Source organism: Vibrio sp. YT-19(2023), assembly GCF_033337395.1.
Genome location: NZ_JAWOQN010000002.1, coordinates 57,672 through 253,968 on the forward strand (window position 1 = coordinate 57,672; position 196,297 = coordinate 253,968).

Annotated in this window: 161 protein-coding genes, 9 pseudogenes and 1 riboswitch; of the genes and pseudogenes, 75 read left to right on the forward strand and 95 right to left on the reverse strand. The window is 45.8% G+C overall.

The window, feature by feature from the left end:
- Positions 1–60: 60 nt before the first annotated feature.
- Positions 61–747 carry a DJ-1/PfpI family protein gene (locus R7E78_RS02330; protein ID WP_005374612.1) on the reverse strand — a complete coding sequence of 229 codons (687 nt, stop codon included), beginning with the start codon at positions 745–747 and terminating at the stop codon, positions 61–63.
- Positions 748–872: 125 nt separating this feature from the next.
- Here R7E78_RS02330 and R7E78_RS02335 point away from each other — a divergent pair, with 125 nt between their 5' ends.
- On the forward strand, positions 873–1,829 hold the full coding sequence (locus R7E78_RS02335) for a LysR family transcriptional regulator (protein ID WP_017820076.1): 957 nt from the start codon (positions 873–875) through the stop codon (positions 1,827–1,829).
- Between the two features lie 127 nt (positions 1,830–1,956).
- A complete protein-coding gene (locus R7E78_RS02340; protein WP_017820077.1) occupies positions 1,957–2,496 on the forward strand; it encodes a CAP domain-containing protein in 540 nt (179 codons plus the stop codon).
- A 73-nt stretch (positions 2,497–2,569) separates the two neighbouring features.
- On the opposite strand, the gene R7E78_RS02345 is transcribed toward R7E78_RS02340, so the two are convergent.
- Positions 2,570–2,989: a VOC family protein gene (locus R7E78_RS02345; protein ID WP_005374615.1), complete on the reverse strand. Its 420-nt coding sequence runs from the start codon at positions 2,987–2,989 to the stop codon at positions 2,570–2,572.
- Positions 2,990–3,308: 319 nt separating this feature from the next.
- Between R7E78_RS02345 and R7E78_RS02350 the strand changes: the two genes are divergently transcribed.
- Entirely contained in the window at positions 3,309–3,914 is a 606-nt protein-coding gene (locus R7E78_RS02350; protein WP_198039125.1) for an AHH domain-containing protein, read from the forward strand.
- Between the two features lie 11 nt (positions 3,915–3,925).
- Positions 3,926–4,495: an imm11 family protein gene (locus R7E78_RS02355; protein ID WP_025520467.1), complete on the forward strand. Its 570-nt coding sequence runs from the start codon at positions 3,926–3,928 to the stop codon at positions 4,493–4,495.
- Between the two features lie 249 nt (positions 4,496–4,744).
- Here R7E78_RS02355 and ahpF read toward each other — a convergent pair whose 3' ends face one another.
- The 3 genes from ahpF to R7E78_RS02370 form a co-directional block, all read right to left on the reverse strand.
- Positions 4,745–6,313 carry an alkyl hydroperoxide reductase subunit F gene (gene ahpF, locus R7E78_RS02360; RefSeq protein ID WP_318057599.1) on the reverse strand — a complete coding sequence of 523 codons (1,569 nt, stop codon included), beginning with the start codon at positions 6,311–6,313 and terminating at the stop codon, positions 4,745–4,747.
- Between the two features lie 335 nt (positions 6,314–6,648).
- Positions 6,649–7,206 (reverse strand): alkyl hydroperoxide reductase subunit C, encoded by a 558-nt coding sequence (gene ahpC / locus R7E78_RS02365; protein WP_005374632.1) that lies wholly within the window; start codon positions 7,204–7,206, stop codon positions 6,649–6,651.
- A 305-nt stretch (positions 7,207–7,511) separates the two neighbouring features.
- Complete coding sequence (locus R7E78_RS02370; protein WP_005383518.1) at positions 7,512–7,970, reverse strand: MarR family winged helix-turn-helix transcriptional regulator; 459 nt, start codon at positions 7,968–7,970, stop codon at positions 7,512–7,514.
- A gap of 137 nt (positions 7,971–8,107) precedes the next feature.
- Between R7E78_RS02370 and R7E78_RS02375 the strand changes: the two genes are divergently transcribed.
- Positions 8,108–8,530, forward strand: a complete 423-nt coding sequence (locus R7E78_RS02375; protein WP_054575380.1) for an organic hydroperoxide resistance protein — start codon at positions 8,108–8,110, stop codon at positions 8,528–8,530.
- Positions 8,531–8,608: 78 nt separating this feature from the next.
- On the opposite strand, the gene R7E78_RS02380 is transcribed toward R7E78_RS02375, so the two are convergent.
- Together R7E78_RS02380 and R7E78_RS02385 are read right to left on the reverse strand one after the other, a co-directional pair.
- Positions 8,609–9,706, reverse strand: coding sequence for an ElyC/SanA/YdcF family protein (locus R7E78_RS02380; protein ID WP_318057600.1), 1,098 nt, complete (start codon positions 9,704–9,706; stop codon positions 8,609–8,611).
- A gap of 299 nt (positions 9,707–10,005) precedes the next feature.
- A complete protein-coding gene (locus R7E78_RS02385; RefSeq protein ID WP_009706616.1) occupies positions 10,006–10,905 on the reverse strand; it encodes a GyrI-like domain-containing protein in 900 nt (299 codons plus the stop codon).
- A gap of 184 nt (positions 10,906–11,089) precedes the next feature.
- Between R7E78_RS02385 and R7E78_RS02390 the strand changes: the two are divergent.
- Both R7E78_RS02390 and R7E78_RS02395 read left to right on the forward strand, forming a co-directional pair.
- Positions 11,090–11,952 (forward strand): annotated as a pseudogene (locus R7E78_RS02390) (helix-turn-helix domain-containing protein).
- Between the two features lie 91 nt (positions 11,953–12,043).
- Complete coding sequence (locus R7E78_RS02395) at positions 12,044–12,631, forward strand: GNAT family protein (protein WP_318057601.1); 588 nt, start codon at positions 12,044–12,046, stop codon at positions 12,629–12,631.
- A gap of 111 nt (positions 12,632–12,742) precedes the next feature.
- Here the strand turns inward: R7E78_RS02395 and R7E78_RS02400 are convergent, their stop codons facing one another.
- The 6 genes from R7E78_RS02400 to R7E78_RS02425 form a co-directional block, all read right to left on the reverse strand.
- On the reverse strand, positions 12,743–13,009 hold the full coding sequence (locus tag R7E78_RS02400; protein ID WP_004746427.1) for a DUF2999 family protein: 267 nt from the start codon (positions 13,007–13,009) through the stop codon (positions 12,743–12,745).
- 79 nt (positions 13,010–13,088) lie between these two features.
- Positions 13,089–14,198: a lipocalin-like domain-containing protein gene (locus R7E78_RS02405; protein ID WP_017820081.1), complete on the reverse strand. Its 1,110-nt coding sequence runs from the start codon at positions 14,196–14,198 to the stop codon at positions 13,089–13,091.
- Complete coding sequence (locus R7E78_RS02410; RefSeq protein ID WP_318057602.1) at positions 14,198–16,708, reverse strand: ABC transporter permease; 2,511 nt, start codon at positions 16,706–16,708, stop codon at positions 14,198–14,200. Before R7E78_RS02410 ends, R7E78_RS02405 begins: the two co-directional genes overlap by 1 nt.
- The gene (locus R7E78_RS02415; RefSeq protein WP_318057603.1) at positions 16,695–17,405 is read right to left on the reverse strand and encodes an ABC transporter ATP-binding protein; all 711 of its coding nucleotides are present in this window, start codon (positions 17,403–17,405) and stop codon (positions 16,695–16,697) included. Before R7E78_RS02415 ends, R7E78_RS02410 begins: the two co-directional genes overlap by 14 nt.
- A gap of 225 nt (positions 17,406–17,630) precedes the next feature.
- The gene (locus R7E78_RS02420) at positions 17,631–17,876 is read right to left on the reverse strand and encodes a DUF3297 family protein (protein ID WP_005374689.1); all 246 of its coding nucleotides are present in this window, start codon (positions 17,874–17,876) and stop codon (positions 17,631–17,633) included.
- A 105-nt stretch (positions 17,877–17,981) separates the two neighbouring features.
- Positions 17,982–19,973, reverse strand: a complete 1,992-nt coding sequence (locus R7E78_RS02425; RefSeq protein ID WP_054575383.1) for a U32 family peptidase — start codon at positions 19,971–19,973, stop codon at positions 17,982–17,984.
- A 227-nt stretch (positions 19,974–20,200) separates the two neighbouring features.
- On the opposite strand from R7E78_RS02425, the gene R7E78_RS02430 reads away from it, so the two are divergent.
- On the forward strand, positions 20,201–20,647 hold the full coding sequence (locus R7E78_RS02430; RefSeq protein ID WP_017634511.1) for a DUF302 domain-containing protein: 447 nt from the start codon (positions 20,201–20,203) through the stop codon (positions 20,645–20,647).
- A gap of 95 nt (positions 20,648–20,742) precedes the next feature.
- On the opposite strand, the gene ptsG is transcribed toward R7E78_RS02430, so the two are convergent.
- Positions 20,743–22,185, reverse strand: coding sequence for a glucose-specific PTS transporter subunit IIBC (gene ptsG / locus R7E78_RS02435; RefSeq protein ID WP_213907531.1), 1,443 nt, complete (start codon positions 22,183–22,185; stop codon positions 20,743–20,745).
- A gap of 265 nt (positions 22,186–22,450) precedes the next feature.
- Here ptsG and R7E78_RS02440 point away from each other — a divergent pair.
- The 3 genes and pseudogenes from R7E78_RS02440 to R7E78_RS02450 form a co-directional block, all read left to right on the forward strand.
- Positions 22,451–23,136 (forward strand): annotated as a pseudogene (locus R7E78_RS02440) (response regulator).
- Complete coding sequence (locus R7E78_RS02445; RefSeq protein WP_213970767.1) at positions 23,126–24,556, forward strand: ATP-binding protein; 1,431 nt, start codon at positions 23,126–23,128, stop codon at positions 24,554–24,556. The pseudogene R7E78_RS02440 and the gene R7E78_RS02445 overlap by 11 nt, the downstream one beginning before the upstream one ends.
- Positions 24,557–24,588: 32 nt before the next feature.
- Positions 24,589–25,026 (forward strand): annotated as a pseudogene (locus tag R7E78_RS02450) (carbohydrate ABC transporter substrate-binding protein); the annotation flags it as partial.
- A 73-nt stretch (positions 25,027–25,099) separates the two neighbouring features.
- Here R7E78_RS02450 and R7E78_RS02455 read toward each other — a convergent pair.
- The 5 genes from R7E78_RS02455 to R7E78_RS02475 are packed head-to-tail and all read right to left on the reverse strand — an operon-like array spanning position 25,100 to position 32,348.
- A complete protein-coding gene (locus R7E78_RS02455; protein ID WP_262592299.1) occupies positions 25,100–26,302 on the reverse strand; it encodes a type III PLP-dependent enzyme in 1,203 nt (400 codons plus the stop codon).
- A complete protein-coding gene (locus tag R7E78_RS02460) occupies positions 26,295–28,124 on the reverse strand; it encodes an IucA/IucC family protein (RefSeq protein ID WP_140049190.1) in 1,830 nt (609 codons plus the stop codon). Before R7E78_RS02460 ends, R7E78_RS02455 begins: the two co-directional genes overlap by 8 nt.
- Positions 28,096–29,301, reverse strand: coding sequence for an MFS transporter (locus tag R7E78_RS02465; protein ID WP_053303935.1), 1,206 nt, complete (start codon positions 29,299–29,301; stop codon positions 28,096–28,098). The genes R7E78_RS02460 and R7E78_RS02465 overlap by 29 nt, the downstream gene beginning before the upstream one ends.
- 6 nt (positions 29,302–29,307) lie before the next feature.
- Positions 29,308–31,140 carry an IucA/IucC family protein gene (locus R7E78_RS02470; RefSeq protein WP_318057604.1) on the reverse strand — a complete coding sequence of 611 codons (1,833 nt, stop codon included), beginning with the start codon at positions 31,138–31,140 and terminating at the stop codon, positions 29,308–29,310.
- On the reverse strand, positions 31,137–32,348 hold the full coding sequence (locus R7E78_RS02475) for a hypothetical protein (protein ID WP_318057605.1): 1,212 nt from the start codon (positions 32,346–32,348) through the stop codon (positions 31,137–31,139). Before R7E78_RS02475 ends, R7E78_RS02470 begins: the two co-directional genes overlap by 4 nt.
- A 250-nt stretch (positions 32,349–32,598) precedes the next feature.
- Here R7E78_RS02475 and R7E78_RS02480 point away from each other — a divergent pair, with 250 nt between their 5' ends.
- The 6 genes from R7E78_RS02480 (at position 32,599) to fecE (ending at position 40,688) form a co-directional block, all read left to right on the forward strand.
- Complete coding sequence (locus tag R7E78_RS02480; protein WP_318057606.1) at positions 32,599–34,635, forward strand: TonB-dependent siderophore receptor; 2,037 nt, start codon at positions 32,599–32,601, stop codon at positions 34,633–34,635.
- Between the two features lie 120 nt (positions 34,636–34,755).
- Positions 34,756–36,894, forward strand: coding sequence for a TonB-dependent siderophore vibrioferrin receptor PvuA (pvuA, locus tag R7E78_RS02485; protein ID WP_053303931.1), 2,139 nt, complete (start codon positions 34,756–34,758; stop codon positions 36,892–36,894).
- 101 nt (positions 36,895–36,995) lie between these two features.
- On the forward strand, positions 36,996–37,919 hold the full coding sequence (locus R7E78_RS02490) for a Fe(3+) dicitrate ABC transporter substrate-binding protein FecB (protein ID WP_318057607.1): 924 nt from the start codon (positions 36,996–36,998) through the stop codon (positions 37,917–37,919).
- Positions 37,920–37,993: 74 nt separating this feature from the next.
- Positions 37,994–38,953, forward strand: a complete 960-nt coding sequence (locus R7E78_RS02495) for a FecCD family ABC transporter permease (protein WP_370687806.1) — start codon at positions 37,994–37,996, stop codon at positions 38,951–38,953.
- Entirely contained in the window at positions 38,950–39,921 is a 972-nt protein-coding gene (locus tag R7E78_RS02500) for a FecCD family ABC transporter permease (RefSeq protein WP_005383459.1), read from the forward strand. The genes R7E78_RS02495 and R7E78_RS02500 overlap by 4 nt, the downstream gene beginning before the upstream one ends.
- Positions 39,922–39,923: 2 nt before the next feature.
- Entirely contained in the window at positions 39,924–40,688 is a 765-nt protein-coding gene (fecE, locus tag R7E78_RS02505; RefSeq protein WP_054575393.1) for a Fe(3+) dicitrate ABC transporter ATP-binding protein FecE, read from the forward strand.
- A gap of 117 nt (positions 40,689–40,805) precedes the next feature.
- Here the strand turns inward: fecE and R7E78_RS02510 are convergent, their stop codons facing one another.
- Positions 40,806–42,440: a methyl-accepting chemotaxis protein gene (locus tag R7E78_RS02510; protein ID WP_318057608.1), complete on the reverse strand. Its 1,635-nt coding sequence runs from the start codon at positions 42,438–42,440 to the stop codon at positions 40,806–40,808.
- Between the two features lie 364 nt (positions 42,441–42,804).
- On the opposite strand from R7E78_RS02510, the gene R7E78_RS02515 reads away from it, so the two are divergent.
- Positions 42,805–45,555 (forward strand): M16 family metallopeptidase, encoded by a 2,751-nt coding sequence (locus R7E78_RS02515; RefSeq protein ID WP_318057609.1) that lies wholly within the window; start codon positions 42,805–42,807, stop codon positions 45,553–45,555.
- 87 nt (positions 45,556–45,642) lie between these two features.
- On the opposite strand, the gene R7E78_RS02520 is transcribed toward R7E78_RS02515, so the two are convergent.
- Positions 45,643–46,095 carry a polymer-forming cytoskeletal protein gene (locus tag R7E78_RS02520; protein ID WP_080773744.1) on the reverse strand — a complete coding sequence of 151 codons (453 nt, stop codon included), beginning with the start codon at positions 46,093–46,095 and terminating at the stop codon, positions 45,643–45,645.
- The gene (locus tag R7E78_RS02525; protein WP_053307982.1) at positions 45,999–46,952 is read right to left on the reverse strand and encodes a M23 family metallopeptidase; all 954 of its coding nucleotides are present in this window, start codon (positions 46,950–46,952) and stop codon (positions 45,999–46,001) included. Before R7E78_RS02525 ends, R7E78_RS02520 begins: the two co-directional genes overlap by 97 nt.
- Before the next feature lie 427 nt (positions 46,953–47,379).
- Here R7E78_RS02525 and R7E78_RS02530 point away from each other — a divergent pair, with 427 nt between their 5' ends.
- Positions 47,380–49,134, forward strand: coding sequence for a hypothetical protein (locus tag R7E78_RS02530; RefSeq protein WP_318057610.1), 1,755 nt, complete (start codon positions 47,380–47,382; stop codon positions 49,132–49,134).
- 80 nt (positions 49,135–49,214) lie between these two features.
- On the opposite strand, the gene R7E78_RS02535 is transcribed toward R7E78_RS02530, so the two are convergent.
- From R7E78_RS02535 to R7E78_RS02590, 12 genes are all read right to left on the reverse strand, one after another.
- Positions 49,215–49,859: an START domain-containing protein gene (locus tag R7E78_RS02535; RefSeq protein WP_102970221.1), complete on the reverse strand. Its 645-nt coding sequence runs from the start codon at positions 49,857–49,859 to the stop codon at positions 49,215–49,217.
- Positions 49,860–49,936: 77 nt separating this feature from the next.
- Positions 49,937–51,121 carry a multidrug effflux MFS transporter gene (locus R7E78_RS02540; protein ID WP_318057611.1) on the reverse strand — a complete coding sequence of 395 codons (1,185 nt, stop codon included), beginning with the start codon at positions 51,119–51,121 and terminating at the stop codon, positions 49,937–49,939.
- The gene (locus R7E78_RS02545; RefSeq protein ID WP_054576561.1) at positions 51,118–51,762 is read right to left on the reverse strand and encodes a recombinase family protein; all 645 of its coding nucleotides are present in this window, start codon (positions 51,760–51,762) and stop codon (positions 51,118–51,120) included. The genes R7E78_RS02540 and R7E78_RS02545 overlap by 4 nt, the downstream gene beginning before the upstream one ends.
- 146 nt (positions 51,763–51,908) lie before the next feature.
- A complete protein-coding gene (locus R7E78_RS02550) occupies positions 51,909–52,916 on the reverse strand; it encodes a LacI family DNA-binding transcriptional regulator (RefSeq protein ID WP_318057612.1) in 1,008 nt (335 codons plus the stop codon).
- 217 nt (positions 52,917–53,133) lie between these two features.
- Complete coding sequence (locus tag R7E78_RS02555) at positions 53,134–54,867, reverse strand: sodium:solute symporter family transporter (protein WP_206970575.1); 1,734 nt, start codon at positions 54,865–54,867, stop codon at positions 53,134–53,136.
- Positions 54,860–55,855 carry an ester cyclase gene (locus R7E78_RS02560; protein ID WP_318057613.1) on the reverse strand — a complete coding sequence of 332 codons (996 nt, stop codon included), beginning with the start codon at positions 55,853–55,855 and terminating at the stop codon, positions 54,860–54,862. Before R7E78_RS02560 ends, R7E78_RS02555 begins: the two co-directional genes overlap by 8 nt.
- A 49-nt stretch (positions 55,856–55,904) precedes the next feature.
- On the reverse strand, positions 55,905–56,879 hold the full coding sequence (locus R7E78_RS02565; RefSeq protein ID WP_318057614.1) for an ester cyclase: 975 nt from the start codon (positions 56,877–56,879) through the stop codon (positions 55,905–55,907).
- A gap of 513 nt (positions 56,880–57,392) precedes the next feature.
- Positions 57,393–58,673, reverse strand: coding sequence for a TRAP transporter large permease (locus R7E78_RS02570; protein WP_033906641.1), 1,281 nt, complete (start codon positions 58,671–58,673; stop codon positions 57,393–57,395).
- Complete coding sequence (locus R7E78_RS02575) at positions 58,670–59,233, reverse strand: TRAP transporter small permease (RefSeq protein ID WP_206957626.1); 564 nt, start codon at positions 59,231–59,233, stop codon at positions 58,670–58,672. The genes R7E78_RS02570 and R7E78_RS02575 overlap by 4 nt, the downstream gene beginning before the upstream one ends.
- A gap of 58 nt (positions 59,234–59,291) precedes the next feature.
- Positions 59,292–60,287 (reverse strand): TRAP transporter substrate-binding protein, encoded by a 996-nt coding sequence (locus tag R7E78_RS02580; protein WP_182016039.1) that lies wholly within the window; start codon positions 60,285–60,287, stop codon positions 59,292–59,294.
- 267 nt (positions 60,288–60,554) lie between these two features.
- Positions 60,555–61,511 carry a LacI family DNA-binding transcriptional regulator gene (locus tag R7E78_RS02585; RefSeq protein ID WP_182016038.1) on the reverse strand — a complete coding sequence of 319 codons (957 nt, stop codon included), beginning with the start codon at positions 61,509–61,511 and terminating at the stop codon, positions 60,555–60,557.
- Between the two features lie 150 nt (positions 61,512–61,661).
- Positions 61,662–62,411 carry an HpcH/HpaI aldolase family protein gene (locus tag R7E78_RS02590; protein ID WP_005374748.1) on the reverse strand — a complete coding sequence of 250 codons (750 nt, stop codon included), beginning with the start codon at positions 62,409–62,411 and terminating at the stop codon, positions 61,662–61,664.
- Between the two features lie 289 nt (positions 62,412–62,700).
- Between R7E78_RS02590 and hisD the strand changes: the two genes are divergently transcribed.
- The 4 genes from hisD to R7E78_RS02610 are packed head-to-tail and all read left to right on the forward strand — an operon-like array spanning position 62,701 to position 66,502.
- Positions 62,701–63,993 (forward strand): histidinol dehydrogenase, encoded by a 1,293-nt coding sequence (gene hisD / locus R7E78_RS02595; RefSeq protein ID WP_005374756.1) that lies wholly within the window; start codon positions 62,701–62,703, stop codon positions 63,991–63,993.
- 1 nt (position 63,994) lies between these two features.
- Complete coding sequence (locus R7E78_RS02600; protein ID WP_318057615.1) at positions 63,995–64,729, forward strand: SDR family oxidoreductase; 735 nt, start codon at positions 63,995–63,997, stop codon at positions 64,727–64,729.
- A 47-nt stretch (positions 64,730–64,776) separates the two neighbouring features.
- A complete protein-coding gene (locus R7E78_RS02605; protein ID WP_005374765.1) occupies positions 64,777–65,781 on the forward strand; it encodes a cupin in 1,005 nt (334 codons plus the stop codon).
- Position 65,782: 1 nt separating this feature from the next.
- Positions 65,783–66,502 (forward strand): alpha/beta hydrolase, encoded by a 720-nt coding sequence (locus R7E78_RS02610; RefSeq protein ID WP_318057616.1) that lies wholly within the window; start codon positions 65,783–65,785, stop codon positions 66,500–66,502.
- Positions 66,503–66,565: 63 nt separating this feature from the next.
- Here the strand turns inward: R7E78_RS02610 and R7E78_RS02615 are convergent, their stop codons facing one another.
- The 3 genes from R7E78_RS02615 to R7E78_RS02625 form a co-directional block, all read right to left on the reverse strand.
- Positions 66,566–67,651 carry a porin gene (locus tag R7E78_RS02615; protein ID WP_017634480.1) on the reverse strand — a complete coding sequence of 362 codons (1,086 nt, stop codon included), beginning with the start codon at positions 67,649–67,651 and terminating at the stop codon, positions 66,566–66,568.
- 177 nt (positions 67,652–67,828) lie between these two features.
- A complete protein-coding gene (locus R7E78_RS02620; protein ID WP_318057617.1) occupies positions 67,829–68,845 on the reverse strand; it encodes a nuclear transport factor 2 family protein in 1,017 nt (338 codons plus the stop codon).
- 101 nt (positions 68,846–68,946) lie between these two features.
- The gene (locus R7E78_RS02625; protein WP_130545709.1) at positions 68,947–70,242 is read right to left on the reverse strand and encodes an MFS transporter; all 1,296 of its coding nucleotides are present in this window, start codon (positions 70,240–70,242) and stop codon (positions 68,947–68,949) included.
- A gap of 339 nt (positions 70,243–70,581) precedes the next feature.
- On the opposite strand from R7E78_RS02625, the gene R7E78_RS02630 reads away from it, so the two are divergent.
- Positions 70,582–72,123, forward strand: a complete 1,542-nt coding sequence (locus R7E78_RS02630) for a sodium:solute symporter (RefSeq protein ID WP_130545710.1) — start codon at positions 70,582–70,584, stop codon at positions 72,121–72,123.
- A gap of 11 nt (positions 72,124–72,134) precedes the next feature.
- The gene (locus R7E78_RS02635) at positions 72,135–73,505 is read left to right on the forward strand and encodes an L-serine ammonia-lyase (RefSeq protein ID WP_167415830.1); all 1,371 of its coding nucleotides are present in this window, start codon (positions 72,135–72,137) and stop codon (positions 73,503–73,505) included.
- A 78-nt stretch (positions 73,506–73,583) separates the two neighbouring features.
- Here R7E78_RS02635 and glgX read toward each other — a convergent pair whose 3' ends face one another.
- A complete protein-coding gene (gene glgX / locus R7E78_RS02640) occupies positions 73,584–75,575 on the reverse strand; it encodes a glycogen debranching protein GlgX (protein WP_262643712.1) in 1,992 nt (663 codons plus the stop codon).
- A 446-nt stretch (positions 75,576–76,021) separates the two neighbouring features.
- Between glgX and R7E78_RS02645 the strand changes: the two genes are divergently transcribed.
- From R7E78_RS02645 to R7E78_RS02665, 5 genes are all read left to right on the forward strand, one after another.
- Positions 76,022–77,293 carry a maltoporin gene (locus R7E78_RS02645; RefSeq protein ID WP_318057618.1) on the forward strand — a complete coding sequence of 424 codons (1,272 nt, stop codon included), beginning with the start codon at positions 76,022–76,024 and terminating at the stop codon, positions 77,291–77,293.
- A 100-nt stretch (positions 77,294–77,393) separates the two neighbouring features.
- A complete protein-coding gene (locus R7E78_RS02650; protein WP_005374786.1) occupies positions 77,394–78,203 on the forward strand; it encodes a MalM family protein in 810 nt (269 codons plus the stop codon).
- 316 nt (positions 78,204–78,519) lie between these two features.
- Positions 78,520–79,026 (forward strand): hypothetical protein, encoded by a 507-nt coding sequence (locus R7E78_RS02655; protein WP_017634473.1) that lies wholly within the window; start codon positions 78,520–78,522, stop codon positions 79,024–79,026.
- Between the two features lie 120 nt (positions 79,027–79,146).
- Complete coding sequence (locus R7E78_RS02660) at positions 79,147–80,760, forward strand: alpha-amylase family glycosyl hydrolase (RefSeq protein ID WP_017820115.1); 1,614 nt, start codon at positions 79,147–79,149, stop codon at positions 80,758–80,760.
- Positions 80,761–81,091: 331 nt separating this feature from the next.
- The gene (locus R7E78_RS02665; RefSeq protein ID WP_047102414.1) at positions 81,092–82,708 is read left to right on the forward strand and encodes an endonuclease; all 1,617 of its coding nucleotides are present in this window, start codon (positions 81,092–81,094) and stop codon (positions 82,706–82,708) included.
- 99 nt (positions 82,709–82,807) lie between these two features.
- Here the strand turns inward: R7E78_RS02665 and pulA are convergent, their stop codons facing one another.
- Positions 82,808–86,797, reverse strand: coding sequence for a pullulanase-type alpha-1,6-glucosidase (gene pulA, locus R7E78_RS02670; RefSeq protein WP_318057619.1), 3,990 nt, complete (start codon positions 86,795–86,797; stop codon positions 82,808–82,810).
- 546 nt (positions 86,798–87,343) lie between these two features.
- Here pulA and R7E78_RS02675 point away from each other — a divergent pair.
- The 6 genes from R7E78_RS02675 (at position 87,344) to pdxY (ending at position 94,794) form a co-directional block, all read left to right on the forward strand.
- Entirely contained in the window at positions 87,344–88,540 is a 1,197-nt protein-coding gene (locus tag R7E78_RS02675) for a tetratricopeptide repeat protein (RefSeq protein ID WP_005374795.1), read from the forward strand.
- Between the two features lie 537 nt (positions 88,541–89,077).
- Positions 89,078–89,524, forward strand: a complete 447-nt coding sequence (locus tag R7E78_RS02680) for a helix-turn-helix transcriptional regulator (protein ID WP_005374797.1) — start codon at positions 89,078–89,080, stop codon at positions 89,522–89,524.
- Positions 89,525–89,934: 410 nt separating this feature from the next.
- Positions 89,935–92,115, forward strand: a complete 2,181-nt coding sequence (speF, locus tag R7E78_RS02685; protein ID WP_318057620.1) for an ornithine decarboxylase SpeF — start codon at positions 89,935–89,937, stop codon at positions 92,113–92,115.
- A 61-nt stretch (positions 92,116–92,176) separates the two neighbouring features.
- A complete protein-coding gene (gene potE, locus R7E78_RS02690; protein WP_053307967.1) occupies positions 92,177–93,487 on the forward strand; it encodes a putrescine-ornithine antiporter in 1,311 nt (436 codons plus the stop codon).
- A 147-nt stretch (positions 93,488–93,634) separates the two neighbouring features.
- Positions 93,635–93,823: an AbrB/MazE/SpoVT family DNA-binding domain-containing protein gene (locus R7E78_RS02695; protein WP_031780908.1), complete on the forward strand. Its 189-nt coding sequence runs from the start codon at positions 93,635–93,637 to the stop codon at positions 93,821–93,823.
- 101 nt (positions 93,824–93,924) lie between these two features.
- Positions 93,925–94,794: a pyridoxal kinase PdxY gene (gene pdxY, locus R7E78_RS02700; protein WP_054574874.1), complete on the forward strand. Its 870-nt coding sequence runs from the start codon at positions 93,925–93,927 to the stop codon at positions 94,792–94,794.
- A 65-nt stretch (positions 94,795–94,859) separates the two neighbouring features.
- Here pdxY and sstT read toward each other — a convergent pair whose 3' ends face one another.
- The 7 genes from sstT to malT all read right to left on the reverse strand — a co-directional run bounded on the left by sstT (position 94,860) and on the right by malT (position 103,583).
- Positions 94,860–96,077: a serine/threonine transporter SstT gene (gene sstT / locus R7E78_RS02705; protein WP_213869934.1), complete on the reverse strand. Its 1,218-nt coding sequence runs from the start codon at positions 96,075–96,077 to the stop codon at positions 94,860–94,862.
- Positions 96,078–96,433: 356 nt separating this feature from the next.
- Positions 96,434–97,510 carry a ribosome small subunit-dependent GTPase A gene (gene rsgA, locus R7E78_RS02710; protein WP_130545717.1) on the reverse strand — a complete coding sequence of 359 codons (1,077 nt, stop codon included), beginning with the start codon at positions 97,508–97,510 and terminating at the stop codon, positions 96,434–96,436.
- A 276-nt stretch (positions 97,511–97,786) separates the two neighbouring features.
- Positions 97,787–98,095, reverse strand: coding sequence for a PTS transporter subunit EIIB (locus R7E78_RS02715; RefSeq protein WP_017634466.1), 309 nt, complete (start codon positions 98,093–98,095; stop codon positions 97,787–97,789).
- Positions 98,085–98,699: an SCO family protein gene (locus tag R7E78_RS02720; protein ID WP_042522188.1), complete on the reverse strand. Its 615-nt coding sequence runs from the start codon at positions 98,697–98,699 to the stop codon at positions 98,085–98,087. Before R7E78_RS02720 ends, R7E78_RS02715 begins: the two co-directional genes overlap by 11 nt.
- Before the next feature lie 9 nt (positions 98,700–98,708).
- Entirely contained in the window at positions 98,709–99,134 is a 426-nt protein-coding gene (locus R7E78_RS02725; RefSeq protein WP_025768641.1) for a hypothetical protein, read from the reverse strand.
- Positions 99,135–99,377: 243 nt separating this feature from the next.
- Complete coding sequence (locus R7E78_RS02730; RefSeq protein WP_031778872.1) at positions 99,378–100,295, reverse strand: DUF368 domain-containing protein; 918 nt, start codon at positions 100,293–100,295, stop codon at positions 99,378–99,380.
- Positions 100,296–100,874: 579 nt separating this feature from the next.
- The gene (gene malT, locus R7E78_RS02735) at positions 100,875–103,583 is read right to left on the reverse strand and encodes an HTH-type transcriptional regulator MalT (protein ID WP_005374834.1); all 2,709 of its coding nucleotides are present in this window, start codon (positions 103,581–103,583) and stop codon (positions 100,875–100,877) included.
- 734 nt (positions 103,584–104,317) lie between these two features.
- Here malT and R7E78_RS02740 point away from each other — a divergent pair.
- The 5 genes from R7E78_RS02740 (at position 104,318) to R7E78_RS02760 (ending at position 114,597) form a co-directional block, all read left to right on the forward strand.
- Positions 104,318–106,771, forward strand: coding sequence for a glycogen/starch/alpha-glucan phosphorylase (locus R7E78_RS02740; protein WP_318057621.1), 2,454 nt, complete (start codon positions 104,318–104,320; stop codon positions 106,769–106,771).
- Positions 106,772–106,888: 117 nt separating this feature from the next.
- Positions 106,889–109,069, forward strand: a complete 2,181-nt coding sequence (gene malQ / locus R7E78_RS02745; RefSeq protein WP_258497793.1) for a 4-alpha-glucanotransferase — start codon at positions 106,889–106,891, stop codon at positions 109,067–109,069.
- Between the two features lie 283 nt (positions 109,070–109,352).
- Positions 109,353–111,545: a 1,4-alpha-glucan branching protein GlgB gene (glgB, locus tag R7E78_RS02750; RefSeq protein WP_224721283.1), complete on the forward strand. Its 2,193-nt coding sequence runs from the start codon at positions 109,353–109,355 to the stop codon at positions 111,543–111,545.
- A 136-nt stretch (positions 111,546–111,681) separates the two neighbouring features.
- Complete coding sequence (mtgA, locus tag R7E78_RS02755) at positions 111,682–112,356, forward strand: monofunctional biosynthetic peptidoglycan transglycosylase (protein ID WP_031778873.1); 675 nt, start codon at positions 111,682–111,684, stop codon at positions 112,354–112,356.
- 180 nt (positions 112,357–112,536) lie between these two features.
- Positions 112,537–114,597 (forward strand): alpha-amylase, encoded by a 2,061-nt coding sequence (locus R7E78_RS02760; RefSeq protein WP_042522184.1) that lies wholly within the window; start codon positions 112,537–112,539, stop codon positions 114,595–114,597.
- A 69-nt stretch (positions 114,598–114,666) separates the two neighbouring features.
- On the opposite strand, the gene R7E78_RS02765 is transcribed toward R7E78_RS02760, so the two are convergent.
- Both R7E78_RS02765 and R7E78_RS02770 read right to left on the reverse strand, forming a co-directional pair.
- Complete coding sequence (locus R7E78_RS02765) at positions 114,667–115,383, reverse strand: DsbA family protein (protein WP_005374842.1); 717 nt, start codon at positions 115,381–115,383, stop codon at positions 114,667–114,669.
- Positions 115,384–115,479: 96 nt separating this feature from the next.
- Entirely contained in the window at positions 115,480–115,767 is a 288-nt protein-coding gene (locus R7E78_RS02770; RefSeq protein ID WP_049872671.1) for a hypothetical protein, read from the reverse strand.
- Between the two features lie 448 nt (positions 115,768–116,215).
- Here R7E78_RS02770 and R7E78_RS02775 point away from each other — a divergent pair, with 448 nt between their 5' ends.
- From R7E78_RS02775 to R7E78_RS02790, 4 genes are all read left to right on the forward strand, one after another.
- Positions 116,216–116,953 carry a nucleoside recognition domain-containing protein gene (locus R7E78_RS02775; protein WP_005374846.1) on the forward strand — a complete coding sequence of 246 codons (738 nt, stop codon included), beginning with the start codon at positions 116,216–116,218 and terminating at the stop codon, positions 116,951–116,953.
- The gene (locus R7E78_RS02780; protein ID WP_005374849.1) at positions 116,953–117,420 is read left to right on the forward strand and encodes a YjiG family protein; all 468 of its coding nucleotides are present in this window, start codon (positions 116,953–116,955) and stop codon (positions 117,418–117,420) included. Before R7E78_RS02775 ends, R7E78_RS02780 begins: the two co-directional genes overlap by 1 nt.
- A gap of 9 nt (positions 117,421–117,429) precedes the next feature.
- The gene (locus R7E78_RS02785; RefSeq protein ID WP_318057622.1) at positions 117,430–118,554 is read left to right on the forward strand and encodes a M20 family metallopeptidase; all 1,125 of its coding nucleotides are present in this window, start codon (positions 117,430–117,432) and stop codon (positions 118,552–118,554) included.
- A gap of 212 nt (positions 118,555–118,766) precedes the next feature.
- Positions 118,767–119,141: a YkvA family protein gene (locus R7E78_RS02790; protein ID WP_206957636.1), complete on the forward strand. Its 375-nt coding sequence runs from the start codon at positions 118,767–118,769 to the stop codon at positions 119,139–119,141.
- A 104-nt stretch (positions 119,142–119,245) separates the two neighbouring features.
- Here the strand turns inward: R7E78_RS02790 and R7E78_RS02795 are convergent, their stop codons facing one another.
- The 3 genes from R7E78_RS02795 to R7E78_RS02805 form a co-directional block, all read right to left on the reverse strand.
- Positions 119,246–120,550 (reverse strand): dicarboxylate/amino acid:cation symporter, encoded by a 1,305-nt coding sequence (locus tag R7E78_RS02795; protein ID WP_017820133.1) that lies wholly within the window; start codon positions 120,548–120,550, stop codon positions 119,246–119,248.
- Between the two features lie 389 nt (positions 120,551–120,939).
- The gene (locus R7E78_RS02800; RefSeq protein ID WP_042521728.1) at positions 120,940–122,205 is read right to left on the reverse strand and encodes a DUF1835 domain-containing protein; all 1,266 of its coding nucleotides are present in this window, start codon (positions 122,203–122,205) and stop codon (positions 120,940–120,942) included.
- 280 nt (positions 122,206–122,485) lie between these two features.
- Positions 122,486–123,376, reverse strand: coding sequence for a LysR family transcriptional regulator (locus R7E78_RS02805; protein WP_042521726.1), 891 nt, complete (start codon positions 123,374–123,376; stop codon positions 122,486–122,488).
- Between the two features lie 109 nt (positions 123,377–123,485).
- Here R7E78_RS02805 and R7E78_RS02810 point away from each other — a divergent pair, with 109 nt between their 5' ends.
- Together R7E78_RS02810 and R7E78_RS02815 are read left to right on the forward strand one after the other, a co-directional pair.
- A complete protein-coding gene (locus tag R7E78_RS02810; protein ID WP_005374871.1) occupies positions 123,486–123,794 on the forward strand; it encodes a monooxygenase in 309 nt (102 codons plus the stop codon).
- Between the two features lie 7 nt (positions 123,795–123,801).
- Entirely contained in the window at positions 123,802–124,173 is a 372-nt protein-coding gene (locus R7E78_RS02815; protein ID WP_017634450.1) for a hypothetical protein, read from the forward strand.
- A gap of 65 nt (positions 124,174–124,238) precedes the next feature.
- Here R7E78_RS02815 and R7E78_RS02820 read toward each other — a convergent pair whose 3' ends face one another.
- The 3 genes from R7E78_RS02820 to R7E78_RS02830 form a co-directional block, all read right to left on the reverse strand.
- Positions 124,239–126,407: a polysaccharide biosynthesis tyrosine autokinase gene (locus R7E78_RS02820; protein ID WP_005374875.1), complete on the reverse strand. Its 2,169-nt coding sequence runs from the start codon at positions 126,405–126,407 to the stop codon at positions 124,239–124,241.
- A 51-nt stretch (positions 126,408–126,458) separates the two neighbouring features.
- A complete protein-coding gene (locus R7E78_RS02825) occupies positions 126,459–126,899 on the reverse strand; it encodes a phosphotyrosine protein phosphatase (protein WP_031780905.1) in 441 nt (146 codons plus the stop codon).
- A gap of 129 nt (positions 126,900–127,028) precedes the next feature.
- A complete protein-coding gene (locus R7E78_RS02830; protein WP_017820139.1) occupies positions 127,029–128,147 on the reverse strand; it encodes a polysaccharide export protein in 1,119 nt (372 codons plus the stop codon).
- Positions 128,148–128,606: 459 nt separating this feature from the next.
- On the opposite strand from R7E78_RS02830, the gene R7E78_RS02835 reads away from it, so the two are divergent.
- On the forward strand, positions 128,607–129,500 hold the full coding sequence (locus R7E78_RS02835) for a hypothetical protein (RefSeq protein WP_047102404.1): 894 nt from the start codon (positions 128,607–128,609) through the stop codon (positions 129,498–129,500).
- 69 nt (positions 129,501–129,569) lie between these two features.
- On the opposite strand, the gene nfsA is transcribed toward R7E78_RS02835, so the two are convergent.
- Positions 129,570–130,292 (reverse strand): oxygen-insensitive NADPH nitroreductase, encoded by a 723-nt coding sequence (gene nfsA, locus R7E78_RS02840; RefSeq protein WP_170893944.1) that lies wholly within the window; start codon positions 130,290–130,292, stop codon positions 129,570–129,572.
- Between the two features lie 195 nt (positions 130,293–130,487).
- Between nfsA and R7E78_RS02845 the strand changes: the two genes are divergently transcribed.
- A complete protein-coding gene (locus R7E78_RS02845) occupies positions 130,488–131,129 on the forward strand; it encodes a MarC family protein (RefSeq protein WP_005374889.1) in 642 nt (213 codons plus the stop codon).
- 189 nt (positions 131,130–131,318) lie between these two features.
- A complete protein-coding gene (locus tag R7E78_RS02850) occupies positions 131,319–132,191 on the forward strand; it encodes a patatin family protein (protein WP_047102402.1) in 873 nt (290 codons plus the stop codon).
- Between the two features lie 52 nt (positions 132,192–132,243).
- On the opposite strand, the pseudogene gbpA reads toward R7E78_RS02850, so the two are convergent.
- The 3 genes and pseudogenes from gbpA to R7E78_RS02865 all read right to left on the reverse strand — a co-directional run bounded on the left by gbpA (position 132,244) and on the right by R7E78_RS02865 (position 136,241).
- Positions 132,244–133,707: pseudogene (gene gbpA, locus R7E78_RS02855) on the reverse strand (N-acetylglucosamine-binding protein GbpA).
- 98 nt (positions 133,708–133,805) lie between these two features.
- A riboswitch (cyclic di-GMP riboswitch) is annotated at positions 133,806–133,906 on the reverse strand.
- Between the two features lie 272 nt (positions 133,907–134,178).
- Positions 134,179–134,679, reverse strand: coding sequence for a fasciclin domain-containing protein (locus R7E78_RS02860; protein WP_054728820.1), 501 nt, complete (start codon positions 134,677–134,679; stop codon positions 134,179–134,181).
- 80 nt (positions 134,680–134,759) lie between these two features.
- On the reverse strand, positions 134,760–136,241 hold the full coding sequence (locus R7E78_RS02865; protein WP_182038080.1) for a cryptochrome/deoxyribodipyrimidine photo-lyase family protein: 1,482 nt from the start codon (positions 136,239–136,241) through the stop codon (positions 134,760–134,762).
- A gap of 108 nt (positions 136,242–136,349) precedes the next feature.
- Between R7E78_RS02865 and R7E78_RS02870 the strand changes: the two genes are divergently transcribed.
- Positions 136,350–136,655 (forward strand): DUF6482 family protein, encoded by a 306-nt coding sequence (locus tag R7E78_RS02870; protein WP_005374898.1) that lies wholly within the window; start codon positions 136,350–136,352, stop codon positions 136,653–136,655.
- A 68-nt stretch (positions 136,656–136,723) separates the two neighbouring features.
- Here the strand turns inward: R7E78_RS02870 and R7E78_RS02875 are convergent, their stop codons facing one another.
- Together R7E78_RS02875 and R7E78_RS02880 are read right to left on the reverse strand one after the other, a co-directional pair.
- Complete coding sequence (locus R7E78_RS02875; RefSeq protein ID WP_017820145.1) at positions 136,724–137,704, reverse strand: rhodanese-related sulfurtransferase; 981 nt, start codon at positions 137,702–137,704, stop codon at positions 136,724–136,726.
- Positions 137,705–138,168: 464 nt separating this feature from the next.
- Positions 138,169–139,464 (reverse strand): alpha/beta fold hydrolase, encoded by a 1,296-nt coding sequence (locus tag R7E78_RS02880; RefSeq protein WP_053303894.1) that lies wholly within the window; start codon positions 139,462–139,464, stop codon positions 138,169–138,171.
- A 210-nt stretch (positions 139,465–139,674) separates the two neighbouring features.
- Here R7E78_RS02880 and R7E78_RS02885 point away from each other — a divergent pair, with 210 nt between their 5' ends.
- Positions 139,675–140,832: a D-alanyl-D-alanine carboxypeptidase family protein gene (locus R7E78_RS02885; protein WP_104976414.1), complete on the forward strand. Its 1,158-nt coding sequence runs from the start codon at positions 139,675–139,677 to the stop codon at positions 140,830–140,832.
- 84 nt (positions 140,833–140,916) lie between these two features.
- On the opposite strand, the gene R7E78_RS02890 is transcribed toward R7E78_RS02885, so the two are convergent.
- Together R7E78_RS02890 and R7E78_RS02895 are read right to left on the reverse strand one after the other, a co-directional pair.
- The gene (locus R7E78_RS02890; protein ID WP_318057623.1) at positions 140,917–143,574 is read right to left on the reverse strand and encodes an alpha-amylase family glycosyl hydrolase; all 2,658 of its coding nucleotides are present in this window, start codon (positions 143,572–143,574) and stop codon (positions 140,917–140,919) included.
- A 129-nt stretch (positions 143,575–143,703) separates the two neighbouring features.
- Positions 143,704–145,167 carry a helix-turn-helix transcriptional regulator gene (locus tag R7E78_RS02895; protein WP_318057624.1) on the reverse strand — a complete coding sequence of 488 codons (1,464 nt, stop codon included), beginning with the start codon at positions 145,165–145,167 and terminating at the stop codon, positions 143,704–143,706.
- A 167-nt stretch (positions 145,168–145,334) separates the two neighbouring features.
- On the opposite strand from R7E78_RS02895, the gene R7E78_RS02900 reads away from it, so the two are divergent.
- Positions 145,335–145,988 carry an oxygen-insensitive NAD(P)H-dependent nitroreductase NfsB gene (locus tag R7E78_RS02900; RefSeq protein ID WP_005374924.1) on the forward strand — a complete coding sequence of 218 codons (654 nt, stop codon included), beginning with the start codon at positions 145,335–145,337 and terminating at the stop codon, positions 145,986–145,988.
- A 69-nt stretch (positions 145,989–146,057) separates the two neighbouring features.
- Positions 146,058–146,348 (forward strand): putative quinol monooxygenase, encoded by a 291-nt coding sequence (locus R7E78_RS02905; RefSeq protein ID WP_005374925.1) that lies wholly within the window; start codon positions 146,058–146,060, stop codon positions 146,346–146,348.
- Here R7E78_RS02905 and R7E78_RS02910 read toward each other — a convergent pair.
- The gene (locus R7E78_RS02910) at positions 146,345–147,268 is read right to left on the reverse strand and encodes a LysR family transcriptional regulator (RefSeq protein ID WP_005374928.1); all 924 of its coding nucleotides are present in this window, start codon (positions 147,266–147,268) and stop codon (positions 146,345–146,347) included. The genes R7E78_RS02905 and R7E78_RS02910 overlap by 4 nt on opposite strands.
- A 132-nt stretch (positions 147,269–147,400) precedes the next feature.
- On the opposite strand from R7E78_RS02910, the gene R7E78_RS02915 reads away from it, so the two are divergent.
- The gene (locus R7E78_RS02915; protein WP_005374929.1) at positions 147,401–147,619 is read left to right on the forward strand and encodes a VF530 family DNA-binding protein; all 219 of its coding nucleotides are present in this window, start codon (positions 147,401–147,403) and stop codon (positions 147,617–147,619) included.
- Between the two features lie 1,493 nt (positions 147,620–149,112).
- Here the strand turns inward: R7E78_RS02915 and R7E78_RS02920 are convergent.
- Positions 149,113–149,565, reverse strand: coding sequence for an acyl-CoA thioesterase (locus R7E78_RS02920; RefSeq protein WP_005374933.1), 453 nt, complete (start codon positions 149,563–149,565; stop codon positions 149,113–149,115).
- A 210-nt stretch (positions 149,566–149,775) separates the two neighbouring features.
- Here R7E78_RS02920 and R7E78_RS02925 point away from each other — a divergent pair, with 210 nt between their 5' ends.
- Positions 149,776–150,540, forward strand: a complete 765-nt coding sequence (locus R7E78_RS02925) for a ferredoxin--NADP reductase (RefSeq protein WP_005374935.1) — start codon at positions 149,776–149,778, stop codon at positions 150,538–150,540.
- A 180-nt stretch (positions 150,541–150,720) separates the two neighbouring features.
- The gene (locus tag R7E78_RS02930; RefSeq protein WP_318057625.1) at positions 150,721–151,167 is read left to right on the forward strand and encodes an RDD family protein; all 447 of its coding nucleotides are present in this window, start codon (positions 150,721–150,723) and stop codon (positions 151,165–151,167) included.
- Positions 151,168–151,226: 59 nt separating this feature from the next.
- On the opposite strand, the gene R7E78_RS02935 is transcribed toward R7E78_RS02930, so the two are convergent.
- The 10 genes from R7E78_RS02935 to R7E78_RS02980 form a co-directional block, all read right to left on the reverse strand.
- A complete protein-coding gene (locus R7E78_RS02935) occupies positions 151,227–151,898 on the reverse strand; it encodes a DUF2057 domain-containing protein (RefSeq protein WP_017634411.1) in 672 nt (223 codons plus the stop codon).
- 216 nt (positions 151,899–152,114) lie between these two features.
- Complete coding sequence (locus tag R7E78_RS02940) at positions 152,115–153,263, reverse strand: AI-2E family transporter (RefSeq protein WP_005386936.1); 1,149 nt, start codon at positions 153,261–153,263, stop codon at positions 152,115–152,117.
- Positions 153,256–153,942 (reverse strand): potassium channel family protein, encoded by a 687-nt coding sequence (locus R7E78_RS02945; protein ID WP_017634413.1) that lies wholly within the window; start codon positions 153,940–153,942, stop codon positions 153,256–153,258. Before R7E78_RS02945 ends, R7E78_RS02940 begins: the two co-directional genes overlap by 8 nt.
- A 16-nt stretch (positions 153,943–153,958) precedes the next feature.
- Entirely contained in the window at positions 153,959–154,849 is an 891-nt protein-coding gene (locus tag R7E78_RS02950; protein WP_025768613.1) for an HlyD family secretion protein, read from the reverse strand.
- Positions 154,850–154,860: 11 nt separating this feature from the next.
- Entirely contained in the window at positions 154,861–155,064 is a 204-nt protein-coding gene (locus R7E78_RS02955; RefSeq protein ID WP_005374946.1) for a DUF1656 domain-containing protein, read from the reverse strand.
- Positions 155,064–156,707: a TolC family protein gene (locus tag R7E78_RS02960; protein WP_149192488.1), complete on the reverse strand. Its 1,644-nt coding sequence runs from the start codon at positions 156,705–156,707 to the stop codon at positions 155,064–155,066. Before R7E78_RS02960 ends, R7E78_RS02955 begins: the two co-directional genes overlap by 1 nt.
- Positions 156,708–156,717: 10 nt before the next feature.
- On the reverse strand, positions 156,718–158,892 hold the full coding sequence (locus R7E78_RS02965; protein WP_170893951.1) for an FUSC family protein: 2,175 nt from the start codon (positions 158,890–158,892) through the stop codon (positions 156,718–156,720).
- 388 nt (positions 158,893–159,280) lie between these two features.
- Positions 159,281–160,150, reverse strand: coding sequence for a DMT family transporter (locus R7E78_RS02970; protein ID WP_047102389.1), 870 nt, complete (start codon positions 160,148–160,150; stop codon positions 159,281–159,283).
- Between the two features lie 141 nt (positions 160,151–160,291).
- The gene (gene yidZ, locus R7E78_RS02975) at positions 160,292–161,260 is read right to left on the reverse strand and encodes an HTH-type transcriptional regulator YidZ (protein ID WP_005374957.1); all 969 of its coding nucleotides are present in this window, start codon (positions 161,258–161,260) and stop codon (positions 160,292–160,294) included.
- On the reverse strand, positions 161,235–162,425 hold the full coding sequence (locus R7E78_RS02980; RefSeq protein ID WP_318057626.1) for an MFS transporter: 1,191 nt from the start codon (positions 162,423–162,425) through the stop codon (positions 161,235–161,237). The genes yidZ and R7E78_RS02980 overlap by 26 nt, the downstream gene beginning before the upstream one ends.
- A 132-nt stretch (positions 162,426–162,557) precedes the next feature.
- On the opposite strand from R7E78_RS02980, the gene R7E78_RS02985 reads away from it, so the two are divergent.
- Entirely contained in the window at positions 162,558–163,028 is a 471-nt protein-coding gene (locus R7E78_RS02985) for a GNAT family N-acetyltransferase (protein WP_158173246.1), read from the forward strand.
- 24 nt (positions 163,029–163,052) lie between these two features.
- A pseudogene (locus tag R7E78_RS02990) lies at positions 163,053–163,512 on the forward strand (GNAT family N-acetyltransferase).
- Positions 163,513–163,546: 34 nt separating this feature from the next.
- Here R7E78_RS02990 and R7E78_RS02995 read toward each other — a convergent pair.
- A pseudogene (locus tag R7E78_RS02995) lies at positions 163,547–164,059 on the reverse strand (DUF2799 domain-containing protein).
- A gap of 259 nt (positions 164,060–164,318) precedes the next feature.
- Here R7E78_RS02995 and R7E78_RS03000 point away from each other — a divergent pair.
- The 4 genes and pseudogenes from R7E78_RS03000 (at position 164,319) to R7E78_RS03015 (ending at position 168,302) form a co-directional block, all read left to right on the forward strand.
- Positions 164,319–165,029, forward strand: coding sequence for a response regulator (locus R7E78_RS03000; RefSeq protein ID WP_158173245.1), 711 nt, complete (start codon positions 164,319–164,321; stop codon positions 165,027–165,029).
- Positions 165,029–166,471 (forward strand): two-component system sensor histidine kinase CreC, encoded by a 1,443-nt coding sequence (gene creC, locus R7E78_RS03005; protein ID WP_318057629.1) that lies wholly within the window; start codon positions 165,029–165,031, stop codon positions 166,469–166,471. The genes R7E78_RS03000 and creC overlap by 1 nt, the downstream gene beginning before the upstream one ends.
- 75 nt (positions 166,472–166,546) lie before the next feature.
- Positions 166,547–167,887: pseudogene (gene creD / locus R7E78_RS03010) on the forward strand (cell envelope integrity protein CreD).
- The gene (locus R7E78_RS03015) at positions 167,874–168,302 is read left to right on the forward strand and encodes a DUF2809 domain-containing protein (protein ID WP_158173243.1); all 429 of its coding nucleotides are present in this window, start codon (positions 167,874–167,876) and stop codon (positions 168,300–168,302) included. The pseudogene creD and the gene R7E78_RS03015 overlap by 14 nt, the downstream one beginning before the upstream one ends.
- 238 nt (positions 168,303–168,540) lie before the next feature.
- On the opposite strand, the gene R7E78_RS03020 is transcribed toward R7E78_RS03015, so the two are convergent.
- Complete coding sequence (locus R7E78_RS03020) at positions 168,541–169,215, reverse strand: fructose-6-phosphate aldolase (RefSeq protein WP_053304029.1); 675 nt, start codon at positions 169,213–169,215, stop codon at positions 168,541–168,543.
- A 258-nt stretch (positions 169,216–169,473) separates the two neighbouring features.
- Here R7E78_RS03020 and R7E78_RS03025 point away from each other — a divergent pair, with 258 nt between their 5' ends.
- Together R7E78_RS03025 and R7E78_RS03030 are read left to right on the forward strand one after the other, a co-directional pair.
- Positions 169,474–170,415 (forward strand): glycyl-radical enzyme activating protein, encoded by a 942-nt coding sequence (locus R7E78_RS03025; RefSeq protein ID WP_158173242.1) that lies wholly within the window; start codon positions 169,474–169,476, stop codon positions 170,413–170,415.
- A 2-nt stretch (positions 170,416–170,417) separates the two neighbouring features.
- Complete coding sequence (locus tag R7E78_RS03030; RefSeq protein WP_318057627.1) at positions 170,418–172,841, forward strand: formate C-acetyltransferase/glycerol dehydratase family glycyl radical enzyme; 2,424 nt, start codon at positions 170,418–170,420, stop codon at positions 172,839–172,841.
- An 84-nt stretch (positions 172,842–172,925) separates the two neighbouring features.
- Here the strand turns inward: R7E78_RS03030 and R7E78_RS03035 are convergent, their stop codons facing one another.
- Positions 172,926–173,471, reverse strand: a complete 546-nt coding sequence (locus R7E78_RS03035) for a TetR/AcrR family transcriptional regulator (RefSeq protein WP_318057628.1) — start codon at positions 173,469–173,471, stop codon at positions 172,926–172,928.
- Between the two features lie 98 nt (positions 173,472–173,569).
- Between R7E78_RS03035 and R7E78_RS03040 the strand changes: the two genes are divergently transcribed.
- From R7E78_RS03040 to R7E78_RS03055, 4 genes are all read left to right on the forward strand, one after another.
- Entirely contained in the window at positions 173,570–174,043 is a 474-nt protein-coding gene (locus R7E78_RS03040) for an HPP family protein (RefSeq protein ID WP_064369614.1), read from the forward strand.
- Positions 174,044–174,181: 138 nt separating this feature from the next.
- The gene (locus R7E78_RS03045) at positions 174,182–174,397 is read left to right on the forward strand and encodes a TIGR02450 family Trp-rich protein (protein ID WP_005374999.1); all 216 of its coding nucleotides are present in this window, start codon (positions 174,182–174,184) and stop codon (positions 174,395–174,397) included.
- Between the two features lie 112 nt (positions 174,398–174,509).
- Positions 174,510–174,887 carry a PH domain-containing protein gene (locus R7E78_RS03050; RefSeq protein ID WP_005386881.1) on the forward strand — a complete coding sequence of 126 codons (378 nt, stop codon included), beginning with the start codon at positions 174,510–174,512 and terminating at the stop codon, positions 174,885–174,887.
- 10 nt (positions 174,888–174,897) lie between these two features.
- Complete coding sequence (locus R7E78_RS03055) at positions 174,898–175,116, forward strand: DUF6500 family protein (protein ID WP_005375001.1); 219 nt, start codon at positions 174,898–174,900, stop codon at positions 175,114–175,116.
- Here R7E78_RS03055 and R7E78_RS03060 read toward each other — a convergent pair.
- The 9 genes from R7E78_RS03060 to fliD form a co-directional block, all read right to left on the reverse strand.
- Entirely contained in the window at positions 175,113–175,400 is a 288-nt protein-coding gene (locus R7E78_RS03060; protein WP_005375002.1) for a hypothetical protein, read from the reverse strand. The two genes, R7E78_RS03055 and R7E78_RS03060, sit on opposite strands and share 4 nt — an antisense overlap.
- Before the next feature lie 77 nt (positions 175,401–175,477).
- Entirely contained in the window at positions 175,478–176,473 is a 996-nt protein-coding gene (locus R7E78_RS03065) for a flagellar motor protein MotB (RefSeq protein WP_005375003.1), read from the reverse strand.
- Positions 176,473–177,330, reverse strand: a complete 858-nt coding sequence (motA, locus tag R7E78_RS03070) for a flagellar motor stator protein MotA (RefSeq protein WP_005375006.1) — start codon at positions 177,328–177,330, stop codon at positions 176,473–176,475. The genes R7E78_RS03065 and motA overlap by 1 nt, the downstream gene beginning before the upstream one ends.
- Before the next feature lie 10 nt (positions 177,331–177,340).
- A complete protein-coding gene (locus tag R7E78_RS03075) occupies positions 177,341–178,069 on the reverse strand; it encodes a FliA/WhiG family RNA polymerase sigma factor (protein WP_005375008.1) in 729 nt (242 codons plus the stop codon).
- A gap of 12 nt (positions 178,070–178,081) precedes the next feature.
- The gene (fliL, locus tag R7E78_RS03080) at positions 178,082–178,582 is read right to left on the reverse strand and encodes a flagellar basal body-associated protein FliL (protein WP_005375011.1); all 501 of its coding nucleotides are present in this window, start codon (positions 178,580–178,582) and stop codon (positions 178,082–178,084) included.
- Positions 178,583–178,604: 22 nt separating this feature from the next.
- Complete coding sequence (locus R7E78_RS03085; RefSeq protein ID WP_206970606.1) at positions 178,605–179,678, reverse strand: flagellar hook-length control protein FliK; 1,074 nt, start codon at positions 179,676–179,678, stop codon at positions 178,605–178,607.
- Positions 179,675–179,995 (reverse strand): hypothetical protein, encoded by a 321-nt coding sequence (locus tag R7E78_RS03090; RefSeq protein WP_005375013.1) that lies wholly within the window; start codon positions 179,993–179,995, stop codon positions 179,675–179,677. The genes R7E78_RS03085 and R7E78_RS03090 overlap by 4 nt, the downstream gene beginning before the upstream one ends.
- Entirely contained in the window at positions 179,979–180,365 is a 387-nt protein-coding gene (fliS, locus tag R7E78_RS03095) for a flagellar export chaperone FliS (protein WP_005375014.1), read from the reverse strand. Before fliS ends, R7E78_RS03090 begins: the two co-directional genes overlap by 17 nt.
- 32 nt (positions 180,366–180,397) lie before the next feature.
- On the reverse strand, positions 180,398–181,744 hold the full coding sequence (gene fliD, locus R7E78_RS03100; protein WP_206970607.1) for a flagellar filament capping protein FliD: 1,347 nt from the start codon (positions 181,742–181,744) through the stop codon (positions 180,398–180,400).
- Positions 181,745–182,160: 416 nt separating this feature from the next.
- Between fliD and R7E78_RS03105 the strand changes: the two genes are divergently transcribed.
- Entirely contained in the window at positions 182,161–182,448 is a 288-nt protein-coding gene (locus tag R7E78_RS03105) for a hypothetical protein (RefSeq protein WP_005375016.1), read from the forward strand.
- Positions 182,449–182,518: 70 nt separating this feature from the next.
- Here R7E78_RS03105 and lafA read toward each other — a convergent pair whose 3' ends face one another.
- The 9 genes and pseudogenes from lafA to R7E78_RS03150 all read right to left on the reverse strand — a co-directional run bounded on the left by lafA (position 182,519) and on the right by R7E78_RS03150 (position 190,729).
- Complete coding sequence (gene lafA, locus R7E78_RS03110; RefSeq protein ID WP_005375019.1) at positions 182,519–183,370, reverse strand: lateral flagellin LafA; 852 nt, start codon at positions 183,368–183,370, stop codon at positions 182,519–182,521.
- Positions 183,371–183,672: 302 nt separating this feature from the next.
- Entirely contained in the window at positions 183,673–184,443 is a 771-nt protein-coding gene (locus R7E78_RS03115; protein WP_005375023.1) for an EAL domain-containing protein, read from the reverse strand.
- 19 nt (positions 184,444–184,462) lie between these two features.
- Positions 184,463–186,553, reverse strand: coding sequence for a flagellar biosynthesis protein FlhA (flhA, locus tag R7E78_RS03120; RefSeq protein ID WP_005375024.1), 2,091 nt, complete (start codon positions 186,551–186,553; stop codon positions 184,463–184,465).
- A gap of 31 nt (positions 186,554–186,584) precedes the next feature.
- A complete protein-coding gene (flhB, locus tag R7E78_RS03125; protein WP_005375025.1) occupies positions 186,585–187,712 on the reverse strand; it encodes a flagellar biosynthesis protein FlhB in 1,128 nt (375 codons plus the stop codon).
- Positions 187,709–188,484 (reverse strand): annotated as a pseudogene (gene fliR / locus R7E78_RS03130) (flagellar biosynthetic protein FliR). The gene flhB and the pseudogene fliR overlap by 4 nt, the downstream one beginning before the upstream one ends.
- On the reverse strand, positions 188,484–188,753 hold the full coding sequence (gene fliQ / locus R7E78_RS03135; protein WP_005375036.1) for a flagellar biosynthesis protein FliQ: 270 nt from the start codon (positions 188,751–188,753) through the stop codon (positions 188,484–188,486). Before fliQ ends, fliR begins: the two are co-directional and overlap by 1 nt.
- Positions 188,754–188,765: 12 nt before the next feature.
- Positions 188,766–189,524: a flagellar type III secretion system pore protein FliP gene (fliP, locus tag R7E78_RS03140; RefSeq protein ID WP_005375037.1), complete on the reverse strand. Its 759-nt coding sequence runs from the start codon at positions 189,522–189,524 to the stop codon at positions 188,766–188,768.
- 18 nt (positions 189,525–189,542) lie between these two features.
- On the reverse strand, positions 189,543–189,914 hold the full coding sequence (fliN, locus tag R7E78_RS03145; protein ID WP_005375038.1) for a flagellar motor switch protein FliN: 372 nt from the start codon (positions 189,912–189,914) through the stop codon (positions 189,543–189,545).
- Positions 189,911–190,729 carry a FliM/FliN family flagellar motor switch protein gene (locus R7E78_RS03150; protein WP_005375039.1) on the reverse strand — a complete coding sequence of 273 codons (819 nt, stop codon included), beginning with the start codon at positions 190,727–190,729 and terminating at the stop codon, positions 189,911–189,913. Before R7E78_RS03150 ends, fliN begins: the two co-directional genes overlap by 4 nt.
- Before the next feature lie 379 nt (positions 190,730–191,108).
- On the opposite strand from R7E78_RS03150, the gene R7E78_RS03155 reads away from it, so the two are divergent.
- From R7E78_RS03155 to fliG, 5 genes and pseudogenes are all read left to right on the forward strand, one after another.
- Positions 191,109–192,128 carry an OmpA family protein gene (locus R7E78_RS03155; protein WP_021707593.1) on the forward strand — a complete coding sequence of 340 codons (1,020 nt, stop codon included), beginning with the start codon at positions 191,109–191,111 and terminating at the stop codon, positions 192,126–192,128.
- A complete protein-coding gene (locus tag R7E78_RS03160) occupies positions 192,128–193,459 on the forward strand; it encodes a sigma-54 dependent transcriptional regulator (protein ID WP_318057630.1) in 1,332 nt (443 codons plus the stop codon). Before R7E78_RS03155 ends, R7E78_RS03160 begins: the two co-directional genes overlap by 1 nt.
- A 15-nt stretch (positions 193,460–193,474) precedes the next feature.
- Positions 193,475–193,831, forward strand: a complete 357-nt coding sequence (fliE, locus tag R7E78_RS03165) for a flagellar hook-basal body complex protein FliE (protein WP_005375045.1) — start codon at positions 193,475–193,477, stop codon at positions 193,829–193,831.
- Between the two features lie 3 nt (positions 193,832–193,834).
- On the forward strand, positions 193,835–195,586 hold the full coding sequence (gene fliF / locus R7E78_RS03170) for a flagellar basal-body MS-ring/collar protein FliF (RefSeq protein WP_005384024.1): 1,752 nt from the start codon (positions 193,835–193,837) through the stop codon (positions 195,584–195,586).
- Positions 195,555–196,220 (forward strand): annotated as a pseudogene (fliG, locus tag R7E78_RS03175) (flagellar motor switch protein FliG); the annotation flags it as partial. The gene fliF and the pseudogene fliG, both read left to right, overlap by 32 nt.
- Between the last annotated feature and the right edge of the window lie 77 nt (positions 196,221–196,297).

The window sequence follows — 196,297 nt, forward strand, 5'->3', positions numbered from 1 at the left end:
AAATTCGAAGAGTTAACCTTCCAAATATCGAAGGGTGACTCTGATTTCTTTCTTACACGCTTAAAATGGTTGGTTGGAAAAGCGTGAGTACTGGATGGCATCTGCGACTTCCTGAGCTTTAGACTCTGAAGTCATAAGGTGAAGTAGCTTAAGAGCAGCTTGATAGCTAACTAGGCTACCGTTCGAAGTGATAACGCCATCATCAATGACAAAATTCTGGTCGACTTGTACTTTGACTGCTGGGTAATCTCTTTGAAAGCCGTTTTCACCTCCGGCCCAAGTTGTTGCTTTTTTGCCGTTTAAAAGGCCAGCTTCGGCTAACAAATACGCGCCAGAGCAATTACTTGCCATCCAATCTGCCGCCTTTGAGGTAGTTTTAATAAAGTGAATGAGATCTTTATTTTCGATTAGTGCATCCATGTCATAGCTGGATGTTAAAACCAATACGTCGAGTTCCGGCAGATCACCAATCCAAGCATCCACACCAATTTTTAATCCTTCTTCAGTGGTGATGGTTTTCTGATCTGAGACGGAAATGGTGAGCACGTCATAATCACTAAACCAAGTGAGACGACTTGCGACGCCAAAAACCTCTAAAGGCGCAGTAACATCAGAGGTCAGTACGCCATCGTAAACCAGAATACCAATTCGTTTATCTGCGGCATGTGCTGTTTGAAGCACCCCAAAGAATAGGACTAGTGTCGCTATCAATAGTTGTAGTGCATTCTTCAATCCGTTTTTACCCATGGTTTTTCCTCGCTAACAGAGCATCAAGTTATTGAGGTTCATTATATTTAGGCTAATTAGTGATTGAAGAGCCACTTGGTCTTTACTAAAGTGAATAAAATTCATGAATAGAGTTCATTGGTTATATGGATAAGATACGGTCCCTACGATTTTTTATTGCCACTTTAGATGGCGGTAGTTTTGCTGCGGCTGCCAAAGTGTATGGCACTGACCCTTCGACCGTGAGCAAAGCCATACATCGTCTTGAAAGCGATTTGGGTATACAGCTTTTTCAACGTTCTACGCGACAGAGCCGCCTGACAGAAGCTGGTCGTAGGTACGCAAATACTGCTAGGTTTGTACTGGAGGAGCTGGCGGCATGTGAGGATTCATTAAAAAGTCACAATGATGCGCTTTCAGGGCAGCTTAAGATTAATGTGCCAGTCTCGTACGGTCGCCTCTATATTCGTCCTTTATTAAAAGAGTTTTGTCGCCGCTACCCTAACATCACTATCGATATTCATTACGATGACGCCTACGTTGATATTATTGAGCAAGGTATTGATGTGTCGATTCGCTCTGGTGTCGTTCACGATAGTCAATTGATTGTGCGTCAGCTCAGCCCTATCGATTTTATCATTTGTGCCAGTCAGGATTACTTAGCGCGCCATGGTGTTCCGAGTGGCCCGGATGTATTCAATGACCATTCTTGGGTTCGTTTTCGTTTTAAACAAACGGGGAAACTGTTGCCGATTCGGATGCCAGAACCAGACGGTGCGAGTGAATATGACCCCGAAAGAAACTATATTGTAAATGACGGTGAATCCATGGCAGAGCTTTGCGCAGAAGGCTTAGGATTAACTCAGATTCCTCATTTTATCGCGAGAGACTGGCTTAAAGCGGGGCGTTTAGTGCCGATATTTCCAAGCATGCGCCAAGCAGGAAATGGCGTGTATCTTCTCTATGCCAACCGGGAATATGTGCCTGCCCGAGTGAGGGTGTTCATCGATTTTATCACTCAAGCAATACAGGATATGGATGAAACGCCATTCCATACTTGGGCTGAAACGTTGCCGATTTATCGACCGAACCAAGGCGATTGAAAACTTCATGTGAGTCTTTGGTTAAAAACCCCTAAGCTATATGGTGCTTTTATTGGTTTTTGTTAGTTTATTGGGCGTTATTATCGAAAAGCGCAGTTTGCTCTTCGTCACTCATAAAGGAAAGACAATGCCAACTAAGATCTTAGTGCCTGCTTTGGCCCTACTTCTCAGCGCATGTGGCGGCGATGGGGAGTCGTCAGCCCCAGCAGAAAGCGGCTCACAAAACACAGGTTCCACATCGTCACAAGGCACATTTGCCGAGCAGATGCTTGCAGCGGTCAACAGCGCCCGCTCTACTACACAACAGTGTGGTGCAACCACCATGCCACCTGTTGGGGCCCTGACTTGGAGCTACGATTTGGAAAGCGCCGCTTATCGACATTCAAGCGACATGGCGAACAGCGATTTCATGAGCCACACAGGCTCTGATGGCAGCAAGATGTCAGATCGAGTTAACGCAACGGGCTATGCTTGGAGCGCCATTGGTGAGAATGTCGCCGTAGGGCAAAGCAGCATTAACGCCGTCGTTAATGCTTGGTTATCGAGTGAAGGTCACTGCCTTAATATCATGAGTGCGGATTTTGATCAGATGGGCGCGTCGCTTGTCGAAAATCACTCTGCACGCTACGGGTATTACTGGACTCAGGTTTTTGCCAAACAGCGCTAATGCAGAAGCCTGATAGATAAAATAAAACGCCAGCAGTCACTATCTGCTGGCGTTTTTGTTATTTACATCTCTTTTAGCTTGTCAGGTTACGAAGTTTTGGGTCATCCGCCAGGTATTCAACAAATTCAATCTCAAAACCGGCAGGGTCAACAAAATACACATTTTTGCGATATGGTTCATCAGCACCAGGTTGGGCAATCGGATAACCTGCATCGGTTAGTCTTTTGATGATTGCATCGACGTTGTTGGTCACATAAGCAAAATGCGCTAGCCCAACTTGGTGCCCGCTCAACTCGCGGTTTTCTCCTTCGCCATGGTCACTCATGGCTATGTATTGATACTCGTCGCCAAAATGTAGCCAGTTTCTTGGTTTGCCACTCCATTCGCCTTTACCTTCATCACGCACGTACCAATGTGGAAATGCAGTTTGGTAAAACTTCAGCATTTCAGGGATATCTTTCACGACTAAGTTAATATGTTCTAGTTGGATCATGATGTGCTCCTTTTTGTCATTTTCTAGCCAACGATGAATATGCTAAAACCTCAAGTTAAGTTTAGGTAAAGGGCTTTTTTAAAATTTTTTAGGGTGACCCCGTATTTAACTTAGAGTTCGGGATGTGGATGGCTTTAGAGTAGGAGTCAACAGGTTGCGTATAACGGACAGTTTGAAAATAGTTAGTTTATAGATGGAAATATATAATACTGTCATTTTCAAGAATATTAGACTGCTTTTGTAGACTTACTAATAAGCATTTTAACAACTAGATTCATAGTTTATTTTTTACACTTATTTTATTGCAAAGGGTTTGTTTGTGAGTGGTGTGAAAGAAAAATGTGTGTCGATTAAAGAGTTAGAGATTGATTTGCTTAATTCGACAGGTAACCCTAGTTTGGCTAAACAGCAGGCTCAAGCCTTTGCGATTCACTATGCAGGACGAGTAATTGACGCTGTAAAGTTTAGAAAAGGAAATATAAGTAAGGATGATTTGCTGCTGAGTAGACATATACGGTGGGAACATCACAAGAGACATAGTCAAAACTTAGCCAAAAACATGCTTTCGGCAAATCGAGGACCAAAGCCTAGCAATACTTGTGCTCACCATATAGTTCCTTGGTTTGATGATAAAAGCGCGGCCTGCTCTCGTTCGAGATTGCGTTTAGCTGCATGGGGAATAGATATTGACCATGAGGCGAACGGTGTTTGGCTACCTCGTTTCAGGTGTCATATACCTCATGATGGTATTCCAACAAAAGTAGCTCATAGCCAAACACATACTATGGTTTATTATCTCAACGTGGACTCTCTCCTTCGAGATACGATCGCAGAAGGACTTGGTCGTACTGGTATCATTGATACCTTGCGTGAAGTCGGAGAAATGTTACATGATGGGGACTTCCCAGTTAACCGTTTGATTTAAGTAAGCAAAAGATGAAAGTTTTTAAACTAAATCATGATGTTGAGAATTTCCCTTTTTTACAAGAAACTCAACTAGAGATTTCTATACAATACTCGGATGGCGATTTGCGGGAGTTATGTGGTGAGCGCGTCGCTGATACTTGGATGATTATTGATTTGGAGTGGGTGAGTGATAACCACATGCTTACAACAAAACCTGATTTTGCAATCTGGCGTGCAGGCGAGTTTGCTTGTTCTGAGTCCGCATATAATCAAATAAACGAAGCTCTTGATTCCAGTTGTGAGTTTTTGCCATTACGCGTCGCTGGCGAGCGTTGGTATGCTATAAACATACTCAAAACTTGCGATGCCATTGATAAGGATCGCACTGTGTTAAATGTAAGAGCTAATGGTAAGCCAAGTCGTGTAAAGCGGTTTAAAAAATTAGTGTTGAGTAGTAAATCAATCAAATCCGGAGGCTTGTTCAGGATTGAAAATAACGGAAGCGGTGTTTACTGCAATGATGAATTAGGTGGTTTGTATGAAATTTACCATCGTTGTCAGCTAAAAGGTCTGATATTTGAAGCAGTAGAAACGAGTTAAAGCCCGCAATGTTTCACCCTAAGTGTATTTCGGCAGCTTTATTTTACTCTGTTATTTCTAGTAATAATTTGTTTCCCCCCCCCAAAAAAAAAACCAAAAAAGCCAGCAGTTAGTACCTGCTGGCAAAGTCTTTGGGCTTCTAGTTTTTTGATTTTATTTCTTGTTACTCATCGCTGTCACGGTGCCCCGATTGGTTTTCCGGGGAAGAAAACACAGCACCGTGCGCTTTGTGTCCAAGAAATTTGGAGATTAGCCTTGCTTACGGATTAGGTAGTCAAATGCGCCTAAGCTTGCTTTTGCACCTTCACCCATCGCAATGATGATCTGCTTGTAAGGAACGGTTGTTGCGTCACCCGCTGCGAACACACCTTCTAAGCTAGTATCGCCACGGCTACCGACTTCAATCTCGCCGCGCTCAGATAAGGCTACTTCTGAATCTTTTAGCCATTCTGTGTTTGGTACTAGACCGATTTGAACAAAGATACCTGACAATTCAATCTCTTTGATCTCATCTGTGTTGCGATCTTTGTACTTCAAGCTTGTTACGCGAGTACCGTCACCCACTACTTCTGTTGTTTGCGCCATCGTGATGATGTCTACGTTTGGTAGTGAGTTCGCTTTGTCGATAAGCACTTGGTCTGCACGAAGTACGTCTGCAAATTCAAGAACCGTTACATGTTCTACAATACCAGCAAGGTCGATAGCAGCTTCGATGCCTGAGTTACCACCACCGATAACTGCGGTTTTCTTGCCTTTGAACAGTGGGCCGTCACAGTGTGGGCAGTACGCGACACCTTTGTTGCGGTACTCTTGCTCACCCGGAACGTTCATTTCACGCCAGCGTGCACCAGGGCTTAAGATGACACTCTTACTCTTCAGCATTGCGCCGCTTTCAAGTTGGATGTGAATCAAACCATCTTCTGTATGTGCTGCGCCCATTAGCTTCTCAGCTTGTTGCTCAGTCACGACGTCTACGTCGTATTCTTTTAGGTGTTCTGCTAGGTCAGTTGCTAGTTTTGGACCTTCAGTACGTTTTACCGAAATGAAGTTCTCGATTGCCATGGTGTCCATAACCTGACCACCAAAACGCTTAGCAACAACGCCAGTACGAATACCTTTACGAGCAGCGTATAGTGCAGCTGCGCTACCACCAGGACCACCGCCGACAACAAGCACGTCGTATGGGTCTTTTTCGCTCAGTGCTTTCGCCGCTTTCTCGCTCGCGCCGTCATCCACTTTGTTTAGGATTTCAGTCAGAGACATACGGCCTTGACCGAATAGCTCACCGTTCACGAATACACTTGGTACTGCCATGATGTCGCGTTGTTTCACTTCATCTTGGAACAAACCACCGTCGATCATGGTTGCTTTTACTTTCGGGTTGATCGCCGCCATCATGTTGAACGCTTGAACCACGTCCGGACAGTTTTGACACGACAATGAAATGAAGATTTCTACGTCTAGATCTTTGTCTAGTGCTGCGATTTGCTCAATCACTTCTGGTTCTAGTTTGATTGGGTGACCGCCAGAATGAAGCAGTGCCAATACTAGAGAGGTAAATTCGTGACCCATTGGCAAGCCTGCAAAGCGTAGTGCTGTGCCTTTAGCTGGGTTAGTTACCGCCATCACTGGTTTACGTGCGCTTGCGTTGTCGTCACGTTCAACCGTGATTAGGTCGCTCATCTCTGCGATTTGGTTCGCTAGAGACAAAATGTCATTCGATGCTTTGCTTTCATCTAGACTAACCACTAAACGAACTTCTTCTTTTACATTAGCCAGATATTGTTTGAGTTGTTGTTGGATCGCTTGGTCTAACATAGTTGTTACTACCTTAATTAAATAGTTACCAATCAAAACAAGTATTTGTTCATTCTTGCTAGCTAAAATCGTTGATAACTGCGTTATAGATTTTGTAGTTAGAGTAACTAGCTATCGAAAATCTATGCCTGGTTCTAAACGATTTTTTCTACGCAATTACTGCACACCTACTTATTCAGATAGGTAATAAAAAGTGGTTACTGTAGATAAAACCTGAGGGGGAGAGAGCAAATCAGGCAGAAGGTCGTCAAGGTATCTAACCTGAAGTGCTCTCTAATTCAGTTCTAATCAGAAAAAGGAAATCGGGAACTGATTAGAACTTAAATTTCAGTGGCTTAGATTTTGCCAACTAGGTCTAGTGATGGAGCTAGTGTCTCTTCACCTTCTTTCCACTTAGCTGGGCAAACTTCGCCTGGGTGCGCTGCTACGTATTGAGCTGCTTTCACTTTGCGTAGTAGGTCTTCTGCGTCACGACCGATACCTTCAGCAGTGATTTCCATTGCTTGGATAGTTCCTTCTGGGTCGATTAGGAACGTTGCACGGTCTGCAAGACCTTGACCTTCACGCATCACACCGAAGTTGTTTGTGATGTTGCCTGTTTGGTCGCCAAGCATGTAGTACTGAATCTTACCGATTGTGTCTGAGCTGTCGTGCCATGCTTTGTGAGTGAAGTGTGTGTCAGTTGATACTGAGTAAACTTCTACGCCACGTTTTTGTAGCTCTTCGTAGTGGTCTGCTAGGTCGCCCAGTTCTGTTGGACATACAAACGTAAAGTCTGCTGGGTAGAAGAAGAATACTGCCCATTTACCTAGAACGTCTTGTTCTGTTACTTCAACGAATTCGCCGTTTTTGTACGCTGTAGCTGCAAATGGTTTGATTTGAGTATTAATCATAATTTACTTTCCTTTGAATGTTTTAAGCTGAGCTGTTGTTGCTTTCGGAAAGTATATTCTCATCGGAGTGTGTTTAAGGAAAATCGCTTGTAGCTATCCTATTGATAGCCATTTCCTATTTCACTTGATAGGGAAATCCGATGTAAGTGAGTTTGCTTTGATAGGTTTTATTGAAGATGAAGGCAGATTAGCAATAGAGAATACCGATGATGACCTTAAGTGGATCGTCTGGCTAAGATCGAAAGAGCCTGCATCTCGGCAGGCTCCTTCTAATAGGAAGTGAGGAAGCGGATGCTTCTATTTTGTTAGCTCAGATTGTCGAGCACTTTGCCACACAGCTTCTTCAGCATGATCATTTCATCTAGCTCTAAGGTGATTTTACACATCATGGCGTTTGGCACTGACTTGGCTTGTTCCTTAAGATCACGACCTTGTTCTGTTAGGTTGAGTACGCGAACACGCTCATCGGTTTCACTGCGACCACGCTCTACATAGCCTTTTGCTTCTAAGCGTTTAAGCAGCGGTGTGAGTGTGCCTGAGTCCAAATGCAGTTGTGATCCCAGTTCTTTCACACTAGCACCGTCTTTCTCCCACAGCACCATCATCACTAAGTACTGCGAATAAGTCAGATCAAGCTCGTCCAGCAACGGGCGGTAAGCTCGGATCACTGCATTTGCTGCGCTGTAGAGCGGGAAGCAAACTTGGTTTTCGAGTAAGAGTTTATCGTCGTCGGTCATGGTGTTGTCGGTGTAACACTGGCTCATTGGCGTTGCCTACCTGCTCATAGAGAAAGAGAGTCATAAAATAAATTGTGCACAATATAGTTGCAAACGATCTTTACTTCGATCTAAGATTGTGAGCAATTAAATTGTGTGCAACTTAAATTAAGAAGGATACTCGCATGACTACTCTATACAAAACTCAAGCTACCGCTTTGGCTGGTCGTAATGGTCAAGTAAAAACAGATGACGGTCTTCTCGATCTAGAGCTGTCGTATCCGAAGGAAATGGGCGGCACAGGCGCAGCAACTAACCCAGAACAGCTGTTCGCAGCAGGCTATTCGGCATGTTTTTCTAACGCGGTTCTGCACGTAGCACGTGAAGGTAAAGTAGACCTGAAAAGCGCACCCGTAACAGCGGAAGTAGGTATCGGTCCGAACGACAACGGCGGCTTCGCTCTAACAGTGAGTCTAGCGGTAGAGCTAGATATGCCACAAGAACAAGCGCTAGAGCTAACGCGCATTGCACACCAAGTTTGCCCATACTCAAACGCAGTTCGTGGCAACATTGATGTGGCAGTAACGGTAAACGGCGAAGCGATTTAAGCGGGTCTTACCACGGAACAAAGACAAAAAAGCCTGCAAGTACGCAGGCTTTTTTTGATTGGTATGAAGTGAGAATACTTAACGCGACTCTAGCGGGTAAGAGCGGTAGCTCCACATGCCGTAAGTACGCAGTGCATCGCGGTAGATACCAAGCAGTTCGCCATCGCTGGCTTTGGCTAAGTCTTTCAGTGGCTTGTCTGGGTAGCTCACTGTGTCAAAAGTGATGTCTTGTGGTCCAGTTTGCCAGCTTGCGATTTCAAACAAGGTTTGACCACGGCGTACGTGGCTCGCTGAGCTGATGATGGTCGCGTGTTTAATGTTATGACGTGCCAATGCGTAGCTGCTGAATAGAGCGTTACCTACCGTGCTGGTGGCGTAGTTTTCTTCAATGATGCGATCTTTGCTGATGCCTTTTTCAATCAGCCAATCCGCCATTAACTTGCCTTCGGTTTTGTGGTTCTTTGGTACGCCGCCCCTCAATACGATCAACGCGTCTGGGTTTGCTTTTGCCATGGCTAGCGTGGTTTCCAAACGCTCAACCAAGATTTGATGCATTGAACCATCTGGGTTCAGCGCGTATCCCAATGTGACGATTGCGCCTTTGTCATCCAATTTACCTTTGTCGGCTTTCTCTTTTAGTGGCGTGGCAAGTACGCGGTCTACGGTGTCGAAGATGCGTTGGATGTCTGCGGCTTTACCTGCATTGAGCTTAGTGAGCGTCGCCATGTGTTTCGCTGATTCCGCTTGGTTGCCCTCAAAGCGTTGCCATACCGCTAAGTAAGCGTGCAAATCCACATCATCTGGTGCAACAGAAAGGGCTTGTTCAAACAGTTCAATCGCGCGGTCTGCATTCTTGTTGTAGATCTGCGCGTTTGCTGCAGAAATCAGTAGGTCAGTACGGTACGGCTCAAGTTTGTACGCTTCTAATAAGCGGTCGGTAACAATCTCCATGTTGCTCGGCATTTTGGCGGTAAAACCCGCATGTGAGATACGCGCAGGGGATTTGAATGCTTGTACCGCGTCGTTGAGAAGTTGGTCGACAACCTGACGTTTAGTGACGATTTGTGAGTAATCGGCGGAAGATTGGACGGCAGCATCGTTAGCCGCGATAGAGTATGGGGCAGCAGTCAGCGCAATCACGCTACCAAGAGCAATGGCAAGTAAGTTCTTCTTCATGGAATGTCCTAGAGGTGCTGTAGCACCTAGTTTTTATTGTGCCTAGCGTTGTAGGTCGAACGGGGTCGATGGAGTTTTTTTCAGTCTAGGTTCGCTTCATGAATAATCTGTGAAATGAATCCCAACTCAGTCGAGCGAATGAACGCGCGTAGTCAAAACGCGAAGTAGGATCACGAAAATAAAAAGGTATTCGTTCGTATTCTAAGTAATTGGATTAAAAGATAAACAGCGTTTAGAAGAAGGGATTTAAGCGACCAGAGTAAGAAATGAAAAAGCCTGCAACGATGCAGGCTTTTGGTTTATTTGATCGCGGTGCAGAAGCTAACGTCTGCATGATGCGTTTGTGGGTCGAAGCTGTGGTAAAGCTCAAAGCAAGGACGGTCGTCGTTCTCAATACCGGATTCAATTACCTTGCTCATGACATCATCCCATGCTTTTGAGTATTGGCTCGGGTCAGTAATGTGCTGGCGCATCACCGCATATTGACCACCGGGGAAGTCTTGCAGCTCAATGCCTTTTGGAACTTCCGTATCTTCTGGCACCATCAAGCAGATATCAGTGCGACACTTCTCGTCTGGCGTGATTTCTGGATTGTCATGGTAGATGAAGATGCAGGTATTGCCTGCCAAACCTTTCATTCCTGCCCATTGATACAAGCGACCTGATGGCTCCTCATAGCCTTGGCCGTAAGGGCCGTTTACGCGAATGTAAGCCAGTTTTGCTTTTTCAAAGTTTTGCGTTTCCATTGTCATGCTCCATTTGGTGAGTTCAGAGCCAGTATATGAATCGCTTGGTGTTACTTCGTTTCCATTCTTGCGCAACGTGTGTCCAATCTTGCTGTTTCGTGCTAATTCAGAAAACTGCTGGTAGTTTTCGCAGTCGCGAAAGGCCGTAGGTGTAACGCCATAATGTTGCTTGAAGGCTTTGGCTAAGCTCTGTGAGCTAGAAAATCCGTACTCTAAGGCAATGTTTAATACCGGTTGCTTGGATTTGAATAAGTCATCGGCGGCGGCTTCTAGACGCAAACGTCGAATGAAATCAGCCAATGTCTCGCCTTGCACGGCTTTGAAGGTGCGATGAAAGTGATAAGGAGAAAGGTTCGCCAGCGCGGCCACTTCTGGCAGATTGAGTGGTTCATTAAAGTGTTGTTCTAAATAACGAATCACAGGAACCAGTCGTTGGTGGTAGTCGACGCGCATCGGGGGATTTCCTTGTTCTGTTCAGCTTGTTTTCTCTGCTCAAAGCCTACCGCAATCCAACAAGCTTGCAAGGGAGCAGCGTGAGAAATGCGTGGCGAGATGAGCGTCAATCAGTCACACTCAACGAGCAGATGTTTAAGCAAAAACGTTGCGCCCATTATCTTTACTAACCGCTAGGACAATCATGATAGCTTGGAAACAGTCTCTGCCAGAGTACGAATGGCTCATTCATCAAGTTTGGTACTTGGAAGTGCCAGAGGGTGAAGTCATTGACCCCAAGCCGCACCTTATCCCAAACCCGCGTGCTCATTTACTCTTTACGCCACCAGAGCAAGGCTACAGCTACGACACGGGACACACAAAGCTTGCTGGCAAAGGCTGCCACTTGTTAATGGCTAACGAACATTTACTGTTGTTGGAAGATACGGCTCCCATCAAGCGTATTGGTATCACCTTTCGCCCAGAGGGTTTTTATGCCATTGAATCACGGTTTAGTGATGCATCCCAAGTTAGTGCAATTAACCAATGCGAATGGTTTGATTGGCTTAACGCGGCGTTTGATGAGCGCTTTCAACAAGGCTTATGGCAGTTAGAGTTGCAAGGTTCATCGCAATGTTTGCTGAACTACATCAAACAACATTTAGATGCGTTAGATATCGAACCTTGCCGTACCAAACCGTTTTTGGCGTCACAAAAGCGGTATCCGTGATGGACGCTCAAGCGCTACGTTCACCTGAGTTAGCGATGGATATTGATGAGATAGCCAAACAGTGCGCCTGTTCTCGCAGAACGCTTGAGCGCAGTTTCAAACAAGTGGTGGGGTTGAGCGTTAAGCAGTATCAACAAATGGCGCGTCTGGAGCAGATGATTTTGACTCTCTACAAGCAACAAGAAGCGATTGATTGGGCGAGTTTCTCACAACAATTTGGTTTCAGTGACCAATCGCATTTGATTCGTACCCTCAAACATCAGCTAAGAAAAACGCCGAGCAAATACCTGAAAAAACGTGACTTAACCATCGATATCTATGGCGATTTTGAGTCGTAATACATTGCTAATCAGCCCGAAAGTTGTCGCAAAAATCCAATTTTTCTCTTATCCGCTGGGCTACTATTTTCAGCAGATAACGAGGTAACACATGTCATATCAAAAACTAAAACAAGGCGAAGCCATTCCATTTAATGAATCGTTGACTATCCAACTGATTCAAGGCTCTGATCTACAAGATATTATCGAGATGCTGAACGACGATAAGGTCAATCAGTATCTGTTCTTCGCACCTGCTGATAACAACCTGTATGAAGGCTTCTTTGGCCCTATTATTGAAAATACGGCACAAGCGATTAAAGACGGTGTTTGGTCAGATAGCCCAACGTTCGTGATTCGTGACCAGCAAGGTCAGTACATGGGAATGTGTACGGTGACCGCAGTGATGTTCTTAACTGGCAACTACGAAGTGGGTTATCAGTTACCTACTTGCGCATGGGGCAAAGGCGTCGCGACTCGCGCTTGCCAAATGATGACCGAGATTGGATTTACTGAGTTAAACGCCCATAAAGTCAGTGCCGATTGCTACGCTTCTAATGCTGGTTCTTACAAGACGTTAGAGAAAAATGGTTTTACTCAAGAAGGCCGTCAGAAAGACTACTATAAACTAGAGCAAGGCTTTGACGACAAGCTCTACTACGGTATGACCGCAGAGCAATTCGCGTCTTTAAATCGCTAATAATTAGCCGACAAAAAAGTAGCTAACAACAACGTAGCGAACAAAAAAGGCCGTTAACCCACATGCTCGGGTTAACGGCCTTTTCTATATTCAGCGCTAAATGGCTAAGACTTAGTTGCCTTGGTTTTGGCTTTGAAGCTTCTCTTTTGCTTCTTCAACCTTTGAGAAATCCAATCCCAACTCGTCTACGGCTTCTTTGATTAGCGCAGGGTTTTGCATCACTTGCGCCATCAGCATTTGTAGCTTGTCTTGTGGCAAACCTAGTTGGCTGATTGTTGCCATTGCCGCTAGAGGGTTTTGCGTCAGAGTCTGAAAAATCTCGTTGATTTGCTCATCGCTGATGTTGTTCTCTTTCAGCAAGGCGATAATTGGGTTCATCATATTTCCTTTCAATCAGTGTATGACTTGGTTGCCAGTATTTGTTCTAGTAGAATAATTGGGGCTCCCGCTCAACATTTCAATACCCCGTTAGCTCCATGTAACCAGTCCCAGAATGAGAGCCCTCAATACGTACTGGGCCTTCCCAATAAGGTACCGAAAGCGGCATTTTCGCGTTCGGGTTGAGAGCAGAAACGGTAAGCTCAATTTGCTGATTTGGAATCGACACTTGCCACTGGGTTGGATACTTTCGCCCTTGGATTTCTGTTTGCTTGGTTGCTATTAAGCGAATGTCTTTTTGAGAAATGGCGATGCCAGAGCCATCTTGCTGCATCAGCTTTGCGCTGGCGTAACTAGCTTGTCCGGTTTTGGAATCCCGCAACTGGAACACCACCAAGCTGGTTTTGTCACTCAACCTCAGAGCAAACCAGTCCCAGCCTTGTTGTGAGTCGAGTAAGAATTGCGAGCTCCACTCTCGATCTATCCAGCCTTCACCCGACACTTGATGAGTTTCGCCGTCGATGGTGACTTCACCGGAGACATCAATAAACGGTTGGCTGTAGTAATACGAAGCCACCTGACCATCGGCACTTTTGGTGCTGTAACCTTGCTCGCCTTGCTTTTGATAAGGTGCGCTGCTGGTCAGTTTTAGTGAGTAGCCAAACTGCTCTGAATTGGCATTTAGCGTGGCAGGGAAGAGGTCGTTGGTTGAAGAGGTCCACTGCCAATCATCGAGGTAAACACGAAATGGAGAGCTATCGACGCCGGCTAAGGACGCTTGAGCGCGTGACCATTTTTCATCTGCATAGTGTTTGTCGGTTGTCGTGACTGCGCTGTGCGCCATGTAGATTTGCTGAGTTTGCCACTCGGTTTTCTTCACGTCATCTTCGCCCGTTGGCGGCGCAGCAGCAAAGCGAAATTGTGTCCATTGAACGCCAAGTGGGTTGCCTTCTTCATCAATTAAGTTAGCGGTTAAGTACCACCATTCATGACGAAAGTTTGGGTGCGCTTGATGATCGGTAGGAAAGGTGAGTTCAACCCCTTTTTCTACGGGTGTGAATAGGTTGCTTTCGCTTTGCATATCTCCACTGCCCAGAAAAGTTCCCATATTTTGTTGCTGCGCATCTTCACAACCGAATAGGAATAAGCTGCTTATGAGTAGAGTAAGCTTGCTTGCCAATCGAACCATCACAAGACCTCGCTTTGCAAACTGGAGACGACAGGCTTACTGACCAATCGCCACAGCGGAATCAAGGTTGCGATCACTGCCACCAAGATGGTGATTGCCGCAATGCTCAGCGCATCACTCCAATTCCACAGATAATTTAAGCTCCAACCAAAAGCTCGTAAGGTGACGATGTCTGTCAGTACATAACCCACCATCGCACCGAGGGGCAGGGCAATGACCAGCGTAAAACTGACCAAAGCGACGATCTGCCCGACCACCATGGTCATTAATTTACGACGGCTGACGCCAAGTGCATACAGCCTTGCAATGGCGGCTTTGCGCGCGTCGAGCAACATAAAACAAGCACTGAACAAACCAATCACCGCGACCATCAACGTCACGCCGTTGAGTGCGCGTGTAATGGCGAAGGTCTGCGAGAAAATATCCAACGCGATGGATTTGATTTGCGCCTGATCGTAGAGCTGACTTGGATGCAGATTCAATTGCTCGCGCAGTTGCTCGTATACGATTTGTGGGTCTCCTGATACTTTAATGCCAAGGCTTGTTGGCAGGTCGGTAAAGCCACTCTCTTGCCATAATTTGGGTGCCAATAACACTTCACCGTTGGGTGAGCCGTAATCGTGGAATACCGCACCCACAAGCAGGTTCTTATTTGGAACGGCATCAAGCGTGAGCGCGCTACCCAGTGATAAACCCAGTTTGACCGCGGTTGGTTCACTGATAGCGACCAACTCACCTTGGTAAAAGCGTGACCAGAAGTTCTCCAAATGCGATTTGAACACCATGGTTTGTTCTAAGGTGTCTTTGTCTTTGGTACCAAGCAAAATCGGTAAGCCTTGCAGGTTATCGTCGACGTAGTATTGCTTGTAGACGGTCTCAACATTATTGAACTGCCCTAACGCGCGCTCTACATCAGCGATTTCTCCTTGGGCAGGGCTGACGTAAATATCGGCGTGTAGCCTTTGTTCTAACCACTGTTTTAAGGTGGATTCAAAACTGCCCACTAGCGTATTCATCCCCATATTGGCTGTAACGGCGAGTAGCAGTGCCATCATGGCGAGAGAAAGCGGAGAAATCAGCTCGCGCAACTCAGCAAAAAGATACTGCATCAAACCGGAATTGGTGCGTTTTTCACACCAATTGGCTAAGACGCTGAGTGTTTTGGGTAGATATAAAGGAATCGACACCACAAGCACGCCGAGCCACGCCATGGTGAAGCGGTGATGCTCACTCAACCATAACCCTGCGAGTGCGAGAGCCGTCAACGAAGCACCTATCACGAACAATTGGTTTTCGTTAGAGGCTTCCGGCGCTTGATAAAATACGCCATGAGAGGAAAGCGGCTGGCGCACTCGCTGTTTAAAGTGCTGCCAACATGCCAACAGGGTGGCGACTAACGTGAGTAGCAATGCTTGTGCCCACCATTGCCACTGCCAAGTTCCGGGCAGCAGTGTCGCGCCATAAAGTTGCTTTAGAGTCAGTGCCACGGTCGGATGTAACCAGTGGCTAAGCTGCATGCCCAATACAAAACCGAGGGAAGCGCCGATGGTAACGAGAAGAGTGAGCTCAACTAACAGCGCAGAGAACACAATGCTCGGCGCAACACCCGCTTGTTGAATTTGCACTAACAGCCGATTGCGTTTCAGCAAGCTGTACTTTACGCCGTTGTAAGCGATGAACAGCCCGACTAAAAACGCGAGTAAGCTCATTGCGGTGAGGTTGAGGTGAAAGCTGTCGGTCAGCGAACCAAGGTCTGTACTTTGGTTATTGGAAATCCATTGCCCTTGATCGCTAATCAGCTTCTGCCAATTTGCCTGCGTGTCTTTATCCCCTTTATCACCCGAATGGAAAACTGCAATGTAACTGAGCTGCCCTTGTTTATTGAGCAGTTGCTGGGCAAAGCCAATGTCCATCAACATTCGGCTACCTAACTGCCATTCGTCTTGTAGCACCACCACTTGGGTTGGAATGTCATCCAGAGTTAGGGTTTCTACTTCCCCTAAGTTTTGATGTTGAGATTGGCTCATCATCACGATCGGCTTACCGGCCAAAAGCTCAGGTAAAGGTAAAGCACTGTCGAACAAAGACACGTTTTGTTGGTTTTCTGACGAATAGCGCGAACGTGAGGAAATTGCGGCAATCAACTCACTACCTTGCACTGACCAGCGACGCCCTTGTTCGTCTCTCACTCGCCCTTCGATTACAGGTAGTGCTGCACTGAGCCCGTTTTGTCTAAGGGTGAAATAAAGAGACTCGGGCAGATAGTTTTGCCCTGCTGGTGGAATAATTAAGTTCTGAGCTTGTGCGCTAAGCTGCTCGGTAGATTCCGCATAACTTCGTTTGGCATTGAGGTTGATGGCTTGCACCGCAACGAATAAGGTCACAGCCAACACGATACCGATCAGAATCGCGGCGGCTTGCAGTGGCGCCTGCCGATAGTGCGCTGCAAACAGATTCAGGGCGAGTCGAGTATGAGTGAATCTGTTGTTTGATGGCTTAGTTTGCTTCATGGTGAAGCTCATGTTTGTTTACTTGATGGCTGTTCTGTAGCTGACTGTTATCCAATCGCAGCCGTGCTTTCATAAATTCAGCGCATTCATGGCTGTGGGTCACCAAGAGCGCGGCGGTATTGCCTTGGGTGGTGATTTCACTGAGTAGTTTCATCACTTCCAAGCCTGCTTTTTGGTCGAGGTTACCTGTGGGTTCATCGGCGAGTAGAAGCTTAGGTTTGTGTGCCCATGCGCGCGCAATCGCGACTCGTTGTTGTTGACCTCCGGAAAGGGCAGAAACATGCCTGTCGAGAAGTTGGCTGATACCTAGAGTCTCGACCAAATAATCGCACCAGTCGTTCCATTTCTGTTGATTCAAATGCAGAGGGAAGGCGGTGTTTTGCTGCACGTTGAGCGGCGTTAATAGATTGAATTGCTGGAAGATAACACCGAGTTTTTGATGTCGAAATCGGCTCCATTGTGGGTCTTTCCAAGCCGCCGTGTTATCGCCATCTAACCACAACTCACCATCGGAAAGCGGCTCAAAGCCAGCGATGACATTGAGCAAAGTACTTTTGCCGCTGCCACTTGCGCCCGTCAGCGCAACACTCGCTCCTGTGTTCAACGTGAAGTCGACGCCTTCCAACACGCGATGTGTCTCTTTGCCATCGACAAAGCTTTTGCTGGCGTGTTTGAGTGTGACAAGTGGGCTTTCCATTTCCTCTCCCTGTATTCAAAAGGTGTCGTTTCTTTTGGCAATGCTTATTGCTGTTCGTTCTTTAGAAACTTTAGACAACAATCAGATAAAAACAGCGATTTACATCGATTTCTTAATAACTTGTACTGAAAAGAAGAGGGAAGAGATTAAATGAGGAGGGATATGACAGGCATTAAAAAAGCCCGAGTCAAACTCGAGCTTTCAAATACATTCAGCGTGGTCAGCTTACACGTAGTACGCTTCAACTTCGCCTTTAAGTTTGATTAGCATTGGGTTACCGAAACGGTCTTTTGCTTTAGGAGAAGCAATTTTTACCCAACCTTCGCTGATGCAGTATTCTTCTACGTCAGTACGCTCTTGGCCGTTGATACGAATACCGATTTGGTGCTCGAAGCATTCTTTGATGAAGAATGGGCTACGTGGGTTACCCGCTAGGCGATCTGGTAGAGCTGGTTTAGCTGTGTCTGTCATTTTGTGTGACCTAAATTCCGTAAAAAGTGCGCTATTGTAGTCAGTGCACTGTGTGTGTTCAAGATATGTTGAGAGTCGATGCGTTGTTTAACTTTCAAGTAACTCCTACAACCCCTTTAAATACTGCGCGTTGGCTGTTGGTTGAATCATGGCATTCAGCGTTTGGACGGTTTGTTCGCTGTGTTCTTCAAGTAGAGCTAAGAACGCGTCAATCAACTCAGGTTTGCTTGCTGAGACTTTCGTTTCGGTCTGGATATCACGCAGATCGATCAACACATCGGTAAACAATTGCGGCAGATCGTGCAGCACTTGCAGGTTTAAGATGTTGTGCTCGCTGTAGATTGAATTGTGGCTGCCTTTTTGTTTTTGCACCAAGTAAGGATTGTCTTTTAAGTTGATGATAGACGTGCGTTTATCACAGCGTTTCAAACAACTTTTGTTGACCTTCACCTTACGGCATCCTTCGGTTTGTTGAAACAAACATTGGCGGCTCGTGAGTAGAGTGTTCGGGTGATAAATGCTGTAGAAGCTGCGCATGTTTTTCGGACGCTTCATGTGACGCACCTGCTTCATATTCAGCTCGTTAGAAACAAACGCGCCACTTGCCGCGAACTCGTCTTGAAGGCATTTAAACGCGTATGAGTTCACCGTGTTCAGTTGTGGGCCTGCTACCCAGCCTAAGCCGAGCTCTTTTGCGATCATGCCGACACCTGAGTTGTTGGTGATCAACAACTCAGGTTGGATGGTTTCCAAAAATACGCGCGCGGCGTGGTAGTCTTCGCCAATCAAAATGGCTGGGAACCAAGGTTTGAGCATTGGGTTGGCTTGGAACAATTCAATCATCGCGCTCAGTTCACCAGACAATCCCATTGGCAATTGATAGTAAACATCAACGTCGTGGTATTCGCACAGCATGGCTTCTTGTGCTGACGAGATCAGAACCGATAATTTTGGCGCACCTTGGCGAGGTTCTGGTTGAGGTAACGTTGGCAGAGTTGGTACATCAATCGACCCTTTCAAGCTGCTGCCGGATACTTGTGTTGAAGTGACATCGAACGACTTAGTTTGCTCTGCCACTTTCTCAATGATCGCGGTTTTGTCATCGTAGAGTTTCTTTTTCACCGCTTGTACATCATCAGCAGACTGGCATTGGTAAACCTTCGAAAAATGCTTTACAGCATGGTCGCGCGGGTTGTCGATGTACATCGCCTTGCCGAAATCACCTTGCAAAAATGCGTTGGAGAAATCACGGTTGAATACCGTGTATAACTCTGTGGTGTCTTCAGAGAGTTCCAAACCCTCGCACAAGCGATCGATTTGCTGGCGCCAATTGTCGACCACGGTATAGACGTAGTGCGATTTCTTGATTCGCCCTTCCACTTTTAATGAATACACGCCAGCATCGGCAAGCGCTTCCAAGTCCCCAAAGGCGGAGTTGTCTTTCATATTGAGTGGGTAGTTGTTGCCTGTTTTGGTCGTTTCGTACTGTTCGCGACAAGGTTGGCTACAGCGTCCACGGTTACCTGATGCGCCATTGCGAGCGGAACTGATGTAGCAAATTCCGGAGAATCCGATGCAGTATGAGCCGTGGACAAACACTTCCATCATTACGTTGTGCTCGCGACCAAATTGCGCCAGATGTTTTATCTCACTGATGTTAAGTTCGCGAGATAAGTTTACTCGGCTTGCGGTGAGCTGGTTGAGAAAGAGGATTTGGCCTTCGTTATGCGTGTTCAGTTGCGTTGAAGCGTGCACATCCAAATCGGGAAAGTGATGTTTGAGAATGTAGGCCAGACCGAGATCTTGTACGATCACGCCATCGATTTTGGTGGTGTTCAGTTGGCTGAGCAAGCGAACAATCGCTGGAATTTCACTTTCTAAAATCAGCACATTCAACGTTAGGAAAATCTTACAGCTGTGCTGATGGGCCAACGTTAACACGCCATTTAAGTTATCTAAGGTGAGGTTGGTCGCTCGGTTACGAGCATTGAAGCGGTCGAGCCCACAGTAAATTGCATCGGCGCCAGCGGCAATGGCGGCTTTGATGGAATCTAAATCACCACCGGGTGCTAATAACTCAAATTGATCGCGTGTCACTACTTTTCTCTTTCTTACTAAAATAGGCTGCAAATGTTACGTATTTCACGCTTTTGATGCTCGGCTAGTTAATGCTTTATTAATCTGAATCAATTTATCCGTGTTACACGGTCGACTCTTGAGTGGGTAGAGTGCAATTCGCGATAGCGGAATCTGACTTCTATAGTTTTCCTACACTTGGTTTTTCTATATCTAGTTTTCGACTCAGAGAGAGGAAGGGACGACAAATGAAAAAAGTAATCATCGGGTTGGTCGTGGCGTTGACGTCATTGAGTGCGTTGGCTGGTGAGGGCGTGGTAACCGTTGCGAGCACACATTCAGCAAAAGATACGGCGGATAAATTTGTCGCTATCGCGCAAGAAAAAGGGTTGAACGTCTTTGCGCGCATTAACCATCAAGAGAATGCCACGAAAGTCGATATGACGTTGCGACCAACTGAAGTTATCGTGTTTGGAAACCCTAAAGTGGGCACGCCACTGATGATCTGTGCGCAGGAGGTGGCGCTCGATTTACCCCAAAAAGTGTTGGTGTATGAAGATGCTGAAGGCAAAACGTGGTTAGCTTACAACGATCCGATGTATTTAAAGCAGCGCCATCATATTGAAGGCTGTGACGAGGTATTGAACAAAATCAGCGGCGTGCTGGGCAATTTAACCCACGCGGCGGCGAAGTAGGGTTGGTTATTGGCTTCGCTTTTTTAACTCCGAAAACGAAAAAGCCAACCTCACAAGGAGGTTGGCAAATCTTACCTATATTGGGGGAGGTAAGATCAGGAGGTGGCGAGTACGCTGTGTACTTCTGACTTAATTGAGTCAGACTGCGTGCCGAAAATCGCTTGTAAACTGTCGCCAATCACTAACACATCTCGCGCGCCGAGCGCTTTTAGCTTAGCAACATCAACGTTGGCAATGTCTTTCACCGAGACACGCAGACGAGTAATACACGCATCGACTGACTTAATATTGGCTTTGCCGCCCAATGCAGCCACTACATCTATCGCGATTTCATCAGGTTGTCCGGCAATCTTCACTTCTGCAATGTCGGTTTCGCGACCCGGCGTTTTTAGATCCAACTTCACAATTAGGAATCGGAACAAGCCGTAGTACAGCGCCGCCCAGATTGGACCGATGATGATGAACATCCACGCGTTGGTCGACATTGGGTAGTAAAGGAAGAACTGGATCGCGCCGTGCGCAAAGTCAGTACTGTGTTTGATTTCCAAAAATGCGGTGATCGCAAACGCAATACCAGTTAGGAAAATATGGATCACGTACAGCACTGGCGCGACGAATAGGAAGGTAAATTCGATTGGCTCTGTGATACCAGTTAACCAAGAGGTCAACGCCGCAGACATCATCAAACCGCCGACTATTTTCTTACGCTCTGGAGACGCGCAGTGGTAAATCGCCAATGCCGCTGCTGGTAGTGCCCACATGGAGTACATAAAGCCACCAGACAGATAACCTGCGGTTTTATCGCCTGCGAAGAAGCGAGTGAGCTCACCGGTAAATTCTTTGCCTGTTTCTGGGTCTACATAGCTGCCGACTTCAAAGAAGAACGGCGCATTCCAGATGTGGTGCAAACCAACCGGGAGCAATGAACGTTCGCCCGCGCCGTAAACCGCCCACGCGAGTACCGGGTTTTGGTACGCTGCCCAATGAGAGAATGCATCAAGAAGTTGTCCGACAGGTGGCCATGCAAACGCGAGAATCGCACCAACGACGATCGCCGATAGACCGGTGACAATGGGCACAAATCGCTTACCCGCGAAAAAGCCCAAATATTCCGGCAGTTTGATGTTGTAGAAGCGGTTGTACATGATTGCCGCGACCGCACCGATAAAGATGCCGCCAAACACCCCGGTTTGCAGCGTCTCAACGCCCATGATGGTGGCGTCAGTTTCTAAGCCACGCAAGCCAGTCACGATACCGAGCGATGCGTTCATAATAATTAGGCCAACTAAGCCTGCGAGCGCAGCGGCACCGTCATTGCCTTTTGATAACCCGAGCGCCACACCGACCGCAAACATCAACTGCATGTTGCCGAACACGCCTTCACCAGCGGCGAGCATCACTTTGTTGACCGCGTCTGGAATAAACGCAAAACCCGCGTTACCAATACCCAGCATCAAGCCAGCCACTGGTAACACCGCCACAGGCAGCATCAACGACCGCCCTATTTTTTGTAGTTGTCCAAATATACTTGCAAACATGGTTTCCTCCTGACGAATGCCAGTGTTGTAGGACCTGATTCCTTCAGGTCATGTTGTTTTACGTTAGGTCAGGATGATCATAGCGAGCAAGGCGGCGCCTAAGGTTACAAAAGGCAATCAGTTTGTAAGTGGCCGCTTACAAATCTCTTACACCGAGAAGTGAAAATTGTAATCGGCTCGATTGTGCATGGGCGTTTAAGAATGCATCATATTGGCCAGCGCCAAACTCAGGGGCAGGCACAGGGACGGACACAGGGAAAGTAGGATGGAAAACAAGCAGATACTGGTCGTCGATGACAACCTCAACCTTCGCGAAGCGTTGTCAGATTACCTTGGCCGCGCAGGGTTTGAAGTGCTTTGCGCGGAAAACGGCGGCGTGATGTGGCAACTGCTCAACGATCACCATCCTGATTTGATCATCCTCGATATTATGATGCCCGGTGAAGACGGCTTTACCCTGTGCCAGAAACTCCGATATCCCGATCATCATGCTGACCGCCGTCACTGAAGAAGCCGACCGAGTCGCAGGGCTAGAAATGGGCGCCGATGACTACATCACCAAATCATTCAGCCCGCGAGAACTGCTCGCGCGCATCAAAACGATTTTGAGACGCAGCCAATAGCAAACTGACGCGTAAAGTGCGTTTTGACGATTGGTTATTAGATACCGTAACCCGGCAACTGACCCACGTTGCTAGCCGCGAGGTTAAGCAACTTAGTGGCGCGGATTTGTCGCTGCTCGGTTTATTCGTCAACCACGCGCAATCAATATTGTCGCGCGATGATATTGCGCGCGAGATCTGGGGACGCGATGCCGACCCGTTTGAACGCGGCATTGACGTGCAGATCAGCCGCTTGCGTCATCACCTTGAAGATAAAGACCGCTCTCTGATCTTAACGGTGCGTAATAAAGGCTACATGCTGACCACGGACGTGCACTATGAGAATTAAACGCTGGACGGGGTCACTGGTTGTTCGCACCAGTGTGTTCTTGTTGCTGGTGATCATTCTGGCGCAAGTATTATCCGGGATTATCTGGTATCAACACGCCAGCGAACGCGATAAAGAAGGCCTGACCACCACAGTCAAAAGCTTAGCACTGAGCGCTTCTTCTACCATCGCCTTCTTTCAAACCCTCCCTTCGGAATATCGCCACTTGGTGCTCAATCAACTACGCAACATGGGTGGTACGCGCTTTTTCGTCTCACTCAACAATCACCAGATTGACGTCGACCCACTGCCAGAGAGCGAGCGCAAAACGTTGGTCATCAACCAAGTTCGTGAAGTATTAGAAAGCGAGCTGAGCGGCATTCCTAATATCGAGGTGGAGTTCACCCAGCGCGACAAACTCAAAGTGTTCAACAACGAGCTACCTATCGACGAACTGCCGCTATTGTGGGCGCATTATTCGCTTTCGTTTGGTGACCTCAATCCGCCTATTCTGGTGATGCAGGTCGAAGTCGCACAGAACGAATGGTTTTATCTCGCGGCGGTGCTACCCGCGCCTTACATCAACCTAGAGACTAACTATTTTGAGCTGCGCCAATGGCTGACGCTATTGGTGTCCGCGCTAATGCTGTTGCTGTGTACCTGGTTTATCGTTCGCAAAGAAATTCAACCCATTCGAGAGCTGGCAAAAGCAGCAACCCTGATGTCGAGCCGATTAGACGTGCCCGAAGTCTCTGAGCGAGGCAGTAACGAACTGAAAGCGGCGGTACGTGCGTTTAACAAGATGAATCGACGCATCGACAGCCATATTAAAGACCGTGAAATGCTGTTCAGCGCCATCTCCCACGATCTGAAAACGCCAATAGCCTGCCTAAAACTGCGGGCGGAAATGCTGGATGACGACGCCGACCGAGAACGCTTTATCCGCCTGAGTAACGACCTAGATTTGATGGTCAAAGGCGCATTGCAATGCATTAAAGAGACCGATATCCACGAGGAAATCGAGCCGATCAATTTCACCCAACTGATTCAGCACATTTCCGCCAATATCGCCGATGCGCCGGACACGATTCACATCCACGGTGAAATCCGCACCCACTTTGCTGGTAAACCGTTAGCGATTAAGCGCTGCATTCAGAATCTGGTCGATAACGCGCTCAAATACGGCCATCAAGCGGACATTACGCTGAGTGAAAGCCCAGAGTCGATCCAGATTGAAATTGAAGATTACGGTGGCGGTGTTGACGATTTATTACTTGAAAAGCTCTGCCAGCCATACTTCCGCGCTAGCAACGATAAAGAAGGCAGTGGGCTGGGGTTAACCATTTCACAGAGTATTGCAAAGGCTCATGGCGGCAACTTGTTGCTGAGCCATTCTCAGTTTGGCGGCCTCTGCGCCACACTGACTTTCCCGAGAGACTGACTATGAACAAACTGGCATTCTTGTTCCCACTGTTGCTCGCCAATCAAGTCTCAGTCCCGCAAGAGGTCGGCTGTTACCCAACGCCTGACAGCGATGGTGTATTCCTCTACAACATGGACAGCTTGGTGTTTATGTCGAGCAAGTCGTTTTCTGCCGAGGCGGCTCAGCAAACCGCAAGCGCGCTGGCAGATGTCGAGTTTCAAGCTAAGTTCAATAAGGTAAAAGGCTCGATTCCGGTACGTACCGATATCGACATCAGCGATTTTAATCCGTGTCAGGTCCAGTCATATCAAGACTTTCACTACGGCGTTAAACACAACCTCGCTGTGCCGAGTATGATTGATTCGATGGCGGTCAATCCGGTTGACCAGCAAGCGATAAACTCGGAAATCTTCCGTTTTTACCGCAATCCCAAGATGGAACCCGACGAGCTGATAAAACGCATTATTGCTATTTCGCAAAGCGGTTAATGGCAATGAATTTGTGCCGAGTGGAATAAAAGAGCCCCAATGATTGGGGCTTGAGTAAAGCGAAGTATGCCGTTTAGAAATAGTGGAAGATCGGCGGTTCATGCATCAAGAAGTTTTGATGGGAGATGTTCCACGCATAGGCGCCCGCTAAGGTAAACACAACGTAATCACCAATATCGACGTGGGCGACGTGTTGATTGCGTGCCAGCACATCTTTGGGCGTACAAAGCTGGCCGACAAAGGTCGCTTGTGCATGCTGAATTGGATGAGAAATCTCATGGTGTTGCTCGCTTTTCAGGATGACGAATGGATGATCATGGCTCTGCGCCGCTGGCGTGCGGAAGTGGTGAGTTCCTCCGCGCGCGATGACAAAGTTTTCGCCAAGATTTTCCTTAATATCCAGTACTTCCATCACGTAATAACCGCATGCCGCCGTGATGAAGCGTCCGCATTCAAAACGCAGTGTCCAGTCTTGCACTTGCTCTTTGGCGATGAGGAATTCCAACTTGTCGCAAAACTCCATCCACGGAAAGTGTTGCTCAGGGTTTTGGTAGTTAATCCCCATGCCGCCGCCCAAGTTGATCATCAGCTCACTGAGTTCGAACTCCTGCTGCCACGTTTTCACGACTTGGAAATAGCGCTGCATTAACGCTAAGTGACGTTCAACATCGAGCTGATGCGACATCAAGTGAAAATGGAAGCCTTTGAGTGACACTTGCGGGAAATCGCGCAGCAACATCAAAGCATTACTCAGCTCGGACTCGTCCAAGCCAAATGGAGTCGGCTTGCCACCCATCGCCAACTTGCTGAGCGTGATGTCGCCAATATCGATGTTCATACGCAAAAAGATCGAAGCAGGGCGGTTGAGGCGCTCGGTTAGTGCTCCAATGCGTTGTAGCTCGGTGAGGCTTTCGACATGAATTGCATCAACATCAAGCTCAATCGCTTGTTGCAATTCACTTAGCATTTTTCCGGGGCCACCGAAGATCAATGGCTTATCGAGTTGTTGCTGGTGGAGGTGTGTCAACTCCCCGCCAGATGCCGCTTCAAAACCATCGACATACGGCGCGAGCGTTTTAAGAATCGGGCCCGATGGATTGGCTTTGGCTGCGTAAAATAGCTCGACATTTCTCGGCAAAACGTGACGCAGTTGTTTGATGTGTTCTTCTAAGGCGCTTAGGTCATACACGTATGCGCACAAGGGTTGACTTTGCTGCTGTGCGAGTGTGTGAACTTGTTGGCAAACGAGTGTCGGTAGAGAGAGGGAATTAGACATGTTGCGCTCCTTTTTCGTGTTGCTGCCAAGGCGTGGCGACTTGGGTATAGCCCGACTCCTTATCGGCTTTTTGCATCAAACGCGTGGTGAAATTATTTTTGCTCGGGAAGTGACCGCCATTCAGCAACGCTTCTAGTTCCGGCTGTTTTCCATTCACTGATTGCCAACGCACAATGGCACTTTGCACCGCATTCCATAGCGTTTGCTCTAGTGGCTCATCACCTTCTGCGATGAAGAAAATCGCTTCGCTGATGTTGTTGATAAAGGTGCAGTATCCGATGCGATTCCAGCCTTGTTCGCGACTGTAGTAAACCGATTGTCGCGCGCGTTCAGACAAATCAGTTAATGTTTCTGCTGGCCAGAACTCTGGCAGTAATTTAGTGCCTTCCAAATCACGAATCCAAACACAACACGGCATCTCTTGCTCAAAGCCAATCAAGGTGTTTTGCAAATGCGGCTCAAACGCCACCCCGTGTTTGAAGTAGTAATTAAACACGCCCGGAATTAGGCAATGCAAATAGCGCTCAAACCACAGTGTCGCGATGTCGGAATAGCGATTTTGCGTAGTACGCGCTTTGTTTTTAAGGCGTTGAGCAATGCAACTGTTGCCGTTTTTGTCGTAAGCAAACAGAGCGCCAGCGAGGGTTGGTTTTAAGATATCGACTTCGCTCAGCGAGAAATTTTCGCGATACAAAATCCCAAACGATTCGCGCGCTTTGGTGTTGTCATCCCAATTACGCTCAGCGACACTTTCTAGATTCAATGTGGTGGCGTATGGCTCTGTCATCACTTTAAATACGGGGTTGTGCAGCTGTTCGTTTTCTCGAATTGGTTTAAGAATCGACGTGAGCTGCACGGCGCTGTCGAGTTCGTACCACGCGTTTTTGCGCACGCAATTGGTTAATCGTACGTTGATGGAGAATTTCGCAAACCAATCCATATCTGGGTGGTAGAGGGTACGAACTGAAGAGGTCGGCTGCATCTTTTCACCACCTAAACCCAGTGGCGTGATCTTGCCTTGTTCAATGGCACGCTTCACGCTTGGGTTGCTCAAAATGGTGTAGCTTTCCCAAGGATGGCAAGGGTAGAGGGTCTTCCCATTGCTGGTGGCGTGTTGTGGCGCGAGCTGTTGTAGCATGTGCTGAGCAGGGTTAGCTTCTCCGTCGGAACTCAGCACATCAAGTAAGGACGTATCCACTTCAAACCAGTACAACGGGACTTGCGCGCCGACTTCTGGAGAAAACGCCAAGAGATCATCCATGGTGACGCCCGAACGACTTTTCGGGGTCGGATGGAAAGTATGCCCCCAAATCAGAGACTGTTCCGAAGCGATAAACTCGTTGTGATGCGATTTGGGCGCGACGTTGAGAAACTGCTCGGTAACCAGCACGCTATTTTCTAGTTGTTCGATCAGCTCATGGTTAAACGGGATCGCCAACACCTGCTTGAGATAGTTAAGCAAAAGCGTAAGAGTTTGCGTGGCATCCAATTTCGCCCAACCAGATCCCGGCATTTTCGCCCACGGCAGTTCTGCCAATTTGATTTTGCCCAGTTTGCTCGCGTAGTGAATCGGCAAAACCAGCACGCCATTTTGTTGAGAAAGATGAACGGCTACCCGCTGCTTGGCGGAATAGTTGCGTTTTAACGTTTGGGGTAGCGATGTCGATTGGTAGTGCCATTCCACTTGTTGATTCGGTAGCGCAAATTCACGTAAGTAACAATTAAGAACACCCATTATCGTGTTGAGTTGGGCCTTCTCCCGATTGAGCTGCACATCATGCGCGCGCAACTCGCTAGTCTGAGAGGATTGAGTTTGTAACATGTTGATTTCCAAATTTTGAATGGAGAACCAGCGCGATCAAGGTGATTACGCTGACTATCGCAGAAAGTAGGAAAGGAACCTCAAGTAGCCCCAAGCTAGAAATGAAAGAAGCGCAAAATCCCGCTGCCACGCCACCCCATTTGGACATGGCATCAAAGCGAGAAAATACTTTGCCACTGAGTTTGCGATCCAGATTGCTCGCAAGATGCTGATGCAATCCGTGATAACAACACACCATCGCGATGCCGAAGATAATTCTCGCAGCAATGAGTGCGGTTTCGGACGCAATCAAATGCAAGGCAGAGCTCACGGCAAGCAATGCAAACCCAAGCCACAACGTGCGCAGCGGTTGATGGCGATTCAACCCATCTGACAACACGTGAATTTTTCCTGCCAGCAACAGATAGACGCCATGCGGCAGTGCGTACAAAAAACCGATCCATGCGTGGTGAGTGATGCCATATTGCTGCACAAATGGCGAGAAATAAGGAAAGGTCACCACCATAGAAAACGCAAACCCAAATTGAGCAAAGAAGATCCAACGAATGGCATGCATTGCGTTTTTCTGTGCAACTGGTTTTTCTTGCTGAGGTACTGAGTTTGGCTTTTCGAGGTTTTGGTCGGCGGGTTTATCCGCTGGCAGTGTTAGCGTGATGCCCATAGCAATTAAAGGCAAAACGCATAACCACAGGTACGCGTTGAGTGGATTGGTTTCGGACAAGCTCCAGCCGAGCCCAATGGGCGCAACGATCAGCGCCAAGCGAGCAGATAGTTGGGTTTTATTGAGTGACTTGCCGAGTGTTTTGGCTTCTTTAATTTGACTAGATAAGTAGCTGTTCGAGGCGGCCATGGTGCCGCCAAAGGTTCCTTGAACAATAAGACCAAACACAAACATGGCGAGGTTGTCTGCCAAGCCGCACAGCGCAAACCCTGCTGCAAGGCCAAGTTGCGCACGCAAGAGTGAGCGGCGGCGACCGTAGCGATCGGCAAAGTTGCCCCAAAATCGCGCTGCCAACGCAGTACAAAACGTAGGTAGGATAAACAATACCCCTGCCCAGTCCGCATCAATGCTTGCGCCTAACGTTGGCAACACGACGGGTAGAAATAGCGGCATACCTAACGCGGCAAACGCAGCGATAAAGTGGCACAACAACACACTGTAGATGAGTTTGGTCATAATCGTTTAACGTACGCTTTTTTTGATGGCTTCTATGTAGGCGCGTTGCGCTTCTTCGCTAGAAAGCAGTAAGAAGTTCGGGGCCGACAAACCATAGAACTTATTGATGTCGCTCGCGCCGGAGGCTTCTTTCGAAAGCAAACTGCCAGAGCTCAACAAGTACTTGGCGTACAAGTCAGGTGCCTCTTGCAGCAACTCGCGAGCCAGTTTTGTCTCTAACCCTTCGCCTTCTAATCGGTTGAGTTGCTCTGCAATGCTTTTGGCCACGATGGCGTAAAGCGATGCTGAAGAGGCAATGCCCTTCGCTGCCATAGATTCTACAATCGCTGCGATATCCAGTTGCAGTGTGATGGTGGTAAACATCTGACCGAGCGCCAATTCATTGTCGACTTTGATGCGTTGGTCGAGCAGTTCATCGCAATCCACTGGAATTGTTTTTGCGCCGTGTTTTTCGGCAGCATGGTCTGTTGCAAAGCGGAAGCGCTCTGGCCAAACTCGCGCCGCGTCGTTGTCTTTCATCGCGAGCGTCATTCTGCCCTGTTGATCAAATGCAACGATGGCGTTTTGCTGGTTGGACTCCAATGCGATGCCATAACGCAGCCACAAGGTGAGGTGCACTTGGCATAATAGATCGACGTAATCTTGGAACCACGCCAGCGTATCTTGTTGATAGTAATGTTCTGCCAAATGTTCTAAGAACAAGCGGTCGTCAGGCATTGGGCTTGCTAGTGCTGCAACCGGAACTAACGCTTTGTCTTCGCAATGAGTAAGTGGATACTCACGTACGATGTACGCGAAGGTTTTATCCTCGCCGATGTGTCCACCGTGTTTTTCGTTGCAATGGAACAAGCGACTGTTTAAGTCGGCGTCCGTTTGTTCAAGGTGGCTGAGTAGGCGTTCAAACCAGTGGCCGTCATACAGTGTTGAAGGCTTGATTAAGCGAATATTTTTCGTGCCTAGCGATCGCATGATCAGCGGAACCTTGATGTGAATGTGCGGTGCCTCGTTGACGACCACAGTACGAACGGAAAGCGTCGGCGTCACGTCTAGATACGTTAAAGGCGCTTCTATCACACCTTCGGGTAAGGCTTCTAAAGATCGCAGGGTGAGCGGATGTGCAGGGAACAGAACGTGGCTCAGTGCAAAATCAGCAGGAAGCCCCACTTGCTCCATTGTTGGCCAGCAATCAGGTTGTCCGCTGGTTAATGTCACCAGTGATTTTTCAATCGCAATCCAATGCAGAGCAAAGCTTTGTGCGAACTCGGGCGCGTACTTAGCAAGGTCTTCATCGCTCAGGCCAAACTTCGCCCGCGCAGTTGGATAGTACGGGTGGTCAAGGTAAGAAGCGATCTGGTCGGCTAGCAGCAGTTTTTGATGCCAAGAACCAAGCTCGGATATTGGTTGAGAAATGTGGTCTGCATGATGATGAAACGCTTGGTCACACAGCGCTTTGTGTTTCTCTGCACATTCCAGTTCTTGAAGGTATCCCGCCAGCAACTCGTGAGAGCTCTCGTGCGCCAGTGTCGTTAGCAGCGCAATCCACTCTTTGTAATGCTGTTGATGCTCGACTTGGCCATTTTTCTCCACCCACCAACCTGGTGGTGTTTCGTCATTGGCGTGAACGTAGCGCCAGTGCTGCATGTAATACGTTGGCGCAACAGGTAAATACAACGTGAAATCAGAGTTGGCAAATATCAGCCAGACTTGCTCGTCTTGAGGAACAATTACCCCTTTTGGCGCGTCTCTACTGAACTTGGCCTTCGACAAAATGCCAAACATGTCTTCGCGCAAGCAAGTGTCGATCAATCGTTGCGTTAGATACAAAGCGTTGTCATTCATGCTGCCACCTCACGAGTCGGAGCGAGATCGAAATTGCTAAGCGCGTTCTGCAGCGCTTGGTCGAGGTTTCGCCCTGATGGTGAGACAATCGAAATTCGGGCGAGATAATCCTTATTGGAATAACTCTGTTGGAAGTGTTCTCCAGCGGTTTTTAGTACCTGTTGCTGAGTGATGATATCGTCATCGTGTTGGATGAAGGAGGTTGAATCTCCATCAATCACACCACTGTGCTCCGCAACCACATAGTGCACGTGCGCTGACCCATGAATTTGGTAATCGCCGGCCAATCTTCGGCCCAAATGCAGACCCAAAATTGTGCTAAACCAACCGAAGTGAGCGAGATTGTTGAGCAAGAATTCGCGGCCATCTCCAATACTGCGGTAGTTAATTTCCACCAGAACCGGGCCATTTTCCGTAATGATAAATTCGCTGTGGCAAACTCCAAAACCAACGCCGAACGCTTTAAGTTGAGCCAAGCAAGCTTCTCGGTGAGCAATGCCGTTTGGTCCGTTCCAGTCTGCGGCGGTTTCGATAGAGTAAGGCGGCTCAGAGAGCGACACATCAAAACCGCCCACGGCGATAAGTTGGTTACCGTCTCCTAAAGTTTCGAGCGTAACCAACGGTCCTTGAAGAAACTGCTCCACCAGAATGGCGGCGTTTGGGTGCTTTTGCCAAAACGCCTCGGAGTAAGCATCGAGCTCGCTTTGGGAGTCACAGCGCTGTACATCTAAACTTGCCACGCCTTCTTTGGGTTTTGCTACGACAGGGAAGGCCATGCCTAATGCCACATTCGAATGGCGATGCAGCAAACAGCTTTGTGTGTTGGGTAAGGATTTTTCATTTAACACCTGTCGAGTTAAGTGTTTGTTTTTGGCCTTTAACGTGACAGACCAATCTTTGGATGGGAGGCCAAAAAATTGCGCGCAGATGGCGGTGGAAGTTTGTAAGTGATCACTATTGCTGAAAACAGCGTCTGGCTTTAATTCATGCTCCGTGATGGTTTCGATGAGTTCTAATGGGTTGAAGACATCACATTCTAGAATGGTATCCGGATTAAAGTGACTATCACGACTCGCCAGCTCTAAATGGCTTAGCTTGTGGTCGGTGATAAGAACGACGTGAAGGTCCATCGCTTTAGCTGCAGGCACAAAGCCGTGAGTGACTGCATCGTTAACGACATGACTTACGATAATCATCGTAGATTTCATGAGCTTTCCTAATTTTCTAACATTTTCTTCTAACGTTGATAAAGTCGCTCACGGTCGTCTTCCAATGTGCCTCTCTCGAGACGGAGGGCAGAAGTTTTAGTGTTTATTGTTATGATATTTGGTTTTTTTTGTTGTTAGTTGTGTTTTTAGGGTAAATAAATATAGAGCATAAAATTAATATTGCAAATAGAAATAATATTTGTTCTTATTTCCATCCGTTGGCTTTATAACAACTAAACGGAATTATGGAATGAATAAATTATTGACCCTGACCCCCTTGGCGGTCGCGATTGGTTCTTCATTAGTAGCACCAAGCGCAGTGGCTTCAGAAGAGACGAACTCAACCCCATCAGCAACTGAAACGATTCAAGTCTTCGGTCATCAGTACGAAGGTTATGCTGAACACATGCCTCAATCAGGCACCAAAACCGATGTGGAATGGCTTGATGTGCCACAAGCGGTATCCGTAGTAACGAAAACAGAAATGCAAGACCGAGGCGCGGTGCGCTTAGTGGATGCGCTAGATGGGGTAGCCGGGGTCAATAACACCTTGGGTGAAGGCAGCCGCGATCAGTTCATGATACGTGGTTTTGATTCACTCAACGATATGTACCGTGATGGCTTGCGAGATGACGGTACGTTGCAGTCTTACCGCAGCTTAGCGAATGTTGAACGCGTTGAAATTGTGAAAGGCCCTGCGGGCGCTTTGTATGGCCGTGGCTCGGCTGGGGGCATCATCAACTTGGTGACGAAACGCGCTAACGGTGAGAATTTTACTCACGTAAACGGCAGTGTAGGTAGCAACAACCAGTATGTCGGTCAGGTCGACAGCTCAATGGCGTTTACAGATAAGGTCAACGGGCGTATTAACTTGGAATACCGTCAAGCCGACTCGTACGTTGATCATGTTGATTCAAACGATTTCTTCATTGCACCGACCATTCGTGTGTTACCAGCGGAAGGTCACACCATTGATGTTGACGTGGAATACGCCCATCAAGAACTAGTGCCGTATCGTGGTGTGCCATCAAAAAATGGCAAGCCAGTTGATTTGCCAGTAAGCACTTACTTTGGCGGCACAAACGACTATCAGGAGTCAGACAGTCTCCGTATTGCGGTGGATTACGAATGGCGTCTGAATGATCAATGGGTATGGAACAACCGAGCGGCATTCAACCATATCGAACTTGAGCAAAAAGGCACGCGTCAGGGCAAAGTGACGGGTAATGAAGTGTCTCAAACCGTCAACAACTTTGGTTACGATCCACGTACTACGACCACTTTACAATCTGAGTTGGTTTGGGAAACCAGGGACAATCAATTGATGGTGGGTGCAGATTTCAACCAGATCGATATCGACCTAACGTTGGCAAGTGACAAAACGCTTCCTCCGCAAAATATCTACGACCCAGTCGTTGGTCCAACGCCTGATCCGGGCTTTAAGCCATTTCGTGACAATACCACCGCCACGACAGGTTTGTATGTGCAAGACGTCTATACGTGGGGTGACCTTTCTTTGATCGGTAACGTGCGTTACGACTCGATGGAACTCGAACAACAAAAAGCGGGCTCAGATAAGGAAAAATTGGATGATGACAAAGTCAGCTACCGTGCTGGTTTGGTATACCGCATCAATTCCGACACATCCGTATACGCCAGTTTAGCGCGCTCTTGGCAGTTACCGTACGCTGGTATCTACATCAATCCAAAATTGGCGGAATTCTTCCACACCGACTTAAAAGAGGTGGGTGCGAAAGCGTACCTTTTGGATAACGCATTAATGTTGAATGCGGCACTGTTCCAGATTGATCAAGAGCAACCACAAACTAACGTGGACGGCGATGTGATCGATAAAATTGAAGTGCGTCACCAAGGTATTGAATTAGAGGCTCGCGGTCAAATCACCAAACAGTGGGACATCTCTGTGGGTTACAGCTACTTGGACGCGGAAGACAAAGCCACAGGCAAAAAGCCGAACGATGTATCAGACCACTTGTTCTCTCTTTGGAGCACTTACCAATTGAATGACAACTGGCGTTTAGGCGGTGGTGTGAAGTACGTGGGCGACCGTTACGCAGGTAACGACGAAGCTGTCGCACTTGGCGATTACACAACGGTGGATTTGATGGCGGCGTACACCACTGGTCGTCATAAAATCCAAGCGAACGCTTACAACATTTTGGATGAGAAATACATTCTTGGCGCAACAAACGGCACGTCTGGCTTAAACCAGATTGGCTACGGCGCACCAGCCGAGTTTATGCTCAGCTACGGATATCAGTTCTAGGCTTTTTGTGCGTAGTTAGCGCCTGTTAGCCGATTTTTTCCTCATATTGAGGATGTTTAGCCCCGAGAGCCTACGGGATGTATTCTGCCCGAGGCTCAATTTCTCGCAAAGGAGATCTTAATGTCTTACCAGAATTTGGATGGTAAAGTGCGTGTACGTGCTGGTTTGTCTACCACTTACAGTGTGCTTGCGATTGCAATCGCTTCTGCCACATCCATGAGCGCGGTTGCCGCTCCTGCTAAAAAAGAACAAACTACCGCGATGGAAACCGTCGTTGTCACTGGTAGCGTGATTGGTAAATCTGAAATTGAAGACGTCAAAGAGTACCCAGGTGCTCGTACCGTCATTACCCGCGATCAAATCGAGAAAACCGCCGCAGGCTCGATTGATAACGCGCTACAGCGCGTGCCGGGTATTAAAGTTCAGGATGAAAGCGGAACGGGCGTATTGCCTAACATTTCCGTACGTGGTTTGAAAGCAAGCCGTAGTGGTCATGCTCAGTTCTTGATGGATGGTGTACCGCTAACACTTGCGCCATATGGTCACACTGGTCAGTCTATCTTCCCAGCAACACTGTCGATGCTTGATCGTATTGACATTGTACGCGGTGGTGCCGCAGTACAGTACGGCCCAAACAACGTCGGTGGTGTGATCAACTTAGTGACCAAACCGATTCCACACACGTGGCAAACTGAAATCAGTAACCGCCTTACCGTGTTTGATGGCGGTGATGCGCCGCTGAATGATTTTTACCTACGCACGGGCGGCTGGTTAAGCGACACATTTGCACTACAGTTGGAAGGTAACTTCCTAAAAGGTGAAAGCTTCCGTGAACATTCCGATACGGACGTGAAGAACTTCCAAGCCAAAGCACAGTGGCTACTGAGTGACACTCAAGAGATTCAAGCATTCCTGCAACGTTACGATGCTGAAACGCAAATGCCGGGCGCACTTTCGCCACAAGATTACGAGCAAGATCGTCACCAATCGAAACGTCCTTACGATGATTATGAAGGTAAGTCGACGCGCTGGAGTGTTAAGTACATCCACGATTTGCCATTTGCCGACAGTGCCGAGCTAGAAGTGCTAACGTTTGGCCATAAGTCAGAGCGTCTTTTCAAGTGGGGCTTTAACAGCGCGGGTGGCCATTGGGCGGATCCGGCTCTGCCAGCGACGGACGTTCGTACCTCTCCACGTGAATTTACCGTGTATGGTATAGAGCCAAAAATGGCGATGTACTTTGGCGAAGGTAAATCCGTTACTCAAAACTGGATCGTGGGTACCCGTTATGTTAATGAAGACATTGACTACAAACTCACTCAGACTCCAATCGCCGGTGGTGCAACCAGCGTTCCGCGTGATTGGCATCTAGATACGGACGCGTTTGCTGGATACGTTAGCAACGAAATTGGTTTGTTCAATGATACATTGAAGGTAACGCCTGGGTTGCGTGTTGAGTCGGTTCGAATGACGTTTACCGATCGTGGTAAAAAACAAACGGCAGACAACACCGTGACGGAATGGTTGCCAGGTTTGACGGTGGCATACAACTTAACTGACCAGTGGGTGACGTATGCGAACGCGCAAAAATCACTTCGTGCGCCACAAATTGCCTACATCCGAGGTTTGGGTGAAGAAGGTAGCGAACTGGCTTGGAACTACGAAGTCGGCGCGCGTTACACCCAAGATGCGACCAGCTTTAACGCTGCACTTTATCGCATCGACTTTGAAGATCAATTGCAATGGCAAAGCTCAACGCAGACCTTCGATAACATCGGAAAAACACTTCACCAAGGCATAGAGCTTTCTGCTCGTTACGTGCCTGAAGCACTACCTGCACTGAGTTTAGGCGCAAGCTACAACTATCTAGACGCTACGCTTGAAGAAGAAGGCGCGAATAAAGGTAATCAACTGCCTTACACCTCTAAGCATCAGCTTGGTTGGGATGCAACCTACGCATTTTACGGCATGGACACCACGCTATCGGGCTTCTACTTTAGTGACTCGTATACCGATAACGCCAACACCAGTGCCGAAGATGCAACTGGCGCAACGGGTAAAGTACCATCTTACATGGTGTGGAACTTCAACTTGGGGACGGATTTATACAAAGACGACAAAGGCAAGTTACGCATGAATGTTGCGGTGAACAACTTGTTTGACGAGGAGTATTACTTCCGCGGGATTGATACAAGCCCAGTTGGTCGGTACCCAGCTCCGGGACGCTCTTACACACTGGATCTGAACTATCAGTTTTAAGCGTTTCGTTCACCGAGTTTGAAAAGAAAAGTCGCCAATTTACCTTGGCGACTTTGCCGATCTTAGGTAATGGAAAACTCTTAGCACTGGAAAAAAGCAAGATGAAAAATAAAAAACAATTTACGATCAAACACTTTTCAACCGTTTTGCTGATGCTGTTGAGCTCAGCTTTGATGTCATTTAGCGCATTTTCTCAGGCGCGCAGCGTGCAAGATGAGCAAGGCACTTTTGAGCTAGAAGCGATACCTCAACGTATTGTGGTTTTAGAATTTTCGTTTGTCGATGCATTAGCGGCAGTCGATGTCTCACCTGTAGGCGTCGCCGATGACAACGATGCCACACGAGTCATTCCTGCTGTTCGTGCCAAGGTTGGTCCTTGGCAATCGGTCGGCATGCGCTCGCAACCGAGTTTAGAGGCGATTGCGGTGCTCAAGTCGGATTTGATCATTGCTGATGCAGAACGTCATCGCGCGATTTATCAAGATTTGCAGCGAATTGCGCCAACTTTGCTGTTAAAAAGCCGTGGTGAGACATATCAAGAAAATCTCGAATCCGCACACAAAATCGGCGTGGCAATTGGCAAACAAGCGAAAATGACACAACGAATTGAGCAGCACAAACAGACAATGGCGGAGTTCAAACAGCATTTTGCAACACAAGAAACCATTCAGTTTGGTGTGGTTTCTGACAAAGGGATGTGGTTGCATAGCCCGGTTTCTTACGCTGGGGGCGTTTTGAGTATGCTGGGCATCCAAAGCCCGCTGGCTCCATCTGAGCAAAAAGCGTATATCCCAACCAGTTTCGAACTTTTACTAAAAACCAACCCTGATTGGTTGTTAGTTGGACTTTACTCTCAACCAAATATTGTGGATGAGTGGCGCAAAAATCCATTGTTTAAGTTGCTAACTGCTGCGAAAAAACAGCAACTTGTTGAGGTTTCTCCTGAACTGTGGTCGTTAAATCGCGGCATGTTGGCTGCGGAAGAAATTGCCCGCAATCTTGAAGCGTTATTGGAGCGCTCATGAGTGCGGCGATAAGCTCGGAAAGCGCGTCTTCGGTTAGCAAATCGCATTGGAAAGCGAGCTTGTTTGTCTGTGCTATGGCGTTGTGTACGCTCTCAGGCTATGCAGCCTCAATGATTGGCTGGTCCAACTTTTCTTTGAGCGTTAATGATCTGACAAGCTATTGGTTTGCGTTTGATGAGGGCAATATGCTGCATCAAATCCTCGCGACGCTGCGTGCGCCTCGTGCCTATGCTGGGTTATTAATTGGCGCTTCGCTTGCGGTATCCGGAGTGCTGATGCAAGGATTAACTCGTAACCCTTTGGCGTCGCCATCCATTCTCGGCATTAATGCTGGTGCGGCTTGTTTTATGGCCTTGGCGTCCATCGGCGTACCATTCTTTAGTCAATTGAATCCAATCATCAACGCAGTACTCGGCGCGCTACTAAGTGGTGGTGCGGTCATGTTGTTGGGCGGTTTTTTTTCCGCGCGTTCTCACCCATTGCGTTTAGTGCTAGCGGGCATTGCCATCAGTGCACTGCTGATAGGGTTAACTCGTGCGTCGGTAATTTTGGCGGATGACATGGCTTACAGCGTGTTGCATTGGTTAACGGGTTCACTCTCCGCGGTAGATTCTGAACAGTGGCAGCAACTGTGGCCTTTTGCGACTTTAGGTTTGGTGCTCGCCATGGGCTTAGCGCGAAACTTAAATTTACTCGCGTTGGGGGACGAAGTTGCTGTTGGGCTAGGTGGTAACATTCGTCTTACGCGATTTATCAGTGGTTTAGCGGTTGTGCTGTTGGCAGGAACTAGCGTAGCGATTGCTGGGCCAATTGGCTTTGTCGGGTTGTTAGTGCCGCACTTGGTACGCCCGATTGTTGGTCACAACTATCACATTCTCATTCCGGTTTCCGCCTTGTGTGGCGCGGCATTGGTGACGTGGTCAGATGCTTTATCACGAGCGATTGCTTTTCCGGCTGAAACGCCAGTGGGCGTGATTACCGCGCTGTTGGGCACACCTTGCTTTATCGCGATTGCAATGAGGAAATCATCATGATGAATCAAACCAAACTGTTTGCATTAGTTGGATTGTTGCTGATTGCGTCTTCTCTCACGCTGTTTGTTGGTGCGGCGAACATGTCGGCTCAACAGGTTTTTGCATTACTGTTTTCTTTCTCTGACTCGGACTTTGTGATTCACCAATATCGATTACCGAGAATGTTGCTCGCCATTGGCGTGGGCGCTGGGTTGGGGCTGTCAGGCGTTTTAGTTCAAGGCGTCATCCGTAATCCACTTGCCTCACCAGATTTAATGGGGATAAGCGCCGGAGCAGGACTGGCCGCTACCGCTTGTTTGGTGCTGTATCCGAATGCGCCAGTGGCAATGTTGCCGATGGTCGCCATGGCGGGAGGCTTGCTTGCTGCTGGCTTTATTGCTGTGCTGGCTTACTGGTCGAAACCAACACCAGCACGTTTGGCGCTGATTGGTGTTGCTGTCAGCGCATTTTTAGCCAGCGGTATCGATTTTCTTCTGATTGTGCACCCTATCGAAATCAACACGGCGATGGTATGGCTAACCGGCAGTTTGTGGGGACGAAATTGGCAACAAGTGCCGTTTATTTGGAGTGCTCTATTGCTGCTACTACCATTGGCGTTTTGGCTGGCTTGGCGGCTAGATGTTATGGGACTGGGAGAAGAAAGCGCCACTACACTTGGCACGAAACCAAGACAGATCCAAATTCTTGCGTTGATTGCTGCCGTGCTATTGGCGAGTATCAGTGTGTCTGTGGCAGGCACGATCAGCTTTGTTGGCCTGCTTGCGCCGCATCTTGCGCGTTTGCTGTTTGGCCACAACCACAAGTTGTTGATTCCAGCCGCTGCAACCCTTGGCGCTTTGTTGGTGATTTGCGCCGATGGTTTAGCGAGAGGCTTACAGCCACCAATTGAGCTACCAGCGGGAGTGCTGACATCTGTTATTGGCGCACCATATTTCATTTTTCTTTTGTATCGTTATAGAGGTTGGTAAGCATGTTACGAACGCAGAACTTATCCGTCGCGTACGGCAAACAGACCATCATTCCAGATCTCTCTTTGTCGATTCCTCAAGGTAAAATTACCGCACTAGTTGGTCCAAATGGTTGCGGTAAATCGACACTATTAAAAACCTTGGTACGCATCAATAAACCCGCTTCTGGCCAAGTGTTGTATGACGACAAACCACTAAGCAGCTACGGTGATAAACGCTTGGCGCGTTCGTTGTCTTTGCTGCCGCAGATTCTTGTCAGTCCTGAAGGTATTACCGTCAGAAAACTGGTCGAATATGGCCGCTCGCCTTATCTCTCTCATTGGGGCCGGTTAAGTCAACAAGACAAGACCTTAGTCGAGCAAGCAATGCAAGATACTGGCGTGATTGAGTTTGCTGACAAGCCAGTTGAATCGCTGTCTGGCGGTCAAAGGCAAAGGGCGTGGATTGCGATGGTAATGGCGCAAGATACCGACGTAGTGATGCTTGATGAGCCAACCACTTACTTGGATCTCTCTCACCAAGTTGAGCTGATGAAACTCATGAGGCAGATGAACGACAAAGGCAAAACAGTGGTCGTAGTGCTGCACGATCTAAACCAAGCGTGCCGTTACTGCGATCATTTGGTGGTGTTGGAAAAAGGTCAGTTAGTCACGCAGGGAACACCGCAAGAGGTACTGACAGAAGGTATGTTGGCATCGGTGTTTGATTTACAAGCGAGAGTATTTAACGACCCAATCTCAGGCACGCCGATGTGTGTGGCGGTGTAGGTTTACGTCTTTCGAAAGCTATCTGCAATAAAAACGTCGATCCATAAAAACAAACCCCGCTAGTAACAAAGTCGCTAGCGGGGTTTGTTGTTTTTAAGAGCGTCCTTAATGTGGCGTTTAAGCCAGTTTAAATGTTGCTACTTTCGAGTTGAGATCCTCAGCTTGCGATTTCAGCTCAGCAGATTGATTCATCGATTCTTCGGCACCAACTACCAAGTGATCGGTCACATCTTTAATGGACGTGACGTTTTGCGTGATTTCATTGGTTACGTGCGTTTGCTCTTCGGCGGCGGTCGCGATTTGCGTTGCCATATCGCTGATCAGCGCAACGGCCGCGTTGATTTCATCCAGAGCCAGTGCTGCGCGATCAGCATCTTCCACCGAACCTTGCGCGAGCTGGTTGAGCTCACCGATGACAACGCTCGCTTGGTTGACTTCAGAAGACAAATTATTGATGGACGATTTGGAGTTGATCACCAACTCATGACCGTTTTGTGTGCTTGCTGAAGAGTCTTGAGCGGCTTTAGCCGTCTGCTCTGCATGTGCTGCAATCTCTTGCGTTGCCGATGCCATTTCAGTCACAGCGGTCGCCACCATAGTGATTTCTTGTTGCTGATGGTTCAGATCGGAAACCGATTGATTCGCGCGATTCGTGCTCAGCTCCGATTGTTGGCTCAGTTCTTCCGCTTGGTGACGAATGTGACCAATAAGTTGCTGCAAACTTTCAACGAACTGGTTGAAGTTTTCAGCCAGCTCACCAACTTCGTCACGGTTTTCTACTTTGATGCGTTGAGTTAGGTCGCCGCTGCCGTTTGCGATTTGTGCGAGCGCATTCGAAACGTTGTAGAGCGGACGGAACAAGATGTTACATAACAGATTAAACAAAGCTACACAGATAACGACGACGATGGTGGTTGCGATGATCTGATCCCAAACAGCATCGTAGAGTGGGGCAACCAACGAGTTTTGATCTAACACCGTCACTGTTGTGAGCTGGGTACCCTCTATGTGGCGCGCGTAAATCACATATTCGGTGCCGTTAATAGAGACGCGACGCTCTGTACCTGAACGTGCGGCAGACGTAATGTCGTTGTTGTTGAGGCCTAACTCGCTAACCGGTTGATTCAGCAGTTTACCGTTGTTATGAGTGAAAATATTGCCCTGTTCATTGGCAATAAACATATAACCTTCACCCGGTAGGATCACTTGGTTGAGACTGTTCAGGATATCACCGATCTCTACGTCAGCACCCAGAACGACGGTTTGACCATGCAATTGCAGGGCTTTACCGAGCGACACGACGTTAGCCCCCGTGGCAGCTGCGACGGTCGGGTTATCCATAAAGACTTTCGATGGGTTGGCGATTGCATTGGTGTACCAGCCCCACTTACGAGGATCGTTATTACCTGGTGGCAAAACCACCCCATTAGCGTTGTCTTGTGACCCGTCCGGGTAAGCGAGGAAAACGTTATCGAACGCGCCAGAGTCTCGGACTTGTTTCAAATGCGTAACCAGAGAACGTTTCTCTGAATCAGAAGAGAGTGAAGTTAGTGCGCGCTCTTTAGAGAGTAGCCAGTCCTTTACGTATTGATTGTAAGATGCGCTAGTGCTTTCTAGTCGCTGTGCGACTTCGACATCGAGCCTATTTAATGAATCTCGAAAAGACAGCCCCTCTACCAGCACTCCCCCTAGAATGATGGCGGCACTGGCAGAGATTGCCAGTTTGTTTTTTAATGATAGATTTTTGAACATAAAGCGAATAATAGATCTTTGAATAATAGTTGTTGTGTTTTTATTCTCATCAGTGCTCTCTGCGCTGTTGAATATGCAGCAGAAAGTCAGATTCGAATCTGTTCAATAATTATATTTTATTGCTCAAAATAAATACTGACTCCATGTCGCGAATTTGAGTTTTACACCAAATAAGCAAAAGGATTTGGAACGATATTATTTATGTATTTGTAAAGTAAGTATTTGTCGATTTTTGTAAATGAGAATTGATTTCAATAAATGGTGATCTTTATCACATTTACGTGTCTGATAATCCATTAAAAATGTGAAGGTTATAGCACCGGATATATATTGATTAGCTTAATCATTGTTATGGGCAATCGTTATGCGCAGTATATTGTTAGTCCCCGCGTTATTAGTGTCAGGGTGTGCTCTGATACAACAGTCGACGCCGATTCAACCTGACGCTAACTGGCACGTGGACCAGTTATCGAACGGTATGAAATACCATCTTTATCCAACAGAAGACCAAGAAGTCTCGGTCCGTTTGGTGATGAATATCGGCTCATTCCAAGAAACATCTTCTCAAAAGGGTTACGCTCACTTTGTTGAGCATATGGCGTTTAATGGTAGTGAGCATTTTACCGGTAACGACGTTGTCAAACTTTTCGAGCAATCTGGTGGTAGCTTTGGCGCTGATATCAACGCTTTTACCAGTTATCAGCAAACGTCTTACCAACTTGACCTTGCGAATAATACGAAGCTAGAAGATGCCCTGAAGTGGATGAGAGATATCGGTAACGGACTTGAGTTTACTCCTGAGCAAGTAGAGAAAGAAAAAGGGGTGATTCTTGGGGAATGGCGACGTGCTAATCCGGATGATAAGTCCTTTTCTATGCATGCTTACCAAGCCTCGATTGAAGGCACTATGTATGGTGAGCATGACCCAATTGGTACTCGCGAAGCGATTCAAAACGCTTCCTCGAGTAAGTTAAAGGCGTTTTACGACAAGTGGTACCAGCCACAAAATGCCGAGTTGATTGTGACTGGTAATATCGACGTAGATTCACTGTCCAAGATTATCAAAAGCAAGTTCTCGAACTGGGAAAGTACCTCGGATACGGTAATAGAGAAGCGCCGTGATATTCGAGTGAACAACGAAAACAGAATCTTGCCAAGTAACACGATGGAATCACCAAGTCTTCATTTAGTGATTGAGCGTGGTCTAAGTGGCAGCGCGACGATTGAGCAACAACATGAAGTGTGGCGCGATGAAGTCGCAACACAACTCATTCAACAGCGTTTGATCCGTGTACTCAGTGATGCCGCTGAACCTTTTCAATACGCTTATGCAGAGCCCTATTACTCTAACTATCAGCGTATGATGTCGGCAGGGATTTCGTTTGCACCAGATCGCCGCGAACAAATGCACCAGACTTTCATTCGTACCTTGGCGTCATTGAGAGATTATGGTGCGACTCAATCCGAGTTAGATAGCGTTATGTCAAATTGGCAAGGTGAACTTGCAAATATTGATTCAGATTGGAGTCAGCGTAAGCCAAACAGTTACGCAGAAGCACGTGTTTTTCAAATTGGACAAGACAGTGTCAGCCAATCAAAAGAGAATTATGCCCAGAGTTTGGCAGAATTCATCAACAACGAGAATTTAGAGAGCATTAACACACAATTGACGGCTTTGTTATCTCAGCAGCCAAGCTTTTTTATTGGTTTGGGGAAAAGCGAAACGTCAGAACAGTTCAATGGTGTATTTGCCGCTCTAAACAGTGCCTATCTTCAAACTGGCGAAAAACCGTTAGAGATGTATGACAAAGTGGATGGATTCTTAAAGCCTACCCAGGAAGGCAGCATCACGAGCATGCGTCAGGAAGCGGGTGGTTTTCAAGTCTATACGCTATCAAACGGTGTCGAAGTGTGGTTCCAAAAAGATACTAAAGCGGGTGGTCGAGCGTATATTTACTATGCGAGCCAAGGTGGTAAAGCCGCTGTTGATCCGACGTTGTATGCCGCTTATGAAATCGCAGCAACAACGGCAATACGCAGTGGGTTAGGGGCATTTTCTGGTTCAGAGCTAGATAGCTACTTACGCAAAAACAACATTGCGCTTGGCGCGATGCTTGATGCGACCAGTCACGGAGCGCAAATTACGGCGCCAAATACGCACCTAACCGATGCTTTGAATGGACTATACAACCTAGCGACGGAGATTAAAGTCGACGAGCGCCAGATGGCGGCAGCGAAGCAAGAGTTTAAACAGCAGAGCGGCGCTTTTTTTGAATCACCGATGGGAAAACTGATTCAAAAAGCAAACGGCAATTCTTATTTGCCGGGGAGTCGTCATCGTATAGTGTCCAGTGATGATGTTGAACAAGTGACTTCCGAGCAGATACTAGCGGTGCATGAGCAACTTTTCAAAACCAATGATGGTTTTAAGATGGTTATTGTTGCAAACGTAGAGCCGGAAGAAATTACACCACTTTTGCGTAAGTATGTGGCCTCTATCGAAATGAAACCTAGTCGTTCGATTGATTATCGCGTTGCGTTTAACCCGGAAGTGCCGGAGCGAACTGTGGTTGCGGATGGGCATGAACCTTCATCGTTGTATGTAATGCGTTTGACTAATACGAGCGATTACCAACGTACGGCAAGAGACACGGTTATCGAAGATATTTTGCAACGTATTAGTAATGCGCGTGTTTTGGATATTGTGCGAGAAGAGTCTAGCCTTGATTACAGCCCAAGCATTTACACCATGACACAAGATCGCGAACCCATCTCTGATTGGCTTTTGGAGTCTCAAGTCGAGCCCGAAGACGTGGCTCTTTTAGAGAGTAAACTGGGCAAAGTGTTTGATGATTTAGCGTCAAATATTACCCAAAAAGAAGTGGATACGGCCGCGAAACAACTGGCAGTCGCGATGCAAGGATTGGATGACAACCCAGCACAGAGATCATGGGCATATACTCGTTATTTGGTGCATGATTACGGCGTCGATGTGTTACTTGACGTTGAGAAAGTGGCTAAAAGTGTGACGTTAGATGAAGTGAAAGCGCATGCAAAATCAGCTTTTGGTCCACAAGCAAAACGCTCGGTGATGGTTTTAAATCCGGCCGAATAATCACGTAGTTTCTGACGAAAATCGTGGCAATAGTAATAAAAAAGACGGCGTGAAAGCCGTCTTTTTTAAGCACTTTAATCAAAGCTTTTATGCTGATTTACGCGCAAGTCGCTTTTCATTGTTGGTGTTGTTTTCTTTTGTGATCGCACTGTCTTGAGCCTTACCCTTTAACGTTACCACTTCCTTTTCAGGTAATTCGGCTGCTTCACCAAAGAATTTGCCACCAGGTTCAATGCTGAGGTTATTGCTCCAGATCCTACCGCTTACGCGTCCCTTGGCAAGCACTTGAATGTGTTCTGCGTGACAGTTTCCGTCCATCATGCCATTAATGATCAGCTGTTTAGCGTAGATTTCACCGTTTACTCGCCCGCTTTCTGCGACAACGAGAGTGCCTTCCACGTTAATTTGACCATCGACGATGCCATCAATCTGGACATCGTTTTCTACTTTGAGTTCTCCGCTAAGAGAACAGCCTTTGGCGATGAGAGTTGAAGCTGCTGAGCTACTCGTTGTTCCACTGTTTTGATTAAAGATTCCCATCGTATTCTTCGCTCCTTAGTAAAAATGTCTTCGAAATCATTAAGGCTCCAATCGACAAATGGTTTCGGATTCAGTGCTCGCCCAACAAATCGCACCTCGTAATGCAGGTGAGGGCCAGAAGAGAGCCCACTGTTGCCGGAAATTGCAATCAGCTGCCCTTTTTTGACGAACTGACCACTTTTTACTTTGAACGCTTTCAAGTGCGAATAAGAACTCGAAAAACCGAAAGAATGTTGCAGCCTGAGGAAGTTACCAGAGCCTTTATTACTGCGGCGGGTGACTTCCACTACCCCATCGGCAGGGGCATAAATTTTGGTGCCGATATTTACGGCAAAATCGAGCCCACGATGCATCTTGGCAACTTTTGTCACCGGATGGATACGCTTACCGAATCCGGAAGATAGCCGTACCTTGCCGACTGGAGAACCACTTGGTATTTGGTTTAATAACACCATGCGAACGTTTGAGGTTATCGCCGCCGCATCGAGCCTAGCATCCAAGTTATTTGTCGAGGTATGTTCTCCAACCCCAAGCACTTTCTCTAATTCACCCAAACGTTCCGAAACAAGTTGTACCCGTTCTTCCCGTTCTGAAAGGTCATTTTCTAGCTCTGATTTAAGTGTTTTCAGTGTGCTGAGCTCTTCACCCATGGTGCGTGAATGCTCTGTCAATTCAGCTTGTTTTAACGCTGCATTATCAACGCGAGTGTACAAGTGATGAATTAAGATTACGGTCGCGGCCAGAGCAACAACAAAAAAAACGAAAAACGTTTTTATGTTACGTTGCATCCTTTTACTGAAGTACCAATGTCTTGAGCCATTGATAGTTGATATAGAGATCGTCAACTGGTCTTTCATCGTCTTCTATTGCTCGTATTTGGTATACGTCTCGTCACTGAGTTAGTAGGAATGTAAGGAAAACGAGTAGGGACCGCCAGAGGCAAATTGGAAAGAAGTGTCAGGTCGTGAGGCGTTTTCAGATATTAGATAAAAGAATCAATAAAGATTTAATATTCTGCTGATTTTGGTCGTAATTACTCCAAATCGCTTCATTTAACTGAATATTATGATTTTTAAGGCGGTTATCCGAGAAATTGGATTGTGAATATTGCCAATAGCATCCGCACGCAATTCAACTTACTTCACGGTTTGCCTTATAAATGTTGGATAATTTATCAAACCGACATTCATTACATCGATAACTTGTTTATGATAGCGGTTGATATAAAGCACTATTCATTGGCTTTAAACCTAAGCGTTACATTTCGTTTAGGAACACATAACTATGACAACGGAGTTGGTCGTGAAAAAACTACTATTGGCTACAGCAGTGGTCGCAGCAGCAGGGGGCGCTGGCTACCTGTACCAAAACAATACTACCGCGAGTGATGCAGGCTCACTGTTAACGCAAGTTCCTGCAGATTCACTTATGGTGACGTATCAGACAGAACCTTTTAACCATTATAAATACATGAACGCATTCGGTACGGCGAATCAAGGCTCGATTGCAGAACTTTTTGCCGATGAACCACTGTCTCCACAACAGCAGTTTGCAGTTAACTTATTCGATGGATACCTAGAGAGTGCTGCGTCGCCAGAAACATTAAAAGCTTATTTGGGCACCGGGGAAAACATTAATCCTGTGTTGTACACAATTGGTATGGTACCCGTGTACAAAGTGGATATTGAAGACCCTGCCGCGTTATGGAAAACACTGGATCATGAAGAGCAGATGAGCGGCGCTAAGCATGAGTTGGTTAAGCTTGGTGAAGTCGAGTATCGTCGTTACGAGATGACTGATTCAATTGACCCGCAGGACGGTATTGGCTTGGTTGTAGCCGTGGTTGATAACGTGCTTACGTTAACGGTTGATGTTCCGCAACTGGGCGTTCAAAACCCGATTAAAATGGCATTAGGGCTTGAAGCACCAAGTCAAAATATTGCTGACAGTGGACGCCTTGAGGCGTTGCAAGCCAAATACGGTGAAAACAACAACTCTTTTGGTTACTTTGATCATCGCGAAGTGATTAAAGGTTTGACGACGAAAGATGGCAATATGTTTGCTCGTCAAATCAGCACGTTGGATGCAATAGATCCTGAACCAACTATTGAGGAAATGCGTTCACCAGCCTGCCATACTGAGCTTACTCAAGTTGCAGAAAACTGGCCTCAGTCCGTCGCGTTTGCAGAATACAAGATGAAAGGCGATCAGGCGTTCATTAAAGGTTCTTTTGTTGTTGAGTCCAACAGTAAAGTGATTCTAGATGCGCTCAAGTCGATTCGTGGTGTATTGGCAGAGTCTAAAAGTGATAAGAGTTTCTTTAGTATGGCGCTTGGTTTAGACATTAATACGCTAGCGCCATCGATTGGTCAGATTTGGGCTGACTTGACTCAGCCTCAATACCAATGCTCTTTATTGACGCAAATGCAGCAAGAGATGGGCGGCCAGAATCCAGCTGCCGCTGTAAGCATGGGGTCAGGCATGGTTAACGGCCTCAAAGGGTTAAGCCTGCAAATGTTTGATATCAAAGTAGATACTAATGCTCAGCATGGTGAAGTATTTAGCCAGCTAGATGGTATGTTGTCTCTTTCTGCCAATGATCCAATGATGCTTATTCAAACTGCGCAAATGTTCGTTCCTGAACTTGCTCAATTGCAAATTCAACCGGATAACCAACCTGTTAATGTCAGTGACCTATTAGAAATGCATACTGGCATGAAGGTGGACGTGTTTGCTCGTCTAAACGAAAACCATTTCACCCTTTACAGTGGTGATAGTGCTGCGGAAGCAAGCAAAGAAGTGATGGCGCAATCACTTTCTCCAAATGGCTTGTTCAGCTTTGATTTTGATTCAGAGCGTATTTTGGAAGTGTTAGAGAGTGCGTCGTCAATCACAGGGGAGCCGGTTCCGGATGATGTTGTCAAAAGCTTACAAGGCGAGCTTGTTGGTGGTATGACGATGGACGTGACAGACCAAGGTATTGGTTTTGAGTTTGATTACCGTGGTGCAACTAAACCTGTAACGGTTGCACAACAGTAACACATTGAGTAGAAAAAGGCGGCATATGCCGCCTTTTGTTATTATGTACCGTATTAAAAAGCGAGTGGGAAGAGCGACGCTTACTCATCTATTTGAGGATGAGAGTATTGCTGATATTCAGGTAACTCTTTTCTTAAATTACTAAATGTCGCCCATGCACTTTCTTTTGAGAGTTTGTTGATCAGCCAGTTTGGCAATAGACCTCCGGGGTCAGCAAACGCCTTGTATTCCACGAGTGTTGTATCGTTTGTGAGTTTTTGTAACTCCCAAGTCGCATCAACCGAGCGAATTCGAACATAACCATTTTGTTCAGCAAGATATGAGTCAGGTGCGCTTTTGATTTCTATGGTGAATCCCAGCTCATCGACCCAGTACTTTGAGTAGGTGACCATATCCCGATTTTTGGCAGGCCATGGTGCTTTAAACTGGGTGTAAACGATGTTCTCGGTGGCCGATATCTGATTTAAAACCCGGCTATGACTGGCATTGTCAATCCAGTTCGGGATATTGTCACTGTCTTCCAGTAGCGTTAAAAATGCACCATAGCTGGTGGGTGTGAACATCCGGGCACGGATCTCAACTAAACCGTCACTATGTTCTCGGGAGTAAATTGTGATTCCATCCTTGTCACTCTCGAACTGCCAGTTCTCGTTGGCGCTCGCATCAGTGCCAGCGGATATCAATGTGGCGAGTGTTAAGGCGCCCATTCTTAAATGCAACATCATGTTAGTATCCGCCAACTTTTCCTAAATTTAAGTTTATACGATTTGTTGTAGCTATAAGGACAATAGTATGTTTTTTGTTATTGTTCTGAAGGTTGCTCTGCACTGAAGCCACGTTGAATGTTGGTGAAGGTAAGCGATGCAAATATTACGATAACGATCGCTAGATGCCATGCTTGACTCAATCCAAGCTGCACCAGAGTTAAGCTGACCAATGAGGAGACGACCATTTGTCCACCACCAGACATTGCCGCTGCGGCACCTGCTTGCTTTTTATAAGGTTGCATTACCATCGCTTGTGCACAAGGTAGGGCAATACCATTACCCAAGATCATTAATAGCTGTCCTAGCATCAGAAATAGAGGCTCAACAGGACAGAAAAATAACCATATTGCGGCAGCGAGGTGAAGAAATGGGGTGCAGAGCAGCATTTTTTTATTGCCAATAATTGGCCTTACTCGGTTACAAATCGTGGTACCACATAACATACCCAAAGCGGGAATGAGCGCCCACATCGCGTATTGAGCGGAGGTCATGCCAATTTGATCTTGCATGATAAATGGCATCACAGAGACTGTCGTAATCATTAAGCTGAAGTTTAACCAACTGATACTGGCGAAACTCATAAAGTAACGAGACGTAAGTAAGCTCTTGTATTGGAGTAACATTTTTCGGGGTGACGGAATGACAGAACGTTTTGTGATGGTTTCTGTGAACTTAAAGGCGATGATTACCCAAGCCAGCGAGACATAGCCCAATAGAGAAATAAACACCATACTCCAACCGAAGTGGAAGTTGATAAAGCCGCCAATCACAGGTGCAATAAGTGGCGTGATTGAAGCCGCCATGGCGATGTAAGACATTGCCACTGGGAGTTCATCCCCGCTAAATCTATCTCGAGTCGACGCCCTCGCGAGTACCGCGCAGCATCCTGTACCTAACCCTTGTAAAAAGCGCCCCATCACCATCCCTGTAAATGTGTCACTGAAGAAAATAATCATCAGCAGACCAGACATCGCGATGAGTAAACCGGTAAGTAATACTCTTTTTCGTCCTAAAGCATCTGACACTGGCCCGTAGATAAATTGAGAGGGGCCAAAGCCGAGCAAATAAATACTCACAAGTAGTTGAGCTTGGTCGAGGGAGATGGAAAAGTCTTTTGCTATCCATGGCAAAGAGGGCATGACTAGCCCCATGCTCAACTGGCCAACGCTAATAATAAGACAGGCGAGTAGTATAGTATGAGAGTTGATTGGGCGACTCATGACTGGTCTCCATTCAAACAACCTTTTTGGCGTCGTGATCTTAAGCCGCCTTCGTCATCCACTTCATTTAGCTTTGCTTTGACCCGCTTCACAGTCGATAGACTGACTTCGCATTGCTCTGCTACGTTTTGCAATGTGTAGCCTTCTAGCAGCAACGTTGCGATCTGTTGGTGTTTGGTTTTGTTTGCGGGGCGGCCGCGAAACTTCTGTTTCCATAATTCTGGCTGCTCTTTAATGGCCTGTCGCCCTTGCTCTGCGGCAAACAGGCGATGTTCAGTCTGCACTTTCCCATATCCAGATAACACTGTGAGTAGTGTTTGAGTTTGAACAGAACCTGGCTCAAAAGTTAGTGATTCACATACGGTTTTCAATGTTACCCCTTTATCGAGTAGCATTTTTATTGTGTTCAATGCTTGACTAAAGTCGCGACCAAATGCGGTCAGCCACCAGAGCACAATCGTATCCCCAGTTCTAACGGAATCGAGCAGTTGTAAGAATGCCTCTCTCTCGGTTGGAGGCATGCAACCACGAACCTTATCCTCAAAATGCTGAGCTTCGGGAGCAAAAGCTTTTAGAGTATTAAGGTGCTCTTGGTAAGCTCGATTTTTTGGCGAATAACGAGTGTAAAGATACGTGGTCATAAGGATTATGAGCCTTTTTTTGTTTGGTTCATATAGTGTAATAGCTCATAAATATACATGGGTTCATTAATGCTTACAACACTAAATGAGCCGTTTGGGAGTCAGAGGCAAATAAAAAAGCCAACCGAATGGCTGGCTATAGCTATTTAAGCTTTTGTTGTCTGGCGCTCGATTAACTTCACTGGCACCATCATTTTTACTAGGCTGCCGTTTTTCGTATTAATTTGATCAACAATGATCTTCACGCACTCGCGAGCGAGGCGACGGAAATCCTGGCGGAACGTGGTTAATTGATAGCTTAACCATTCTGTCTGAGGAATATTATCAAAACCAATGACTTGTAAGTCCTGAGGAATCCTCAACCCGCATTCTATACGGGCGATATCCATGACCGCCATCGCAAGGTTATCGGTTGCACAGAACACTGCTTCAGGCCGATTTTTGTCTGCCAGTATGGCACGGACTTTATCAAGTGAGCTCGCGTAGTCATAGCTGGCTTCAATGATGCGTGGCGTCTTGCCGGTTAGGTCTTCAAATTCAGAGCAGAAGCCGCTTTGGCGTTCGTCATTCGTAAAGGTTGGCACTTCTCCCGTCAAATAAACCGCGTTCTTCACGCCACTTTTGTGCAGAAGTTGCGCGGCTTGTTGGCCTGCTTCGTAGTTGTCACTGATAACGTAGCTACTCCTAGTACCTTCAACAACTCGTGCGTATTGAACAATTGGGATATTAAACTCTTCACATTCTTCATAAAGGGACTTATTGAAGGTTGCGGAAGCAGCAATGACACCATCGACGCGATACTGGAAGATATTTGGGATTGAGTGGCCCTCTTCTTCATCCACTTGCCATGGAATCAATACGGCAGAATAACCTTTTTTCTGTAACTCACTGGAAATTAATTGCAGTGTTTTCATATGGATAGTGTAATCCGCATCAGGAAACACTAAACCTATCAATTTCGATTCGTTTGTGGTCAGGCTACGTGCAAAGGCGTTAGGGCGGTAGTTAAGGGCTTTAGCCGCTTCAAAGACTTTTTGCTTGGTCTTTTCGGATACTGAGCTACCCGGAACAAACACGCGCGATACAGTAGATTGAGAGACGCCTGCCATCTTTGCCACATCTTTTGATGTGACTACGTGTTTAATTGATTTCATGAATAAAACTTAGTTGCCAGTAATTGAGGTCATAAGACTAGCATAAATAGGTACGTATTCATAAATGTTCTGACGGGGTATCCTAAGTAGAATAATGGCTTTGGAGTGTTAAAAAGCAAAATGTGGGTTAACCCATTTAGTTTGCTTTGAGCTAGCACTAGATCTAGTGCGTAGATACTGTCCGTTTGTTGGACGTACAGTATCTACGTAAAGAACATTAATTTGCTTGTTTGACTGCAACTTTACGTTTCGGGGAGAGGAGTGAATACCCCATGTATCCGATGCAAGCGGTTGCGACAAGAATAGAGCAGCCACGCATAAAGTTAATCAGCATAGGAGCGTTGTCGGTAAACGCGTTGATTCCCCATAGCATCACGAGTGAGAATACAAACATTACTAGCAAGCCATAACACGGTGCATCGATTTTACCAGGAATGACGTACCATCCATCTTCCTTAATCGGCTTGTTTAAACGAGCGTACTCCGCTTGCTGGCCTTTAATTGTGTAAAGGTGCATTTCTTCCTGTTTGCCTGTTAGGAGAAGGCTTGCGGCGTAGGCGACAACGGCATTCACAAGGACGCCAATCACGCAATACCAAGGCCACGCAATATCGGTCGCGACGGCTACATACCAAATCACCAAGAAGCTAGCAGCAACGCCAATCAACAAGCCTTTTTCCGTAATGTGTTTTGAGTAGAACCCAAGGACAAACATACAGAAGCTCGCACCGACAAAGTAAGAGCCTGCCTTACTCAGCACTTCCAGTACCGAGCCTGTGCTGGTGGCAAACATGATCGCTGGAATGATGACCAAAATCGCCCACGCCACCGTGAAGAAACGCGATACCTTTAAGTAATGCTCTTCCGACTCGTTTTGCTTGTAGAAGCGTTTGTAAAAGTCAGCCACAGAAACGGTCGCCATTGAGTTAAATGCGGAATCGAGACTCGACATACTTGCCGCCAGAATCGCAGCGGCAATGATGCCCATCAAGCCCGGCATTCCATATTCACTCGCATAATGAAGAATGATGGTGTTGCCGTTTTCAAACTCTTTACCGTCGTAATAAGCGTTGAACAGGACGCCAAGTAGGATAAAGACAAAGTAAATAAAGAAGGCCACATAGCCCATCATCAACATTGCCTTTTTCGCATCGCCCATGTTTTTCGCGGCCATACAACGTTGTACCATCATCTGGTTACCGCCATACACGGTGGTGTGGAACATCGTCATTGCGATAACGCCGGCCCATACCGTCGTTACTTGGCTTAGGTCAAAACTTGTTTGTAGGGCATCGGTCATTCCTTTCGCTTTGAGTTCTGCCATGACCTCCGTCATTGGAGCAGGCATGCCATTCCAAACGGCTTCAATGATGATGAATGCGCCAATAAATAAGATTACTGCTTGAATCACATCGGTCCAAATGACAGCCGCGATACCGCCCATTACGGTGTAGATAAGGGCAATTGCAGTGACGATCATGATGCAGTACATCACGTCGATACCAGTAATGAACTCTAAAATCATTGCTGTCGCATAGAGTACCGCTGCCGAGCTCAATGCTTGTTTGATAAGGAAGATAAACGACAAAGTCAGTCGTGAAGCCTTACCGAAGCGTCGTTCTTGATACTCGTAGATGGAGGTTAAACCGTTGTTGTAGAAAAACGGCATAAACACAGCCACGATGAAGAAGATCACCAGCGGATAATTTAGGTGAATCGCGATAACCGACAGGCCTTCTTTGTAAGACCAAGCTGGCCCGCCAAGGAACGACATGGCACTCACGTAAGTACAAACGACAGAAATACCGATCGCCCACCAAGGGATGCTCTTATCACCCAAGGCGAATTGGCTAGCCGAAGTGACTCGCTTTCCGATTACTGCACCCAGTACTAGCGTGAGGGCGATGTATCCCCCAAGGATGCTCCAGTTAAGTGCGCCAAACTCATGCATAATTAGGTCCTTCTAACTGTTCTTTCATTTGTGCAAACACGTCATAGCCAAGTTGCAGCAGGATATGAACGATGTCGATCGCCACCCAGTTTTCTTTCAGTAAATCTCCTTCGCGTCGCCAAATGTCCATAACGCGAAGTTCGATGTGTTTTCCTGTTGGGGCAAGACCGAGCCAGCCACTGTGACCAGTGTGAGTACCATGCATATGTGGCCAACCACCTGTGGATACGTAGTCATTTTTGGCCAAAAAATTGACCTCAATATCGACACTTCGATCTGGGAACGCAAACACAAATGGCGCTTGGTGCTGGTTACGGAAACCTTTGATACCGCGCGTCGTGCCAATACCTGCTGGGCCGTACCACATAAAGTCATTGTGCCAGTAGTTTTCAAGATCCATCGAGAAAAGATCTTTGCCATCAAAACGACCCAAGCAAGACAGCATATCTTCAACCAACTGAGCGCTCTTTTCACTTTCTTCCAAAGACACAACAGATTGTTGAATACCGTTAGAAGTTGCAGGAGAAGGGATCAAGCCATCGTGGCCTAAGCTCTTTCTAAGAGGGTTGTTGCCAGCTTGATTCATCGCATCGATGAAGTCTGGAATCATGTAAGATTCGGTGATTTGGTCGTTCTCCACACACACCATTTCGGTGTAACGCAAGTAGAGTGTTTTCCCTGTTGCTGGGATGCCAAACAGTGGTTGTTCAAATGTACCGATAAAGTAGCCGGTAGAGTTGTACCAAGTGCGGCCTTCGTATTCGCCGTGCATAATAATTATTGGTCGGCGCTCGGCGTCAGGCAAAGCATTACCAAGTGGTGAGAGGAAAGATTCGTGGGTTGCATCTGGGCCATTAAGATCGTTCACAGGGTGCGCCACGCACCATTTTACGTCAGGGTTCAAAGTTTGCAGAGCGGCCTGTTTTTGCTCGATGTCTGCGGCTTTGAAGTAGTTCTGGTAGAACTGTTCGATGATGTTGAGTGACATATTGCTTCCTTACTGTCTGTGATTTTAATAAATAGTGTTTAGTCAGCCGTTAGCCTTGCTGAAGCAGGATTTGCTTCCAGATTGCGGTCTCGTCAAACAAAGTGAATTCGCGACGAAGACCCCAAGGGCCAAACTCAGCGTGGCTGATCCCCATGATGTAAACCTCTTTTCCTGAAGGCTTACCAAACATCCCGTATCCCTCATGCTTACCGTGCAAAGACCATCGAATTGCAGCGCGTGGTGACATCATGTCGTCATCTCGGCCAATACGATGGTGAACGGTAAATTGAGCATTTGGGAAAGACGCACGAAGTGCCATCCAAAAATGATCGACTTCCGAGTGTGATAGGGCAGTTTGACCGCCAGTGTATTCGCCGATGCAAGCGCGGTCGTACTCTTTCGGTACTATAGAGAACTCGGCATTCATAAGGCTTCTGAGAATTGCTTCATAACGCTGACCATATTCGTTGTCGTTGCCTACGCCCAAATAAGGTCCAGGAATGTCGACTTCAGGTGTGAGCGGAAATGGGCTTGATTCCACGCCACCTTCAAATTCGATTTGTTGGCGTGCAAACTCTTCTGACGTCATGCCCAGTTGTTTCGCGATATCGGCTTGATCGCGAATCAACCATTCGTCATTGATTTGGTTATTGATAGCGTGGCAATCTGCGATAATACGGAAACGAAGTTTGCGGTTCGAGGCTTGCCCGTAGAAGCCGTTGCCACTGTGTGTTGCAGTAGAGATGATTCGATGAGAAGAAAGCATGCCTTGTTCCGGGGTGCCTGACCAAATGACGTCTTCGCCATATAGCGTGCGATCGGGAAACTCGGCCAGTGTCGCCATTGTTGCACTGATCACCCCTTCGTTTCCTTGAACGATAGAGAGTGGAGTACGCACAACAATGTCGGGAGAGTAGTAGTGTTCTAAGGTGTTTAAACCTCGGTCTTCCCAAATCTCTTTTGTGATACCAAGAATGTAGTCGGGAAAGTCACGCCACTTTTCATCGAAGCCAACCATGGCCATAAATCACCTCCGTAATTGAATAATTATATTTTGATTACGTATTCAAAATATATCATGTTGCCATTTTGTCAACGGATTGTTTTTCGATTGTTTAAATAGCGTGCTGATGATCAGATTTTTAACAATTGAGTGGAAAATAAACTAAAAAAGTACAGGAGAGATGGAAGCTATCTCTTATCGAGACGTGTTAATAAGAAAGGAGGTCAAAGTTTTTTGTATGAATTTCCTAGTATATTATTGTTTTTTAATCGCTTAATTTATTTTGATCTGTTTGAATGGAAACAAATGATTAAGCCAAAACTGATAATCATGCAGATCAAGGCACCCAAATAGACTTTATCGCTAATATTCAGCTATTTTGGTGTCAATTATCCTTATATCTTTCAAATTTTCCTTTTGCATACGAATGCTTAAAGGCTTTTTTATTAAATCGGAAGTAGATAACGAATAAGCCACTAGAAAGGTGTTTATCTAGTGGCTATAACAGTCATAAGCGCTCTATGAGTGCAACGATCAGGATAAAAGCGCAGGTAACGATAGCGAGATGGCAGGGATGAAGGTAATCAACATCAAGGCCACTATCATTGCACCAATCCAACCCATGATGGCTTTAGAGAGCGACTCTATCGGTACTTTTCCTACCTGACTTGCCATAAACAGGTTAGCACCCAGAGGAGGCGTAACAAAGCCAATGGCTAAGTTCACGATCATCACGATACCAAAATGAACGGGGTCCATGCCGAGTGCTGACGTAATGGGTAGCAGAATTGGTGTGAGAATAACAATGGCCGCCAGCGTTTCCATGAAGGTACCGACAAGCAACAACAGAACATTGATGCAAAGCAGTATCAGCAGTTTGTTTTCGGTAATCGATAGAATGAACTGAGCGATCTCGGTCGGTAGACGTTCTAGGGTCAATATGCGGCCAAACGTCACGGACGCACCCACAATGACGAGCACTGCGCCAACTAACAGTGACGACTCTAGAATGATTTTCACAACTTGCGCTGGTTTGAGCTCTTTATAAACAAACATGCCAAAGAATAAGCCATAGAGCACGCCAATCGCTGCGGATTCGGTAGGCGTGAAGATACCGGAATAGATACCGCCGAGAATGATTACGGGTAGTAGCATTGCCCAACTGGCTTCTTTTAGTGCATCAAGACGCTCTGACCAAGTGGCTTTGCGTTCGTTACCTGTGTAGCCCCGCATTTTTGAGACAATTAGACAATAGCCGATCAATACCATACCGACGACCAAGCCAGGAATGATGCCCGCCATGAACATCTTGGTGACCGAGACTTCAGCTGTGATCGCGTAGACGATCATCACCACAGAGGGTGGAATAATGACGCCAATCCCGCCGGAAGAGGCGATCAAGGCACCGGCAAAGCTGCGGTCGTAGCCTTTCTTCACCATAGAGGGAATCATCGTCAGGCCGATAGCGGCAACGGTGGCAGACCCTGTACCAGAGATGGAAGCGAAGAACATGCACGCCACAATGGCGACGATGCCAAGCCCACCAGTAAAGTGGCCAAAGAAGACCTCCGCCACGTGTAATAATCGTTTTGAGATCCCTCCTTGGCTCATAAGGTTACCTGCCAAGGTAAATAGAACGACGGCGAGGAGAGGGAAAGAGTCGAGCCCTGTTACCATTCCTTGGACTAAAAACTCAATGTTAAGAAACGGCAGACTGAGTATCGCGACCATACTGGCTGCCGCCAGAGCAATACCGACCGGAACGCCAATGAGCAGAAGCAGACCAAAGCTGCCAAACAAAAGTGCAGACGTCATGCGTTAAACTCCAATAGTCGGTTAGAAGTACGATACTTTGCTTTGATATGGCGATAGCGTTGGCGAGAAAAGCGAACTCGTTCATTGCTGGTGGAGCACGCGTTCACACGTTGATAAATGCTTGTCACTAGGCGCACGCAGCTTAATAGTGCGCAAACTAAAACAGAGGCATACAAACACGCAATAGGAATTTCCATTGCGGGTGCAATCTGACCGAGTTGCAGGCTGCGGTTTATAACCTTAAATCCAAACCAGGCGACAGTTGCACTAAAGGCAAGGTAGATAAGATCAGAGACAATCAAACTGAATTGCGTCCAATTGCCCGGAAGTTTATCGATGAACACACGAATGCGGATGTGTCGATCATCTCGGATACAGTAGCTGATGCTCAGGTACATCGCCCATACGAATAAATAACGAGCCAGCTCTTCAGCCCACGCGATCGTTGCATCGAACAGGCGTAGGGCGATTTGCAAGCACAGTAAAGTTGTCATCGTTGAGATCGCGATAACGATGAGGGTTGGTTCTAGGTATTTGTCTAGTAAGCGAAACCACTTCATGTTCACCTCCAAAACGAGAAAGCACGACCTGTTGCCAGATCGTGCAAAAGAGTGGGAGTTATAGGCGTTCTATCTCGGCCATCACGTTGTCAAACAAGTCTTTACCCGTTTTACTGCGCAAGTCCTGGTACACGGCCGCATTCATTTTCTCTTTCATGATGCTGCGTACCTCGTCTGGGACGATGTTAACCGTCATGCCTTTTGCTTCGAGCTCTTTGATTACTTCTTGGTTTTGCTGCGCGGCGAGCTCACGCTGTTTTGCGATGGTTTCTTTGCTTACTTCACTGATCAGCGCCTGTTGCTCTGCAGGAAGTGAATCCCAAAACGATTTGTTCATGAACAGCACGTAGTTAGTGTAAATGTGGTTAGTCAAAGAGAGGTATTTCTGCGCTTCATAAAAGCGTTCGGCATAAATTGAATAGATGCCGCTTTCTTGAGCGTTAATCAGACCTTGTTGGAGCGAGGTAAAAATTTCTCCCCAAGACAGAGGTGTTGGCGCAGTACCAATAGATTTCCACGCGCTTATTTGAGTGGGGTTAGATGCCGAGCGAATCTTTAGCCCTTTCAGGTCCTCAATACTATCAATTGGCTGTTTGTTGTTGGTCACGCTACGAAAGCCGACCTCCATAAAGCCAAGTCCATGAAAGCCTTTTGATTCCATAGCATTCAACAATGGTTGTCCGATCTTCTCACTGTCGAGCGCTTTGTGTGCTTGCTCTTCGCTATCAAAAAGGTAGAACACGTCGAGCACGTTAAACTCTGGGACGTAGGGAGAGAGTAAAACTGACGCACCAAACGTCATTTGTAAGTTGCCTTGCTGTACGAGTTCAGTCGTCTCACGCACATCGCCTAGTTGTCTTGCCGGATAGATTTCAACTTCTATCTCACCGTTTGAGCGAGCTTCCACTTCTTGTTCGAAATAGAGCATTGCTTTGTGTACGGGAGAGGTTTCTTGACTGTCATGAGCAAGACGAATAACACTGTTTGCAAACGTATTCATGCTGCTAAATGCAAGCCCCAGTGCGGTAAGTGAAGTAAGGATTGCTTTCTTCATCGTTCTTCCTTGTTTCTGGTATGACCTGCCATGGGCATTCGTCGGCAAGTCACACAACTTTTTATGTTTTTATAAATTAGTTGAGCAATTCATATCCATTTTGCATACGAATCCAAAATAAAACATTAAAGTAACAAGTCAATAACAAAATTGATGAATTGATGAGGAATTAAATAACGATTGGTGAAAATTTAATCGCGATCACAGAAAATGCCTTACTTGAAAGTAAGACATTTTGTTTATGAAGAATGAATAAAAATGGATTTATTAAATGGTGCTACTACGTTCGATCAAGGTGCCTTGCTCGAAAAGGTATTCGCCAGTTGCATCCAGGTTGCCGTTGATTCGATTCATCAAGTCTTCAACCGCTCGTTTAACAATTTTGTCGACTGGTTGAGCAATGGTGGTCAAATCATAGCTCGGCCATGCAGACATCGGAATGTTATCTACACCCATCACAGAGAAGTCTTGGGGGATCTTTGCTCCGGCTTGTCGCAAGCCATCCATCACACCCATGGCGAGGATGTCGTTTGCACAAAAAATTGCATCGGGTTTACTGGTATGCGACAAGATCGCTTTCGCCGCTTTTAAGCCTGCTTCAAAGCTGTACTTGGCTTGGATAAAGGTTGGTGACGGGGAGCCGAGTTCTTGCAATTTTGAAGAGAAACCCAGCCAACGCTCTTCACTGGTCATGGAGCCAGCATCGCCACTGATGTAAGCACACTGTTTTGCGCCTTTCTGCGTTAAATACTCGGCTGCTTGTTGGCCCGCCAAGCGGTTATCAATACCAGAGCTATTGGCATTAATACCCTCGGCGTAGCGGTTGATCAAGCTTAAGTGAACGCCAAACTTTTCGCATTGGGCAAACGCGCGTGAAGTTAAACGGCTGGTGGCGATAACGAGTCCGTCCACTTGGTATTCAATGGCGCGTGAAATGGCGAGATCTAGGTCGTCCTTGTCGATAGGGCAAAGCACAACTTGTCCGCCTCGCTTTTGAATTTCGACAGCCAAAGCACGAGATTGCATGTCGTACATTGGGTTTGATTCGCTATCTAACGCAATCGCCACTAAGCCTGAACGATTCGAAATCAGACCTCGGGCGATGGCATTCGGTGTGTATCCGAGCTTAGCTGCGGCATCCATCACCATTTTGCGTTTCTTCTCGCTAATACTCGCAGTCGGGCTGAATGCTCTAGATACCGTCGATTGAGAGACGCCGAGCATCTTCGCGACGTCGATCGAAGTTACTTTCGCTTTAATGGTGATACTCCTTATTTAAGGCCATTGAACCTGCTCATACGTGCTGAGTGTATGGGCTAGGGGATTTCTGTGTCTAGAGCATTACATTGATAAGGCGTAAATATCAGAGAAAACTCAAGAATTCATCACATTTCTCTCTTGTTTGAAGCCATCAATGATCATTTTGTGTTCAGACCCAACACAAAAGAAGCTAACGCCGAGTTCACGCCATTCCCGAGCTTGTTGAGCCGTCGCGACAAACATGCCAACAGGTTTATTGGCGGCTCTGGCCGCTTCGATTACTCGCATACTTGCTTGTGCGACTTTCTCATCATGAACGCTATCAGCACCATAAGCGACAGTGAGATCAACTTGGCCAATGAAGAGCGCATCAATTCCTTCAACATTGGCAATCGCTTCAACATTTTCAACCCCTTGAGGGTCTTCAATTTGTGCAATGACAATCGTATTCGCACGGCTGTCTTTTAAGTGTTCAACCATGGGCTTAGTGGCGTATTGCGCTGCTCGACTGGAACCAGCATACCCTCGGCCACCTTCTCCGTAATGGCAGATTTTCGCCAGTTGCGTCGCTTGCTCAGCAGTACAAACATGGGGAATTTGTACACCCGCCGCGCCACAGTCAAGCGCGTTCAAAATGGTTGAAGGGGCGCTGTCTTGTACTCGTACCACGCACGCGAGGTCATTCGCTCTGGCCGCCATGATGCACAGATCAAGCGAGGAACGATCGAAAGGTGCGTGCTCTGCATCCAGTACCACAAAAGGCAACTCTGCCAGTGCCAATACCTCGATAATGTGAGGATGAGGGGTTTTAACAAATGTACCTAATAGCGTTTCTTTAGTCAGACGTTGCTTAAAATTGCTCATAATTCTCTCCTTTGCAAAGGTATGCAAAAGCTAACACGGTGAAATGTAAATGATGAGTAAAAATGATGTGATCTAAAACTCATTTTTGATTAAAAATTAAACTCAATCAAGGTCCTTATTACTTGCTTTTATTTGTTTAAATTAATAAATACAAAGGCTTAAGGATGGTTTTTGTGGTTTGTTGACTTAACTTGTCAAATGTTAACTAAGTGTTTAATCTGATTTTGCATTCGTATCCAAAAGCATGAAAATAACCGTTCGTCAGCCTCAATGTTCAAGGAGAAACCCAATGGCACGCATTTTAAAAAACGGAATCACTGAAGAAGCATCAGCATCAAACGACGCAAAAGTGCGTCAGATTGTCGAAAACATTCTTGCTGATATTGAATCGAAAGGTGATAGCGCTGTACGTGAGTTGTCTGAAAAGTTTGATAACTGGTCGCCGGAGCAATTCCGCCTGTCAGAAGAGCAAATCCAAGCCTGTGTGGATGCGCTTGATGAATCGACTCGTCATGATATCGAGTTCGCTCAGCAACAAGTTCGAAACTTTGCTCAAATTCAACGTGACTCAATGAAAGACGTCGAAGTAGAAACCATGCCTGGTGTGGTACTGGGGCATAAAAATATTCCAGTAAACAGCGTGGGTTGTTACATCCCTGGTGGAAAATACCCATTGGTTGCATCCGCTCACATGAGTGTACTGACGGCGAAAGTCGCGGGCGTAAAACGTGTTATTGCTTGTGCGCCTCCGTTTAACGGCCAGCCGAACGTCGCGATTGTCGCTGCGATGGCAATGGCGGGTGCGGATGAAATCTACTGCTTCGGTGGTGTTCAAGCGGTAGGAGCTATGGCATTGGGCACGGAGACTATTGCGCCAGTCGATATGATTGTAGGGCCGGGTAACGCATTTGTAGCAGAGGCAAAACGTCAGTTGTTTGGTCGCGTTGGTATCGATTTGTTTGCAGGGCCAACGGAAACCTTGGTCATTGCTGATGAGAAAGGCTGTGACCCGGAATTGGCTGCGGCAGACTTGCTTGGTCAGGCTGAGCATGGTTACAACTCTCCCGCTGTATTGTTGACCAATAGCGAAACATTTGCGCAAGAAACCATCAAAGAGATCGAACGTCAGTTAACCATTCTCCCAACGGCTGAAGTTGCGGGTAAAGCGTGGGCAGATTACGGACAAGTTATTGTGTGTGATAGCTACGAAGAAATGGTGGAAGTGGCAGACGATATCGCTTCTGAACACGTGCAAGTGATGACGGAAGATCCTAAATACTTCCTAGATAACATGACCAACTACGGTGCCTTGTTCCTAGGTCGTGAAACCAACGTTTCTTACGGCGATAAATGTATTGGTACCAACCATACACTGCCAACGAAGAAAGCGGCGCGATACACCGGTGGTCTTTGGGTAGGTAAATTTATCAAGACCTGTACTTACCAGCGTGTAACGGAAGCTGCGTCGCTAAAAGTCGGTGAGTACTGCTCTCGCTTGTGTGCACTCGAAGGTTTTGCTGGCCACAAAGAGCAAGCGGATATTCGTGTGCGCCGTTACAAAGGCAAAGTGGAAGAGGCGTAATATGTCGAAACTTGCCTTAGTCACAGGCGGCAGTGGCGGACTGGGTGCCGCCATTTGTCGCAAGCTAGCTGAATCGGGATATCGCGTAATTCTGACTTACAACAGTAATCAGAAAGCGGCCGAGGATGTGCTTCCCTCGCTGCCACGTAACGAGCATCTAGCATTCAAATTGAACGTGGCAGATTCTAGTGCGATTGAACAGCTTAAACATCAAGTCAGTGAAATAAGCGACAAGCTGGATTTGTTGGTCAACTGTGCGGGGATGACGAAATTCGTCGCGCACTCTGATTTGCAAAGTTTAGATGACCAGCTGTTTGACCAAATTTTCCAAGTGAACGTCCGTGCGCCTTTTGCCATGGTTCGAGCGTTTGAGCCTTGGCTTAAGCAAGCCAATGGTTGTGTGGTGAACATTACTTCTATCGCGGCACAGACTGCGATGGGGAGCAACATTGCTTACTGTGCAAGTAAATCTGCCGCGGAGAACATGACCCGTTCTTTAGCTCGCGCTCTGTCTCCCGAGGTTCGAGTTCTGGCTGTTGCTCCAGGGCTTGTCGACACTGAGTTTGTCAAAGGCTTGGATGACGCATGGCGTAATCAACAAGAACAATCCACACCGCTTAAGCGTTTAGCCAATGATGAAGAAGTCGCTCAAGCCGTGTACGCCGCGGCAGAAGTTTTGACCTTCTCGACAGGCAATACCATCGCGGTTGATGGTGGGCGACCTTTAGGTCTGTAACTAACAATTCAAAGGCTAGGTCCAAACAAGGACAACAAGGATTTACAATGACTCTACAATCTAAAATGAATAATAATCTGGTCCGCTACATGGAACTGATTCCGGGTACGAGTGCGTTTATTGATGCGCGCACGCCAGGCAGTGATCTGAAAGATAACTTCTGCATTATCGGTGCTGGGGTGGCAGAAAGCAGTCGTCAGCATGTTCATATTCGCGATACGGCGGGCTTTAACATTGGTGCCGCAGGCCAACCGCCGGGCATCAAAAATTCGTTGCACTCTCATCGTACCGCCGAGCTTTTCTTGGTGTTCAAAGGTCAGTTCCGTTTTTATTGGGGGAACGATGGAGAGCATGAGGCGGTGTTGTCTCACGGTGACGTCATCTCGATTCCAACCAATCTCTTCCGTGGATTTGAAGTGGTTGGCCGCGATTACGGCTTTATGTTCTCGGTACTTGGCGGCGACGATTCAGGTGGCGGCGTTATTTGGCATCCAAACGTTATTAAAGACAGTCAAGGTTATGGTTTATACCTCAAAGCCGATGGCACACTCGTGGACACCATTAATGGCGACCCGGTGCCACAAGAATCAGAATTGATGCCGCTGCTTACCGAAGAAGAGCTCGCGACCTTTGATACCTACACCGCAGAAGAGATGATGCCATTTGTCGCTCTGCAAAAAGATTATCGTGAAATCAAAGGCGATTTCGGCGGAAGCAACGTGAAACAATACGCCTTAACGGGTCATCCTTTGGCGAGTTATGACTTCCAAGTAAAGAGTGAAGATGAAGTGAGCATCATGGCTTATGAGCTTTCTGAAGGTGGCTCGATTCCTCAACACTGCCGAGAAGAAAAACAAGTGCTTATCAACTTTGATGGCGATACTGAAGTGGTCCTCACGCATCAAGGCGAACAAGCGAGTGTTGTTTTAACGCGCGGTGATGTGCTGAATGTTCCAGAAGGTGCGTCTTATTCACTGACGAACTTGCGGGGTAATAGTTTGACGTATTGCATTCTTGGCTCTGATCAACCAAAGCCGCTTGCAGGAGAATAAAATGACGCAACCCACCTCGTTAGTTTGGCTACCCGGACTACTTTGTGATGGCACATTGTTTGAGGATATCAACCGAGCGTTGCCAAGTTGGGTTGAGCCTACATGCCCGACGCTGGCTTCATTGCCGTCAATGGAACAGCTGGCGCAGAAAGTCTTGCAAGATGCACCGCAGGAGTTTGTCTTGGGTGGTGTATCAATGGGTGGGATTCTTGCCTTTGAGGTGTACCGTCAAGCGCCGAATAGAGTTAAAGGCTTGATCCTTATGGATACCAATGCAGCAGATGAAAAGCCAGAGGTGACACAAAAGCGTGATGCACTGGTTAGCCGTGCGTTAAGTGGTGAGTTTGAACGCATTACGGCTGACACTCTGATGCCTGTGCTGATTCATCCAAGCCGTTTGCAAGACAAAGCGTTAACTGAGCGTATCGAAGGCATGGCGGTTAATGTAGGTTTGGAGGCATTTGAAGCACATGCTAAAGCGTTAGCAACTCGCCCGGATGCTCGACCTTTATTGGCGGACATTCAAGCTCCTACGTTGGTGATAACAGGTAAAGAAGATAAGCTTTGTCCGCTAGACAATCATCTGCTCATGGAGAGATGCATCCCAAACGTCACGCTTCATGTTATCCCTGAGTGTGGGCATCTATCTACGCTTGAGCAGCCTTTAATGGTTAGTGAAGTGATGACTACTTGGCTTCAAGATAACTTTGCTTTGTGTTGATAAGAACTTCATCACTCACCACCTTAAGGTTACTTGGGTATAGGTGGTGAGTGATGAGTATTATCAGAAGTAGTATCGAATACCTGCCGCGAATTGATCATCACGGTTTTCGAATTTGCTGCCATCGTACTGATCTTTACCTAGGTCGAACTGGTATTCAGTCCAAACTAGGAATTTGTTCTTCTGGAAGTGGTATTCAAGACCAGGAATCAGCAAGTTACGCTCGTAACCTTGCGTCTCGTCACCACGATCTTCCATGTAGTTGTAGTTCAACGTTGGGCGTAGGCCGTTGTCGAAGTGGTAGTAAGTGTAGATTTCGCCACCTAGGGTATCGAACATTACGTCCGTACCGCCTTGGCTCACAGCTTCCCAGTTTTCACCAACGTGGAAAGTCGCACCTGCATAGAAGCCACCGTTGCTGTAGTTTGCGCCCAATAACATGATGCGCATGTTGTCGCCGTTTTCTACGCCAACCACGCTTGCGTCTAGATCCGCAACTTCATTTTGATGGTAAGCCGCACCCAATGTTACGCCATCAACCGGTTTGTAAGTGATAGACGCACCCATGCCGTTTTTCAATGAGGCTGTCGCATTGCTTGCTAGAGCAACATCTTCACGCGTGGTTTGGTAAGTAAAGCCGTAGCTCACTTTTTCATTAATTGAATTACGGTACGTAATTGAGTTTTCTGCACGACCTGCACCTGATGCGATACCCCAGTCAGCTAGGTTGTAAACACCTGAGCCACGAGTACCGAATACACGACCTAAATCGGTGTACCATGCTACGTCGTAGAAGGTAGACCACTGCTTAGTACCCGCAGCAATCTTGCCGTATTTTTCGTGATCAACACCTGCGTATAGCAAGCGGTCGTAAATGTTGTCGCCGTTCGCGCCAGAGTTGTAGCCCCATTCCGCGTGACCGAAACCAGTCCAGCCGTTATCCAGACCCATTTGGCCTTTCAAACCGAAACGTGAGCTGCCGCTGTTCCATTCGCCGTTGTCATCACCGCCACGGTCTTGGTAGCGAAGATCGAAACGGCCATCGATGGTTAGGCTGTCGCCAGCGTCATTAACAAAAGTGTGTGCAGCAAAGGCTGAGCTAGAAGTAAGCGCTGCTAAAATCACTGCAGAAAGGGTCGACTTTTTCATCATCAATCTCATTATTTAGGGCGCAGAAAGCCACCGTGCGTTCATGCCCGTTTTGAATAAGGGTTCTATCTTGAGGTTGTGCCCCATCCTTGAGGCACGAGTTGGGAGCATGTCGCTTGAACCGAGAGGGGATTCAGGCAACATAAAGGCGGGTTGACAATCCGCCTCTACGACTTCTTATAGAGAAGGGTTTAGGATCTGTTGAGTACGTTCGAACACGTCTAGACCTTGCTGTTTTAGCCAGTAAGGAAGGTCGATCAGTACCCAGTTCTCAGATAGCTTGTCGCCGTCACGGTAGTAAACGTCAACCACTTGCATGTCTGCACGTACTTCACCACCTGTCATACCTAGGAAACCACCGATTGGCGTGTTAGATAGGTTTGGCCAGCCGAAGAAACAAGAGAAGTTACCTTCTGCGAAACGACATACGTGGCCATTAAACTTCTTGTCTTTCAGGTTGTTACGGAACGGCAATTGGTGCTGCTGTTGGTAACGAGGGATTGTGTAAGACGCACCGATACCACATGGACCGTACCAGATCATGTCTTTAGACCAGCTCTTCTCAAGAACTTCTGGTGGGCAACCCATAGCGCCGCTGTCGTTTAGTGCAGATAGGTCATCAACCATCTTGTTCACTAGTGCTAGTGTTGCTACGCCTTCTTCTGGTGCTGCGTCTTCGAACAGTAGACCATCGTGGCTACGAGGACCAGGGTATACGAAGTGCTTACCTGTTGATGGTGGCAGTGGGTAACAACCCGCTTGGTCCATTGCACCTAGAAGGTCTAGGAATAGGCCAGTCTTAGTGATCTTGCCGTTTTCAACACAGTTAAATTCTGCGTAACGGATGTTCATGATCTTGCCAGTTGGGCGCATGCCTAAGTATTCAGCGTCGAATAGACCCATGAAGTGACCCATGCTCATTACCCAGATTTCACCTGATGTTACTTCGTTCTCACCACCGATGAAGATGTCTTGACGACGCTGCATGCGAGTCATTGATTTCATCAAAGGAGCCCAGAAAACGTCAGCCGCTGCTTGAGCGCCTTGTTGCTCACGGAATGGGTAAACACCACGCCATAGGTAATCTTCTGAAGTGTGTGCTTTTAGTACTTCTGCCACGTTCTCGTGAGTTGCGTTTTCCATTGCGCTGAAGTATTCACGTACAACGCGTTTCGCTTCTTGATATTTAGACATAATAAACTCTCTTATTTGCTGTCGAGTCGGCTTTGGGAACAGGACTCGAAATTAAGTTTTTTCATCCGGCCGGGGAGCCAGCCGGAGTTTTTGAAATTCAGTTACGCTTTTGCTGCTTCGGCTTTTTTGCTCTTATCGAACACGCCGCCTTTTAGTGTCTCTGGCAGTGATAGCCATAGAAGACCAGCAAGGATCCATACGATTGGTGAACCCCACATTGCGGTTTGTAGGTCGGTACGTTCTTGGATGAAGATAAGTACCATTGGTGCCCACATACCGAGGATACGACCACCGTGGAATAGTGCCGCGCCGTAGCTACGTAGGTGTGCTGGGAACAGTTCTGAGAAGTAACCACCCCATACCGCTGAAGAAGACAGACCGAAGTTGTAAATCAGACCAAGTAGAGCCAGCATGTTTAGGCCGCCAATCACCATGTCGCCAGGTGCAACAAAGAAGATTGAAACCATGATGCCCGCTAGGATGAAGCCAAATGCGTTCACCTTACGACCGAATTTGTCAGCTACCCAACCCCAGAACCACGCACCAAACAGTGAACCAAACGCTGAGATAGAGAAGATGAGACCGATGGTTGCACCGTCGAACATACGTACATCACGTAGGTAAGTGGTTACGAAGCCACCAAAGAATTGGAAACCGTAGAAGTTAAGGCCAGCCAGCAATAGACACGTTAGAGTGATCTTACGGTAAGGCTTGCTTAGCATTTCGCCCCAAGAGCCTTTTTTCGCTGGTGCATTTGATTCTTCTGCTTTTGCTTGCTCTTCTTCACCGTAAGCGATCACTTTGCTGTCGCTAGGTAGTACAAAGATCATGACCACAGCGGCTGCCAATGGTGGGATACCACCAACAAGCATTAGGCTTTCCCATGGTGCATCGATGCTTGCAATAAATGCTGCATACGCACCCATTACCATCAGTGCTACAGAGAACATAGAAGACGCGAATGCCGTCAACTTACCACGTACCGTTGGCCTAAATAGGCCGATCATCAAGCTTACTGCCACGGTGAAGTAACCACCCAGTGACAAACCAATGATGAAACGCATTGCTGCCCATGTTGTGTAGTCGGTGAACATCATATTGATGATCGTTGCGCCACCGTTTAGGGCTGTGATGGTAATAAGAGTGGATTTCTTACCAAATTTTGTTGCGAACCAAGCACAGCTCAATGCACCGATAAGTGCACCAACCGACTGCCATGTATAGAACTGGGCAGTGTCTGACAGGCTAATACCATCATACGCTTCAACGATGTATGGGCGTACGTAGTCAATAATTACAAAGTTATAACAATAGAAAAAGTAACCAACCAGTATCGCTAGATAGGCAGCTACCCTTTGAATCATAGGAACTTCGCTCATGTGTCTTTTGGCATTCATGACCGATAAACCTCTATTTCACTTAGGATTTGTTGCTATTCAAACTTAAAGAACACGATCTTATTGGGATCATCTTCGATTTCGTGTCGGTGTGAATCATAGTTTTTTTAAGGTCATTAGATCCGTGATCAATATCAATTTTAAAATGAATGCGCACCCAATTGGTGGTTTTTAGTGATGGGAGTCTCATTAAATCGGTCTTTTTGGCATTTTTGAATATATAACCGTCTATATTGGTGATTATAGTCACAGTTATGGCGGGATTATCGTTTAGATATGCTTTTTTAAAGTAATATCCAAGCACAAATAATTAGCACCCAGAATTATGGAAACCCTGAAATGGTTACGTACTCAAGTTTTGTGGTGATTGCGTTATACGTGTTAATCACCATATTAATCAGCTATTTAGTGAATAAGCGCTACAGCAATGGTGGCGACTTTTCTACGGGTGGAAAGCAATTTGGCTGGTTTACGGCAGGTGTTTCGATACTTGCGACTTACATTAGTGCGATGACGTTTGTAGGGATGCCTGGTTGGGTTTATAGCTCTGGCATGGAAGCGATGAGTATTCACCTTAACTATCCCATCGTTATCTTTTTCACCGTCATTTTCTTTGTGCCTGTCTTTTATAAGCTGGGTCTGACTTCGATTTATGAATACCTTGAGCACCGGTTTGGGGTGTATGCAAGAACCATCAACTCGATTGTGTTCATTGTGGTTCAATGTATCTCTGCGGGTGTGATTTTGTATGCCGTGGCGCTGATCTTAGTGCAAGTTCTGCCTATCAGTATTTCTGAAGCCATCATCTACATCAGTATTTTCACCGCTTGCTATACCTATGCGGGCGGGATTTCCACGGTTATCTGGACCGATATGTTGCAATCTGCAGTATTGGTGGCAGGCAGCATCGCTATCTTTGCCATTCTAATGAAGGAGATTAATACGGCAGATTACCTTTCTCGTGATCACCTGAATATCATCAACTTAGACTTTGATTTGGGCGTGGATACTACACTCTGGGCTGGTATGGTTGCCGTGAGCTTTTTGCATTTGAGTGTGTACGGCACCAACCAATTGATCATCCAACGCACGTTAGCGACGAGATGTGAAAAGACGGCGCAGAAGTCGATGCTGTTGTGTGGTTACGGTGCATTTTTTGTGTACTTATTCTTCGCGGTACTCGGTGTTCTTTTGAGTGTTTTCTATCAAGATCAATCGTTTGAAAACAGCAACGAAGTGATTTTGGATTTCGTCTTCAACCACACTAACCCAATCGTCGTTGGTTTGATCATTTCCGCATTGGCGGCGGCCGCAATGTCGACCTTGGATTCTACCTACAACTCAATGGCGACCGTCGCAACGTTCGATATCTACAAGCGTTTCGTTCGCAAGAGTGCCGATGATGAGCACTACGAAAAAGTCGCAAGAAAGATGAGTTTGCTAGCTGCGGCTATGGTGGTAGTGCCAGCTCTTCTGGCGGTATCGAATGAATCGGTACTCAAAACCATCGCTAGCCTGACTTCCATCTTTGTTGGTATCCGTTTGGGTTCATTCGTGCTTGGTTTATTCTGGGCGAAAGCCAATGAGAAAGGCGTGATCGTTGGCAGTATCATGAGTGTGATTGCGGTGTTTACTGCGATGTATCTCGACGTGGCTTGGCCGTGGTTCGCGCCAATTGGTACGTTCGTCTTCCTTTTGTTTGGTGTGTTAGTGAGCCGTCGTTGGGGCGCTGTGACTGCCGAGCAACAAATCTTTATCAATAATCAAAAACATCTTTTTGCAAAGCCAACCGCAAGCCATTACGGGCTATTGGTGTTCGCTGTGGCGACCATCGCCGCTTGTATGGTTCTCCCTGATTGGCTTTATGCTGCATTGTCGTAATAGGTAAGTTTATGCTGTCCATCTTTGATATTTACAAGATTGGTGTGGGCCCTTCTAGCTCTCACACCAATGGTCCCATGATCGCGGGTTACCACTTTACTCGTTTGATTGAATCTAACTTGGCAAAAGTGGTTCGTATTCAAGTCGATTTATACGGCTCACTCTCGTTAACGGGGATTGGTCACCATACTGACCGTGCAACCATTTTGGGTCTGTTGGGTAACAAACCAGATACCATCAAAATCGCTTCTGCGAACAAAGCGATGCGCAAGGCGATTGAAGAGGGCATGATGTCTGTCGATGGCCGTCATGAAATCGAATTCAACTACAAAACGGACATGTTGTTCCATGAAGAGAACCTTCCTCTGCATGAGAATGGAATGACGATTACTGCGTTAGATGCGCACGGCAATCAGGTTGGGTTTGAAACTTACTACTCTATCGGTGGTGGTTTCATCGCAACGGCGGATGAACTGCAAAATGGCAGTGCGACTGCTCCCGTAGAAGTTGAGTTCCCATTCTCCAGTGCAGACGAAATGTTGGCACAGGCAGAGAAGAATGGCATGAGCCTTGGCGGCATGATTCTGAAAAACGAACAAGCGCTTCAGGATATGGAAGCCATCAATCAACGTGCAGAACAGATCTGGCGTGTGATGACGCGTTGCATGGAGCGTGGTTTCGAAACAGAAGGCATCTTGGATGGCGGCTTGAATGTGACCCGCCGTGCGCCTAACTTGCTGAAGAAGCTTGAAGCAAATGCAGCAATCGAAAACGATCCAATGGAAATCATGGATTGGATTAACCTGTTTGCTTTTGCTGTAAGTGAAGAAAACGCCGCTGGTGGACAAGTCGTAACGTCGCCAACTAATGGTGCAGCAGGTGTGATTCCGGCGGTATTGATGTACTACCATCGCTTCATCAAAGAGCTGGATACCAAACAACTTAAAGACTTCCTTGCTGTATCCGGTGCGATTGGCATTTTGTACAAAACCAATGCGTCTATCTCGGGTGCTGAAGTAGGCTGTCAGGGCGAAGTTGGCGTGTCTTCCTCTATGGCGGCAGCTGGCCTGACCGCGCTACGTGGTGGCAGCAATGAGCAGATTTGTATTGCGGCCGAGATTGCCATGGAGCACTCACTAGGCATGACTTGTGACCCAATCGGTGGCTTAGTGCAAGTACCGTGTATTGAGCGTAATGCAATGGGCGCAATGAAAGCGATCAATGCTTCTCGCATGGCATTAAAGCGTAATAGTAAATGTTTGATCTCATTGGATAAGGTGATTGAAACCATGTATCAAACGGGCAAAGACATGAACAAGAAATACCGCGAAACGTCACTGGGTGGATTGGCTTTGATCCACCTAGCACCGCCTTGCGAATAATGAGTTAGGCACATCTAACCAACAAAAAAGCCGAAGCACTGAGATGCATCGGCTTTCCTTTTTCGGAGCGTTTATAACTTAGCTATGCGTTTGCTCACCTTTTGGTGTGCTTTGGTTTGGTTGATAGTGCAAAATCACCATCGAGGTGGGTGACAGCAAGACTTCGCCTTCAGCATGTCCTGGGTTGAGGTTACGTACGTTTGTATCACAGATCGTCACCCATTCTTGCTTTCGCTCATTGGGGAGCTTAAAGCGCGCTGTGGCGTTAGTTTGGTTGATGAGGTAGACCAGTTCTTGCCCTTCTTTACCGATACCAAGGTGAAGTGCGACAGAGCTTAAACGGTTCCAATCATCGTGCTCCATTAAGCGACCGTCTGTACGGCGCCAGAAAATACGGTTGTTATTGCGATTCTCGCCACTGAAAGCTCGGATAAATGGCACCATGTATTGATTTCGGTTGGCGACCATTTGTGACATCCATGCTTTGAAATGTTGCTTACGTTCTGTCTCTTCCCAGTTCAGCCAACTGGTTTCGTTGTCTTGGCAATAGGCATTATTGTTACCGCCTTGGGTGTGAGACAGAACATCAGCAGTGAGAATGTGTGGGATACCGAAGGCAAACAGCAAGCTAGCAATAAGGTTGCGTTTTTGCTTCTCACGCGTGGCGATGATCATCAGATTTTCCGTCTCGCCCTCAACACCGTAGTTTTCTGAACGATTGTCACCGTGACCGTCGCGATTTTCTTCGCCATTGGCTTCGTTATGTTTGTGCTTGTAAGACACTAAATCTTGCAGTGTGAAGCCATCGTGATACGTGATGTAATTTACGGTGAGTTTGTATGGCCAGTTCGCTGCACTGTAAATGTCACGAGAGCCCATTAATCGAGTGGCAAACTCTTTTAAATAGCCTTGATCACCGCGCCAAAAACTGCGGGAAATATCACGCAGTTTGTCATTACATTCGTTCCAACCAAATGGAAAGTTCCCCACTTGGTAGCCATTTGGACCAATATCCCAAGGTTCGGCAATCAATTTGGTTTCACGCAAAATTGGGTCTTGCGCAACGGCTTTAAAGAAAGCTGCTTCTGGGTTGTAATCATCGCCCTGTCGACCTAACGTTGCAGCCAAGTCAAAACGGAAGCCATCGACTTTAAATTCGCTAACCCAGTAGCGCAATGTATCCATCACAAGGTTTAAGGCTGGTTGGTAGGTGAGATCCACTGTATTTCCGCAGCCAGTGTAATTGGCGAAGTGGTTGCCATGTTTGATGTAAAAACAGGAATCGAGGGCCTTCAGGTTGAAAATTGTAGGCCCTTCACCACCTTCAGCAGTGTGGTTGTAAACCACGTCGAGAATCACTTCGATGCCGTTTTTATGCAATTCGCGAATTGTTGTTTTTAATTCCGTAACGGCGTCTTGTTCTGCGTAGCGCGGATCGGGCACCATAAAGAGATAAGGGTTGTATCCCCAATAATTGACCTTTTCCATCTCTAGTAGGTGAGGCTCATGCATGCATGCTGCGACAGGTAGCAATTGCAGCGTGTTGATGTTTTGCTGTTTGTAAAAGGCCAGCATTTCAGGTGATGCAAGACCTAAGTAGCGCCCCTTCAGCTTGTCTTCAACCTCTGGGTGGCGTTGGGTAAGCCCTTTGACGTGGGTCTCAAACAACACCATCTCTTCTCTGGGTATACGCGGGTGAACCGTGTTTTGCCAGTCAAAATCATCTTCGATAACGACGCACTTCGGCATATCGAAACTTTTGGCTGGAGAGTAGGGAGGGTGATAGTGGAGGGCTTTATCTATTGATTTTGCGTACGGATCAGAAATTAACACTGGCTCGTCCTTGTGGGAGACAAGATAACCGTATTTTTGCCCCGGCTTAATATCTGGAATAAAAGTATGAAGTATGCCAGCGTATTCATTCGGTAAACCGTGAAGCTCGTAGCTGCCATCGTCTGCAAACAATGCCAGTTGAATGTCTGTTACGCCCGGAGCATGAATAGAGAAGTTACAGCCTTCTTTATTCAATGTTGCGCCCAGCGGGTAGGGGCGAGAGAGAAGTCGTGTCATCGGAGATACTTTATTTAATATTTATTGCTACCTTTAGGAAACTATAAGTTAAAAACTTTGTCTTACTAAGGTCAACCACCCTAAATATAAAAATATTCGTGTAATTTAATTACTTTATGTGACGGCTTAGAGTCAAAAATATGAAATGGCTATCACTTTGTAGCGGCTCAAAACCGAACAAACTTACTAATTCCTCCCTAGATTGGTGATCTGACTCGAAAAAACACCATTCGGTAAATTTTCTACTCCCTTCTCATCCCCCTTAAATTAGTTTAGGGCGGAGGAAGTCATCCTTGTACGCCTCGGGTAATCTCACAACTGTTGAAACAAACGGGGATTCGTTCCCATCTTACCTCTCTTTCTTTAGGTGTGTTTTTACTGCCTATATTCACCTAAAAGAGTGAGCAGGGAAGACAGAATTATAAATACCCTTAATGGAGTTAAGAATGAAAAAAGTAAGTGCAATTGCTGCTGCTGTAGCTGCAACTTTAGCTGCTGGTTCTGCATTCGCAGTGGATTTCCACGGTTACATGCGTGCTGGCGTTGGCGTGAACGCTGACGGTGGTCAACAATTAACATTCGAAAAGAACAAGATCGGTCGTCTAGGTAATGAAAGCGATATCTACGGCGAGATTCAACTAGGTAAAGAAGTTTACAACAACAACGGCAAAACGTTCTACGTAGACTCTATGGTTGCAATGACTTCTAACGGTTCAAACGACTGGGAAAGCACTTCTGCTAACTGTGGTTTGGATAACGACGAAGTGAAATGTGTAGACGATGCACAATTCGCACTACGTCAGTTCAACGTTCAAGCTAAAGGCCTACTAAACTTTGCTCCTGAAGCAACGCTTTGGGCAGGTAAACGCTACTACCAACGTCACGACATTCATATCTCTGACTTCTACTACTGGAACATCTCTGGCGCGGGCGCTGGTGTTGAAGGTATCGAAGCTGGTCCTGGTAAAGTTTCTTTCGCTTGGGTTCGTAACGACCGCGGCGATATCGCAGACCCAGGCAACGATGGTGGCGCAACAAACGTAAACACTCTAGACGTACGTTACGCAGGTCTTCCTCTATGGGACAACGGCTCTCTAGAAATGGGCTTGAACTACGCAATTCTTAACGAAACTGACGCTGCGCCAAACGGCACTAAAGATGCGAAAAACGGCGTAATGTTCACAGCAGAATTGACTCAAGGTCTAGACGCTGGTTTCAACAAAACAGTGCTTCAGTACGGTACTGAAGGTTACTCTAAAACAATGGCATTCTACGGCGACGGTAGCTGGTACGGCGCAGAAGCTGACAACGGTGCATCTGGTTACCGCCTAATCAACTGGGGTGTAATCGGCATGGGCGACAGCTGGGAAATGGGTCACCAGTTAGTGTACGGTGTTGGTGAAGACATGTGGGCTGGCCAAGACAAGTGGGAAACAATGTCTGTTGTTGTTCGTCCAATGTACAAATGGGATGACAACCACAAAACTATTTTCGAAGCTGGTTACGCTATCGACGATAACGACGGCGAAGAAAACAAATACGGTAAGCTAACTGTTGCTCAAGCATGGTCTGCTGGCTCTAGCTTCTGGGCTCGTCCTGAAATCCGTGTTTACGCTTCTTACCTAACGGCTGACAAAGAAGACAACTCAAACACATTTGACAACGGTCGTTCAGACGATACGTTCCAGTTCGGTGTACAAGCTGAAGCTTGGTGGTAATCATCTAACCACTAAGTCCTAAATTGTCCTAGAATGATACAGCCAGAACTTATCTGGCTGTATTTATTTAAAAAACAATAAAGAGTCGAGGTAGACAGTAATGAAAAAATGGCTTGCTCCCGTACTGCTGGGCATGTTGGCTACTGGTTGTGCGTCTGTAGAACAAGTAGAGATGAGTCCAAAAGGTCAGCAACAAGTGATCACGCAATCGGGTGATATTCAATGGGTACCGCTTAACGTGCCTGTGGTTACTGAATTCGCTTTGACTGATAAAAGCCAAATGTTGTTGGATGGTAACAGTGCTGGCGCTATTGCAGCGTTTGCTCTTCCAGGAAACCGTGGCAGTCTCGATATCAAATTAGAGACATTCGTAAGTAAAGAACTTCAATTTTATGCTCCTAATGTCGCAGTGATGAACTCGGCAGGAGAAACCATTTACCAAGCAGATTTTTCAAAGTTTAAGTATGAACCAGCAAAACTGTTGGACAACGATAAATTCGTACTTGATCTCAATGTGATTCCAGACATGACAGGTAACGATCTGCATGTGTTGGTTTACACGACTTCCGCCGATCTAAAAGGAAGTACACAAGTTTTACACCCTGCAAAAGCCTTCGCCATGGCGCGCCACACTCAGCCGCCAGATATTGCAGACCCTCTAGCGAAACATAGCCCACTTGGTCAGTTCCGCTTTTCGGTATCCGCGAATGATATCGTGAATACTAAGATTGTTGCGAAAAACGATAACATTCCCCAAGGTACGGACCTTACTAGCTACTACTACAGCTCCATTGAAGCAGCAGTCGCAGCGAATGATATTCCGAAAGCGCTCACTTTGCTTGATGAAGCAAAAGAGCTGGGTATCGAAGGTGCACAACAAGTGTTTGTGAAAGCCGTAAATAGAAAATAATCAGATAAAAAAGGTCAGCGAAATGCTGACCTTTTTCATAGAAAATAAACCAATAAAAATACCCCTACATAGAGTTACCTTATTCACATAATTATTTTTATTACTTTGTTTTTTATATAGGTTGGATCAATAATTAATGGCAGTTCCTAACTTATTTTTTGTACTTAGGAAATAAACAAACTTCTCGAAGTGATTTAAATTCGCAATCTGACGATATTTATTTGGCGTTTGATATTTCCATTTTAATAACGATTAATATTTCTTTTAACCGTTGAGTTTATTTTGCTTTGGATATACTAAAAAGGAATTACGTGAAATGAACATGATGAAGACCTCTCTTGCTGCTGCCCTACTTGTTGCCTTAGTAGGTTGTCAATCGACGGCAGAACCTGAAGCGGCCACAGAGCCAGTTGTTAATATGTCTCAAGACGAAGTGGTTGCTTTCATGAAAGCGTGTGACAACCCAGACAGCACAGCGAAAGGACCTATTTCTAAACCACTATTTGTGGTGGGTACTTTTGCGGATTCCGATTGGAAACACGTGCCTCAGCGTCAATACACCTACAAAGGGAATAATTTCTACCAAGCCGTGGTTCAAGAAAAAGTAGGCTCCTACAAAATGCAGTATGCGACCGAGTTGTGGTTCCCACAATTTACCGCAAAAGGTAATAGAATGAACGTTGGTGAATTAACACCATTAACATTTGGTGGTTACGGTACGGATACTTCGGTTGATATTAAAGAAGATGGTAAATATGTATGGAGTCTTCAGTTTGAAGGAAAAGGCAAACCTGTTCATGTCATGGTAAATAAGTGCCAATAATATTCAATTCAATTATTTAAAATCTATTTTTATTTATTAACCCCTGCATGAAACACATGTCGGGGTTAATTTTATTACTCAAATTTCCGTAGTTTATTTGAGTAAGTTAGGGAGAATAAAATGCGTAATATCCTACGTAACCATCGCCTGTCTCGATCGTTGCTTGCGTTAAGTGTGATTGGTGCTTTATCTGCGTGTAATTCTTCTGGTGGTGGCGACACTAATAGCAGCACTCCGCTACCGGATACCAGTTATGCTTGCCAAGCCAATGTCATGGCGCAAAGTAACCAACTTCGTACTTATCAAATCATGGTAGAGAGTTTTGTGGATGGTGATGCGAGCATTGGTCACGGTACAGGTTATGGCACCAGCCATCATAACGGCGATTTGCAAGGAGTGATTGATTCACTCGATTACATCCAAGACTTAGGGATGAATGCGATTTGGTTGACGCCAGTTTTTGAGTCAGAAGAGATAGCAGGACAAGATCATTGGGCGGATCGTTTGGACGCCACCGGCTATTTTGCGACAGATTACTTTAAAATCGACCCCAAATTTGGTGACTTAGCGACCGCGAAAACTTTAGTCGAAGAAGCACACAAACGCGGTCTGTACGTATTTTTTGATGGCGTATTTGGCCACCATAAGAATGGTTTGATCAAACCCTCGCCTTCCGGCTTGTTGCCTTCAGGCTCAAGCAATCCCGTGGATTACCCAGCCAGTCTCGATTTCTACAAAGAGGTGGCGACGTATTGGATCAAAGAACTCAAGATTGACGGCTGGCGTTTAGATCAAGCCTATCAAGTTCCGACAGACGCTTGGACACAACTTCGTAAAGCCGTCGATGAAGCCTCACAAAGTGTGACGTACACCAATAGCAAAGGCGATCAAGTGAATCCGTTGGGTTACATGGTGGCAGAGATTTGGAAAGGGGAGTCTGAGATTGCGAATGAGGCGTATGGATCGAACAGCGATCCAGCATTGTGCTCTGCGTTTGACTTCCCTATGCGATATCGCATCGTTGAAACTTTGGCCGTGAATGAGAGCGGCGTGGGTGGTCGCGGTGTGGATTGGTTAGACAACGGCTACAGCACACACAACCAATATCCAACACATGCGCAGCCGAATTTGATGATCGGCAACCATGATTTAGTGCGCTTTGGTGACTTGTTACAGCGCGGAAACTTGGCGGATGTGAATGATGCAGAATATTGGTTACGCCATAAAGCCGCGTTTGCTTTCCAAGCGGCGTACACCGGGCCAATCACGTTGTACTACGGTGATGAAATCGGGGATCAAGTGGATGGTTTTGCCGCAAAAGAAGACAACAGCACCTGTGCCATTCAAGGTTTGTGCGATGATCACGTTGCGCGCAGCAGTGCGAAAATTGAAGGCGTGACGGCGACGCTTGATGCAAACCAAGCCGATCTCAAATCTTATGTGACATCGCTGATGACAATGCGCGATGCGCATCCTGCACTTTATCAAGGGTCACGCACGAATTTAGTTGCGAGTAACGGCAGTTATGTGGACTTGAAACAATCTGGTTCGGACAAAGTCTTGTTTGCGCTAAATACCTTAGAGAGCGCTAGAAGCGTCACTCTTACTCAGGAGAGTGTTGGTACTGGTGAGTTGGTGGATTTGCTCACGAATGAAAAAATTACTCCGAGCAATGGTCAATATCAGATTCTGATGTCGCCACTACAAGGACGATTCTTTGCGGTAAAACCTTAAGGAATTATCCAGAATTGATGCTCACCAGTTGAGCTGACCACAAGCTTTCTTATAAACAAGCCAAGTGTTGTTGCTGACCCCCATAGGCGCACACTTGGCTTTTTTCTGTCTGTTTTACTTTTCCCTTAATGGTTTTACGACGATGTAGCCAACAAGTTGCTTCGCTTTTTGTATTGGCGTTTGTTTTCAGCAGATGGATATTTGTGAGATAAGCTGCACATTAAAAAGTAAATTAACACTTGTGCAACGTAAAAATGTGACTGAAGGATTATTTATGCCCCACTAATATGTTTATCGTGTTTGGGATTTATATAACTAATGGAAAAGTATAATGAAATCCATAACGAACTCACTCTGTCTCCTTGCTGCTGTTAGCTCTCCGTTTGCATATAGCCAAATTATCAACGGTGACTTTGAACAGTGGAATGGCAATGTACCTACGCAGTGGTCAGAGATTGACGCGGGCATTACAGTGTCGCCAAGCAGCGAGCAAATCAAATCGGGTGGTCTGGCTGCCCAGGTCGTCGTGAATACAGGTACCCAAAGCAACACCGACTTTTTGCAAACCATTAATGTGGAGCAAGGGAAAACCTATCCGTTTTCTGTCTCGGTTTATCATACCGAAGGAAATGTAAAAGCACGTTTGGTGGTTGATGGTTATCACAATTACTCGAACCCACAACTGATAAACCAGTGGCAAGAGCTTGCGCACAACTACACAGCGAGCTCGAACAAGACCATCAACGTCGGTTTGCGTTTTTACGATGAAGCCAGTTTTGATGGCTCAGAAGTTGTCTACGTCGATAATTTTCAACCGACTGAGACGAGTACACAACCTCCTGTAGAAAGTTGTAGTGATCACCAAGTGGTCTTGACTCTCACAACCGATAACTATGGTTCAGAAACCAGCTGGACGTTAAAAAACAACCAAGACGAAGAGCTGTTTTCTGGTCAGGGATATGAGTCAGCAACCACCATTGAAAAGAGCATGTGCTTAGCTGACGGTAATTACCAATTCACGATTCAAGACGAGTATGGTGACGGCATTTGTTGTGGCAGTGGCGCGGGGTCGTACACGCTGACTGAGGGAGATAAGACTCTTGCTTCTGGCGCTGAATTCTCGAAAAGTGAAACCACCGATTTTAACTTAGGTGACACAACGACGACCCCACCAGTGGTTGATGGTTACTATCAAGCGGCATCTGGTAAGACGGGATACGCTCTAAAAACAGCGTTGTTTAACATTATCAATAATCACTCCAGCCGAGGCTATTCTGCGGTCTGGACCTTGGTAAAAGATGCCGATATTGATCGTTATTATGAAAATGATGGCTCTATTCTTGATATGTACTCTGAAAAGCCATCTGCTAGCGATACAGTAAGCTTTACCAAAGTCACAGACCAATGTGGCCAATACAAAACGGAAGGGGATTGCTACAACCGTGAGCACTCTTTTCCGAAAAGCTGGTTTGGCGGTAAGGTTGAGCCGATGAACTCAGACGGTCATCACTTGTTTGCAACTGATGGTTATGTAAACGCGAAGCGCAGTAATTGGCCATTTGGTGAAGTGGGCACCGCGACCTACGTGTCTAGTAATGGCTCTAAACTTGGACAAGCAAGCACTAGTCTGGGCTACTCCGGTACGGTGTTTGAGCCGATTGATGAGTTTAAAGGCGACTTCGCCCGTGCTTATTTCTACATGGCAACCCGCTATGAAAATGTTGTAGGTAACTGGGAAGGCAATTCAAGCAATGCGGATGCTGTTCTTGATGGTTCAAGTTCAACGGTTTTTGAACCTTGGATGTTAAACATGCTGAAACGTTGGCACAAAAATGATCCCGTTAGTGAAAAAGAACGAAACCGCAATCAACAAGTGTTTGATTTTCAGGGCAATCGTAATCCATTCATTGATCATCCTGAGTTTGTTGAACAGATTTGGGGAAACTAACACCTTTTTGATTTTGGTATCCACCATTTAGTGACGCCAACAAAACAAAGGGGAAGCGTGATGCTTCCCCTTTTTCATTACGGATGTTTTTAAATGAAACTAGTTTTTCGTTACCGTCACGATTGGCGCCGACTTGTCAGCCGCGTTGAAGTGGAAGTTGTAATTTCCTGCTTCTGCAATCGCAATTTTCAGGTTTGCACTACCGCCACCGACTTCCATCGTTAGCGCTTTACCGAGCTCAACACTGCCTTCGCCACCGAAGTTGGTGTCTGCTGCCCAGTCTGCGCTCGCAACTTTCATTTCGTAGTTGCCCGCCGCTAGGTCAATGTCTAGCGAATAAACGTCATTTGCAACATAGCTGAACTTCGCTGTTGAGTCTTGTGCTGGAGCATCCCATGTAGTGATAGTGCCACGTAAGTAAAGTGCTGTTTCACCGAATGTTGGTGCATCTGCTGATTTGGTCACTGACACGACCGGTTTTTCTACGCTTTCATCTTGAACATGCAGCGCGTTCAGAGTGAAGTTGTACTTACCTGTTTCAGCAACAGACAGCTTACAGTTACCTTCTGAACCTAATTCTAGTGAACCAGAAGCTATATTCGCAGCATCACAACCGATGTTTGGATTTGCCCAACCAGAGTCCGCGAATTTGAATTCGTGCTCACCTGCTTCAAGAACGCCAGTTACAGAGTACATACCGTTGCCAATAAAGGTCATCGCCCAATCACTGCTATCAGACCACTCGTTCATCGTGCCTTTCACGTAAACAACGGTTTCGCCGTAAGGAGGAATACTCGATACGTCTTTGTTATCCGTGTTTACTGGTAGGCCAGCACCTTGTGCGCCGTTTTGTGGCTGCACGAATACCGCTGTTGTCAGTGCTGGTACTGTGAACGTTTCATTGGTGAAGCTTGCACCTTTCACGATGTCATCCGCAGAGTTTTGTTGAACTTCATGTAACTCGAAACCAGTTGCACCGGCAACTTTGAAAGATTTCTCAGTTGATGTTGAGTTCACAACCGCCACGATAGCATCGTAGTTCGAATCTAAATCGGCACCTGCTGATGTACCATCGTCGATAGACATCACAATCAAGCCTTCCATTTGGTCTTTCCCTACGTTGCGGAAGTCAACACGGTTCATCACTTCTTGCGCGGTATCTAGGCGGAATAGTTCGCTTGTGCTACGGATTTTTAGTAGCTCTAGGAATTGTTGCTTAGTCAGCTCGATGTCGGTTGAATCTGGTTTCGCAGTGCTGTCACCAACGATGGTTTTGATCAGCTCCCAGTTTGCACCGTCTTTGTCTTCACGTGGTAGACCAACGTTCCAGTTATTGTCGCTTCCGTCGAAGAATACACGGTTGAACCAGTCACCAGAATCGTACGAGTCGCGCTGCATAGATTTAGAGCGCAATAGCTCAGAACCCATGTGGATGAATGGAATGCCTTGACCAAGCATCACCGTTGATAGGGACACAGACTGCATACGTGCACGCTCGGCAGATGAAGTGCCTGTCGCAATCTTGTAGGCGTTGTTATCCCACAATGTTTGGTTGTCGTGCTTAGACACGTAAGAGATGTTCTCTGATGGCACTTTTGTGTAGCCTGCAGGCGCACCATTGTAATCAACGTTCTTACCCAGTTTGGTTTCGCCTTTGTAATCAAGAAGGATGTAGTCAGCCAAGTTACCAGCCATACCTAGACGAACCAGATCTTGGTTGTGTAAACGACCATTCACCGATTCTGCGTCAGTTTTGGTTTCTTCGTTAGGATAAGCGGCGTTACCAAAGCCTTGGTTAAAGCGAAGTGGGTGCTTACCTTCAGAATCTACACCGCCATCAAACGGGCTTCCGCCACGAACTGCGTCACGCAGACGATCAGAGAAAGTACCGATTTCTGTCCCCGCCATGTTGACTTGTGTCGCCTGATCGAAACGAGCATTTTGCGCGACTTCACCAAAGTCCCAACCTTCGCCGTAGAACAGAGTATTCGGATCAATTTCACGGACTTTTTCAAGTGCGTAAACCATCACATCTTTCGGCTGGTGGCCCATAAGGTCAAAACGGAAACCATCGACTTTATAGTCATCCGCCCATACCATCAATGAGTCAACCATTAGTTTACCCATCATCAAGTTCTCGGTTGCGGTGTTATCACAACAGGTTGAGTTTTCGACGCCGCCAGTGTTGACGTTTAGGCGGTGGTAGTACCCAGGGACAATCTTATCCAGTACTGATTTTTCGTTCACACCAGATGCATTTGTGTGGTTGTACACGACGTCCATGACCAGTTTCAGATCCATTTTATGCGTCGCTTGAACCATTTCGCGGAACTCAAGAATACGCTTAGACCCGTTAGGATCGGTCGCATAACTGCCTTCTGGCACGGTGTAGTGGTAAGGGTCATAACCCCAGTTGAAGCTGTCTAGCATGCGAAGATCGTTCATCAACGCTTGTGCTTTGCCCGTTGTTGGGTCGTAGCTATTTAATACCTCTTCAATTACTTTGCCGTCATCTTCGGTCTCACAAATGGAGGCTTCTGGCTTGATGCCACAAAGTTTACCCACGGTGTCGGTGATATCGACTCGCTTGTCAGCGTCTTCATCCACGGTTGCAATATCAAACGCAGGCAGGATATGTAGCGTTGTTAGGCCAGCATCTTTTAAAGCTTGTAAGTGAGATACAGACTCACGCTCAGGTTCTGTAAGCGCCAGATATTTGCCATCAAGACTTGGTGTGCCTTTGCTGTCGTTAAAGCTGAAATCACGAATGTGTGACTCGTAAAGGACGTGGTCTTCGTCTTTTTTAACCGTTGGGCGTGCGTAGTTTTTCCAATCTTGAGGCATTAAGCTTGGATCATCTAAATCAACCACTTGCGAGTATCGTGAGTTCTTAGACAAGCTCATTGAATATGGGTCTGTTACCAAACGCGTTTCAACGACGCCAGTTGTTGGGTGGTATACTTTAACTTGGTAGCGATAGTATTTGTTGACAACGTTGCTTTGTGCCTCAGAAACCCAGATACCTGTTGCTGGGTCTTCCGTCATGGCAACGGTCGCTTCTTCTGCTAAGTTTTCATCGTAGATTATCAGATCAACATCTTGGGCAGTTGGTGCCCATAGTTTGAAGGTTGCGGCACCGCCTTCCACAATCGCACCGAGTTCTTGACCGATCGCGTTACCTGCCTTGGAATCGGCAAACACCGCATCCAAAACGCCCGGCTTTTGCATTTCAGTTGCAGAAATGACGTCACCATTTGCGTTGTAAGCCACCATAACAATTTGTGACTTCAGGATCGTACGCAAGGTCGCGTCATCGACATCGATACCCGCAGCTTGAAGGCTAGCAAGGTGACGGAAGCGTGATTTCAGACCATCAGACAACTCACCAGCTTTTGTCAGCTCAACGGCTGTACCGCCAGAGATTTGCTTGTCTTCATCCATTTTGATGTCATTGCTAAGGCTGTAGAACAGCTTCATGGAATCCGCACTGGTCGCCGCTTCCCATGCGATGGTGTTGGCGTCTAACCAATGGGCTTTTTGACCATCAATATCAACAGGGCGCTCTTCTATTGGCTCGTAGTAAAGTTCACTGCTGCCGTGGAAGCCAAACAAACCTTTCGATTCGCCGATTTTCGTCAACTCTACTTTTGAGTTTGCGCTGCCGAACGCTTTCTCATCACCGTTGTGCAGAATGAAGTTCATGCATTCGTGTGGGTCAGAGGCGTCAGGGTTTATTTTCAGTACGTAGTAAGCACCGTAGGTGTCGTTGATGCCATCGAATGGGTGTGGCGCAGACCAATCCGTTCCTGTTCCCGGAATGCCCATTGCGTCTAAATCTGTGCTGGTACAGCCCTCACCGTTCCATAGGTGCAAGCCCCAACCTTCGTAGTCGCTGGCTGTTGAAGCTGATGCTACGTCACGTTTGTAATAAATGACGACTTCGTTCTCTCCCGCAGGGTACAAGCCTGAGCCAGGGGGCGTCGTATCTTCGTTCGTGCTATCACTACCACAACCGCTGATTACCGCGACGGAAATCAAAGGCAGTACGGTTTTGGCAATTGTTGATAATTTAAATGTCTTATTGTCCACGTTTACAAATCCATTGTTATTGAATTGATATTGAGCTGCGCGCTGCCTTCGCTGACTCAATCATCAAGAAGGTTTTGCACACGCTAGAAAGGCAGATGCCAAAAAAGGAAATGTTCAATTAGATGCTAATACACTGAATCATCAGCAAAATGTGAGAGCAGGCTGTTAAGTTTTTTACAGGTGCAAATTTTCTGTCACAGTCGATTTTGTTCACAAATTAAATAACAAAACAGGCGCATAGTGAGAGATTCTGCACATCATTAAAATGTAAATTTTTATGGGATGAGTAAGGGGGGATGATAGGGGATGAGAATGTCTCAGCCCCAAAACCGTGATTAAGTTCTATAAAAATGAGGGCTATATTTTTCTTTTAAAAATAAGTTGCAGTGATGTTGAATAAAATACCGCCATTAAGTCTTCGCGAGCTTCAGATTTTCGCTAAGTGGTCGTTATATAATGAAGTTAGTCGGCATTACGTCGGCGCGTAATCATAAGATTTCCCTGAAAGGGAGTTGAATTGGGCCCTGAAACCAAAAGAGGCTATTTATGAGTAGTATGGGCATTGCCATTGCGGCAACTGGCCTTTCACTCGTCCTGATATTTGTGTGGATGATCTCGTTGTCGATGCGGAAACAGAGACTCGAGGCAGAGAGGAAAGCTCGCGAAGCCGCTTATCGAAAGGCGATGCATAAAGCGCGAGAGCAAGAGCGTAAAGAGCGAGAGTTCAAAGCAGAAACCGGGCATATCCCCACCATTTTATTTCTAGCGAAAGAAGCCGAAAAGGACAACATTCGTCAAGCGCTGTATTGGTATGATAAAGCAGCTAAATTGGACAATGTGACGGGGATGTACGGCATTGTTCGCTTAAGTGAACGCATGCGCGAAGATGTGATTTTAAAAGAGCAGGCAAACTTCTGGCGTACCGCAATTGCGGGAATGGAAGGGGATACCGAAGCGAAATTTTCGACGGGCAAGGCCTTGGTCTTTGGTCGAGGAACTGAAAAAAATATCCCAAAAGGTAACCAACTGATTGAAACTGCCGCCGAAGAAGGCTGCATTGATGCCATGATTTATATGGGGGAATGGCAGCTTTCACCAGACAATAGTGCAGGACGCAGTGCAGATGCGCTTTACTGGTTTATGAAAGCGGCGGAAAAAGACAGTGCAGATGGCAAGATCCAAGTCGGCTTATGTTACCTAAATGGCATTGGTACAGAAAAAAGCATGGTTAAAGGTTGCTACTGGCTGGAACGGGCCGCGGAAGGTGGCAGTGCTAAAGCGATGTATCATGCTGGCGAAGCGTGGAAGGATAAAGGTAAAACGGGTAATGCAATTGCTTACGTTTGGCTGTTTCTTTCTGCCAATATGGGCTACCAACCTGCGCGTACGTTGCGTGATGAAGTGGCGACCAATATTGGTGTTGATGTTGTCGTTGGATTGCAGTCCATAGCGAAGCCGTTGCAAAGAAAGCTGGCCTCAGGAATGGTGAGAAAGCACTCTATTATTCGAGCCCTTAACAAAGTGTACAAACGCGAAGCGTATTTTCCTGCGGAAGAGGAGCTCAATGCGGTGTTGAATGATGAGAATAAAGACGCCTCCGAAGCTTGGGAGGAGACATCAACACTAGATTTTCAGCCTAAGATGACAACGGTAACAGCAGAAGACCAGGCAAGCACATCGCCCAACGAAAAAAAACTCTCTAAAGATGCGCTCGATTTCACTCAAAACTTCCTTCAGCCATAACCTATCTTATCCAGAAGCCTCAAGATTGAGGCTTTTCTTTTGCTCTTTTGCCAGTATCTATATCAGTCACGACAACAGAATGTAAACTTACTTAAGCAGTCATTTTACTGATGTGTATACTATTTATGCGATTTTTCAACATATTTTTAGTACTTAACTAAGATGGGATCTGTTTACCTTAAAAAAGAGGTTTTTCCCTCTTTATTTACTTCCGCTATTGGGCTTAGATCAAGACTTTTCAATTGATAGTAATAATGATTGAAGAGCAATACTTGATGCCCCGATTTATAGGTGAATAGTACTCATTACTTTATCTAATAATGTAAATTAAAAAATGTATTATAAATCTTAAATTGTTCTTTTATATTTAGGTGTCGATTATTGATTTTATGATTAATTAGTCGCAAGATAACGTAAAAATAAAATAGCATAGTTAACATGCAGAATTACACTAGGAAGTAACTTTTTCATTACATGCTTCATAATAAATAGAGGTAATTGTTTATCTCTGTTTTTATTTATATTAGAGATTTGTGTATGTTGAGAATCATTAGTGCAGATAAATTTATCTCTTCAAGGTTTATCTTAGAGTACAGTAAGGCTGAGTTCGCTTCTTTATTAGGTGTTTCCGTCGCTAAAATAAGTAATATTGAAAGTGGAAAATCTTCAATCCCCCCGGTGTATGATTACGCCATTAATTACTTGTTGAGTGAACATCCATTTAAAGATAGTGCTGTTGATGCTTTATGTTCTCATGAAACGTTAAACTTTGCTCGTCGTATTGACGTCAATACCAAAGTAAAACGCTTGTCCTGTAAGCGTTGCGATAGCCGTAGACTGCACGTTATGGCTGGCATGAGTGGCTTGTATTTTGTCGAGTGCATGGATTGTAAACACACTATGTACTCGTCAGGCATGTCTGTAAAACGTTATCAGCAATGGTCGAATGATGGAGTCAAACTAGATAGTCATTTATTTAATTGAATTGTGTTTCCTTTGCACCTAAAGTAAAAAGCCATCAATACATGTGTTGATGGCTTTTTTATTATGTGTTTAAATTTAGTTAAAATTAAAATATTTATCATTCCTAATAATATAGTCCTAATAATTATATAGTGATGGAAATCTCAAAAAATTATTTTCTTGATATTTTATTTCTAACAATAATGGTTGTGGTCACACAATTTTTAATTATTTTTCCTTTTAATTCTGGTTTCAATATCATTGGACTATCAATTGGAAAGTGATGAAGGTCGCGAAATTTTAATTCGAGGAAATAAGTCTTTTAAATGTGAAAATTTAATCACGAAATTTGTTTTTTGAATTTTAAATATCGTTTTCGTTTGTAATATCTGCACTTGTCAATTTTAAAGAACAAAAAAGAGATATTCCAAATGAAAAGTTTAATTATAGGTGTTAGTAATTACATGCCAGAAGACTTCAGTTTATTAGCTGAATCTTTAGATGAACAATTTAATCGTCATTTACAACCTTTAGAGCAAGTTGAATTAACCGACGTTGGTGCGGCTATTATTACTTCAGCAGACATTAAAGCAGGTCTGCATAAAATGATTTCCGAAACGGGTTACGGTATTCCAGTTTTCTTAGTAACGGATGAAAACCCAGTTTCGGCAGAAGATTACGTTTGGCTAACTGGCGTTATCGATTTAGAAAGACAATCTATAGAGTACTACTGTCGTCAAATCAACGAAGCAGTAACCAAGTACGAATGTCGTCTGCTTCCTCCTTTCTTCAAGCAATTAACGCACTATGTTGAGATGGGTAACTCAGCGTTTGACTGTCCGGGACACCAAGGTGGTCAGTTCTTCAAAAAACACCCAGCTGGTAAACAGTTCTACGATTTCTTCGGCGAAAACCTGTTCCGTAGTGACTTGTGTAATGCGGACGTGGATTTAGGTGACTTGCTGATCCACGAAGGTTCTGCACATCAAGCGCAGGCGCACGCTGCAAAAGTATTTAACGCGGACAAAACTTACTTCGTACTTAACGGCACTTCTGCTTCAAACAAAGTAGTCTGTAACGCGCTGGTAACTGAAGGTGATTTGGTACTGTTCGACCGTAACAACCACAAATCGAACCACCACGGTGCGTTAATCCAAGCGGGTGGTATGCCAGTTTACTTAGAAACGGCGCGTAACCCTTGGGGCTTTATCGGTGGTATGGATGAACACTGTTTCGATGAAGAATACATTCGTGCTCAAATCGCGAAAGTGGACCCAGAACGTGCACGCGATGAACGTCCTTTCCGTCTTGCTATTATCCAGCTTGGTACTTACGACGGTACTATCTACAACGCTCGCTACGTAATGGATAAGATAGGTCACCTTTGTGACTACATCCTGTTTGACTCTGCGTGGGTTGGTTATGAGCAGTTCATCCCTATGATGAAAGACTGTTCACCACTGCTGCTGGATTTGAAACCAGAAGACGCAGGTGTGATCGTGACTCAGTCTGTTCACAAACAACAAGCTGGCTTCTCTCAAACATCGCAAATCCACAAAAAAGACCGCCATATCAAAGGTCAAGCTCGTTACTGTAACCACAAACGCTTTAACAACGCGTTTATGATGCACGCATCGACTTCACCATTCTACGCACTGTTCTCTGCGCTTGATGTGAACGCGAAGATCCACGACGGCAAAGCAGGTCTGCGTTTATGGCGCGATGCGGTTAAGACAGGTATCGAAGCGCGTAAAGAAATCCTTAAGAGTTGTGAATTGATTCGTCCGTTCATTCCAGATGAAGTCGAAGGCCAACCTTGGGGCAGCTACGACACTGACGTGATCGCAACGAACAAGAAATTCTTCATGTTTGAGCCAAACGCAAGCTGGCACAAATTCGAGGGGTACGGTGAAGGTCAATACTTCGTTGACCCATGTAAATTGCTACTAACCACAGCAGGTATTGCTGAAGATGGCAGCTACGCAGACTTTGGTATTCCTGCAACGCTTTTAGCGAACTTCCTTCGTGAAAATGGCATCATCCCTGAAAAGTGCGACTTGAACTCTATCTTGTTCCTACTCACTCCTGCGGAAGATATGGGTAAGATCCGTCACCTTGTGGCTCAAATTAACCGATTCGAAAAATTCATCCGTGATGATGCCCCTTTAAGTATCGTACTTCCAAGCGTCTACGAAGCGAATAAAGAACGCTACCGTGGCTACACCATCCGTCAGCTATGTCAGGAAATGCATGACATGTACAAAGAGCTGAACGTGAAACAGTTACAAAAAGCGATGTTCCGCAGCGAGTACTTCCCACAAATGGTTCACAAACCTGACGTAGCAACACGCAAATACTTCCGTGGTGAATGCAATTACCTACCACTTAAAGAGGCCGTGGGCCGCGTAGCCGCTGAAGGTGCACTTCCTTATCCTCCAGGTATTATCTGTGTGATCACTGGTGAAGTCTGGACTCAACAGGTGGTGGATTACTTCCTATCTCTAGAAGAAGGCATCAACCGCTTCCCAGGCTTCGCGCCAGAAATTCAAGGTGTGTACCTTGAAGATGTTAACGGTCGCACTACCGCACATTGTTATGTCCTAAAAGATTAATCTACCCGTTCGCACCACGCTCCGGCGTCGGTGCGAACCGCTTATTCGTGGAGAATAATTTATGAGTACTGAAACTAAAAAAATGTCGGTGGTGCAGTTAACCATTCTGACATTCATCAACATGGCCGGCTCCGGCATCATCATGCTGCCAAGTAAACTGGCGCAAGTGGGCACCATTTCTGTGTTGTCTTGGCTGATCACGGCGGCGGGCTCTTTGGCGTTGGCTTACGTGTTTGCAAAATGTGGTCGTTTTAGTAAACGTGACGGCGGTATGAACGGTTACGCGTCTTATGCATTCGGTAAATCGGGTGCATTTATGGCGGGCTGGACTTACGGTTTGTCGCTCCTTATTGCGAACATTGCGATCGCGATTACTTGTGTGGGTTACGGCTCCGCATTCTTTGAAGTGACCCTATCTCCGGTCGAAACCTGTTTGTACACCATCGCCATTCTTTGGATTTGTACTTTCGCGAACTTCGGTGGTGCGAAAATCACAGGTCAAATTGGTACATTCACCGTGTGGGGCGTAATCCTACCAGTGTGTTCATTGGGTATTGTTGGTTGGTTCTGGTTTAACCCAACCATGTACATTGAAGCTTGGAACCCACACCACCTACCATTTGGTGAAGCTGTGAGTGCTTCTATTGCGATGACTCTATGGGCATTCCTTGGTCTTGAATCGGCCTGTGCGAACTCTGAAGCCGTAGAAAACCCAGAGAAGAACGTACCAATCGCAGTGCTAGGCGGTACGCTAATCGCGGCTGTGGTTTACATTGTATCGACAAACATCTGTTCTGGTATCGTTGCAAACTCTGAGCTTGCTGCATCTACAGCGCCATTCTCAACCGTATGGACAGTGATGCTAGGTTCTGCTGCTGGTAAAGTGGTTGCGGGTATGGCGGTATTGGCTTGTGCGGGCTCTCTATTGGGTTGGCAATTCACTATCGCGTCAGTGTTCAAATCGTCTTCTGATGCGGGCTTCTTCCCTAAATTGTTCTCTCAAGTGGACAAACGCGGCACACCGATCAAAGGTATGATCGCGATTACTATCATCCAATCAGTATTGTCTCTAATGACGATTTCTCCAACGCTGAACGAGCAGTTCGAAGCACTGGTTAACCTAGCGGTAGTAACAAACGTTATTCCTTACATTTTATGTATGGGTGCAATATTTATTATGCAGCAAGTGGCGCATGTGCCAGAGCGCGAGATGAAAACCACCAACGTTATCGCTCTGATTGGCTCTCTGTACAGCTTCTATGCGCTTTACGGCTCCGGCTACGAAGCGATGATGTGGGGCTCTATCGTAACCTTTCTAGGCTGGAGTGCTTACGGTCTGATTGCTGCGAAGCATGAGCCTTTAGCAAATTAAAAAATAATACAAAAAGAGCCTTCCCAAACGCGGTGTGGAAGGCTCTTTGTTTTTAGGCATTTACGCCAAACCCAAGTCAGCTTAATGTATTTGAGGCTAGACATCCAATGACGTGAAAACTCATTTTCGACATTTGGAGGACGAAAGATGATAAGTCAACCTGTTAAAATCGGTGACGACACCGCCGTAGTCATTCCAAGCGTAATCCTGGCTCAGCTCGGGATAAGGGAAGGAGATACCCTAGAAATCGCACTGAATAAAGACAAAATGGAAATTAAGAAGATGGTGTTGAAAACCAACGTTCCAACTTACTCTGAAGATATTGAGGAGAATTGAGTTAGAGAATCTTGGTTTGTCGGATACACTACTGGTTTCGCAAAACTGGCGCTTGCCGCTGTCTTTGAACTATCGATAACTACAATAAGAGGTAAGGTACTATGCAAGGTATCCTCTCTATACAATCTCATGTTTCTTTTGGTCATGCTGGTAACAGCAGTGCCGTTTTCCCAATGCAACGCATGGGTTTCGAAGTATGGCCGATTCATACCGTTCAATTTTCTAACCACACGCAGTATCAAGAAGGCTGGACTGGGCGAGCGTTTGCGGCTGAAGACATCAGCGAGTTAGTTCGTGGACTTGGTAACATCGGCGCGCTGGAAAAGTGCCAAGCGGTATTGACGGGCTACCAAGGTAGTGCAGAGCAGTGCCTTGCTGTTGAAGATACCGTGACGAAAGTGAAACAAGCAAACCCGAACGCACTTTACGTTTGCGACCCTGTAATGGGCGCGCCAGACAAAGGCTGCATTGTGGCTCCGGGCATTGCTGAAAATCTTCTAACGCGTTTGATGCCAATGGCGGACGTGATCGTTCCGAACCAATTCGAGCTAAGTCAATTTTCTGAGATGGAAATCCACTCACTAGACGATGCGATCACCGCATGCCAACGTGCGCTAGAAAAAGGTCCAAAAGTGGTGCTAGTTAAGCACCTTTACTGCCTAGAAAATGGCAGCTTCAACATGCTATTGGCTACGCAAGAAGGCATTTACCTTGCGAAGCGTCCTCAATTTGAGTTTGCTAAACAACCTGTTGGCGTGGGCGATCTTATTTCAGCTATCTTTACCGCGGGACTCTTAAAAGGCTGGTCTCCCAAGCAAGCTTTCCAACATTGTCATGACGCATGCTACGGGGTGTTAAGTGCAACGTACCATGCAGGCGAATGGGAGCTGCAAACTATTGCTGCGCAGCAAGAGTTTGTTGAGCCAAGTAAGCATTTCTCAATTGAAGAGGTGGCTTTGGTCACCGCGTAATTGAGCGCAATTAAACAAAAAAGGGGAGCCATCATCGGCTCCCCTTTCTCTTTGTTCTGTCAGTCTTACTGAGCTTTTTGCTGCTCTGATTTACAAACTGCTGCCGTAAAGACAACGTCTGTTGAGCTGTTTAGCGCAGTTTCTGCAGAGTCTTGAATCACACCGATAATGAAGCCAACCGCTACAACCTGCATGGCTACGTCGTTTGAGATACCAAACAGGCCACACGCAAGTGGGATAAGTAGTAGAGAGCCACCTGCAACACCTGATGCGCCGCATGCAGAAACCGCAGCCACAATACTGAGCAGTAGCGCAGTCAGTAGATCAACTTCGATACCCATAGTGTGCACAGCTGCAAGCGTTAGTGTTGTGATAGTGATTGCAGCACCAGCCATGTTGATGGTCGCACCTAGAGGAATAGATACTGAGTATGTATCCTCGTCCAGTTTTAGCTTCTCACATAGTGCCATGTTTACTGGAATATTCGCTGCACTTGAACGAGTGAAGAACGCTGTTACACCACTTTCACGTAGACAACGGAATACAAGTGGGTAAGGGTTTTGTTTGGTTTTAGCGAACACGATCGCTGGGTTTACAACGAGTGCGATGATCATCATTGCGCCAAGAAGAACCGCCAGAAGGTGTGCGTAGCTTGCTAGTGCGCTAAAGCCCGTTGTCGCAAACGTTGAAGCAACCAAGCCAAAGATACCAAATGGTGCAAGACGAATGATAAAGCGCACAATGTGAGACACGCTGTGGCTTAGATCTTCAAATACGGCCTTCGTTGTTGCCGATGCGTGGTGTAGTGCAAGACCCAGACCCACACCCCAAGCAAGAATGCCGATGTAGTTTGCTTCTACTAGTGCATTTACTGGGTTGTCGACCAGTTTAAACAACAATGTGCGTAGAATTTCAGCAATACCTTGAGGAGGCGTTGCACCTTCAGCGCCGGTGACAAGCGTTAAATTGGTCGGGAAAAGGAAGCTTAGAACCACTGCTGATAGCGCCGCGAAGAATGTACCCATCAGGTACAGTACAACGATTGGGCGCATGTAAGTGTGTTGGTTTTTCTTTTGGTTTGCAATTGAAGCGGCAACCAAAATAAACACAAGGATTGGCGCGATCGCTTTAAGCGCACCGACAAAAAGGCTACCAATTAATCCCGCGCTTTCGGCATGGCTTGGAGAAATTGTCGCGAGCAAAATACCAAAGACGATACCGACAAGGATCTGGACGACGAGGTTACCACGAGCATATCGGGCAACGAGGCTGTTGTGTTGCATACATCATTCCTGCAAATTTATGCCAGAGTGGCAGGGCAATAGTCCATCATTACACGGCGATAATGCCCTTATATTACAAGGGGTGAGCATTGCTTCTGGTCACTAAGACACATGATTATCAATTATCCTGTTTTTATAAATTCAGCCATTTTCTTGCTGAATATCACATATCTTAGCTTGGTAATATTTTGTGTCTAGTTTTAGTTTGTTTTTGGATTAAATGTTTGTTCAATGTTATTTAAATAAGATTTTCATGTTGAAAATTATCATTAGTTATGAGTAATGGTTTTTAATAAAGTTGTTAAAAAGGAGACTTTCGTCTCCTTTGATTTTATTGACAACTCAAACGCAACAAATTAATAACTTTGTTGGCGCCTGCGCTTATCACTCATGGCATTTCGAGTGAGTTTCCCGAACTGTCGACTTTGAGCTCGTTGCTCTGCCAAAGTCGCACCGTTAAAGGCTTGTTCTCGCAATAGTTTTTGATAGTTATTGAAACGACGAACTTCCAGTTTGCCATTTTCAATCGCAGTTTGAATTGCGCAACCCGGCTCAGTTTGATGCTGGCAATCACCAAAGCGACAACGCTGAGCGAGAGCCTCAATGTCAGAAAATGCCTCACTGACCCCCGATTCACAATCTGCTAGTTGAAGCTCGCGCATTCCCGGAGTATCAATCAAGATGCCGCCATCAGGTAATAGATGGATAGAGCGCGATGTAGTTGTATGTCGCCCTTTGCTATCGTCTTCACGAATATGCCCAGTTGCCTGTTCTTGTTGCCCGAGTAATGCATTAACAAGAGTTGATTTGCCAACGCCTGAAGAACCGATAAAAGCGAGGGTTTGTCCTTCTTTGCACCAGGTCATGAGTTTAGAAGCACTCTCTATTTCTAAGCCGTTGACTGTCTCTATAGCTAATAGAGGGTCGAGCTTCTGTACTTGGCTTTTTAGTTCATCAGTATTGTCACACAAATCGGCTTTGGAAAGCACGATGACGGGTTCGACTTCGGCTTCATGAGCCAAGGCAAGATAGCGTTCAATACGACTTAAATTGAAGTCGTCGTTAAGGGAACAGACGATAAACACTGTATCCACATTGGCTGCGATAAGTTGCTCTGCCACTTTGCTGCCAGCGGCTTTGCGGCTAAAGAGGCTCAAGCGATCCAGTAAGCGAACAAATTGCTGATCTTCGTTTAAGATTACCCAGTCTCCGACGGTCATATTGGGTAAAGAATGGTGGGCATTAAGATGAACTTGCCCAGTTTCTGTCGCCAATAAGTAACCACTTCGGTGGTGCGCAATCACACGAGTAAAGATAGTGTTGTCGTAATCGTCTAGTGTCAGTTGTTGCTGAAAAAATGGTTTCCAACCCAATTGTTTTAGAGGGTTTGAAGTTGAAACTAATGTGTCACAAAAAGTATGTGTTTGATTCATTATTGAATTATCCCAGACGCAACAAAGCGCCTTAATACAAATCGCATTAGGGTCTAATTCGGATAGAGTTGACCCCGGTGAAGACCGGGCAGAGAAGGGGAAGTTGTGGTTATGCCACAGAGTTGGTGCTGTTAGGGTTACCCTTGCGATGCCCAGTTAGTGTTATTCAATACAATCATCTTGTGTCCTCTTCGTTGGTTAATAAATAAGTGAGTTAATTAAGCCAAAAGAGTATAGCCGCCCTTTTTTAAAGAGGGTAGCTATACTGCAAAAATATTAACTTTGTTTTGTGATACGCTCTTCCATAATCTGCGAATACGTGTTGGCTTTTAAGCCGTATATGATTTGGACATGACGATCATCCAATATCACGACTCCATGCGCGCCATGATTTTTGAGTGCGTTCTTATCGATGACGGACGTCGCTCTGAGGGTAAGACGCAGCCGAGTCGCACATGCACCAGTTTCTAGCAGGTTCTCTATGCCCCCAATGGCGTCAATGATCGTATCGACGTCTTGTTCGACATTGGGGTTGGTATGAGTTAGGAAATTGAAAAATTGCTTCAGCGCTGACTTAACCGTCATTTGAAGAGCCTTCGGTCGTTAGTTTTGAAATGGCTTCAACAATCGGTGCCGGCGAGAGCGTATGCGGTACTTTAGTGATTAACGTGCCATCCGGCTTCAAGAAGTAGAAGTAAGAGCTATGATCCAGCGTGTACTTTAGTTCCGAGCCTTCCAATTCTGTCTTGCGGAAAATGACACCATAGTTGTGTGCCAAAGGTGTCGTTACATCAAGTGGTGCCGATAGGCCTTCAATCATTGGATGGAAGTAATGGGCATATTTTGCTGATGCATCGGCCTCATCACGCTCTGGGTCCAAAGAAATGAACATCGGGCGTAGTTGCGCTTTTTGCGCGTCGTCAATTTGATTCAGTGCTCCTGCCAGCATTGCAAGAGAAGTTGGGCAAACGTCTGGGCAGCGAGTAAAGCCAAAATAGACGACTCGGATGCGAGGGTCATTCACATCGAAGATATTGACGGCTTGGTTATTTTCCCCAAACAATACCGTTTGTTGAGAGGTGGAACTGTCCACTTGCTCTGGCTTCGTTTTCTGATTATCTAAATAGCTCTTTACGCCAAACCCGAGTGCGAAAGCAGCTACGAGAAATAGGGACCAATTGCGGCTCATAACGATTCCTTATCTTTGCATTTTTATAGCAGGGTAAACGGTATTCTCTCCATCACTGAGTTCACCAACCCAAGTCATTGCATCCTCCGTGCAAACCGGGAGAATGATGTCACCTTGATATTGGCCAGGAGCGATTTGCTTCAGCAAAAACTTAGGCTCACCCATCTCCATTTCTCTTCCTGAAAGACTTAGGATGAGTTGCTTAGCATCGCTTGTATGCCACTCAACATTTAGAGTGGTAGGAACCAAGGGTTGAGCAGTTTCTGAGTTTAGCGTCATCGTAACATTTTCTTGGACGCAAGAGGTTGTAGAGAGAAAGCAGTATTCATCTATTGACTTGCTTTGAGTGGAAGAAGAAAAGCTTTTTATTAGAGTCGGGGCATAAAATCCCGCAACTAATGCGGCTGAAACAGCGGCGATTTGTAACAGTTTCATTAAGGTTCAGCATTTATCACTTAACATTACGAGCATCGTAGCACAGATGCGCCGCTCGCCAACTCGTGACCTCGGTAAATTGTGCGTTATACCTCGGTGACCAGCTTCCTAGTAACGCGACGGACTTTATTGCATCAAATACAGCAGAGTTTTCAATTGAGATGTTTTGCCCTTAGCCAATAGATAAAAACGGAGCCAATTGGCTCCGTTTTTATTTGGTTCAGTATGTGTTTGATACCAAAGTTATTTATCTGAATCTGCGAATTTCTCTAGACCCAAAACCAGAGCAATGGCTGCAAGCATCATTACGACAGCAAGTACTAACTGAGAAGGTTGTGATGTCACGTGTTCAAATTCAAATGGTGATAGGTTGTGCTGTAGCAATGGCACTTGCTCGCCCTTCGAATTGGTGCGCCAAGTGATGGTTTCTTTCCATGGCCAAATCTTTGGCAACGTACCAATCATTAATCCAGTCAAAAACATCAGGGTGAAATCACGGAACTTGCGTAGTAACCACGACAATAAGTGAGAGAAGGATAGTAAACCGATCACGCAGCCAGACAAAAATAGCGCTAATGTATCGACTTGAAAACCTTTCACTGCGGCTAATACAGGAGCATACATGCCAATCAGCAGCAAAATAAAACTGCCAGAGATACCCGGCAAGATCATTGCACAAATCGCGATAGCTCCAGCGAATAAGGTGTTAATGGCCGTTGGTTCCATGTGTAAAGGTTTGAGCACAGTAATACTATAAGCAAACCCGACACCAACGAGCAGAATGACAAAGCGGACAAGATCGCGTTGCTCAACCTGACGAATAATGTGATACACAGAGACCAAAATCAGACCAAAGAAAAATGACCAAAGTGGGATCGGGTGTGTGTCAAGAAGCCAAGTAATCAACTTTGCTAGCGTTGCAATACTGGTGAAAATGCCGGCAAACAGAGCGATAAGGAAGAATCCGTTGATGTGATTAAACGCGGCTTTAACCCCTTCTTTTCGCCAGATAGAGAAAAGTGAGGGGTTAATGCGTCGAATGCTTTCAAGCAGCGTATCGTAAATACCAGTGATAAACGCGATGGTGCCGCCAGATACACCAGGTACAACATCTGCTGCACCCATGGCGATTCCCTTGAAGAAAGTAATTAAGTAGTTCATTGCTCTAATGCTAAGTCGTTTCGATGGCAGAGAGTATACAAACATTGCGATGAAAAAAGTATGAAATAGTGCTGTAACTACTTGGTTTTATATCCAATCTATTGCCTATCTTTATTACCCGTCAAGAGACAATGCCGCCGTAACGAGCTTTTAATGCTTGGTTTACATTTTTGAGATGATTAACTCTACTATCAATTATCAATCTTGGTTGCATTATGCAATTGCAATTTGCATTATCAAATTGCATTTTGATAATTTGCGCGTGAATAAATCCAGCCTATATGAGATCTTGTGCCCAAAAAATAAGTCTTTGCATTTTGGCATGATTAATGCATAATACTGCTCGACCCTTCTTAAGCCGAGGGTCACCTAGCCAACTGACGTTGTTAGTGAATACAATTTGTTCACACTAAATATAAGCCAATCGCGATTATTGCGGTTGGCTATTTTTTTATATGAACAACGTTACTTACGTGCTTTGCAAATTGCACTTCTCTTACTGTCAGTCATAAAAAAGGGCTGACGTGTTACGCCAACCCTTGTGTTTTACTTTACGTTTTAACCCGTTTATCGAGCAGTTCAGTATCCCATCAACTGCAGCAAGTTTTCAGCTGTCACAATGGCTTCTTTACGATTAGCAATATTAAGCTTTTGGTACAGGTTGCGAATGTGGGTTTTAATTGTCGTACCTGCCACATCCAGCTCTTGTGCGATTTGCTCGTTACTAAAGCCTGAATAAATCAGTCCCAGAACCTGCCATTCGCGTTGTGTTAATGGGCTGGTACGTACTAGCTCTGGCACATTAGGGTGATTCACCAACTTTTCAATAAAGTCTTCATCAAAGTGAATCGACCGGCTACGTTGATTCGATGAAATGTCCTTCATTAACTGTTGAGCACGGTGACGCTCAAGATCGCCCAGTTCATGGCGGAGGCTCAACTTCTCCAGCAGACCGCCAATGGTTGCACCATCAATCAGGAAGTTTCCGACCATGCCAGTTTGGTTCGTCATTACTAATGCTTCTTTTAACAGTGCCTTGGCTTGCTCCTCATCTTTTTGGCGAGCAGAAAGGACCGCTTCAACCACTAAGTTGCGATTAGTATCTGTGATTAGGTTAGTGCGACGAGCTTCACCTTGGAGGAAATCTAACGCAGCACGAGCGTCGGTATATTGGCCTAAGTTAATGTGGGCGCGGGCAATGTTACGCCATTGCAATTGAGAAAAGTGGTTGCATGCCGATTCAGGACGAACCGCAGTGTTGAGCCATTCTTGCATTGCATCGGTATTCCCGCGCGCTTGCCAAAATAGAATCAACGATAGTGAAGCGTTTGCAGTCCAATCTACGTGGTAAGTCGACTGTTTCATCAAGTGCTGTATATGCTCAATGAATTTACCGGCTTTGTCTAATTCACCGCGTCCAATCGCAATACGCGCCAACATCGAATAGCTATGTAAGTGCTTGCTTGGTGAATGGTTTTCGAGAATTTGCAGACCTTTGTACGCGCATTCTTCCGCTTCATCAAGTCGGTTCCAGCACCAAAGTACTTGCGCGCGAATACGCAGCAAAAATTCATGAAGAGGAACATGCTGAAGCTGCTGATCTTCAATCAGACGGAATGCGGAATCTTGTAGTTCAAAGGCAGCTTGCACGTAACCTTGTGCAATTAAAATCTCGCTTTGCTGCAATATTGCCCATAACGCTTGGTGATATACCTGGTACTGACGAGCTAGCTTTTCAGTTTGTTGCATCATTGGCAAAGCACGGTCTAGTTTACCTAGCACGTGGTTAACTTCACCAACAACCGAAGTCGCCACAATTCGGCTACGGTAAATTGTGTTATCAAGTTGGCTAAGCGCTAACTCCGCTAATTCGAGAGCTTTTTCTGGCTGGTTACTGTTGATAGCCACTTGAGCAAGCAACGCGTTTGCTTGACCTTGATAATGAATATCTAACGCAATGTTACGCTTTTTGTGTTCCTCTTCCGCTTCTTCAAGCAGGTGGCCCACTTGGTTATAACGATGCTGACTTTGAGCCAACCATGCTCGGAGCATCGTAAGTTTTGGGTGGCTGAACAACAGATCATCGTCCAACTTGTTAATTGAGCTTTCCAGTGTGCTGAGTTCGCCTTGGTTAAACATCTTCCAGCCGAATTCGTTTAGGATCTCTACCACTAAGTCCTTATCATTCGATTTTTGTGCATGATGAATCGCTTGGTGTGGTGCTTTTTGTTGTAACCAAGCGATAGCAGCATTGCGGTGGAGATCTTTTTCTTGCTGAGGAATACGAGCTTGGCGCTCATGAGATAAAAACTCGCCAAATAAGTTATGGAACCGGAACCAGTTCTGTTCCCCTTCGAGCGGGTAAATGAATAAGCCGTAACGGTTAAGCGATTCAATCATTCCCAGTGCGTCTTCGCGTTGGGTAAGGGCAAACACTAGCTCATCATTGAAGTGGTCAAGCACGGATACTTGCATTAAAAAGTGACGAGTTTCGTGATCGAGTAAGTCAAACACTTCTTCGACCAAGTAATCCCACAAGTGCGCGTGATTGAACTGCGATACCGACTCTACAGTTTGCGCCAATGTGCGGTTTTGATGTTGGGCTTGTAATGCGATCAACTGCATCGCCGATGGCCAACCTTCAACATAGGTTCTTAGGCTGTTCGCCATGTCTTCATCAATACCATCGGCGATACGCTGGTTAAAGAAGCGAGTGGTTTCTTCGGTATCAAACGCCAACATCTCGTTGCCGATTTCGATCATTAAATCACGAACACGTAAGTTTGCAGTGCCCAGAGGCGGCGCTGCACGACTGGTTACCACAACGGTGAGGTTGTCTGGCATGTGCTTTAAAAAGAAACGCATGGATTCATGGATTTCATCATTCGTGATTAAATGGTAGTCATCAAGCACCACGTAGCACTCTTGATGAAAGTCAGCCATTTCAGCGAACACTTCGCTAAATAGGGAGCGTAAAGACGAGATCTGACGTTTTTCCGCCAGTTTTTGTGCGTTAGCGCAACTGAAGTTGGTGGCTTTGTTTAATGCTTGAAGCAGATAGTTTACAAAGCGAAAGCCGTCGTTATCGCTGTCATCAATGCTGTACCAACCGACGTTTGGCTTATCGGATAGCCACTGCGCTGCCATTGTCGTTTTTCCGTAACCTGCTGGGGATCGGAATAAAACCAATTTGTAGTAAGGCGCTTGCTGTAGTAAGTCCAACACTCGTGGGCGCACGATGGCATTGTGCAGGCGTCCTGGTCGAGTAAGCTTAGATGGAATCCACATTAGTAGTTATGTCCTTATTTATGTATACCCAAATGACTGCAACGTGATCATTCTAGTAAAGCCCCCTTGAAAGCCGTCTTACTGAATGATGTCATCAGCATCAAAAACACTGTTTGAATGCCGGATAATGTCGCTACTGTTGGGGCTTGCGTCCGTCTGAAAAACCATTCCATACGGTCACTTAGATATAAAAGCTAGCGAAAACTAGAAATAACTCACATCGCCTAATTCTAGTTTGTATAAAAAGCGTACAATCCTGTGAGCTGAGTGGGATGTTACGACATCAGAAATGTTCGTTACTTTGATCCACTTCCTAATTCTCAAGGGTTGATGGATTTACCATCAACTACGCCCTTTATTTGTGATTGTCGTCACTTAAATATCGTTTGTTTCGTTAGCGTTAAGATCGCGTTGCACATAGATTACGAAAAGTTCTTCTACGCTGACCGAGTTAATGTGACCGATATTACAATTTTCACATCATCAGATGAGTGGACTATAAAAAGCGTCATGAACGGGTTTTAACCTTTCTCACATTCCATTGTGATCAAAATCACTAAGAACTGGTGCAAAGTTCACTTTGTTGAGATTTGGATCACTAACCTAGCAATGGTACCCCCTCTACGCCCTCAGCCCTCCTCCTTCAAAGGATGAGAATTAGGAGGATGTTTATTCACAGAGGTAAATGCACGATGTATGGCAGATGAATTACCAAAAGACGTGAGAATTTCGTAATGAAACCTACTCAACAAAAACAATTTGACAAGAAGTCGTTCCAAGAAAGCGTAAAGAAACATTTATCTGTAACTTACGCTCATACGATTGAAAACGCAGACAGCCGCGCATGGTACCTAGCAATGGGGCATGCTCTGGCTGAATTTACTACTCTAGATTTGCTTGCGACAGAAGAAGATCCACGCATTAAAAGTGCGAAGAGCGTTAACTACCTTTCGCTAGAATTCCTTATCGGTCGTTTGACTGGTAACAACCTAATCAGCATGGGTCTGTATGAACAAGTAACAGAAGCAATGGCTGAACTGGGTTACAACCTAACTGATCTGCTAGAAGAAGAGCGCGACCCATCATTGGGTAATGGTGGCCTTGGTCGTCTGGCTGCGTGTTTCATGGATTCATGTGCGGCACAAGAATTCCCAACTGTCGGCTATGGTTTACATTACGAATACGGTCTATTTAAACAGTCATTCAAAGATGGTCGCCAGCAAGAAGCACCTGACGCTTGGCGCGGTGTAGAAGGCTACCCTTGGGAAATTGCGCGTCCAGAACTTGCGCAAGAGATCGGTTTCTACGGTCACGTTGAAGTGATTAACGAGAACGGTAAAGAAGTTCGCAAATGGGTACCAGGCATGACAGTAAGAGCAATGCCTTGGGATCTTCCAATTGTGGGTTACGAATCAGACACGGTTTACCCGCTACGTCTTTGGGAATGTCAGGCGATTGCACCATTCTCACTAGCAAGCTTTAACAATGGTGATTACTTCGAAGCTCAGCACGCACTGATCGACGCAGGTAACATCACTAAAGTGCTTTACCCGAACGACAACCACGAGAAAGGTAAAACACTGCGTCTAATGCAGCAGTACTTCCACTCAGCAGCGTCTGTACGTGACATCCTACGTCGCCACGAAGCTGCGGGCTACTCGCTAGCGGATCTACCTAAGCAAGAGACTATCCAGCTTAACGATACGCACCCAACGATTGCGATTCCTGAACTAATGCGCATCCTGATGGATGAAAAAGGTTTAGCTTGGGAAGCGGCTTGGGAAATCAGCTCTAAGACATTTGCGTACACCAACCACACGCTACTTCCAGAAGCACTAGAGACATGGCCAGAGTCGCTAATCCAGCACCTGCTACCACGTCATATGGAGATCATTTACGAGATCAACCACCGCTTCCTACAAGACGTACGTGCAATGTGGCCGGGTGATGTCGCGAAGCAACAGAAGCTTTCTATCATCGAAGAAGGTTTCCACCGCATGGTTCGCATGGCAAACCTATGTGTAATCGGCTCTTACGCAGTAAACGGTGTAGCAGCACTTCACTCTGAATTGGTTAAGAAAGACCTATTCCCAGAGTTCCACGAAATGTACCCGACACGTCTACACAACGTAACGAACGGTATTACGCCACGTCGCTGGTTGAAGTTCTGTAACCCAGGTCTGTCTCAGCTTATCACTGAGAAAGTCGGCCCAGAATGGCCAGCGAAACTAGAGCAACTTGAAGGTATTGCGAAGTACGCTACTGACGCGACATTCCAAAAAGAATTCATGGCAGTGAAGAAAGAGAACAAAGAACGCCTAGCAACTTGGGTGAAAGAGAACATGGGTATCGAGCTCGATACTAATGCAATCTTCGATGTTCAAATCAAGCGTCTGCACGAGTACAAACGTCAGCATCTAGACTTGCTACACGTACTGTCTCTGTACCACCGTATTCTTAATGAACCAGGTTTTGAGTGTACGCCACGCGTTGTGTTCTTCGCAGCAAAAGCAGCACCGGGTTACCACCTAGCGAAAGAAATCATCTTCGCAATCAACAAGATTGCAGACAAGGTGAACAACGATCCTCGCATCGGTAACAAGCTGAAAGTGGTATTCATCCCTGACTACCGCGTGAGCATGGCTGAAATCATTATCCCTGCGGCTGACGTTTCTCAACAAATCTCGCTAGCGGGTAAAGAAGCATCAGGTACAGGTAACATGAAGATGGCGCTAAACGGTGCGCTAACTATCGGTACAATGGATGGTGCAAACGTTGAGATTCGTGAGGAAGTAGGCGATGAGAACATCTATATCTTCGGTCTAGATGTTGAAGGTGTGAAAGCGCTGAAAGCTCAAGGTTACAACCCATTTGATTACTACAATGCGGATCACTTACTCAAAGCGTCAATGGACTTGCTATTGGGTGAAGAGTTCACACCAGGTCAACCAGGCTTACTGCGTGCAACGTATGACAGCCTACTAGACGGCGGTGACCCGTACTTATGTCTTGCGGACTTTGCATCTTACGTGAAAGCGCACGAAGACATGAGCGAACAATATAAAGATCAAGCTGGCTGGGCGAAGAAGGCCATTCTTAATACCGCCCTTGTTGGCAAGTTCACGTCAGACCGCTCAATCCGCGACTACGTGAACAATATCTGGACACTTGAAGCGGTGAAACGCTAATAGAACCTAGTTAAGACCAAGGTAGCCAAGCGCTACCTTTGGTCATTTTCCAAAAGAAGTTATTGATAACAATAAAACCCTACATGGAAGGTGTTGGTATTACCTTCGGAGAAAGCGATGAAAGAACAAACAGCATTAAAGAAAGTCGCGGAAATGGCGAGATTGGCTGATAGCTATGTCAGTGCTTGGGGAGATGAGGCTAAAGTGTCTGAGGAGACGCTACGCCGCTTGCTCGCTTCGCTTGGCTACGATACTAGCAGTGATGAAAAACTACTGGCTTCTGCTGAAAAGAAACATAAAAAAGACGTACTAGCCCCTGTTCTTGTTTTACGCGACGGCGAACCAGTCGAAGTGGAACTAAACCTAGGTACGAGTGCTCGTGAGAGTGAATTCAGCTGGCGTTTAGAAACAGAACAAGGAGAGGTACTTGAAGGCTATCTTCAGTCCCAAATTGTTCGTGATGAGCGTGCTGAGGGTGGCCCTCTAGTGTTTGCATTGCCAAAGAACTTGGCTTGGGGTTATCACAAACTGATCATCAGTCGTAAGCGTCGTAAAACACCTTACGAGATGTCATTGATCATTACGCCGAAAGCGTGTTTCAAACAAGACGATCTAAACCAACACAAAAAGCTATGGGGTCCTAGTATCCAGCTTTACACACTGCGTACTCAGCATAACTGGGGCATCGGTGATTTTGGCGACCTAAAACAACTGGTGAGTGATATTGCCTCTCGTGGCGGTGACTTCATTGGCTTGAACCCGATTCACTCGCTGTTCCCTGCGAATCCAGAAGGGGCAAGCCCATACAGCCCGTCTTCTCGTCGTTGGTTGAACATCATGTACATCGACGTAAGCTCTGTACCTGAGTTCGCGCTAAGTGCAGAAGCACAACAACGTGTCGGTAGCGCAGAGTTCCAACAACGTTTACAAAAAGCGCGAGACTCTCATTGGGTGAATTACACCGAAGTTTCGCAACTAAAAATGAGCGTTCTTCCGCTGCTATTCTGTGAGTTTAAAGCTCGCCATTTAGACAAAAACACCGATCGCGCTCGTGCCTTCTTGGACTTTGTTGAAAAAGGCGGAGACAGCTTGCTACACCAAGCTGCATTCGATGCACTTCATGCTGATTTACATGCAGAAGATGCAAACATGTGGGGCTGGCCAGTATTCCCTGAGAAATACCGCACATTCGACGCAGCTGGTACTCAGAAGTACATTAAGGACAACCAAGATCGTGTTCACTTGTACATGTACCTGCAATGGATCGCAGACGATCAAATCAAAGAAGCGCAAGCGCTAGCCGAAGAAAAAGGCATGGCTGTGGGTTTGTACCGCGACCTTGCGGTGGGTGTTGCAGATTCAGGCAGCGAAACATGGGCTGACGAAGGCGCGCTAGTATTGGATGCAAGCATCGGTGCGCCACCAGATGTACTTGGTCCACTAGGCCAAAACTGGGGTCTGCCTCCGCTTAACCCTCAGGTTCTAGAAGCGACTGGCTACGACGCATACATCAAGCTACTGCGTGCAAACATGAAACACTGCGGTGCGCTGCGTATTGACCACGTTCTTGGTCTACTTCGTCTATGGTGGATTCCAAAAGGCGAGAAAGCGACAGAAGGTGCTTACCTGTACTACCCAGTTGAAGACATGCTAGCAATCCTAGCGCTAGAATCTCATCGTCATCAGTGTTCTGTAATCGGTGAAGACTTGGGTACTGTGCCTGATGAAATCGTGGATATCCTTCGTGATGCGGGTGTGCATTCGTACAAAGTCTTCTTCTTCGAAACATCAAAAGACGACGGCGGTTTTATTTCTCCGAAGCACTACGCTGAGCAGTCTATGGCTGCGCTGTGTACGCACGATATGCCAACACTACGCGGTTTCTGGCACTGTGATGACTTGAAGATGGGGCGTGAGATTGGTCTGTACCCTGATGAGCAGCAGTTGGAAGGCCTATTCGCTGACCGCTTGAAGTGCAAACAAGGCATTCTAGACAGTGTTCGCTGGCATGGCTATTTGCCAGAAGGCATTGGTCATGATGCTCAGTACGTGCCAATGGATTCATACCTAAGCGAAGCGCTGCAACTGCACGTAGCCGCGGGTGACTCTGCACTGCTTAGTGTTCAGCTTGAAGACTGGCTAGAAATGGATCAACCGGTCAATATTCCTGGTACGGTGGATGAGTATCCAAACTGGCGTCGTAAATTGTCGATGAACCTAGATGAAATCTTCAGCCGTGAAGATGTGAACCGTATTTCTAAACGCCTTACTGAAGTTCGTGCACAGGCGAGTAAGTAAGATGCCTAGAGTGGCGTAGATGGACGAGCTGATTACCAATTTTGTTAGCTCAGAGGTACGAAAGTTCCGTCTAGGTCACTCATTCCTAAAACACAATCCGTTAGGATGAAGTACCGTTATTATGCCCGCGACAATAGCGGGCATTTTTGTATTTTGACGCCGTTTACGCAACGAACGTGAGAAGCGGAGTCTTTTTGTGAGTTCACAACGTTGGCTGTGGAGAAACCGATGTTTGATTCAGATCTCTGGTCTTGAAAAGGATGTTGGCTCTAGGGAGAAAGATTTGAAAACCACCAAAACCAAGAAAATAAAGAAACAACACGAACGCGCATACGAACTGCTTGCTGAGGCGGCTTACTCAGATCCATTTGCGGCGCTGGGTCCTTTCATTGACGACGAAGCTTCGCTGAGAGTTTGGATGCCGGGCGCAAACAAGGTTGAACTGCTTGTTAATGGTGAACCTCGCGTGGCGCTTGAGCGTGATGGCGACAGCGGTTTCATCTTAAAAGAGCAACGCGATTTACACCTGACCCACTACCGTTTAGCGGTCGATTGGAATGGTGTTGAACAAATTATTGATGACCCGTACCAGTACCACAATATCTACCAAGAGTACGAGCATCTGCATACGCCAAAAGACATGTATCACTACATGGGCGCACACTTTGTCACGCTAGAACGTGGCGGTGAAAACATCTCTGGTGTGCGTTTCCTTGTTTATGCACCACATGCATCTGCTGTTAGCCTTGTGGGTTGCTTCAACCAATGGGATGGCCGTCGTCATCCAATGCAACGCTTAGACTACGGTATCTGGGGCCTATTCATTCCTGGTTTGGAAGAGGGGGTACAATACAAATTTGAGCTCAAAGGGCCAAATGGGGAAGGGTTGCCACACAAACAAGACCCTTGGGGTTTCTACTCTGAGCAATACCCATCGTTCGCATCCATTACCTACGATCACAAGCGTTACCAATGGCAAGATGCGAAATGGCAAAACCGTGCAGTGACACAAAAGCGTGATGAAGCGTTATCGTTTTACGAGCTACATGCTGGATCATGGAAGCGCGACGAGAACGGTGATTTCCTGAACTACCGCGAACTCGCGGAGCAGTTGGTGCCATACCTTGTGGATATGGGCTACACCCACGTTGAGCTGATGCCTGTGTCTGAGCATCCATTCTATGGTTCATGGGGCTATCAACCTGTTGGCTTGTTTGCACCAACTAGCCGTTTTGGCTCACCTGATGATTTCAAATTCTTCGTGGATGCGTGTCACCAAGCTGGTATCGGTGTAGTGCTGGATTGGGTTCCTGCGCATTTCCCATCGGATGATCATGGTTTAGCTAACTTTGATGGTACGCCTCTGTTCCATGATCCAGATCCTCGTCGCGGTTGGCACCAAGATTGGAACTCCTACATTTACGATTTAGGCCGTGAACATGTACGTCGCTTCCTTGTCTCGAATGCGCTGTACTGGTTTGAACAATTCCATATTGATGGCATTCGTGTCGATGCTGTTGCGTCGATGCTCTATCTCGATTATTCACGTAGCCACGATCAGTGGGTCCCGAACGTTGATGGTGGCAACGAAAACTACGACGCAATCGCAACCTTAAAATGGATGAACGAAGAAGTGTACAAGCACTTCCCGAATGCGATGACGATTGCGGAAGAGTCAACGGCGTTTCCGGGTGTGTCTGCGCCAACCTTTATGGGTGGTTTAGGCTTTGGCTTCAAGTGGAATATGGGGTGGATGCACGACAGTCTTTCATACATCAAAGAAGATCCTGTTCACCGCAAATACCACCACAATACCATCACCTTCCCGCTGGTTTATGCGCACAGCGAAAACTACGTCTTGTCTCTCTCTCACGACGAGGTGGTGTACGGAAAAGGCTCTATCCATAACAAGATGCCGGGCGATGAATGGCAGCAAACCGCAAACCTACGTGCATACTACGGTTATATGTATGGTCAACCGGGCAAAAAGCTGAACTTCATGGGCGCGGAAATCGGCCAAACGGCGGAGTGGAACCACGATGATCAGTTGCAATGGTTCTTGCTGGAATACGAACGTCATCAAGGCGTTCAAAAGCTGATGCGCGATTTGAACCACTTGTACCGAAATGAAGCGGCGATGCACGATCAAGATTGTGTTCCTGCTGGTTTTGAGTGGCGTCTACAAGACGAGGCAGATGCAAGCATCCTAGCGCACGAGCGTATCAGTAAAGAGGGTGAGCGTATTCTCATCATCACCAACTTTACGCCCGTACCACACGAGCGTTTCCGTTTAGGTGTTCCAAATGCAGGTCAATACGAACTGCTGCTGAACACGGACGACAGCAAATACGGCGGAAGCGATTTTAAAGTGCTGACCAGTGTGAAAACGGAACAAGTCGAAAGTGAATCACTGCCTCAATCACTTGAGCTTCGTTTGCCTCCACTTTCAACCGTGTTCTACAAGCTGCACAAATAATTTAGTCTAATCAAATTCTAAGCCCGTTTTACATTGTAAATCGGGCTTTTTTTAACCAAGTTTTCACTAACGATAAACAGACTGCATACTCTATACTTGCATCATATTGTTTTATGAAATCAGGCTAGGTCGGACTTTGAGAAAGATTAAATCCCTTCTGTTCAATATCTTATTGGTGCTTTTGCTTTTACCAGTGATGCTCGTTGGCATAGTGAAATACATCGATCCACCAATTTGGGGATGGAAGATCAGCCGCATAATTTCTCCTCCTGAAGGATTTCCTGAAGAGAGTCAAAATGAATGGGTGCCTTTGAGTGATATTTCTAAACACATTCAACTGGCCGTGATTGCGACAGAAGATCAAAAGTTCCCGACCCATTACGGAGTGGATTTTGATTCCTTGTTTAAAGTGATCTCAGAGTCTGGCGAGAGCGGTCCCTCTCGCGGTGCGAGCACGATTACTCAGCAAACTGCAAAGAACGTGTTTCTGTTTCCTTCACACTCTTATGTGCGCAAAGCGTATGAGCTTTATTTTGCTCTGCTGATGGAAGCAATGTGGAGTAAAAAACGCATTCTTGAAGTGTATTTGAATGTGGTGGAGTTTGGTCCAGGTATTTATGGCGCGGAAGCCGCTGCGCAAAACTACTTTGGTATTCCTGCTAAACAACTTTCAACACGCCAAGCAGCAAGGCTTGCGGTGGTGCTGCCAAATCCGTATCGCATCAAAGTTTACCCTCAGACTTCTTACACCATCAGCCGCGTCAATTGGGCGATGAGACAAATGCGTAACCTTGGTAGCGTTCAGCTTTAAACTCCTTTTTACCCTGCTCATAAGTAGAACTACGCCCCCATAAAAGCAAAATGTGAAGCGTCACAAGCTTTAGGGCGTAGCTTTTCAGAATGATGCGCTCAGTTTTTCATCCATTTACTATTAGTGTGAATAAAACTACAACACGAATACTGCGCCTATGCGCAACCAATGGACTGAACGATGAAACTGAATCTGATTACGACTACCTTATTGCTTGCATCGGCAAGTGCCATCGCCGAGCCAAACATCACCATTGCTACCACGACCAACAGCCGTGACTTTCCGTTAAGTGCAGAGCAGCCTTTGGTTGTGCCCTTAACCAAAGACGGATACACGCTCAAAATCACGGGTATTGAAGGCGACTGTGTCGCGCCTGATGGTCAGAAGGTCAAATTCAACAAACCTATCGCGCTGAACTGTGGAAAGCCAACAGAACTGCCTTTAAAAATCCGTTTTACTGGCGATTACTCTTTTGCTTTTGATGCGGAAGCCAAAACTCTACGCTTCAAGCGAGAGCCTAAGAAAGCTGCCAAGACAGAATTTAAACGCCCAATCCCACAAGTGCAATGTGAGGTTTACCAAGGCGGCGAAGTCACCATCGCGCTGGGTGACAGTTTCCCCGATGGCACCAAGTTGCGTGATGCCTATTCTGGTCAGATGGTCGAAGTAAAAGATCAGCAAGTATCGCTGACACCAAGCAAAGATTCAGGCGGTTTGGTGCTACTAGAGCCAGTGAAGAAAACCAAAGAAGCAGTGCCGTTTGATTACCGCAATGCCAACATTTACTTCGTGATGGTCGACCGTTTCAATAATGCTGATACGAGCAATGACAACAGCTATGGTCGCAAGAAAGACGGTAAAGAAGAGATTGGTACCTTTCACGGTGGTGACCTAAAAGGTGTGATCGAAAAGCTAGATTACATAAAGAGCCTAGGTACCGATGCGATTTGGTTGTCGCCAATCGTTGAGCAAGTACACGGCTTTGTGGGTGGCGGCGATAGCGGCTCATTCCCATTCTACGCTTACCACGGTTACTGGACGCGTGACTTTACCAAGATTGATGAGAACTTCGGTAACGAAGCTGATCTTAAAAAGCTGGTGGAAGAGGCACATAAACGTGGCCTTAAAGTCTTGATGGACGCAGTAATCAACCACACTGGTTACTCAACGTTAGCCGATTTGCAATTTGACGGTATTGAGGTGTTAAAACCAAACGCTGACCTACCTAAGAAATGGGGGGATTGGAAACCAAAAGCGGGCGAAAACTGGCATAGCTACCACCAGAATATTGATTACCAGAGTCCAAACTGGGCGAAATGGTGGGGCGGTGACTGGGTAAGAACAGGTCTACCGGGATACCCAGTTCCGGGCAGCAGTGATATCACCATGTCATTGGCGGGTTTGCCAGACTTTATCACTGAATCAGACAAAGCCGTGAAGCCAGCTCAATGGCTATTGGATAACCCTGGCACTCGCGTTGAGGAGCGTGATAATTACACCGTCTCGGACTACCTAATTGAGTGGCAAACTGATTGGGTGAAACGCTTTGGTATTGATGGTTACCGTGTCGACACGGTGAAGCACGTTGAAGGCGATGTGTGGAAACGCTTGAAAGAAGAGGCATCAAGCAGCCTTGAGCAGTGGCGTAAAGAGAACGGTAAGTCAGGTCAGCCATTCTGGATGATGGGTGAAGTATGGGGACATACCGCATATCGCAGCCCTTACTTCGACGACGGCTTTGATGCGTTGATTAACTTCGATATGCAGAAGAAGTTAGACAAAGGCGCGGCGTGTTTCAGCCAAATGGCAGACACTTACCAAAGCTATGCGGACACTATCGCCAATGAGAAAGACTTTAACCCTGTGAGCTACATGTCTTCTCACGATACCGAGCTGTTCTTCTCTCGCTTCAAAGATTACGGTATGCAGCGTAACGCCGCGAATGCACTGCTTTTGAGTCCTGGTGCTGTTCAGGTTTATTATGGTGATGAAGTTGGTCGTAACATTGGTCCTTACGCGGACGATTTCCACCAAGGCACTCGTTCTGACATGGTATGGAAGCTATCTGATGAGAAGCAAGCGCTGCTCAAACACTGGCAAACTCTTGGTCAGTTCCGTAAAGCGCACCCAGCGATTGGTGCGGGTCAGCATCAAGTAATTGAACAAGAAGGCGCGTACGTGTTCTCTCGCTCGCTTGGCAATGACAAAGTCGTTGTGGCGTTTGTGGGTCGCGACAAGTAGTTAGAACTTCGTTTTAAGCCTAGATAGAAAAAGCCCTTCCTTGAGTTATCAGGGAAGGGCTTTGTTGTATTAGTTCGCCAGTTCTTGGTCGATGACTTTTTCTAGCTCGTCAAACGGCACATAGCCAGGAATGACTTGATCATTAATGATCAACGCGGGCGTGCCGCGTAAACCAAGTTGCGTGAAATACTGATAGTTTTTATCAAGCAACGCCTTGGTCTCTTTGTCGTCGACAAGCTGTGCTTCTGTCCCCGTTTTTTTCGCTATTTGATTTAAGGAACGTGCGTCATGTGCGCCCGGTTTTTTCACCAATAACTCATGCACTTGTTCGTACTTATCTCGCTGGTTTTGCCAAACATTTAATGCGTAACTTGCCGAGTTGTAGCCGTTTTTCTCGTATTGTTCTTTAAAAGAGACATTGAGGTTAAGCACTTTTACCTGCGGATATTCCTTACCAACTTTGACCAGCTCTCCTTCTAAACGTTTACAAAAAGGGCAGCTATAGTCTGTTACGTTAATAATGGTTAACTCAGGGTTTTCAGCACCAAAAGAGGAATGTTTGCCATCACTTAGATATTGACGAACCTCCTTCAAGGTGTCGCCAAATGACTGTTGATACGCAATGTACTCTTGAAGGTTTTGGTGCAATGAATCAAGAATTTGAGGGTTTTCTTTTAGTATCTGAGTAACTTCCTCTAGCTTTTGTTCTGCGGTCTTTTCTGATGCGAAAGATACGGCAGGTACGATAGCCATCGTTAACGCCAAAAGTGTACGAGTGAATGTCATAATATTTCCTAAAACTTTTAAATTTCGTTGTTTGTTATGTGAAGTGAATAAAATATGTACAAAAGTCAGGCCGAAAGGTCTCTCGCCTTGCTGGCTTTATTCTCTAAACACGCAAAGTTTTAGGTGAACCCGATACTTTTCCGGTATCGGTTCTGTGTATTCCAGATAGCGAATTGCTGTGGTTGTCATCGGCAGCGCCACAATCAAAGCAAACAGAAAAAATGGAATAAGAATATGATCAAACTGATGTTGGTAAGCTTGAACCAGCTTTTCTGAAAGGTCGCAAGATGGTGATAAATTCACGCTTTCATCTTGCTGACTCTGTATTTGGTGAGCCTTCGGGCAGCTTTTCGAGAAACCAGAATTTTGGCTTAAGCATATCATCACCACCCAAAGCACGAGGGCGAGTGTCCATTTGGCTATTTTATATTGTGAGCGTAACAATGGGTCGTATAGTCCTGTTAATTCTGGTTTATGCCGTTTACATATGACCGGGCCATCCTAACCTAAATTTCGTGGCTGAATGTTACTTTCGAGTTAATCGATATTGCCTCAATGCCAAAGTATGAAGTACGTCATGAATGTTGTAGAAAGCAATATTCGTCAGAATCATTTGTTGAGTTGATGAAGAAGTCGTGAGCTATCGACATAGATTAATATACCTAATTGTTAGCACAAATTTTTATTATCTTTCAATTGTGATTGGAATCATAAAACAAAACTTCATAACTGAGTCGCGATAATGTTCGGCAGGCGGATTGATTTTGATCATCTCTCTAGCACATTATTCAGGTGAACATATGTGTTAAGTTCCACATGTGTAGGTAATGTTATGAAAATTCCTGTTCAAACTGAGCGTAAAGTTACACTGGGGTGCTACGTTGCTCTGGCGTTTGCGGTCGTGTTCTTTTCTGGCCTGATGCAATCTAGCGAATGGTACGGTGTATTCGATTTTACAACGCTCAATGGCTCTTTCGGCAAGGTGGCGTATGGTGTCACCGAAACGGCTGACGGTGTGCAAGTTGCAACAACGTCGCTTCGCGGTACTGGTGGTAGCGGTGCTCGCGACGGTTTCATTTTCGCACTTACTTTGATTCCAACTGTTATGTTCGCCTTAGGTATGATCAACGTACTTGAGCACTACGGTGCACTTGAAGCAGCTCGTAAGCTTCTTACTCCTCTTCTACGTCCTCTAATGGGCATCCCTGGTAACTCTGGTCTGGCTTTAATTGCTTCTCTACAAAGTACCGATGCAGGTGCGGCGATGACGCGTCAGCTAAAAGATGAAGGTCACCTAACTAAGCGTGAAACGGACGTATTTACCATGTTCCAGTTTACTGCAGGTGCGACCATCGTGAACTTCTTCTCATCAGGTGCTGTGCTGTTCACATTGACGATGGCTGACGGCTCTCTAGCGGTCACGTCTTCTATTGGTTTAGCGGTTGTGGTGATGTTCGCATTCAAGATCATCGGTGCAAACCTGTTCCGTATTTACCTGAACATGACGGAAGGTAAAGAAGACAAACAAGACCAAAACAAATCAGAGAACCTAAAAGAGGAGACGGCATAATGGGTGACGTTAAAGCGAAAAAACCAATGGTGACGGATATCTTCGTCGAAGGTGCTAAGAAAGGTTGGGTAATTGCGACTACCTCTACGGTTCCTAACGTATTGATGGCGTTCGTTATCATCAAAGCGCTGCAAATCACTGGCGCGCTAGATCTGATGGGCACTGTGTTCTCTCCAATCATGGCGGTGTTTGGTCTTCCGGGTGAAGCAGCAGCGGTATTGATCGGTGCTTGGATGTCGATGGGCGGCGCGGTGGGCGTAGTGATTACGCTATTTGACCAAGGCATCCTGAACGGTACGCACATTGCGATTCTAGCGCCAGCTATCTACCTAATGGGCTCTCAAGTTCAGTACATGGGTCGTATCATGGGTCCAATTGGTACTGAAGGTCGTTACATCCCAGTTATGATTGCAATCTCAGTATTGAACGCATTTGGCGCAATGCTAGTGATGAATCTGTTTGTCTAGGAGTGAGTCATGCAATTCTCTCTAAATGAATATCTAGAAGAGCTACGTCCGCTAATCAATGTGGATTGTGGCACTTATACTACTGATGGTATCGAGTTCATCGCTTCTCAATTTGAAGAGAAGTACCAAGCGATGTCAGGTTGGAGCGTAAAACGCATCGACTGTGGCAGAGCCGGTGTTGGTCTTGAAGTTCGAAATAAGCCGGAAGCTGAGCAAATCGATGTGATGCTAATTGGTCACATGGATACGGTGTTCCCTGTGGGTACCGCTGAGCTTCGTCCAATGTTTCAAGATGCAGAGAAAGCGTACGGTCCAGGTGTGTCTGACATGAAATCTGGTTTGCTGAACATCGTGTACGCGATGCGTAATCTAGACCAAGCTGTGTTGGATAAGTTATCTATCGCTATCTGCATGAACCCAGATGAAGAGACAGGCTCTCTGGATTCTGTGGATTGGATTCAATCAGTTGCGAAAAACGCTAAGAATGTACTGGTTGCAGAAGCAGCACGTGCAGACGGTGGTTTAGTGAAAGCGCGTAAAGGCATGGCTCGCTACAAAATGACCTTTAATGGCGTTGCTGCTCACGCAGGTAACGAGCCAGAAAACGGTCGCAGCGCAATCACTGAGATGGCAAATTGGATTCTGGCTGTCAATGCAATGACCAACTTTGACTCTGGTACTACGCTGAACGTCGGCATTGTTTCTGGCGGCAACGGTGCGAACATCGTCCCTGAGCACGCGGAAGCGATCGTGGATGTGCGTTTCTGGAGCAACGAAGAATACGATGATGTCGATAGCAAGCTAAATGGCATGCTGGAAACACCATTCGTTGATGGCGTGAGAATTGAGTTGGTTCGTGAAGCTTATAAGCCTTCTATGGTGCCAAGCCCACAAACAGAAAGCCTGATGATGCTAGTTGAAGAAGCGGCAAGTGAACTGGCTATCGACATCAATTGGAAAGAAGTCGGTGGTGGCTCTGATGCAAACAACACGGCTATTCTTGGTGTTCCAACTTTGGATGGTCTAGGACCTATCGGTGCGGGCTTCCACAGCGATCAAGAGTACTTGTTGCTTGAGTCTATTGAACCACGTATCAAAATGTTGATACGTGTACTGGAGACGATTGTTCAATAAGGCATTCTGCTTCTAAAGCTTGGCTCCCAAAGCTTTTGGTTTCAAAACTTTTGTTTTCCAAGACTTTTTGTTTCCAAGACAATAATCCCCGGACTTCGGTTTGGGGATTTTTCTATCTGTGTTTCACTTTACTATCATTTCTTGTTATTAATCTTGCGTTCAGGTTCGATTTATTAATATGTTGGACATAGTCATAAATTTCGGAGGCAACGATGAGCACAACAATGTCTGTAAAATCGGCGCCGAAAGACGCCAAAGATCAAACGATGCAAGCGCCAGATGAGAAAACATTCTGGCGAAAAATGAAAGGGTCGGTTAAGAAAGCGGGTGAAGAAATTGCCGTAATGGGCATTAAATCATGGCTCGCGATGGCAGATTCCAACACCTCTGTTCGCCACAAGGCTATTTTAGGTGGCGCGCTGGCTTACTTCGTCCTACCAACAGATATGGTGCCAGACGTACTAGCTGGCGTCGGTTTTACCGATGATATGGCGGCACTGACTCTGGCGGCGAACTCGGTCGGCAATGCCATCACCGACGAGCATGAAGAACAAGCGAGAGAAAAGCTGAATTCGATGGTGGATTAGAAAGAGCATTTCTAGACGCGGAGAAAACAAAAGCCCCGATGTTTCCATCGGGGTTTTCTTTTAGACAGGACTATATAATTTCAGGATGGTAATCGTAGAACGATTTAGGCGTCAGCGCGTTTCAGGTGCACTTCTTCTTCGGCTACGCCTGCCATTGGGTCGTTGAAGCGAGCTTCATCCAATGCACCTTCTGATTTCGCAACGATGACGGTTACAGCACTGTCACCAGTGATATTTACCGCGGTACGAATCATATCAAGAAGACGGTCAACACCCATGATGAGCGCGATACCTTCAAGCGGTAGACCAACTTGGTTCAATACCATAGCAAGCATGACAAGACCCACACCAGGAACACCTGCGGTACCGATAGACGCCAGAGTTGCCGTCATGATAACCATTAGGTAATCGCCCATAGTTAAATCAATATTGAAAGCTTGAGCAATAAACGCAGTTGCTACGCCCTGCATGATCGCCGTACCGTCCATGTTCACGGTTGCACCAAGTGGTACTGTGAACGATGATACACGGTTCTCAACACCCATGCGGTGCTTTGCTGTTTCCATTGTCACTGGAATCGTCGCGTTCGATGATGCTGTAGAAAAAGCAAACATGATCGCGTCTTCCATCTTACGTAGGAACGTAATTGGGTTTAGACCTGTGAAACCTTTTAACATTAAGCTGTAAGTAACTAGACCGTGTAGGACAAGCGTACCAGCCAGTACTAAGAAGTACTCTGCCAGATTGACGATCGCGCCCAGACCAAGACCAGTAAATAGCTTCGCCATTAAGAAGAACACCCCATAAGGCGCCAAGTTCATCAAAATCGCGACCAGTTTCATGATCACTTCATTCAGATCAGAGAAGAATGCTGCGATGCGTTCGCCTGGTTTACCCGCTGCACTGATCGCGATACCGAATAGCACGGCGAACACGATAACTTGCAGAGTTTTACCTTCTGCCATTGCGCTGATTGGGTTGGTCGGGAACATATCGATGATCACCTGACCTAAAGATGGCGCTTCGGCTGATTTGAATGAACTTGCTGCCGTTAGATCTGCCCCTGCCCCTGGCTGGAATAGAGTACCCATAGTTAGAGCAAGCGTAATCGCGATAGCCGTTGTCGTAACGTAGAAAGCGAGGGTTTTACCGCCCATGCGACCCAGTGTAGAGAGGTCTTTGAGAGAGCTAGTACCACAAACTAACGAAACAAATACTAGCGGTACAACAAGCATTTTTAAGCTGGCAACGAAGATCTGTCCACCAACTTCGAATAATCCATTAACAATGTATGCGTCGACAAATCCGTTGTCGGCAAAAAGTGTGCGAATTGCAAATCCTGTCAAGATACCCGCAACCATACCTAAAATTACGCGGCTGGTAAGCGACATCGGTTTCTTGGTATTCATGAGAACACTCCTTATAGTTATGCACCTTGAGTTCACTTCAAAGCGGCGAGCAGATTAGCAGCGGAGTGAGAAAATACGAAAGAATAATCCTCTAAATGGTTAATAGATGTGAACTTTATCACTAATAAAAATGGGATTTTAACCAAATATTAACGAATTGGCCGGATGAAAAGTTTGTATTTTAACACTTTTATCGAATATACAACCGATAACAAAGAGGATTTACAATAAATTTTAATAAGAGATAGAGTGCATACTCTCTTTGAGTGGATGCATTTCTGCATAACTATTTAAGTTATATTCAGGCTAGCGGTCGCTTCTTTAGGGATAATTTAGTATTGAGTGTTCATCAGAGCCAACGAACCCTTTATGCTTTCATATTTGTCAACTCAATGATGGTTGGCAAGTGTAGTTAGTTGGAGGTGATCCCAGCTCCAATAACTTTGACTGGTATTTTTAATCCCTCCAACCCAATAGCATTGTTTCGCTCGTATTAAGCCTTCCAAACACTGCTTGCCAGCCTCAGTGATACGGACGCTTTGTTCCCACCAGTGCCTTTCACGTGACTCAATCGTGATCAAAGGTGTTTGACACTGTGCTAGAGGGAGGAGTAACGCGTAAAACATCACGTCTCCTAGGTAAGGAAGAGGTTCTAGTTGTTGATATTGCTCAAACCAATCTTTGATGGGAATTGAACGATTTTGCGAGCTCAAGACCTTTAGTGCGAGGTGTTGTGTCAAGCTCAATCCAGTTTGTGAATTAGGTAACTCTTGCAAATGGCGTTTAAGCACGTTGAATATATTGGGCAAGCAATCCAGGTTATGCTGCTGAATCAAATTAACTATGGAAATAGGTGTCGGTGATGTAATAGCGTGCCAACACCGTTTAGCCTGACTGAATAATTTTGCTGTCACAGGTTTACGGTATCGCCAACAAGAACGAATAGCTTCTTCAGGCAACTGCCCAAAGCCGATGAATCGTTCAGTGCCCGGGAACTGGTTCAACTCAATGATCTCTATCACTTTATTCTCTACATTCTCTAACTGTGTTAGAGCACGAATTAGCATCAATTGATCATAACTGTCATGTTCGACCCAAAAGACGATTCGTTCAAATACATCACTTTGCAACAGATCGAGGTTTGATTGTTCCAATGTGACTATATCTTGAACCGAGTCTTCACGCTTCATCACAGGCAGCAGAGTCTCTACGACATATTGGGCACGAATGGCAAGGAAGTTCTGCGGTGTTGCTGGTATGGGGCCAATACAAAGCGGATCGATCAGGGCTAAAAATGTCCCTTCAAATCCACTGGTTTTAAGCTGTTGTTGTATATCGTGACCGCAACGAACGTGTAGCGTTTTTACTTTCGCATCTAGGGGCGGTTTTTGTTGTTTGATGGCTAGTTTGTGCGCTTCTAGCTCTTCGACATGAGCTTTTAGTTTACTCCAACTGGATAAGCCAAGTTCTCTTGCGAGTGCATGTTGAACGTCAGCCAATTGAATTGTATTGGGAGCCAAAGATTCTGGTTTGGAGTGAAATCGCTTAACTAACTCCAACGTGGCGTCATCGTATAGGCGGATAGCTTTGAGCCTTTTTTTAGCAATGGATTTTTGCTGATTGATATTGATCGAGAAGCTATTTGTAGAGTTCATATTTCACCTTTCTTATTTCTTCCACACTCGCCTATATAGAAGCAAAAAAGAAGGTAAAAACAGATTGTGCCTGCTAAACCAAGCAGGTGAGGATATTGCCGTGAACCGAGTTCTTTCCGCGAGTGTTGGGTGCTTTAGGCATGAGCAGAGTGATAGTAGGTGGTCGCTATCCTTCGTGCAACCTTTTGTGAGAGTGTAGCGTCACAAAATGGCCGTTTCTCTATATTTAGGGAGAATCAATAGCCGATAACACTAGCGATTCAACTCAATACCACTGTTGCTAGACTCGAGTTTCTACACTTTTGAGTAAAGTACGATAAAGCGCTTGAGTCGCAGGACCACTTTTGGCTCCTTTGGGCAAAGTGAGGTGCAGCGCAACTTGATATTGATGGGAGTGTTCGATCTCCAATACGTTAATTTTATCGCTCTTGCGGGTTGCGACTAAGTGCGCTGGTAGCCGACAAAATCCAGCGCCTTGCTCTACGGCGTGAAAAGCGTGGTCGAAGTTATCGACGGTAATACGCTGACGTGCGCGTAACCAACCCACATCTCTTTTCGTTTTGTCTGAATCACCTAAGTCACGGATGACAATTTGGCTGGTGGTTGCAAAATCGTCGATGGAAACATGCGGCTTTTTAGCGAGTGGATGGTGTGCTGCGATTACAGGCAGCATGGTTGTTACGCCAAATGCTTCGGCAGGGTAGTTGGTTATCGGTAAGTTGATGATTGCGATGTCAGCGAGCTCATTTACGACCATTTCGGTTGTTTTGCTCAGTGACGTTTCAACCACTTGAACGGAGGTCGTGTTGTTGTCCTCCAAAAATTGACTGAGTGGTGCATAAAGCCAACAAGGGTCACAAAGATGATCTATTGCGACCGTGATTTGAGATTCCACCCCACTTTTTAACTGCTCGCTGATGACTTCTAGTTCCCGCGCTTGTTCAAGCATGGATTGTGCACGACGCAGTATGGTTTTGCCGTGCTCTGTCAAACCCGCTTTGCGCCCTCGTACTTCGATAAGTTGAATACCAAGTTGGTCTTCTAACTTCCTCACCGAGTAGATCAATGTGGTATGGCTCTTGTTGAGCAGTAAAGCTGCGGATTGAATGCTGCCTTCTTGATTAATCGCTTGTAGCGTTTGCCATTGTTCTAAGGTCGTTTTTAGTCTCATGAGTCAATTTTTTAGACAGTTAATGGCGAAATTATGAACTTTTCTGTCAGTTTTATAAAGGTAATAATCTTGTCATCGAAAACGAGTCAATAAGAAGAGGAGACTCAAGATGGCGAAATTATTGCAAGTTGATTTTGAATTTCATGGTCCGTTTGGTGACGAGATGTCGAATGCTCTGGTCGACTTAGCTAAGTCGATTAACCAAGAGCCGGGCATGATTTGGAAAATCTGGACGGAAAGCGAAAAAGACAAACTCGGTGGTGGTATCTATCTTTTTGAAGATGAAGCCACGGCGCAAGCTTATCTCGAAATGCATGCCGCACGCTTACGAAAAATGGGCGTAGTCGAAGTACGAGGTCAAATTTTCGATATCAATGTGCCGTTAACGACGCTCAATCAAGGGCCTATTAGAGGATAAGGAGATGATGACCAACCGCACTTTTCTAACCGTTCATGGTGTCGTATATACGGTATTCGCTTTTGCGTTGTTTTTTGTACCAACCATAATGTGGCCGATGTATGGAGTACAAATTAACGACCAGTACGCGCTGTTTTTATCGCAGCATACTTCGATCTTTTTAGGTGGAATCGCAGCGGTGAGTTTGATGTTACGTAATGTGGAATCAGGGCATACTGCGAAACAGCTGTTTAAAGCATTATTGATTACTAATGGCTTAGGGGCAGTGATTACTACCTATGCCGGCATTATCGGAGTATTTGTCGGTTTTGGTTGGAGTGACCCAATATTCTTTGTCTTGCTTAGTTTGATTACGTACAAGCAATTAAGAGTGCAATAGAAAAAGCCCTGCTGTTTCTAGCAGGGCTTTGTCATATTTGGTTTAATTAGCGATCTAAATTCAAGTTATGATTCGCTTTTGTACGCGTAGTTATAGTAGCCGTATCCATAGCCGTATGAGTTAGATGCTTTTTTCTCAACTGCATTGAGAATCACACCTTTAACTTCAACGCCTGATTGCTCGAAGCGACCTTGCGCGACTTCAATCTCCTTCAAAGTCGTTTGATCAAAACGAGCGACCATCAGAGTTGTTCCTGCAAGCGCGCCAACAATGCTTGGGTCGGTAACTGCGAGTACAGGCGGCGTATCGATGATGACTAGATCGTATTGTGCAGACATCTCGTCAACAAAGCTCTTGAAGCGAGGGTGCATAAGAAGTTCTGACGGATTTGGTGGTACTTGGCCGCGAGTCACAACATCTAAATTATCAATGGATGTAGATTTAATGATGTTGCTAAGGGATGTCTTACCGCTCAAGTAATCAGAAAGACCGTTGTCCCAACGTAGACCGAAGCATTGCTGCAAATAACCTTTACGCATATCCGCATCAATAAGCAGCACTTTCTGACCGGTTTTCGCAGCGACGGCCGCAAAGTTGGTCGATACAAATGTTTTGCCGATAGATGGTGCAGGACCTGAAATCATAAGAACGTTATTCTTCGCTTCCATCATTGCAAAGTGCAAGCTAGTGCGAAGACTACGTAGAGCCTCAATGGAAAGATCGGCTGGGTTAGCTTCCGCTAGAAGGACTAGCTCATTGTTGCTGCCTTTGTTGCGCTTAAGCTTGTTTGCAAATTCCAGTTGTTGAATAGATTTTGGAACGCTTGCGTAAACTGGCATGCCAATCTGTTCAATTTGATCTGGTGTTTCCACACCACGGTGGAATGCTGCACGAATTAATACGAAAGCAACGCCTGCCATACCGCCAAGCAGTGTTGCTAGCACAACGATAAGCGCTTTTTTCGGCTTAATTGGCTTAGAGAAAGATTGAGCGTTATCTAAGATTCGAACGTTGCCAACTGTTCCGGCTTTAATAATGTTGAGCTCTTGAACCTTGTTCAATAGTTGGATGTAGATTTGTTGGTTTACTTCTACATCGCGTGTCATACGTAGAACTTCACGCTGTGTTTTCGGTAACTTTTGAACTTGTTTATTAAGACGTTCTTTCTCTTTTAGTAGTGTTTCACGTTTATCAAGTAGCGACTTATAAGCTGGGTGATCCTGTGTGAAGCGTTGGCTGATCTCACTTTCTTTGAATGTAAGCTCATTTAGCTGTGCTTCTAACTCAACCATTACTTTCAGCGTTGACTGAGCTTCAAGGCCTAAATCGATAGATTCATTTTCTTGACGGAATCGATTTAAAACGTCTTCAGAAGCGGTCAGTTTTGTTTTGATGTCTGGGAGGTGACCTTTCAAGAACTCGAGGCTTTGCTCTGCCTCTGCAGAATTTCTTTGAACGTTTTGTAAGAAGTAGTTTTGGCTAATGTCGTTCAAGATATCTTGAATCTTAGCGCGGTCTTCACCAGAGAAGCTTAAAGATATAATCCCGGTTTGCTTACCACGTTCGCTAATCGATAAGTTTTCTTGAAGTTTATTAATTGCATCTAATTTACTGATTTTGCTGACCGTGAATGAGTCACCAGTTTGAGCCACAAGTTCAGTCGCCAAAAATTGGTATCCATTCTTCTCAAGCAGTTCACCAACTTTACCTTCTAAAATGACGTTATTGTCATCTTCTAAGAGCCTGAACGTCTGTTTTTCAGAATCAATAACTTCAAGAGTTAAAGGAACGCCAACTGCGTAAGAAGGAGCATTAAATCGTGAAACGCTCAGACTGATTTGCTCACCTTGTAGTCGAGCTAGGCCTTTACCAATAATTGGCATGTAGTTTGGAGAAACGACAGTCGTTAAGTTGAACTTATCAACAGTACCGCCCAAGATCATACGAGATTTGATGATCTCTATTTCTGTTGTCGCTGATGATTCTGCTGAAAACAGCTCTCCCATATCACCAACCATCGCTGAAATACCACCTGAACTCTTACTTTCGATTTGGATAAGAGCGTCAGCTTTATAGATAGGTGTTGATAGAATGGCAACGCCGACGCCTATAATTGAAAATAGGACTACGGTACATAGAATGAGCCATTTGGCATCGAGAATGATCCCAAATAACTTTCCCAAATCGATCTCATCGTCGGCTTGACGTGATTGCTTAATAGTTTGTGTTGTCATTACTTTAACTTCTTAAATACCTTGCCATTGGCGTTTATTTAGCCTTGCGGCTTATAGTTTTTGAGACCACGCTTTTGCTGCTTTTTCTATAAGCGTATATGCATGTTCGAAAGCTTCTCTACTTTGTCTGTATGGATCAGGGATGTTTTGTTCATTTATCCACTGTCCAAACAGCATCGTTTTACCTCGTGCCTCAGGAGCGATTTTGGTTAAGGCTTCTAAATGACCTTTTTCCATAACCAATATCAGATCGTATTGAGCGCAAAGCTCAGGTGTTAATTGTCGTGCTTCGTGTCCATCTAAGCTTACGCTATGTTCGTTCGCGATAGTGGTTGCCATCTCGTCAGCAGCTTTTCCCGTTAGATGGCTCTTATCTACTGCGATTCCTGCTGATGCGACATGTTTGTTTGGTAGTAAAGACTGCAAAAGCCGCTCTCCTGTTGGAGAGCGGCAAATATTACCGACACAGACGACAAGAATATTAGAAAACAAATGCTTACCCTACTTTAAATTGTATGCTTATGATCTCAACTGAATTGCTGGCTTCTTTATATTGCGCAATTGAGCTGAGTAGCTATCGATTACGTGCCGCAAGAGATAAGTTTCTTGCGGCACGTTGTTTTACGGCCAAGTGCGTACTCGTAGTACACCTTCAGTTAGTTCATTAAAGCCGGAAATGGTTGGAACGAGCTGAGCAATCACACGATTCCAACGACTAACAGGTGCAGCCGTCACATAGACTATGTCGTAAGGGTTGAGATCAAACTCAGTACCAATCACCAAAGCAGAAGCGTCAGAAACATCTAGCTGATAAATGTCCGCCATTTTAGCTTCTTCTTTTGAACGTCTGATGACAAACACACCGGTAGCATCTGCGGAGATTTCACTGATACCACCAACGCTGCTAAGAGCCTCAGTAAGGCTCATGCCGCTACGATCAATTTTGAGTAATTTCGGATCGTTAACCTCGCCCATAACAAATACTTTTTGCGCATCGTTTCGAGGAATATGAACAATATCACCAGGCTTTAGAAGGCGGTTTTGAGTTAAATCGCCTTGTTGCATCAGAGCATACAAAGAGACGTTTTCAACAACGCCATTGCGTGTCAGTGTCGCATTACGCCAATCAGCCTCGGCAGCCAGTCCGCCAGCTCTATTCACAGCATCTAGAAGTGTAAGGGGGATGTTTGTAATTGGTTGTTGTCCTGGCTTGTTAACTTCGCCAGTTACATAAGTCTTTTTAGAGCGAAATGCCGCAACGCTTACATCGACCTGTGGGCTCTCAATGTATTTTGCAAGGCGGCTTGCAATGTCTGCACGAATCTGACGTACGTTTTTGCCTTCAACATGTACGACACCTATGTAAGGGTAGAAGATCGTGCCATCCGAATGCACCCAGTTACCCGCTTCGGCTGAGCTTCGGTATGAGCCCGCTGGGATCGTTAGCTCTGGGTGATCCCAAATAGTGATATTTAGGATATCGCCAGGTCCTACTTCGTATTCATATTTTGCGATTTCAATATCTAACTCTGGGTTTGGTTTTGAAAAAGGGTCCACTGAATTTAAAGACGTTACGCGCTCCAAAGTTAAGGGATAAACGGTAACCTGAGACTCTATATCACTCGATTCAGTGCTCATGACTGTTTTGTCACTGACCGAAAGGTGGCTACCAGGCAAAGTACACCCTGTAAGAAGGATTGGAAGTACTGATATCCCCAAAAATTTATTAAATGTGTTCATTGGTTTATAACTACCGAAAGAAAGTTTGCCGACTGAAATTGATTCATTCTAATTGAACTGAGTTTCATCAATATTGACGATTTACTGCAGTTTTAAGCCTTTAGAAAGCGAGTCCATTCAGAATTATTTGTGTAATAAACACTCCAAATGGCTGCTAGCGACTTAGAGCTCTTAGTTTTATTAATGAAGGTGTGAAAATCCGACCCACAAAAAATAGTCAACTATTATCCATCTGGTTGCAATAAAGGCAACAAGTTACTCGAAAAAATACTGACGAATACATGACAAAATTGTGTCTATTTAGCGTTATTGAGATGAATGCATGATTTTGCACAAGCAAACAGGCAGTAATGTGAAAAAACTCATGCCAAAGTTGTATGCATCCTATTTACACTATTATGCAACTGCCGTTATGCTTCGTGTTGCGGTCGGATATAACAACAAATATTGGAGCTAATTTTGAAAATCAAACTTTTAACGGCAAGTGTGGCTGCTGTTCTACTAGCAGGTTGTGGTAGTGACAGCGATCCTGAGGTAAAAACATACTCAGTACAGGCTTATGATCCAGCTGTTATCGGCATGGAAGTATCTTATGACTGTGGTGGAGACTTAAAAGGTCAGGCTGATGAGCTAACAACAAACTATGAAGGCATGGTTGGTAAAGCTCGCATTAGCCATATCGACGTAGTGAGTGCACCAGGTGAATGTACTTTCACATTGAAGCATACTGATAAGAGTGTAGATGCATCTAACGGAAAACCTATTACGTCTGATTACAAGATTCCTAAAGGTCTTGCCCAAGCTGACTCTTTAGTTACAGGTTCTCCATTTACAACGTTGGTAGCTAACTCTCTAGATGACGGAGAGGTATACTCATCAGATACTGCTGAAAAAGTATTTGCCAATTTAGGTATCGATATCAATGCAAGTGGTAAAACAGTTGACGAAATCCTTCGTGATACAGAGTCTGTAGTTGCTAACCTTCAAAGTGAAGGCGGCAATAGTGAACTTGCTACGAAGCTAGTTGCTACGGCAAATATCGTGTCTGATATCATTAAAGCGAACCCAACAGCTGCACCTGAAGCCGTGGCTGTAGCTGCAAAATCAATGGCAGAAGAAGTGATTGCGAAATACCCGCATTACCCTAAAGCAGGCGCGGATTCTGAAGAAGTGATTTACGTAGAAATCTCTGAAGAAGATACGAAGAACGTTGTTGAGCAGGTTGAAAAAGACATTGCTGCAGGTAAGCCTGTAGACCAAATCAAACCTACCGTTCCACCAGTTCCAGATGCGAAGCCTGGTAAGCCAGTTGATCCGGTTGCTCCACCATCAGGCGGTTCAGGCGGTAACTAAGCAAGTTTTTGCTGATAAATTCTAAAGGCCTCTTCAGAGGCCTTTTTTGATCCTATCGTATTGTAGTCATCACCTTTTAGTGAGCCCTTTTCTGTTTAAGTAAGGCAGGATGTGCGGACGTGATTCGCCAGCCAGTTTACTGGTGACTTCTTGTGACCAAGTACTCTGTTTTTGATTGCTCGAACGGTTTGCATAGTAGTTTTGCATAGTTTGGTCATACGTCTGAATATCATCCAAGCTTAGGTCTTGATACTGATTTTCATGCACCACGACATGCTTAGGTAGGCGAGGTTTTACTTCAGGGGCTTGATCTGGATGACCAAGACACATACCAAATAAAATGGCGGTATTTTTAGGTAAACCTAATAATTCGTCTACTTTTTGGGCATTGTTTCGTAAACCACCAATATACACACCTCCTAGTCCCATCGACTCCGCCGCAAGCAAGCAATTTTGTGCCATGATGCCCGAGTCTACAGCGCCTATTAGCGTTAACTCGGTAAAATCAGCTTGAACATCTGGGTTGATACTGGCGTGGCGCTGGTAATCAATACAAAACACCAAAAACTCAGCCGCGCTTTCAACGTACCCTTGATTTCCGGCATATTGAGCTAATAGCGTACGTTTTTCTTTGTCGGTCACGCGGATAATTGAAACGACTTGCAACATGCTTGATGAGGACGCCGCAAGGCCGGCTTGAAGAATGGCATCTAATTGTTCGCTCTCAATCGGTTGTGAGGTGAATTTTCGAATTGAGCGGTGATTGAGAATTGTTTGAATCGTGCTGTTCATGGTGACTTAACATCCCCTGTTACGTGTAAAGGCTGAAGACTCACCTTAGCGACATTTGATGAGTCGGTAAACTATCTCAAAAGAAAAACAATGCTTGGCGCATAAGTGTGAAGGCGAATCGAGAATACATCACTCGTTCTGTTTGAGAGCGTATATACTGTTTTTAGAATCAATAATTTAAATGCAGTGGAAAATATGAAAGAACTCATTGTTCATACAGTTACGGTGTTTATGGGCTTCTTTGCCATCATGAACCCTATCGCCAATATTCCCATCTTTTTGAGTTTAACTGCTGATGAAGATAAAGAAACCATCCGTTCCATTGCGCTTCGCTCGGTTTTTATTGCATTTATTATCATCGCGATATTTTCTATTGCCGGTAAGTTAATTTTTGATTTGTTTGGTATCACGCTTTATGCATTGCGAATAACAGGCGGTATTTTGGTGTTTTTGATAGGTTTTAACATGCTTCAAGGTGATTCGACGCATCAGAAAACCAAAGAGAAGGCGTATTCACCAGCTCAGCAACGGGCGGCATTGAGTATTGCAGTGTCTCCACTGGCGATGCCAATATTAGCTGGGCCTGGAACGATTGCTACCGCGATGAACTTTGCGACAGCGGGTGGTTTCGATCAAACCATTATTACTATCGTTTCTTTCGCTGTCCTCTGTGTGATCACCTATGTACTGTTTTTATTTGGAGACAAATTGGTCAAAGCGGTTGGACCAAGTGCTCTAAATGTTGTGACTAAAATGATGGGCTTAATTCTAGCGGTTATTGGTACTCAAATGTTCATTGATGGCGCGGGCGAAGCCTATAAAACGGTTTTCTCCTAGATTTCTCTTAGACCTTGCCACCTTGGTTAAGCCCGCAATTACATTTCTAACGGGTACGGATTTTTTGAACTTTAGTTTTCATTTTCTAAGAGAGAAATAAATAGACTTCACTATTTCAATAATAAGAATATTCAATTGTTGTGATTGCACGAATTTCATTACTCTTTTGGCAAGGAGAATGGGGGAAATATGGCAACAAAAGCAATTGTAGTAGAAGGTGGCGCGATGCGAGGCGTCTTCGCAAGCGGAGTGTTAGATGCGTTTTTAGAGCAGAGTTATAAACCGTTTGATTTTGCAATCGGTGTATCTGCTGGTGCATCAAATTTGATTGGGTATTTGACCGACTACCCGCATCGCAGTATTAACGTCATTACTAAGCTGGCCACAAGTAAACGCTTTTTTGACCCGACTCGCTTCGTTAAAGGTGGGGACCTCATCGATGTGAAGTGGTTGTTTGAAGAATCTAATCGCTTGTATCCCGTCGATGAAAATAAACTGTTTAATGGCGTTCCTTTTCTCGCAGCGACAACAAATGTAGATACAGGGCAGGCAGATTACTATCGCGTGACACGTGATAATTTTCACCATGCGATTGAAGCGACAACAGCATTACCGATTGCCTACAAGCATACCCCTTGTTTTTCTGGCGGTTGTTATACCGATGGTGGGGTCGCTGACTCTATACCAGTGCGTGAGGCTTATCGTCGAGGGGCTCGCGACATAACCGTAGTACTCTCTCACCCGCTGAATTATGCCAAAAAGCCAGTTAAGACCACATGGCTGATGAAGAAACTGTTTGCGGAGCACCCCAAAATGGCGGGTGCGATGTTAAGACGTGCAGATAACTATAATCAATCATTAGAGTTTATTCGTAACCCTCCACCAGGAACACATGTTAGGGTAATTGCCCCACCAGATAATTTTCATGTTCAGCGCTTATCAATGCGACAATCCGTTTTACTAGAAGGGTATGAAATGGGGCTGATTGAGGGGCGAGCGCATCTCACTAGTTTATCTGGTGTTCATGGTTTAGACCGGGAAAATTGTCATTTTTGCGTTTGATTATAAAAGAGCCTCATAGTGAGACTCTTTTGCATAACGTTCAAAGGGTGATTTAGTTGACTTTATCCCAAGCCATCTCCCAGTGTGAACCTATTCCAGGCTCGTAATGGTTTGCGCTTTCTTTCCACTGCATACAGTAACCAGAGTATGGGAAAGGTTTACATTGATAAATGCCCCCGTCGCTGGCAAGCACTTTTGTGCCCGCCGTGTAGCTAGATAGTCCTTCAGGGAAGACAAAATCGTACTCATCAGATGGTGGTGGAGTAACTGACTCTTCTTTTAAGTGAAAGTCGAGTGTTTGCTGATCCACCAAGTTGCCATCTTTATCCTTAATACGTGTTACGAGCATATGGTGACCCGGCTCCGATTTACTTAAAGCGAGCGATATCGCCTCTACCGAGCCGTCTTTCATTTCGTTTGCCCAACTTGCAAGTGGTTCGCGATGGTGATTGTAAACGGTGAGTTCTGCATTTAAATCGCCTTCAGCAGTTAGTGTCAGATCCAACGTTGTCGGTGTTGACTCAATGATATACTCGTCTGCTAAGCCATCTACTGTGAGTGAGTATTCTGGGACAGGAGTTTCAATGTTATAGCCGATCTCTACTCGCTCAAGGCCGCTATTTGCTTGCAGATACACCGGATTAGTACCATAAACAGGAGTGAATTTATCCTCTGCATACTGCCCGGCTTGCAGTTTTGCTTGTTCTTGGTTTAGCTTAGTCGCGAGTGCGTAAGACCAGTTTTTCGCTTGGCCCATTGCTGCATCGGTAATTTCTAGTTCAGTTCTATACGCCACGTTTTCACCTGCTTGATCAAATACGCGTGTATAAACCGAATCCCCAATATTTAAATCCATTGTAGGAATAATTTGACCGCCTTGCTTCCAATCTGGAATAACGGGACTGTCACCATCAAATTTCACATCGATCACGTTATAAAATGAGGCTGCAGTGTCGCCAACATCTCATACTGCCAGGATGACATGGTATCCCTCGCGAGTAGGCACATTACATTGATGGCTTACCTGTTTCGGGGGTTGAACCATATTGCCGTCGACGACACAGAAAGGAGTTAGATCAAAAGAGTCTCGTGATAGTGAAGCGTTTGGGTTCCAATCAGGCTTGGTGATGTAATATTTCCAGTCGCGCGTCACGTGGTTAGCGGTAAATGTCCATTCAAAAGGTTGTGTACCTGCTTGAATAGGGCGTTTTACCCAACGGTCGGCAGTTTGCTCATCAAGGGCAGCTGCTAAAGCGGTTTCGGCACTCGCTATTTTACCATCGCGAGGCCCTGTTTCGGGAAAGCCATCAGGGCCTTCAACGCTTTGCGGTTCATATTGAATCGCACCGCAGTTATTATTTTTTTCGTTAGTATCTGGCGATGGATACTTACATAGTGCCGAGCGACTTGCAGCGACACCACCATTGGTTTCTGATACATAACCGTGAGCCGCAGCACCTGAGCTAATGCTTGCAAGTGCTAACGCGAGTACGGATTTGGTTGGAAATGATTTCATCACATGTCCTCTGTTATGGCTGACAAACTAATGTCACACCCCGGCGCATGCTGAGCATAAAGCAACGCTACAGAAATTGGACTTCTGTAACACTGAGTCATGGTAACCCCGCTATCATGAGCATTCTTTTAGATTTTTAAATGCTGACAGACCGGAAGCTTTGCGTCCCACCCTTTCGAATGGTTTGCCGAAATGTGATTGAGCAGCCAAAATTTAGCTTAAGAATTTACATGTGGAAAAGTAAACGTCACTGACATGGAATCCTGTTCTCAAATTGAAAGATAACGATATCTTAACCTCGTCAATATTATGCAGTATCGTATTGCAAGATATTGATTTTAATTTTGTTTTTATCTTATTAATAATCATGGAGAATGAGTGGAGGTTTGTTGGGGATAAATGGAGAGGAATCGTGCTAAGGGTGGAAGAAGTTCTGTCTAAAGGGCGGATTGTACCGCCCTCTGAATGGTGTTATTTCGGCATGATGACAGTATCAATCACGTGAATGACACCGTTTTTAGCTTTCACATCGGTTGCAATGACATTTGCATCGTTAACCATGACTTTATCACCCATGGTTTTAATCATCACATCTTGCCCCTGAACCGTAGTCGCTTTGTCTAGCTTAACAACATCGGCAGCCATCACTTTCCCTGGGACGACGTGATAAGTCAAAACAGATACTAACTTGTCTTTGTTTTCCGGCATTAAGAGCATGTCGACTGTGCCGTCTGGCAGTTTTGCAAAAGCGTCATCCGTTGGTGCAAAAACAGTAAATGGGCCTTCCCCTTTGAGAGTGTCAACCAAGCCCGCTGCTTTCACCGCAGCAACAAGCGTATTGAAAGAGCCGTTGTCAGCGGCAACGTCGACAATATCGGCTTTCATCATGCCATGCTCATGAGCCTTGACGGGAAGCATAAAAGATAATGTCGCCATCAGTGTAGCCGCGATAACTAAGATACGTTTGAACATAGTGTGTTCCTTACTAGTTGAGGGTACAGCGGGTTCCCTTGAGTGTGTTTGCATTTGTACGCATCGTGATTGAAAGATGATCATCGCGTCCTACTTTCTTTTGAGGGCCTAACATGTCGCGCAAGAATTCGTCTGCCTTCTTGTTTCACATCGGCTCGTTTCCGCCACGCCCATAAGCGCTCTCTTGCTGCCTTAGCTGCTTTGTCTGGTGCGATAATAGGTGCAAGGTAACGGCTATCTGGCTGCAACTGATACATGACAGCTTCCATCTGGGTCATTGTCCAGGGCTCGAATAAAAGAGGGGGAGGAACCATTTGTAACTCAGGCACCCACTTGTAGATGAACGTACCGTTAGGATCATGTTCTTGGGCTTGCTTGATCGGATTATAAATACGGATTGTGTTAGTCCCGGTTACTCCTGCTTGCATTTGGAATTGTGGGTAATGAATTCCAGGCTCAAAGTCGAGAAATAGTTGCGCTAAATGCGTTACACCTACTCGCCAATCCATGTTCATGTGGTGAGTAAGAAAGCTAACCAGCATGGCACGCATGCGAAAGTTAATGTAACCAGTGTGGTGCAAACAGCGCATGCAGGCATCAATCAAAGGTACGCCAGTATGCCCGGATTTCCATGCTGCTAACTTTTCTTCATCGAAAGTACTACTTTGTTTAATCAATGGTTCGTAAGCCCGATTAACGCAGTAAAACTCCATGTCGTATTCCGATTCGAATTTTTGGATGAAGTGACAGTGCCAATGAAGCCGTGAAGACAATGCAATTAAGCTGCGACGAAATCCAGCGACTTGCCAGTGTTTCAAAAGGTATTGATAAACTTCACGCAAGGATATGTTACCCCAAGCGAGGTATGGAGAAAGTCGAGTACAGGCTGTGCGTGAGGCTGTGGGACTAGAAATGCTTCGATAGTAATCACGACCTCGACGATGAAAAAAGTCCTCTAGTGTTTTCCAAGCGAGCCGGCTTCCTCCCGTTTGCATTCCTTTGCATTTTGATAGCCAGGATGATGGTGGCGAAAACGAACAGCCGAGAGCTTCTGCATCCAATGAATGCAATAAGTCGGTTTGGAGCTCAATAGGGCTTATTGAGGCTCTCATGACAGAATCCCAATGTTTGTCCCAACCTTGCCGGTTTTTTGCACCTCTGATAACAGCACCGTGTTCGAATTCAAACCAGTCGATGTTCTGCTCATACAGCCAAGCGGCAACTTGTTTGTCGCGCTCAAAGGTGCAGTTGATTCCTATTTCTTGGTGAGAAAAAACAGCGTTGATTTGATATTGCGCTTGAATTGATTGGAAACATGCTAAGGCATCGTCATACAGCACCGTGATTCGATGCCCATAGGCTTTGAGCGTCTCATCCATGTCTTGCAGTGATTGCCAAACAAATCGCCAGTGGCGCTCAGAATAGTGTGGGTTATTCAATAGCAATGGTTCAACAATATATAAAAGCACAGTTGGGTGCTTTGTTGATAATGCTTGAGTTAGTGGTTGATGGTCAGTCAGCCTTAAATCTCGTTTTAACCACACGACATTGATTGTTTGCATCGGAATCCTCTTTGTTTCCGATGTTGTACGCAAGTAAACCGAAGAAATCTCATCCAATGATCGGTTTTATTCCACAAAACGTAGAGGTAACTTTTAGGGAGGTGACACATGGCAATACCATTGAGTAAGTTACAAAAATACTTCTATGTAGACAAATTGGTCATTCATTCGCTTGATCTCGCATTGTACCAGGCATCTGTTGTGATTGATGGAGAAGCGCAATTTATCACTGATGACAACGGTATCTTTTTGAGGGCTCATTCCCTGATCGAGATGCAAAAGAAGTGCAGGAATATCAAAGCAAATAAGCAGGTCTTAGTGCATCAAAGTGCTTATGATGAAATGGTGGGGCTACCCGAAGGTAAAAGAGACAATCAACTAGAGGTATTGGTGAGGGATACAAAATTGTATTGAAAGAGTATTGGTGCGCAGTAAAAGCGAGCCACCTTACGGCAGCTCGCTAAATATAAGGAGAGTTAGGCTTAGTCTTGTTTACGCTGCGCTTCTTTTTGCGCGTACTTAGCGGCACGTCGAGCTTCTCTTTGCTTGGCACTTTCACCACCAACATGCTGCTCGCCTCGCTGCTCTGCAAGAACAATTTGTTTTTCACGCTCGCGGAATCGAGCAATTTGTTCTTCTGAGTGTTTGCCGTGACATTTTGGACAGCTCACGCCTTGCTCGAACAATTCTGACTGTTTGTCTTCTTCAGTGATCGGTAGACGACAAGCGTTACATAAATCGTAATCTGCTTTTTCTAGCTGGTGGTTCACGGCAACACGACCGTCAAATACGTAACAATCGCCTTCCCACATGCTCTCTTCTTGAGGAACTTCTTCAAGATATTTAAGAATGCCGCCTTCTAGGTGGTAGACCTCATCAAAGCCCTGTTCTTTCATGTAAGCCGTTGATTTTTCGCAGCGGATACCACCGGTACAGAACATCGCAACTTTCTTGTGTTTTGCCGGGTCCATGTTTTCTTTTACATAGTCTGGGAATTCACGAAAGGTTTCAGTATTTGGGTTTACAGCGCCTTTGAATGTCCCGATCTCGATTTCGTAATCATTACGTGTATCGACAACAAACACTTCAGGATCAGCAATAAGATCGTTCCACTCTTGAGGTTTCACGTAAGTACCCACTACGTGGCGAGGGTCTATACCTTCAACACCTAATGTTACGATCTCTTTTTTCAATTTCACTTTGGTGCGATTGAATGGCTGGGTCTCAGAATACGACTCTTTGTATACGGTGCCAGTCAAACGAGGTTCGTTGTTTAGCCACTCCAGTAGCGTATCAATACCTGCACGATCAGATGCAACAGTACCGTTGATACCTTCACTTGCCAGTAGTAATGTTCCGCGAATATGGTGTTTTTCCATCAACGCAAGTAATGGCTCGCGTAGCTCTTGATAGTTATTCAGCTCAACAAACTTGTACAGCGCACAAACTACATACTGACTCATGAGGTTTCCTTTAAAAATACAGGTGGTCAACGACCTTAAAATTTTAGCGGCACGAAGTATACCTGACTAAACTAGTCGGAAATACGGACAAATTATACGGATATTATGAGTAGGCGGGGCCTGGCGGTCTTTGGTAGGGGGAGCATGTCCGCAGGTGAAGCCGCTATGTGTTCAAATTATAAGCATTAATTATAGTGGTTTAGGTAGGTTGGAGCCGATACTTTTGGTTTAAATTTATGCTGTTATTCTCTTTTAGGCCCTTCAAAAAAGTTAGGCGCAAGAAGCACCAAGTAATCACCGGAGTCATTGACAAGGAAAGGACATGTCGCAGTTTTATACATGAGGTGGTGAGGGATAAAGGTTTAGGGACAAAGAGTGAATGACTGATCGCCATTGTTCATAAACCGCTATAAAACGCCTTTTCACCACATACTGAAAAGGCGTTTTTCTAACGTCTGCCGTGCTTATTTCAACGTAGCTGCGGTCTGTTTTCCCATGGCAATGAGCCTGTCGAGAATACGTTCACCGTCGGCACGTAAGCCGTTGTGCTCGTACTCATTGGTGATCCACGCTTTTGAGTTTGGTATTAACGCGAGCGTCTCTCGGCTGATATCCATTTCAACAAACATATCATCGGCGTAAACTGCGCAACTGACAGGCACTTTGTTCTGAGCCAGTTGTGTTTGATCGTACAGCGCAGTCCAATCTTTTTTCGCTGCCAATATTTCTGCGGCGTCTTTTAGTGGTTTGAGGTTAACGTATTGGTCGAACATCCATGGGAAGACCATTTCCCCCGTAAAGTAAAATGGCTTGCCAGATTCATAATTAAACTCTGATCGGGTTTGGCGAACGCGGTGCGCACTCCAATTCGACGCGAAGCTTTGGCAGTAAATCGATTCATGCAAAATGGCGTAGATCGGGTTGGTTTGGAAGTTTTGCTGCGCCAACATATCGTTTAAGAACTCATAACGAAGTTGTGGTTTGCCGTTCACTTCAATCAACGCGCTTTCTAGCCAATAGTAAGTTGGTAAGAAAGTATCACTCACACCAAAGTTGATGCCGATTTGTTGAAATTGCTCCACTGTGAAGCGTTGACCATTTGGTAGGTACTCTTCATTTTCCAGCAAGTGATTCGCAATGTTTTGGCAAAGTTGTTGCGCACTTGGAAATTGTTGGAAGAACGCTTGGTTTTTCTCCATGGTGCGTTTGAAAGTGGCTTCATACACATCGTCGGCATGACGTGAGACTGATGGCACGCCACCTGTGATGTAGCTTTGTAGCAAGCTGTCTGGGAACAAAGACAAATAGGTGAGGGAGCAAAACCCACCAAAGCTTTGACCTAAGATCGCCCATTTTTCGACGCCAAATTGCTCACGAATGTATTCCGCGTCGCGCACGATGTTATCCGCTCGGAAGTGGCTCAAGTAGTCTGCTTGTTGCTCTGGCGTGAGGTGAGCAAGCGTCTGGTGATTAATTACGCTGCTGTTGCCCGTACCGCGCTGGTCGAGAAGCAAAACTCGGTACTCTTGCAGGGCGCGTTTTACCCAGCCATTATTGCCGTTTTGACGTGGAGAGGGAAAGCCAGGCCCGCCCTGAAAGTAAACCAACCAAGGTTTGGTCGATTCTTCATCGCCAACTAGGCAAACCGAACGGGCGAAGACTCTAATGGTGCCTTTGCTTGCGTCTTGGTAATCCAGAGGAACGGTAAAACTGTGGGGAGTGTAATGCAATCCTGCGTCGATAAATGATTGAGCGTTCATTGTTATCTTTATTTCCTTATTGAGGGGTAGCGCTACTTTACTGCGAATGGCGCGAAGAACCAACGCTATTTCCCAATTGCCTCTTCAGTTCTATACCTTGGTCAAATCAATGTAAGTTCAAGAAAATGAAACGATTAGCGACTGGTGCAACTGGTTGAGTGAGCTATGCTCAATAGAGTTGCGACAAAGTAAGAGCATGGAGGAAGTCGGATGAAAGTGTCACTGGCTCGATGGACAATTGTGACTTGTTTAATAAGCGTACCTACTTTTGCCGTTGTTACGCCCAACCCACCTCAGTTACAGGCAAAAGGCTACGTATTAATGGACTTTCAATCCGGTGCCATTATTGCCGAGTATAACGGGCGAGCAGGCCTTGCTCCGGCGAGTTTAACCAAGTTGATGACCGCTTATGTAGTTGGACAAGAAATCAAAGCGGGGCGTTTGAAATGGGATGATGTTGTCACCGTGAGCGAAAACGCGTGGTCGGCCAAGTTTCCCGGTTCTTCTAAAATGTTCATCAAACCGAAAGATGAAATTAGTGTTGCGAACTTAATGCGCGGCGTGATCATCCAATCAGGAAATGACGCGTGCGTTGCACTGGCTGAGCATGTTGCAGGCAGTGAACGCGGCTTTGTTGCCTTGATGAATGGTTGGGCGGAGAAATTAGGACTGCAAGACACCTATTTTGTGAACTCCCATGGTCTTGATAGTGATGGCATCCAAACCTCACCAACCGATATGGCAAGACTCATGCAGTCGATCATCAGCGATGTTCCTGATGTGTACGCGCTATACAGTGAGAAAGTCTTCAAGTGGAACGACATTACGCAGTACAACCGCAATAAGTTGTTGTGGGACAATTCCATTGATGTCGACGGGGGAAAAACCGGCTACACCAGCAATGCCGGATACAGCTTGGTGAGCTCGGCCAAAGAAGGAAGAATGCGCCTTATCTCGGTGGTGATGGGTACGCCAAGTAAACAGGCTCGGATCAGCCAATCGAAGAATCTACTCAGCTATGGTTTTCGCTTTTATGACACCAAGCAAGTTGCTAAACAGGGGGAAGTTGAGTCTAAAGTTCGCGTTTGGAAGGGAAATGCTAATCAAGTTGAGGCGATCTTTGCTAAAGATGCCTATCTCACTCTGCCTCGTTCAATGACGGCTGGGCTTGATAAGAGTGTGGTGTTAAATGAACCGTTGATTGCGCCGATCGCGCAAGGAGATGAGATTGGTAAGGTCGTTTGGAAAAGCGATGACAGTACCGTGGCGAGTTATCCCTTGGTCAGCAGCCAAGCGGTAGAAGAGGGCTCGTGGTTCGCTCAGCTTTGGGACAGTCTGGTGCTGTGGGTGAAATCGTTCTTTAACTAGAATAAAAACGAGCAGAAGTGTCTTTCTGCATTTTTTTGTTGATGGCCGCCCAGCTAAACGCTGGGCGGTGTTTTATTTAACGGTTTATTCCGACAAGGTGATGATTGGTAAATCGTCCCAAATCTTACTTTCATCCGATGCGCCACCGGAGAAGTTCCAAGGGCCTTTGTCTTGTTCTAGCGGACGGTAAGTTGCCGAAAGGCCGTCTAAGTCCCAAGTCGTGACATAGAAGCGGATACCATCGAGCGAATCTGGGCGGCCTAGTGCATCGCTAGCAAAGTCCATTGAAATGGTGTTGTTGGCTTTGTCTACTGTCACTGTTGGTGCTGGCGTTACGGCTTCTCCCCATGTCGTCGCGTTTGCGCCTTGAGTGTTGTAAATCGAACTTTGCCAGCCGAAGACCACGGCATTGCGACTCCATGTTCCGCTTGGCATAGAAGCGTTGATCTTAGGCAGTTCCGTTAGGTTGGTTGCCGCTTCTTCCGGTAAATCAATGAAGATGGTGAAACCAACGTGGTCAAAGCCGTTTGGTGGCAACCAAGTATCGGTGATCTTGTCCATAGTGAAGGTCAAGCGCACGTTACTGCCGACGGTAAATACCTCAGCTTTGTTGATTGCGAGTTGGCTGTTATCTTTATCGAACGTTGGATCCGTTGGTAGCGAGTAGTTACCGTTAGGACCGCCCATGCCATCTTGCGCATCGCCTGCGTCATCAATAGTGTCGTCTGGCGTGTTTGACCAGCTTAAGTCCGACACAAAGTTTACATCTTCAATGCCTGCTTTCTTCTCCGTGGAGTAAATCGCGAAGCGGTGTTGCTGTTCGCCAATCGCAAAGTGACGGGTAGATAAAGTCACGCTGAACTGACCGTCAGCGCCCACGGTAATGGCCTGTGCGGTTTCTAGATTACCGTCCACGACAAGGTTCAATTTCTCGTTTGCGTTAGCAGTACCAGTAATCACGATGTCATCAGTGATGGTTTGTCCTTCCCAATCCTGTGCCAGTTGGATGTTGAGATCTGGGGTCTCTACCGATTGGATGTCGTTAGTTTTCGAGTAAATCACGGCAGATTTGGCTGGTAGCTCAAGGGTTACGTGACCGTTTTCATCGGCGATTAACTGTTCTGGAGCTTCTGCCCAGTTCGACATGATTTGTTGTTGGAAGACGGTGCCGCCAACTTGTTCTACATCGAGTTGGTTCATCAACATCGGCGAGTTGGATGTATTCATCACAACCAAGACTTCGTCGTTATCCAACGTTCGGGTAAAGGCGAAGACGCCCGCGCCCGCTTTATCGCTGCCAATCACTTTTATTTCGCCACGTGTCATGACTTTGTTTTCAGTGCGTAGCTTGGCAAGTTCTTGAATAAACAAGTACATCTCACTGTTTTGGTCGAATGAGTCTACGTAGTTGCCATCTTCACGGTACCCTCCGGAGAACATCGCATCGCGCGCTGCTGACATCGCCTGTTCTGTACCTTGGTAAATCACAGGAATACCCGGCACGCTCATCATGGTGATCAGTGCTTGTTTCATGTCATTCACGCTACCTTGCGACAGAAAACGCGGCATATCGTGATTATCAATGAAGTTCGGCATGATGTATGGATTTGGGAACATCTCCATCATTTTCTCAAGACGGAAACGTAAATAGTCGGTCGGTTGTCCTGATGCAAATACGCGCGTCATGGTCGCTTGCAATGGGAAGTTCAGTACCGAGGTTAGCTGTTTCGGCGAGCCACTTTCACCGATGTAAGTCAGCATCTTCTCTTCGCCTTCGGTGTGGTAAGGCGTAGATGTTTCGAATACTTCACCAAAAGTGAGGAAGTTGTCACGACCGGTATCAACCGCTTGCGTCATCACACCATCGTCGGCGTGTAGGAAGTCGTTCCAGAAATCGTGTTCAACAAACTTCACCGTATCGATACGGAATCCGTCGACGCCGACTTCGCGAATCCATTTTCGGTAGCTCTCTTTTAAGTAAGCGCGCACTTCGGGATCGGACGTATTAAGGTCATCCAAATCAGAGAGTTGCCATGTTTTTTCTTGTACCGGATCGTTGTGGTCGGTGATGGTTGGCGTCCAGTGGTAACTACCTGTGCCGTCTGTTTTACACTCGTTCATGTTGAGTGGGTACGGCAGTTCTTGCCCGGCGGGTAGTGCATTTTTTATCAAACGGAAGCCTTGGCAAGGTAGGCTTGGATCATAACTGTAAGGATCATCGTAGGTGAAGAAGTTGCCTACATGGTTGGTCACGATGTCCTGAATTAAGAACATGTTACGTGCATGCACTTCGCGTGCTAACGCTTGGTAGCTTTCCATGTCACCAAAGTGCTCATCCACTTTTTGAAAATCGCGCGCCCAGTACCCATGGTAGCCGCCGTAGTTTTGCTCAGCATCCCACCATTGGTTAGCAACTGGCGGAGTAATCCAGATCGATGTGGCACCGAGATCTTCGATGTAGCTTAACTTATCACTCACGCCAACGAGGTCGCCGCCGCTGAATTTTTTATCCGACGTCGGATCGAACTCGTTTTGCCCTTGATCATTGAGAGCGCTGTCGCCGTCGTTAAAACGGTCGATCATCAAGAAGTAAATGATTTGATCTTGCCAATCAGGAGATGCCACGTGGCTTCCTGTATCGACTGGTGCGGTTTCGTCGCTTCCACAGCCAGAAAGAGCTAGAGCGATCGATAAAGGAAGTATTTTTATTTTATTCATTGGGTTAGGTAGAGTTTCAAACACAGTTTTTGCCTCCGTTATGCAGCAATGCAGAAACGATAAAGCAAAGGTTTGAAATTGAGAGTGTCATTTCACGCCAAAAAAGACGTGATATGATGTCACGAAGAGACGATTTTGATCTGACCGACAGTTTTAATTGAGCGGTTGCACAATAGGATATTGTATCGGGTAATGCTCTTTCGCGAGCTCGTTGTCGGATTCATCATAAAGGCGGAAACGGCACTGCTTTGCAGTTTGAGTGAGCGATAATTGCAGCACCCAACAAGCATAATGTAGCGAGTGTTGGGTCAAGCGCATTACGTGAGGTGTAGGGGCATCATCGACGTAACAGTCAATCCTCGCAACGTTTTCAAGTCGGCATGCCAGTTCGACAAAGAGCGTGTATTGCGCCCCAATATTAATAAGCTGCCGAGTCGGGACAATGTATTCCGTTGCGCCAATTAAAAGCCCCTTGGAGACCACGTAATCACGCTGGTGGTTGTTATCAATGTAGCGCTCACCATCGACTTCATAACACAGTCTAAAGGTCAGTGGATGTGCGACAGGAAGCTCTGTTGTCGCCCATAGTTCGGTGCCATTATTCAAAAAACGCTCGAAGAAGGCTGGGTAGCGACGCCACGTGCCATCACGGTCTCGACATTCAACGGAGACCACTTTTTCAAACGCAATATTGTCCACTTCCATCCATATTTTGCCGACAGGTTGGTCGATGTGGTTATCGTCGAAGGTATTGGCTTTGGCGTAGTACAAGCGGATCGGTTGTTGATTTAGTTGAGTTCGGTTATCCAAACATTGTTGGCGATACTGCATGGGGGAAAACGGATACCAACGACGAAAAGTGCGGTGAAAGTTCGATGGTTCTTCGTAACCAAGTTGATAGGCGATTTGCTGCGTTGTGAGTTGGGTGTCGGCAAGCAAAGTGAGTGCTTGCTTTCTTTTAGTGAAATCAACGCATTGAGAGTAGCTCATTTGCTTCTCTTGCAGTCGACGTTGCAAGGTGCGTTTGGAGACGCCCAGTTGCCTTGCCGCTTGCTCTAACTTGAGCGCGTAATTGCTGTTTTTGATGAACAAGGCGTTCAAAACACTCAGTAATTCTGGTTGTTCAATTGGCTGGTGAGAAAGCAGCAAATAAACATGTTTCACCAAATCAAACACGTTTGAACTCGTTTTAGAATCTTGCGTTTCCTCTAGAAAAATATCGGCCGCGAGTGGATTGTTGGCGTGAACTTGTACCTGTATTGATTCGCTTAGCTCAAGTATTTCCAACTGCATTCTGAGCAAGCCAAACACCGACTCCGCCCAATTTGGCATATCGGCCGTTCTACATTCGACTTGCAGATGGATTTGGGCATCACCATGTTGCAATGTGACGTACAAACGGCGGTCGAATAATGAGACACTTTTACTCCACCAAAGCAGCCCTTCTTGGAGGTTAGGCGCTTCTTTCAACATCATGCATTGCAAGGCCACCAACTTCTCAATGTGCCAATATTCGCCGGCAATTCGAAGGTGATTGTGACCGAGCTTTTTGCACAGAAAGGATGTAATAACGTTATCTTGAGGCAGCATGAGTTGAGTTTGGTTGCGAGCAAACATGCATTATTGCTGAAAAGATGAAGAAGTTCAGTGAGAACGCTCAAAGCCTTTCTTATCGTTTTATTTTCAAATTTATTTTGAAAATGTTTTTAATCGAAATCGGTTTTTCCCTTTATCTCATGAGGTTATGCTGTTACACAGCTTAAATTCATTAATTGGAGAACCTCATGGATATCGTACAAGCTGCAAAATCTCGTTACTCAACGAAAGTGTTTGACCCAACGCGCAAGCTACCTCAAGAAAAAATCGATGCAGTTAAAGAGCTGATTCGTTTTAGTCCATCGAGTGTGAACTCCCAGCCTTGGCATTTCATTCTGGCAAGCACAGAAGAAGGCAAACAGCGCATCGCTAAAGCGGCGCAAGAGAACTACGCGTTTAACGCGGCGAAGATTCTCAACGCTTCTCACGTATTGGTGTTTTGTGCGAAAACAGGCATTGATAACGACTACATTGAAGCGCTAATGGTGCAAGAAGAAAAAGATGGTCGATTCCCAACTGAAGAAGCGAAAGCGGCTGTACGCGGCGGTCGTAGCTACTTTGTGAACATGCACCGTTTTGATCTGAAAGATGCAAACCATTGGATGGAGAAACAAGTTTACCTCAACGTGGGTACGTTGCTGTTGGGTGCTTCGACGCTAGAAATTGATGCAGTACCAATTGAAGGGTTTGATCCAAAAGTGCTGGATGAAGAATTTGGCTTGCGTGAAAAAGGTTATACCAGTGTTGTGATCGTGCCGCTTGGCTACCACGCGGAAGATGACTTCAACGCGAAAACGCCAAAGTCTCGCTGGGACGCAGAAACCGTATTCACCGAGATCTAATTCGAGCTTACTTACAGGTGACGTAGAACCCCGTAATCAATATATAAATCGCAAAAGAGTGATAAAACGATGATCCACTTAGTCGCAGAAGTGAAAGCCTATCCAGATAGTAAGGATCAGGTGGTGAATTTGCTTGCTGGTTTACTAGAGCCAACTCGTAAAGAAGAAGGCTGTTGCCAATACGAGTTGTATCTCGACGAAAAAGTTGATGGCCTATTTATGTTCCAAGAAATCTGGGCATCGCAAGAGGCCTTGGATAAGCATTTGCAAAGCCCGCATATGGCGACGTTTCTTGAAACATTGGAAGAGAATGATTGGGTTGAATATACCCAGATTCGTCCTCTTCGATTTATCGCCTAATGACAGAAGGTTGCCAGCACGTTGGCGCGTTGCTGGCAGCATTTTTGTTGGATAAAGTCGCGGAAAGTCCGAATCGTTGGCGTCAATAATCGACGATCGGCACATACCATGTAGAGCGGCACTGGGCCGCAATCCCACTCTGGTAACACTCGCACCAACCTTCCCTCGATTAAGTCTCGGCTAATGTCCATCAATGATTTATTCGCAATGCCTTTGCCTTTTATCGCTAACCGGTGTGGCAAGTCACTATCGTTGCTCAACAAGTTACCGCTGACCACGATTTGTTCTTTCTCGCTGCCACGAGTGAGCGTCCATTTGTTGTAGACCGAATCCGCGACCATGTAGCACAAGCAGTTGTGTTGCGTTAAATCGGCAGGAGAGGCGAGTTCTGGATGTGTAGCTACGTACTCTGGCGATGCACATAATATCCGTTCGTTTGACCCACACAATGCCAATACGACCAGATTGGAGTCGGCCGGTTCGCCGTAGCGAATCGCAATATCGACAGGCTTGGTATACATATCCGTCAAGCTATCGGACAGCTCTAGTTTAATGGAAACATTTGGGTAGAGATCGATGAACTCATCCACCCAATCGAGCAACATATTGCGACCAAAATCGGAGGGTGCAGTAATGTGCAGCTGACCAGATAACTCGCCACGCGCGCTTGAGATCTGATCCAACCCCTCTTGCAATGTTGCCAACGCTTGCGTGGTTTTGTCTAAAAACAGTTCGCCCTCTGAGGTTAAACGCAGGCTTCGGGTGGAACGCACAAACAACGGGAAACCGATTTGCCCTTCAAGACGCTTAATCGATGCGCTAATGGCGGCAGGTGTCATGTCCATACTGTTAGCGGCTTTTGAAAAGCTGCCTTGGCGCGCGGTTTCGACAAAAATATTGAGGTCGTTGAGGGCTTTCATAATGAAAAGGGCTTTTAAGAAGTTTGGGCTACTATAGGGGAGAGTCGTAGGCCAATTCAAGGTTAAAACATTAGGTTGCACGGCGAGTTTGAGTTAGATTAGCGCGCAACTTCACTTTACCGGATCAATAGCATGAGCCAACAGCAGCCGAATAACCCACTTCACGGGTTGAGTTTAGAGAAAATCGTCACCCGACTAGTTGAACACTTTGGTTGGAATGGCATGTATGAGCGCGTTCGTGTGAACTGTTTCAAGAAAGATCCTTCAATCAAATCGTCGCTGAAGTTCCTGCGTAAAACGCAATGGGCGCGGGACAAAGTCGAAGCGCTGTACATCGAGACATTCTGCTAACCGCTCTATGGTCTGCAGCAGCGGTAAGTAGATTCTTAGTCTCGCTTTGGCTCGCTAGAATGACGCAGCTTTTCTTATCGCGTAGGTTGGAAGAGTCGCTCCACTGATACGTCCAAAGTGATTTTCCGGATGGTCACTTAGGCTTATCTGGAATCGCTTTTTTAGATGGTTTTGTAGAGGTCATAGCCAAACTCGAACTGTTATTCTGAACCGAGAGGAACGAGCGTGATTCAGAATTTACCCTCAGATTGTATTGAGTTTATTCATGGCTCTATGGTCTGTAGCAAGCGGCAAGTAGATTCTTAGTCTCACTTTGGCTCGCTAGAATGACGTAGCTTTTCTTATCGCGTAGGCTAGAAGAGTCGCTCTACTGATGCGTCTAAAGCGAGATTCCGGATGGTCACTTAGGCTTATCTGGAATCGCTTTTTTAGATGGTTTTGTAGAGGTCAGAGCCAAACTCGAACCGTCATTCTGAACTGCGAGGAACGAGCGTGAATCAGAATCTACCTTCAGATTGTATTGAGTTTATTCATGGCTTTATGGTCTGCAGCAAGCGGCAAGTAGATTCTTAGTCTCGCTTTGGCTCGCTAGAATGACGTAGCTTTTCTTATCGCGTAGGCTGGAAGAGTCGCGCTGCTGATGCGTCTAAAGCGAGATTCCGGATGGTTACTTAGGTTTGTCTGGAATCGTTTTTTTAGATGGTTTTGTAGAGCTCAGAGCCAAACTCGAACTGTTATTCTGAACCGAGAGGAACGAGCGTGATTCAGAATTTACCCTCAGATTGTATTGAGTTTATTCATGGCTTTATGGTCTGCAGCAAGCGGTAAGTAGATTCTTAGTCTCGCTATGGCTCGCTAGAATGACGCAGCTTTTCTTATCGCGTAGGCTGGAAGAGTCGCTCTACTGATGCGTCTAAAGCGAGATTCCGGATGGTCAAATAGGCTCGTCTGGAATCGCTTTTTTAGATGGTTTTGTAGAGATCAGAGCCAAACTCGAACCGTCATTCTGAACAGCGAGGAACGAGCGTGATTCAGAATCTACTCTCAGATTGTATTGAGTTTATTCATAGCTCTATGGTCTGCAGCAAGCGGCAAGTAGATTCTTAGTCTCGTTAGAATGACGTAGCTTTTCTTATCGCGTAGGCTGAAAGAGTCGCTCTACTGTTACGTCTAAAGCGAAATTCCGGATGGTCACATAGGTTCTTCTGGAATCGCTTTTTTAGATGGTTTTGTAGAGATCAGAGCCAAACTCGAACCGTCATTCTGAACAGCGAGGAACGAGCGTGATTCAGAATCTACTCTCAGATTGTATTGAGTTTATTTATATCTCTATAGGCCTGCAGCAAGCGGTAAGTAGATTCTTAGTCTCGCCTTGGCTCGCTAGAATGACGCTAGTTCTCTTATCGCGTAGGTTGGAAGATTAGCCATACGTTATTCCCGACAGCGATGAAGAATCGCTGTCGGGAACCTCGCCTTTAATCTCTCATTTCTTGCTACTCTAAATGATGCGTGCTACCCACAGTTCCTTCCAAATCTAAAATCGACTGGCGAACGTGGTCTGGAATCGCCGCTTTTACGTTGTTCTTAAAATCAAACATCACACCAGTGGCGGTCGCGATGGTCGCAATCTTACCCCACTTCTTACTCAGCACTTGGTACTCCATTGTGATGCGATCTTCTTGCATGTCGATTACGCGAGAACCGACTAATAGCGTGTCTGGGTAAGTAACAGGCAATTTGTAGCGGCATTGAGTCTCACTCAGTACTGGTCCAATTTGCGAGGTCTGCAGGTCGACCAGCAGGTTAATTTTGTTGAAGTAATCTAAACGTGCGGTCTCGAAGTAGCGAAAATAGACCACGTTATTAACGTGTTGCAGAGCATCCATTTCACCCCATGCGACTTTTATCTCTGTGATAACGGGAAAGTCCTTTAACAGTGTGTCCATTTTTATTGCTCCTTTTTCATCTGCTTTGCCACAAATTGCGACGCGACTTATCACTTTGAGCATTTATTCTAGATGTAATCATTTAATATGTAATAAAATTGTTTTTAAAATGTGAAATGAAATAGTGGTTTGATTATGTAAACCAGAAACTTTACATAATCGAGTTGAAGGCGTAAGTTTAACTAAGAGTAACCAGATAGGAGGTGTCTCATGATTGAACTCAAAGGTTTCAACCTCGCAAGAGTTGAGAAACGCATTGATTGGACAGGTGAGCTGTTCAGTTTGAGAATATCTGGCGCGCCTCTTTCCTTTAAAGCTGGCCAATTCACCAAGCTTGCTTTGCTTGATGATGAAGGTAAGCCGATCAGCCGTGCTTACTCTGTGGTTAATGCGCCAAGCGAGCAATTCGATTGGTTGGAGTTTCTAATAGTAGCCGACCCTCAAGGACAACTTTCTCCACGGCTCCAAAAGCTTAAATCTGGTGATAGCATTTATGTCGGTGCCACCGCACATGGCGATTTAATCCATGATTCTATTCCTAAACAGGCTCATGACCTGTGGCTGCTATCTACAGGTACGGGGATTGGACCGTTTTTATCGCTGCTGGATGATATAAACTTACCGCCTCACAATGAGCGCATTGTGCTGGTTCATGCCGTTCGTTTCGAAAAAGATCTGGTTTATAAATACCTAATTGAACAGCTTCAGCAACGATATGAAGGCAGATTAAAGTATATACCGATAGTCAGCAGGGAAGTGGTTGATGGTAAATTACAAGGCCGAATTCCTGAACTCATCGAATCGGGTTTACTGTCCAACGCCGCTGATGCGCCATTCTCAGCTCAGCGTAGCTTTGTCATGATGTGTGGGAATCCACAAATGATCAAAGATACCGTGCCCGTTTTACAAGAGCTAGGCTTGGAAAAGTATCGCCATCAAACTGGGGGAAATATCATTTACGAACGTTACTGGTAGCGTTTTGTTAAATTGATACGGTTATGCTCAAGATGTAATGATTACTTTTGAGATACGACCGCGATTTAGTATGTTCTTAGTTGAATATTATGTTGGCAATACCTAAACTGCGCTCACCATTGCGCGTCTGTACACTCAGTCATTCTCGCTTAACCAATTACATTGAGGTGACTGAAGTCCATGTATGCTTTTATCGCGAACAAGCAACAGAGAATCATTGCTGGTTTTATCGACCTGCTCTTTACGATGGTGGTAGTGTTAATAATTGCATTGAGTATTAACTCTTTTCTTAACGACTTTCAGCTCTCTTTAGCAGATAACCTCACGCTTGTTCGTGAAACTCAGGCGTTTTACTTGCTTTCTTTACCAACGGTTTTAATGATCAACTGGAATGCATTGAGTCATGGGCAAACCATTGGTATGCGCATGATTGGTATTAAAGTTGTAATGAAAAATGATAGTAAGGCAACGAAAGTTACAGCAGGGTTAAGGCTTGTTATTAGCTACTTGCTGGAGATGCTCATTCCGGGGATCCCGTTGGTAAATTTGGCATTGTTGTTCTTTCATCCGGAGCGACGTTTGTTGCATGACTTGATCGCCAATACTAAAGTTGTCCAAGTTTCCTAATTTTTGATCAAAAAAGCCACGTGAAGTGGCTTTTTTAATATCGATAAAGTTAACCAGATTTACTGTTGATTAACATATTTCTTAAAGCGAGCTTTGGTTTCTGCGTCTGCTTTTTGGTACCAGAAGTGCAGCATCTCTTCAGCTGTCGAATCCGCTTTAACCGCAGTTGCTCTCACTTGCTTCATATCCGCAGGAACCTTTGCAGGAAGCGTGACTGGCTGCATGGTCGCTGCGCCAGCAAAAGCCACGGCTGCTGCACCGCCAGCTTGGTTATAATCTTCGATTTCACGTACGTAATCACGACCGATTTGCATACCCGGTTTGAGCAACTTGTCCTGGTCAACCGCGATTGCGTTGCCTGAATCATCAACCAGTTTCCAATCTAAGTCTTTGATCTTCTCTTCCGCATCACGTAGGTTGCGGTATTCTGGCATTTGTAGAGTGAGTTCGGCATTGGTCGCGTCAAATCGTGTAACGATAACATCGCTTTCAACACTTAAACGGTCATTACCTTGGTTGAAGTAAGGGGCGAAACGAAATACGACTTGGTTAAGGCCATCAGGTAACGTCAGTGTTCTTTCAGAGGCGAAAAAACCACCCGAAAGATCTGCTTTTTCACCGTTAGCCGCCAATACTGAAACGTTGTCAGGAACACTCACGGTTACATCTGCGAATGCCATGCCACTCATTGCGAGAGCAAGCGCACAAGTTAAAGGCTTGATCAATTTCATTGTTTTTATCCTAAGCAAATTAGTGGTCATCGAGAGTGCATCGTTCATTGCCCGATTGCAACTCCCAAGTGTAATAAGTATGAAAATTTAACAAGAACGTCATTTTTATCGCATTTATTACGACGAAACTGTGATCCAAATAGAATCAAACCGCTGAAATGCAGCGGTTTGATATCATAAGTTATAGATTAAATTTCTTTCTAACTTATTGATTTATTAAATGCCAGCACCGTGTCCAGGTTCTGATTGGTCATCAGAAGCGTCTTGTTGTTCTGCCATTTCTTCTTGCTGTTGTGCTTTCTCAATGCTCAACCACCAAACAAATAACTCATACCAAATTGCTAGGATAACGGCACCTAAGAACAGACCAACGATGCCGTAGAAAAGCATACCGCCGATGGCACCGAGCAGAATCACAGGCATTGGCACGTCGACGCCACGTCCCATTAACATTGGTTTGAACAGGTTTTCAGAAAGAGCCGCAACTACGACCCAAACAGTAAACATGGTTGCTGTTGAGGTGTCTTGGGTCATGTACATGAAGCCAATCACAGGTAGCACTGCGAGCAACGCCGGGAGCTGAGCGATACATAAGATCATTAGAAGCAGTGTGAGTAAACCTGCTGCCGGAACGCCAAATACGAAGAAACCAGCACCGATCAACAGTGCTTGAATCGCCGCTACACCGACTACGCCAAGCAGTACGCTTTTAATTGTCGCTGCGATAAGCGTGGTCCAGCTTTTTGCGTTTTCACCAGCGGTACGAATCGCGATGGTTCTTAGGCCTGATGCCGCAGATTCAGAGTACGTCATGAAACCTGCTGCAATAGCAAGTGACAAGATTGAAAGCAGTAAACTTCCCAATACGCCCCCCAGTGTACCCAGTAAAGATGTGAGTCCTGCCTTTATTTGTGGCATAAAGGTTTGAATCGCTTGCTCAAGATTAGTAGCGAATAGGGTCCACACTTCGTAGAGCTTATCACCCACGATAGGCCAATCCGCTACGGAAGGTTTTGGCCCTGGTATTTTCACTTGACCATTTTGTAGTACTTCAAGCGCGTGCGTTGCACCATCCACAATGGAGCCTGATACCATAACAAGTGGCGTGACAAGGAGGGCAATACCAAGTAAAGCAATGGTTGTGGCTGCCAGACCTCTGCGACCACCATATACACGCTGCAATTTTTGGGTAAGCGGCATTAAAGCGACGGCTATAATAGCGCCCCAAATAACCGGAAGTATGAAGGGTTTGATGATGTCGTACGTAAACATCAGCAAGACAAAGATCAAGCCAATGCGTATTGCTGATTCCACCATATTACTGATGAAAAGCTTACTGTCGATTTTTACCGATTGTTTATCCATTTTTGTTTACCTGATGATCAATGTTAGAACTGACGAGACTTGAAACAACAATCGCCATATAAAAAACACCTGTGATGGCCTCTAAATACACCACGACTTGAGCCAGTGGTGTTAGAGGACTAATGTCGCCATAACCGAGCGTGGTTAAGGTAACGAAACTGAAATACGCTGCATTGGAGAAGTTCTGCCCCCAAGAAATCGCTTCCATACCGGTAAAGGCTTCAGGCGAAAACTCAAGCAGAATGAGGTAGGCAATCGCCCACATCAGACCAAGTAGCAAGAAAAGCGCTACCGAGCCAATGACTTTGTTGCTGTTGACATGGCCGGTGAAAAGAATCTGTCTTGCGATGGATTTAAAAGTGCCGAAAAAGAACGCAAAGGTGAGGGCAAGCATCACCACATTCATCTCTCTGATGTCGAAAACGGTCTTGATCACAATCACAAGAACCCAAACACCAAACAGGCTGTAGAGGAAACGAGACCAGGTTTTGTCAAAGCGAAGGCTCGCAAAACAGACGATAAACGTCAGAACCGTGAAAGCCTGAAGTATGTGTTCAATCGTCCCTTCACCTACGACTTGTGCCATCGCACTCCCTAGCAACAAAATCACTAGTGCTAAGGTTAGATAGAAGAAGTTGTTTTCTTCATTAATATTTTTGAGGTTTTTACCAATGACCATGGCTCTTCTCACTTAGTTATTGTTCACTTTCTGCGGATGACTCTTTCATCACCATGATGGACGCAGAAAGCCCGAATCGAAGATCAACATCTTCAGGAAGTTCTTGTAGGGAGATTCGCACCGGAATACGTTGTGCTAAGCGAATCCACTGAAAAACAGGGTTTACGTTTGGAAGAAGGTTGTAGCCGACCGTGCCGTCTTTGGGCGCAATACCCCAACCAATCGAGTCAACCGTCGCGTCAATTGGCGTGTCTGGGTGAGACATCAAAGTGACACGCGCTTGGCTGCCAGGTTCGATTTGCGCAAGTTGGTTTTCACGGAAGAAACCAAATACCCAAAAGCTGTTTTTGTCGATCAGTGCGAGCAGTGGTTGGTTTGCGACCGCTTGCGTACCGTTTCTAATATCGAGGTTAGATACAAAACCATCGACGGTCGCATAAACTTTGGTAAAGCTGAGATTAAGGCGTGCTGATTTTAGTTGCTCTTCTGCAGATTTGATTTGCAGTAGCGATTCTTCGTAAGCGATTTCACGACGAATCAGATCCTTGTGAGAAACCGCGCCGCGGTCTTTCGCGCGAATATCTTTAAGGCGGTCGTATTCGATTTTTTTACCGCGAGAGCTAACAATGGAGCGCTCCAGTGCTACTTCGGCTTGAGACAAAGCAACTTCGTAAGTCGCAGGATCGATTTCAAACAGTAAATCGCCTGTTTTCACTTCTTGGTTGTCTTGCACCGCGACATTTACAATTGGGCCTGATACACGAGGAGCTACTTTGATGACGTTCGCGCGCACTTGGCCGTCGCGTGTCCAAGGGTTATTAAAATACTCTTCAAATTTTTGATAGCCGAGCCAAGCTGCGCCACCAAGAATGACAAGATTGAGTGCGATTACGAATAGTTTTTTCACTTGTTTGGCACCTAAAATTGAATGTAAAAGCTGTCGATGGCCACCACATAACCGACCATGATGGCAATAAACGTCAGAGACGGAAAAGCGATGAAGCGAGACAAACGTGTCTTGTTCAATATCATCACCGTTATCCACGTGGCCGTGACGGCGAGAAAGAGCACGAGTAGCGTAGGAGAAAAGTAAACGTCTCCCCAAGAGAGTTCATGAGGCATTACCGATCCTCCGTTTTGTTTTCATCACTGGTCTCAGCCGGAGTTTCGAGTCGCAAAGGCGGCAATACGCGGTTTTCTTCATTTAAATAACCATCCCAGTCAGTTCGTTCTGTCATTTGCTTGGCAATAGATTCACTGAGGAAGGGTTTGCCTGTTTGGGTTTGCCAGCCTCCACCGAGGGCTTTGTAGAGCGCGACAACTTGGTTCGCAACATTACCTTTGATCGTTGCGTAGCTGTCTTCTGCGCGGGTCATTTTTTCTACCGAGTTAAGCAGACGTTCGAATGAAATTTGTCCGTTTTCGTACTGTGTCATGGATATGTTGAACGCACGAATGGAAGAGTTGACCGATTGCAAGCGTAAATCTTTTTGCTGCAAATACAGGTCATACGCTTCGATTGCATTGGTGACTTCATTAACGGCTTGCAGTACCTTTTTGTTGTAGTTCGTCAGCGTTTCTTGGAAGCGAGCATCTTCGAAACGAATATTATTTTTCACGCGTCCGTATTGAAAAATATTCCAACTGAACGTTGGGCCAACCACCATGGTGAGCGAATCGCTAAAACTGAAACTGCTACCATCGGGAACCGTACTGTCGATACCGATGGAACCGAACAACGAAAAGCTTGGGTACAGAGCGGTTTCTGCCACGCCAATCTGCGCACTTTGCGCGCGAGCTTGCATCTCAGAGACTTGCAAATCCGGACGTCGCATCACTAAGTTAGCATTCACTTGCGTATCCAAAAGCGGTGGACGTGGCACAATGGAACGCTCGTCGGTACCCGATAGCGCCGATTTTCTGCCCGTCGATTTGAACTGGGCTTCGTACTCAGCGATTTGCTTGTGCATCCCATCCGACTGTAGCAGTCGATCTACTTCTTCTGGTAACAGACCCAGTAGCAAAGCCAACACAGTACGTGATTGCTTCATTGCCACTTCGAGGCTCGGTAACGCTGCTTTGGTGGTGTAGAGTTGGTTTTTAGCTTGTTGAACGTCCAATTCTGTAACGTTGCCAGAGTCGAACTGCACCTGAGTAATACGTACGACACGCTCTTGAATCTCTATGTTGCGGCGAGACAGCAAAATACGTTCTTGGAATGTGCGATAGTTGATGTAATTGCGCGCCACTTCGGCGGTTATGGTGACCATGATGTCGTGATACGATGCGATGGATGCGTAGTAACCCGCTTCTGCCGACTCAATACCGCGAGCATACTTGCCCCAAACATCCATTTCCCAAGCAGCATCAAACGACAAAGTGGCGTTATTCACGCCCTGATCATTTACGTAGGCACGCGCTAGGTTTCCTGACACGGTTTGAACTTGTGGGTATTGCAAGCCAGTCGAAATACCAAGCAATGAACGTGCTTGGACAATTCGTAGCCCTGCGGCTTCTAAATCGAGGTTTTGTTTGCTCGCCAACTCAACCAGCTGATTAAGAGTCGAGTCATTAAATTGCTGCCACCATTGTTGTAGCTGTTGCTCTGATTGCTGCGTATCTTTGGCTGCTTTTTGCACCGACCAGTCACTTGGCAGTGGCGCCTGCTTTGGATGAACATAATCTGGTCCTACCGTGGTACACGCACTGAGTCCGAGCAAAGAAAGTATGGCGAGGCTTGGTTTGGTTAGTTTTGGAAGCATCATATCCCCACCTTTAAAAACGCTTCTGTTGTAAGTTCACCCAATCGATATCCTCGTAGGTTTGCTTGCAATGCTTGATTGCTTCGAACACGTTCCGTTTTAAATTCAGCAAGATATAAAAACCGGCTATCTCTGAATAAGCGTAGTCAGATAAATCCAGCTCACTAAAAAAATCTTCCAGTTTATCTTCGAATGTTTGGTAATCTTGACTGTATTGGTCGAATACGGAGTCGAGTTCTTGTGTTGCTTGATGGCTGGCTAAAGCGCCCGCCATCAAAGGAATGATGGAATCGCGGTGCTGTTGGCGAAGCTGAGTAATTAGTGGATTGGTCATCAACTTTTTCTCGGCGGCCATTAAGATGTTGATGTGATTACTGAGTACATCACACGCTTTGCTAAACGCGCCAATCGCTTCTGGCGTGGTTTTATCAAAGTGTTTGTGGTTGATTTTCGAACCCCAGACTTTGAGCTTTTTCGATGAGACATTGAGCGTCACCAAGTGTAAGGCCCGTTTGAGCGGCGTAATAACCGAGCTAGACTGCTGTTGATAGGTAGTGAACAGCTCTCGGGTATGTCGGAAGTAGCGTTCTTTTATGGTCAAAAAGAGGTGTTCTGGTCGTGAGCTAAACGGGAAGTAGTGCGCGAAAATAATCATGAACACCACCATGTAGAACAACAGCATGATCGTCATGAGGATCCCGAAGTGATAAAACATGTTGTTGTCTAAACCAAGAACAAACAAGCCAATCATATAGAAAATCGTCACTGGCCCGTTAAACAGATAAAAGCCGATAAAGGTGTAGATAAAGATGAACAGGCCAAGTTCTAACCCGAGATCCAATTGCGGAAGAATGAAGACGTAAGAAGGTACCGCGAACAAGAAGCCGAAAGTGAACAGCACAAGCAACAAAATTGGGTGCACAGGCACGAACGACAGCAAAGACATAAACATGGTCGAGAAGACCACGAACGAGTAGCCGCCTGGTGGATTGAAATAAATCCAAATCAGTCCTGCAACCCAATAGGTAACAAAGGTTTTGACCGCAGTTTTAAAGTTTTCTGCGTCCCACCATAGAAACTTGCCTTTCGGTTTCGGCAGTGGCACGTCAAAGGAGACATTGTTCGTCACAGAGTCAATACAGCTAATGCTCTCCGCTAAACGCGACAAGTTTTGATGCATCAGTTCCAACAGGTGACCAAGCGTAAGCGCAGAGCCTTTCTCTAGGTGAGCTGCGTCTTCTAGCAACGCTTGGTTGTATTTGACTTTGAATTCCTGAGCACGAAAAGCGGGCTCTTTTTCGTCCCAGACTTGTTGGCAGGTATCAAATAGCGCGTCAATTTCCGCAACGGCTTGATCAAAGTTGCTGATGCTTTCACGGTCTTGCTGGTGGCTAAAGTGGCTGTGCGCCGCAACGGTCAATTGTTGCGTTACCTGCTTGTTCAAATGAACCGCCAAGCGCCACTCTTTCATGTAGGCCGACACGTCACTGCATTCCACACTGACCGTAGCAAAGCGCTGTTCGAGCGCATTTTGGGCGGCAAACATCTGTTCGATGAGAGTGTCCACGCTAGGTTGTGGCTCTTCAGCTTCTGGATTTTCTTCTCCGCCTTCTTGAGGAGAGATTTGCCCTGCCGATTTTTGCTCGAAATTTTGCAAGATAGCGGTGAACAACGCGCGTTGTGCTTGGTTGAGTTGTTCGATGAGCTGTCTTAGGTTTTGTTCTGTTTTGGTCGGGAATAAGAAAGTCCCCACGAGTGTGTAAACCACCACCCCAAACACCGTCATATAGGCGCGGTCAACGCCATAAAGAAACGCACCTTCTGCGTCACCGCCATTGGACATCATCAGTGTCATCACACCGGTCAGCATGAGTAGCGTAGGATCTTTTTGATAGGCATTACGGAAGTAAAAAATGAAAGAGACCACAACCGACACGCTCAGCATGTACAGCAAGCGATCTTGAGCAAACAACCCCACCAGTAACAAGCCAACCACGGCACCAACCAATGTACCTAACACGCGTAAGGTACCTTTGGCGAGGGATTCACGACGACTGCCTGTGGATGCAATCAGCATCACTGTGGTTGCGGCCGTCGATGCTTGCGGCCAACCCATGGCAAACGGGATCAGATAAGCCAGAGTTAGGCTAAGCGATACTTTAATAGCGAATTTTATTTTGTCGTTCATAGTGTCAAAGTTTGCTCAGGCTTATCGTTATAAGTTGATGAATTTCTTATATGAATAATCAGAATCTTGTTCTGAATAAATTCGGGGGGCGGAATATAGCGGGTGAAAAAGTGTGCTTTGTAAACCCTTTGTCAAAACAAAAAGTGCGTATTTGGCTTGATCTCGTGCTAGCCCTTGGCGTTATTGGTGAAACGCCTAAAACGAGCAAATTCGCGATCTGTGATGATTCTCACTTTTGAAACAAAATCGCTGCATTGTGTGAGCCAATTCTCACCTTATATTCTTCGCCTGGTACCAAAGCAGACCACTTGTACCATCTGCAATGAGCTTTAATGCTTTAAAAAGCATAGATGATGAATGGGTACTTGAGAGGGAAAGTTATTACTTTTTATCGGCTTGCCGATTGTTCGTTTGTTTTTTTGGATCGAGATAAAAAAACCAAAGCGATCCCACCAAGAATGATGCCGCTGGTTAAAAGAATATGCAGTGAAAGAGGCTCGTGGAGTACGATGCTGCCGAGTAGCAAAGCAATGGCTGGCACGGAAAGTTGGCTGGCGGCGGCTTGAAGCAAAGAGAGCTTAAGTACGACTTGGTACCAAAGCGTATAACCAAGGCCAGAGGCAATGGCACCAGATGCGATAGCGAGCAACACTCCGCTCAAAGAAAGGTGGATTGAGGACAGCATCAATGGTGATAGGAGTATGCCAATTATAGATGCAGCGATGAATCCCCACGTGATGCCACTACTTGGAGAAGGCGCTTGTTTGCCGAGCGCAGTAAACGCAGCCCAGCAAACGCCAGAAATCAACATGAGAAGTGCAGAACTGATATCGGGGCGAGTGGCAGATGGCAACATTAACCAAACAAAGCCAACAATCGAAAGGCCGATACCGATGATTTCGAGAAACTGAAAGCGCTCACCTTGCCACCAATAGATTGCCAGTAACGTCAGTTGCACGGCACCAAACAAAAGCAAAGCACCGGTTCCTGTCGCCAGTTGTAAGTACGCGAAAGAGAAAAGGGCAGCGTAACCAAATAACGCCACGCCAGCAAAAAAGCGAAAGCGAGAAGTTGGCCGATCGGTTTTCCACTGGCCTCTCACGACAAGCATTGCGATTAAGGTAATCGCGCCAGATATCAATCGAACGAGCGTGAAGCTTCCTGCATCAATTAACCCTTCTGCCAAGGCAATTCGACACAATAATGAATTGGCAGCGAACGCCAGCATTGCAATGGCAGTGAGTAAAAAGGTCGACATCCTTGATCCTTAGCGTGTAAATGAACAGCTAGTGTAGATCCAAAAGAACATTTTTATTAGTTGATAAAGTGATTAGTTATAGCTATCAGAGCAAGAAAGTCATTAAAAATAACCAGAGAAAACCTGACCTTAGCCTGAGTCTTACTGTGGTTGGGAAGGTTGTTTGTACAATGACTTAATGGTGTTTTTCAACCATAGCAATTTGGGATTGTACGCATTGCGTTTATGCCAAATCATGGTAAATGGAATCAGTAACTTGTCTTGTTGAGCTTGGTCTAATGGAATTGGCAAGCACACCAAATCGAGATGCAGCTTTTCTGTGTAACTTTTGCAATAGTGCGGCGCGGTGGTGATCATGTCATGCGTCGGCTGCGCTGCCATAAAAAGAGATTGCTCAAAGTTGGACATCGTCAGCCCGATAGAGCGCTGTAGCCCTAGTTCCGTTAATACTTCATCCAACGCCCAAGTTTCACTTTTTTCCCAAACAATATTGATGTGTTGGTAGCTCAGAAAGGTCTCGAGATTCCACTCTTGCTGTAATGCCGGATGATCTTTATGTAAATACACCATCGGCAGGTCATAAAATAGAATCTCAAAATCCAAGAAATAAGGCAGAAGATCCAACGACTCTTTCGATCTCGGGTGACTCTCTCGGCCGGTAAAACCGATATCCGCCTCTCCTCGAATGATGGCGTCGAGTGAATCGTAATCCCAGTTACTGGTTTTTACTTTCGCTTCAGGGTATCGCTGGTGGATAGCGACGATGAGTCTGTCCAGCACTGTGAGCACTAATGGCGACTCAATCGTGATATCAAAACGCACTCCTTTAGGCGTAATATCGCTGCGTTTTTCTGCAATCTGGCTGCCAATTTGCAGCCATTCTGCAAGATCTTGCTCCATGCTTTGTGCCAAAGGCGTTGGCGCAAGACCTTTAGGTGTTTTGACAAACAAAGGATCATCGAACCAATGACGAAGTTTGTTGAGCGACTTACTTACGGTAGAGGGCGTAACGTTCAGCTTTTTCGAGGCTTTCGAGACGCTTTGCTCTTGCAGCAATAATTGCAGAGTGAACAGTAAGTTTAAATCAAGTCGCGCTAGGGATTTCTTCATAATGGGTATCGTGAACAGGCTTTGGAATCAATAGTATTAGAGCAAGGCTGATTACGCTACCTAACAATAAGATAAACACCAACATATTCAGTGCACTAACGCCGATGAAACCCATAAACCAAATATAGAACGCTGAACTACAAACTTGAGCAATGCCCAGTAACGAGCTAGCCACGCCAGCTTGTTGAGAGAATGGGCTGAGCGCTTGGCTCATGGCCACGCCAAAGCCACAAGCGAAGCCTGCGCAAATCAGCCCAAGTCCGAACACATAGTAAAAAGGTTGTCCATCATGGAAATGGGCTGCACTGAGCACGATGGCTGAACAAACGAGCAATACTTGAGAGCTCATCATTAAGGTTCGCTGCTTGAAAATCCCCAATGCCAATGGCGCCGAGAACGAAATCAACATACTGATCGTCGCAGTCTCCGCCATGATGGAAGAATAGCCACCGCGATCAAAACCAAGCATACTCATCACAACAATTGGTGAAGCGTTAACAAAGGTCAGGATGGTGGTCACTCCCAGTGCAGTAATGATCAGCCTACTGATAAAAAATCGCTCGAAGAAAGTCTCTTGATGGCTCTCTGGCGTTGTCTGTTCTTCACCTTGTTGGCTGGGTAGTGATTCCTTGAGAACAAAAATGGCCAATACACTGACGAGAATGCCCATTCCTGCCATCGTGGTAAACAAACTCGGCCAAGGAAATTTCAGCATAATCAAGTGACCAATCACGGGTGCGATCACTGGAATGATACAGGTGATGCCATTGAGCATCGACAATACTTTCGCGCGGCGTTCATCGTCTAACGTGTCGCGTAAAATCGCGAACGCGACGACATAGCAAGATCCAGCACCGATGCCTTGGCAAAAGCGAGCAATCAAGAAAGCGTTTGGTTGCTCAGCCATTCCGCCGAGAAAAGACGCGAGCACGAAGATCATCGCGCCGCCGACGGCAACAGGCTTTCGTCCCACAGAGTCTGCAATTTTCCCCGCGAATAACATCGTCGTAGCCATGCCAGCTAAATAGATCGAAAACGCAATATGCAACTGAGATTCACTGGCGTTGAGATCTGACGCAATTTGAGGCAAACGAACAAGATACAAATCAATGGCAGTAGGGTAGAGTAAGACGAGTGCAAAACTGCAAAGTAAAAAACGGGACATGGAAACCTCTCTATCGAATGGCGAGGATAATAGAGTGCTAAACGTTTGCCTGCGAGTGGGAAATACGACACTAGGTATTTCTATTTACGACATACCCTGTATGAATTGAGCATAAAAACAACAAGGAAGATTATGATTACTATTGAAAAGTATTCGCCTGAGCGACATGAACAAACTTGCGAACTTAGCGTTCTAGAAGAGCAATCGCAGTTTACGGTCGCGGATGTGGGTGAAATGCTTACACGTCTTGAACCCACAGAGCTTCCGCATCTGATTTTGGCAGACGATGACGTGGTTGGCTTTTTTCTATTTGATGCTGCTTACAGCGAGAAATACGATTTTTGCCCGAAAAACAGTTTAGGCGTACGTGCTTTGCTGGTGGATCACCGTCATCAAGGCAAAGGCATCGCCAAGCAAGCCATTCAACAGTTTGCCGATTTCGCCAAACGCCATTATCCCGAGTTTGATGCGCTTTATCTCACTGTTAATTGCCGCAACATACCCGCTTATCAGTGCTATTTAAAAGCAGGGTTTGAAGATACCAATGAGCTTTACCACGGCGGCCCCGTTGGACCGCAACACATTATGAGACAGCCGCTTTAGCTAGGAAAAACCAAGGATGGAAAGATGAGGATTGAAATCGACAATTTAGAACGGTCGCAAGTGATAGCGCTGTTGGAAGGACATTTACAGGACATGTACGCCACGTCACCACGCAGAAAGCGTGCATGCGTTAGATTTAGATAAGCTCAAAGCGCCAGAAGTGACGTTTTGGACCGGATGGAAAGGTGAGCAACTGCTTGGGTGTGCGGCGATTAAAGAGTTGGATGACCAACACGCGGAGCTGAAATCCATGCGCACCACGCCTACGGCAAGAAACCAAGGTGTGGCATCTCAATTATTGATTCATGTGATTGAGCAAGCGAAGCAAAAAGGTTTGCAGCGCTTGAGTTTAGAAACGGGCTCGATGGAGTTTTTTAAACCAGCGCGCCTGTTGTATGAAAAGCATGGCTTTGTGTACTGCGAGCCGTTCGGGGATTACGAACTCGATCCGAACAGTCAATTCATGACCCTAGAACTGAGTTAGGGCCATGAATTTTTAGAAGCTAAATCCAATCGATTTAGAAATTCAGATTCAAGTTGATGGTTGGCGACAAGAGGCTTGAACGCTCGTCAGCCAATCGCTTTCTCTTCTCTTTCAGTCTCTTGGCATTATCTTTGTCTGGATTGCCATCAAGCTGATTATCGATGACCGAGATTTCAGTATCGATTTGTTGGATGCGTTGCTGGCGTTGATATTCTTGATGACCTAACTGGTAGTTCTCAATAAACTCTTTGCTGCTGCATACACCGTAATATTCTTTGCCTTCGATACCGACAGTGTACCCATTGTCTGGTTAGCAATATTGGATAGTGCCTTTATCAAAGCCTTCTTTCCATTTCGCTCGGTCGGGTGTCACACCCGCTTCACCACAGTCTTCGGTATAGCTATTGATAATGTTTGGATCGTTGCCGTCTCGGCCATCTTGATAACCTACGTTGTACCAGTTCGCCGTTTTGCACTCATCCGGAGACATGCTGGCGCAACCTGAGAGCAAAGTCAGTAAAGCCAGGGGGATTAGCGCTCTTTTCATCAGTGACTGTCCTTTAAATAAAATCGAATTGATAACTTGAGTTTAAAATGAACACTGTTCATATCAATGGTTGAAATCATTGTATTCACAATTGTGGTGACTCATTAATCTAAGTGATAAATTTATTATGCTGAATAGAAGTGTGTTTGATTAGTATTATCCACGAACTGCGCCTTTGCTGCATCAATCCACTAGCCTTGGCCCCAAATTAAGTGATAATACCAACATAAAGATAAACACCGTCAATGAGGCTAAGACATTGAGCGAACAACCCACCGTCCTTATTATCGAGGATGAATCTGCTATCGCAGAGAACCTGATTCATGTATTAGAGATGGATGGCTACCACGCAGAGTGGTTTGCAACAGCAGGAGAGGGCTTAGCTTTTTTGCAGCACAACTCCGCAGCGTTACTTGTCTTAGACGTAGGCTTACCGGATGGCAATGGCTTTGAATTATGCAAAACCATCCGTGAGTTTTCTGATATTCCCATAATCTTTCTCACCGCAAGAAGCGATGAAATTGACCGCGTAGTCGGTTTGGAAATTGGCGCGGATGATTACGTGACTAAGCCATTTAGCCCGCGCGAAGTGTTGGCTCGCATTAAACTTCGAATCAAAGCTAAAGCGCCAATGATGGAGGACAAACCAGAGCCTGTAGCTGTTCCAGAACAACCTCATTTGAACCATGATTTAGTTGCGCAGAACTTCGACTACGGTGTTGGCGGGCAAATGCTTGGGCTGACCGCGGTGGAGTTCAAGATCCTCGATAAACTGATTTCTGTCTCTTCCAATGTATTGAGTCGAGAGCAACTTATGATCGCGGCAGACATGGCGCCAGAGGCTGCATATGAGCGTAATATCGATACCCATATCAAAGCCATTCGCAATAAGTTGAAGCCGTTTGAGATGTCTGAACGCATCTGTACCAAACGTGGCTTTGGTTACTTTTACTGCATTAAAGGTGAATGATGAATCGCTGGCCGAAGATCCCGCTTGGACTCAGACTGTTTTTTCTCTACTTCATCTTAGTCGGGATGACGGCTTACATGGTGAGCAAAACGGTTGTCCAAGAACTTAAGCCAACCGTGCGCCAAACTACCGAAGAGACGCTAGTGGATATGGCGAACTTACTCGCGGTATTGGCGGAAGAAGACGTCGCGAATGACAAGTTGTCTGAGAGTCGCTTCTCCAAACTATTAACGGCTTATGGACAGCGAGAGCCTCAAGCGCGCATTTGGGAAATCGTTAAAAAAGCGATTAACCATCGAATTTACATTACCGATAAACAAGGCATTGTGATTGCGGATTCTTGGCAGCAAGACGTAGGCAAAGACTACTCGCAATGGAACGATGTGTATCTCACGTTGCGTGGTCAATACGGCGCGCGCAGTACCATCGAAGACCCGAAAGATCCACTCTCAACCGTTATGCATGTTGCTGCGCCCATTTACCACAAAGGTGAAATCATTGGCAGCGTGACGGTGGCAAAATCCAATCGCTCAGTACAACCCTTCATCGACATTTCTAAACGCAATGTGCTGTTTTGGATGGTGTGGATGAGTGGTTTAGTGCGCCTGGCAGGGGCATTGTTTGCTTGGCGAATTCACTCGGCACTGAACAAGCTAGAAGACTACGCGACTAAAATGGGTGAGGGTGAAAAGGTCTCTAAGCCGACATTTCGTATCTTTTATGAGTACGGCACGCTAAGTGATGCATTAGAGAAAATGCGCAATCAGCTCGATGGTAAGCAGTATGTGGAAGAGTATGTACAGACGCTGACTCATGAGCTGAAAAGCCCGTTATCAGCGATTAAAGGCGCGAGTGAAATATTGCAAATGCCGTTGCCTGAAGAAAAGGTCGCGCGCTTTGCTGGTAACATCGAGCGAGAAAGCGATCGTATGCAGTCATTGATTGATAAGTTGCTAGAACTTGCTCGTCTTGAAAAGCGCCCTGAGCTAGAGCAAGTCGAAGCTATCTCGCTAGAACAAATGGTCAATGAAGTGGTTGAGTCGGCGGATGCGCGTTTGAGTGCTAAGTCGGTCACTGCCAAAATCCAAATTGATGACCATCTCTCCGTACTTGGTGATGCCTTCTTACTGAAACAAGCCGTTTTTAACCTGATGGACAATGCGCTGGATTTTGTTCATTCAGAGGGATGCATTGAATGGAAAACTGAGGTCACGAAAGAAAAGGTGTGCCTGTCGATTTTCAATTCAGGTCCTCACATTCCCGACTATGCAATGCCTCGTTTAACCGAGCGCTTCTACTCCCTCGCTCGGGAAAATGGTGTTAAGAGCACTGGGCTCGGGCTTAATTTTGTTGAGCAAGTGATCAAGCTGCACAAAGGTCAGTTGCAAGTCGAAAACGTCGATGCTGGCGTGAAAGTGACCCTGATTTTACCAACTCCATAGAAACTCCACATTAGCTCCATTCGTTCTCCAAATTGCTGATTTAGATTACTCCCATCAGCAAATGGAGAATGAAACATGAAAAAGATCCTCAATAACCAACTCGGCACGAAGTTCGCCTTCGTGCTGTTTTTGTTTGTCTTACTGCAAATCCCGCTTTCAATGGTCAGAGGGCTGATCTCAGAACGCTCATATCGCCAAGATGAAGTCAGAAACGACATCGCACGCAGCAGCAGCGGCGAACAGCGCATCATTGGTCCATTCATCATGGTTAATTACACCGAAACCAGTTACCGAGATGACAAAGTACAGATTAAAGAGCGTCGTAAATTTCTTTTACCTAGCACTTTTGATATGAGCGCGAATCTGGACAGTTTTGAAAAGTACCGAGGCATTTACCGCGCGCGTTTATACAAAGCACAAGTGGCACTGAAAGGCACTTTTGATGCAGACGAACTCGCGGCGTTGCAGGGGCTTGATATTGACAACATGAGCCTAGTCGTTGGCATTGAAGACAGCCGTGGATTGATTCGTTTGGATGACATGACCATGGCGAGCTCTGAAATCGAAGTCGCACCGGGAACGGGGTTAGATCCGTTACCACAAGGCTTCCACAGTGCTCTGACACTCGCAGACCTAAACCCAGCACAACCTTTGGCATTCGATCTTAACTTCTTGTTGCAAGGGATGGGGCAGCTTCAAGTCACACCAATCGGCAGTCAAACAACGGTTGAACTCTCTTCAACTTGGGCGCATCCAAGCTTTATTGGTGATTATTTACCAGTGTCATCAGAAGTATCTGAAGATGGATTTAAAGCACAGTGAGCGAGCAATAACTTCTCTACCAATATCGCGCAGCTGTTCCAAAGCTGTTTGTCGTCGAATCACGCTTGTCACGAGCTTGAACAGCGACAAATGGGCGTAGATTTGATTGATCCCGTGGACCACTATTTGAAGTCTCACCGAGCCGTGAACTATTCACTATTGGTTATCACATTAGTATTTGCGAGTTTCTTCTTGCTGGAGCTGTTCCAGGCGCGTCCGGTTCACCCAGTACAATACGGTTTTATTGGTCTGGCTTTAGCGCTTTTCTATCTGTTGCTGATTTCGATGAGTGAACACCTCGGCTTCAACTGGGCATATGTGGTGTCGGCAGTTGCATCGACCGGGCTTTTAAGTGTGTACGTGAGCGGTATGTTGAGCAACACCAAACACGGCGCGATGTTCGGAGCGTGTTTGCTCACTCTCTACGGATTGCTATTTGGCTTGCTACAAGCAGAGAGCTACGCATTGGTCATGGGTACATTACTGTGTTTTGCGATTTTGAGCTTCACTATGGTCATTACACGTAATGTCGACTGGTACGCACGAAATAAGAAAGCAGAAGAAAGCGCAAAGGCGAATCATGAAGATGTTTAAACGAGCAATTCTCACTGGTCAGCCAAGCGAAATGATGGAAGAGACGTCCGCTATCCACCTGCAATTTTCTGCAAAAAATGGACTCAAAAGCTTGGTGTGTTTTATCGCATTGGTCGTTATCGCGCTCTATGTTCGAGACAGCTTTATTCGTCCGACAGTTGGTGATGTTCTCGTTGTGGTTTGGCTCTACTACTTTCTTGCAAGCTTGTTCTCCATGCCCGTTAACTGGCTGGTTTCACTGGTGGTGTTGATTGCGTTTGCTGTTGAGTTAGGGCAATTGTTACAGGTCGCGGTTTGGCTTGGTATCGAATCTTCATCGCCTCTGGCTGTGATTTTGGGCGCCACATTTGATTGGAAAGATCTGCTGGCTTACTGCATCGGGGGTCTACTGTGTTGGTGGATGGAAAAGAAATGAAAACCGAGATGAAAGCCATTGCGCTACCAAACCGACTCCGCCATTCCAAACGAGGTATTCGTAAAAGGATCAAAATCAGTTTACTAAAGCGCGTGTACCTTTGGTCACTGACCAATAGAGAACTACTGTAGCGCTACTTCTCTATCTGAAATACAAAAGGGAATCTTAACTCACCGGCGCACAGGGTGAGTTAAGATTCCCTTTATTGTTAACTATGAAGTCTAGCTGCTATTTTTAATTAGCTTTCAAATGAAAGCTTCTCGCCGAACGTCTCTTTCCAGTCTTTATCGAACTGTTCAACCGCCGGTTTTACTGCTGGATGTGCGAACATTTGTGCCGCCACATCAGTTGGCAATGTAATGGCTTCGATGCCCAGTTTCATCACCTCCATCGCTTGTTGAGTATTCTTGAAACTGGCTGCCAAAATCTTCGCTGGTAGTTGGTTTTGATCGAGCAACAATTGAAGATCCGCGACCACTTCAACACCGTTGCCGTTCATCGTATCAATGCGGTTTACGTAAGGTGCTAGGTAGTCTGCACCGCACAGTGCTGCAAGGAAACCTTGTTGAGCTGAATAGATAGCGGTAGCAAGAACCTGAATTCCCTCTTTTTTCATTAGCTTAATTGCAGCTAAGCCTGTTTCTGTTGCTGGCACTTTTACCACCATGTCGTAAGGCAATTCATTCAATTGGCGTGCTTCTGCCACCATGCCTTCGACGGTTGAACTCACTACTTGAGCGTGAAAGCGAGGTGTCCCGCCAAGTGCTTCTTGCATGCCTGCTAGGGTTTCATTCAGTCCCTGTTTTGACTTCGCCAAAATGCTTGGGTTTGTCGTCACGCCTTTTAGCGGTAGGCATTGGTTAAAGCGTTTTACTTCTGCCACATCAGCAGTATCTAAATAAAGTTCGATCATGGTTTCTACCTTAAACAAAATCTTCGTTTTGATGATGGGATCACTATAGATCTGACAATCGAACGAGATCTTGATTTTGATCAATTGAAATTTCATTTGAAACTATAATAATTTCATTAAATGAAAGCTGAGTGAAACTTGTAAACGCTCAAATGAAGCTTTCAGTTCGAACAAAGAAAAACCGCTCATAAGACTTAACCAGTAAGAAAGAAACGAATTAGGTACACAGCGGTAGCACAGACCAAGAGGCAAGCAGAGATGTATTTCAATATCCAACGATTCTCTACCCATGATGGCGATGGCATTCGTTCCATTCTTTTTCTTAAAGGATGCAGCTTGTCTTGCCCTTGGTGTCAAAACCCAGAAAGCCGCAGCGAAAAGCATTCACTGTTGTTTGATCAGCGAAGCTGCATGGAAGATTGCCAGCTGTGCGTTTCTGCTTATCAAGCTACAACTCAAACCACGGCGGGTAGTGAAACGGTGAGCGATGGTATTCAACGTATCGACAACCAGATCATCATTAATCGCAAAGCCATCAAAGAAGACCAACTGATCGCGCTGCGAGACGTCTGTCCTACGCAAGCACTGACTGTCTGCGGTGAAGAGGCAAAATCAGACATGCTGTTCGACACCTTAATGAAAGACAAACCTTTCTATGACCAAAGCCAAGGTGGTGTGACCTTCTCCGGTGGTGAGCCACTCATGCAAGCGGATTTGGTGGCAGAACTCGCACAGCGTCTGCATGACAACCAAGTCTCTACCGCTATTGAATCGTGCATGCATGTGCCGTGGAAGAACGTCGAAAAAGCCGCGCCGCATATTGATTGCTGGTTGGCGGATTTAAAACACACCGACGAAGAAAAGTTTCTTAGCTGGGCGAAAGGTTCACTAAAACGCATCAAAGACAATTTCCGAAAACTGGCACCTATCGCGAAACGCATTGTGATTCGCGTTCCCGTTGTGCCGGGGTTCAATGACACCATCGAAGAGTTGAAAGACATCATCGATTTTGCGGCTTCACTAGAAAGCTGCCAAGAACTTCACTTGCTGCCGTACCACACGCTCGGCATCAATAAATACCGTTTGCTCGATATGCCTTACGAGTGTTCTGATAAGCCATTAAACAAACCAGAACTGCTAGAAAGCGCCATGCAATACGCAAGCGAAAACACCCAACTTAACGTGATTGTAAGAGGTTAACTATGGACCTGAATTACCTTCCTGAGCGTATCAAAGCGCACAAATCGGCACTGGTAAATATCGTAACGCCACCTGTCTGTACCGAGCGTGCAGAGGCATACACTCGTGCTTATCAAGCGAACGAAGACAAACCTGTAATTGTCCAACGTGCGCTAGCACTGCAAGAGCACTTACGCACTCGTACGATTTGGATTAAGCACGATGAGTTAATCGTCGGTAACCAAGCGAGCAAAGTGCGCGCTGCGCCTATTTTCCCAGAATACACTGTACGTTGGATTGAAGCAGAAATTGATGAGCTAGCTGACCGTCCTGGTGCAGGCTTTGCGGTTACTGAAGAAGATAAGCAAAGCATTCACAGCATCACACCGTATTGGCGCGGCAAAACCGTACAAGACCGTTGTTATGGCTTGTTCACTGATGAGCAGCAAGAAATCTTAGCCAGCACCATCATTAAAGCCGAAGGCAACATGACTTCGGGTGACGCACACCTAGCGGTGGATAACGAGAAAATCTTGAAGCTAGGCATGAACGGCTTGTTAGAGGATGTTCGTCAGCACCGTGCTAACAATGATGTTTCGACCTTTGAAGGCTTGAAGAAAGAGCAGTTCTACAAATCGGTCGAAATTGTACTGCTTGCCATTCAAGACCACATGGTGAGCTACGCTGAATTGGCGGCAAAAATGGCGTTAGAAGAGACGCGCCCGCTGCGCAAAGCTGAGTTAGAAAGCATTGCGGCAAACTGTCGTCATGTCGCGAGTGATGCGCCGGAAAACTTCTGGCAAGCACTGCAATTGAGCTACTTCGTTCAATTGATGCTACAAATCGAATCGAACGGTCACTCGGTTTCTTTCGGTCGTATGGACCAATTCCTCAACGAATTTTATGTTCGCGATATCGAAAACGGCACAATTGAGAAAGACTTCGCGTTAGAACTTTTACAGAGCTGCTGGTTGAAACTGCTTGAAGTGAACAAGATTCGCTCTGGTGCGCACTCGAAAGCCTCCGCAGGTTCTCCGCTGTATCAAAACGTGTGTATCGGCGGTCAGAAGTTGAATGAAAAGGGTGAGCCTGAAGACGCAGTGAATCCCCTTTCTTGGGCGATTCTGGAGTCTTGTGGTCAGTTACGTTCGACGCAACCTAACTTGAGTGTGCGTTACCACGAAGGTTTGAACCAAGAGTTCTTAATGGGTTGTATCGAAGTGATTAAGTGCGGCTTCGGCATGCCTGCGTTCAACAACGATGAGATTGTTATTCCTGAATTCATCAAGCTCGGCGTAGAGAAAGAGGACGCTTACAACTACGCATCTATCGGTTGTATCGAGACGGCGGTTCCGGGCAAATGGGGTTACCGTTGTACGGGCATGAGCTTCATTAACTTCGCCCGTATTCTGCTCGCTTCATTGAACGAAGGTGTGGACGCGACAACAGGTAAAGTTTTCTTGCCACACGATAAGTCATTAGCAAAAGGCAACTTTGAGAACTTTGAGCAAGTGACCGCTTCTTGGGCAGAGCAAATCCGCTACTACACCCGTAAATCGATTGAGATTGATACAGTAGTCGACAGCGTACTTGAACAGCAAGCTCAAGACATTTTCTGTTCAACGCTGGTGGATGACTGTTTGGCTCGCGGTAAAACCGTGAAAGAAGGTGGCGCGAAATACGATTGGGTATCTGGTTTGCAAGTCGGTATCGCAAACTTGGGTAACAGCCTAGCCGCCATCAAGCACCTTGTTTTCGATGACGCGCAAATCACTCAGCCAGAGCTGGCAAAAGCATTGGCAGAAGATTTCGACGGCATGGAGAACGAACAGCTTCGCCAACGTCTTATCAACTTTGCACCAAAATACGGTAACGATGATGACGCGGTAGACCAACTGCTCGCAGACGCGTACCAAGTGTACATTGATGAGCTAGAGCAGTTCGTTAATACGCGTCATGGGCGTGGTCCTATTGGTGGCGGTTACTACGCAGGTACATCAAGTATCTCGGCAAACGTCCCATTCGGTGCTTCCACCATGGCAACGCCAGATGGTCGTAAAGCGAAAACGCCATTGGCAGAAGGTGCAAGCCCGTCATCTGGCTCAGACCGTTTAGGTCCAACGGCTGTGTACAACTCGGTCGGTAAGATCCAAGCGAATAAGATCCTTGGTGGCGTGCTGCTTAACCAGAAGTTAAGCCCGGCAGCGGTTGAGTCTGAAGGTGATAAGCTCAAGCTCTCTATGTTGATTCGCACCTTTTTCAACCACCACAAAGGTTGGCACGTGCAATACAACATCGTCTCTCGTGAGACCTTGCTAGCTGCGAAGAAGAACCCGGAGCAATATCGTGATCTTGTTGTGCGAGTTGCAGGCTACTCAGCCTTCTTCACCGCGCTATCACCAGATGCGCAAGACGACATCATCGCACGTACCGAGCACGAGCTGTAAGTACACTCACTAAGTAATACGAAAGGCACCGATTGGTGCCTTTCGTTTGAATACTTAATCCGCAAATGACTATACCTGAACGCATTAAAGCTTGTGCAAAATGGTCACGCATTTCTTCGTGACGTTGTCGTACTCTTTCGTCATGTAAGCGGTAGTGATCGCGCCCTCTTTCATGATGCAAATGGCATCGAGTAATGCAGCGTTGTCTGATTTGAGATAGCGTTGAATTAGCTCTCTGACTTGCTGCTTATGGTAGCGGCAATACGTTGCGATCTCGCCACTGTCGTCACTGAATTCCGCGGACGTATTGATGAAAAAGCAACCGCGAAACTCGCCCAACTTTTCTTCAGAGCCATGAAACCAGCCGTTGAGTGCTGTAAATAACTGATCGATCACTTCCGCGCACGTTTGTGCTGAAGAAAGCTTTTCCTCCAACCATTCCATAAATATTTGGTGGCGTTGTTCTAATGCGGCGATGATAAGCGCTTCTTTGCTCTCAAAATGGTTATATAGCGTGCGTTTAGCCACGCCGGAAACATTGAGGACTTCATTGATGCTAATAGAGTTGATGCCTTGTTTGTAAAACAGTGACAAAGCTGTGTCGATCAATAACTGTTTCTTTTTGTTCATAACTAAGTCCTCAAAAAGTTCCATAAACACATATTGACAAAGGTAGACAGGTTTGTCTATTTTATTTTGTAGACAATTCGGTCTACTTTGAGGTGTTTATGAATAATTTAATTTTATCGTTGGTTGCCGGGCTTGGCGCTACGTTGGCTATTGGCGTATTGTCCTACGCAGAGGTATCACTGACGGAGGTTGTACTCCTGATGGCACCATTTGGTGCTACCGCAGTACTGGTGTTTGGGGTGCCAGGCAGCCCTCTTGCTCAACCCAAAAACGTGATCATTGGTCACTTCATTACGGCATCTATCGGTATTGCGTTTAGCCAGTATGTTGACGTTACGCCGGTCACGCTCGCGATTGCGACGGGGCTAGGTGTGTCTGCGATGCTGATTACGAAGACCACTCATCCACCTGCGGGGGCAAATCCAATTTTGATCATGGCGTCTGGGCAGGGATGGAGTTTTCTCTTCACGCCTGTCCTGATTGGCGCGATAGTGATTGTTCTGGTCGGTAAAGGGTTACAGTTGCTACAAAGTCAGTACTTAAACCCTCGATTGAATGGTCAGAAGACCTAGTCGGATTGTAGTTAGAGCCGCGAAAGGGAGTGATCTCTTTTGCGGTTTTATCTTTTGTCGGTTTGCAAAAACAAAATCTGATTCTCTCTTGGTATTCAGTCGTATACATCAACATGGTAGTTAAATTGGTACAATGCGATGAACAGAATCCACCCTAAGAAATTATTGCACAGTAAATGGACGGCAATCTCACCTAAAAACAAAGAGAAGCATTTTGTCGTGACGGAAATGGAACTAGATGAAGATGGTAACGTTGTGAGATGTGTCATCGAGGCAGTCATGAGTAAACGCGACCGAGAGATGAACTGGCAAGACCTAAAAGACTCTGAGCAATGGATGCAAGGGTGGAAGTGAGTGACGCTTCGTTGTTGGGCGAATCAAGCAGAAACGTGCGTTGCGAGTAGGCAAAAGTGGTGCTATCTGATACGTTGATAATTCGTTCTAACGCCCACTCAAAGGATTCATTATGATTGATTTCGACAATTCCTCTGTATTTAAGCTTAAACCGATTGACGTTTCTAATGCCAGAGAAGACTTCCTTAAGTTCTTGATTGATGGTGAGACTATTTTCGCTGCTTTTAAAACAGTTCGCGACCAAGTGGTGTTTACGAACAAGCGCGTGATAGCGGCAAATGTGCAAGGGATTACCGGCTCAAAAGTGGATTACACTTCTTTGCCTTACAGTAAGATCAATGCATTTTCTATCGAGACCTCTGGTACTTTTGATTTGGATTGTGAAATCGAGTTCTTCATGAGTGAGGTGGGAAGAGTGCGTTTTGAAATTAAAGGCTCGTTTGATTTGATTTCTTTCAACCGTATGGTTAGTGAGTATGTACTAGGTTAAGGGATTAGAAATAAGAGCTTCGCTGAGAGACAAAATTATAGAGGTCTGTGACAAAAAGATCGCGAGTAAAGGTGAATTGGTTGGTCTCTCATTTTATGCGTTTTTCGCTAATAAAAATGACGACCCAGAGCTGTTGATGGAAGCGGCTACGTGGTGGATTCAGACTCATCAGCTCGACCACTTCGAAAAAGCAGTAAAAGTAAAATCAATGGTCGAGTCGGGGAGCTAAATTAAAAAAAAGAAGTAAAGAAAGCAGACAAATGCTAATAACGTTGCGGACAAAACAGGGTAGATAATGTAAGAGTCCTGCTTGTTGGTTCGTTGAAAACATAGCGAAACAAGTAAGACGTTATAAACAACAAGTAACAAGCTGATCATGGTTCCGCTGTTTAGTGTCATACTTGATAGCTGAGTTAAGAAAAACGCCAATAAAAGGTAATCGAAGACAATGAGCCATAAAAAGGCTTTCTTCAGTAAGTCGCTTTTTCTTTTTTCGGATGATGTTATGTGCATATAGAACTCAACTAAAAAGTCACAGTAACAGAGGCTTTGGTTAGAGAGGTCACCATCAGAGTGGTGACCTTTTAAGATTATAATTCTTGAATTTTTACTTCGCTGGTGGCGGTATCGCCGGAGTAATTGATGACTTCTTGACGAATGACTGGTTGGTTAAATTCAGCCTTATCTTTCGCTTTTTGCAGTTCACTTTCTTGGTGGTTGCCAAAAAGGGTTTCAAGCACTTTAGCGGCAGGAGTCGTTAAAACAAACAGCTCAATACGACGGTTTTCGCTAGAATCTGGCTCATCAGGATTAAGCAGCGCTCTATCTGACATACCCGTTACCTGCATTACTCTATCGTCCGGCATACCGCCTTCAACTAACGTATTTCTTGCTACGTCTGCTCGAGAGGCTGATAACGCCCAGTTAGATTGACGACCAAAACGCTTTTTAAATGGAATTGCATCTGTGTGTCCGCTGATGATCAGAGGGTTGTTAACACGATGAAATACAGGTGCTAGTGCGAGCAGTAAATCTTCAAAAAAAGGAGTAAGTTCTGCACCACCACGGCTGAACATATGCTGTTTGTAATCATCTTGAAGGACGATACGCAAACCTTGTGGTGTCACCGTGACGTTTACATTTCCCTGCGCATTAATTTGGGCAGTCATTTGCTCAATTACTTTTGCTAGTGCGGCAAGTTGCTCTTGAGTATCGAAGTTACCAGGAATCAAAGAATCAATTTCTGGTCCATCCCCATCACCTTTAAAGTAAGAGCTTACTACATGGTTGGAGTTGTGTTTACTTGGCACAGAAGAGTCCTGTGCCAAGTCGATAGGAGAAATACTTTGTGACGTATCAAATGGGTTGCCGTAACTCTTGTCGAATACGCTTGAACTATGCAAGTGGGCAACAATCGCTTTACGCTCTTCTTTGTCTACCACCTGCATAACCCAAAGTACAAGAAACAGCGCCATTAGGGCGATCATGAAGTCAGCAAACGCGACTTTCCACGCGCCGCCATGAGACGACTCATCATGGCTGTATACTTTGGCACGTTTGAACACTACATGCTCTTGTTTTTGCATTATCCCTCCTGTTCAGCTAACCACTTCTCCATTTGGTTGAATGTTGGTTTGATGTCTAGCTGAATATGTTTACGACCAGCGTCAATGGCGAGCAATGTCGGCTTTTTCGCTACGTAGGCAACCAAGGTTGCACGAACGCACTCAAAAGCAGTCATATTACGTTTTACTCGCTGAGCCATGGCGTTACTTAGTGGATCTAAGCCACAGTAACAACCGAAAATACCAATGAATGTACCAACGAGAGCTGCCGCAACGTGATAACCAATCATAGCGATTGAGCCATCAATAGCTTGCATGGTGATAATGATGCCACCAACTGCTGCAAGAATACCGAAGCCAGGTAGTGCTTCAGCTGTACGCTGTAGTGAGCGTGAAGGTAAAAGCATTTCGTTCTGTATTGCTTCGATTTCTTGCTCTAGCAGTCCCTCTAATTCATGAGGCGACATCTGTCCCATTGCCATTAAACGTAAATTGTCAGTAATGAAAGAAATTAGGCGATGATCTTCTGCGATCGTCGGGTAAGCGAGGAACATAGAGCTTTGCTCCGGAGCCTCAATATGAGAATCCAGAAACTTGTATCCGCGGTTTCTCGCTGTCTCTAGCAAGTTGTTGAGTAGTGCCATTAATTCCATGTAGTACTCATGCTCTTCTGTTGGACCTTTAATGGTCGCTGGCACTTGGCGACGCATTTCTTTCAGTACATGAGGCGGATTACCGATGATCAAAGAACCAGCAGCGGCGCCAATAATGATAAGGAATTCGGCTGGCTGCCAGATAGCACCTAAGCTACCACCGGCCCACATATATCCACCGAAGACGCACACCAGGATAGTGAGCACTCCAAAAAACTTTTGCATCTTGTGACTCCTAAGAGGACATTAATTGGTTGAGTTGTTTCAGCGCTTGTTTGTGAAGCTGACATATACGAGGTGGTGTCAGATCCAATACCAGAGCTATTTCGTGTAAGTTGAGTTCATGTTGATAGAACAGAGTCAGGAGCAGTTGATCGCGCTTAGGTAATTTACCCAAAGCACTGTCTAAACTACGACGAATATGTTCATGTTCCATGCCATCGTATTGCCCGCCAATGTAGCTATCACCGCTGCTCTCCATCAGTTGGTCAAGGCTTTGCATCTCGCCTGCGAGAGCGGCATTTTGGCGGTTGTAATAATCTTGCTCATTCGTCCCTAAAGCCTGGATGATTTCGGCATCCGTTGGCATTCGACCTAACGTTCGAGTGAGATCTCGAGTCACGTCGTTGAGCTCGTGGGCTTGTTGACGAGTCTTACGTGAACGCCAATCTAGTCGGCGTAATTCGTCTAAAATAGCTCCCCGAACTCGACAAACGGCGAAAGCAGGAAAGTGAGGATCGTCAACATCGCCATATCGGCGTCCAGCCTCGACTAGAGCGATAAGGCCTATCTGCTGCATATCTTCAATACTACAGTGAGAAGTGGCATGAACGCGCAGCTGGTTAACTACGCGTTTTACCATGACCTGATGACGTTGTAGCAATGCGTTTTCATCAATTGGTCGTGACGGTGTTGTCACTTCCTCTTCTGTGGTGTAAGTGTCTTGTACATTCATGTCTAACATGGTTGTGCTCCGTTATTGCACAACATATTTAGTCAACAAAACATCGTCGATTTCTCGGACGATGTCTGTTTTAGCAAAAGCGAGTAGAAGCGTTTGCTTCACTTCGTCTTGCAGAATATCGATGGCACCCGCTTGCTGTAACTGATCAAACGTTTTGTCGCTAAACAGTTTTAATAGAGAGTTTTGTACCATAGGCATGTATTCATCGATCTCTTTGATACGCTCTGGGCGGCGTGTCTCAATTGCCAGTTCTAGCATCACAAAGTGAGTCTGTTTCTTGCCTTTAACGGTCAAAACGACTTTGTCCAAAGGATGGAAGCTAGGACCTTTACTTGTCGGTTGTTCTGTGACCAAAAAAGACAGTGGAGAGTCTTCGATCAGTGAACCAGAGTCAGGTGACTCTTGAGCGTGTTTGTTTAAGTACCAGATTCCGCCCATAATTGTGACGGCCGAAACGAGGGCACTGGTGATGATCATGGCGATAAACAGGGCGATCATTTGTTGTTTGGTCATAACCTTTTTCCTCGAAGATTCACTAAGCTTGAGTGCTTAGCCAGTGTTCTGAATAGTTAGTTGTTGTCGTGGTTTGGAATGCACCAGATTCTCGTGCGGCGAAAATATTGGTGTCTTCTTCGTTTGCGTGTGGGTCATTTCGACCTTGGTTTTGATCAGAGCCAACATTGACATCGACATGAACGAAGTTTTGCTCTTGTAACTCAGTACGCAATCGTTCCGAAACTTGCATTAAAGCTTCTCGTGTTGCTGCGGCATTGGCGTTGATGTGGACACTCAATCGGTCACCTTCAACACGTACAAGTAAATCCAATTTCCCTAAGTCTGGTGGGTCTAGGCGGATTTTTGCTTCTTGTACATTTTGTTGAGCTTGGAGCGTCACGCGATCATGTAAAACTTGCATCATTTGCTCCCCCCACTTTCCGGCAGTGGTATCAACACGCACCGCTGCCCACTCAGAGCCTTGAGCTTGAACATGACTCGTCGCAACCGGTGAATGTGCAGATTGTGTTGTAGGAGCTTGTGCTTGAAGTAGAGATGCGGTTGGTTGCCCTTGAACAGGTTGATTCAAAAGAGTTTGAAACTCAGCACCGGAGATAGGCAAACGCGAACTCGATGAAGTCGGCAGACTTTGCTTCACATCTTGTTTTGATGATGTGTTTAACATAGCGTTAGACGAATCTTGAGTAACAGACTTAACTTCGCTCGCAGTCATTAAAGATGACGCTTTTCCTAGTTTCTCAGCCTGCTTCTCTGCCATGGTAATCATACCCTGGGTTAAAGCTTGAGCTTGCGCTGCAAGATCAGTCGATTCTGTTAACCCTAGTGTACTGGTCAAGTTGGCATCCGGATCTGAAGCTGAGCGGTCATCAGTATCAAAACCATGACTTTGTACTTTGTTTGCGCTGTTCAAAGTAGAGGCCGTAAGGTGAAAACTCGGTACCGCTGACGCAGAGTTAAAGTCTTGCTCACCATTCTGCTTGTTCCCTGATTTAAAACCATGAGAAAAGCCGTGTACCGAGTTCGCTTGCTTGATGTGACCCTCATTGTTAGCTGGCGAATTACCCGAGTGCTGAGTTGAAGAAGGTATGATCATTGAGTTAGCTCCATGGTCATTGCTAATTGATAGGCCATAGCGCGTTCTTGATGGTCATTGACCATGTTCATCTCTTTTTTCAACTCGTTGGTCGACTTCTCTAATACTGCGAAGGCATTAGCGTGCACTGTTTTCGCTCGCTGGATTTCAGGTGCAAGCTTAGGATCTTTCAAAAAAGGCTTGTGACTGATCAAAAGCTCTCGCAACTGCAAGTCGTACCGCTTGAGCGCATGCCAATCGGCCGTTTTTGCGGCGAACTGGATGAGCTGAGATAAATGACGGAATCGCTCTGGCGATACTTTATGCTTGTTGTCCAAAATTCATCCAACCTTCACGAATGTTACCCATTACACGCTCAACGTTAACCAAGCGATTTGCATCGTTTTGCACGCTAGCGTAATAAAGTTCGACTTGGCAGAAGTCATAAAGCTGGCGTAGGTTTTCCGCAATTTCACCGCCGTTTTCATCATCTAGAGCACTTGTTAGTCCAATCAAGATGTTCATGCATTTGTTGATTCCATTCCCTTTCTCGGCCAAACGATTTGCGGCTAGGTGGCCGCGAATACGTTCAACTTCATCGAGTAGGCCATCGATTAACATGATGACTAATTGGTGTGGATTTGCTGCTGCCGCTTGAGCGTCGAGATCGACTTGTTGGTACGAATCGTAACCAGAATCCATAAGCATGAATATTTCTCCTAAATTTGGAACCAAATGTCTTATTTTTGAGCATTAAACATGGACATGGTTTGGTTCATTTGGGTCATAATTGAATTCATTTGAGTGAATTGTTTGAGATAGCGGTTGTACGACATTTCGTACTTACGCTCTAAATTGGTTTGTTTATCTTTGATTCGGTCTAAGCTTGACTGTATTGCGTCTTTACGCGTGCTGAAGGTACCTGATGAGAACTTCAAGAAAGGCTCTACCATCGCGTCAAGAGAATCTAGCAAAGCGTCATCCCCATTAAACAACGCCTCTAAGCCTGCGCTGTTTGTTTGTTGAGCTTCTTTGAACTTTTCTTGATCAACTTTCATTTTACCGTTGCGGTCTAGGCTCACGCCGATTTCGCTTAGGCGCATACCATTGTGTTCACCTCGGATTAACCCCGTTAACTGACTCTCAATAGAACGCAATGTCGAGTCGCTAGCGAGCACGCCGCGTTTCTGATCTTCACCGCCAATTTGGGTGTACTGATCGATAGTCGAAACAAGGGCATTGTAGGTTTCCACAAACTTATCTAGTTGTTCTTTAGTGCCTTCGCTATCAGCTCCAATTTTTAAACCGATTGGCGAATCTCCCGTGGCTTGCGGTTTAGATACGGTAATGTCAACACCGTCGATGACACCTTCAAAAGTATTACTTGCGTTGGTTAGTTTCAGGCCTGAGTCTTTTGCACCTAGCCACATAACCGCATCTTGCGGAGCGTTGATTTGCTTGAGGCTGGTGAAGGCGTCTTCAAACCACGCTTGGCCAGTACCCGATGCAGATACGTTGATCTTATTTTCGACACCAGTCTCAGTGCTCGATAGCATAAAGTGTGTTTGACCATTCGAGCGAACTAGAGTGGCGTTAACGCCAGGGTTATCCGTGTGATTGTTAATCGCACTGGCTAAATCGCTGATCGTTGCAGTGCCGTCACCATTAACATCAACAGAGGACAAGTCTAGAGTCATTGTTTCACCGTTGATGGTGAATTCTAAAGATCCAGTTGTTGGTACTTCTGTCGTTGCCTCAAGGTCTGCAGGCATACCTGTAGATACTTGATGCGCCGTTGCCACTTTTTCTACAAAAATCTGATAGTTACCCGTTAGCGCTTTAGCATCCGCGTTTGCAGTAAAGTTACCTTCTTGAGAGAGTGTCGCACTGTTTTTGATGATGCTGTTTGTGCTGTTATTCATCTCTTTCATTGCAGTACGAAAATCACGTAGTGCGCTTTCAACTTTATTAAAAGCTGACAGTTGTGACTGGTACACATTAGCTTGCGCTTGGTAACGGTTTTTGAATGGGTTTGTGTCCAATTGTGCGAATTGGGTTGCCATTTTTACTGGGTCTAAAGAACTCATGAGGTGTGCTCCTCTCATCTCTTATTGGCTTGAATACTTTGAATGCTACGCCTTAGTTTAATTATCAGTGGCAAGATACGTGCCGTATATTAAATTCAATTAAAACAAAGGTTTAAAGCTATTTTGTTTTCTTGGGAGGAAGTGGTGTTTCCACCTTGTTTGTTCCGCCTTCCTCCATGGAAAAAGTAATTTCCTTATAAGAAAAGGCGACCTAAACAAAGAAAATATTTAATTGTATTGACGGTTCTAATTAGGAGAGATGTTTTAATTAGACGTTATATTCAGCCTTTACTTCAGCTTGATTCAAATAATTCTTACAGAGTACATTAATTACGTTTTGATATTATTTTTGATAGTGTGACGTGCAAGTGTTCTCACTAAAAATTAAATTTTTTACGTTTCAAAGAATGTCAGTTATGAATGAATTTGCGTTACGATTGATGAAGTGTGCTCGTGCATATGAAGAGTTCATTAACAAAAAACTATTAAGTAAACAGAGCATCAATTCTGATGAGATAGCTAGTATCTTAAAGGAAGCTAAGTTCAATTTTCCTGAACTTAGAGATAGTAAAATAGGAAGCAAATTAGAGACGATAGAATTAGAACTGTTTAATAAGGTTTTATTTAATATTATGTTGAAGTTCGGATTCAGAGTGCCTGAATCTCACAAAGATAATACGAGCTCTATTTATATTCGTAGATAAAAATAAAGCCTTCCATAGGAAGGCTTTATAATTAAGACGATTTAAATTAAGCGCACTATTAACTAAGTAATTAGCGTAGTAGTGACATTGCCATGCTTGGAAGCTGGTTAGTTTGAGACAGAACAGTTGTACCTGCTTGCATCAACATTTGGTTCTTAGTCATGTTTGAAGACTCTACTGCAAAGTCTGTATCCATGATACGACCTTTAGATGCTGTAACGTTTTCTACCATGTTACCAAGGTTAGCCATAGTGTGCTCAAGACGGTTGATGTTCGCACCGAAGTCTGCACGAGAGCTACCAATTTTTTCTACTAGACCGTCAGCGCCGCTGATTTTGTCTAGTGCTGCTTTTGCTTTAGTCGCGTCATCGATACCATCTGTAATTGCTGCATCAGCAAGAATAGTAGTGATTTCACCGATACCTGCGCTTGCGCTTACAGTCAATGTTTCAGCAGAAGATGCACCGATTTGGAATGTTACGTCACCTGCACCGAAGCCGCCGCCTTTAAGAAGGTTTTGACCACCGAACTTAGTGTTGTCTACGATGTTGTTTAGTTCTGCAGTAAGCTGTGTGAACTCTTTGTTAAGAGACGCACGGTCTGTTGCACTGTTTGAACCGTTCAACGATTGTGTAGCAAGGTCGTTCATACGGTAAACGATGTTTGTCATTTCATCCATCGCACCTTCAGCAGTTTGCATCATAGAGATGCCGTCTTGTGCGTTACGCATTGCTACTGACATGCCGCGTGTTTGCGCTTCTAGACGGTTAGCAATTTGAAGACCAGCAGCGTCATCAGCAGCTGAGTTCACACGGTAGCCTGTGCTTAGACGTTCCATTGCTGTGTTTAGAAGTCCGCTTGTTGTGTTCATTGTGTTTTGAGTTACAAGCGAAGCGTAGTTAGTGTGCATTGATAAAGCCATCTTAGTCTCCTTAGTTAGTCACTATATCTTTCAGGCCTCGGGATATTCCCTTGTCACTAACTAGAGGCGGTCGGTCGGCTTTAATGATTAATTTGAAAATTAAAAAATTTCTAAAAAAGATAAAAATTGATGATTTTTAGTGATTTGTATTCCATGAAAACCGGGAAAATCATCATATAAGCCTAAATTTTTTAGTTAAGTTAAAGAAACTATTGCCCGATGATCTTGTGGTTATCCGTTATAAATAAAAAAACAGCACGAATAAATCGTGCTGTTTTTAAATATAAATGGTTGAGTTTCAACTATTCCTCATCAAAAGACTGAAAGGAGAGAGAGGTTGGGATATCGCTGAAATAACCAAAATAATAACTGGCACCCAATAAGCGATAACGGTTAAGTTCCGTTTGACTCGCTACACGTCCGGCAACCCAAGTATATTTATGCTTTCTTAAGAACTTAGCAATAGGTAGGAAAGCGTGTCTTTCTTCTTTATCCTCTAGTGTGACTGACAATTTGATCATATCGGGACTAAAGTCTGCGACGCGCTCGAAGTTCACTTGCGATGTCGCGACTTCAAACCAAAGTGAATATGCATTCTCTTTTAACTTTTTGGTGAGTGTGGCGACTTTATCACGATCACATAACGTTTCATCAGCTTGAAGAGAAGGAATCACATGTTGAAAAGCAGAAGAGTGGAATTGAATCGTCTGTTCGAGAAAATAAACCCCAGGCTCCCACAGTAATGCATCCACGCGAATCGGCACGACAACATTACTAATCAAGTCGTGATGAAAGGCTTCTAACTGAAATTGTGTTTGTCTTAGTGCAAGGTAAAGACTGAACAAATCCAGGCAGTACTGCATTTGTTCAGAGAGTTTGAATTGATAGACACTTTGTTCTCCACGCATACCAAATCTCAACGTCAGGTGTTGGAATTCTACTTCTCCTGATTGAGCTTCCCTAATTGCTTGGCATGCGTGTTGGACATCATTGTGTTTTAAAGCATCAAAGACTAATTGATCGTCATCCGTGACGATATGTTGTACTGCGAGACCAACCAAATGTTCGTACATCGCATGTGTTGAAATAAGATTAACCAAGGTTTCCTACCACATTGATTTGTTTGTTTTCTGGGATTTCGTTGTAAGACAATACTGCCAGCCCTTGCGTAAATGTGCGAGCGTAACGCGCTAGAAGAGGGCGCAGCTGTGGCATAACGAGAAGGATCGGAGGTAGCCCCTGTTGTTTAAGCTGTTGTCTAATCAATGGCAAGTTTTGTTGGAACTGACCAAGAATGTTTGGCTCAATTGGGAAGCTATCTAGTGTTACCGTACCAGAAGATTGTGCTTGTTGCAGTGAAGTTAGTAGCATTTGTTCTAACTCATCAGACAGTGCGTAGACATTTAATTCGTTCTTTTGTCCTGCAATTAAGTTAACAAGCGTACGCTTTAGTGCACAGCGTACATCAGATGCAAGTAGGATCGGGTCCTTTGTATTTTCCGCGGATTCCAACATTGTGTTGGCAATCGTGCGAATATCTTTTAGTGGCACTTGGTCCAATAAAAGCTGACGATATACTTTCAGCTGCTGCGCTGGATTAAGTGCTGCTGCTAATGCTTCTGCTAGTTTCGGGGCTTGTTGTGTCAAACGCTGGGTTATTGCTTCCACATCGTCGTGCGTAAACAATTCTGCAAGGTTTGTCTTCATGATTTTACTAATATGAGTGGCAATAACAGTGCCATCATCGACAACTTGGTAACCCATATTAAGTGCTTTTGCTTTATCTTGATGCTCAATCCACACAGCTGGCAACTGATAAGCAGGATCGCTACCCAAAATGCCATCTACCTCACCGTAAGTTTCGCCAACCGCTATCGCCATTAAACGCTCTGGTTCAATAAAGCCTTGCTCAATGACTTCGCCATTTAGAGAAATTGTGTATTGGTTTGGCTTGAGGCTCAGGTTGTCACGAATACGAACTTCAGGTAATAAAAAGCCAACTTGTTCAGAAAGGTTTCGACGCACACCGCGAATTCGTTGTGATAAAGGAGCCCCTTGTTCTTTGTTGACTAGATGGACGAGTCGGTAACCAAGCGCAAGTGATAATGTTTGGACGTGAGGAATATCATCCCATGTCAGCGGTGTATCATCGTCTTGCATTGCTTGTGAAAGTGCTTCGACCTCTTCAATCTGGGAGTCTTGCACTGGCTTCTTGGTTTGACGCCACCCTGCGAACGCTAATGCGCCAGCAAACGCAAAAAAGGCTAGGTGTGGCATACCCGGTACCATACCGATTACCGCCATAATACCTGCGACAGTAAATAGCGTTGCAGGAGTTGCCAGTAATTGCTTTTGCATGGTTTCCGACATGCCATTATCGCTATCATTAATTCGCGTAACGATAATCGCGGCAGCCGTTGCCAATAGTAGTGAAGGAATTTGAGCAACTAGACCATCACCGATTGTGAGTAGGGCATAAGTTTTAAAGGCGTCAGACGCAGCGAGTCCATGCTCGAAGACACCAATACTGATACCACCAATGATATTGATAAACAGAATCAACAAACCTGCGATGGCATCGCCACGCACAAACTTTGATGCACCATCCATCGAACCATGAAAATCGGCTTCGTTGGCGACTTCTTTACGGCGTAAGCGAGCCGTTTCCTGATCGATAAGGCCAGCGTTTAAGTCGGCATCAATTGCCATTTGTTTACCTGGTAAAGCATCCAACGTAAAGCGGGCTGAAACCTCAGAAATACGTTCACCACCTTTGGTGATTACGACGAAGTTGATGATCATCAAGATGACGAACACCACCATACCAACGACGTAGTTACCGCCAATGACGACTTCACCGAATGCTTGAATGACCTTACCCGCTGCGTCACCACCATTATGTCCTTCTAGGAGTACAATTCGCGTAGAAGCCACGTTCAATGTGAGACGTAATAATGTTGCGACCAGCAAAATAGTTGGAAAAACAGAGAAATCTAATGGTCGCTTTGCGGTTGTGCTGACCAGCAATACTAGGATTGCTAAGACGATATTAAAGGTAAACAGCGCATCCAGTAGCAGAGGAGGCAAAGGAAGAATCACCATTGCTAATATCATTAGCAAGACGATTGGAATGCCAACGTAGCCTTTGGTTGATGTTTGAAGTTGTTTTAACCGGTTAAGCATACTTTCGTGTCCTTGGATAAACGCGGGTTAATCAGTGCTGCAAATGTTTTGGAATCGAAAAATGAGGTAAAGGAATTGGCTCTTTTCCCTCACCTTTACGAAAGGCTTTCAATTGCAAAACGTAAGTAAGAATATGTGCCACTGCGATGTACAGTTGGCTTGGGATTGCTTGTTCAATCGCCGTCGTGTGATAAATCGAACGGGTAAGTGGCGGGGAGTTAATGATTTCCACTTTGTTTTCTCGGGCGATACGTTGAATGTGCATAGCAGTTTCGTCTACGCCTTTTGCGACGACAAAGGGCGCGTCAGAAAGCGAAGGCTCGTATTTCAGTGCGACTGCGTAGTGCGTTGGGTTTGTGATGATCACGTCAGCCGTCGGCACCATTTTATCGATCTTACGGCGCGCAAACTGTTGCTGTATTTGACGAATACGTTGTTTTACTTCCGGACGACCTTCATTATTTTTAAATTCCTCTTTCAATTCTTGTTTCGTCATGCGGAGTTCTTTTAGGTGTTCCCAACGCTGATAAGGAATGTCGATAACCCCAAATAACAACAAGGCGAAGCCCATTAAGAGTAAGCCTTCAAACAGAATTGACATTACTAGAGAAAAACCTTGGCTGAGTGGGAGGTTTTGCATGCCAAGTAATGGCTGTAAGTGGTTGTCTAAATAGCCATATAAGATGCCGAAGATCACGGCTACTTTGAACGTCGACTTTAAGAGCTCAACCACTGAGCGGGTCGAAAAAATGCGCTTTATCCCGCTCAAAGGATTAATTTTGCTCAGCTTTGGCATCACGTTCGCTGGACGGAACATCCAACCGCCTAGCACAAGGCTACTACCACAGGTCACGATAATAATGACGGTAAACAATGGTAATAGCATGTCGATGATGACTGCTAAACTTTGTCCCAATTGCTCGACAAGTTGTTTAGGATTTTCTAGGTCGGCTCGCGTCAGCATCATGTTGTAGCGAAAGATACCCGACATGCTTTCCCAAATACTATTAAGCTGAGAGTAAAAGTAGAGCGCCACCGCTAGAAATATAACCGCAGTAGTAAACTCTTTCGCGCGAGGAATTTGTCCTTCCTGGCGGGCTTTCTTTACCTTCTGCGGTGAGGCTTTTTCAGTTTTGTCTTGAGAAGATTGATCGCTCATGCTCCCCCCAACATAAAGTTACTCAAGTGTCTAATGGTGTCGTGAACGAGCGCCGTGTAGCGACCAGGAACACCAGAAACTGAGATTAATACGCTGAATAGACCCAGCAGCATCGTCATAGGAAAACCTAACGCATAGACATTAAGTGATGGTGCGGCTCGGTTCATTACACCAAAACTGATGTTGGCTAGAAGCATGGAAACAATAGCGGGCAAAGCCAAAGCTAGTGAAGAGGCAAACATCCAACCGAAAATATTGACAACACCTTGCAGAGAAAGCGATGTGATACCAGATCCGACTGGCCAAACAACAAAGCTTTGAATCACGATATCTATGACGAGTAAGTGTCCTTCTAGCGCAAGAAACAACAAGGTTGAGAAATCAGAAATATGCGTCCCAAAATGGCGACAGAAAGCCCGTTAATAGGATCATTCATCATCGCCATACCTAAGCCCATTTGCAGAGAAATCACCTGACCAAGCATGGTGAAAACGTTAAAGAGCATGTGCAAAATTAACCCAAACATTACCCCCCAAATAGCTTGCTCAAAAGCAAGGAACAGGGAAGTCATAGAGAATAACTCGACTTGTGGCATGGGTGGCATTAACGGTCCAGTAATGACAACGATCGAGAGGGCCAGTAAAGTACGAACCCAAACAGGAATAATCGCATCACCAAAGAAAGGCATTGAAATAAATACGGCTCCCACACGAAAAAACGGCCACCAGAGTTGACCGAGTATCGCCGAGAGCTCTGCAAATGTGATGGCCATTAGCCAATCATCCCTGGTATGTTGTGGAACAAGAAATCAAACAGTTCCATGATCTTACGGAGCATCCAGTGACCTGCAAAAATCACCATTAATAAGGTAACGAGCAAACGTGGCAAAAAGCTGAGTGTTTGCTCGTTGATTTGTGTGGCAGCCTGAAATACGGCGATACACAAACCGACAATTAAGCCTGGAACAACCAATACGGCAACCATCAAAATGATCAGCCATACTGCATCGGAAAATAACGTTACGGTTAGTTCTGGGGTCATAACTGCTCCTAGTTAACCGAAGCTGGCAGATAAGGTGCCAACTGTCATTGCCCAACCATCCACGAGTACAAATACCACCAACTTAAAGGGAAGTGAGACAATTAAAGGTGATAGCATCATCATACCCATTGCCATCAGGACACTGGCGACAACCAAGTCGATGACCAAAAACGGGATGAAAAGCATAAAACCAATTTGGAAGGCGGTTTTTAGTTCACTAATGACAAATGCAGGCAAGACAACGGCAAATGAAATATCTTCAACGTTTTGGTCGAGAGGCTCATTGGCAATACGTAACATTTGTTCAAGAGAGCTTTGGTGCGTCTGTGCCAACATGAACTCTCTCACTGGTTTCTCTGCAACAGAAAAAGCCTGTATTAGCGTGATTTCGCCGTTGTCGTATGGCTGAAACGCATTTTCATAAATATCGCTCCAGACAGGGCGCATAATCAGTAACGTCAATGCGAGAGCGATCCCGACCAACACTCTGTTAGGTGGGCTTTGTTGAAGACCAAGAGCTTGGCGCAAAATCGCAAGGACAACGACAATTCGAGTAAAGCTCGTCGCCATCAAAATAAATGCTGGAAGAAAACTGAGCGCCGTCATCAACAACAGAATTTGCAGTTTAACGCTGTATTCTTGTTGTGTGTCGCCATCAGAAACGGACAAGATAGTTAAGCCGTTGTCAGCCGCCATTGTTGGGAAAGCAAACAAAAGTGACACCAATACCAAAAGAGGTAACCAACGGTGCCAAGCGCTCAGATTTTTCATTGTGATGCCTACCTAAGATTATTGACCAACGCCACTCAATGCAGAGTCATGTACATCGATCAGACGAAGTCCATACTTATCATTGACAACGACAACTTCAGCGTGGCCCATAAGAGAACCGTTTACTTTCACGTCTAAAGGCTCGCCATTGAGCTTTTCCAACTCGATAACCGTGCCTTCACCCGCTTTCATTAAGTCCCCAAGTGGGATCTCCTTACTCGCAACTTCCAGCGTGACTGTGACAGGAATGCTTTTGAAAAAGCTAAGGTCACGTTCCGCAGTGGCTGGTTCTTGTTGGAGCGTATCTTCGGCTTCAAAGTCTTCTAATTGAAAATCATCAAAGTTCAGTTCTTCTGCGTCGAATGCATTAGTTTCTAGCGCTTCGCTCATCGCTGCGGTTCCTTATCAGGGTTAAAGATCAAAACAAGTTGGCCGTCTTGCTCGGCAATACGACCTGTAAATAGAGATTGGTTGCCAATGCTTACTGGAACCGTGTTAAGAAGCTCAATAGGTAAAATATCGTTGGGTTGTAAGCCAACCACATCACTTAAAGGCATCTTCTTTTTACTTAGAACAACGTTCAGTCGAACGGGGGTCGTCTCTAAAGAACGACAGAAAGGTTGAAACAAATCGGTATCAGGCTGCAGTTCAAGCTGCTCGATTAGCGTTTGAATAAGATGACCATCTAGCTTGAGATGAATTGAGCCTTGATGATCGTCAAACGCAATGTTTAATTGAACGTTAATGCCAATACCTCTAGGGGTCTCATACTCACCCGTGTCCCACATTTCACCAGGAGCAAGCCAACCGATGATGATTCGACTGATGCGCTCTTGTAAACGTAAGTCACTGGCCGTCAGAGTAGCGGCTGAGCGCTCTGCACTTGCACCATAAAATCTATCAGCCAACTTTATTAGCGTGTGGGGGTTACCATGGATGAATACCATGCCGCCTTCCTGATGTTGATAGGTCGACGTTTGCTCTTTGTCCATCTCAACCGATGTAAAGCGGTGCAAGTCTACTGAGGTTAAGCTAGCTTCCACTTTTCCTGTGCTGAGCCAATTTTGTAATTCAGTCGTAAGGTTTGAGCAAGATTCTGAAATTAAATTATCGAGCTTCTCACGAATGATATGAATAGGTTTGCCTAATAATTCTACATCAAGTAGTTGACTATCAGAAATAGGCTCGCTAACTCTATTTTCCATTTATATTTTACCGTGCGTTAACAATCGAAAGTTTTTTAACTTAATGGCGTGTAGTCTACACAGAAATTTTAATGATCTTTTAGCTCCAAACTCTAAGATTGTGACTTTAGTTCACATGTTGCTTTGTTCATATAGTCATAATCTTTTAATGAAATTTAAAAAGAGTTAGTTTTCTTTATAAATCGCTTAATAAATAAAATAACAATGTTGAGCGTTTTAGTTGTTATAGATTTTTTAAATTGCCTTTATGGCGTAACAACAACTTCAAATAAATAAATTATAAGATACTGTTTTTTATGCTTAAAGCTTCCGTTGGAGGCTAAGCGTGCTCTCTTGAGCGTTTTGTAACCAATTTTAATATTCAGAATAGGTAATTAAAATGATTAGCTATGCCAGTTCTCTCGGCTTGGTGGCATATTTAATTAAACGGTTTAAGTCATGGGAATGTAAGATATACATGAATCATGTCCGTTTGATAATTTGTAACACAATTATTGTTATCAGTTTTATTTTTTCAAAAGTGTCATATTCAGAAGAAGTCTTAACAATCCCTATGGACCTCTCTAAATGGACATATGAGGGAAATAAATTCAAATGCAACTTGTTGCAATCAAATAAAGACTATGGGAAGTTTTATTTCCTAGCGGAACCTAATAATAAATTCTATTTTATTTCCGATATAGAATATGAAAACAATAAATGGAAAACGATTGCTTTAACAACTCAAAATGCTCCTTGGGGTGATGAGCTTTATAGAAAAGAATTTGGTTCCCTTGAATTTACTAAGCCGTCTCAGCGTTTCATCTTTAATAAAGGCGCTGAAGAATTCATGGATTCAATTGCTTCGGGTAGTTGGGTGACGCTGTCACTTAAAGGAAGTAATGCTTCCTCTGTTTCAGAGATTGTGATTCCTACTCTTCAAATTCAAAACGCATTGAAATCATTTAATGCGTGTCGCGCGCGATTGCCTAAATTGTCTTTTTCAGAGGCAAGGGATATGGCGCTCTCATTTGAGTTTGGTCAGAAGACGTTAAGTCGTGGACAGAAAGCAACACTAGAAGCGCTGTATAGCTATGTATCTGTGGATGATCGAGTGACCAAAATCCTCATCGACGGTCACACCGATAACGTTGGTTCAAGTTTAACGAACCTTTCTGTGTCACGTACTCGAGCAGAGCAAGTCACCAATGCTTTGATTGAGCTTGGGGTCGACGAGTCGATGATCGAAACACGAGCTCATGGTTCACGTTACCCAATTGCCAGCAATAACTCGGTTAATGGCCAAGCAAAAAACCGACGTGTCACCCTGCGTTTAGTGAGGGACAACGAGTATACGGCTACGAAACACCACCCAGATCTACAATCACAAAATCAACAAACGAAAGTTAAGGTTCAATGATGACGAAAACGAAAATTTTGTTGGTTGAGCCAAATGAAGCTCTTGCTCAACCAGTATTGGATGTGTTGCAAAATGCAGGTTACACCGCGAAACACACTCGTACTGGTCGAGGCGCTTTGCTTGAAGAGCGAGCAGAAATCACTTTAGTGAGCTCTACGCTGCCGGATATGTGTGTTCGTGAGTTTGTCGCGTGTCACCAAAAGCAGCGAAATTCGGGTGTTGTTATTGCGATTGTCGATCAAGAACAAGGCATCTTGGCTGCTGAGACGATGAAAGCGGGCGCTACTGATTATCTATTACGCCCATTTGAATCTAATCAGTTGGTTAATCTGCTTAAACGTGTTGAAGCGTTAGGTAAGCCAATGGCCAACATTGTTGCGGAGTCTTGGAGAAGCAAACAAGTTCTGCAATTAGCGCATCGTGCAGCATGTACTAACGCGAGTGTGCTTATTACAGGTGAATCGGGAACGGGTAAAGAAGTGCTGGCGCGATATGTGCATGAGCACTCTCCGCGTATCAATGGTCCATTTGTGGCGGTTAACTGCGCCGCCATTCCAGAGTCAATGTTAGAGGCTGTGCTATTCGGTCATGTAAAAGGCGCGTTCACCGGAGCGACAAATTCTCAAAGCGGTAAGTTTGAAGAAGCAAATGGCGGGACGATTCTGCTTGACGAGATTGGTGAAATGTCACCTGCGGTTCAAGCGAAATTGTTACGCGTCCTTCAAGAGCGTGAAGTAGAACGTGTTGGTAGCCATAAAGCCGTTCAGCTCGATATTCGTGTTATTGCGGCAACCAACAAAGACTTACGTGAGGAAGTTCAAAAAGGCACGTTCCGTGAAGATCTTTATTATCGATTAGATGTGCTGCCTCTGCACTGGCCGCCTTTGCGTGAAAGAAAAGAGGACATTCTACCGATTAGCCAATTCTTTATTGAAAAGTATCAAGATAGCAGCCGCTGTCACTTATCCCAAGATGCGATTAGTGCGCTGAGTCAGTATCACTGCCCGGGCAATATTCGTGAGTTGGAAAATGTCATTCAACGCGCTTTGGTCATGCGTCATGGTGATTACATTACAGCCCATGACCTGATGCTGCCTATTGAGCTTGTCGCGTCAGTTCCTACAGCAGAGCCAACTGCAAGTTTTGGTCATGTAGAAGCGAAGAAGCAAGCTGAATATCAGTTTATTTTGGAAAAGTTACGTCAGTTTGGTGGAAACCGAACGAAAACCGCAAACGCGCTTGGAGTCTCTACTCGAGCGCTACGCTACAAGCTCGCAGCAATGCGAGAACATGGTATTGATTTACAGTCGGCACTAGGCTCGGCTGCCTAATAGGAGAAAAAATAGATGGCAAGTCAACCTACTCATGCGGTCTCGGCAGAGCAACTTATGTTGTCAAAAATGCAGGCGATGCAGGCACAAGTGCAGCCGCCAGAGTTTATCGTGAGTGCAAATCCTTTAGATCAACAATCACTAAACGCACCTTTATCGTTCTCACAAGCGATGACAAATGTGTTGGATACAGTGAATCAACATCAATCAGTGGCTAGTCAAAAAATGACGGCCGTAGAAACAGGAAAAAGTGATGACTTAGTTGGTGCAATGGTCGCGAGCCAAAAAGCCAGCTTGTCCTTTAATGCTTTGATGCAAGTGCGCAACAAAGTCGTGACCTCATTTGAAGATATTATGAAGATGCCGGTGTAATTCATGTCAGAACTAACCCCCCAAGTCGCTGGAAACACAGCTATGGCTACCGGCACAGCACAGACATTTTCTACTGCCAACGGCATGGACGATGTAACAACGAAGCTGAAGCAAATCTGGTCTAGCAGTCAGAGAAACTTAGTGCTATCTGCGGTGTTAGCTGCGATTGTTGCAGCGATTATTGTGGTTGCACTATGGAGTTCCTCGCAGAGCTTTCGTCCGCTATATAGCCAACAAGAGCGTTTTGATATCGGCGAAATTGTGTCGGTATTAGAAAGCGAAGGCGTAAGCTACCGCATGCAAGAGCAAAATGGACAAGTTCTTGTACCAGAAGGTGAGGTTGCGAAGGTGCGCATGTTGCTTGCATCAAAAGGTGTTAAAGCTAAGCTGCCGACAGGTTTGGATTCGCTCAAGGAAGATAGCTCTCTTGGTACGAGCCAATTTATGGAAACGGCGCGTTATCGTCATGGTTTAGAAGGTGAGTTAGTACGTACTATCATGTCTTTGAACTCAGTAGCGAACGCGCGTGTTCATTTAGCAATACCTCGTCAAACTCTATTCGTCCGCCAAAACAGTGAGAATCCTTCAGCATCTGTCATGCTTGAGCTCAAACCTGGTGAAGACTTAAAGCCTGAACAAGTTGAAGCGATCATTAACCTAGTGGTTGGCAGTGTCACGGCAATGAAGCCAGAATTTGTTTCTGTCATTGACCAGTACGGCCGTCTTCTTAGTGCGGATGTCGCTTCTGCGGAAGCCGGTAAAGTAAACGCGAAATATCTTGAATACCAGAAGAGTGTTGAAAAACAGATCATCCAACGCGCAGCAGACATGCTTACGCCGATTGTGGGGCCGAGTAACTTCCGCGTACAAGTCGCTGCCGATCTGGACTTTAGCCAAGTTGAAGAAACACAAGAAATTTTGGATAACGCGCCGGTTGTGCGTAATGAGCACACCATTCATAACAACTCGGTTGATCAAATTGCGTTGGGTGTTCCTGGTTCTCTAAGTAACCAACCGCCAGTGACAGGATCTGGTGAAGTGGAAACGAACGATAGCCAAAACACGAATGCGCGATCTGAAGTGAATCGTCAATATGCTGTAGGTAGTAGTGTTCGTCGTACTCAATACCAACAAGGCCAAATAGAAAAGCTTAGTGTCTCGGTTCTGTTGAACTCCAAAGCTTCGCCAGATGGTGTGGCGTGGAGTGAAGCCGATAAAGAGCAAATCTCAAACATGATCATGGATGCTGTTGGTATCTCTGCCACACGAGGTGACAGCTTAAGTTTAATGAGTTTCAACTTCACCCCAATCGAAATTGATGCTCCTCCTGCACTGCCGTGGTGGCAAGACCCTACAGTACAGCAGCCAATACGCTACGTTATTGGTGGCTTGTTAGGCTTGGCGATGATCTTCTTCGTACTGCGTCCATTAATCATGCACCTAACTGGCGTTGATAAACCTGTGCCTGAGCTAAATTTTGCTGAGCCTCAGGAAGAGCCTGACTACGAAAACTTGCAAACGCGTGAAGAACGCGAGCATGAAGAAGTACTTGATCGCCGCCTATCTGAAAAAGGCATCTCAGCCTCTTCAGGTTTAGATGTAAACAGCGACATGCTACCACCAGCAGGTTCGCCATTAGAAATTCAATTGAAACACCTACAGCTTATTGCTAATGAAGAGCCAGAGCGCGTAGCCGAAATACTGAAACAATGGGTAAACATCAATGAACACAGTTCTATCAAAGCAGACGCTTAGTTATGTTGAACAAACCGCGCTCGTGCTATTAGGCATGGGCGAGGATGCCGCAGCGAAGGTTTTGCAACACTTTAGCCGTGATGAAACCCAGCGTGTGACTCGTGCAATGGCGAAGTTAAATGGCATTAAGAGCGATTCTGCTCGTGGTGTTATTCAAACTTTCTTTGAAGATTTCCGTGAGCACAGCGGTATTCGAGGAGCCTCTAAGGAATACCTATCTAATACATTGCGTAAAGCATTGGGTAACGATTTGGCAAAAGGGTTATTAAATACCTTATATGGCGATGAAATTCGCAACAATATGCAGCGCTTACAGTGGGTGGAAGCAGAAACTCTCGCTCGTTTCATTGTGAACGAGCACCCACAAATGCAAGCAATTTTTCTAGCGTATTTGCCAGCAGACAGCTCTTCAGCGGTATTGAAGCACTTGCCACAAGATTACCATGACGAAATCTTGTTCCGTATTGCTCAATTGCAAGATATCGATCATCAAGTTGCCGTTGATTTGCATGAACTCGTTGAGCGTTGCATCGAAAAAGTATCCGCAAGTCAAAGCACGCCGTTATCAGGTGTTAAGCAAGCAGCAGATATTATTAACCGCTTTGAAGGTGACCGTGGTTCATTGATGGAAATGGGCTTTGTTGCGTAATTCAGACGAGAAACCAAACCTCCTAAAGTTGACCGACTTTTATACAATATACTGAGTTTCAG

Excerpts from the sequence above, each read along its gene's own strand:
- R7E78_RS02655 (WP_017634473.1), top strand. The coding sequence starts at position 78,520 with ATGAACATGATGAAGACCTCTCTTGCTGCTGCCCTACTTGTTGCCTTA.
- R7E78_RS02880 (WP_053303894.1), bottom strand. The coding sequence starts at position 139,464 with ATGAACGCTCAATCATTTATCGACGCAGGATTGCATTACACTCCCCAC.
- malQ (WP_258497793.1), top strand. The coding sequence starts at position 106,889 with ATGAAAGAACAAACAGCATTAAAGAAAGTCGCGGAAATGGCGAGATTG.
- R7E78_RS02520 (WP_080773744.1), bottom strand. The coding sequence starts at position 46,095 with ATGGGAATCTTTAATCAAAACAGTGGAACAACGAGTAGCTCAGCAGCT.
- R7E78_RS02560 (WP_318057613.1), bottom strand. The coding sequence starts at position 55,855 with ATGTCACTCAACATCATCGAACAGTTCTACCAGAACTACTTCAAAGCC.
- R7E78_RS03065 (WP_005375003.1), bottom strand. The coding sequence starts at position 176,473 with ATGCAAAAACAAGAGCATGTAGTGTTCAAACGTGCCAAAGTATACAGC.
- R7E78_RS02765 (WP_005374842.1), bottom strand. The coding sequence starts at position 115,383 with ATGACATTCACTCGTACACTTTTGGCGTTAACGATGGCTATCGTACCT.
- R7E78_RS02330 (WP_005374612.1), bottom strand. The coding sequence starts at position 747 with ATGGGTAAAAACGGATTGAAGAATGCACTACAACTATTGATAGCGACA.
- R7E78_RS02790 (WP_206957636.1), top strand. The coding sequence starts at position 118,767 with ATGAGCACAACAATGTCTGTAAAATCGGCGCCGAAAGACGCCAAAGAT.
- R7E78_RS02740 (WP_318057621.1), top strand. The coding sequence starts at position 104,318 with ATGAAACCTACTCAACAAAAACAATTTGACAAGAAGTCGTTCCAAGAA.
- R7E78_RS02580 (WP_182016039.1), bottom strand. The coding sequence starts at position 60,287 with ATGAAGAAAGCAATCCTTACTTCACTTACCGCACTGGGGCTTGCATTT.
- R7E78_RS02820 (WP_005374875.1), bottom strand. The coding sequence starts at position 126,407 with ATGACAACACAAACTATTAAGCAATCACGTCAAGCCGACGATGAGATC.
- ahpF (WP_318057599.1), bottom strand. The coding sequence starts at position 6,313 with ATGTTAGACCAAGCGATCCAACAACAACTCAAACAATATCTGGCTAAT.
- R7E78_RS02615 (WP_017634480.1), bottom strand. The coding sequence starts at position 67,651 with ATGAAAAAGTCGACCCTTTCTGCAGTGATTTTAGCAGCGCTTACTTCT.
- R7E78_RS02405 (WP_017820081.1), bottom strand. The coding sequence starts at position 14,198 with ATGGTTCGATTGGCAAGCAAGCTTACTCTACTCATAAGCAGCTTATTC.
- fliQ (WP_005375036.1), bottom strand. The coding sequence starts at position 188,753 with ATGACCCCAGAACTAACCGTAACGTTATTTTCCGATGCAGTATGGCTG.
- R7E78_RS02415 (WP_318057603.1), bottom strand. The coding sequence starts at position 17,405 with ATGGAAAGCCCACTTGTCACACTCAAACACGCCAGCAAAAGCTTTGTC.
- R7E78_RS03025 (WP_158173242.1), top strand. The coding sequence starts at position 169,474 with ATGTATTTCAATATCCAACGATTCTCTACCCATGATGGCGATGGCATT.
- lafA (WP_005375019.1), bottom strand. The coding sequence starts at position 183,370 with ATGGCTTTATCAATGCACACTAACTACGCTTCGCTTGTAACTCAAAAC.
- R7E78_RS02725 (WP_025768641.1), bottom strand. The coding sequence starts at position 99,134 with ATGAAACTGTTACAAATCGCCGCTGTTTCAGCCGCATTAGTTGCGGGA.
- R7E78_RS02845 (WP_005374889.1), top strand. The coding sequence starts at position 130,488 with ATGAAAGAACTCATTGTTCATACAGTTACGGTGTTTATGGGCTTCTTT.
- malT (WP_005374834.1), bottom strand. The coding sequence starts at position 103,583 with ATGTGGATTCCATCTAAGCTTACTCGACCAGGACGCCTGCACAATGCC.
- R7E78_RS02635 (WP_167415830.1), top strand. The coding sequence starts at position 72,135 with ATGCTGTCCATCTTTGATATTTACAAGATTGGTGTGGGCCCTTCTAGC.
- R7E78_RS02775 (WP_005374846.1), top strand. The coding sequence starts at position 116,216 with ATGAAAATTCCTGTTCAAACTGAGCGTAAAGTTACACTGGGGTGCTAC.
- R7E78_RS02980 (WP_318057626.1), bottom strand. The coding sequence starts at position 162,425 with ATGTCCCGTTTTTTACTTTGCAGTTTTGCACTCGTCTTACTCTACCCT.
- glgX (WP_262643712.1), bottom strand. The coding sequence starts at position 75,575 with ATGACACGACTTCTCTCTCGCCCCTACCCGCTGGGCGCAACATTGAAT.
- R7E78_RS03155 (WP_021707593.1), top strand. The coding sequence starts at position 191,109 with ATGATTAGCTATGCCAGTTCTCTCGGCTTGGTGGCATATTTAATTAAA.
- R7E78_RS03050 (WP_005386881.1), top strand. The coding sequence starts at position 174,510 with ATGATTGATTTCGACAATTCCTCTGTATTTAAGCTTAAACCGATTGAC.
- R7E78_RS02760 (WP_042522184.1), top strand. The coding sequence starts at position 112,537 with ATGAAACTGAATCTGATTACGACTACCTTATTGCTTGCATCGGCAAGT.
- R7E78_RS02900 (WP_005374924.1), top strand. The coding sequence starts at position 145,335 with ATGGATATCGTACAAGCTGCAAAATCTCGTTACTCAACGAAAGTGTTT.
- potE (WP_053307967.1), top strand. The coding sequence starts at position 92,177 with ATGAGTACTGAAACTAAAAAAATGTCGGTGGTGCAGTTAACCATTCTG.
- R7E78_RS02810 (WP_005374871.1), top strand. The coding sequence starts at position 123,486 with ATGGCGAAATTATTGCAAGTTGATTTTGAATTTCATGGTCCGTTTGGT.
- R7E78_RS02345 (WP_005374615.1), bottom strand. The coding sequence starts at position 2,989 with ATGATCCAACTAGAACATATTAACTTAGTCGTGAAAGATATCCCTGAA.
- R7E78_RS02340 (WP_017820077.1), top strand. The coding sequence starts at position 1,957 with ATGCCAACTAAGATCTTAGTGCCTGCTTTGGCCCTACTTCTCAGCGCA.
- R7E78_RS03040 (WP_064369614.1), top strand. The coding sequence starts at position 173,570 with ATGAATAATTTAATTTTATCGTTGGTTGCCGGGCTTGGCGCTACGTTG.
- R7E78_RS02955 (WP_005374946.1), bottom strand. The coding sequence starts at position 155,064 with ATGCCTCATGAACTCTCTTGGGGAGACGTTTACTTTTCTCCTACGCTA.
- R7E78_RS02470 (WP_318057604.1), bottom strand. The coding sequence starts at position 31,140 with ATGAATGACAACGCTTTGTATCTAACGCAACGATTGATCGACACTTGC.
- fecE (WP_054575393.1), top strand. The coding sequence starts at position 39,924 with ATGTTACGAACGCAGAACTTATCCGTCGCGTACGGCAAACAGACCATC.
- R7E78_RS02565 (WP_318057614.1), bottom strand. The coding sequence starts at position 56,879 with ATGGCCATGGTTGGCTTCGATGAAAAGTGGCGTGACTTTCCCGACTAC.
- R7E78_RS03020 (WP_053304029.1), bottom strand. The coding sequence starts at position 169,215 with ATGATCGAACTTTATTTAGATACTGCTGATGTGGCAGAAGTAAAACGC.
- R7E78_RS02650 (WP_005374786.1), top strand. The coding sequence starts at position 77,394 with ATGAAAAAATGGCTTGCTCCCGTACTGCTGGGCATGTTGGCTACTGGT.
- fliN (WP_005375038.1), bottom strand. The coding sequence starts at position 189,914 with ATGAGCGAAGCGCTAGAAACTAATGCATTCGACGCAGAAGAACTGAAC.
- R7E78_RS02945 (WP_017634413.1), bottom strand. The coding sequence starts at position 153,942 with ATGGTCATTGGTAAAAACCTCAAAAATATTAATGAAGAAAACAACTTC.
- hisD (WP_005374756.1), top strand. The coding sequence starts at position 62,701 with ATGGCACGCATTTTAAAAAACGGAATCACTGAAGAAGCATCAGCATCA.
- R7E78_RS02530 (WP_318057610.1), top strand. The coding sequence starts at position 47,380 with ATGACAACGGAGTTGGTCGTGAAAAAACTACTATTGGCTACAGCAGTG.
- R7E78_RS02985 (WP_158173246.1), top strand. The coding sequence starts at position 162,558 with ATGATTACTATTGAAAAGTATTCGCCTGAGCGACATGAACAAACTTGC.
- R7E78_RS02475 (WP_318057605.1), bottom strand. The coding sequence starts at position 32,348 with ATGAAATCTACGATGATTATCGTAAGTCATGTCGTTAACGATGCAGTC.
- fliF (WP_005384024.1), top strand. The coding sequence starts at position 193,835 with ATGTCAGAACTAACCCCCCAAGTCGCTGGAAACACAGCTATGGCTACC.
- R7E78_RS02875 (WP_017820145.1), bottom strand. The coding sequence starts at position 137,704 with ATGAGTCAGTATGTAGTTTGTGCGCTGTACAAGTTTGTTGAGCTGAAT.
- R7E78_RS02510 (WP_318057608.1), bottom strand. The coding sequence starts at position 42,440 with ATGTTCAAAAATCTATCATTAAAAAACAAACTGGCAATCTCTGCCAGT.
- ahpC (WP_005374632.1), bottom strand. The coding sequence starts at position 7,206 with ATGATTAATACTCAAATCAAACCATTTGCAGCTACAGCGTACAAAAAC.
- nfsA (WP_170893944.1), bottom strand. The coding sequence starts at position 130,292 with ATGAACAGCACGATTCAAACAATTCTCAATCACCGCTCAATTCGAAAA.
- R7E78_RS03045 (WP_005374999.1), top strand. The coding sequence starts at position 174,182 with ATGAACAGAATCCACCCTAAGAAATTATTGCACAGTAAATGGACGGCA.
- R7E78_RS02695 (WP_031780908.1), top strand. The coding sequence starts at position 93,635 with ATGATAAGTCAACCTGTTAAAATCGGTGACGACACCGCCGTAGTCATT.
- R7E78_RS03015 (WP_158173243.1), top strand. The coding sequence starts at position 167,874 with ATGAAGATGTTTAAACGAGCAATTCTCACTGGTCAGCCAAGCGAAATG.
- R7E78_RS02680 (WP_005374797.1), top strand. The coding sequence starts at position 89,078 with ATGTTGAGAATCATTAGTGCAGATAAATTTATCTCTTCAAGGTTTATC.
- R7E78_RS02925 (WP_005374935.1), top strand. The coding sequence starts at position 149,776 with ATGATTGAACTCAAAGGTTTCAACCTCGCAAGAGTTGAGAAACGCATT.
- R7E78_RS02935 (WP_017634411.1), bottom strand. The coding sequence starts at position 151,898 with ATGAAATTGATCAAGCCTTTAACTTGTGCGCTTGCTCTCGCAATGAGT.
- R7E78_RS02730 (WP_031778872.1), bottom strand. The coding sequence starts at position 100,295 with ATGAACTACTTAATTACTTTCTTCAAGGGAATCGCCATGGGTGCAGCA.
- R7E78_RS03075 (WP_005375008.1), bottom strand. The coding sequence starts at position 178,069 with ATGTTAGACATGAATGTACAAGACACTTACACCACAGAAGAGGAAGTG.
- R7E78_RS02480 (WP_318057606.1), top strand. The coding sequence starts at position 32,599 with ATGAATAAATTATTGACCCTGACCCCCTTGGCGGTCGCGATTGGTTCT.
- R7E78_RS03150 (WP_005375039.1), bottom strand. The coding sequence starts at position 190,729 with ATGGAAAATAGAGTTAGCGAGCCTATTTCTGATAGTCAACTACTTGAT.
- R7E78_RS02905 (WP_005374925.1), top strand. The coding sequence starts at position 146,058 with ATGATCCACTTAGTCGCAGAAGTGAAAGCCTATCCAGATAGTAAGGAT.
- R7E78_RS02495 (WP_370687806.1), top strand. The coding sequence starts at position 37,994 with ATGGCGTTGTGTACGCTCTCAGGCTATGCAGCCTCAATGATTGGCTGG.
- R7E78_RS02385 (WP_009706616.1), bottom strand. The coding sequence starts at position 10,905 with ATGCGCGTCGACTACCACCAACGACTGGTTCCTGTGATTCGTTATTTA.
- R7E78_RS02785 (WP_318057622.1), top strand. The coding sequence starts at position 117,430 with ATGCAATTCTCTCTAAATGAATATCTAGAAGAGCTACGTCCGCTAATC.
- speF (WP_318057620.1), top strand. The coding sequence starts at position 89,935 with ATGAAAAGTTTAATTATAGGTGTTAGTAATTACATGCCAGAAGACTTC.
- rsgA (WP_130545717.1), bottom strand. The coding sequence starts at position 97,510 with ATGAATCAAACACATACTTTTTGTGACACATTAGTTTCAACTTCAAAC.
- R7E78_RS02420 (WP_005374689.1), bottom strand. The coding sequence starts at position 17,876 with ATGACAGACACAGCTAAACCAGCTCTACCAGATCGCCTAGCGGGTAAC.
- pdxY (WP_054574874.1), top strand. The coding sequence starts at position 93,925 with ATGCAAGGTATCCTCTCTATACAATCTCATGTTTCTTTTGGTCATGCT.
- pvuA (WP_053303931.1), top strand. The coding sequence starts at position 34,756 with ATGTCTTACCAGAATTTGGATGGTAAAGTGCGTGTACGTGCTGGTTTG.
- R7E78_RS02970 (WP_047102389.1), bottom strand. The coding sequence starts at position 160,150 with ATGTCGACCTTTTTACTCACTGCCATTGCAATGCTGGCGTTCGCTGCC.
- R7E78_RS02590 (WP_005374748.1), bottom strand. The coding sequence starts at position 62,411 with ATGAGCAATTTTAAGCAACGTCTGACTAAAGAAACGCTATTAGGTACA.
- R7E78_RS02445 (WP_213970767.1), top strand. The coding sequence starts at position 23,126 with ATGAGAATTAAACGCTGGACGGGGTCACTGGTTGTTCGCACCAGTGTG.
- R7E78_RS02370 (WP_005383518.1), bottom strand. The coding sequence starts at position 7,970 with ATGAGCCAGTGTTACACCGACAACACCATGACCGACGACGATAAACTC.
- R7E78_RS02815 (WP_017634450.1), top strand. The coding sequence starts at position 123,802 with ATGACCAACCGCACTTTTCTAACCGTTCATGGTGTCGTATATACGGTA.
- R7E78_RS02885 (WP_104976414.1), top strand. The coding sequence starts at position 139,675 with ATGAAAGTGTCACTGGCTCGATGGACAATTGTGACTTGTTTAATAAGC.
- R7E78_RS02720 (WP_042522188.1), bottom strand. The coding sequence starts at position 98,699 with ATGAGCCGCAATTGGTCCCTATTTCTCGTAGCTGCTTTCGCACTCGGG.
- motA (WP_005375006.1), bottom strand. The coding sequence starts at position 177,330 with ATGCAAAAGTTTTTTGGAGTGCTCACTATCCTGGTGTGCGTCTTCGGT.
- fliE (WP_005375045.1), top strand. The coding sequence starts at position 193,475 with ATGGCAAGTCAACCTACTCATGCGGTCTCGGCAGAGCAACTTATGTTG.
- R7E78_RS02770 (WP_049872671.1), bottom strand. The coding sequence starts at position 115,767 with ATGATATGCTTAAGCCAAAATTCTGGTTTCTCGAAAAGCTGCCCGAAG.
- R7E78_RS02575 (WP_206957626.1), bottom strand. The coding sequence starts at position 59,233 with ATGAAGTGGTTTCGCTTACTAGACAAATACCTAGAACCAACCCTCATC.
- flhA (WP_005375024.1), bottom strand. The coding sequence starts at position 186,553 with ATGCTTAACCGGTTAAAACAACTTCAAACATCAACCAAAGGCTACGTT.
- R7E78_RS02375 (WP_054575380.1), top strand. The coding sequence starts at position 8,108 with ATGACTACTCTATACAAAACTCAAGCTACCGCTTTGGCTGGTCGTAAT.
- R7E78_RS02410 (WP_318057602.1), bottom strand. The coding sequence starts at position 16,708 with ATGAAGCAAACTAAGCCATCAAACAACAGATTCACTCATACTCGACTC.
- R7E78_RS02675 (WP_005374795.1), top strand. The coding sequence starts at position 87,344 with ATGAGTAGTATGGGCATTGCCATTGCGGCAACTGGCCTTTCACTCGTC.
- R7E78_RS02400 (WP_004746427.1), bottom strand. The coding sequence starts at position 13,009 with ATGAACCCAATTATCGCCTTGCTGAAAGAGAACAACATCAGCGATGAG.
- R7E78_RS02865 (WP_182038080.1), bottom strand. The coding sequence starts at position 136,241 with ATGCAAACAATCAATGTCGTGTGGTTAAAACGAGATTTAAGGCTGACT.
- R7E78_RS02455 (WP_262592299.1), bottom strand. The coding sequence starts at position 26,302 with ATGTCTAATTCCCTCTCTCTACCGACACTCGTTTGCCAACAAGTTCAC.
- R7E78_RS02380 (WP_318057600.1), bottom strand. The coding sequence starts at position 9,706 with ATGAAGAAGAACTTACTTGCCATTGCTCTTGGTAGCGTGATTGCGCTG.
- R7E78_RS02625 (WP_130545709.1), bottom strand. The coding sequence starts at position 70,242 with ATGAATGCCAAAAGACACATGAGCGAAGTTCCTATGATTCAAAGGGTA.
- R7E78_RS02535 (WP_102970221.1), bottom strand. The coding sequence starts at position 49,859 with ATGATGTTGCATTTAAGAATGGGCGCCTTAACACTCGCCACATTGATA.
- R7E78_RS02555 (WP_206970575.1), bottom strand. The coding sequence starts at position 54,867 with ATGCATGAGTTTGGCGCACTTAACTGGAGCATCCTTGGGGGATACATC.
- fliS (WP_005375014.1), bottom strand. The coding sequence starts at position 180,365 with ATGCTTATGGATTCTGGTTACGATTCGTACCAACAAGTCGATCTCGAC.
- R7E78_RS02940 (WP_005386936.1), bottom strand. The coding sequence starts at position 153,263 with ATGGATAAACAATCGGTAAAAATCGACAGTAAGCTTTTCATCAGTAAT.
- R7E78_RS02960 (WP_149192488.1), bottom strand. The coding sequence starts at position 156,707 with ATGATGCTTCCAAAACTAACCAAACCAAGCCTCGCCATACTTTCTTTG.
- yidZ (WP_005374957.1), bottom strand. The coding sequence starts at position 161,260 with ATGAAGAAATCCCTAGCGCGACTTGATTTAAACTTACTGTTCACTCTG.
- R7E78_RS03115 (WP_005375023.1), bottom strand. The coding sequence starts at position 184,443 with ATGTACGAACATTTGGTTGGTCTCGCAGTACAACATATCGTCACGGAT.
- R7E78_RS02620 (WP_318057617.1), bottom strand. The coding sequence starts at position 68,845 with ATGTCTAAATATCAAGAAGCGAAACGCGTTGTACGTGAATACTTCAGC.
- fliP (WP_005375037.1), bottom strand. The coding sequence starts at position 189,524 with ATGAAAAATCTGAGCGCTTGGCACCGTTGGTTACCTCTTTTGGTATTG.
- R7E78_RS03060 (WP_005375002.1), bottom strand. The coding sequence starts at position 175,400 with ATGCACATAACATCATCCGAAAAAAGAAAAAGCGACTTACTGAAGAAA.
- R7E78_RS02515 (WP_318057609.1), top strand. The coding sequence starts at position 42,805 with ATGCGCAGTATATTGTTAGTCCCCGCGTTATTAGTGTCAGGGTGTGCT.
- R7E78_RS02585 (WP_182016038.1), bottom strand. The coding sequence starts at position 61,511 with ATGCTCGGCGTCTCTCAATCGACGGTATCTAGAGCATTCAGCCCGACT.
- R7E78_RS02605 (WP_005374765.1), top strand. The coding sequence starts at position 64,777 with ATGACTCTACAATCTAAAATGAATAATAATCTGGTCCGCTACATGGAA.
- ptsG (WP_213907531.1), bottom strand. The coding sequence starts at position 22,185 with ATGTTTGCAAGTATATTTGGACAACTACAAAAAATAGGGCGGTCGTTG.
- fliL (WP_005375011.1), bottom strand. The coding sequence starts at position 178,582 with ATGACCAAACAACAAATGATCGCCCTGTTTATCGCCATGATCATCACC.
- R7E78_RS02800 (WP_042521728.1), bottom strand. The coding sequence starts at position 122,205 with ATGAACTCTACAAATAGCTTCTCGATCAATATCAATCAGCAAAAATCC.
- R7E78_RS02550 (WP_318057612.1), bottom strand. The coding sequence starts at position 52,916 with ATGAAATCAATTAAACACGTAGTCACATCAAAAGATGTGGCAAAGATG.
- R7E78_RS02780 (WP_005374849.1), top strand. The coding sequence starts at position 116,953 with ATGGGTGACGTTAAAGCGAAAAAACCAATGGTGACGGATATCTTCGTC.
- R7E78_RS02965 (WP_170893951.1), bottom strand. The coding sequence starts at position 158,892 with ATGAACGACAAAATAAAATTCGCTATTAAAGTATCGCTTAGCCTAACT.
- R7E78_RS02860 (WP_054728820.1), bottom strand. The coding sequence starts at position 134,679 with ATGTTCAAACGTATCTTAGTTATCGCGGCTACACTGATGGCGACATTA.
- R7E78_RS02430 (WP_017634511.1), top strand. The coding sequence starts at position 20,201 with ATGAAAAAAGTAATCATCGGGTTGGTCGTGGCGTTGACGTCATTGAGT.
- R7E78_RS02870 (WP_005374898.1), top strand. The coding sequence starts at position 136,350 with ATGGCAATACCATTGAGTAAGTTACAAAAATACTTCTATGTAGACAAA.
- R7E78_RS02630 (WP_130545710.1), top strand. The coding sequence starts at position 70,582 with ATGGTTACGTACTCAAGTTTTGTGGTGATTGCGTTATACGTGTTAATC.
- R7E78_RS02930 (WP_318057625.1), top strand. The coding sequence starts at position 150,721 with ATGTATGCTTTTATCGCGAACAAGCAACAGAGAATCATTGCTGGTTTT.
- R7E78_RS02490 (WP_318057607.1), top strand. The coding sequence starts at position 36,996 with ATGAAAAATAAAAAACAATTTACGATCAAACACTTTTCAACCGTTTTG.
- R7E78_RS02335 (WP_017820076.1), top strand. The coding sequence starts at position 873 with ATGGATAAGATACGGTCCCTACGATTTTTTATTGCCACTTTAGATGGC.
- R7E78_RS02715 (WP_017634466.1), bottom strand. The coding sequence starts at position 98,095 with ATGACGGTTAAGTCAGCGCTGAAGCAATTTTTCAATTTCCTAACTCAT.
- R7E78_RS02465 (WP_053303935.1), bottom strand. The coding sequence starts at position 29,301 with ATGACCAAACTCATCTACAGTGTGTTGTTGTGCCACTTTATCGCTGCG.
- R7E78_RS02920 (WP_005374933.1), bottom strand. The coding sequence starts at position 149,565 with ATGGACACACTGTTAAAGGACTTTCCCGTTATCACAGAGATAAAAGTC.
- R7E78_RS02540 (WP_318057611.1), bottom strand. The coding sequence starts at position 51,121 with ATGAGTCGCCCAATCAACTCTCATACTATACTACTCGCCTGTCTTATT.
- R7E78_RS02915 (WP_005374929.1), top strand. The coding sequence starts at position 147,401 with ATGAGCCAACAGCAGCCGAATAACCCACTTCACGGGTTGAGTTTAGAG.
- R7E78_RS03160 (WP_318057630.1), top strand. The coding sequence starts at position 192,128 with ATGACGAAAACGAAAATTTTGTTGGTTGAGCCAAATGAAGCTCTTGCT.
- R7E78_RS03085 (WP_206970606.1), bottom strand. The coding sequence starts at position 179,678 with ATGATCATACCTTCTTCAACTCAGCACTCGGGTAATTCGCCAGCTAAC.
- R7E78_RS02895 (WP_318057624.1), bottom strand. The coding sequence starts at position 145,167 with ATGTTTGCTCGCAACCAAACTCAACTCATGCTGCCTCAAGATAACGTT.
- R7E78_RS02830 (WP_017820139.1), bottom strand. The coding sequence starts at position 128,147 with ATGAACACATTTAATAAATTTTTGGGGATATCAGTACTTCCAATCCTT.
- R7E78_RS02500 (WP_005383459.1), top strand. The coding sequence starts at position 38,950 with ATGATGAATCAAACCAAACTGTTTGCATTAGTTGGATTGTTGCTGATT.
- R7E78_RS02910 (WP_005374928.1), bottom strand. The coding sequence starts at position 147,268 with ATGAAAGCCCTCAACGACCTCAATATTTTTGTCGAAACCGCGCGCCAA.
- R7E78_RS02665 (WP_047102414.1), top strand. The coding sequence starts at position 81,092 with ATGAAATCCATAACGAACTCACTCTGTCTCCTTGCTGCTGTTAGCTCT.
- R7E78_RS02460 (WP_140049190.1), bottom strand. The coding sequence starts at position 28,124 with ATGTTACAAACTCAATCCTCTCAGACTAGCGAGTTGCGCGCGCATGAT.
- R7E78_RS02600 (WP_318057615.1), top strand. The coding sequence starts at position 63,995 with ATGTCGAAACTTGCCTTAGTCACAGGCGGCAGTGGCGGACTGGGTGCC.
- R7E78_RS02525 (WP_053307982.1), bottom strand. The coding sequence starts at position 46,952 with ATGAAAGACCAGTTGACGATCTCTATATCAACTATCAATGGCTCAAGA.
- R7E78_RS02645 (WP_318057618.1), top strand. The coding sequence starts at position 76,022 with ATGAAAAAAGTAAGTGCAATTGCTGCTGCTGTAGCTGCAACTTTAGCT.
- R7E78_RS02395 (WP_318057601.1), top strand. The coding sequence starts at position 12,044 with ATGTCATATCAAAAACTAAAACAAGGCGAAGCCATTCCATTTAATGAA.
- R7E78_RS03105 (WP_005375016.1), top strand. The coding sequence starts at position 182,161 with ATGAATGAATTTGCGTTACGATTGATGAAGTGTGCTCGTGCATATGAA.
- sstT (WP_213869934.1), bottom strand. The coding sequence starts at position 96,077 with ATGCAACACAACAGCCTCGTTGCCCGATATGCTCGTGGTAACCTCGTC.
- fliD (WP_206970607.1), bottom strand. The coding sequence starts at position 181,744 with ATGAGTTCTTTAGACCCAGTAAAAATGGCAACCCAATTCGCACAATTG.
- R7E78_RS02660 (WP_017820115.1), top strand. The coding sequence starts at position 79,147 with ATGCGTAATATCCTACGTAACCATCGCCTGTCTCGATCGTTGCTTGCG.
- R7E78_RS02610 (WP_318057616.1), top strand. The coding sequence starts at position 65,783 with ATGACGCAACCCACCTCGTTAGTTTGGCTACCCGGACTACTTTGTGAT.
- flhB (WP_005375025.1), bottom strand. The coding sequence starts at position 187,712 with ATGAGCGATCAATCTTCTCAAGACAAAACTGAAAAAGCCTCACCGCAG.
- R7E78_RS02355 (WP_025520467.1), top strand. The coding sequence starts at position 3,926 with ATGAAAGTTTTTAAACTAAATCATGATGTTGAGAATTTCCCTTTTTTA.
- R7E78_RS02570 (WP_033906641.1), bottom strand. The coding sequence starts at position 58,673 with ATGACGTCTGCACTTTTGTTTGGCAGCTTTGGTCTGCTTCTGCTCATT.
- R7E78_RS02805 (WP_042521726.1), bottom strand. The coding sequence starts at position 123,376 with ATGAGACTAAAAACGACCTTAGAACAATGGCAAACGCTACAAGCGATT.
- R7E78_RS02795 (WP_017820133.1), bottom strand. The coding sequence starts at position 120,550 with ATGAATACCAAGAAACCGATGTCGCTTACCAGCCGCGTAATTTTAGGT.
- creC (WP_318057629.1), top strand. The coding sequence starts at position 165,029 with ATGAATCGCTGGCCGAAGATCCCGCTTGGACTCAGACTGTTTTTTCTC.
- R7E78_RS02850 (WP_047102402.1), top strand. The coding sequence starts at position 131,319 with ATGGCAACAAAAGCAATTGTAGTAGAAGGTGGCGCGATGCGAGGCGTC.
- R7E78_RS03030 (WP_318057627.1), top strand. The coding sequence starts at position 170,418 with ATGGACCTGAATTACCTTCCTGAGCGTATCAAAGCGCACAAATCGGCA.
- R7E78_RS03035 (WP_318057628.1), bottom strand. The coding sequence starts at position 173,471 with ATGAACAAAAAGAAACAGTTATTGATCGACACAGCTTTGTCACTGTTT.
- R7E78_RS02545 (WP_054576561.1), bottom strand. The coding sequence starts at position 51,762 with ATGACCACGTATCTTTACACTCGTTATTCGCCAAAAAATCGAGCTTAC.